The organism is Brevibacterium epidermidis NBRC 14811, from assembly GCF_001570805.1.
GTDB lineage: Bacteria > Actinomycetota > Actinomycetes > Actinomycetales > Brevibacteriaceae > Brevibacterium > Brevibacterium epidermidis.
The window spans coordinates 1-213,945 of sequence record NZ_BCSJ01000002.1 but is presented as its reverse complement, the minus strand read 5'-3'; the positions used below and the strand labels follow the sequence as shown (position 1 = coordinate 213,945).

Genomic DNA, 213,945 nt, shown 5'->3' with positions numbered 1-213,945 from the left:
GGCCCAGCAACCTCGCGCGAGGTTGCTGGGCCGCCGTCACGTAGTAATAAGGGGCCGGTACAGTGACAGGCACCGACTCGAGAGGACTGAGCATGACCACAGAGACAGTGACACAGCAGAGCGCCTCGACCGAAACCACGCCCTCCTCAACACTCTCCGGAGTCGACCACACGGAACACGTCAACCTCCTCGTCATCGGCTGGGGCAAGGGCGGTAAGACACTGGCCGGCACCATGGCTCGCGCCGGCAAGAAGGTCGCCGTCGTCGAACAGTCGGAGATGATGATCGGCGGCTCCTGCATCAACATCGCCTGCATCCCCACGAAGATCCTCGTCCACGACGCCGAGAACAAACGCGCCGATGACGACGTCGACGAATACTTCGCGAAAGCCGTCAAACGTCGCGACATCCTGACCGGGGCGATGCGGAAGAAGAACCACTCGATGCTCGCCGACCTCGATTCAGTGTTGCTGGTGAGCGGTCGCGCCGAGTTCACCGGCGAACGCGCAATCCGCGTCTCCGGCGGCGCCGACACCATGACGATCACCGCCGACACCGTCGTCGTCAACACCGGATCCGTCGCAAACATCCCACCCATCGACGGCGCCCAGCTCGGTGGCCGCATCCACGACTCCGAATCCCTGCAGCACGTCGATCCTTTCCCGAATCGCCTCGTCATCGTCGGCGGCGGTTACATCGGACTCGAGTTCGGATCGATGTTTGCCCACTTCGGCTCGCAGGTCACCGTTCTCGACCGCGGACCGCGTCCGCTGGCCAATGAGGACGACGATGTCGCTGAGGTGGTCGCCCAAGCCCTCGCCGACGACGGAGTCACCATCGTCAACGGCGCCTCCGTCACCGCTGTCAACGACGGCGCTGACGCCGCGACCGTGACCTATGAGGTGGGCGGAGAGACCAAGACCATCGACGCCGAGGCGCTCCTCCTGGCCGTCGGACGCAAACCCGCCACCGCGGAGCTCGGATTGGAAAAGGCCGGCATCGACACCGACGATCGCGGGTTCATCGTCACCAATGAGTACCTGCGCAGCTCCGCCGAAGGCGTGTACGCGTTCGGCGATGTCAACGGCGGACCGATGTTCACGTACATCTCGCTGGACGACAATCGGATCCTCGCCGATCAGCTCCTCGGTGAGGGCAAACGGTCGACGAAGGACCGCGGCTCAGTTCCGTACACGATGTTCCTCACCCCGCCCGTCGCCCGCGTCGGCCTGACCGAAAAGGCCGCTCGCGACGAAGGCTACGAGATCAAGGTCGGCGCGAAGCTCCAGGCCGATATCGCCGCGGCACCGCGGGCGAAGATCGAAGGCGACCCGCGAGGAATCGTCAAGTTCGTCGTCGACGCGAAGACCGATCTCATCCTCGGCGCGGCCCTCGTCCACGTGCACTCACAGGAGGTCATCAACACCGTGGCGCTCGCGATGCGCCACGACGTGACCGCGACCGAACTGCGCGACACGATCTACACGCACCCTTCGGCCACCGAGGCGCTCAACGAGGTGCTCGGCGCACTCAAGTGAGCTCAGTTGAGTTGAGGTCATGGGGCATGGGCCGGAACCCTTGGTCCGTATCCCGTGTCCGCGCGTAGTGTGAGTCCATGGTGCGTTCCCGCGGAGTTCAGTCGCCGGTTGAGAATTCGTCGAGGAGATCCGTCACCGAGGCGGTCAGGCTGTTAACGATGTGCGTGCGGGCAAGTGCTGAGGCTGCCTCTCCATCGCCGGAGACGATGAGCTCGAGGATCTCTTGATGTTCGTTGAAATCAACCATGCGCGGCTCCTCGCCCGAGGGCAACTCGAGGCCGATCCTCCGGTAGCGATCAGACTTGTCCCACAGGTCATCGAGCAACCTGATCATGACGTCGTTGTTTGAGGCGCAGTAGACAGCACGGTGGAATTCCCGGTGTGCGGCGATCCCGTCATCACCCCAGTCGCGAGTGACCGGGACAAGAGCGCTTGCGGCAGTGCGCATCCGTTCAATGTCGGCCTCGGTGCGCCGCTCTGCCGCCATGGCTGTGGCATCTGGCTCAAGGGACAGGCGGACCTCATGCAGCTGCCGGGCCTCGGCGGAGCTGACACCGGCGACGCGGACGTCCCTGTGGTTGCCGAGAATGACCAGTCCCTCGCTCGCCAGGCGGCGGATGGCCTCGCGCAGGGGAGTGATGCTCATCTGCAGGTCATCGGCGAGTTCGTACTGAGAGATGCGTGAACCGGGCTTGAGGTCTCCGGACAGGATGAGTCGGCGCACCTCTGAGTACGCTAGCGACCCCTTGCTGGAAAAGACGCTCATGGTCTGCATGTGCCCTCCGGTTCTCTGCGAGTGCTTGAGCACGTTCTCTGCAGGTGCTTGCTCTCCGAATGCCTGGCCTCTCGGGTGGGCTGGCTTCTCGGTCCTCGAGAAATTCAGCATATCTTATAAGTTGGCTGTCTCAGGGGTTGCGCCTCCAGGTGACTCCGATGTAGCTTACTTACATCTTATAAGAAATGCTCCCACCCGAATGAACCGGTGTGAGACTTTGACACTACTTCTTATAAGAAATATCTAGCGTTTGGAGAACTCATGAAGATTGTTTCCGCCCACGTGGGCACCATCCCGATCAGTTCGTCGATGCGCAACGCCTATATCGACTTCTCAAAGATGGACTCGACGATCATCGCCCTGGTCAGCGACGTCATCGTCGACGGAAAGCCGCTGGTCGGCTACGGCTTCAACTCGAACGGACGCTACAACGCCTCGGCGATCCTCGAGGACCGGATCCTTCCCCGTCTCCTGAACGCCCCGGCCGAGGACATCCTCGACGATAAGGGCGAGCTCTCACCGGAGAAGGCATGGGATCTGATGATGGCCAACGAAAAGCCCGGCGGGCATGGCGAACGATCCGTGGCTGTCGGAGTCGCGGACATGGCCCTGCACGACCTTGCCGCGAAGGCGGCCGGTGTGCCGCTCTACCGCTGGATTTCCGAACACTACGGCGACGGTGCCCCCGATGATGACGTCTTCGTCTACGCCGCCGGCGGCTACTACGCCCCCGGGAAGAGCCTGACAGACCTGCAGGACGAGATGCGGGGATTCCTCGACGCTGGCTACGAGGTCGTGAAGATGAAGATCGGCGGCACCGACCTCAAGGACGACCTCGAACGCATCGAAGCAGTCATCGACGTCCTCGACGGCGACGGGTCCCGTCTCGCCGTCGACGTCAATGGAAAGTTCGATCTGCAGACCGCGCTGGAATACGGCCGAGCCATCGATCCCTACGGGCTCTTCTGGTACGAGGAGATCGGCGATCCCCTCGACTACGCCCTCAACGCCACGGTCTCCGAGAACTACCGTCACCCGATCGCCACCGGTGAGAACCTGTTCTCCGTCCAAGATGCCCGCAACCTCCTCCGCTACGGTGGCATGCGCCCCGACCGGGACTACATCCAGGTCGACCCGGCGCTGAGCTACGGCCTCGTCGAATACCGCCGCTTCCTCGATGTGCTCAAGCGGCACGGCTGGTCGACCAGGCGCTGCATCCCCCACGGCGGGCACCAGTTCTCTCTGCACATTGCCGCGGCACTCAAGCTCGGCGGCAACGAGTCCTACCCCGGCGAATTCCAGCCGACCGGCGGTTTCACCGACGACGCGGTCGTCTCGGGCAGCCGGGTTGCGCCCGGTGAGCTTCCGGGCATCGGTCTCGAAGGCAAGAGCGAGTTCTACTCAGTCCTCCGCGGCCTGCACAGCTGAGAGAGATCTGCGCACCGGACCCGCGCCCGACCTCTCGGCGCGGGTCCAGAACCCGAACCAAAGGCGCAGGTCCGGTACCCGAAACGCGGCGCGGACACCTGCCGACGACCGACAAACATCTTCACGAGTACAAAGGAGCACTCACGATGTCGTCCACCACAATCGAACAAGAACCCCGCCCCCAAACCGACACCCCGGCACGACGGTCCCTGTGGGGCCGACTGATCCGCGAGCTGTGGTTCCATGTCATCGTCGGCGCGGTGCTGGGCATCGCCGTCGGCCTGCTCTTCCCCACGGTCGGTGCCGCGCTGACACCCTTGAGCGATTGGTTCATCGCATTGGTGAAGATGATCGTCATCCCCGTCGTCTTCTGCGTGGTGTCCCTGGGAATCGCCTCGATGGACAGCCTGCGCAAGGCCGGCAGGGTCGGGGTCAAGGCACTGTCCTACTTCATCGTCCTCTCCCTGCTGTCGATGCTCATCGGCCTCGTCGCCGCCAACATCTTCAAGCCAGGGGAGGGTCTCAACATCGACCCGTCCACGCTCAACGCGGGAGCCGTACCTGTCGACGAACACGATTCTCCGGGCAGCCTCGTTGAGTTCGTCAGCAGCATTATTCCCGAATCGTTCTTCGGCGCGCTCACCGGCCACACCATCCTCGCGGCGCTGCTCGTCTCGATCCTCTTCGGCTCGGCGCTCAATGTGTCGGGTGGGGCAGGGAAGCCCATCACTCGTGCGCTGCAGTCGCTGCAGACCGTGATCTTCAAGATCGTGCTCTGGGTGATGTGGCTGGCTCCGCTCGCGACTTTCGGCGCCTTGGCCGCGGTCGTCGCGAACTACGGAACCCAGAGCCTCCAACAGCTGGGATACCTCATCCTCATCTTCATGGGAACGTGCGTCTTCTACGTCGTCATCGTCCTCGGCGTAATCGCCCGGGCTTGCGGAATGAACATCTTCTCGGTGATGCGCTACTTCAAGGAGGAGCTGCTCATTGCGCTGAGCACCTGTTCGAGTGAGGCGATCCTGCCGCAGCTGATCAAGAAACTCGAGGCGCTCGGTGTCGGGAAGTCGACCGTGGGCATCGTCGTTCCCGCGGGGTTCTCCTTCAACCTCGACGGCTCGGCCGTCTACCTGACCATGGCGGCGCTGTTCCTCGCTCAAGCGGTCGGTGTTCCGTTGGACTGGGGCCAGCAGCTGGCGATCGTGGGAGTGATGATGCTGACGAGCAAGGGAACGGCTGGCATCGCCGGCGGCGCGTTCATCGTCCTGGCAAGTACGCTCAGTGCCGTCGGCGACATCCCGCTGGCCGCGTTGGCCCTCATCGTCGGCATCGACCGGATCCTCAACGAGGGGCGGGTGCTCATCAACGTCCTCGGCAACGTCATGGCCGCTGTCGTCGTCGGCAAATGGGAGAAGGACTTCGACCCGGTCATCGCCCGCCAGGCTCTCGCCCGACGAACCCTCACGTGAACGACGTGGCCCTAGATGCACGGCGTGCCCTCGCATGACCGCTGTGCGAAACGACATCCCGCCGAGGCGGGGCGGTGGAAGAATGCGAAAACGAACCACCCCGACCTGCGCCTACGAAGGAAGCGGACCCGAATGAGCAATCGCATCGTCATCACGACCGATTACCTCGGCGAAGGAGACGAGGTCGATCGACTCCTGCGTTCGCGCGGCTGTGAACCGGTCTATGCGCCGTCGACGCAGCGTCGCAGCCCCGATGAGCAGGCTCACCTCCTCGACGGCGCGCTCGGAGCGATCGTCTCCAGTGAACCGATCACTCGCGAGATGCTCGCGGCTGCCCCGACCCTGAAAGTGGTGGCGCGCAGCGGCGTCGGGTACGACGCCGTCGACGTCGCCGCGGCGGCCGAGCTCGGGATCACGGTCTGCAACACTCCCGGAACGAACCATCACGCCGTGGCCGAATTGACCTTGGGCCTCATGCTCAACTGCGCGCGACGTCTGACCAACGTCACCCGAGCGGTCGAGGAGGGAGCGTGGCCGCGGGATGCGGGGACCGAACTGCGCGGCAAAACGCTGGGAGTGGTCGGCTTCGGCGCGAGCGGACGCGCGATCGCAACACTCGGTATCGCTCTGGGTATGAGAGTGCTGGCCTCGACCGGGCACCCCGACCCGTCGGCAGCACCGGACGTGGATTTTGCCGACTTCGACCGGGTGGTGTCGGAAGCCGATTACCTCACCCTGCACGCCCGAGCCACCGGTCACCCGGTGATCGGGGTTGACCAGCTCGCGGCGATGAAGGCCACAGCCTACCTCATCAACACCGCCCGAGGGTCTCTCGTCGACGAACCCGCGCTCGCCGATGCGCTCAGGAACCAGCGGATCGCCGGTGCCGCCCTCGACGTTCTCGACCACGAACCGATGCGCGACGACGATCCACTCCGTGGGGTCGAGAATCTCTGGATCACCTCCCACCTCGCCGGCCAGACGGTCGAGGCGAGGCAGCGATCCGGCCTGGCCGCCGCCGAGGCGGTGCTCGCCGTCCTCGACGGCACCACCCCGCACGGCCGCATCGTCTGAGACGCGGGCGGAGCCTGGCCTGAATGGCCCGTACTGACCTATCCGGACATATGCGGGCAGCCCCGACCCGACAATGCGAACACGTTACGAAAGGACAGAACAGACATGCAGAAGACACATCGCATCGCAGTCATCGCCGGCGACGGAATCGGCAAGGAGGTGGTTCCTGAGGGGATTCGCGCACTCGAGGCAGCGGCCGAGGCGTTCGATCTCGACCTCGAGTTCGAGCACTTCAATTTCGCCAACGCCGAGTACTATGCCGAGCACGGTCAGATGATGCCCGATGACTGGGAGGAGCGGCTAAGCCCGTTCGACGCGATCTACTTCGGCGCCGTCGGCTGGCCGGATATCGTTCCCGACCATGTATCTCTGTGGGGAAGCCTGCTGCAGTTCCGGCGCCGTTTCGACCAATATGTCAGCCTGCGTCCGGTCAAACTGTTGCCCGGCATCAAGTCTCCGCTGGCGGATCGCAGCCCCGGCGATGTCGACTTCTTCGTCGTGCGAGAGAACACCGAGGGGGAGTACTCGAGCATCGGCGGGAAGATCTTCGAAGGCACCGACCGTGAGATCGTCACCCAGGAAACCGTGATGACGCGCACCGGTGTCGACCGGATCCTGAAGTACGCGTTCGAACTCTCGCAGCGGCGACCGAAGAAGCACCTGACATCGGCGACGAAGAGCAACGGCATCTCCATCACGATGCCCTACTGGGATGAGCGGGTGGAGGCGATCGCGGCCGACTACCCGGAGATCGACGTCGACAAGTTCCACATCGACATCCTCGCCGCGAATTTCGTGCTGCACCCCGACTGGTTCGACGTGGTGGTTGCGAGCAATCTGTTCGGCGACATACTTTCGGACCTCGGCCCGGCCTGCACCGGGACGATCGGGATCGCGCCGAGTGGGAACATCAACCCGGAGCGGAACTTCCCCAGCCTCTTCGAACCCGTCCACGGGTCGGCACCGGACATTGCGGGGAAACAGATCGCCAACCCGATCGGGCAGATCTGGTGTGCAGCGATGATGCTCGACCACCTCGGCGAACATGAGGCGGCCGCGGCGGTCCAGGCCGGCTTCGAACGGGTGCTCGACGGCGGTGACGCTGACGTGCTGACCCCGGACATCGGCGGTGTGGGAACCACAGAGACGCTCGGGCGCAGGATCGCCGAGGTGATCGCGACCGCCGGGAACTGAGCCGGAACTCAGCGTCTCCGCGCCCGCATCCTCACCGCGACGAGCAGGCACAGCCCCACCGCCGCGAGCACCAACCCCGCCAGGAACCCGTAGAAGGGGAACCCGTACTGCGTCACCGAGAACTCCTGACCGGTGACGGTGTCGCCCGAGCAGGTCAGGCTCGGCGGCAGATAGTCGGCCGTGACCGAAAACCCCAGCACATCATTGCCGCCGACGGATTCCGGGCAGATCTCAAAGCCGTCCGATTTCGAGTACCACTGAAAATACTGGCCGAGCATCATCACCGGCAGCATGAAGACCCCGATCCCGATGAGCCGCAGCGGCCGCCGATCTCGACGCGGTTCGGCCAGCGGCGACCGGTACAGCCCGAGCAACCGGGTCACCATGAACGCGATCAGCACCCCGAGAAGCACCGCAACGCTGAGAGCGGCGAGTGCCATCGAGACCATAAACAGCGCCGAGGTGGCCCCGGAGTGCTCAATGATCGCGTGCCCGCCGTCGTAGGTCGGGGCCTGGCAGACGAACCCGGACGGTGCGCGGTCGATGAGTTCGATCCTGTCGGGATCGACGCCGAAGTCGTCGACCAGATCGGAACAGGCATCGGCGGCACCGTGTGTGCGGGCGACTGCTGTTGATATCCACGACGTCACCCACTGGGCAGCGTGGAGCAGCGCGGCGACCACCAATCCGGCGCTCGGCAGGAGAAAGGCCACCCGCCACCGCGAAAGCCTGCGAATACGGCGAAGGAATCCCCGCTCCGCAGCTCGCGCGTTCGTCTCCATGCGTCCACGCTAGCCCAAGCCGCATTGTGAGAATCCCGCGTCAGTGCTTCCTCGGAGGATCTCACAGGAAGAGTTCACCCACGACATCCTGCTCGAACTCAAGGAGAATGCTCTGGCCAGCAATGCCTCGGCGGTCATAGGGTGAATACATGACGACCCCAGCGAACACCCCCGCACAGAACTCACCGATCCCCACCCTCGACCTCAACGACGGACGCGCGTTCCCGCAGCTCGGGCTCGGCATCTACGCGATGAAGGGCGACGAGGGGGTCGACGCCATCGTGGGTGCCGTCGACAATGTCGGCTACCGCCTGCTCGACACCGCGGTGAATTACGAGAACGAACGCGAGGTCGGTCAGGCCATCGCCGACTGCTCCGTCGCTCGCGAGGACCTGTTCGTCACGAGCAAGATCCCCGGCCGCCACCACGGCTTCGCCGAGGCGATCGCCAGCACCGAGGAATCGCTGGCCCGCCTCGGCCTCGACTACCTCGATCTCCACCTCATCCACTGGCCCAATCCCAGCGTCGGCAAGTACGTCGACACCTGGGAAGGACTCATCGAACTGCGCAGACGCGGGCTCGTGAAGTCCATCGGCGTCTCGAACTTCACCGAGGAGATGCTCACCGAGCTCGTCGAGAAAACCGGGGTCACCCCGGCCGTCAATCAGGTCGAGCTTCACCCGTATTTCCCGCAGACCGAGCTTGTGGCCTTCCACCGCTCCATCGGTGTGCAGACCGAGAGCTGGTCCCCGCTCTACCGTGACCAGGGACTGTTCGACGAAGCCGCCATCGCCGAGGCGGCCGCCGCCCATGGCGTGACCCCGGCCCAGGTCGTTCTGCGCTGGCATATCGAGATCGGCAGCATCCCGATCCCGAAATCCGCGAACCCGGAGCGTCAGCGCCTCAACGCCGATGTCTTCGAGTTCGAACTCACCCCCGCCGAGGTGGCCGCGATCTCCGGACTCGAGCGCGGTCGCATGAAGGACCGGGATCCGCTCACTCACGAAGAGATGTGAGGCAGCACGGCGGTTGTTGACGCCGACCGCGAGGACACGTGGAATTCCGACGGACGACCAGGGCTGACTTTCCGCTGCTCGCGCGGTGGCTTGGCTCGCCCCACGTCGTCGTCCGCTTTTGGAATCACGAGACGACTCCGGAGGCGATCGAACGGGATTTCGCCGCCAGCATCGACGGCACCGAACCGTCATTCGACTTCATCGTCGAGGACGCCGGGGTGCCGGTCGGCTTCATCCAGCGGAGCGCAATCTGGGACTACGCGGACGAGCAACGCCAACTCATCGAGTTGGCTGACGCACCGCGAGATGCGCTGACGATCGACTACTTCATCGGAGAGGTCGCTGCGACAGGCAAGGGCATCGGCACACGGATGATCCAGGAGTTCACTGAACTCTGCTTCGCTCACCGCCCGTCCGCCTCGGCGATCATCGTGCCCGTGATCGCGGGAAATCCGGCATCGTGGAGGGCTCTCGAGGCTGCCGGATACGAGCGCATCGCCGAGAGCCACATCCCGCCCGACAACCCGATCGATGACGGGTGGCACGTCATCTATCGCCGGGATCGTCCTTGAAGGTTTGGCAGTCTAGGCTCGAGGTGCAGTCGCCGTTGGTTCGTGCCTCGGTGCTGTTGTCGATGCGGAGACCGAACTCCCGGCGCTGTCATCTCTCTTCCGGTACCTCGACGAGGCTGCCCTTGATTCCCGACAGATAGCTCGCTCCCAGCAGAGTGAGCGAGAGCAGTTTTCTCTTCGCCCCGGTCCGCGGAGCATCGACCGCCGTGCTTACCAGAAATCCGGAGTCCTGCAGGCGTTTGATGGTGCGATAGAGGCCGCGTTCTGTGATCTGCCATCCCGTGGCTGCGGTGACCGCCTCGGCGATGGTGGAGATCTCGGCCGGCTGATGTGTCGCGACGAGGGAGAGCGTGATCGGGGTGAGCATCGACTTCTTATACGTCTCGACCCAGGACTCGACGCGGTGGTCGAGCCACTCCCGCTCTTCCGGGGTGACTGCGGCCGGGCTGCCATTCGCCGCAGTCGTGATGTCGATTGCCTCGTTCGTGGTGTCGCGAGACTGTGCCGCCACCTCAGTCCTCCCAGCCGCGGCCGAGGACTGAGCCGAGGAGGTGGACCAGCAGTCCGAGCCCCCACAGGGCGCTCATCACGAGCGTGGCCCCGAACCAAGAGCTCTCGAGAAGGGTGTGGGTCGCGTCTCCGGCGCCGTCGACTTCGAAGCCGAGGAACATCACCCGGAGGATCGCGTGCAGATTGAAGGAGGTGGTGACGGTGACGAAGGCAATGGCATGGGCGATGACCACGCCGAAGCGGACACGTTTGAGCGCGGTCAGGTTTCGCCACAGCCACACCGCGATTCCGATGGCGACGAGTGCTGTGAGTCCACCGGCGAGGATCGTGACCTCGCCGCCGGTGGCAGCGACGACGATCTGCACGATGGTCATGGCGATGATGAGACCGAGCGTGTATGGGAGCAGAAGGGTTCGGGCGTTGGCGGGCGATGACGTCTGCGAAGCTGTAGTCATATTGGTACTGTACCTATGGTTCACTGCCTGGCGCAAGGGTCGATCCCGCACGATCATTCGGGTGGGTTCCACCTGTGTGACAATGGCACTGTGAGGATGAGAGTCAGGCACCGGCGCGCTCTGCGCGGCACTCTCGCCGCAGCGTTCGCGACCTTTGTCGCGCTGACGTCGCACATCCTCGGCGGTGGATCGTTTCCGACTGCGATGGGCGTCATCTGCCGCTGGCGCTGTCGACCCTCGTCTGCGTTCTCTTGGCCGGGCGCCAAATGTCGCTGCCTCGGCTGACGGTCTCCGTCGGAATCAGCCAGACCCTCTTTCACCTCATCTTCTCCCTCTTCACTCCGCACGGTTCCGCATCGCCGAGCACGATGGCGCGCTCCGACAACGGACTCGCCGCGCTCCTCGGCTCGCACTCTCACCACTCGCCGGCGCATGGAGTCCATCACGCGTCGATGCACTCGACGCCCGGCGGCGCGATGCAAATGGCCCATGACTCCACGGTCATGCCTGCCATGGACGGTTCAGTGGGCGCAGTAGCCCAGATGCACGCGCACTCGTCTCCGGGGATGCTGTTGGCCCACTGCGTTGCCGGGATCGTGACGATCGCGATGATCTACTGGGCCGAGCGACTTCCGGTCATGCTCGGCGAGTTCGCCCGCCTCATCATCCGAGCGGTCATCCCGCGCCTCGTCATCCTGCGGGCGCAGATCGAGAGGCCGCGGTCGCTGATCGGCCTCGAACCCGAACTGCCTCGCAGCCTCGGCGTGTGTCGATCCCCGGTGCTGCGGCGAGGGCCACCGCAGCTTGCTTTCTGACACTCATCACATCCGCGCATCGGCTCTCATGAGCCGGTGCGATCACTGCTGACCGTATCTGGTCGTCGACCGCGACTGCGTGTCGTACGCGACCACTGTCGACCGAAGCTGCCCGTCGACTGCATCTGCTCGTCGAGGGCATCGGGCCGACCCGATCCGGCTCAGCGCAACTGAGAGAAAGCATCATCATGACCACACCTTCATCAACCGTGCCCGAAAGCTCAGGCCCGGAACCGACCAGCCACCGTAACCACCCCGACCGCCCCGACCGTCCTATTCCGTGGCTCGGTCCGCTTCTGCGCCGTCTCCACTTCTACGCGGGCATCCTCATCGGCCCGTTCATCCTCATCGCCGCGCTCACCGGGGCGGCCTACGCGATCAGCCCGACGCTCGAGAAGCTGGTCTATGCCGACCAGCTCAGCGTCCCCGCCACCGACGACCCTCTGCCACTGGCCGCCCAGATCGACGCCGCGAACACCGTCATCGGAGACAGCGACGCGACGCTGTCCGCCGTGCGGCCGGCGCCCGAACCGGGCGACACCACCCGCGTGATGTACGACGACCCCAGCCTCGGCGAGAGCGAATCCCGGGCGATCTTCGTCGATCCCGGAACCGCCGAGGTGGTCGGTGACCTCACCGTCTACGGAACCTCGGGTGCCCTGCCGCTGCGGACCTGGATCGACCAGATGCACCGCAGCCTCCACCTCGGCGACGTCGGTCGGCTCTACAGCGAACTGGCCGCCTCATGGCTGGGAATCGTCGCCGCCGCGGGGCTCGTGCTGTGGATCCTCCGCGCTCGCAAAACGAAGAAGCCCGCCGCGATGCTGCGACCGAACCGGACGCGCAAGGGGTTGAGGCGCACCTTCTCCTGGCACGCTTCGGTCGGTGTTTGGGCGGCGATCGGCATGCTCTTCCTCTCGGCCACCGGGATCACGTGGTCGCAGTTCGGCGGGGAGAACGTGACGAAACTGCGTGCCGCGCTGAGTTGGGAGACTCCGGCGGTGTCGACGGAACTCGGCGGCGCCTCGGCGATCGGCGAGCACGCCCATCATGGTGGCGGCTCGTCCGCCGAGGCGGCCGACAGCGCTGCCGATCACGCCGCGATCGATCCCGCCGACTTCGACATGATGCTGTCGATGGGACACGACGTCAGTATCGATACCGGGCTCGTCGAGATCCTGCCTCCAGCCGATGCCGATTCGGCCTGGGTGGTGCAGGAGATCCAACGCAGCTTCCCCACGAAGGTCGACGCCGTGGCCTTCGACCCCGAGACGATGGAGGTGACCGACCGGGTCGACTTCTCCGATTACGGTGTGGCGGCGAAACTCGCCCGCTGGGGCATCGACCTGCACATGGGCACCCTGTTCGGACTGGTCAATCAGATCGTGCTCTGCGTCCTCGCGCTCGGCATCGCGGCCATGGTCGTCTGGGGTTACGTCATGTGGTGGCAGCGGCGGCCGAAGCGGAATCCGGCAAAGAGGTTCGGATCCGCGCCTCCTCGTGGAGCACTGGCTGATGCGCCGTGGTGGGGCGTCGGTGCGGTTGTCCTCGCCGCCGTCGCAATCGGGTTGTTCCTGCCGCTGGTGGGCATCAGCCTCATCGTGTTCCTCGTCGTCGACGTGGCTCTCGGGCTGAGGACGCGGCGACGCGAGCGACGGGCCATGGCGAGCTAAGGCGCGCAGTCTCCCGCCTACGTGCTGAAACCTCGCTTCAGTTGCAAGTCGACATCACGTTAGGTGCGGGCTGTCATCACCTTTTGGGCAGGTCATCAGGTTGCGAACCGATGATCTGTCCAAAAGGTGATGCGGCCAGAAGCTCGGGCTGGCAGGCGCGGAGTCGAGCGGCGCGGGCGGCCGACGTGATTGGCCGCCCGCGCCGCATCACTCGAACGACACGGAACCTTTCGCACGGGTGTCGACTCGCAGCTCGAAGACGTCCGGCCGGGAGTAGTGGCCGACCGGGTCGAAGTCGAGGTGCGAACGGGTTTTGGCACCGAGGTCGATGTCGGCGTAGAGGATCGTCTCCTCCTCGTAGACCGGTCCGGCCAGCACCTGGCCGGTAGGTGCGATGATGACGCTGCCGCCGCGGATGGCGGTCTCACCGTAGGGCAGTTCTTCGTCGAAGGGATGGTCGTCGGGGAATTCGCTCTTCGTGATGAACTGGCATGCCGAGAGCACGTGAGTGCGGCCCTCTAAGGCGATATGCGTCATCGTCGCCGTCCACGTCGGACGGTCATCGACGGTCGGCGCGCAGTAGAGTTCGACTCCCTTGGCATACATCGCCTGGCGCAGCAGCGGCATGTAGTTCTCCCAGCAGATGACACTGCCCACTCGGCCGAAAGGTGTGTCCATCGTGTCGAGGGTCGACCCGTCCCCGAAGCCCCAGATCACACGCTCGGTGCCGGTGGGCATGAGCTTCCGGTGTGCGCCGACGACCCCGAGTTCCGGGTCGACCATCACGGCTGTGCAATAGAGGGTGTTGCCGGAACGTTCGATGATGCCGATGACGACGAAGGCACCGACCTCGCGGGCTGCCTCGGTGAGCTTGCCCATCTCGGGGCCATCGACGGCGATCGCTCCGTCGAAGTACCGCTGGAACTGCGCGCGACCTTGCTCGGTGCGCATCCCGACGGGGGCACCGAAGGTGCTGCCCTTCGGATAGCCGCCGATGAATGCTTCGGGGAACACGACGAGCTCGGCCCCGTTGCCGGCGGCCTCCCTCAGCCTGGCGATCGCCTTGTCGACCGACGCTTCGGCATCGAAGGGCACGGACCCTGCCTGGACGACTGCCACTGTGTGCATACTGCTCGACCCTCTTCGCTCGATGGAATCTCCTGGCTCAACTGTCGAACGGTTGACAGTAAAGGTCAAACAGCCGGAGCGCTCGCCTCGAACGGACGGGCGCCCCGCGATTCTATATCGAATCGCGGGGCGCTCTTTCAGTAGGGGGCATCAGCTCCAGAACGAAGCGGACCGAGCCCGCATGCTGTCGCGGAACTGTCCTGTTGACTTCTCGAGCAGTTCACCGGTGCCCCAGTCGAGGACGACGCCGTACTGGCGGATGACGTCGTGGACGGTGATCTCGCCGTCGCGGTAACGGCGGGCCACCTCGGCGGGGTCGGCGTCCAGCCAGGATGCACGTTCGGAGCGGATCCGTTCCCGTTCCTTGGCTGTCGCGGCCTCGTCGATCTCGTATTCATCGAGTTCGGCATCGATCTCACGGACGACCACGCCATAGTCCTTGGTCGCACGGTCGATGGAGACATAACCGTCGATGACGTCCTCGAGCACCTCGGCTGTGCTCCGCTCGAGCGGATCCCCGAAGCCTCCGCCTCCGGCGCTGGGGCGTTCGAACGTGTCACCAGGGCTGATGGCTACGTTCGAGAATGTGGCGCCCAAGTAGCGCGGGTTCTCCGAAGAAGGATTGAGCCAGACTCCGTGAGGGATCGATGGCAGTCCGCCATTGATGCCCCACGTCGTCGAACGGCCGCGGTCGCAGCAGTAGCTCATCACGGCACCTGTTGCATCGGTGAGGATGCCGCCCTTATTGACTCCGCAGCCTCCGCGGAATCTGCCGGGACCACCTGAGTCGATGTTGATCGAGTGCTGGGTGGTGACCACCGGGGTCAGCCGCTCCTGACCTTCGACCGGCTGGACTGCGAGTCCGGTGCCGAACACCGGTGACGTCGCCGACGATCCGTCCTTCGTCGACCGGCCGCCCCAGCCTCCGGCCATCCAGTCGTACCACATGAAGTACGGGCTCGATTCGGACCTGGCATCATGCCCGCCGACGAGCAGATACTCGAGATTGAACGCGCACGCCATCGCGCGTTCGGGCATGATGTGGGACCACAATTCGAAGATCGCGTTCATGACCTTCTCGTACGGCCCCGAGCAGAACCCAGTCACCGCGTGCGGCCAACCGGCATTGACGACAGTTCCCTCTTCCCCGATTTCCGCGGTCACCGCCTGATAGAAGCCAGAGTTGAGAGGTACCTCCGGGAAGAACGTCTTCGTCCCTGCGTAGATCGCCGAGAACGTCGTCCCATAGCCGGAGTTGAGGAAGGTTGAGACCGCCTCGGCGGAGCCGGTCAGGTCGTAGTGGATGCCTGTTCCGTCGAGGGTGAGCTTCACCCGGATCGGAGCCAGACCCTCACCCTTGGCGGGGTCGCCGTCGAGGAAGTCGACGGTCTCCCACTCGCCCTTCGGCAGGTCGCCGAGGCCGGCGAGGACCGTGCGGCAGACATAGTCCTGCGTCTCCTGCATCGCGTCGAGGACCGTGTCCTTCGAATATTTGTCGACGAGGCGGAGCACTTCACGTTCGCATACAGCAGTGGCTTCGGCCTGGGCGTTGAGATCACCGAGCGCCTGGTCCGGAGCGCGAGTGTTCGATACGAGCAGCTGCGCGACATCGTGGAGGAACCGGCCCTTGTGCCACACTCGCAACGGGGTGATGCGCAGTCCCTCACCGAAGTGCTCACTGGCCGAGACATCGAACGAGCCGGGTACGGATCCACCGATATCGGCCCAATGCCCCTTGTTCTGCGCGAAGCCGATGATCTCGTCGTCCGCGAAGATCGGACGGATGAAGCTGACATCGTTGAAGTGCGTGCCGCCGCGGTAGGGGTCGTTGATGAGGAAGACGTCGCCGGGGTTGATGTCGTCACCGAACTCCTCCATGACGGCCTTGCACTGGAAATGCAGGGTGCCGACGTGAACGGCGATGTCAGCACTGCCCTGCATGACGGTGTTTCCGTAGCGGTCGCAGAGAGCTGACGAGAAGTCGCGGGAATAGATGACAAACGAATAGCAGGTCCGCAGGATCTGCTCGCTCATGAGGTCGACGCTGGTGGCGAAGGCGTTCTTCAGCACTTCGAAGGTCACCGGGTCGAGAGTGGACGTCGACTGTTCCGTAGTTGTGGTCATGGGTTTCTCCTCACAGGCCGTTCTGTGTCGTTTTCTCGGAGGCGGAAGCCAGCGCCGGCTCGCCTGCCTCGGAGTTCAGTGCGATGCGGATGTTGAACCATTCGTCGATCACAGCCGAGGAATTCGGCGGGATGACAGTCGTCGAATCGATCTGGTTGAGAATCGCCGGTCCGATGAACGCCGCGCCCGACGGCAGGTTCTCGCGCTGGTAGACCGGCGTCGCATGCCACTGACCGTCGAAGTAGACATCGCGGACCTCGATCGGCTCTCCGGGCTCCTTGCTGCTGACCGGAGTCGGTTTGAAGGTCGGTTTCGGCGTTCTGCCGAGCGCTTTGAGATGCAGCTGATAGATCTCGACGGGGGTGTCGTCCTGCCGGAAGGCGTACTGTTTCTCGTGTTCCTCGTGGAAGAGCTGGACGGCCTCGCGCAGAGCATTCGGCCCCGATCCCATCTTCACCTGCAAAGACCTCCACTGGCCGTGATAGCGCATCGAGATCCCGCGTTCGAAGACCGCGTCTTCGTCAGGGACCTTCTCATGTCGCAGCCGATCTCGACCTTCGAGCTCGAGCTCACGGAAGTGCTGTTCGACGGATTCGGCATCAGCGGAGTCCGCGACGCCGGTGAACATCTGCGACAGGTCGTGCTGAATGTCGACGAGGAGGCATCCCAGCGCCGAGGTGACTCCCGGGCTGGGCGGGACGATGACCGAGGGGATGTTGAGTTCGCGAGCCACATCCGCTCCGTGCAGGGCGCCCGCTCCGCCGAAGGCGATGAGCGCGAAGTCTCGTGGATCGAGGCCTCGGCGGATGGACACGAGACGGACCGCATCGGCCATGTTTGCATTAGCGACCTTGACGATGGATTCGGCTGCGGTGTCGACGTCGAGTCCGAGCGGGTCGGCGATCTTCTCCTTGATTGCCGCCTGAGAGCTGTCGCGGTCCAGAGTCATCTCGCCGTCAGCGAGATCGGTGCCCAGCCGGTTGAGCCAGAGGTTCGCATCTGTGTTCGTCGGTTCCTTCCCGCCTCGTCGATAGCAGACAGGACCTGGGTCGGCACCCGCTGACTGAGGGCCGTTTCGCAGTGAGCCGGCAATGTCGATGTGTGCCAGCGATCCTCCGCCTGCTCCGATTGTGAGCACCTCGATGCTGGGGAAGACGATGGGGTGACCGTATTCGACTTCCCACTCGTTCGTCTCCCGCAGCTCACCATCTGCGATGAGCGAGATGTCTGTCGAGGTGCCGCCCATGTCCAGTCCGACAGCATTGTCGTACCCACACTGCTCGGCGACGTGCTGGGCGGCTATGGCTCCTGCGGCGATCCCCGAAGCCGCCAGTCTGACAGGAAATTTCTTGACCATTTCCGATGTCATCGAACCGCCTCCGGAGTGGAGCAGCAGCAGTTCTCCGGCATAGCCGTCGTCGGTCAGGCTGCTGTCGAGCTGCTCGACGTAGCCGGACACCAGTGGTCCGAGCACGGCATTGGCAACCGTCGTGTTGAATCGGTTGTGCTCAAAGATCTCCGGCAGCACTTCCGCCGACGTCGAGATGCTGGCCTCGGGCAGCTCCTCGGCGAGGATCTCTCGCATCCGGATCTCATTTGCGGAGTTCGCATAAGAATTGATGAAGCAGACGGCGATGGTCGTCGCTCCGCGCTTCTTCAGCAGTCGCCCGAGCTTCCGGGCCTCATCTTCATCGAGTTCGGTGACGATATTGCCGGCGTAGTCGACGCGTTCTGTGACTTCGAATCGGTCGCGGCGACGAATGTAGGGACCGGAGACGTCTGAGTACGCGTCCCACAGGTCGTCTTTCGTGCCATCACGGATCTCGATGACATCGCGGAATCCTTTGGTCGTCACCATCGCCGATTTGGGGAATCTACGAGTGATGAGCGCGTTGGTCGCCACGGTCGTTCCGTGCGAGAAGAGTTCAACCTGGCTGAGGTCGATGTTCGCTCGCTTCACTCCGTTGAGAACGGCCTCCATCGGGTTGTCCGGAGTCGAAGGTACTTTCGTCACCCTCATCTTCTGGGTGGATTCGTCGAAAACGCAGATGTCGGTGAACGTTCCGCCGACGTCGACTGCGACGCGTAGATCTGCCACGGTCATCTCCTTTGATTGAGGTGTTCTCCATAGACTGGCCTTTCGCAATTGAGCAGGTCAATGGAGCAGACGAAGGAAGAATCAGTAGGATTTGTGAAAATCACAAAGGCTCATCATCGTTGCTGGAAGCCGGCCCGCCGGTGTGTCGGCAATGGCGACGCCAAGGAGAGACGCAGATGTGTTCGAACCGAAATTCGCTGACCCGAGAGCAGATCTTTGACGAGTTGATGAGCGGTCTGAACTCCTCCGATCCTCTCGAATCGACACTTCTGCGTGCAGCCAAACTCAGCAGAGGTGCGGGACTCGTCGTCAACGAGCTCGGAGAGGTCGTCCGATCGGTCGGTTCGGCGCCGACTCATCTTATCTCTCGGTGGATACACGATGAAGTCGTCACGGACGCTGACAGTGCACGGTGGGGCGAACCGAAGGCAGCAACAATCGGACGCTGGCACGTTCACGCTCAGGCCGTTCGTCTTCGCAGTCGCAACCACATCATTGTCGTCGCAGTGCACGATGATGAGTTGGTGGAAAGAGAGGACGGCGCAGCCGGTGGGCTGATCCTCGACGTCTTGTCCAAGTTATTGCGGGCTTTCGAGGGCTTCGAATCGTTCTCGATCAGCAATCGGCGGGAGGAATCGGTCCGAGTCCTGCGGGATCTGGAAGCTGGAGTCTCACCGGGACGTGAACCGGCGTTGTGGCGGCTCCTCGAGAGCTTCGGATTCGTCGCCTACGAGCCGATTCGAGCCGTGCGGATTCGTCTCGACACTGCGGACTCCGAGTCAGCGCGACCGGCTCTGCCTCCTGGAGGCGGACTCGTCATCAGGGAATCTGGGTATGGAGCATCGGCGATCGACCAGACCGTGGTGTGCTCGGGGGACTTCGATATCGAGGGCCGCCTGGATACTCCAGGTCTTCTCGGCGTCGGAGTATCTGGTCTCTTCACTGCACTGAGCCAGGTGCCGGAGATGCTGCAGACGGCGAATGTGGCACTCGGCTCAGTGCGAGGTACGAAGTTCGCGTTCGTCGACCGAATGCGCCCGATCGAATGGGCTGCGGCGCGCATGAGCTCGCGTTTCGACCGTCGGCTCGTCGCTGCTTTCCTCAACCAGATAGTGACCAAGCCCGAAACTTCCACCACACTGCGCACATACGTGGACAGCGGCGGAAACATTTCTGAGGCTGCCGCTCGGCTGCATGTGCACGAGAACACTGTGCGTTATCGAATCGGGCAGATCGAGAAGGTATTGGGCGCACGCCTCACCGATCCAAGGACCGCGGCGGAGATCGTCCTCGCTCTGCAATGCCTCGATACGGCCGAACACGCGTAACCTGAGACCATGCCCCGTCACCTCCTGACCTCGACGCCCCCGAACCATTCCCCTCGCCGAGGCGGTTCCGCCGGTGACGACCCCAACAGCGTCGATACACCTGCCGCACCCCAAAAGCACCCGAAAGGGCCGGTCCGCGGGCGCAAGTCGCTCATCGCACTCTTCGCCGTCCTCCTCGTCGCCTGGGTCGGCATCTCCGGTGTCGGAGGTCCGTACTTCGGCAAGATCTCCGAGGTCGCCACGAACGACCGCTCGTCCTTCCTTCCCGAATCCGCGGAGTCCACGCGCGCTCAGGAGCAGATCGAGAAGTTCAGCGACCTCGACTATGTTCCCGCGATCGTCGTGCTCGAAAACAGCGATGGCATCACCGACGACGATCGGTCCCGACTCGATGAGCTGACGAAGACGCTCGAAGATGATGAGCTGCTGGCCGCCGATCCCTCGCCGGCCATTCCCTCCGATGACGGCGAGGCCCTCCAGCTCATCCTCCCGGTCTCACAGGCGACGACCTCCGACGACGTCGAATCCATCCGAGACGCGGTCGGCAAGGTCTTCCCGACCGCGGTCGCTGCTGATATGACCCCAGGTCAGACCAGCAATCTCCCGACAACCGTGGCAGACGTCCACGTCACCGGTCCGGCGGGATTCTCCGCGGACCTCTCCGAAGCCTTCGCCGGCATCGACGGCATCCTCCTGCTCGTCGCGCTCATCGCCGTCTTCGTCATCCTCATCATCGTCTACCGGTCCCCGCTGCTGCCCGTCATCGTCCTCTTCACCTCGGTCGCTGCGCTCGCCGCCTCGATCTTCATCGTCTGGCACCTCGCCGACGCCGGAATCCTCCTGATCAACGGGCAGGTCCAAGGCATTCTCTTCATCCTCGTCGTCGGCGCCACCACGGACTACTCCCTCCTCGTCGTCGCCCGGTTCCGCGACGCACTCCTCCACGAGTCCGACCGAGTCAGAGCCGGTCTGAGCGCCGTCAAGGGAGTTCGCGAACCGATCGCGGCCTCCGGCGGCACCGTCATCGCCGGACTCCTCGTCCTCCTGCTCACCGATCTTGCCTCAACCAGAGCGCTCGGCCCCGTCGCCGCGATCGGCATCGTCGTGGCGATGCTCGCGGCCCTGACCTTCCTGCCCGCCGCACTGATGATCATCGGCCGCGCCGTGTTCTGGCCCTTCCTTCCGCGTGTGCAGGCTGAAACGGCGAAGCCCAAACGCGGGATCTGGGCCCGCATCGCCGAAGCGGTCGCCGAGCATCCGCGCCGCATCTGGGTCACGCTCGTCATCATCCTCGCCATCCCGCTGCTCGCCCTCCCGCAGTTCAAGGCCGAGGGAGTCCCACAGTCCGACTTCGTCCTCGGCGACTCCGAAGCCCGCGACGGCCAGGACATCCTGGCCGAGCATTTCCCCGGCGGCTCCGGGTCCCCGGCACAGATCGTCGTGGCGAAAGATGAGCTCAACGATGCCGCGAAGGCGGTCGGCCGCCTCGGCGGGGTCGAATCGATGACCGTGGTCGCCAATGATTCACCGAGCGGGACGCTGTCCATCGGCAAGGACGGCGAGCTCGAACAACCGCGCGGTCGCCCGGAAGCCGCCGGCTCGGACGTGTCCGGGCAGTCGGACGCGTCCGGGCAGCCGACCCCGACCGAGGTCGACGGCAATGTCCTGCTGGAGGCGACCCTGACCTCCGTCGCGGATTCGGACGAAGCCGAAGCGACGGTCACCGAGATCCGCGATGCCGTGCACGACATCGACGCCGGGGCCCTCGTCGGCGGGGAATCCGCGGTCGATCTCGACACGAACACCACCGCCGAGGCGGACCGGACCTTGGCCATCCCGCTCATCCTCGTCGTCATCACGGTCATCCTCATCCTGCTCTTGCGGTCCCTGCTGGCCCCGCTGCTGCTCGTGGTGCTCACCGTGCTGTCCTTCGGCACTGCGCTGGGCGTCTCCGCGCTCGTGTTCAACGATGCCATCGGGTTCTCCGGTGCCGATCCCTCGGTGCCGCTCTATGCGTTCGTCTTCCTTGTCGCGCTCGGCATCGACTACAACATCTTTCTCATGTCGCGGGTGCGGGAGGAATCGCTGCACCTGGGAACCCGGGCAGGGGTGCTCAAGGGGCTCGTCTCCACGGGCGGGGTGATCACCTCGGCGGGCATCGTGCTGGCGGCAACCTTTGCCGCGCTCGCCGTCATCCCGGTGATGTTCCTCTTCCAGCTCGCTTTCATCGTCACCTTCGGCGTTCTCCTCGACGCGATCCTCGTCAGATCGCTCGTGGTGCCCGCGCTCGTCCACGACCTCGGTCGCAGCGTGTGGTGGCCGTGGCGGAAGCGGATTCCGCGCGACTGAGCAGCGCCCCAGCGGCAGCATCGCAATTGCGGCGGCGGACAGAGCGGCAGTCTGATGATGAAGTTCTGGGTGGAGGCGGCTTCGTCGCCCGGGCTGTCGACGCATCGGGGAAACGGATTGATCACAATCCGTCCTGCGCAGTGGTCGGCTGTGGCGATGGTCACGGTGTTCCTCTAGGGTGCAGTACGTAGGTATTGCTCACGCAATTGTCACCTGATCATCAGGTTTCGAAGGAGAACACAATGACGCGCACTCTTCGCCGACCCCGCACTCTCGCAGCAGCCGCAGGAATCGCGGCCGTGACCCTGTTGGCTTCCGCTTGCGGCGGAGGCGGAGGAGGAGGTGAGAGCGGAGAGGGCGGTGAGCAGAGCGCCGACTTCATCACGATCGCCACCGGCGGTTCCTCAGGCGTGTATTACCAGGTCGGAGCCACGATGTCGGAGATCCTCGCCGACGAACTCGGCGCCGACACCTCCGTGCAGTCGACGGGTGCCTCGGTGGAGAACCTCACCCTCATCCAGGACGGGGGAGCGGAACTCGCCTTCACCCAGGGCGACGCGGTCGACCAGGCCCTGGCCGGCGAGGGAGCCTTCGACGGCAAGCAGATCGACTCCCTGCCCGTCGTCGCCAACCTCTACGACCAGTACGTCCAGCTTGTGACCATCGAAGGCTCGGGCATCGACTCGATCGAGGACATCAAGGGCAAGTCGGTCTCCGTCGGCGATCAGAACTCCGGCGTCGAGCTCAACGCTCGGACCGTCGTCGACGCCTACGGGCTCAGCTACGACGACTTCAGCGCCGACTACCTGCCCTACGCCGAGGCGGTCGACCAGATGCGCAACGGACAGCTCGACGCTGCATTCGTCACCAGCGGTCTGCCGAACTCTGCGGTCACCGACCTCGCGACCAGCGACGACGTCAAGGTCGTCCCATTCACCGGCGACGGACGGGAGAAGCTGCTGTCCGAATACGACTACTTCGGCGAAGGCGAGGTCCCAGCCGGGACCTACGGCGACAGCGAAGCCGCGCAGACCCTGACGATCCCCAACCTCCTTGTGGTCAGCCCCTCGCTCAGCGAGGACGCCGTCTATGACATCACGAAGACCCTGTTCGACAACATCGACAAGGTCCAGAGCTCGCACAGCGCGGCGAAGGACATCACCGTGGACAACGCGCAGGACGTGCCCGTGAGCGAACTCGCCCCCGGCGCGAAGAAGTACTTCGACGAACAGGGCTGAGCCATTTCGAGCCTGACCCGCCGGGCGGCTCTTACGCTCGCCACCACGGTGGGGCTGGGCATCGCCGTTCCGACGTCGATGTCCGGTCCCGCACCGAGGCGGTTGGTCATCCGACAGCAGGAACCGGGTGACCGGGTGTACCGGTCGGTGCCCATCGACAGCGACGACGAGGTGGCGATGACGTGGATGCACTCGGTCGACAAGACCCCCTGGTGGGAGTACTACCGGGCCGACGGCGACGAGCTCGTCCTCGACTGCACCGAACTGTCGCTGATGGGTGCGGGTACCCCGTTCGAGGCCCCGCAGACCGAGCTCGACGGCGACATGGTCCGGCTCTGCGGCCTCGATGAGCGCTTCCCCGCAGTGCGCTGGATCCACTCACACCGCGTCCACCACCGGATCTACTTCAACGGCGAACTCCTGCTGCCGACTCGGGCGATCGGCCACCATGTCCGCGCCGAGATGATCCTGATCGGAGACTGAATACTATGACGAACTCATTGCCCGCCGAGGCTCCGGGCCCGGAGTCGATCGAAACGGTGGAGAAGTACGATCGCGAATCGCGCACACGCGACATCTGGTCAACGAAGTGGGCGCTGCCGCTGACCGTATTCGCTGTCGGCCTCTCCCTCTACCAGATCTACTACGCCCTCTTCGGAGGGCCGCCGACCCTGGTTCATCGCGGCATCCACGTCGGCGCGATCCTCGTCCTCTGCTTCGCGGTTCAGCGCTTCCGCCTCCGCGAGACGCGTTCGACCCCGCCGTGGTTCGATTGGCTGGCCATCGCCGGCTCCATCGCTATCGCCGTCTACCTCGCCGTGGTCTTCGATCGCCTGACCGTCAGCGGCGGCCGATTCGAGACCATCGACGTCGTCTTCTCCGTGCTCTGCCTCGTTCTCGTCCTCGAGGCCGCTCGACGGGTCACCGGTCTGATCCTGCCGATCCTCGCCGTGCTCTTCATCGTCTACGACTATTACGGCCGGTCGATGCCCGGCCTCTTCCGGCACCGCGGCTATGACCTCGACCGGATCGTGACCTTCATGTACGAGTCGACCGAAGGTATCTTCTCCACGGCCATCGGTGTGTCCTCGACCTACATCTTCCTGTTCATCCTCTTCGGCGCCATCCTGCAGAAGTCGGGGATGGGGCAGTTCTTCAATGACATCGCCATGGCCCTGGCCGGACAGGCGCGCGGCGGTCCGGCGAAGGTCGCGGTGCTCGCCTCCGGATTCCTCGGGTCGATCAACGGCTCGGCGATCGCCAATGTCGTCACCACCGGGGCCTTCACGATTCCGATGATGAAACGGGTGGGGTACCAGCGCAACTTCGCCGGTGCTGTCGAGTCGGCAGCCTCGGTGGGTGGTCAGATCATGCCACCGATCATGGGCGCTGCGGCTTTCATCATGGCCGAGACTCTCGGAATTCCGTACACGCAGATCGTCCTCGTCGCCATCATTCCGGCCGTCCTGTACTACCTCGGCATTCTTATCCAGGTGCACCTGCGTGCCACGAGTCAGGGGCTGCGCGGCATCAGCAGAGAGAACCTGCCGGCAGTGATGGACGTGATCAAGGAACGGGGGCACCTGCTGCTGCCGCTGCTGTTCCTGCTCTACATGCTCTTCTTCTCCGGGACGACGATCCTCTTCGCGGCCGTGACGACGATCTTTGTCACGATCGCCGCGGCGATGGTGCGCAAGAGCACTCGGATGTCGCTGCTCGACATCGTCCACGCCCTGCGCGACGGGGCGCTGACCGCAGTGTCCGTGGCGGTGGCCTGTGCATGTGTGGGCATCATCGTCGGCGTCGCCACTCAGACCGGTTTCGGCGTCAAACTGGCGGGGACTATCGTCACCATCGGTGGTGGTCTCCTCCTGCCGACCCTCCTGATGACTGCCGTGGCCTGCATCATCCTCGGAATGGGATTGCCGTCGATTCCGGCATACATCATCGTCGCTACGATGGCAGCCCCCGCACTTGTTCAGCTCGACGTCGCGCCCCTGGCTGCGCATCTGTTCGTCTTCTACTTCGGGCTCTTCGCCAATATCACCCCGCCAGTGGCACTGGCAGCCTTCGCGGCGGCCGGTCTCTCGGGCGGCAGTCCGATGCGGACAGGTTTCCTCGCGATGCGTCTGGCGCTCGGCGGGATCATCGTGCCCTTCGTCTTCGTCTATCAACCCGAGCTGCTCATGCTTGACGGCACCGCGGCGGACACGGTGAGGGCCGCAGTCATTCTGCTCATCGGGGTCGCGCTGCTCGCGGTCGCTGCCGAAGGGCACCTGTTCGTTCCGCTGCCGATCTGGCTGCGCATCGTACTGGCGCTCGGAGCGATCGGTCTGGTCACTCCCGACTATGTGCTCGACCTCATCGGCGCAGTCGCGGCACTCGCCGCAATCGGCGTGGCGATGTTCATGGCCAGACGTCAGGGGAGGCTGCATCTGCGGGAGATCTGAACCGACCGCTGGGCCGAGCGCCGCTTCGCCGTTCGGTGCAGGCGTTTCGCCTGCGAGGTCAGCTTCAGGCGCAGGAGGCAATACGATACCCCCGGCGCGTGATGAAGGGCCGTGGGGAGAGCGTCTTCATCCGTGATTGCCGGGGGTACGTAGGGGATACTCCGGTACTTCGACGAGGGGATCGTCGACGTGGCCTGTTAACTCAGGGCCAGGTACAACATTGAACTACGATTTTGTTGACGGTGCAACAAAAGTGCCGGCCGACACATCGGATGGCAGTTCGTGAGGGAGAGACAGGCAGATGGAAGAGACGACTCCCGTCAGCAGCATGATCAGGCAGAACGGCCCGATCAAGATCGCGGCCTGGCGCCTGATGATGGAGAAGTATCAGGACTTCATGACGCGGTTCGAACACGAGTTCCGGACCCGCCATGGGCTCAGCGCCAATCAATTCGATGTGCTCATTAATGCGTCGACCTCGGCGCAGGTCAGGCAGCGCGACCTGTTGCGCAGTCTGGTGATGAGCCGCAGTGCGCTCAGCCGTCTGCTCGGCAAACTCGAGGGGCGCGGGCTCGTGACCCAGGCAGCCGACCCGGAAGACCACCGCGGGGTACTCGTCGCCCTCACCGAGGCGGGGCAGAAGCTCTGCGCCGAGGCGGCCGAGACGAATGCGGAGATCATCTTCTCCGGATTCTCCGATGTCACCGACGCCGAGGCGGAGGAAATCTTCGAGCTCGTGTCCAAGATCTGCCCGGTGGGGTAGCTGACTCACAAAGCTCAGCCAGCGGTCAAGGGGGCCTGCCGCCGCCCCTCCCCGCGCCTGTCGAAGACGGCTAGGCTGAGGCCATGAGCAACGTTGAGACCCGTCCCGAGCAGGTAGTCTGCAAGGCCGGGGGACTGCCCGGGCCCTCCTGCGACCAGCAGGGACGTTCCCCAGTCGAGATCATCACCTCCCGCGACGTGCCGCTGGGTGGGCCCCGCGCGATGACCGTGCGGCGGACCCTCCCGCAGCGCCAGCGTTCTCTCATCGGCCCGTGGTGCTTCGTCGACCACTACGGCCCGGCGGACGTCTCCGTCACCGGCGGAATGGACGTCGCACCCCACCCGCACACCGGATTGCAGACCGTCAGCTGGTTGTTCCAAGGCGCCATCCAACACATCGATTCCGGCGGAAACGCGGGCCTCGTCCTGCCCGGCGAAGTCAACCTCATGACCGCAGGCGCCGGCATCTGCCATTCCGAAGTCTCGACCGAGGGCACGACGACGCTGCACGGCGTCCAACTGTGGCTGGCTCTGCCCGATGGCGCTCGCCACCAGCCCGAACGCGAATTCGAGCATTTCGAACCCGAGCCGGTGTCGCTTGACGGCGGGGAGATGCTCGTATTCCTCGGCCGCCTCGGCGAAGGTTCCTCACCGGTGCACACGCACACCCCGCTGGTCGGGGTCGAGATACGCCTCGATCCGGGCGCAACCATCGACCTGCCCGTCGATCCGCGGTTCGAGCACGGCCTCCTCGTCGATTCCGGTGATATCGCACTGGAGAACGTCGATCTGCCGGTCGCGGCGATCGGCTACACGGGCATCGGCGTCGAGGAGCTGCGCATCGCCAATCGCAGCGACGAACCCGGCCGGCTCATCCTCATCGGCGGTGAACCGTTCACCGAAGAGATCGTCATGTGGTGGAATTTCCTCGGCCGCACCCACGAGGAGATCGCCCGGTACCGTGAGGAATGGCAGGCCGAAGGCGATCGCTTCGGCGCCGTCGAGGGATACGTCGGCAAGGGCGGTCCTGGTCAGAACGCCGATGGCATGGGCAGGCTCCCCGCACCGAGGATGCCCGACGTCACGATCAAAGCGCGGAGGAATCCGCCCCCGCAGGTCCAGAAATAAGGAGCGTTAACCATGTCGAAGACATTCGAAGACAAGACCGGCGCCGAGGTGACCGTGACCTTCAACGAGGACGGCCAGTCCTATGACATCGCCGTAGCCGACGGGACCGTGGCCGGGCACGCGTTCTTCCTGCCCGGACCCGACGCGGAGACCGAACGCATCTTCCATCACACCGTCGTCGACGAGCAGTTCGGCGGTCGTGGGTTATCGAAGATCCTCGTCGCCGAGGCACTCGAGGACTCACGCGAACGCGGAGTGACCGTCGTGCCCGTCTGCCCGCTCTTCGTCAAGAAGCTGCAGGAGACCGGCGACGACTACGCGGCACAGGGCGGCAGGTTCCGCAATGCGACGGGCGCCGATATCGACATCGTCAAGCGACAGGCGTGAGTGAGGGTATGAGCAACGCAAGTCGACCATTCATCGACAAGATCCACCCCGAGAACTACAAGGCGATGGCCCAGGCGGCCGCGAGTTCGCGGAAGGCGTCGCGCGAAGCGGGTCTCGACGATGCGCTCATCGAGCTCGTCAACACTCGGGTCTCGCAGATCAATGGCTGCCGCACCTGCCTGAGCATCCATGCCCCGGCGGCCAGGAAGGCCGGCGTCTCCCAGCTCAAGCTCGATGTGCTGCCGAGCTGGCACGAGGCCGAGATCTTCACTGATCAGGAGTTCGCGGCACTGACCCTGGCCGAGTCGTTGACCGTGCTGGACAAGACGGAGGATCGGGACGCGATCGCCGCTGAGGTGGCGCAGTACCTGACGACCGAACAGATCTCTGCGATCGAATGGTCGACGATCCTCATCAACGCGTTCAACCGCATCTCGATCGCCAGCGATCACCCGGTGTTCGGAGCAAAGCAGGACTGAGCCCAGGCGGCCTTCGGAGCGAAGCGAGGTTGACTCCTCGCAGGCGCAGTGGGATGTGCCGCCTCGGCGGTGTCAGTTGATGATCTCTTTGCTGTCATCCTCACGGATGGCGGCGAGGCGTTCGCGCCACATTCGCAGGTCCTGCTCGCTCAGGCGCTTCCAGTCGGTGACCTCGCGGACGATGCGCAGGGGTTCGGTGCTGCGAAAGGAGCGAGTGGGGTTGCCGGGGAACTTCTTGTCCGTGACGTTCGGGTCGTCGTCGTAGTCACCGAGGGGTTCAACCTCGTAGACGTGCGGCTGTCCGCCGTTGAGGGCGGCCACCTCGGCGGCCAATCCTGCACCGTCGGGCAGGGCCGTGAAGTAGATGTGATTCATCGTCACTTCGGGTCGGTAGTTCGAAGCGAAGCCCGCAGTCAGCAGGTCGCCGGGTGCGAGTTCGGCACGGGTGCCGTGGAAGAAGGGTCCTTCATCGAGTGCGTCAGCCATGGCGTCGAATATACGCTCGAAGACTGCGAATCGGCCTCGGATTCGGCGACTAGTATGGGCCTTGAGCGGTTGATGCGGAGCGCTGCGGCGTGGATCGAAGCAGAGTCGCTTTCCGGGTAGTGAGACTTTCGTCCCGGAATGTGACGACCTCGGCCATACTCTCCTGAGCGAAAGATGCCCCGTGCGAACTTCTCCGGTGGCGTCGTCGACGAACCCACGTGAAGGAGCCCACCCCGCCAATGTCCGCCGAAACGACATCGCAGACGAAGAACGCCGCCTCGGCGCCGACATCATGGGCTGGACGCCTCCGCCTCATCGGTCCGGGGATCGTGTTGGCGCTGGCCAGCGTCGGAGCTTCGGACATGATCACGACGATGAACTCCGGCGCCGAATACGGTTTGGCGCTCATCTGGGTGTTCACCGTCGGCATCATCCTCAAGTTCGTTCTCTCCGAGGCGGTGTCGCGGCTGCAGATGAGCGGCGACCGGTCCTTGATCTCCCATCTCACTCGATTCGGCGGGCGGACGTTCCCGATCCTCTTCCTCATCGCCGAGTTGCTCGTCGGGCTGTTCTTCGGAGCCGGTGTCATCGCGGTGACGACGACGATCCTGCAGGCGATCTTCCCCGTCCTGCCGTTCTGGCCGACCGCGATCGTCGTGCTCCTCTCCGCCGCGGTGCTTGTCGGCATCGGCCGGTACGGAATCGTGGAAAAGGCCATGATGGGCTTCGGAATCATTATGTTCTTCGGCATCCTCGCCTTGGCGATCTCCGTGTTCCAGGGCCAGGACGCGCAGGAGGTCGCCGCGGCGACGATCGTGCCGACGTTCCCGAACACCTCGATCATCACGGTGATGTCGCTCATCGGCGGAGTCGGGGGAGCGACCGGCATCCTCGCCTACTCGTTCTGGATCCGTGAGAAGGCATGGCGGACGCCTGACTGGAAGCCCGTCGTCCGGCTCGACCTGTTCATCAGCTATGGACTCGTCTTCATCTTCGCCGTGGCAATGAGCGCCGTGGGAGCCTTCATCCTCTACGGGCAGGGCTTCACGATTTCGGACAATGATGCGCTGTTCGCGATCGCCGATGACCTGGTGGGTCGGATCGGTGAGACCGGGCGTTTGGTGTTCCTCATCAGCTTCCTCGCCGTGGTGTACACGAGCGTGCTCGGCGGGTTCTCCGGAATCGCCTACGTCACCGCCGACTGCCTGCGCGTGCTGCGGCGCTACCCGCACCAGGACGAACCGGCCAATGAGATGTCGGCGAAGTCAATCGAGTTCCGCGGCGTCCTCGTCTACCTCTCGATCGCAACGTTGGTCATCATGAGCCTCGGCAAACCCGTCACCCTCGTGCTCGTCTACGCAGCGATCAGCGCGTTCATTCTGCCGGTGCTCGCCCTGGCGCTGCTCGTCATCCTCAACCGCTCATCCGTGCCGGCTCAACTGCGCAATACGAAGTGGTCGAACGTGCTGCTCGCCGTGTGCCTGGCACTGTTCGGGTTTCTCGCTGCCCTGCAGGTCAAGGAGTCGGTGATGGGGCTGGTGGGGTAGGTTCCTGAGCGGTGAAGCACCAGGTCAGAGTGGATGACGATCGGGTAGTCCGGCGTCACCGGCAACTGGCTACACTACCGTTTGCGGGAGACTTACGCTACCATTTCGCGCCCCGGGAATCGGAATCTCGTTATGCCAATTCATGACAAATTGGCCCATCCGGCTATTGATATGAGTGCGCATAATTTCACTGTAATCTCGGCGGTTCGCTTCTGGGCGAATGTAGAAGTGTTCTGACGCTCCTCATTCAGGCGGGCGATTTTGTTGTTCCAGTGTCTAAAGGCGAAGTAGCCTACAGCGATTAACACGACGATGGTGAGTGACAGAACAACGATGCTTGTGACCATACTGATAGTCAACACTGCGGCTCTGACACAAACAAGTGGTTGGAGAAGGAGGTAGTCGGTCAACGGTGTTGGAGCCGAGGGGGAGCGAGAGCTGTCTGTGGCGCAGTGCGCACCTGAAGGCGGCGCTTTTCGTATCTCACGCTGGGTTGCTGTAAATGTCCATCGAGACGGCCAGATGGAATGTTGGAAGCTTCAATTCGATCTTTATGCGTGTGGCGACGCTTAGCGAGTCGGTAGGGTAGGGGAGGCATGGAGGACGAGGGGAGCTGGACCGTGAAAAAGGAAATTAACGTTGTAGGCGCTATCGTCGTCGACGGAACGAAAATATTGGCCGCTCAGAGGAGCTCAACGATGTCGTTGGCGGGCATGTGGGAGTTTCCCGGAGGCAAGATTGAAGCTGGAGAGACTCCACGTGACGCTCTAGTTCGAGAGCTTCAGGAAGAGCTACTGTGCACTGCTGAAATTGGAGACGAAGTCGCCTCTACTCGGCACGAATACGACTTCGGCTTCGTTACGCTCACTACCTTCTACTCCACATTGGTTGAAGGCGAACCGAAACTAACTGAACATTCCGAAATTCGATGGATCGAAGCAACCGACCTCGATTCGGTGGAGTGGGCGCCAGCTGATATACCTGCAGTTGAGAAGGTGGTGCAAGATTTCTCAATGACCGAGGAGTAGGCGTGGCAACAGTTCCAGAGCATGTTCGCCGAGACACAGCGTTCGGATTTCTTGATCGTTCGTCACCCGCGGAACGCCTCTTCAACCCGATGTTGGTTTCAAATGTTGAAGCCAACACGATGCACAAAGCCATCCTTGAAGAACTGAGACGCTCGAAGAGCTTCACCTTTTCAGTTGCATTTGTCAGTTCAGATGCAATCGCTTCATTGAAGCAACCACTGATTGAGTTCCCGGGCCGGGGCCGAATCATCACTTCGACTTACTTGGGTTTCAACTCACCTGAGTCATTTAGGGAACTGAAGAATCTCCACGACCTTGGCATCGAAGTGTACGTGTTTGAAGATGACACAAGAGGTTTCCATCCCAAAGGCTTCATCTTTGAGCAAGCAGCTACGACCACAGCGATCGTGGGTAGCTCAAATCTGACTTCTCGGGCGCTCAAGCGAAACCACGAGTGGAACCTGAGGTTCTCAGCACTTCCTGACGGCGATATTGTTCAGCAGCTTGCTGCTGCTATTGATATCCAGCTTGAGTCCGCCACGCTGCTGAGCGATGACTGGATCAATGTATACGAAGAGTTGTACGTCCCGCCTTCGGCACGTAGCGAAGTTTCGGGGTCGAACCTTCAGCTGCCGGGGACTCGTACTCAGATTGTCGCCAATGCGATGCAGGCAGAGGCTCTCCTTGAAATTCAAAAGGTACGCGACTCGGGTGAGGATAAAGCTCTAGTCGTGTCGGCGACTGGCACAGGTAAGACCATTCTCGCGGCGCTAGACGTAAAGGCCGCAAATCCGGAACGAGTGCTCTTCGTCGTGCACCGAGAACAAATTCTCGATCGCGCGATTGAGGAATTCACCAAGGTGCTCGATCTTGAGGAACACGAGGTTGGGAAGTTCGTCGGGTCGCGTAGAGAACTTGATCGACGGTTCGTATTCGCAACCGTGCAGTCACTGGGATCGGCTGAAAAGCTGAACCAAATCGCACGCGACCACTTCGACTACATCCTCATCGATGAGGTTCATAGGGCTGGTGCGAGGTTGCACCAGAACATCATTCAGTACTTCACCCCGGACTTCATGCTTGGAATCACCGCTACTCCCGAGCGGTCAGACGATTTCAATGTCTATAGCCTGTTCGACTACAACGTGCCCTATGAGATTCGACTACAGAAGGCGCTCGAGGAAGACATGCTCGCCCCGTTCCACTATTACGGCGTCACCGACTTCGAGAAGGACGGCGAAGTTATCGGTGACACAAGCCAGCTGCGGAACCTCGTTGCCCCAGAGAGAGTAGCTCACCTGATTCAGGTGATTGAGCGTTATGGGCACGTAGGCGACCCGGTCAGAGGCCTCATGTTCTGCAGCCGAAAAGATGAAGCTCGAGAGCTATCGACGCTTCTCAACCAGAACGACGTACATGGCAAACGGCTTCGAACGCGAGCTCTAACTGGTGAAGATTCGGTAGAAATCCGTGAACGTGTCGTCTCCCAGCTTGAAAACGGAGAGCTCGACTACATCATCTCCGTCGATGTGTTTAACGAAGGCATTGATATCCGGACAGTCAACCAAGTGGTCATGCTTCGGCAAACTCAGTCGAGCATCATCTTTACTCAGCAGCTCGGCCGCGGACTGCGCAAGGCAGCTGGCAAGAGCCATCTCATCGTTATCGACTTCATCGGTAACTACACGAACAACTTCCTCGTGCCGATTGCCCTCTTCGGAGACAGCAGCCTGAACAAGGACTCTCTCCGGAAGAAGATGATTGAAGCGCAAGATGTCGGTGCGGTTTCTGGACTTTCAAGCATCAACTTTGATGCGGTCGCAAAGGAGCGAATCTTCAAGTCGATCGAGTCCACACGCCTGGATAGCCTGAAGAACCTCAAGCAGTCCTTTAGAGACCTGCATACCCGACTCGGTAGGCCGCCGATGCTGATGGACTATGCGCGCTTTGATGTTGTTGATCCAGTAGTAATCGCCAGTGCGCGTGGCAACTATTGGAAACTGCTCAACGCCTTCAAAGTCGTCGACGAGCAGCCCACAGACAGAGAAAGTCAGATCTTGTCGATGGTAAGTCAGGAGTTTCTGAACGGCAAACGGCCCCATGAACTTCTGGTGCTCGAGCAACTAGTGAGTGCAAGAACTCCTGTGACTGTGAGTGACCTTCGCTCGCTTTTTGATCAGAAGGGAGCGACTTCAGACCAGGCCACAATTGACTCCATTGAAAGAATTTTCAACTTTGAATTCTTCACTGAGGGTGATCAGAAAAAATACGGGACTCCGATCGTCGATTGGACAGACGGCAGGATCACTCCAACCTCAGAATTTCTGGACCTGCTTGAACACTCGCCCAGCTTCTTAGCCCATTTGACTGATGCAATTGAGACAGGGCTCTTCTTATCCCGTCACAGGTACCGCTGGGATGAACGTCTAGAGGCAGGGAAGAAGTACTCGCGCAAAGACGTTTGCAGACTGCTCAATTGGCAAAGCGATCAAAAAGGGACGATGTACGGGTACAAAGTCGACGTCTACTCCAATTCGTGTCCAATCTTCGTGACTTATCACAAAGATGACGACGTGTCGGCGAGCACTTCGTACGAAGACTCTTTTGTTAGCGAGAACACGCTCCGCTGGTTCACACGCAGCAAGAGGACATTGCAGAGCAAGGAAGTCCGGTCGATTGTGAACAATGAGATCCCGCTGTATCTCTTTGCTAAGAAGGACGACGCTGAAGGCACGGACTTTTACTACTTGGGCCAGGCCACGTCCTCGGACCCAGTGCAAACAAAGATGCCTGGGGAGAACGGGAAGAGTTTGGACGTTGTCACGATGGACCTCAACCTGGAGTACCCCATTGATGCAGCGCTCTATGACTATTTGACGACAGGCCCGGCGATCGAAGAGGCAAAGAGCCGCAGCTCTAAAGCTCCGTCAATTGATCTAAGCCATGAAGAGACACCAATTCGGCTCGAATACAACGACGATCAGAAAGACAAGCTGTTCTAGCGACGAAGTTGCCGGGGCAGCTGGATTTCACTAGTTCTGATGGCCGACTCGCTGAATCAATGCTTCCCAAGCAAACGTCGCGAGCCAATGAGAGGACACATACTCGTCTGAGACAGCAGCCTCAAGGCCAGGTGCCATTAATGAATCGACTCGTGTGAGCATGCCTTTTGCCTGAGCCATGAGGTCATCATCGCCCGTGTTCTCCGCGATCGACTCCAGCTTCGGCGCCAGTCGCATCACCGATGCCGCAACTGAGAGTCCCAAACCGTAAAGGTGGCTCTGGTGTCCGTCGGTCGGGTCGAGGACGTTCACAGGTGTGAGCGCCGGCGACTCGGGAGACAACTCGGAAAGGAACTCCGGCAGCCAAGATGCGAGCTCATCCTCGGTGAGGACCTCCGCCATGAGGTCGGCCTCGCACAAACCAGGGGAGAGGAAGTCGTGGCCGCTGCGTTCCTGGCGGAAGTTCCAGGCGGCATCCTCGGCGAAGAATCGACGAGCTGCACCGGCAATGATGTCGACGACATCGTGACGATCTGCCTCCCGGGCTCCCAAAAGAATCCGACGCAGCCCGAATGCGGTGTTCGAGTGCACCCCATGCCGGACTGGCGCGGCCACTTTGGGCAGCCACGTCGATGCAAGATCGAAGACCGTGTACGCGAGCACTTGAGTGTTCGCGCCGAGCGCACGAAGCTCCGAAACGGCGCTGGCATTCAGCACCCGATTGAGCTCGACCGCCCAGGCCCAGCCATACGGCCGCTCCCAGGACGGATTCTCACGGAGGAAAGCCGCCTCGGTGAGTATATGTTCCTCGCTCAAATGCGAAGACAGGATCTCGATCGCACGTTCGCGCCAACCGGCACTCTGCGCCACCTCGGTCTCCAGCAAAGACGCCAGCAGGTAGTGCATATGCACGCTCGAATGCCAGTCATAGGAGTTCGCGAACGCCGGATTCTTCTCCACCGCAGGCACGATATCGGCCAGACTCCGCGCCAGATGATGGGAGGCGAACGGATACTCACGGGTGATGTTGGTCAGCGCCACCTCGGCGAAGGGGTGGACGTAATCGTCAATCTGCGGCATGGATCCTCTTCGGCTCGGGGTCTTCCACTCTACTGGGATGATCACCGGACCAGGTGGCGAACCGCAACGGTTAGGCTGGATCGGACAAGGACTAGCCCCGGTCGCGGCGCGCAGGAAGGATGGGCGAGCAATGACGCGGACCCCCGAAGTATTCGGCCCGACGGTCGATGATCACACTAGGTGCGTCCACTACGCCACCGAACTCGATATTATCGCCATCCGCTTCGCCTGTTGCGACCGCTACTATCCTTGCCACCTGTGCCACTCGGAGACTGCTGATCATCCCGCACAGCAATGGCCGCGCGAGAAGTGGGACCAGCCCGCGATCCTCTGCGGAAACTGCTGGACCGAGCTGACGATCAGCGCCTACAAAGCGGTCGACGCCTGTCCGGAATGCGGGGCCGCTTTCAACCCTCGTTGCGAAGCGCACTCGGAATTCTACTTCCAGAAATGACCTCGCGTCGCGAACCGCCCGATCGTCCTCAGCTGCGACTGCTCATGATTTGACTCGGAGTATGCCCAGACGAGGTTCAACAGGGTGACTCCAGGGCGTAACATCCAACACTCATTCGTCTAGCCGTTGGCCATACGTCCATCGCGTATCGTTTTGTCAGACACTACTTAAGATTGCTATACAATCAGTGAGAGCGTCATCCAAAGCAGACGTTGAGAGACAGAGTTGTCGAGTGAAAAGAGAATCATCATGTCTGATCAGCAGGCACGGTCGGCGGGCTCGCCCGGGAGCCAGGAAGAAGCCGCGGAGCTCTATCGGAGTGCCCATCCAGAACGCTTCAGGTCGTACCTATCGAGACGCAAGGTGGTGTTTTTAGTTGCCTATGTTGGCTACGTCTGTGCCTACTTTGTGAGAAACAACTTCAAGCTCCAGAGTGAGAGCATTCGTCTGGAAAATGGCTGGAGCTTAACCCAAGTCGGCATCATTCTGACGGCATTCACCATCACATACGGATTCGCGAAGTTCGGTATGGGCGCAGTTGCCGACCGTGTTAGTTTGCGAAAGATTTTCGCTGGCTGTCTTGCAGCTTCAGCGCTGATCTGCATCGGTCTTGGCTTCACTCACAACTTCGTGCTGTTGTTCATTCTGATGCTCATGCTCGGCGTCGTCCAGGGTGCACTTGCACCGTCTTCGATGGCGATGATTGCGAATTGGTATCCGAACAAATCGCGTGGTTCGGGGATCGCGATCTGGAACACTTCGCAAAATGCAGGAGGTGCTGGGCTCCCTCTGCTGATCACCTGGCTCGTCACCCTCGTTGGTCCGGGAAATACCTGGGTGGGATTCCTCATCCCCGGTGCGCTGGTTCTGGCTCTGAGCTTCTGGTTCTGGAAGCAGGGCGGAGATCGCCCTGAAGACGAAGGCAAAGACCGCCTATCCACTATTTACGGAGAGTTCGGCGAGCCTCAGGTCGAAGTCGCGCCCGATGAAGGGTACATGCGGATCTTTGTCCGCTTCGTTCTGACGTCGCCAGTGGTGCTGTTGATCGGTCTGATCAACGCGATTCTCTACTTCTTGCGGTTCGGCATCACGAACTGGATTCCTGCATTCCTCGGAACAGAGATGGGCTTCAGTGAAAGCCAGTACCTGACAGCATTTTCGATGTTGGAGTGGGTGGCGATTCCCGGGTGCTTTATTTTCGCCTGGATCGCGATCAAGGCGCCGAACAAGCAGGCGATCGTCGGCTGTGTCGGGCTGCTGTTGCTGGCGGCGCTGATCTTCATTTACATGGGAAATGAGAGCTACCCGGTATTGCTGATTGTGACCGGACTCATGGGCGGTCTGATCTATGGCCCGCAGCTCATCGTGAACATCTTGACCCTGAACGTTGTTCCTCTCAAAGCAGCGGGCGTAGCCGTCGGATTCGTGGGTCTCTTTGGATACATCGTCGGCGAGCTTGCTGCGAACCTGGTTATGCCGATACTTGCAGAGATGCTTAGTTGGGGAGCGAGCTTCACCGTGCTCTGCCTGATCGCACTCGCCGGTGCTACGATCTACCTTTTCCTTGGACGTTACGAGAAGAAGATCGTCAAGGCCTAAGACGTATTGCTAGACAGCGGCGTTGCGTTCGGCTCGGCGGAGTCGAATGCAGATGAAGACGCAGGCGAGACCGACGACTGAAAGGCCGACAGTGCCTGATGTCCATCCGATCGATTCTGCGATTCGGGGCAACGAGAGGTTGGCCAGGGCGGCACCGACCAGGTAGCCGCCCAGGCCGACCCAGCCGATTGCCACGCCGACGGCTCGAGGCGATACGAACTGGACCGTGAGCACATTGATGATGATCTGCGGGCCGTAAATCAGAGCTCCCATTGGGAGTGCGAGGGCCGCCACCGAAACGGGCGTTCCGGCAAAGGCATAGGCAAGAATGAGCAGCGACAGCACTGCGATTCCCACTGCGGCCGGGATAGTGACCCGCCAAGGATGTCTGAGGGCGATCCAGGCGAATATCAGTGCTCCTGGTACTGCTCCCCATTCGAACATTGTGATGACCACGGATGACTGGTGCGGGGACATTGCATGTACGTCCGACCCGAATATCGGGATCCAGCTGAGTATGCCGAAACGGAGGACATAGAGGAGGGTATTGAGAGTCGCCAGAAGCAAAAGAGTGCGATTGCCGACAACGTGTACACGCACGAGTCTCCAGTAGGAGACATCGGCTGGAACCTGGACCTCCGGGAGTGCTCTTGAACCATACAGCTCTTTGAGAGTGGGCATCCCCTCTTGCCAAGGTCGGTCTCCACCGACGAAGAATATGAGTCCTGAACAAGCCAGTGCAATGAGTCCGGGAAGCCAGAACGCAATGTGCCACTGGGAAGGGCCAGCGAACGCAAGGCTGGCTGAGATTATGACTGCCAGAGTGCCAGCGCCGACATTTTGTGAAGTGTTCCAGACTCCGATGCGGCTGCCGCGTTGAAAGGCCGGATACCAGGCCCCAATAGTCGCCAGTGCAGCTGGCGCGCACGCTCCTTGGACAAGGCCGATGGCGAGAAGGAAAAGGAAGAAGACTGCGGGGTCGCGTTGGAATGACATGAGGATGCAAAGGAGCGCACTGATTGCCAACGCCCCCGCGAATGAATGCCGAAGTCGAAGGTGGTCGACAATGACGCCCATGATCAACTTGCCGAGGCCGTAGCTGATTGCGAAGCCGGTCAAGATTGAACCGATCGCCACCGCCGACCATCCAAGTTCTTTGGTCATGATGTCGCTGACGACCACGAGGTTGTTCCGGACGAAATAGCAGGCGGAGTAACCGACATATGCAACGATGAATACCGCCCAGCGACGAGCCAGGAAAGCCTTCATTCCGAGACGTGCGGGTACAGAGAACTCATCTTCCAAGATTGGTCTACACCCGCCTCCAACGTATCCTGATTATTGAATCACTTTGGCACTGAGGAGATGACCGACCAGATGAAACGGCGGGGGAAAGTGCTTGCGGATGATCTGTCGGCTCATCTTCGTGGCAGGATCCTTTCAGGAGAATATCAGCCCGGCGACGCGATCACTGAAACAGGTGTGGCAGCCGAGTACGGAGTGGCCCGGCCAAGTGCTCGCAACGCCCTTGAGAGATTGATTTTCGACGGACTACTTGTCAGGCATGCACATGCCGCACTTAAAGTGCGCATAGTCGAACAGTCAGATGTTCCGGAGCTGCTGAGTCTGCTGGAGTTTTTCGAGCGCAGTGCAGTGAAGAGGATTCTCGAGAATGACTATGATCTGCGTGAATTGAGGAAAGCCAGTTCGGGGAGCCTGCCGAAATTTCTGCATACTCTTGTGGTTTCGTGCGGTAGTGAACGTCTGATTCAGTTCCACAGACAAACGATGTTTGCTTTGTTGCTGGCTCCTGGAACCTCCCATCAGGGTGAAACTGGAGAACAGGTCAACACGCTTCAGCTCGAACTGACAGACGGACTTTTCAGAATGGATCGAGAGTTCGTTCTCGAGAGCCTGGCAGCTCTCTGGAGCGTGCGTACTAACGAGCGGATCGCTGCAGAAGATTTCGCGAGCTGAACCACCTGGCGACACGGGGCGGGAACGTGTCGACCAAACGGTCGGCCACCTCGGTGATCGATGGGACGAATCGGGCCGCAAACGGTTGAGAGCCAACCGAACGATCCCGCTTCATCTTGGGAAACAACCCGCCCGTCCGCCCCTGCCGAAACCCCCTTCGGTCGGCGGCTGAAATGTGAGATTGTGAAACCACTATGACTGCGTCGAACGCCTCCGCAGACCCCAACACCGCCTCTCTTCCCCTCGCCTCGCCGACTTCGACGAACCAGATCCCCACGAGCCAGAACCTCCCCACCCGCACCGAGACCGACTCGATCGGCAGCCTCGAGATCCCTGACACCGCCTACTGGGGAGTGCACACGGCCCGGGCGAACGAGAATTTCCCCATCGCCCGCCGCCCCATCTCCGTCTACCCCGACTTCGTCCGCGCCTTCGCCTGCGTCAAACAGGCCGCAGCCCGGGCGAACGCTGAGATCGGAGCACTCGACGACCAGCGCGCGAACCTCATCGACGCCGCCTGCGAAGAGATCAAGTCAGGAAAACTCCACGACCAGTTCGCCGTCGGCGTCGTCCAGGGCGGAGCAGGCACCTCGACGAACATGAACGCCAACGAGGTCATCACCAACCGCGCTCTCGAGATCGCCGGCCGATCCAAGGGTGACTACGCGTTCATCCACCCCAACGACCACACGAACCACAGCCAGTCGACGAACGACACCTACCCGACCGCGATCAAGATCGCGCTGGCGTTCTCACTGCAGAACCTCCTCGGCGAACTCACGCTCCTTGCCGATGCCTTCGCCGCGAAGGGTCGCGAGTTCGCCCATATCGTCAAGGTCGGGCGCACCCAGCTGCAGGATGCCGTGCCGATGACGCTCGGTCAGGAGTTCAACGCCTTCGCCACCACCCTGCGCGAGGACGTCGAACGCCTCCAGGAAGCCGTCGCCCTCCTCGGCGAAGTGAACATGGGCGCCACCGCGATCGGCACCTCGATCAACGCTCCGGTCGGGTACAAGGAAGCGGTCATCAAGCACCTGCGCGAGATCACCGGGCTCGATCTGAAGACGGCCGGCGACCTCGTCGAGTCCACCTCTGACACCGGTGTCTTCATCACCTTCTCCGGTGCGCTCAAGCGAAGCGCGCTGAAGATGTCGAAGATCGCCAACGACCTGCGCCTGCTGTCCTCGGGGCCGCAGGCCGGCATCGGTGAGATCAACCTGCCCGCCCGCCAGGCCGGATCGTCGATCATGCCCGGCAAGGTCAATCCCGTCATCCCCGAGGCGGTGTCCCAGGTCGCGTACTCCGTGGCCGGCGCCGACGTCACCGTGTCCATGGCCGTCGAAGGCGGACAGCTGCAGCTCAACGCCTTCGAACCGATCATCGCCCACTCCCTGTTCCAGTCGATCACGTGGCTCGAACGCGCGGCCCAGACTTTCCGCATCAACTGCGTCAATGGCATCACCGCCAACGCGGCGTATATCGAGGACACCGTCGACCGCTCGGTCACCGTCATCACCGCGCTCGCCCCGGTCATCGGCTACGTCTCCGCCGCGAAGCTCGCAAAGGAAGCGCTGGCGAAGAACGAACCGATCGCCGATCTCGTCGTCGAGCACGGGCTGCTCGAACGGGACGAGCTCGGCGAGATCCTCCACCCCGAACGGCTGACCGGCATGCCCGCCGACGATTCCGTCGGCAACATCGCCACCGGCACCGAGGCGGTTCCCCGGGATGAGGTGACCACCGAGCTGCCGATCATCCCCGCCCCGGAGGGGTGAGCGGCTCGCGCAGGGCCGGCAGCTCCCTGTTCCGGATCAGGACTCGAGGGATCGCCAGGCGTCGTAGGAGCCGGCGAGCTCGGCGACCCGGTATCCGGCACGGCGCAGGGTGCTGGCGGTGATGCTGCTGCGGGTGCCGCTCTGGCAGTAGGTGACGATCCGGCCGTCGCTCGGCAGGCGGTCGAGTTCCCACAGGGCGCGGCCGCCGCTGAGTTGGGTCGCACCGGGGATGTGGCCGCCGGCGTGCTCGTTCTTCGAGCGGACATCGACGAGGCGGATGTCGGCTGCGTCTGCCAGTTTCGCCGGGTCGACCAGGTCGACCGGGTGCAGCTCCATTCCGGCCAGCGAGGTCACGTAGCCGGTGACCGAGTCGATGCCGACCCTGATGAGATGATCCCTAAACTCCGCTGCCTGCTCTGCGTCGTCGGCGAGGACGACGATCGGCGTCGACTCTGCAGCCGGGTCGAAGACCCAGGCGCCGAAGCTCGCGGACTTTCCGGGCCCCGGGATGTGCAGGGCCCCGGCCGGGGTGCCGGCATGGACGTCCGCGGTCGGACGGGTGTCGATGAAGGCCGCCGAGCCGTCCTCGATCCGCTCCTGCACACGACCGGCGTCGAATTCCTCGAGCTCTGCGAACTCGCCGAGGAGTGACGGGCCCTCCCGGTTCTCGGTCTTCATCCTGGCGAAGTAGGCGTGGGCGTTGGGCTGCCCGGACAGCAGTTCGTCGACGAAGCCCTGCTCATCGCCGCTCTCGAGGAACGGCGACCACCAGGCGAAAGCGCGCTCGTAGCCGACGGTGGTCGTCGGAACGGCCCCCAGGGCTTTGCCGCAGGCGCTTCCCGCGCCGTGGGCGGGCAGGATCTGCACGTAGTCGGGGAGGGTGAGCAGGCGGTCGCGGAGGCTGGCGAAGAGGTCGCGGGCACCGGCGAAGCGGGTGTCGGAGCCGCCGGCCGCCTCGTCGAGGAGGTCCGGGCGTCCGATGTCTCCGACGAAGACGAAGTCGCCGGTGAGCATGAACCCCGGTGCGTCGGCCTGGGCACCGTCGGTGACGAGGAACGACAGGTGCTCGGGAGTGTGGCCGGGGGTGTGCGAGGCGCGCAGGGTGATGTTGCCGAGGGCGATCTCGTCACCGTTGCGCAGGCGCACCGCGTCGTCGAAGCCCGCCCCGTATGACCAGTCGGGCCCTCCTTCGTCGGAGACGTACATCGTCGCGCCGGTGGCCGCGGCGAGCTCGCGGGTGCCGGAGAGGTAGTCGGCGTGGATGTGGGTCTCGGTGACCGCGGTGATCGTCAGTCCATGGCGGTCGGCGAAGCCGCGGTAGACCGCGATGTCCCGGCGCGGATCGACGACGATCGCCTCCCCGCTGGCCTGGCAGGCTATGACGTAGCTGGCATGAGCGAGGTCGGTGTCGAAGATGCGTTCGAGGAGCATGGGAGTCTTCTTTCCGTGGTCGACGGGTATTTGGTCTGCCGCCGGGTCAGCGGCCGAAGAGGCGGGAGAAGAAGCCGGGCTTGGCCGCTCGGGCCGCATCCTCTTCGGCCTGGGTGTGCTTGCCGTTGCACCACTGGCCGGCCGGGACCGTGCTCTTCACCGACTGGATGTGTTGCCCGCATCCTGCCCACGTGGTCTTTCCGCACACTCGGCACGTCGCTGCTCGACACATAGCTGTCTCCTTCTTCGGCCATAGCGGGCCGGTTCGTCATCAATTCCATATACCCCAGGGGGTATGCAATAAATATACCCATAGGGGTATAGTTGATGTCAACATCGAGAACGTGAAAGGACGACGATGAGCGAACGCGACACTGCTCCGACTGAGGCAGAAGCGGACCCGGGAGAGCGGATGCTCGCCGACCCTGCCGCGCAGAAGAAGGTCCTCAATCGACTGCGCCGGGCACAGGGGCAGCTCGGCGCGGTGATCACCGCTGTGGAGGACGGAAGCCACTGTCGAGACGTCATCCACCAGCTCTCGGCGGTGTCGAAGGCACTCGACCGGGCGGGATTCCTCATCATCTCGACGGCACTGCGGGAGTGCCTCGAGGATGACGAGGACGAAGTGCGCACTGAAGAGCTCGAGAAGCTCTTCCTCTCAATGGCCTGATGAGGACGGAGGGGTGTGACGGGGCACGTGCCTAAGGCCCCTACCCCTCGAGCAGCCCCTTGATGTCCGCGGCGGTCACGGTCTGGCTGAAGGCTTGGCCGCCGGGTCCGCGACCCTCATAGGTGCCGGAATCCGACATGAGCTCGTCGAAGAGTTCGGCCTTGCGCTTCTGCAGGGCGAGCACCTTCTCCTCGATCGTGCCTTCGGCGACGTAGCGGTAGACCATGACGTTCTTCGTCTGCCCGATCCGATGCGCCCGGTCGATCGCCTGATTCTCCGAGGCGGGATTCCACCACGGATCCATGAGGAAGACGTAGTCCGCCTCGGTGAGGTTGAGCCCGAACCCGCCGGCCTTGAGGCTGATGAGGAACACCGGCGCCTCGCCCGACCGGAACGCATCGACGACCGCCCCGCGATTGCGCGTCGACCCGTCGAGGACGACATAGGGGATCCCGCGAGCGTCGAGCTCTGCGGCGACATTGGTCAGGAACGACGTGAACTGGCTGAACACGATCGACCGGTGCCCCTCGGCGATGACATCGTCGAGCCGTTCCAGGAGCGCCGCCAACTTCGACGACGGCACCTCAGCATGTTCGGCATCGACGATCGACGGATCGAGAGCGAGCATCCGCAGCAGCGTCAGCGAGCGGAAGACGATGAACCGCTGCTTGTCGTACTCGCTGTCGATGAAGCCGAGGATCTTCTTCCGCTCCTTCTGCAGAATCCGATCGTAGAGTCTGCGGTGCGCGGCGTTGAGCTCAATCGAGATGACCTGTTCCTGCTTCTCCGGCAGGTCTGCGGCCACGAGATCCTTCGTCCGCCGCATCATGAATGGCCGGATCCGCCGCTGCAGACGCTGCATCCGTCCCGGATTCTCACCCGACTCGATCGGTCGGACATATTCCTCATCGAAGCGGTGAGGACTCGGGAACAGTCCGGGTGCCGTGATCGAAAACAGTGACCACACGTCCTTGAGCGAGTTCTCCAAAGGAGTCCCGGTCAACGCGAGCCGGAACGGTGCCCGTACCTCCTTCGCCGCCAGGTGGGTCTGCGCGGTGGAGTTCTTGACGAACTGCGCCTCGTCGAGGATGAGTCCCGCCCACTCCATCCGCGAGATCGGAGTCTCCTCCAACCTCAACATCGCATACGACATGACGATGACATCGGCACCGCGAGCCACCTCGGCGAGGTCGACCCCACGCGCCCGCGTCGACTCGGCCACGACACGGACATCGAGATCAGGGGCGAACGCGGTCGCCTCCTTCACCCAATTCGGGACCACTGAGGTGGGAGCGACGATGAGGAAGGGGGTGCTCGCTTTCGCGTGCTTGATGAGTGCGAGCGTCTGCAGGGTTTTGCCCAGGCCCATGTCGTCCGCGAGGATCCCGCCGAGGCGGCACCGGTAGAGCAGTGCCAACCACCGGAACCCCTGTACCTGATACGGGCGCAGGGTGGCACCGCCCAGGTCGGGCACCTCGGTGGCGGGCAGGTGCTCGAGGTCGGCCAATGCGCGGACCGATTCCTGCCAGGTCACGGCGGGTTCTGACTCGTCGGCGAGGTCCTCGAAATCCGACCACAGGCCCACGTGCATCCGGGAGATCTTCGGTGCTCCGGGTTCCCATTCGGGAATGAGGTCCGCCTCGGCGAGGAGGGCCTTGAGCTTGTCGAAGATCGGTTTGTTCAGCGATAAGAACGAATCATCGGAGAGCTTGATCTTCTTCGTCCCGGCCGCCAGGGCCTTGTACAGCTTGACGAAGGGGACCGGGCGGCCGTCGATGCTGATCTGGAAGCCGAGGTCGAACCAGTCGTTCTTCTCCGACTCGACCGAGGTGATCTTCACGTTCAGCTCCCCGCCGAGCTCCCGGTACGGCTGCTTCTTCCCGCGCGTGATGACCTTGACGTGCTCGATCTCCTCGAGCCGGGGCAGGACGTTGACGACGAAGTCGGCGGTGTGCGCGTCGTCGAGTTCGACGTCCTTGATGCCCGGCAGAGCGGAGCCGGTTTCGTGGGTGTCGGCAAGGAGCTTGTCGACCTCAGCGACGACGGCATCTTCGAAGTCGAGTTCGCGTTGCTCCGCATATTCCCTCGCCGAGGCGGCGCTGAGCCTCAATCGGTCGATGACGGGGAAGGTGCGACGGGGTCCCTGGTATTCCCAGTACCAGCGCAAGGAGAGTTTGTCGCCGGCGCCGAAGGCTGCGAAGACGACGAGGCGGGGGCGGCCATACTGCGGGAAGGCGACGGTGGCGTCGCTGCTGATGACCTCGGCGCTGGAGCGCAGCTGCGGGTAGTACTCCTCGAAGAACTCTTCGGCCTCGGCCGCGGGGATCGTGATCGGCCCGGGGGACTGGAGCACGGGCAGCGCGGATTCCTTCGTTGGGGTCTCCGCAGGGGCGAGGGTGACGGTGAAACCGCTGGTGACGTCGATGCCGAAGAAGCCGTGCGTCCAGATGGGTTTGATCAGTCCGGGGGCATATTCGCGTTCGTCGATGGTCGCCCGCGTCTGCACCTGCAGGCGGTTCTGGCTGCGGCGGATATCGATCGCGGCCTTCGCGCTGTGCCCGATGCGGATGGTCATGGCCGGATTGATGCCGACGAATTCGATGCCGAGCTTCTTCCCCTGCGTGAAGTGATCCCACAGCAGGGGAGTGCGGAAATCGCCGAGGTGGTACGGCGCCCCGTCGGGCGTGAAGTCCGTCTTCCCGCGGGTGCGCAGTCCCGCGAGTTGGGTGAACCATTCCTGGTGGGCCGGGTCGATGTCGAACTGCCGGGCCATGCGGTCGATGGTGCGCCAGGTCAGGGACTTCTTCACCCAGTTGCCGGACTCGCTGAGCATGAGCGGACGGATCGCGAGGCTCGGATTCGCGCCCGGGGTGACGTCGTCCTTGTCGAGGAGGACGGAGTGCTGAGCTTCGAACCAAGTGCGGGGGATGACCTGGACGAGCTCGAATCCCAAGGCCACGGGCGTGTGTGAGTGCGGAGCCGCCTCGGCGAGTGGGGCGAAGGCATCACGCCAATCGGCGGGGATGGCGGAACCGGTGGTGGCACCGGACGATCGAGTTTCAGGCACGAAGCCATCTTCTCACCTGTCGGTGACGCGGACTTCCGAAGGATGCGCAGAGTCGCTCCTCGGGAAGGGCGTGCCGAGCTGCGGCTGAAGTGCTGCGGCTGAAGTGCTGCCGACGGGTCATCGCTTGGATTCGTGTTGATCGAGACGGGGTCCGTCCGAGAGGGGAGTGCCGTGTCATGAGCGCGGAGTAGCATCTGCGGCATGGATGAGAACAAAGAGGTTCACAGACAGTTCTTCGACACCTATACCCGTGCGCTGCTCGACCGGGATGTTGGGGCGATCGCCGATCACTATGCGGTGCCGGCGCTCATCGAGTTCCCGGGGCAGCGGATCCTCGTCACCGGGGCGCGGCAGACCGAGCAGTTCTTCGCGCAGGCTTTCGGACAGTACGAAGGAGTCACGGAGGTCGATGCCGCCGTCGCCGTGGCGGCATCGACCGGGCACAGCATCTGGGCCGATGTCACTTGGAGGTATCACGGCGGTGCCCCTGATGAGCGGAACCTGTATCAGCTCGTGCAGGGCGATGGCGGGTGGAAGATCGCCGTGCTCACCCCGATGGCGGTCGACGACCGGGGGCAGCAGTCCGGCACCGGCGACTATCCCTCTCTGCTGCACACCGTCATCAACGCAACCGAACCGCGAGAACTCGCCGAGTTCTATCGGCAGCTGCTCGGCTATGTCTATCGCCCTGGCGACGAGCCGCCTGAAGGCACTGACCCCGATGACGATGAGTGGTTGGTGCTGACAGACAGAGCAGGGCGGAGGATGATCGCCTTCCAGAAGACCGAGAGACTCGAACGGAGTACGTGGCCCGATCCCACAGTGCCCATGCAGCTCCACCTCGATTTCACGGTCAGGGATCGGAATGACCTTGAACAGCAGCGACAATGTGCCGACAGCCTCGGCGCGCGACTGATTCTCGACCGAGCCGACGACGAGGACGAACCGCTTTACGTCTTCGCCGATCCTTCCGGGCACCCGTTCTGCATCTTCGTGGCCTGAGAGCGATTGCGTGGGCTCAATGGCAGGCCATTGATGTCTCTGCATTGAGGGACTCCAGTGTGGGCAGCGCTCAGGGATTGAACAGCTCGATCTCGTCGGGAGAGACCGATGCTGAAATCGCTCATGGCTCAGTCTGAACACGGTCGACAGCGACTCAGGAGGGACGTCGAAAGTGACTCACGAGGAATGTGGGACGCCAGCACGCCCGGTGTCATCCAGCGGTACCTCGTGTATCTTCGTCGCATGAGCGAGAACAGCGATGGTGGTGACGATCGGTGGCTGATCGTCCGGGGGCGTCGATGGCGACGAACCGATCCCGCATTGGCACCTCGCGTCGTCGAGGAACTCAAGAGCCGCCTCGGCGCTGCGAGGAATGCCGTCAAGCAAGCGAAGAAGCGGGGCGATGAGAACGATCTCGCGGAGGCGAGGCGGAAGGTGAACATCGCGAAGCACGGTCTCGGCGAACGCGGCGAATACTGGTGGGAGATGGCGGTCGAGGACCGCGAACGCCGTGCCGAGGAGTCCCTGAGGGAACTACGCTGAGTTCACTCGCCATCAGAATCTCCATCAACCATCAGCCAGAGAAACGTGGAAGAGCGAAGCATGAATCGAGAAGTCGCCCAGGCCATCACCGACGCCGTCGACAACGCATTCGATCGTCAGCTTGAGTTCACCGGTGATCTGATCCGCTGTCCGTCTGTCCGCGGCAGTGAGGCGGCGATCCAGGACCGCATGGAACAGGAATTCGCCGACAGAGGACTGGAGATCGACCGCTGGCGCATCGACGAAGAGGCTATCGAAGATCATGCGGGCTTCGGTCCGATGACCGTATCCTACGACGAAGACTTCAACGTCGTGGGCAGCTATCGACCGACTGTCGTGCGGGGCCGGTCGCTCATTCTGCAGGGGCATGTGGATGTGGTGCCGACCGGGCCGCTGGAGAATTGGACCACCCCGCCCTTCGAGCCTCGCATCGAGGACGGGTGGCTCTACGGGCGTGGTGCCGGGGACATGAAGGCCGGGCTCGCCGCCAATCTCTTCGCCTTCGACGCGATCACTGCTGCCGGCTTCGCCCCCGCGGCGCCGCTCCAACTTCAGTCCGTGGTGGAGGAGGAGAGCACCGGCAACGGAGCACTGTCGGCTCTCTTGCGCGGTTACACCGGTGACGCCGTGCTCATCCCTGAACCAGAGGAGAATGCTCTGGTGCGAACCAATGTCGGAGTCATCTGGTTCAGCGTTCGGGTCGAGGGAAAACCGAGTCATGTCCGCGAGATGAGTCAGGGATTCAATGCCTTCGACGCGACCAATGACGTGATCGCCGACCTGCGCGCACTCGAGGCGGAGTGGAATGCGCAGAAGGACCAGCACCCAGGTTTCGAGGATGTCGAGCATCCGATCAACTTCAATGTCGGAGAGATCTCGGGTGGAGACTGGCCCTCCAGTGTTCCGTCATGGTGTGAGATCTCCGTGCGCGCCGCAATCTATCCGGGGATCGACCCGGAACAGGCGTGGGAAGAGATCCAGGAGCACGTCCGGCACGCGAGCATCGCCCGGCGCGGTCAGGACAGTCGCCTGCCACGCCTGGAGCGAACCGGCTTCTTCGCCGCAGGTTATCGACTCGACGAAGGCGGAGAAGCTGAGGCCGTCCTCGGCTCGGCCCACCGGGATGTGTTCGGCCAGCCCCTGCGGTCGTTCTCCACGCCGGGCTACCTCGACGGCCGGGTGTACACGAATTACGGAGCGATGCCGACGCTGACATACGGGCCCAAGTCCCTCGACATCCACGCCTTCGACGAGCGGGTCCATATCGATTCCGTCCGCAAGATCACCAAGACCATCGCGCTCTTCATCGCCGAGTGGTGTGGGCTGGAGTCGCTGAGTCAGACGCGCCGAGGCGGCTGATCGACGTTCGGTGCCGCGCCCGGCCGGTTCGTCAGCCGATCTGGTCGGCGAGATCCTCGAAGTCGTCGGCGACGACGTCCCACTCGCCTTCGGCCGCGAGATCCGTCGTCTGGCCAGGTCCGTGCTCGGCAGGGCGACGGACGAAGCACGTCCGCAGCCCGAGTGCCTGCGCCGCGGCCAGGTCGCTGTTGTGTGCGGCGACCATGGCGATCTGATGCGGTTCGAGGCCGAGGATCTCGGCGGTCCGCAGGTACGACTGCGGATCCGGCTTATACGCTCCGGCCACCTCGGCGCCGAGAAGCGCGTCCCAGGGAATGCCGGCCCGTTTGGCGATGTCGAGGGCGAGCCGGACGTTCGCATTCGACAACGGAGCGATGATGAACCGCTCCTTCAGCCGAGTCAGCCCCGCGATCGCATCCGGCCACGGATCGAGCCGATGCCAGGCGAGATTGACCGCGTCGAGAACTTCGGCTGGGATCGATGAGGGATCGACACCGAGGCTGACGAGTACGGACTCGAGATTCTCCCGATGGAGCACGTCGAGGCGGACGAAATCACGCTCACCGCTGCGCACCCGCTCCATCGACGGCTGGTACTCCGCGCGCCAGCGATCCGCGAAATCATGGGCGTCGAGATCGGGAACATGGTCGTGCAGGTGCACGGCCACCTCGGTGGCAATGCTCGTGCGCCAGTCGACGACGGTGCCGAACGTGTCGAAGACGAGAGCCTCGATCGAATCGAATCCTGTGCTCATGGCTTCACGGTAGTCCGGGCATATCGGACCGTCTACGTCAGTCCGCCTGCATAGACTGGTCGCAACCGAAATCGCAGCTGAACGACATCGATACGGAACCACACGGCACCGGCGGAAGGACCTGACCGTGGGATGGAGCACGAGCGAACTGGCGCGCCTGACCGGAACGACCGTCAACACCATTCGTCACTATCACAAGCTTGGGCTGCTCACCGAGCCCGAACGGATGAGCAACGGCTACAAGCAGTACGGTGCCTCCCACCTGCTCCGACTCCATCAGATCCGGCGAATGCGCGAGCTCGGGATTCCGTTGGCTGATATTGGTGCGGTCGAAGACGATCACGAACAGCAGCAGCTCGCCCTCAAACAGCTCGAGTCCGACCTCGGTGAGCAGATCGCGGCCCTGGAGAAGGCACGCACCGAGGTGTCCCAGCTCCTCGAACACGGAGCGCCGATCGATACGGCCGCGGGTTTCATCGACATCGCCGCGCGGATGTCGAACTCCGACCGCGCACTGATGAACATCTATTCGACCCTGTACGAGGAATCGGCGCTCGCGGAGATGCGGTCCATCATGTCCGAGACCACACCGTACGACCAGGAAGTCGATGAGCTCGCCGAGGATGCCGACGACGCCACCCGCGCACGCTTGGCAGAGCAGATCGCTCCGAGTATGAAGCGACAGCTCGAAGCGAAACCCTGGCTCCTCGCGCCGACCGAGCGGATGACCGGGGACGTGAAGATGGGGCAGGCTGCGATCATCGGCTCGCTCAGAGAGCTCTACAACGACGCGCAGATCGACGTTATCCAGCGTGCCTTCATCTCTGTCTTCCCGACTCTCGAGATTCCGGACGAAGATCGCGAGCGGTTCATCGCTTTCATCAAGCACGTGGCCGCAGAGGAAGAGGGCTGAGAAAGAGGGCTGAAGAAGGCCGACGAGAAGAAGAGCTGAAGACAGTGACTGGGGAAGAGAGCTGAGGATTCGCTGGGTTCGACGATAAGGGCTTGACCCTGTTCTGAGAACACAGTCTGTACTGAACGTATCAACCATCAGACCCGGTTCATCCGAGCCGGGATCTGCCGATCACGTTCAGGAGGACACTATGAACCCCATCATCGAATTCTTCCAAGGTCTCGCCGCTCAGGTTCCGGATCTGCTTCAGCCGTTCATCATTGCCGCGGCAGGGGCGATCCCCTTCATCGAGGGTGAGATCTCTTCGATCATCGGCGTCTGGGCCGGAATGAACCCCGTGCTCGCCGGAATCGCCGGAGCAATCGGCAACTTCATCTGCGTCACCGTCATCGTGCTCCTCGGAGCCCGCGCCCGCCGCGCCGTCGTGAATCGTCAGAGCGAAAAGCGAGAGCTCGCGGCCGTCGGGGCAGACGGATATGCCGACCCGAGCACGGGCGGAACACTACCCGACGGACTGGAGCTGTCCGATATCACTGCCGGTGACGCGGCGACGGAGGACCACCTCGGTGAAGGTGGGAAGCTTGAGTCCAAGGGCCGGGTCAAGTTCAAGAAGTTCCTCACTCGCTTCGGTGTTCCCGGTGCGAGCCTGCTCGGACCGCTGGCGATTCCCACCCAGATCACGTCGACGATCCTCGTCGGCGCTGGTGTGAAGACCTCGTGGATCCTGCTGTGGCAGGGCATCGCGATCATCGCCTGGACGACCCTGACCACGCTCATCGCCACCGGATCGCTCGCCCTACTGGCCGGCTGAGGCCTCAGGGCATCCGGCCGCCGCTGGTGCCGCTCTCACCAACCCACCACTCACGGACCTCGTCGCCGCAAGAAGAAGGGACGAATCATGCGCTCGCTGTACCGACACCGGCTGGTCCTCACCCTCACTGGCCCGATTCTCATCGCTCTGGGACTGCCGCTGATCGTCCCGTTCGCCGCGACCCTGCTGGGCGAGACGATGCATCTGCAGATGCGATTGAGTCTGCCCGAATCGCTGCTCGCGACCTTGGGCATTCTCGTCGCGTGGTTCGTCATCTCACGGACGATCGACGTCGTCCTCAGCGGAAGCGATATCGGCGGCAGACTGACCGGGCGTCTTGTCTCGGGCGGTGCGTCGGTGCTCGTGCTCGGCGGAGGCTACCTGCTGATCACCGGTTCGATCCCATTGGCCGCGATCACCGCGGTCGTGATCAGCGGTCTGTTCTTCGCATTGAATACGATGCTTGACGTCCGGGCGAAACGACCAGCATGAATCAGACAGCCCACGTGACGGTGCCCAAGTACTTCTCTCCGGGCCGAACCGCTTCGCACTCCGCGCTGATGATCCGCTTGACAAAGGGGGCGCGGGCAGCGGCCTTAGCCAGGACGATCTTCTCGCAAACGGCGCGAGTCTTGTGATAAGAGAAGCTGGACTTCACCACACCAGCGTGAGCGGCGGTGCCGCCGAATACGCTCGCCGTAGCCAGAATCAGGGAGGCAGTTCCAATTCCAAGAACTCGTTTCATCTGCATCGTCTTCTCCGCATCTCAGGGGCATCATTCTCTGTACGCGGCCACCATCTCTGGCCACGGGACCGACACTATTTGCAGTTGCGTGAGTCGGAGACGATTGCGTGTACCGAGGTTGAAACCCGATGTGCCCCATCTGAAACGTACAATGGACTGGATGTCTGATACCGGGAGAACCCACACCTCGTCGCTGGCCGTGCTCGGTGCGCTGCTGTTCATCACCGCCCGCAGCCTCGATTCCACCGGCGCGCCGGGGATCCCCGCGAGCGCCGACCCCGCGAAGCTCAGCCCCACCGACCGGGAGACCCTCGCCGAGGTGGAATCCGCACTGACCGTCCAACTCGAGGACTCAGCGACGTCCGTGACGTCCACCCTCGCCGAGGTGGCTGCGGCGGTTGCGTACGTCCGCGGCCGGGCGGAGATCCCGAGCCTGACCGCGAGCCGGTACGACAAACTCCGCAAGTCGGTGCTCGACGACCTCGGTGCGACCTCGGCGCAGGGGGCGACCATCTGGCCGCCGACCAGTCAGACCGCGGTGCAGCGATTCGGGTCCTGGAACGAAGCGCTCAAGGCTGCGGGTCTGGCGACGAACAAGATCGGTCGAGCCAAGGGGCAGCTGCGCTTCGACTCCGCAGCGTACGACAAGGCGATCGCCGAGTTCCTTGCCGACTGCGAATCACGCGGGACTGCCGCGACCTATAAGGCCTATACCGAATACGCCGCCGAGCATAAGGGCGAGGTGCCCTCGGCCGCGGCCGTCCGGAAGTTCTACGGAAGCTGGAATTCAGCGCTCGCCGCGGTGGGGTGAGGTGCGGATCAGCGACCGTGCATCTTCCCGTCGACCGCTCACGCTACGCGATGCGCGTCCGACGGTAACTTGAGCGGTCGGTGGCCCAACACTCCCGGCATCACCGCCCGGCGGCGAATGCCTCCAACCGGTCGCACGCCGTGCTGATGGTCTCGTCCGAGACCGCGAAGGTCAGACGCAGGTAGCCTTCGCCGGCCGGGCCGAAGGCCGAACCGGGGATCGTCGCGAGATTGTGCTTCTCGAGCAGCTGGGTCGCCAGTTCCCAAGAGTCCAATCCCCACTCGGACACATTCACCCAGGCATAGAATGTCGCCGCCGGCCGCAGCAGGCTCAAGCCCGCGATGGCGTTGACGCGCTCGACCATGAGCTCACGCCGCCTGGCATACGAAGCGACCATCTCATCGACCGCGATCTGCGGTCCCTCGATTGCGGCGACCGCTGCCTCCTGCACGAACCCGGGCAGACTCGAGGTCAGCCCCTCCTGCAGCAGTGCCATCGGCGCGATGAAATCTTGCGAGCCGATGACGGAACCGCACCGCCAGCCGGTCATGGCATAGGTCTTCGAGAAGCTGCCGATGGCCAGGAACCGATCGAACTCAGCCCCCACCTCGGCGGTGGATGGTTTCACCTCGGCGATAGAGGTGAAGACGGCATCGTCGAAGACCATTTCGTCATAGACCTCATCGGAGATGACGGTGAACCCGTGCTCATCGGCCAGCGCAGCGATCTGCTCGAGGTCGGCCCGGTCCATCACCGAACCCAATGGATTCGACGGACTGTTGATGATCACCGCCGCGGTCCTGTCCGTGATCGCTGCGCGGACATCCTCGGCGCGAAGCTTGAAATCGTTGTCCTCGGTCACCGGGACGGAGACGGCGACCCCGCCGAGGCGGTGCACTTGACCCATGTAGTTGGGGAAGCTCGGGTCGGGGATGATGACCTCCTGACCAGGGGAGACAGTGACGTCGAGTGCGAAGGTGAGCGCTTCCATCGCGCCGAAGGAGACCATGACGTTCTCGGGCGCGATGCTGCGATTCCAGCGTCGTGAGTACTTTCCGGCGATGGCGGAGCGCAGTTCGGGGATGCCCGCATTGGCGACGTAGCGGGTGTTGTCGTTCTCGATCGCACGGATGCCGGCGGCCTTGATGTGCTCCGGCGTGGTGAAGTCCGGCTCGCCGACGGTGAGCTTCACGGCGTCGGGGAAGTCGAGGGCGAGGTTGAACATCTTGCGGATGCTCGAGGCCGGGTAGGAAGCGGCCATGGGGGAGATGCGGCTGTGCGAACTCGTCATGGCCTCAGTCTGCCCCTGACTCTGCGGGAGCGACAAGGGCGGGCCGAAGCGCGAGACCGGGCCGGTCCCCGGCAGCTGGGCTTCAGCTTGGTGAATCTGCGCTGGCTTGGTGCCTGCGCCGAGCTGGTGCAGGTTCACCAAGCTGGTGGTGCATGCCAGCCCCCGCCCCGCCTACTCGTGCAGGCCGGCCAGTCGGGATCCGAATCGGGCGAGCAGGCTAGTCTTCTTCGCCCCGGTCGCTGACTCCCACGCGTCGGCGAAACCGAAGATCTTGTACATCGACCGGATGCCCAACCACCGGATCGGTTCGGGCTCCCACTGTCCCGAGAAATGGTCGTTCCACGGCAATGCGGTCAGCGGAGTCGCATCGCCGGCAGCCCGGTCGAGCAGGGTCTTCGCCGCCAGATGAGTGGCCGTCACCCCGTGTCCGGCATAGCCGCGGGCCACCCCGATGCGCTGTGTTGGGTCGAAGAAGACCCCGGCGCACCAGTCCCGGGTCACCCCGAGCGCACCCCGCCAGGCATGCGCAACATCGAACTCGAGGTCGGGGAAGAGTGAGGACAGGCGCCCGGCCAGGAGGTCGACCACCTCGGCGGGGACCTCGCCGTCACCGGGCAGACCCGACCGGTAGGCATACGGTGCCCCGCGACCGCCGAGCGCGATCCGATCATCGGCGGTGCGCTGGGCATAGACGAACGTGTGGGCGGTGTCGCCGAGGCATTCGCGCCCCTCCCAGCCGATCGACGCCCATGCCTCGGCGGGCAGTGGCTCGGTTGCGATCATCGACGAGAACACCGGGATGACCTGGCGTCCCTGCAGCCCCGGCAGGTCGCCGCCGACCGTGTCCGAATATCCTTCGAGGCACACGAAGATCGTGTTCGCGTACACGGGCCCGCGGTCCGTGGCGACCGAATTCTTGCGGATATGCCTCGCCGAGGTGGCTTCGCAGATGGTCACACCCTGTTTCCTGAGGACGTGGCCGAGTCCGCGGGTGAGCAGCGCCGGATCGATGGCGGCGGTGCCGGGGAAGTAGAGGCTGCCGAGCGCCTTGTCGACGTTGATGTGGGCACGCGTGGCCTCGGCGTCGAGGAAATGCATATCCTCGGGCCCGTAGCCGAACTGCTCGTTGCCGGCCTGAAGTTCGCGCAGCCGGGACAGGCCGACCTCCGACTGGGCGATGTCGATATGACCGCCGCGCACCTGATGGGCATCGATGCCTTCGACGGTGCAGACGTCGAGGACCTCGTCGATGGAGTCGAAGAGGGCGGCTTGAAAGGCGCTGACGCTGGCCACACCGTCGAGACCCGCTGAGCCGACCGGCCCGGTGGGGTCGCTTTTCCGAGCGCGGTCGACCGCCTCGGCGAACTTGGTGCGGTTGCCCGGCAGCAGGGTCGACAGCCATCCGCCGTTGCGACCGGATGCGCCGTAGCCGATATGTCGGGCTTCGATGATGGTGATCGCCCAATCGGGGTGAGCCTGCCTGGCGTAGTAGGCCGACCACAGCCCGGTCAGTCCGCCGCCGACGATGACGAGATCCTGTTTCTCGCGCGGCAGAGGAGCTGGGGCGATGTCATCGGCGGGGGAGGCTGCCAGCCAGTGCGAGGCTTCACCATTGAAGTAGGACACGGATCATCTCCTGAACTCGAGGCGGACCAGGTGGTCGCCTACGGAAACAGTTCTATCTCACTCGCAAGGTGAAGTAAATAGTTGCGCCACTTTGTATTGAGTGCTGAAACGAGCTCGTCAGCCTACTGATTTCTTCGTTATTGCGGGACTTGGAAGAGCCGTCTGGCTACACTGTTCGCATGAGCGCAATGGAGCCGATCAGCACCCACGATTTCCCTCTCAGCCACGAACCGATCGAGGACTGGCAGAAGGTCTCGACCGCCTCGGACAGCGGCGCCGACTCGAACAGTTCGGTCGAGTCGGATGGATTGACCGCCTCGGCAGAGGTATCCGAAGACGCCGTCGCGGCGGAGCAGCCGGTCGGGCCCGTGACGACGGGCGTCGCCGAACTCGGCACGATCGGGGGAGCCGACTTCGGGCTGTGGGAGATGAGCGCGGGAGCGATGCGCGATATCGAAGGCGACGAGGTCTTCCTCGTCATCTCAGGGAACGGGCGCATCGAATTCGACGAGCCCCGCCGTGACCCCATCGAACTGGTGCCAGGGTCGCTGGTCCGCCTCGTTGATGGGATGAAGACGCGCTGGTACATCGATGGGGCGCCGCTGCGGAAGCTGTACGTCGCGCCCAGCGAGGGGTGAGGGTTGCCGCAGGTCGTCAGTTCGCGTGCGTTTCGCAGGACGTCCACGATTCTTCGCAATCGCACGCTTGTCGGTGACTGACAATATGGCCTTCGGCACGGACATCGCTGACAACCCCTGGTCAGGTGCTCTATCGTGAGTGAACCGGTGCGCACCGTGCCCTGGGACGGTTTCGTCCCACGGTGAGCAGCACCAACACCTCAGCACTGCCCCGAAGAGATGGACCCCGAAGAAGGAGTCGACGATGAAGACTGCTCGCCGCTTGGACAACCTCGGCACCGAGACCGCTTTCCGCGTGGCCCAGGCCGCCGCCGATTGGAAGGCGAAGGGCAACGAGGTCTTCCCGTTCCACCTCGGCGATCTCAATTTTCCCTTGGCCGGCCACATCGTCGAAGCCCTCGAGAAGGCTATCGTCGACGGCAAGACCGGCTACTGCCCCGGGCCGGGGATCCCCGAGCTGCGAGAGGCGCTCGCCGATGACATCGGCGCGCGGCGCGGAATGACGATCGACCCCGCCGAGGTGGTTGTGACCACCGGTGGCAAACCCGTGATCACGAAATTCCTCCAAGCGGTGATGAACCCCGGCGAAGGTGTGCTCTACCCGAACCCGGGATTCCCGATCTACGAATCCCAGATCGAATACTTCGGCGGTACAGCTCTGCCCTATCGCTATGTTCCGACCTCCGACGGTTTCGCGATCGACCTCGATCACCTGCGGGCGTCGATCGATGAGAACACCACGGCGATCATCTACAACGACCTGCAGAACCCGATCTCTGCGGAATCCACCCCGGGGGAGCGGGAGGCCATCGCTGCGATCGCGCAGGAATTCGACCTGTGGGTGCTCTCCGATGAGGCGTATTTCGAGATGCGCTACAAGGGGAAGTCTCAGTCGATCGCCGCGCTGCCGGGCATGCGCGAGCGCACCGTCATCCTCTACACGTTCTCGAAGAAGTACGCGATGACCGGTTCGCGTCTCGGGTGCGCGGTAGCGCCGAAGGAGGTCGCCGAGGCGATCTCGCTGATGAATACCAACGACGAATCCTGCACAAACCAGTACGTGCAGTGGGCGGGGATCGCAGCCCTGCGTGGGCCGCAGGGGCCGGTCGGGCAGATGTTGGAGGTGCTGCGCAAACGACGTGATGCCACCTGTCGGCTCATCAATGAGATCCCCGGCATGTCCGCGGCGACCCCGGGGTCGACGTTCTACGTCTTCCCCGATGTCACCGAGGCGATGGAGGCGAAGGGAATCGCGACTCTGGCCGACTTCTCCACAGAGGCGCTGCATGCCACGGGAGTGTCATTCTGCACTCGCGAGCATTTCGGCTCACCACAGCCCGGTGAGGATCGGTCCTATATCCGGTTGGCATATTCGGGCATCGACGAAGCTGCGATCACGACCGGGCTCGGCCGACTCAAGGAGTGGCTCGAGGTCTGAACCGGCCGGGGCAGGCTGTTCCCGACTATGGCTCGGCTAGTTCCAGCTGCTCCAGGCCGGGCGTCGGGTGCTCGGCAGTGCGTTGTGGCGGCGCCACTCGTGGATCCAGTCGGGCAGTTCGGGGACGTTCTCCGGCATGCCGAACGCTTCGATGAGATCGTCCCTGGTGAGCGGGCCGCTGTCTGAGATCACGCGGGTGCCGACGTAGGCACGGGCGAAGATCTCCCCGCCGACGGTCATGCGATGCTCGAAGAACACGGTGCGCTCATCGATTCCGCAGACCTTGGTTTCCAGCGTGTAGCGCTGCCAGAGTTTGAGTGATTTGCGGAAGCTGATGGTCTCGCCGCTGACGACTCCGGACCACCCGCGCTCGCGCATTGCCTGCCAGGCTCCGCTGCGCATCATCATGTCGAGTCGGCCGAGGTCCATGATCGACAGGTACTTGCCGTTGTTGAGATGCATGAAGATGTCGATCTCGCCAAGGTGGACGCGCATGGGGAGGAAATACGTGTCCCAAATGTCGCGGGCAGAGCGCTGCTTGGACCTGAAGAGGTGCAGGAGCATACGGAAGAAGTGCATGACGACTACGTTACTTTGCAGTAGATAGTCGGCGGGTGCCGCCCCTCCTGCCTCGGCTGGGACAGCATTTCAGCTTGAGTGAACCTCAGCCCTGGTCGCCTGTGATCGGTGACCGGTCGTTTCCGGAGAAAGAGTGGATCGTCCGGTCAAGGAAGGGAACCGCGCGAGACGACGGACCCGGGGAGCCGCCTCGGCGAGGGGTGCCGTCAGTCTTTCGCAGGTTCGGGTTCTTGTCCGGGGAGGAAGGGCGATTCCTCGGGTTCGGGATGGCGTTTCCACTGCACGATCATGATCAGCGCACCGAGCGCGACGGCGCCGATTGCACCCCAGACGTTCGTACGCAGGCCGAGGATGACGAAGCTCGGGTCGAGGCGGATCGATTCCCAGACGATGCGGCCGGCGCCGTACCACATCAGGTAGACGGCGAAGAGGCGTCCCCACTGGAAGAAGACGTGGCGGCCGAGATAGAGCAGGACGAGTGCGCCGAGGCTGTTCCAGACGACCTCGTAGAGGAACGTCGGGTGGAAGAGCGTGTCAGCCGGGGTGCCTGGTGGGATGGCGGGATTGCTGGGGTCGATCTCGAGGCCCCAGGGCAGGGTGGTCGGCAGTCCGAAGAGCTCTTGGTTGAACCAGTTGCCGAAGCGTCCGCAGGCTTGGGCAAGGATGAGACCAGGGGCTAGGGCGTCGAGCAGAGTGGTCAGCTTGAGGCCGAGGCGGCGGCACATGATCCATGCACCCAGCGTGCCGCCGATGAGCGATCCGAAGATCGCGATTCCGCCCTCCCAGATGGCCCACACCGAGCCTGGTTCGAAGGGGTTCCACGGGTTGCGACCGGGACCGAAGTAGTCGGTGTAGTGCGTGATGACGTGGTAGATGCGGGCGAAGACGATGGCCATCGGTACGGCCAGAGTCGCGATGTCGAGCACCTGCCAGTCCTCGACACCGCGCTTGGTCAGGCGGCGGTTCGTCAGCACAATGGCGATGATGATGCCCACCAGGATGCACAGCGCATAGAAGTGGATCGTCAGCGGTCCGAGTTGGAAGCTAGAGATGGAAGGACTGGGGATTGCAGCTGAGAAGTCGTGCGGAACAGCGCTGGAAGTCAGAAGGCCGAGGTGCATGGGGCCAGTCTATTTGCGGTGGCTGGGAATCGTGCATTCGCTGAAGTGCTGCATTCCCGAAAGTGCGTTGCGGGCCGAGGGCCGGTGGAGTGGGTTCGGCAGGCAGGTGAGCACGTCAGGTGTTGGTCGCGATCTTCGCACACCTACCGGGCTCGTACTGGAGTGGAGGCGCAGCGGTGCCTTTGAACAACCGTGCCCCGCTACGTGCCGAAGAGGCCCTCGATGATGTCGTCTGTGATGAATCGTGAGTGCAGGATTGGAATGCGAGCAGGGTCGGTGCTTTCGGGCGGTCGCCATGCCGGCCGTCCGTCGCCGAGCATGAAGACTTCCCAGTCGGAGCGGTCCATAAGGTGGTGGTGGAAGGAACACAGCAGGCACATGTTGTTGATGTCGGTCTTGCCGCCCAGGGCGTGCGGCACAACATGGTTCACGTCGCACCACCCCGCCGGTGCATCGCAACCGGGGAACACGCATCCGCGATCCCTGGCGGTGACGATTGCGGTCTGCTTCTTGTTTGCGAAGCGCTGTTCCGTGCAGACTTCCACCGTGCGAGCCTTTTCGTCCATCAGGTGGAAGAAGACGGTGCCATCGAGGCCGCGCCGAGCGACGTCGCCCATCGGGAAGCGGTCGCCGGAGCCTGTGGTGGCTTCGCCGATGCCGTTGGCAATGTCGGACGCTTTTGCTGTGACGACCAGGGCGTAAGGCGAACCTTTGGCGGCTTCCTTCATGCTGATGCGCGAAATGAGAGTGGCGAAACGTTCGTAGATCCAGGCCTTCGCATTGGGCTGCTCGCTCATGAGATCGACGGCCGAACCATTGGCGCGGACCCCGTGACCGGCAGGAACGGGACGGTTGGCACCGGGATCCGCGGATTCGGCTTCGTTGTCTCCGGTGGCCTCGATGACAGCCCATGGAGGTGCATCGAAACGATCTCCGGTAAGGACGGCATCGAGAGGTTCGAACCGGTGCTCATCGAAGGTCTGGCCGAGGCTGCCACTACCGGGAGTCTGGTCTGGCTCGGCGTTCGGGACGAGTGGGGGAGCGTCTTCGCGCTCGCCTTTGTCCGCCTCGGAGTCGGTGGGTTCTGCGGTTGTCGATGTGGTGCCTTTCGCGGATTGAATCCTGGAGGTCAACAGTCCGTGCAGTTCGGATCCCGCCACGGGATCGAGGACGCCTTCCAGCCTCCAGTCTCCATTGCGCTTGGGCCGGGCAGTGATGAAGTAGGCGGAACGATCGCTGGGGTCGAGCGGCTCGGCACCGTCGGGGTCGATGAGAGCGAGCATCCGACGGAAGATGTCGCGGAGCTCGCTCACAGTCACCGATTTCGCGTACTTCACGAGGTCGGCCTCCACACGGGACTTCGTCTCGTGGTCCACCCACGTGGGCAGTGCCTTGAGGCAGTCTTCGATGACGGTGAGGTGCTCCGCGGGCAGAGTGCCGAGGTGGAGCTGCTCGGCGACGAGCGGATGTTCGGGCTCAAGGGGTTGTCCGTCGAGTGCGACTCGTCCGCCGAGATTCTCTGCGAGCCTTGCCCGGCGGTTCGCTTCTCGTCCCGAGAGGTTGAGGCGCCCCTGGATGAGTGCCTTGGTCGACTTGGCGCCGCTGTCTTTGGGAGTGCCGACGCGTTCGTAGACGGCCAGGGCCAAAGTGGACAGAGATTCACTGAGCCGGCGCAGCGCCTCCGCCCCGTCGATGACCTGCAGGGCCTCGTTGGGCCCCATGGGGCGGTCGAATGCCCGAAGTGCACCGACCAGTCCGGTCAGTGAGGCGATCGAGTCGGTGATCTCGGGAGCGCTCTTGGCAAGATCGTTCCAGGTGGAGCCGGTGAGAACAGGGTGCAGCGAGGTCGGTCGCTGAGAGTCATCTCCAGACTCGGGCTCTGCGGAGCTCTCCGTTTCGACTGCTTCGCTTGTTTGAGCGACGTCGGCCGCTTTGGAGTTCGGTGTTTCGACGGCTTCGTATGGTTCTTCGATGTCGGTGGTCGGTGCGTCTTCGTCCAGTTCGTCGTCGGTCGATACGGGGTCCAGGGCGTTGAACACGTCGGCGAAGTGGTGGCCACTGAGGTCGAGTCCGGCTGCCTTGAGCTGCTCAGCTAGAGATGAAGGGCGCGAAAGCTCGCCTGCGGGGATTGCGGGCGCGTTGTCAGCGGAGTCGCGAGCAACCGGAGTGGGCAGGTCGGTGGAACCGGCCGGACTCGAATTGGTCGGTGGTCGGCGGCTTGCCCCGCCGCGCGAGTCAGCGGCAGCGCGTCGGTCGCGCTTTCCTGACTTGCGTCGCTTGCGGTCGGGGGTGAAGGTCATCGCTGTCGAGTTCCGTTCGTCGTTGAAGGTCTCTTATTCAAATTATAGACAGTCAAGATACAGAAAACAATAGAAATTTCGAAAAAGATTCGATTGATAATATCGTGTTTGATGGCTTCGTTATTTTGTGTGCAGAAAGTTGCCGTCAGGGTTGATTTGAAGTCGAATCTACTCGTCGGCACTGACGCGAGATCGATGTCGATTGGAGAGTCGGGCGGATTCTCCGGGCTGGGGCTGCCCCGGTCGAGTTGGGTGCTCTGGGTGAGGCCTGGCCGCCTCGGAACGGTTGGGGTTTCTTGCCAGGGCGGGGGCGCCTCGGTGAGGGTGGGGCTGCACGCATCGCCATCGTCGGTGGGATGATGGGGAGCTATGGCCATCGATTTCACTCTGGTGCAGCTGCGGTACTTCCAGGAGGTTGCCCGGCGAGAGAATATGACCGAGGCGGCGAAGCAGCTCAATGTCACCCAGTCGGCGATCTCGACGGCGATGGCTCAGCTCGAGCGGACCATCGGGCTCGACCTCTTCATCAGGCAGAAGAACCGATCCGTCGTGCTCTCGCCGGCGGGAAAGCGATTCCTTGCCGAAGTGACCGGCTTCCTCGAGGCGTCCGAAGCGCTCGGCGAAACCGCGCAGGGACTCTCTCGGTCTCTGAGCGGGAGCCTGACTGTCGGCGTGTTCTCGCCGATCGCACCGACCCGGCTGCCGCTGATCCACGACGAATTCGCGAAACGCTACCCAGACGTTCAGGTGACGTACCTCGAGGCCGACCTGGAAGAACTCCAGAGAGCCGTCGCGGCTGGTGACTGCGATCTGGCGCTGACGTACATGCTCGGGCCGACGGGTCGATTCGACACCTTCCTTCTCGACGTCGTCGAACCTCATGTTCTGGTTTCTCGCAACCATCGCTTGGCCAGGAACGGGACGCCGGAGCCGGTGCGCCTGAGTGAGTTTGCCGGCGAAGACTACATCCAGCTCGATCTGCCCTTCTCCAGGCAGTACTACGACGAACTGTTCCGCATCGCAGGGGTTGTGCCGAAGACAAGGCATTCGTTCTCCGGCTACGAGACGCTGCGGTCGTTCGTGGCGATGGGACACGGGTATTCGCTGCTGAGCCAAAGCGTGTCATCGGGTACCTATATCGGGTTGCAGACCGTCGATGTTCCCCTGCTCGATGACTTCCCGAGCATCGACCTCGCCGTGATCTGGCCCAGCGGCGTGCGCTTGAGCCGACGCGGGAAGGCATTTTGCGAAGTCAGCAAAGAGGTTCTGGGCGCTGCTTCGAACGAGTGATGGCGCTGAGATGTCTCGTAGGTGCTGAGCTGTCGTGCCGGTGCGGAACCGGCGCGTGAGCGCGGAAAGTTGGAACATTACGCCAGGCGAGAAGCTGCAGGTGCAGAGAAGCCCCATTCGTCTGCATTGATCCAATTGATGACAATGTTCAAAAGTATCTGTTGGACCGATTCCGATTCGCTGATGACAATGAATGGCAGGCATCACGCGGGCAGACGGTGATGCTTCCGCCCGCCAGGGCGACAGAGCAAAGGAGCTTTGATGTCCACTCCCATCACTGGCCAGGAGCACACGCCCACCGCGAACGGCAACGGCCGATCGACGAAGATGCAGCGGAAGGTGCTTCTCGGCGGCAGCATCGGCCAGTTCGTCGAGTTCTACGATTTCACGCTGTACGGTCTATCGGCAGTGATCCTGTCTGAATATTTCTTCCCCGACGGCGACCGGATCACTGGTCTGCTGGTCATCTTCGCGACCTTCGGAGTCGCCTTCGTCATGCGACCCCTCGGCGGATTGTTCTTCGGAGCTCTCGGCGACAAGGTGGGCAGGCGGCAGACCCTGACGATCACGATCTTCCTCGTCGGAGCCTGCACCGCACTCATCGGCATCCTCCCCGGGTTCGACACGATCGGCTGGTTCGCACCGATCCTGCTCATCCTCGCCCGCCTCGGTCAGGGCTTCTCCGCCGGAGGCGAATCCGTCGGCGGACCGTCCTTCGTCTACGAGCACGCTCCGATTGCCAAACGCGGACTGTGGATCAACATCACCTTGGCCGCGACCGCCCTGCCCTCGGTGTTCGCCGGCGGCCTCATCCTCCTGCTGTCGACGGTGATGAGCGACGCCTCATTCGACTCATGGGGCTGGCGCGTTCCGTTCCTCCTGGCGCTGCCGTTGTCGGCCGTCGGACTGTGGATCCGGTCGAAGACCGACGAATCCGAGCTGTTCAAGAAGACCGCCGCAGAACGGCCCAAGGTATTCAGCCCGATCCGCGAAAGCTTCCGCGAGAACTGGGTCGGAATGCTCCAGGTCTTCTTCGTCCTCGGCGTCACCGCGCTCGGCTTCTATATGCTCTCGGCGTACTTCGTCACCTACATCCAGACCACCGGCGACCTCAGCCGCGAACAGTCGCTGCTGACAAACGCGATCGCGATGGCCAGTTACACGATCTTCCTGCCCATCGCCGGCCACCTCGGTGATCGATTCGGACGTCGGCCCATGCTCATCGCGGGTGCGATCCTGCTCGCGGTCACCTCGGTGCCGGCATTCGGGCTTGTGACCAGCGGGCACATGGGGTTGGCATTTCTCGGGCAGACGATCTTCGTCCTCGCGCTGTGCTGCTACGGCGGCGGCTGCTACACATTCTTCTGCGAGCGCTTCTCGACGAAGACGCGGTTCACCTCGGCAGCCATCAGCTACAACATCTCCTACGCAGCGCTCGGCGGAACCGCTCCGTTCGTGGGCACGTGGCTCGTCGACATCACCGGCGTCAACACCGCACCCGGCTACTACATGGCGACTGTCGCGGCCGTGTGCCTCGTGCTCATCTTCGTCACCCGACTGCCCGAGACCCGCGGACGACTCGGATGAGCGCACCCTGACATCAGGTTTCGTCCATTTCCGCATCACATTCGGTGCAATTCATCGGGACGCAAACCGATGAACTGGACGAATGCGATGTGTGAGCTCCGCCCGCGCCAGCGCCCACACAAACCTCAACCCGGACCTACACAAACCACATCACTTCCACTGGAAAGCAGCAAACAGCAATGAACCATCAGATTCCCCCGTCGACCGCAGCCCCGTCGTCCGACACGGCGCAATCCTCCGATGCGGCCTTCCTCACCGATTTCCACTTCGTCGCCACCATCGGCGCGACCGACAACAACGGCGTCGACCGGCAGGCGCTGACACAGGAGGACAAGCAGACGCGTGACTGGATGCGCGGCTGGGCGACGGACAAGGGCTTCGACGTGCGCGTGGATGCGATCGGCAACATGTTCGCCTGCCTCGAGTTCGTTCCCGATGCCCCGTATGTCCTCATCGGCTCGCACCTCGATTCGCAGCCGCTCGGTGGTCGCTTCGACGGCGCATACGGAGTCATCGCCGCCCTCTTCGCAGCCCTGCGGGTCAAAGAGGAACTCGCCGAATCCGGCCTGCAACCGACCTACAACCTCGCCGTCGTCAACTGGTTCAACGAGGAAGGCGGCCGTTTCGCCCCGTCGATCATGGGCAGTTCCGTCTACGCCGGACTCTTCGACCTCGACGAGATGCTCGCCGTCACCGATCTCGAGGGCACGACCGTCGCTGAGGCGCTGGGCGCCATCGGCTATGCCGGCACCGATACACCGCCCGAGGCGATCACCTACGCCGAGATCCACATCGAGCAGGGCCGAATCCTCGAGCGCGAAACCACGGACATCGGCGTCGTCGAATCCAGCTGGTACACGCAGAAACTCGACATTGACGTCCTCGGCGAACAGTCCCACACTGGCGCGACCGCCATGGCCGACCGCCACGACGCCCTCGTCGCAGCGGCCAAAGTCGTGCTCGCCGTCGCCGAGGTGGTCGACGAGTTCGAGGAGGAAGCCCTCGTGTCCTCGGTCGGTCAGCACGTCGTCGAACCGAATTCGCCGATCGTCGTTCCCCGCCGCGTCCATATGGTCGCCGACCTCCGCTCGTCCGACCCGGCGATCGTCCAAGCCGCCCGTGGCTCCCTGAGGGCGCAGATCGCCGAGATCGCCCGCGCCCACGACATCACCATCAACGTCGAGGATTTCGACATCCGCGACAAACGCTACTTCCCGACCGAAGGCGTCGAACTCGCCGAGAAAGCCGCGGCGAACGAAGGCCTGAGCATCCGTCGGCTGGAAACCATGGCAGGCCACGATTCCGTGGCGATGAACCACCGCGTGCCCGCCGTGATGATGTTCGTGCCCAGCGTCGACGGCGTCTCCCACTGCGAACGCGAATTCACCACCGACGAGGACATGCTCCGCGGAGTCCGCGTGCTCACTTCGGTGGCCGGTGAGCTCGTCCGCGGTGAGCTCGCCGATGTCCGTGACGGTGCCGTGTGGGTCGGGTCGTCCGTCGCCGAGGCGCGCGCATGAGCCGCGCTGTCCCGCGCTCCGGCGCTGACGCCAAGACCACCAACACAGCCTCTGAACCCTGGACCCTGTCCGCCACCGAGGCGCTCGCCGCCTTCCGCTCGAAGGAACTCTCCCCGGTCGACTACCTGACCTCCTTCATCGGCCGCATCACCGCCGAAGATGAGCGCATCAATGCGGTCACGGAAGTCGTGGAGGAGGCGGTCCCCTCGGCGCGGGAAGCCGAGACGTTCTACGCGAAAGCCACCGACGATGACCTCGCCGATGCGGCCGCCACCCGCCCGCTGCTCGGACTTCCCGTGATCGCCAAGGAGAAGCACGCGCTCGCCGGCCGAGGCCTCACCCAAGGACTGCTGCACGAACGCGACACCATCGCCGACAACGATGCCGCGATCATCGCCCGCATCCGCGCCGCCGGCGGGTTCGTCCACGCCCGAGCCACCTCCCCGGAGTTCAGCTGCGCGACGATCACGCACTCGCCGATGTGGGGCGTGACCCGCAACCCCTGGAACCTCGACCTCTCGCCGGGAGGGTCCTCGGGTGGGTCCGGTGCCGCGCTCGCCGCCGGATTCGCGCCTCTGGCCACGGCCTCGGACATCGCCGGATCGACGCGGCTGCCCGCCGCCTTCACCGGCACCGTCGGCTACAAAGCTCCGTACGGTCGGATCCCCGGCGCCCAACCCCTGGCCGCCGACTGGTATCGCGGAGACGGGCCGATGACGCGCACCGTCGCCGATGCCGCCCTGCTCGCCAAAGTCATGGTCGGCGTCGATCCGAGCGATCACGCGACGATCGCCTCACCTGGGTTCCTCGATGACTTCGACCCCGCCGAGGCGGCTGATCGACTCCGCGGCCGCAAGGTTGCGCTGTGCGTGCGTTTGGGGGACTTCCCCGTCGGGAAGGACATCGAAGCGAACACCCGCGCGGTCGCCTCGGCGCTGGAATCGGCGGGTGCGCAAGTCGAGGAGATCGAACTGCCGTGGACGGCGGAACGGATTTTCGAGACCGCGTTCACGCACTTCGGGAACCTGCTGGCGCCCGCGATGCGCGCGGCCACCCGCGGCCACGAGGACACGTTGGCCGACTACACGCTGCGGTTCATGGCCGACTCCGAGGTGGTCGCCGGCCGCCGATCCTTCTTTGACGGACTCGCCATGGAATCACAGATCCAGGCCGAGCTGGCGTCCGCGATGGACGGTTTCGATGTGCTCTTGGCGCCCACCTCGGCGGTGGCGGGGTTGGAAGCTGGAGCCAGCTACCTCGACGGGATCACGGTCGGTGCCGACGGCGTCGGACGCGAAGGCGGAGAGAACGGTGCGGGCGGCGACTCGGGCGGTGCGGTCGCTGCCTCCGGCGATACGGCCGGCTTCCACCTCGACCACTACTGGCAGGCGCATATGACGATGCCGTTCAACATCTGCAACCGGGTGCCGATCGTCAATGTGCCCTCCGGAACGGCCGACTGCGGCATCCCCACCGGCGTCCAGGTCGTTGCTCACCCCTTCGACGACGGAACTGCCTTCGACGTCGCCGCAGCGATCGAAGCGCTGCGCCCATGGGCCGGACTGGCGCCGACAGTTCAGATAGGCTCATCGGATGGATGAGCAGACTCTCGCCGAGGTGGAACGTGCCGGAACGCAGTTCAACGCCGTCACAGCGATGACCGTCGACCGCGCGGATGCCCTCACCGCGGAATCGATCGGCCGCCGCGACTCCGGCGAGCCGCCTCGGCGTCTGGAAGGGATTCCCTTCGCTATCAAGGACGTCATCGATTTGGTCGGCTACCCGACGACAATGGGATCGAACGTGCGCAGCGATGCCCCGGCTGCTAACTCGGCGCCGGTCGTCGACCGACTCGAAGCGGCGGGCGCGATCCCTGTGGCGAAGACGAACTGCCAGGAGTACTCCTACGGAATCCTCGGCGACGAGTCGGCCTTCGGCCGCGTCGTCAATCCTGTCGATGCGGCACTGTGCACCGCCGGGTCGAGCTCCGGATCGGCCGCACTCGTTGCCGCCGGGGCGGTGCCGTTGGCCCTGGGCACCGACACGGCCGGGTCCGTGCGCGTGCCGGCGGCCTGTCAAGGCGTGCTCGGGTTCAAACCGACCTTCGGCGTCGTGCCCGTCGACGGAGTCTTCCCGCTCTCGCAGAGCTTCGACACCGTCGGACTCTTCGCCTCCGACCTCGGCGTGCTGACCACGGCTTTCGACGTGATCGCGGGCGACGATTCCGGCAAGGCGCCTGGCCGAGGTGGGGAGCCAGGCCTGACAGGCAACGGAGCACGGACGATCGATGTCAGCCTCTTCGGCGGCGACGACGCTCGGGCGAGAGACCTGCTCAGGTCGGTACCGGATCTCACGGTCACCACGGCGAAGGGGAGAGTCATCGGCAAGCTCCTCGACGATCTGGCACCGATCTACGACTTCATCCGCCTCTACGAGGCGTACGAGGTCCACGCAGACCTGTACGCCGAGCACGCCGCGGACTACCAGCCAGGAGTGGCCAAGAAGATCGAGGCGGGCAGAGACCTCGGCGAGACCGAATACCGGAAGCAGCTGGAAGCGCTCGCGGACCTGCGGAAACGGTCGCTCACGGTCTTCGAGGGCGCCGATTTCCTGCTCACCCAGGCCATCGACGGTCCAGTGATCCGCTGGGACGAGATCGACTCCGGCTCGGCGGCGAAGTTCATGCGCTATTCGATGCCGTTCAATGTCCTCGGCTGGCCGGCATTGACGCTCCCGCTGCCCAGGGGCGGAGCCGGAGACGGACCGCAAGCGGTGCAGCTGGTCGGTCGTCCCGGCGGCGATCGCGACCTGCTCGCTTTCGCCTCGCGGCTGGTCTGACTAGGCCCTTGTCCGGTGTGACTTGAGGATCAGTTCGATTGATTCGGGGATGCCTGGTCTGACTCGGTGCCACCGGTCCGATTCGGAGATCGGACGAGTCGAGCCCACCCTCGACTAGGCTGAACTCGAACAGCCGCCGCGTCGAACGAACCGGAGCCGGGCCGATGAGACCCACGCACAGTCAGATGCTCACTCTCTCCGACGACTCGCGCGCAAATATCGCGGGAGTTCCTGCGCTCATCGTCAGCGGCATCCTCGTGTTCGGATTCGACTTCGACCCGCTGGGTTCTGGTCCGAGCACGGCTGCGTCGCTGGCCCTGCCGCACGAGGTCATCAACCTCTTCCTCGTCTTCTGGCCGCTCTTCGCGCTGACCTATCTGCTGTGGACCCACGCGGGACTGAGAGACCTCGACGAAACCGAGCTCATCGTCCATTCCCGCTGGTCAGTGGCGAACCGCCGACGATGGTGGTCGCGGTGGTTCGGGATGGGCGGAGCAGTGTCCTGGGCGACCATGGCTGCCTACCTCGCATTCATCTTCAACATCTTCCTCGTTACCTCTGACTCTGAGGGAAGCATCGTCGTCTCGGCGGGGCTGGGCATCGCGAATGTCATCGCCTCGTGGGCGGTGCTCGTGTATTCGTTCGCACTCGAGTTCATGCGTCTCGACCTCAGCGGCGGCGGCAGCCCGGGGGAGCGGCAACTCGAATTCGAGATGGAAGGCCCACGCGAGTTCGGCGACTACCTGACCTTCTCCGTGCTGTCATCGACGATGACGGCCGCGCTCCCCGGCCGAGCGGTGTCGCGGAAAGCCTGGCGATTGGTGCGCACGAACGTCATCGTCGCCTTCGCCTTCAACTCCGTTGTTGTTGCGACCCTCGTATCGATGATCCTCTCCTACGTCATGTGACCGTCACCGGCACAACCCAACCCTGTGAATATCGCCGAGGCGGCCCACCCCGTTCAGGGTGGACCGCCTCTATCTTATGGGCTCGTCAACCGGGCGGGCCGCCTCGGTGAGGACAGATTCCCCAACTGGGTGGGCAGCCTCGGTGAGGGTGGGAGGTCACAGCCTCCAGCAGCTGTCGAGCGGAGCCTTGCCCGCGAAGGTGCGACTGGTGAAGGTCTCGACCCGGGGCAGCGCGGCGACGTAGCCGCCGATGTGTGTGGGGCCGAGGTTGTCCTCGAACGCGACCTTGTGTCCGGCGCGGCACCAGGTCGACGCGAGCTCCTTGCCCTGATCGAATGAGATGACGTCGTCGAGGCGGCTGTGGTTGACCAGCAGCGGAATATCAGGCACTTCAGCCTTGCCCAGACGCTGCTTTTCGGCGACGTCCGTGAAGTTCGCATCGACGATCTCCTGGAATGACTCACCGTTCTTCGTCAGCGTCTTCGCATCGGTGAAGGCAGTCGAGAGCAGCGCTTCGATGGTGCACTGGTTCGAGGTTTCTTCGACTACCTTCTGTCCCTCCTCGTTGAGGAAGTCCGACGTATCGACCCCGGTCTGATCCGCGAACCCGGCGACGCCGTAGAGCGCGAATGCCGTATAGACGCTCGAGAGCTCGGAAACGGTCTTATACAGATCGGTCGGCACGGCGCCGGCCGAAGCTGAGACGACGTTGAGCTCGGGAGCCCATTCCTTCTGGAGCTCCAGAGCAGCCGTCGTGGCGTGGCCGCCCTGCGAGTATCCGCGCAGTTGGAGCTGGGTCTCCTCGTCGATCTCGCTTCCGTCGACCTGCTGAACTGCGCGTGCCGCGTCGAGGACAGAGCGTCCCTCTTCGACGCGGTTGACGTAGTGATGGGTGCCTTCAGTGCCGAGGCCCATGTAGTCGACGACGACAACCGGATGCTTCGCGGCCAGGGCAGAGGCGACGGAGATTCCTTCGTATTCGGTGCCCATGCCCATTTGCCGGCTGGGAGCGCACTTGTCGGCGATGCCCTGGGTGCCCGGAGAGATGACGACGGCATCCTCGGCGTGGCCGCTCGCGCCGTTCGGGGTGAGCAGAGTGGCGGTGGCGGCTCGGGCGGTGCCTTGCTCGTCGGTGGTTTTGTACATGAACGTCGTCGATTTCGCGTCATGCTTGATGAGTTTCACGGGATCGAGATAGAACTCCGAGTCGGCCTGCTTGAGCACTGCACCGTCTTCACTGGGAAGCGAGTCCGGAGTCTCATAGAAATCTTCGGGGACTCCGGAGGCCGGAAGGTCCTCCTGTGCGGCGGCATATTCGACGTCGGCCGTGGTGAGTTCATCGGAACTCTCGACAGCCTTCTTCGCCTGTTCGACGCTGATGTCCTCGGGGACGGAATCGCGGTCGAGCGTGCTCGGGTCCTCAGCCGCACGGTCGTCGAGGAACTGTTCGGCTTCGGATTCGGTCTGTGGGACGATGTCGGCGGCCTGGGCCGGCGCGGTCGTCGTGCACAGAGTGAGTGCGAGGCCGGCGATCGCTGCGGCGCTGAGGGCCTGAATGCGACGACGCGGACTGTGTGACGTTGTGGTCGGCAGTGCTGTGCTGGTCTGTGCTGTGTTGGGCGTGCTCATAGGCGGTGGTCCTGTTCTGCCATGTCTCTCGGCGGTGAGAAGGTGCGGGACAGTGGAGTCGGTGCGGGCCGTGGTGCAACGGGCCGCGACCGCGAGCGAACCGCTGCGACAGGGGTGTCGTCGGCAGCGGATGCTCTTCATCGGACGCCCTTATTGTGACGGGCACCACACACGTTACTCGATAGTAGAACTGATTGGTAACTCTTTTGCCGAGGACAGTCCGTGCCGCCTGGGCGATGTGGAAACAGTCGGTGTTTCGTGCGGGCTGATCCTTCTCCAGGACACACGACAACGGCCGCCGGTCGGCAGCGTTTGCTGCCGACCGGCGGCCGTTGAAGGAGTGGAGCCACCCTGCCGAGGTCAGCTGCCCGGAAAGGGTGGGGCCGCCTCGGTGCGGGTGAGGGTCACTTGCGCTCGAGTTCCTCGAGGGTGGGGTAGATCGTCTCCTTCGGGGCGACTCCCCGGTTGCGGATGAGCACGTAATAGAGGACGAAGGTGACGACGATGCCGACGAGCCACGAGATGTCCGCGCCGCCGAGCTTTGCGACCATCGGTCCGGTGTAGAAGGACTGTGCAAGGAACGGGATCTGGACGACGACGCCGATTCCGTAGGACGCCAGCGCCCGCCAGTTCCATGCGCCGTAGCGGCCGTTGCGGTCATAGAACGCGGGAATGTCGAAGCGGTCCTTCGAGATCAGGTAGTAGTCGGTGAGGTTGATGATGCTCCATGGGGTGAAGACCATGAGCAGGGCGAGCACGAAGTTCTTGAAGTTCGCGAGGAAGTCTGCCGAGGCCAGCAGCGCCACGAGCACGGTGAGCGAGACGATGCCGATGACGAAGACCGCGCGGGTCCAGCGACGGATCGTCGCCTTGTTGCCGAACGAGGTGAGGATCGTCAGCGTGCACATGAACGCGCCGTAGGCGTTGAGCGTATTGACCGTGAGCTTGCCCAGCAGGATGACGATGAAGATGAGGAGTGCGAACACCCCTCCGCCGACGATGTCGCCGACGTAGGCGACCTGGTTCTCGACGAACAGGTTGCCGGATTCCGTCATGGCGGCGGCTCCGATGAGCGCACCCAGGGTCATCGACCACTGCGAACCGATGACCGATCCGCCGAAGGTGAACCAGAAGGTCTTCGAAGCTGGGGTCGATCGTGGCAGGTATCGCGAATAGTCGGCGACATAGGGGCCGTAGGTCAGCTGCCAGCCGACGGACAGGGCGATTGCGGAGAGGAAGGCGGGGAAGGCGAACGACGAGCCCGAGATCAGACCGGGGACGTCGACCTGTGTGAGCACGCAGTAGGTGATGAACAGGAACCCGAGTAGGCCCGTCACCGAGGAGATCCGACCGAGCACGTGGATGTACTTATACCCCAGCAGGGCCACCAGGGCGGTGAGCGCACCGAAGATGACGATGCCGACCCATGGGGTCTGGACTCCGATGATGAGGTTGACGGCCTGGCCGGACAGGACCGCACCGGTCGAGGCGAAGCCGATGTACATGAGCACGACGAGCACGAGCGGGATGATCGCGCCGATGATGCCGAACTGAGCACGCGAGGAGATCATCTGCGGCAGGCCGAGCTGCGGTCCCTGCGCGGAGTGCAGTGCCATGACGATTCCGCCGATGATGTTGCCGATGAGCAGACCGATGATGGCCCACAGTGCATCGGCGCCGAAGACGACGGCCAGGGCCCCGTCGACGATCGCGGTGATCTGAGTGTTGGCGCCGAACCACAGGGTGAACTGGGAACGTGGCGTTCCGTGACGCTCAGCGTCAGGCACCATCTCGATGGACCGTTTCTCGATCCCCGAATTGGTCGTACTAGCCATGAATTTCTCCTTTGAGTGATGAATCAGACTCAGTCAACACCCAAAGACGATGAGAGACGAGACCCGAATCACATATTTCGTCCGATATTTCGGAACATCTGCAGGGTGGAATGAACAGAGGGACTCCGCGGCGAACGAATCGCCCCTCAAACTCGTCTCGATCGTATTCTCGGGCGGATTTCTGTGCTGTTTCGATCGATTCTCCGGCTTGTTTCAGCCGACTCGTCAGGACAGAGATCGGGCGATGATCGTGCGTTGGATCTCCGAGGAGCCTTCGTAGATGCGGTAGATCCGAGCGTCGCGAACGTATCGCTCGAGCGGGAAGTCGCGAGTGAAGCCGTACCCGCCATGGATCTGCAGGGCTTCGTCGGCGATGAAGGCGGCCGCCTCGGAGGCGGCGAGCTTCGCCGTTGCCGAGGATCGAGTGAAGTCCACCTCGGAGTCGCGCTGTTCGGCGGCGTCCATCGTCAGCAGCCACGCCGAACGGTACTTCGTGTACATGTCCGCGAGCTTGAACGCGATGCCTTGGAGCCTGTTCAGCGGCTTGCCGTTGATCTTGCGCTCGCCGGCCCACGCCACGGCGGCGTCGAGGGCAGCCTTGCCGATTCCCAGGCTCATCGCAGCCACCTCGATGCGGCCGCGGTCAAGCACGCGCATGGCCGTCGTGAAGCCTTCGCCTGCCTTCCCGAGGAGGGCGTCCTCGGGAACCACGGTGTCGATGACGAACTCATAGACGGGGCTGCCGCGCAGACCCATCGTCTTCTCCGGGGGATGGAAGTCCAACCCCGCCGAGGCGGCCGCAGTGTCGACGATGAATGCGCTGATCCCCTTGTGCCCGGCGTCGACGTCGGTCTTCGCGTAGACGACGATGAAGTCCGCGAAGCCGGCGTTCGTGATGAAGCACTTCGTGCCCTTGAGGTGCCAACCGCCGTCGACCCGTGTGGCCTTCGTCGACATCTCCGCCGGGTTCGATCCGGCACCGGGTTCGGTGAGTCCGAAGGCTCCGATGACTTCGCCGGCTGCGGCGCGTGGCAGCCACGCTTCGCGTTGGGCATCGGTGCCGCCGAGGAGGATCGAGTCGGTGGCGAGGAACTGCGCGGTGACGATCGACGCGGTCGATGCGCACGCCTCGGTGATGGCGGCGACCATCTGGCTCATCGCCACCGAACCGACGCCGGGCCCGCCGAATTCCTCGGGCAGGTTGAGCCCCATGACCCCCACCTCGGCGAGGGTCTTCAGGGTTTCGTCGGAGACGCGTTCGTTCGCGTCGGCGGCCGCGGCCTGTGGGACGAGGACGTCCTTGCTGATCGAGACGACGGCGTCGACGAGTTCCTGTTCATCGGCGGTGATGTCGAAGGCCATAAGAGTGCTCCTTTGCAATGGGGATCGGTTCGATGGAATTGGACGGGCTCCCGACCAGGAGGATCGGGGAATCCTGACTGAGAGGCCAGGGGATTCGTGCGGAGTGCGCCGCCTCGGCGAGGTTGAGGCCAGCCGGTCAGGTCAGCGTGCGTCGGTGGGTGCGGCGAAGTCGGCGTTGTGTTCGCCGAGGCGGGGCGCCGGAAGCGCGGACGCCGGGCGGGTGCCGTCGACAAGGAGCGGGTGGCCGAGGAAGGCGTGCCCGGATCGGGGATCGGTGGCAGTGAGATCGCGATCGGAGCCGATGGGGCCGGTGACCGCCTCGGCGAAATCGAGGACGGGGGAGTTCGGGATTCCGGCGGCATCGAAGATCTCGCACAGCTCGGTCACGGTGCGCCCGGTGGTGAATTCTTCGATCTCGATGCGCAGCGCGTCGTCGTTGTCCGACCGATGAGCGTCGGTGGCGAAGCGCGGATCGGTGGCCAGCTCCGGCTTGCCGAGGGTCTGGGCAAGAGTACCGAAGAGCCGGTCGTTGGCCACGGCGATGACGAGGAGTCCGTCGGCGGCGCGATAGGTGTCGAACGGTGCCGAGACGGGGTGTCGGTTGCCGACCCGGGTGGGGGCGGATCCAGCGGAGTGGAGGGAGGCGTTCGTCGGCTGCATGGCGAGCATGACGTCGAGCATCGGAATGTCGATATGGGCACCTTCGCCGGTCGTCTGCCGGCGGAAGAGCGCCGACGAGATGCCGAAGGCGGCGAAGACTCCGGCGGAGACGTCGGCGATCGATTCGCCCACGCGGGTGGGCGAGCCCTCGGGGAAGCCGGTCGAGGCCATGAGGCCGCTCAGGGCCTGGATGACCGTGTCATAGGCGGGACGTCCCGCCTGGCTGCCGGCCTGTCCGAAACCGGAGATCGAGGCATAGACGATATCGGGCTTCACAGCCTTGATGTCGGCGTAGGAGAGGCCGAGTTTCGCCGCGACGCCGGGACGGAAGTTCTCGACGACGACATCGCAGCTCTTGATGAACTCGAGGAGGCGTGCATGGTGCTCGGGATCCTTGAGATCGGCCTCGATCGATCGCTTGCCGCGGTTGAGTCCGGTGAAGTACGTCGACCCGGAATCGGTGAAGGGTCCGAGATGTCGGGAATCGTCACCGTGGCCGGGCATCTCGATCTTGATGACCTCGGCGCCCTGGTCGGCGAGCATCGCCGTGGCGTAGGGACCGGCGAGAACTCGGGAGAAATCGGCGACCCGAACCCCGGTCAGGAGCTGCTTCGTTGCGTTCATGATCTTCATCCTCGGCGGTGACCAGGGCGAAGACAACGGGGTGTGACGGGATTTCGTCCGAAGTGTCGGACGGAGGTGTCGGACGTCCCGAAGCTCCGACGGGCCGTCTGCCCCCGGGGCGGAGTTCCGGCACTCAATGCACGTTGCCCTGGCCGGAAGGGCTTCCGGCCAGGGCAGTGCACTGAGTTCTTCTCGTCGTGAGACGAGCGGGCCTCAGGCTACGCGTTCGAAGACCGCGGCCATTCCCTGGCCGCCGCCGATGCACATGGTCTCGACTCCGTAGCGGGAACCGCGGCGATCCATCTCTCGCAGCAGGGTGGCGAGGATGCGGCCACCGGTCGCGCCGACCGGGTGGCCCAGTGAGATGCCCGAGCCGTTGACGTTGAGACGCTCGGCGAAGTCGGATTCGGACAGTTTCCATTCGGTCGTGCAGGCGAGCACCTGCGCCGCGAATGCCTCGTTGAGTTCGATGAGGTCGATATCGCCGAGTTCGAGACCCGCGCGCTGCAGTGCCTTCGCGGTCGCCGGGACCGGGCCGATGCCCATGGTTTTCGGCGGCACACCGGCCACGGCCCAGCTGCGCATGCGGGCGAAGACCTGCAGGCCGAGCTCGGCGGCCTTGGACGCGGTGGTGACGATGCACAGCGCGGCGCCGTCGTTCTGTCCCGAGGCATTTCCGGCGGTCACCGTGGCCTCATCGTCGGACTTCGCGAGCATCGGCTTGAGCTTCGCGAGCTTCTCGACCGTCGATCCGGGGCGGATGTGTTCGTCGGTCGTGATGACCTGTTCGGGGGCCTTCCGGGTGGCCGGCAGCGTGATCGGCACGATCTCGTCGGCGAACTTCCCTTCCTCCGTCGCCGAGGCGGCCCGACGATGCGATTCGACCGCGTAGGCGTCCTGGTCCTCGCGTGAGATCTTGTACTCCCGACGCAGGTTCTCCGCGGTCTCGATCATTCCGCCGGGCACCGGGTAGTCGTTGCCGCCTGCGGTGAGGCGGCCGCGGACGAGGCCGTCCTTGAGTTCGATGTTGCCGCCCCTGACGCCCCAGCGGATCTCCTCATTGAAGAACGGTGCGCGGCTCATCGACTCGACGCCGCCGGCGACGACGAGGTCGGCGAAACCGGCCGAGATCATCGCGTGGGCGTCGGCGATCGCCTGCAGGCCGGAGCCGCAGCGACGGTCGACCTGGCGGCCGGGAACGGTGATGGGCAGTCCCGCATTGAGGGCAACGACGCGGCCGATCGCCGGAGTCTCCATGTGCGGATAGCAGTTGCCGAGGACGACATCCTCAATGGCTTCGCCCGGCAGGTTGGTCTTCTCCAGCAGACCTGTGAGGACCTGTCGGCCGAGCTCCTCATGCGGCACGTCCTTGAACTGTCCGCCGAATCCGCCCACGGGGGAGCGGAGAGGATCGCAGATGACGATGTCTTCGGACACGGAGTCTCCCTCTGGTTGCGGTCGCACCGTCCCGCTTGTGGGGCCGGAACGTCGACACGATCGGCATCACTGCCGAATTTGGTATTAATACTTTCCCATTTATGAACATATCCGAATGGATTGCGCCTGACAAGGGTGCGTCTCAATGAATGGGCCTCATAGTGACGGCGCGGCACTGGTGGGTGGGTCGCCTCGGTGACGGTATGCGGGGTCGCTGGATTCGATTCGCAAGATTCGCCAGCCTGGCCGGCTTGCGGCGGCCAGGCCGCTCAGCGGACGGTCGGCAGTACCGCCTCGGCGACATCGAGCACCGTGTTCAGGGCTGCGTCCTGCTGATCGAGTCGGTAGGCGAGGTGGAGCTGGGTGGCTTCGTTCGGGAGATCGAGCGGAACCGCGGCGATCCGCGAGTCGTAGCCGGCGGCGACGGAATCGAACGTAATCGTCACGCCCATCCCGGCGGCCACGAGCGCGGAGATCGACTGCGAGTCGGGGGCCTCCTGGACGGTGCGCGGGCTGAACCCGGCGTCGAGGCATAGGCGCATGGCGGTCTCGCGCAGGTTCGAATTCGGTCGGGCGGGCAGGAGGACAAAGGGTTCGTCGGCGAGTTCCTTGACGCCGATCTTCTTTCGCTTCGCCAGTCGGTGCGAACTCGGCATGGCGACGCAGGGGCGCTCGATCGCGACGGGGCGTCCGGCGATGAGCGGGGGCCGCCGGCGCCAACGGACAAGGGCGAGATCGAGCGTGCCGTCCATGATCCGCTCGAGGCCTTCGTCGGCGTAGACCGTCGACTCGAGGTGGAAGGTGATGCCCGGATTGCGTTCGTGTGAGGCCGCCACGAGGGTGGCGGCCAGGTCGCGGGAGGACGGGTGCGAGTAGCCGAAGCGGACGCGGCCGACCTCACCGCTGGAGGAGCGGTGGACGGATTCGACGGCGGCCTGCTGGGTGGCGAGCATGTGCTTGGCCGGCTCGAGTAGGGCTTCGCCGGCGGGGGAGAGGCTGACTGAGCGGGTCGTGCGTTGGAACAGAGAGGCGCCGAGCTCGGTCTCCAGAGAGCGGATGGTGCGGCTCAGCGGGGGCTGGGCCATGCCGAGGCGTTCGGCGGCGCGGCCGAAGTGGAGTTCCTCGGCGACGGCGACGAAGGCGCGGATCTGCTGCAGCTCCATGGACGTTCTCCCTCGTCAGGCGTTCGAGCGGTCGGACATGCGGGTGGCCATCATTATTGCACGCTGGGTAATCAATGCCTGAGCTGTTTTATAGCGGTCGGCAACGGGGTGTGCGGCGCACACTCGAGCACGTCCGAAATATCGGACAGAACTTGATCCGGACCACTTCCGCGATCCTCTCCAGCCGCCAGAATGGGATGTGTAGTCAGAGCAGACAGCGCAGGACGGGCCGATAGTCGGTTTCCTGCCGAACCCGCAGACCAGTATCCGCGTTGTCGGACACAGCGACAAGGAGAATCCCATGACCACCAAGCCGTCGTTCACCCAGCACGACCCGTCCCGCGTCATCCGTGCCGACCGCGGAACCGAGATCACCGCGAAGTCCTGGCAGACCGAAGCACCCAAGCGCATGCTCATGAACAACCTCGACCCCGAGGTCGCCGAACGTCCCGAGGACCTCGTCGTCTACGGCGGCACCGGCCGCGCAGCCCGCTCCTGGGAAGCATATGACGCAATTGTGCGCACCCTCGACGATCTCGAGGACGACGAGACCCTGCTCATCCAGTCGGGCAAGCCGGTCGGCGTCATGCGCACCCACGAATGGGCCCCGCGCGTGCTCATCGCGAACTCCAACCTCGTCGGCGACTGGGCCAACTGGGAGCACTTCCGCGAGCTCGAGGCCGAAGGCCTCATGATGTACGGCCAGATGACCGCCGGCTCCTGGATCTACATCGCCACCCAAGGCATCCTCCAGGGCACCTACGAGACCTTCGGTGCGATCGCCCGCAAGCGCTTCGACGGGACCCTCGCCGGCACCCTGACCATCACCGCCGGCTGCGGCGGTATGGGTGGAGCCCAGCCGCTGTCCGTGACGCTCAACGGCGGAGCCTGCCTCATCATCGACGTCGACAAGACCCGCCTCGACCGTCGCAAGGGCAAGCGCTACCTCGACGAGGTCGAAACCGACCTCGACACCGCACTGGCCAAGGTCATCGAAGCGAAGAAGAACAAGCAAGCCCTGTCCGTCGGGCTCGTCGGCAACGCCGCCGAGATCCTCCCGCTCATCCTCGACCGCCCTGAGGCAGCCGAAGTCGACATCGTCACCGACCAGACCTCGGCCCACGATCCGCTGTCCTACCTGCCGGTGGGCGTGAGCGTCGACGACTGGCACGAAGAGGCCGAGCAGGACGCTGAGAAGTTCACCATCCGCGCCGAAGAATCCATGGCCAAGCATGTGAAGGCCATGGTCGAGTTCCAGGACCGCGGTGCCGAGGTCTTCGACTACGGCAACTCGATCCGCGACGAAGCCCGCAAGGCCGGCTACGACCGTGCCTTCGAATTCCCCGGCTTCGTTCCCGCTTACATCCGGCCCCTCTTCTGCGAAGGCCTCGGACCCTTCCGCTGGGTCGCGCTGTCCGGCGACCCGAAGGACATCGAGGTCACCGACCAGGCTCTCAAGGAGCTCTTCCCCGAGAACGAACACCTCCACACCTGGCTCGACGCCGCCAACGAATACGTCGAGTTCGAAGGCCTGCCGGCACGCATCTGCTGGCTCGGCTACAAGGAACGCCACCAGGCCGGTCTGCTGTTCAACCAGCTCGTCGCGGAAGGCAAGATCTCGGCCCCGATCGTCATCGGCCGTGACCACCTCGACTCCGGATCGGTGGCCAGCCCCTACCGCGAAACCGAATCCATGCTCGACGGCACGGACGCCGTGGCCGACTGGCCGCTGCTCAACGCCCTGGTCAACACCTCCTCGGGTGCGACCTGGGTGTCGATCCACCACGGCGGCGGCGTCGGCATCGGCCGCTCCATCCACGCCGGACAGGTCTCCGTGGCCGACGGCACCGAGCTGGCGGCGAAGAAGCTGGCACGCTTGCTCACGAACGACCCGGGCATGGGCGTCGTCCGCCACGTCGACGCCGGTTACGAGCGCGCCTCCGAGGTGGCCGAAGAGCGCGGTCAGCGCGTGCCGATGATCCCCGAGCTCGACAAGCGCGACGAGGAATCCGCCGCACAGTAAGCAGTAAGCGACGCAGCTGCGTACACGGGAGCGGTCGCGGATGAAGCGGGCACTTTGGTACACGCTGTTCTGAACTGCTCACGTTCCTCGGTGGGCATTTCAGAACAGGGTGTACCAAAAGAGCAAACTGCCGTGTAGCTGCTGAATAGCTCGAAAAAAGTCGAGCAGCACAGTTTTGAAACAGTGCTGCTCGACTTTTTGTGTGCCGTGGGGAGTTGCTGATCGTGAGTAGTCAGGTGCGCCGCACCTTACTCGTCGAGGAAGAGGTCGAGCTCGAGGTCGTTGGGCCCGTGACCGACGGAACCGGGCTTCGACGCATCATGGGCGTAGGCCGAGAGGTCCGTGACACCTTGAGCCGCCAACACCTCGTCGTCGATGAAGAAATTGCCGGTGACCTCGCGGGGGTCGCTGGTGAGGATCACCCATGCCGCCTCGGCCATGATCTCGGGCTTACGGCTGCGCGCCATGAGCTGTTCGCCGCCGAGGAGGTTGTTCACAGCGGCCGTCGCGATCGTCGTCCGTGGCCATAGGCTGTTCGCTGCGACTCCGGCCTCGCGCTGCTCCTCGGCCAGTCCGAGCGTGACCAGCGACATCCCGTATTTCGCCATCGTGTAGCCCAAGTGCCTGCCCGCCCACGCCGGGTTGAGATTGAGCGGCGGCGAGAGCGTGAGCACATGCGCGGCGTCGGAGGCTTGGAGGTGCGGAAGGGCCGTCTTGGCCAGAAGGTAGGAGCCACGTGCGTTGATCGAGTTCATGAGGTCGAACTTCTTCATCGGCAGGTCCTCGACCGAGGACAGGTCGATCGCGCTGGCGTTGTTGACGACGATGTCGATGCCGCCGAAGGCCTCAACGGTCTTCGCGACCGCCTCGGCGACCGATTCGTCGCTGCGGACGTCGCCGATGATCGGCAGGGCCTTGCCACCGGCCGCCTCGATCTGCTCGGCCGCAGTGTAGACCGTGCCCTCGAGCTTCGGATGGGGTTCCGCGGTCTTCGCCAGCAGCGCGATATTCGCCCCGTCCTGGGCTGCGCGCAGAGCGATCGCCAGTCCGATTCCACGGCTGCCGCCGCTCATGATGATCGTCCGTCCGGCCAGCGATCGGGTGGAATATCCCTCGCCGAGGTGGCTGTCAGTGGTCATCGTTCGTCTCCTTCATCCGTAGTCCGATGATCGTATCCGTGTGTTCGGTGGTCGGGTCCGTGTTCCGCGATCCGTTGATCGGGATGGATATGAGCCAGGCTAGCCTTCGGGTCACGACTTTGCCCAGGTGTCAGGTGCTTCCGGTGCCCGACAGCGAGGGTGACCGTTCCGACAGGACCGCATGAATCTTTGTCCGAAATATCGGACGAATATCTTTCTGCGCCGTTCACTGCCGTTCGCCGACAGTCCATACTGGGACTGAACCACACTCGATCGGAAAGGGCCGACCGTCATGCAGCTATTCACCGGGATCAGCGAACTCGTCGTCAATGATCTCGACCGTCTCGGCGAACTCGACGTGATCGCTGACGCCGCTCTGCTCGTCGACGCCGGTCGGGTGATCTGGTCGGGACCGTCCGCACAGGCGGACGCCGCGCTCGCTGCACACGAGGACCAGATCGGCACCGCCGGCCTCAACGATGACGACATCGCCAACGGCGAAGTCACCTCGGCGAATGATCTCAGCGGATTCGAGACGATCGACCTCGGTGGGAAGGCCGTCATCCCCGGCTTCGTCGACAGCCACAACCACCTCATCTTCGCCGGTGACCGGTCCGAGGAATTCGCCGCCCGAATGGCCGGGCAGAAGTATTCGGCCGGTGGGATCGCCACCACCGTGGCCGCGACCCGCGCCGCCAGCGAGGCCGAGCTCGAAGCCAACCTCGTCCACCTCCTCGAACAGGCGCAGCGACAGGGCACGACGACGTTCGAGATCAAGTCCGGCTATGGGCTGACCGTGCCCGACGAGATCCAGGCTCTCGACATCATCAACCGGCACACCGAGGAATCGACGCTCATCGCCGCCCACGTCGTCCCACCGGAGTTCAAGGACGAGCCGGAACGCTACGTCGACCTCGTCATCGACGAGATCATCCCAGCAGCCGAAGGCAAAGCGAAGTGGATCGACGTGTTCTGCGAAACCGGTGCTTTCACCGAAGACCAGACGCGGCGGATCATCGACGCCGGCAAGGCCGTGGGAATGAAACCGCGGCTGCATGCCAATCAGCTCACCGAGGGCGGGGCACTCAAGCTCGGCGCCGAACTCGGCTGCGTGTCCGTCGACCACGCCACCTTCGCCTCCGATGAGGACCTAGCCGTCCTCGCCGAGGCGGGCACCGTCGTCACCCTGCTGCCGAGCATCGAGTTCTCCACCCGCCAGCCCTACCCCGACGCCCGCCGCTACGTCGACGCCGGAGTGCGGCTTGCGATCGCCAGCGACTGCAACCCCGGCTCCGGTTTCTCCAACAGCATGCCCTTCGTCATCGCCATCGGCGTCCGGGATATGCACTTCACCGTCGAGCAGGCGGTGTGGGCGGCGACCGCCGGCGGAGCCAACGCCCTGCAGCGCACCGATGTCGGCCACCTCGGAGCGGGAGCCCGCGCCGACCTGGCCATCCTCGACGCACCCAGCTACCGCCACCTGGCCTACCGGCCGGGTGTCCAGCTGGTCGAGAGGGTCTACTCCGGCGGTGAGCTCATCGTCGACAACCGATCCCGCGACTGAACTTCATCCACGACGAACACAAGGAAAGGCTCTTCATGACCACATTCATCGATCTCGACCCCGACACACTGACCTTCGCTGAGGTGGTCGACGTCGCCCGTCGCGGAGCGTTGGTCTCACTGTCCGAGGCCACTCTGGCCCGGGTGAATAAGTACCGCGAGGCCATCGACGCCCTCGCTCAGGCTGAGAAGCCCGTTTACGGCGTCTCCACCGGATTCGGAGCGCTCGCCCAGCGCCACATCCCCGCCGAGCTGCGCACCCAGCTGCAGAAATCGCTCATCCGCTCCCACGCCGCCGGCGTCGGCGAGCCCGTCGAACGCGAAGTCGTGCGCGCCCTCATGCTGCTGCGCGCCCGCACCCTGGCCACCGGTCGGGCCGGCGTCCGCGCCGAAGTCCTCCAGACCTACGTCGACCTGCTCAACGCCGGAATCACCCCGGTCGTCCACGAGTACGGTTCACTCGGCTGCTCCGGTGACCTCGCACCACTGTCGGCATGCGCCCTCGTCGTCATGGGTGAAGGCGTGGCCGAGGGGCCCGACGGAGTGGCCGGGCCCGCCGATGAGATTCTCGCGAAGGCCGGAATCACCCCGGTCACCCTGGCCGAGAAGGAAGGCCTCGCGCTGGTCAACGGCACCGACGGCATGCTCGGCATGCTCATCATGGCCCTGACCGACCTGGAGAACCTGCTCACCGCCGTCGATGTGTCCGCGGCCATGAGCATCGAAGGACTCTTCGGCACCGACGCCGTCTTCGCCCCTGAACTCCATTACGCGCTGCGCCCGCACGACGGTCAGGCCGCCTCGGCTGCGAACATGCTCGCCTCGCTCGCCGACTCCGGCATCACTGCCAGCCACCGCGACTCCACCCACCTCGTCCAGGACGCGTACTCGATGCGCTGTGCCCCGCAGGTCAACGGCGCCGCGCGTGACGCCGTCGCCTTCGCCACCCAGGTCGCCGAACGCGAGCTGCGCGCCGCCATCGACAACCCGGTCGTGCTCACGAACGGAATGGTGTCCTCGAACGGCAACTTCCACGGAGCGCCCCTGGCCCATGCCCTGGACTTCCTCGCCATCGTCGCTGCCGACGTCGCCTCGATGTCCGAACGCCGCACCGACCGGATGATGGATGTCGCCCGCAACCAGAACCTCACCCCGTTCCTCGCCGATGACGCCGGCGTCGACTCGGGCCTGATGATCGCCCACTACACGCAGGCGGCCATGGTCTCCGAGGCCAAGCGGGGCGCGACACCGGCCTCGGTCGACTCGATCCCGTCCTCGGCCATGCAGGAAGACCACGTGTCCATGGGGTGGTCGGCCGCTCGCAAACTGCGCAAGGTCGTCGACAACCTCGCCTCCGTCGTCGGCATCGAACTCTACGCAGCTTCCCGTGCCTGCGATATGCGCGACGCCGCACCGGCACCGGTGACCGGAGCCGTGATCGCGAAGATCCGTGAGACCGTTCCCGGACCAGGCCCTGACCGGTTCCTCTCGCCCGAACTCGCCGAGACCATCGCGAAGGTCAAGGACGGAACGCTGGTCGCAACCGCCGAGTCGGTCGCACCGCTGACCCACACCGTCACCTCCGCCGCCGGAACCTGGCAGCCGGAAGACGGCGGACCGGCCGTCAACGATCCCGAGTTCACTGCGCTGGGCAACCTCGAAGCCGCCGCCGAGGCTTCGGGCACCTCAGCAGCCACCACCCACCAGGACTGACACCGGGCAGGGGCCGGTCTCGCACAGTCGTCTGCCCCGCCCCGCGGCTCGTCCGCACCGGAGCCGGCCATCGACCGGACCCGACCGATTTCGAACGGAGTGAACTGACAATGAGCGATGTCGTCTCGCTGCTGAGCCAGATCGAGGACACCGGCCGCGACACCCGCGGTCCGGGCTACCAGCGGCCCGGATTCTCGGACACCGAACGGGACCTGCGTGAGTGGTTCCTCGCCGAGGCGGCCCGCCGCGGTCTCGATACCGAGATCGATGCCAACGGCATCACTTGGGCATGGGCCACCCCGCAGGGTGCGAACGCGGTCGTTACCGGATCCCACCTCGACTCCGTGCCCGGGGGTGGTGAGTTCGACGGCCCCCTCGGCGTCGCCTCGGCGCTGGCGGCCTTCGACGTTCTCAAGGACTCCGGCGCACTCGAACAGTCCACCCGGCCCTTCGGGCTGGCTGTGTTCCCCGAGGAAGAAGGTTCACGCTTCGGCGTCGCCTGCCTCGGTTCGCGGCTGCTCACCGGTGCCATCGACGCCGACCGCGCACTCGGCCTCAAGGACGCCGCCGGAGACACCTTCGCCGACGTCGCCCGTGGCTATGGCCTCGATCCGGATCGGATCGGGCGTGACCAGTCTCGGCTGGCCGGAATCGGTTCCTTCATCGAACTCCATGTCGAACAGGGCATCGGTCTGGCAGGCACCGATCAGGCCGTCGCCATCGGCTCCTCGATCATCGGCCACGGTCGCTGGCACTTCGCCTTCTCCGGCCAGGGCAACCACGCCGGGACGACGCCGATGAGCCATCGCGCCGACCCGGTGGTCGCAGCTTCCCGCGTGATCGGGGATATCCCGACCCTAGCGGCCGCCACTGACGCGACTGCCGTGGCGACCGTGGGGCGCACTCTCATCCACCCGGGCGGGACGAACGTCATTGCCTCGTCCATGAGTTTCTGGCTCGACATCCGCCACCCTGACGACGCGGTCGTCAAGCAGGTGCTCGAGGCGATCAGCCACCGCGCCCAGGACCATGGCTCCGATTCAGGTGTCGAGGTGACGATCTCGCAGGAGTCCTACTCGCCGACGACTCACTTCACCGCCGATCTCAACTCCCGCTTGACCTCGGTGCTGCCGGACGCACCGCTGCTGCCCTCGGGCGCCGGGCACGATGCGGGCATCCTCGCACCCCATGTGCCTTCGGCGATGCTCTACGTCCGCAACCCGACCGGCGTCTCCCACGCTCCCGAAGAGGCCTGCGAGGTCGACGACCAGAGGGCCGGGGTCGATGCGCTCGTCAAGGTGCTCGCCCGCGAACTCGGCATCGAAAATGCCCTTGCCGACGACAGGACCGGGGGCCCGACGACAGGAGGTGCGCAATGAGCACCCGCTACTGGTGCGAATCCGCCTGGATCGACGGAGCCGTTGCCCGCGGAGTCCTGCTGAGCGCCGACGACACCGGAACACTCACCGCCGTCGAGACGGGGATCGATACCGCACCCTCCGACGCCGAGGCGGTTCCCGGATTCGTCATGCCCGGCGCAGTCAATGCGCACTCCCACGCCTTCCACCGCATGCTGCGCGGACGCACCCACGGCGACGGCGGCACGTTCTGGACCTGGCGCGAAGTCATGTACTCCGTCGCAGCGAAGCTCGACCCGGAAACCTATGAGACGGTGGCCCGCGCAGTGTTCGCCGAGATGCTTGCCGGCGGCTACACCTCGGTGGGCGAATTCCACTACGTCCACCACGCGCAGGACGGAACGCCGTACGGCACCGAGCGTCCCCGCGGGGACGCGAGCGACGATGCCGGACTCCGCGCCCACGCGATGGAACGAGCGCTGGCGCGGGCGGCCGCCTCGGCTGGGATCCGCATCCGACTGCTCGACACCTGCTATCTCACCGGCGGCATCGACGCCGAACTCTCGGCCGAACAGTCCCGATTCGGCGACGGCACGATCGACGGATACATGGACCGGCACGCCGGCCTGATCGACACCTTTGCCGACGAATTTCCGGTCAACGCTCCAGGTGAGAGCTTCGTCCACGTCGGTGCCGCGATCCATTCGATTCGCGCGGTCCCGGCGGCGAATCTCCAGCGGTTCACCGAACTGTCCGGAGCTGTGCACGTGCACCTGTCCGAACAGCCGGCGGAGAACGAAGCCTCGCAGGCTGCGTACGGGGCTACCCCGACCGAGGTTCTCGCGCGCTCGGGGGTCGTCGACGACCGGCTCTCGGCCGTCCATGCCACCCACCTGAGCGAGCAGGACATCGCGATCCTCGCAGGCGCCCGGTCGACGATCGTCATGTGCCCGTGCACCGAGGCGGACCTCGCCGACGGCATCGGACCGGCCCGGGAGCTCGCCGACGCCGGAGCCGTGATCTCGCTCGGCTCCGACCAGCACGTCGTCCTCGACGCTCTGCGCGAGACCCAGGGACTCGAAGCGGGGGAGCGGCTGCGCTCCGGCCAGCGCGGACGGTTCTCACCGGCCGAACTCATCACCGCGCTCACCGAAGGCGGGGCACGCAGCCTCGACCTCCCGGTCGGTTCCCTCGAGGTCGGGAAGGCGTGTGACTTCGTGGCTCTGCGCACCGACAGCATGCGAACCATGGGGTCGCTGGACGAGCAGATCATCCTCACGGCCAGCGCGAGCGATGTGCATTTGACCGTCAGCGGCGGGAAGGTCCGCGTGCGCGACGGAGTGCACACCGAGCTCGGCGATATCGCCGAACTCTACGCGCAGGCTTTCGCCGCGTTGGAGATGGAGGGCTGAGTCGTGGCTGAGGTTCCCGCACTGCGGCGGGCGATCGCGATCCTGCGGCATATGGCCTCGTCGAACCGATCGATCACGGCCGGCGCCCTGGTCCGGTCGCTCGAGATCCCGCGGTCGAGTGCGTATGACATCCTCGCCGTGTTGGAGGAGCTCGGGCTCGTGGCGCGCACCGAATCCGGGTATGTGCTCGGAGCCGGCGTGCACGAGCTCGGGGCATCCTACCTGCGGACGAACCCCCTGCAGCGGTTGGCGCAGCCGATCGTCCGGCAGCTCGCCGAGGATACTGCGACGACTGCGCAGTTGGCCGTGATCCGCGGCTGGGAGACGGAGTACGTGCTCAAGGAGCAGTCCCTGAAATCCGTCGCGGTCATCACCGCCACCGGTGTGCGCATGCCCAGCTACCTCACGGCGACCGGGCGGGCGATCCTCGCTCAGCTGCCGAAATCTGAGGTGCTCGCGATGCTGCAGTCAGAGACCGAGTTCGTTACGCGCACGGGCAAGGGCCCGACCTCGGTGAAAGCGCTCAACGCGGTGCTCGCTCAGGAGCGACGGACCGGCACCGCGATCGAACACGGCGAAGTCACGCCCGGGATCTCGACGCTCGCGGCACCGGTGTTCGACGTGTTGGGTCGCCCGATCGCGGCCATCGGCCTCTCGTTCGTCACCGAGACCCTGCCCGAGGACACCGATCCGATCGTCGACCAGGTCAAGGCCGCCGCCGCCGAGGTGACCGCCAAGCTGCGGTGAATGTGTCCGGTCCGCTTGCGCCGACTTTTCGGCGCGGTCGGGCCGAGAGTCAGAGCCCGAGGACTCGTCGCTCGCGCGCGACCTCCTCGACGATCTGGTGATCGCTGCGCAGCTCCTTGATCAGCGCGATGCCGAGGACGACCACGATGACGGTGAACGGAACCGCTGAGAGCATCGCCGCCTGCTGCAGGGCCTGCAGTCCACCGACGAGGAGTAGGACGACCGCGCAGCCTCCGGTGAGGAAGCCCCAGGTCGCGATCACGGGACGTCGGGGAGCGAAGGACCCGTGTGAGGACAGCGAGCTGAGCACGAAGGTGTTCGAGTCTGCGGAGGAGACGAAGAACAGGGTGACCATGATGATCGTGAAGACCGAGGCGAGCATGGACAGCGGCAGCTGATCGAGGAGGCTGAAGAACGCGGTGTCGAGGTTGTCCTGAGTGGCATCACCGATTCGGGCCCCGTCCATGTCGAACTTGATCGCCGAACCGCCCATGACGGTGAACCAGATGAAGAACACGGCGCTGGGCACCAGGAGGACTCCGGCGACGAATTCCCGGATGGTGCGGCCCTTCGAGATGTTGGCCAGGAAGATGCCGACGAAGGCGCTCCAGGACAGCCACCACGCCATCATGAAGTAGGTCCAGCCGAGCATCCATTCGCTGTCTTCGGCATTCGTGGGTGTCATGAAGCTGAGTTCGATGAAGTCTCCGGCGAAGGCTCCGACGGACCGGACGAACAGGTTGGAGACGAAGCCGCTGGGTCCGGTGATGAAGACGAAGAGGCCCAACAGAGTCGCCATGGTCAGCGTGATCTGCGAGATGTACTTGATGCCTCGGCTCACTCCGGTCAGTGCCGAACCGGTGAAGAGGAGGGTGAGCACAGTGATGACGGTGATCTGCATGACGATGGTGGAATCGACGCCGAGGACGGTGTTGAGTCCCTCGCCGATCTGCGAGGCGCCGAGTCCCAGGGACGTCGTCGTCCCGAAGAGTGTGGCGATGATGGTGAGGATGTCGATGACGTTGCCGACCCAGCCGTCGACGAAACGGCCGAGGACGGGGCGCAGCATCGTGGATACGAGTGCCGGTCGGCCCTTTCTGTGGGTGGAGTAGCCGATCGCCAGCCCGAAGACGCCGAAGATCGCCCAGGCTTGGAAGCCCCAGTCGAGGTAGGAGAACTGCATCGCGCGAATCGCCGCGTCCATGGTCTCCGGCTCGGCCAGTCCGTGGGGCGGGGTCATGAAGTGCGACATCGGTTCGGCCACTCCGTAGCTGACCAGGCCGATTCCCATTACAGCTGCGAGGATCATCGCGAGCCAGGTGATCGTGCGGTATTCGGGACGCGAGTCTTGCGAGCCGAGGCGGAGGCGACCGAATCGACTGGCGGCGAACCACACGAGCATCGCGATCGCGGCGAACGGAACGACGAGGTAGATCCAGCCGAATCCGGTGGACACCGTCGTCATGGCTCGCGTCATGATGTCAGAGAGCGCATCGGGTGCGATTGTCGCCCACACCATGAAGGCGATGACGACGGCGACCGAGCATATAAAGACTTTCCCCACTCGGTTGGAGTGTGGGGCTGCATCGGGTGCCGTAGGGGAGTCGGCCGCATCAAGTGCGGATCCGGCCCCGCCGGCAGGGGGAGGGTCGTCTGACCCGCTCGAGGAAGCGGACGCGGTTGAGCGGTCGGAACCGCCTGCAGTGCCGCTTGCGGGTTCGGGGGTGGGTGAGTTCAGCATCGTCATCGTGGTCTCCGGACTCGTAGCCGCCTCGGTGGCGGGCATGAGCAATCGTCGGTTCAGCGGGTGGGATCGGGCAGATTACACAACAGGCCCCGCGAACTGGGTCGTTCGTGGGGCCGTGCGACTGACGAGTCTATGCGCTCGCCGCCGAATCGCCACATGTATGAGCGCGGAAACAGCAGAGTGTGAGTCTTCTCGCGGTGGAGTACTGACGCTGCCGGGCCCCGCCGACCGCTCGAGTTGTCGTCGCTGTGCCGAGTTATGCGGCGAGCGGTGGACGCTGGCTCGATCGGTCGGCGAGGGGCAGCAGCTGCTCAGAGGTATGGACGAGTGATGAGTTCGAGATACATTCCCGACGGGTCGAGGAAGTAGACACCGCGACCCCCGTGCTCGGTGTTCGTCTCCTGCGGGCGAGTGCGCTGTGGGTCCGCCCAGTAGTCAAGCTCGCGCTGTTTCAGCAGGTCAAGGGCTCGACCGAAGTGGTCGTCCGAGCAGAGGAAGGCCATGTGCACGGGCAGGATGTCGTACCCAGGCGGGGGAGAGGCGAACTGGAGCATGACCCCGCCGGAGAGCATGATGTTGGTGAACGGTCCCCAGGACTGGGTGTGCTCGGCTTCGAGAATATCGACATAGAACTGCGCCGAGGCGGCTGGATCGGCTGCGGCGACGACGGTGTGGTTGAAGGTTGCTGACATGATGAAGTCCCTTTTCGGATGGAGGGTGGTTCGCTGATAGCCCGAGATGTTTTCGGGCATGGTGAACTGAGAATTGAGAAATGACTTCATCATGAGGAGGACCGCGAGCAGAACGCTCGTGACCTCTGCGGCTCAACCGTCGACCGGGTTACCGATCCGTGAGCGGCTATATGCCTGTCCGGTCATCGATTCCAGCATAGCGCTTGGCGGGAAGCGATGGAGTGGGATGTCTTCGGGCCATCGAGCCGACCACCAATGTTCCAGGAGCCCTGTTCAAGCGGTAAGGTGAAGGCATGCGCAATTCCGGACTCAACTGGTGGTGGCTGCTCCTCACAGCAGCCGACTGACGCATACCCGCGGGCTGCATGGCAGCCCGCAATATCTGTGGATCTTCTCCGTGCGACCCGTGCAACTCTGACCGCATCACCGCACAATCGGGAGATCACATATGGATTCCTATTCCGCCACACTTAAACGGATGCCGCAGCTCCGCAGCGAGGTCGAATCGCAACCGGGCAAGTACAGAATGCTCACGGGCGAGCGTCCGACAGGCCCACTTCATCTCGGACATCTCTTCGGCTCGATCCTCGAACGAGTCAGCCTGCAGAATCGTGGAGTCGAGACTTTCATCGTCCTCGCCGACTACCAGGTCATCACAGACAGAGACACCTCGGCGAATGTGAAGAACAACGTCCGTGAGGCGATCATGGACTACGTTTCGGCCGGTATCGACCCCACTCGGACAACCATCTTCACCCACTCGGCCGTACCTGCCCTCAACCAGCTCCTTCTGCCATTCCTCAGCTTGGTCTCGGACAGTGAGCTGCGGCGCAACCCAACTGTGAAGTCAGAGCTTGCCGCCACGGACCGCCCACTGAGCGGATTGCTGTTGACCTACCCTGTTCACCAAGCTGCGGACATCCTCTTCTGCAAGGGCAATCTGGTGCCGGTGGGGAAAGACAACCTTCCGCACGTCGAGATCACCCGGACCATCGCGCGCAGATTCAACGAACGATATGGCCCAGTCTTTCGCGAACCAGAAGCAATGCTGACGCAGACTCCCGAACTTCCTGGACTCGACGGACGAAAGATGTCGAAGAGCTATGGAAACGCCATCTCGTTGGGAATGAACGCTGATGAGACTACCGCCGTCATTCGCAGTACACAGACAGACTCTCAGCGACAGATCACCTACGACCCTGAGGGGCGGCCGGGCATTTCGGCGCTCTTGGCGACCGTAGCGGTCTGCACTGGCGCCGAGCCGGAAGACATAGCTGCGGAGATAGGCGAAAAAGGTGCGGGCGCGCTCAAAGCCCTGACCACGGAAGCGGTGAATGAATACCTTTCCGACCATCGTGCGCGGCGACTAGAGCTCGAGGCGGATCCGGCGGCTATTGATCAAATACTCGCGGATGGAAACGAGCGGGCAAATGCCGTCGCAGATGCGACGCTGGAGGAGGTTCGCGCAGGGATGGGCATGGCCTATTGAATTGAGTCAGGCGTGCGCTCACCGCCTCTGGAGCAGGACCGCGACCTCGAGATGCTTCGTGTGCGGGAACATGTCGAAGATCCGTGCCTGAGCCACTTCATATGCGGGCATCCGCGCGAGATCCTTCGCCAGAGAGACGGGATTGCAGCTCGAATAGACGATGTGCTCGACGCCGGAATTCTCCAGGGCCGCCGACAGACGTGCACCGATCCCTCGCCGAGGCGGGTTGACGATCACGCAGTCCGGTCGTTCGACGCCGGTTGATGCCGCCAAGTTCTCCTCAGCGAACTCCGTGGCATCGCCGGCGAGGAAGCGAGCGTCGATGCCGAGCTCGGCCGCGCTGACCTTCGCGGACTCGATCGCCTGCTCACTGACCTCTACTCCGGTGCCCCGACGGGACGGGCCCGCACAGTAGAGCGCGAACCCGCCGACACCGCAGTAGAGATCCCACAGGTTCGACGCTTCCACCGCATCCACCCACTCGGACACTTGGTTGTAGAGACCGACGGCGACAGCGGTATTGGTCTGGAAGAAACTCTGCGGCCGCAGATGCAGATCGACCCGATCAAGGTTCATCCGCAGCGATTCCCCGCGGAGCATTTCCTCGCGGCTGCCTTCGAGCACGGCCTTGTGCTCGGGCAGCAGATTCACCGACACCACGGACGCATCGGGGACGAGTTCAAAGAATGATTCCTTCCGCGACCGCAGCACATCGAGACCGTGCTGAGTGCGGACGACGAACCGGATCATCAGCTCACCCGACGGCGCCGCCGTGACATGGACGAACTTCAGCTCCCCACGGCGAGCAGAGACATCATAGGGCTCGAGCCCGGTGCCATCGAGGAAGTCCGCAAGCACCGGAATCACCGCACGGATCGCCGGGGCCTGAATTCCACAATCACGCAGATCGACCCCGTGGAACTCCTGATCGAGGATGCCCAAGGTGACGTGCCTGGCCGACCCGCCGACGGCGAGCTTCGCCCGATTTCTGAAATCCCGTGCCCCGCCGGCGAAGGTCGGCAGCCAGATACGGGGCGCTGCCTCGGCGAGGGTCTCCCGGCACCAGGACTCCTTGTCCGTGATCTGCTGCCCATAAGGCGTCTCGATGAGCGCGCAGGAACGGCATTCCCCGCGCTCGAAATACCCGCAGTGCAGGCGCCCATGATCCACCGAGGCGGGGGTCAGCGGCAAGGTCGTCATCCCCTCATTCTATTCCGCGATCGGCTCCGGAATATCGTTGACCCGGATCGTCTGGCACCGTAGAAGAAGTCGGACAGATCGCCGAAAAACGGGATGGGCGTCGAGAAACGCACGCGCACACCCGTGCGTCGACGCTCAGCCCGTTTTGCGGCGGAGCCGGGAGATCAGGCGGCGATGAAGGCGAGGGCGACGAATGTGCCGAATGAGACGAACGGGGCGATCGCTGCAATCGCGATGGCGATGATGCCGGGTGTTCGGCCCCGCCCGGTGACCGCGGCCGTGATGCCGAGGATGATGCCTGTGAGACCTAAGCAGGTGCACAGGCCCTGGACTCCGACGAGAACGGTCGCCAGGGTCTGATACCAATCCGGTGTGTCCGTGAAGTAGTAGCCGGACGCGGCCTCGGACGGCCCGACGGTCACGCCCAGGATCACCGAGGCGGCCAGGCTCAGGGCCATGGCGACGATCGAGAGCGCCACGGCCACCTTGCCCAGCGTCGGCGACTTCACCGAGGCGGCGCCATCCATTCGAGTGTTGACGCCGTTGTGCGCATCAGCCAGATCGTCGGGCCGCGGCGAGGCATAGACGGGATGGACGGGAGGGGCGGGGACTCGGGGCTGCTGTGCCGCGAGCTCATCGTCGGTGGGCTGGGGGTACGAGAAGTCCGTCGAAGTCATGCTTCGACGCTATCGACGCAGAAAGGCGGCGCCCCACCCTGCTATCCCAAGAGTGGGGTCGGGAAAACCACCCTGCAGGCAGCGCGAGTCAGGGCTTGTGGGCGACGATGAGGAATCTCTTCTGGGTGACGGTGATCGGCTCACTCGATTCGGCCAGGCGTCTGAGGACATCGAGGTTGGACCTGACGGCGAACCCGGGAACGTCCCACGGAATATAGGCGAGGTACTCGATGACCGCCTCGACGTCGGTGAAGCGCATCGTGCCCTGCCATTTGCGAGCCGCCTCGATCGACAGACCCTGACTCTCGGCGTCGCTGACGCACGGCTCGAGCTGCTGGTGCAGATCGCCCATCCCGCCGCCGAAGAGGTCGCGGAACTCCTGCGCCTCTGTGCCGTCGACCTGCTGGGTGAGGAACAGCCCGCCCGGGGAGAGGACACGGGCCACTTCGGCGAGGTCATAGCTTTCGTGTCGATTCATCACGAGGTCGAACTCACCGTCGCCCCATGGCATCTCCGGATGATGATCACTGTCGTACCGGGTGACCTCGACGCCATAGTCCTGCAGCGTCGAGGCGGCCAGGGGAACATTGGGCTCCCACCCTTCGGCCGCGGAGATCGTCGGCGACGGTTCGCCGGGAGGCCTGGCCTCGTCGAGCCGATCGATGAGTTCGCTGAGGCGCTCGCCGCCTCCCGTGCCCATGTCGAGGCATCTGCTCGACTCGGCCATCGCATCGAGGCAGATCTGATTGAAGTCCCACGGCGGATCATCGGCGACGAGGCGGCCGGCCAGTGGGGAGAAATCCCACCCGGTCATCGCCGCCGTCTCATGGATCCAGGCCCATCGCTCGTGGCGTTCATGGGGAGTCTCGTCGCGCGTGCGACTGCTGTCGGCATATTCGGGCATGTCCACACTCCTCTGCCGGGTGGCTCGGCACCATCACCGAGCAGATCAGCAATTCTGCCGGACGGCTCAGCGCCGAAGGAGGCGCCGGTGCCGTACTTCGACTCTAGGCCAAAACCGGATCGAGGTGCGGGATGTGGGAGAAGAATTCTCCGGACTGAGACATGGGATATTCAGAGGAAGCAGAACACGAGCACCGCGATGCAGACGACGAGCATTCCCAGACAATTGAGCCAGAAATCCCGACCGACATACCTCGCTCGCAGGTGAGCGGCAGCGGCGCAGAGGAAGTAGACGACGAGGCCCGCCGCGGCCGCCGCGCCGAGCCCGGGAATCCAGATCCCCGTCACCAGTCCTGCCGCGGCGAGGAACTTCACGACGGCGAGTACCCACCACCACTCCCGCGGGAAGCCGACGCCGTCGAGGCAGGCGGCGATCGCCCGCGGGGGACGGAAGGTGAGCAGGCCGTCACCGAAGACGATGACCGCGAGGACGACGACCGGCCAGACCGGTTCGGGCAGGAGCGTCACAGCGAGCTCCTCACCCGCGTGTGGAAGACGATGCTCGCGAGCATCGCCTCGACTGCGTCGTCAAGACTCATCGTCGTCGCCGCCCACCGGAACAGGATGCCCAGGTAGGAGTCGTAGAGTGCCGCGGCACTGGCCCGCGCGTGGTCCTCATTGATCCCGATCGAGACCAGTGACTCGCTCAGGCGGCTCTGCAGGTCCACGGCGAGAGCGTTGAACACCTCCGGCTCGCCCTTGACTCGCATCATCGCCGCCGCATAGTCGCGGGACAGGTCCTCGTGTTCGGCGAAGAATTCGAGGAAGGGCAGGAAGAGTTCGAGCAGGTGACGCTGCACCGCCGAGGATGGTCGGGGCGGCCCCGTTGTCGCGCCGGTGTCCGTTCCCCGACGGGACAGGCTCGCTCGTCGCGTTGGTGGTGTGTACGTCCCGTTCTGCAGCTGGCCGATCCACCTGTCGAAGCAGCGGACGAGGATGACGTCCTTGTCGCCGACCGACATCACTCGACCCACTGACACCTCGGCGGCCTTGGCGATCGCCCGGATGGTCGTGGCCTTGAAGCCATGCTTGAGGAACAGTTCGGCGGCGGCACCGATGATCCGATCCTCGGTCTTCTGGCGCTTTCCCGACCTCGATTGAACGTGTTCACTGACCATGCTCGAACCCTAAGCCCTTCCGTGTTCACTTTCCAGACCCGGTGTCGTGTTGCCCGCAACAGGAAAGTTAATGTACCTTAACTTTATGAACGTCGATTCCTCATCGGTGCGCACCCACGAACGTGGGCGGAAGAAGATCTCCACGGCAGTGCTCCTCGGCCCGGCCTTCGTCGCGGCCATCGCGTATGTCGATCCGGGCAACGTCGCGGCCAATCTCACCGCGGGTGCGGAGTACGGATATCTCCTCGTCTGGGTGCTCGTGGCTGCGAACCTCATCGCCGTTCTCGTCCAGTACCTGTCCTCGAAGCTCGGACTCGTCTCCGGGCAGTCGCTGCCGAGCCTCCTCGGTGATCGCCTCCGCAAGAGAAGCCGACTCGCGTACTGGGGGCAGGCCGAGGTCGTCGCCATCGCCACCGACCTCGCCGAAGTCATCGGCGGTGCGATCGCCCTGAAGATCCTCTTCGACTTACCGCTCCTGCTCGGGGGCGTCATCGTCGGCGTGGTGTCGCTGTTCCTGCTCTCGATCCAATCCACCCGCGGTCAGCGTCCCTTCGAGTTCGTCATCATCGGATTCCTGGTCATCATCGCCATCGGCTTTCTAGCAGGCCTGTTCGTCGGGGATGTGAATTGGGGGCAAGCCGCAGGTGGAATCGTGCCTCGGCTCGAGGGCACGAACTCCGTGGTCCTGGCCGCGAGCATGCTCGGCGCCACCGTCATGCCCCATGCGATCTACCTCCACTCAGCGCTGTCGGTGGACCGGCATCGCGACAATGCGACCGCTACGACTGGGCAGCTGCTGCGCGCCAGCCGCTGGGACGTCGTCCTCTCCCTCGTCGTCGCCGGTTCCGTGAATATCGCGATGCTGCTGCTGGCTGCCGCGGCACTGCGCGGCCAGACCGGCACCGACACCATCGAAGGTGCGCACGCGGTCGTCACGGCCAACCTCGGCGAGGTCGTCGGCCTCTTCTTCGGCACCGGACTCCTCGCCTCGGGGCTGGCTTCGAGCGCCGTCGGATCCTATGCGGGTGCGTCGATCATGCAGGGCCTGCTGCGCGTGAACTTTCCGATCGTGTGGCAGCGCGCGTTCACGATGATCCCGGCACTCGTCGTCCTCGCCATCGGAGTCGACCCCACCTGGGCGCTCGTGCTCAGCCAGGTCGTGCTCAGCCTCGGCATCCCGTTCGCGATGATTCCCCTGGTCAGGCTCACGAACAGTCGCCGGGTGATGGGCGAATTCGCGAACGCGCGATGGATCACGATCATCGCGGCGGCCGCCTCGGCGCTCATCATCGCACTCAACGTCGTCCTCATCGTTCTGTTGGCTCTCGGGGTGGAGTGACCCTCGCCGAGGCGGCCGTGCACTGCCGCTCAGCCCTGACGCAGGTCAATCGGACGGATGAGGATCCGCGGGTCCGAGCGCACCCACCACGGCTTCGGTTCTCCTGCAGCTTTCGCGGCGCGGCGCTCGGCGCGGGTGGCATAGCGAAAGGTGAAGACGCGGACGCGGACGAGGTCCGGCGTTCGTCCGTCGAAGGGGTCGGGACCCATGAGGCGGCGGATCTGCGGGTCTCCGGAGCCGATCTTGCGCACGAGCTCGGTGAACCAGGTCTGCCGGTAGTCGCCGAGACCGGCGAACCACATGAGCCAGTCGAGCCGCAGGTGATAAGGCGCGATGATAGGACCGCGCCGGTGCACGTCACCGGGTTTGCCCTTGAACGCATACTCCCGCCAACCGGCGTCCGGGTCACCAGCGTCGGAGTCGGTGCTGTCGTCGCCGGAGCCAGAGCCGGCACCGGAGTCGTCGATCCAGCCTTCGATGATGATCTCGTTGCGGGTCTCGGTCATCGACCCGAATGCACCATAGGCGTTGCCGAGCCCGAGTCGATTGAAGCTCGCGTTCATCAGCTGATTAGCTGAGAACAGGTTCCGCACAGCCGGCACATTCAGCCACGCCTGCCACGCGACGAACACGAGGACGACGATCAGCCACCAGAGCGGCAGGGCCTCGACCGGTGCAGCGGCAGCGGCGGGGTCGACCGCCTCGGTGCCGGTGGGATCGGTGAAGGGTCCGGTGACGGAATTCCACCCCCATTCAGGGAACGGGCCGCCGACGATCCACCTGAAGAACGTGTCGCTGATCCCGGAGCAGGCGAGCAGGATCGTCGCCCAGTTCAGCCACGCATAGTTGCCGCTGACCACGAGCGCGAGCTGGGTGATGATGATGGCAACGGCGGCGAACGACGCGATCGGCTGAGGCAGGAACAGCAGCCATGGAGCGGCGAGCTGGACGATGTGGCTGCCCAGGGTCTCACCCTTGTGCCACCAGCCGGGCATGAGGTGGGCGCGGCGGCTCAGCGAGTTCGGCATCGGCTGCGTCTGATGGTGATAGTCCATGGCGGTGAGGTCACGCCAGGAAGAGTCCCCGCGCATCTTGATCATTCCGGCACCGAATTCGATGCGGATGACGAACCAGCGCAGCAGCAGAATCATCGCCCACGTCGGGGCCACCTCGTGAGAGCCGAGGAACCCGATGAGGAACCCTGCCTCGAGCAGCAGCGATTCCCAGCCGAAGCCGTAGAAGCGCTGCCCGATCGACACGATCGAGAAGTACAGCGCCCACACGCCTAAGAACACCGGGATCGGCATCCATGCCGGTCCGGCCTGAGGCAGACCGATGATCGCCGAGGCGGCCAGGACCATTCCGATCACGCAGACGAGGCGCAGCCGTCGGTCCGAATACGAGAACCGCTTCCACTGGAAGAGACTCGGTGCCTGCCGAGCCGAGGTCAGAGCGATGAAGCGCGGGGCGGGGGTGAGTCCCCGCTCGCCGAGGAGTGCAGGGAACTGGTTGAACGCGGAGGCGAAGGCGATGAGGAAGAGCACGCCGAAGCCGCGTTGGATGATCTCACGGGAGATCGTGTAGTCGCCGGCGGTGAGCAGAGCGACCACCTGACTGAGTTCCATGGCCTAAGTCTCCTCCTCCTGCGGCAGGCGGCCGGTCGTGGCCAGAGAGGTCAGGGCTTCGGCGAACTTGTCGGCGGCGATCGGGTCTCCGCCGGTGAGTTCCATGTCCGGACGGTCCCGGAAGTGCACCGAGATGGTGTGTCCGGCCGAGCGGAACTCAGTGCTGGCTCCGCGCAGCTGTCCGGGATGTGCCTGGTCGAGGATGCGGACCGGGCCCGGTCGGGCGGACCCGGTTCCGGTGCCGGTGGGTGCGGCCAGGAGGAGTCGCTGGTTCGTGGCGGCGAGAATCTGCCCGGTCGGGTTATCCCTATCGGCGAAGTGGAGCATGAGGTTCTCACTTGGGGCGAGAGTCATCAACAGAGATTGCAGTCGAGCCTCGTGGGCCGCATCGATTCTGTTGGTGACGCGTGCTCGGGCGACGGCGAACAGGCGGGCCGGGATCAGTGCGACCGTTGTGATGATGAGGCAGATGGCGGCCACTGCCAGCCCTGCCGACGGTGACATCGTGAGGATGTTCGATGCCACGACGCCGATGGTGATGGCCAGGATGGCGATGAGCACAGAGACGATGAGGAAGACCGCCCAGAGCGTGCGGTGGAAGGCATCGGCTATCGCTCCGAGTGCGAGGCTGAAGTTGGCGGTGGCCCACAGCCCGAGCAGCAGAGCGATGGCCGGCAGCGGGGACGATGTCAGGTCGCCCCAGACGGTGCCCGGAGTTCCGGAGTCCTTCGCGAAGGCGTGCCAGACGAATGCGGCGATGACACCGCAGACAGCCCACACCGGTCCGACGGCGAACACCCGAGGCCAGGGGTTCCGGACGAAGGAAGTAGGCGGCTGTCTGCGTTTCGCCCCATGGGGATCCTCGGCTTGCTGCGCACGGGCGGCACTGCTGCCGGCAGGCGGTCTGTCGTCGTAGAAGGCGAAAGCGGCGATGGCGGAGAAGAAGAACAGAACCAGCATCCCGATGCTCGGCGCCTGTTCCGGGTTGATGCCTCTGAGTACGTGATTGCGGAGCGGGTTGATGCCGGCATTGGCGAGGAAGAAGGCAATCGAGGCGAAGACTGCGAACCCGATCCCGAACACGAGCGTCGTGCTCCTGGAGCGTCTGTCCCTATTCATACCTCCATCCTCGCAGGAACTCTGCGAGTCCGCGGCGCTGCGATGTTGCGGATCCGTTGCGTCGGGGTCAGCGTTATGTCTGAACGTGCCCCTCTGGTCAGCGGGGAAGACGACCCGTCCGAGCAAGGACGGTGATCGCCTCGGCGAAGCGACCGGATGCCTCCGCAGTTCCGCCTGGAACGCTCATCGGCTGCCGGTCGTTGAACAGCACCGTAGTGATCACTTGGTTGCTGTGCAGTTCCGATGAGCCGCCGCTCAGTTGGCCGGGCTCGGCCTGTTCGAGGACGAACGTGCGCCCCGGCGTAATGATCGAAGCACGGAAGATTCGTCGGTCGGTCAACACGAGCATCTGCGGGTCGGCGGTGTTGCCGTTCGAATGGGCGTCCAATGCCTTTCCGAGGTAGCTGGTCAGAACCCGCTCGCCGGGCTGGAGGGCGTCTGCGGGCGGTTGGGTGGACCGGCCGGGACCTCGCCGACTGCCAGCAGATGGCCGTTCGCCGGAGTCGTAACGGTCGACTCGTCTGATCGCCCACCATCTGAGCGGGATGAGCAGAGCAGTCGAGACGATCAGACAGACCACACCCAGCGGAAACGCAATGATCGTCGGAAGTGTGGCGAGTCCGAAGTAGCCGAAGAGACCGGCCGTCAGACACCCCAGGCCGAGCCCGCAGATGAGAACCGTGAGCGAGGCCGAGCGGCGATCCCGGTTGAACGCTTCGGCCAGAGAGGACCAGGCGAAGGACATGTTCGCCGTCGCCCAGCAGAGGAACACGATCGACAGGGCGGAGAGCGGGTTGCCGGTGAGGTCTCCCCAGACAGTTCCCGACAAGCCGGGGTCCGCGGCATCCGAATGGCCGATGAACAGTGCCACCAAAGAGCAGAGCGCCCAGATAGGTCCGACGAGGAGAACCCGCGACAGCGGAGCACGGACGAACTGGGTGACCGACTTCGGCTGCCGTGGAGTGTGCGGATTCGCCTCGGCGCTGTCGGAATGATCGTCCCCGCTGAGGATGGCCATCGCCGCGATTGCGACAGAATGTACGGCGAGGAGGATTCCGAAGATCACGGACGGCGCCAAGTACGGGTCGCCGCCGAATTCGTCGAGGCCGTGCTTTGGCGCGACGCCCGCGTTCGTCGAAGCGAAGGCGATGAGTGAGAATCCGGCGATGAACAGACCGAAGAAGACGATCATGCCGATGGTCGGGCCCCTGAACTTCATGATTCGATTGTGTCACGCTCACCCAATCACCGAGGCGGCTGTGCCCGGGTGGGCACAGCCGCCTCGGCGAGGGGTTTCGGTTCAGTGCTTCGGCTCTTCGAGTTCCTCGACATCGTCGGCATCCTTCGGCACCGCCGGAATCGAATCCGTTGTCGGCGGTGTCGGCGGAGTGACGACCGACTGGAACGAATGCTCGTGCGAGTACGCGAGGAACGACAGGTGGTTCTCGTACCGGTCGAGCACGTCGTCGATGATCTGCTGCGAACTCAGACCCATGAGGTCGTAGCCTTCCGAACCGGTCTGCGTGAAGACCTCGATCCGGTAGTAGCGGTCGTCTCCGCGGGGAGCGTTGCGGGCACCGAACGACGGCACATTCGCTTCGACGGCCGCGGCCTCGTAGTGGAAGTCGCGTTGCTCGCCCATGTCGACATTGAGCGTGTTCGTCGTGATGCCGGTGTCCTCGTCCATGGTCTGGAGGTGCTCGACGGTGTAGCCGAGTTCGCGGAACTCCTTGGCCACGGCGTCCAGGGACGGCCCGACCACCTCGGCGACGAAGCGTTCGACGGATTTCTTCGTCGGGTAGGACCGCAGGGTCGCCAGACGCTGACGCCAGGTCTTCTCCGGGGCGCGTCCACCATGAGCGGCAGTGGTGCGGCGACGACGGATCCGCCCCTCACGCTCGGCGCGCTCCATGCGCAGCACCTTCGAGAACGAGGCCATGACGAGGTAGGCGATGATCGTCACCGGCAGGGCGAAGATCAGGGTCGCGTACTCCATCGTCGTCACGCCGCCGGCGACGAGCATGGCGATCGTGAGCACTGCGGTCACCAGCGCCCAGAAGATGCGCAGCCACTTGGCGCCGTCCTCTTCCGGATTCGGAATGGAGGAGGAGAAGTTCGACATCACCATGGCGCCGGAGTTCGCGCTCGTGAGGTAGAAGAGCAGACCGGACAGCGTGGCCAGTCCGACGAGGAAAGTCGCTCCCGGGAACATCTCGAGCAGGTCGTACCAGCCCTGTTCCGGAGAGGCGATGGCCGTCTTCGCGAACTCATCGTTGCCGTTGAACACCTCGGACAGAGCCGAGTTGCCGAAGATCGTGACGATGATGAAGTCACAGAGCACGGGAGCGGTGATCGCTGCGATGACGAACTCACGCAGGGTGCGGCCGCGGGAGATGCGGGCGAGGAACAGTCCGACGAAGGGACCCCAAGCGAGCCAGAAGGCCCAGAAGAAGAGGGTCCAGCCGCCCATCCATTCGGAGCCGCCGTCGACATAGGCGAAGGTCTGCAGGGTGCGTTCGGGCAGGGTGAAGATGAAGCGGCCGATGTTCTCGACCATGGCGTTGAGCAGGAACGCGGTCTTGCCGGTGACGAGGATGTAGAGCATCATCGCCGCGCACGACCAGAGGTTGAGCTCGGAGACGAGACGGATGCCCTTGTCCACGCCCGACGTGCAGGCGGCGACGGTCATGACGACTGCCACGATGACGAGCGCGATCTGCAGAGCCAGTCCGGTTTCGAGACCGAAGAGAGTGGCGAACCCGACGTTGAGCAGGACGACGCCGATGCCCATCGAGGTGGCCACGCCGAAGACGGTGCCGACGAGGGCGAAGATGTCGATGACATCACCGGTGGCACCGCGCACGCGCTTGCCCAGCAGCGGGTAAAGGACCGCGCGGATCGACAGGGGCATACCCCAGCGATAGGCGAAGTAGCCCATGGCCATGCCCAGCAGCGAGTACATCGACCAGCCGGCGATGCCGTAGTGGAACATCGTCCACACGACCGCGTCCTGAGCGGCCGCCGCCGATTCGGGGGAGGCATTGACGGGGTGGAGGTACTGGGTGATCGGTCCGGTCACCGAGTAGAAGAGCATATCGATGCCCACGCCTGCAGCGAAGAGCATGGCGACCCAGGTGAAGAGGTTGTACTGCGGGCGGGAATGGTCGGGCCCCAAGCGGACCGAACCCTCCTTGGAGAACGCAACCCAGAGCACGAAGCCGATGACCACGGTGACGGTGACGACGTAGAACCAGCCGAGATTCTCTGCGATCCAGTCCACGGCAGACTTCATGGTCGACTGAGCCGTGTCGGGCATCATCATCGCCCACACGGAGAACGCGAGAATGATGAGGGAGGCGACGATGAAGACTCGCCAGTTGACCCGGGAGCCGCGTTCGTCGGAAAGCTCCTCCGGGCCTTTGCTCATCTCCGTGCTGTCGATCGGAGCGCGCTTCTCAGGGTCGATATCCCTGCTGATTCTGGTTGCCCGGTCGGTGCCGCCGAATCGTTCCCTTTCGACGACTGGGCGCTTCAACTTCTCTTCATTCGGATCCTGCACGCATCGACCTCCAGTAGACAAAATGGGACAGGGCCCGAAATTGGGCCCGATCTATTGTATGGGTGGAGGATTCTCACAAATTCATCACCCCCTACTTTCAGGTAATCGACTAAGCGGCAAGGGCGTCCGGATCATGCGCGTGAGCAGGTGCGGACATGCACGCGGGTGGTGCGGTTATGCCCGCTCGCGATCATGCGCGGGAGCGGGCTGCCACCTCGGTGAGGGTGTCGACGAAACGCTGTGCTTCGGCGGGTGTGGTCTCTTCCAAGCGCATCGACGATCCGACGTGCAGTTCCACGGTCACGGTCGCACGTCCGCGGAAATCCTCTGCTCTGACGGCACCGACCTGCCGAGGAGCTGCCTCCGAGAGTTGGGCGATGGAGCCCTGGGCATCGGTGCGCACCCGCATGATCCGCAGGTCGGTGAGGATGAGCAGATCGGTGTCGAACGGCGGCAGACTCTGCAGCCGCGCGTACTCGATCTCGCCGGGACGAAACAGGCCGGTCGACTTGATTCGCACTGATCGTGCTCGCGGGGCGTCCGGTTTGGCTGGCTCTCGACCCGCTGGTGGGAGAGTGTCCGCCTTGCGGTTCTGCGCCCAGAGGCGGAACGCGCGGAACGGCGACCAGCCGTCTGCAGGGGAGGGGACGTCTGCGGGCCGTACCGACTGCGGTCGGTCGGTGTCATCGGCCGGGGGAACCGGGTTCGAGGGGAGGGAATGGGAGGTCATGAATGTGATTCTGGCAGAGCCGCCTCGGCGATGGGGTGGGTCGGTCGTAATCGTTTGGGAACATCTGTGCCCGATCGCTCACTTCGGGTGAAGTGCCGGAGCCGGTGCGACGCGTCCATGGAATACTGGGCGCATGCGTGCAGGTGAAGTCTCCGAGGTCAGTCAGGACTACCTCAAGGCCATCTGGTCGGCCCAGGAATGGGGCGGGGACCCGATGACGGCCACCGAGCTTGCGAACCGATTCGGAACGACGAAGGCCAATGTCACCGAGGTGCTCAAACGGCTCGACGAGCTCGGCCTCATCACTCGCGTGCCCTACCGCCCGCCGGTGCTCACCGAGGAGGGCAAGGCGATCGCCCTGTCGATGGTGCGCCGGCACCGGCTCATCGAGACGTTTCTCGTGAAGTCGCTCGGCTACGGCTGGGACGAGGTCCACGACGAGGCCGAGATCCTCGAGCATGCCGCCTCCGATCGGCTCATCGACCGCATCGACGCGTTCCTCGGCCACCCGACGTCCGACCCGCACGGCGATCCCATCCCGGGTGCCGACGGTGCCGTCGATTCCCATACTCCGACCCTCCTCGCCGAGGCGGCCGCCGGGTCCTATGCGGTGCTGAGGGTCTCCGACGCCGATCCGCAGATCTTGGGCAAGCTCGCCGAGGCGGGGGTGCTTCCCGACGTCGCACTCGACGTCGTTGACCGCACCGATGACGCGGTGACCGTGGACATCGGAGGGAAGCGGGAGACGATCGCTGCCGCGCTCGCCGTGGCCGTGTATCTGCGCACAGCCGGTTGATCCGAAGCGGGATTCCCGACTGATTCCGTTGATAACATCTGTTGTATGGGAAAGAGCTTCGGTCCCGGGAATGACCCCGACCTCGACATCGTTCGCTCAGCTGATGCTTCCGGCTCTGATCTGCAGAGGATCGCGGCGACCCGACCCGACCTGCTCGCTGACATCGCTGCCCATCCGAATGCCTATCCGGATCTGCTCGACTGGCTTGCCACTCATCAGGATCCGGCAGTCCAGGAAGCGCTCGCTCGACGAGGCTGGACTTCGGGCCAGTATCAGAACCCAGCACAATACCCCACCTACAACTATGGATCTGCTGCACAGGCGGGTGCTTCGCCTTCGCCGCAGACGGGGAGTCGCAGCAATCGGAAATGGATGTTGGGAATCGGCGCGGGACTTGTCCTCGTCCTCGCTGTGGCCGGCGGATTCTTCGGCGCACGATTCTTTTCTGGCTCTGACTTCGACAAAGCGCCCAATCAGAAGGTCGCCGTCGACCTCGCCGACGTCGGCCGCAATGCGCAGCTGACTCGGTTGCAGCCAGGCGATGACGCCGATGCTGACCAGCAGCTCGTCAACGTCGTCGGTCCTCGACAGTCGGTGATCATGGCCCTCCACGAGGAGACTCTGCAGCCGATGTGGATGGCCCCGGTCCCGCACACCGGTGTGAAGGAACCGGAACCCGAAGACGTCATCGATGACGGTGGAGCGGATGATTCTGCCGATGATGATTCGAAGAAGTCCGGTCCGAAGCTTGAGGGCACTCCAGTGGACTGCCAGTGGACGGCAGACTCTTTGACCTGCGGGGATCGCACAATTCGGTTGAAGGACGGAGAAGTCACCCTCAGCCCGGGTGACGACGCGAAGGGTTCGAAGTCAGGCGGATCGTCTGATAACACGGAGAATGGCGACACAGACGCCGAGGTGGAGGACCCGGCTTCGGAGGCCGTGCCGATCACCGTCAATGACGACGGAAGTCTCAGCTCACCGTCCGGCAGCAAGTATTCCGACGTCACCGTCGATACCGATGCGACAGTGCGGAAGGTCGGTGCGGGCGAGGACGGACCGTGGGTGGTCTCGGACGGTCAGGTGGTCGTCGCATTCGATTCCGACTCGGTGCTGTGGAAGTCCGAACTGGGTGAGAAGGCGGCGACAGCATCCGGCCTCGGCGAGCCTCGGCTGCGACCGAACTGGACGATTGAGGACGATGTGCTCGTCATCGCCGACGATGTCGGTGTGCACGGTCTCGCCGTTGACTCCGGTCAGGAGCTGTGGCGCGTCGACGTCGAACTCGACAGTTTCACTGTCTCCGGTTCGCATCTGATGGTCATGTCCGACGGTGTTCTCGAGGTCTTCGACTTCACCGATTCGAGCGACGTCGACACTGTCAAGGCCGACCCTGGCTATAACGGCGGCTCCGATGGGGGCGCAATTGCTAAGTTTCCCGGCCGAGACGCATTCCTGAACGAGAAGCTGTCGGCGCCGCCGGCCTGCGTGGAATTCGGTCTCGCCTATGACGACTACTATGCTGACGGCCCACTGGATCCGAAGCCCGAGCACGAGGTGGAATTCACCGACGGTGAGGCCAGCTCCGACGACGGCCGCTATTCCGGTATCTCGATGGTAGGTTTCACGACGTCTCGTATGGGCGACAAGGCCGTGACCGCCGTCGAATTCAGCTGCAACGGTGGCGGCTCCTACACCTACCCGTCGATCGGGATCTACGATCAGGATCTCAATCTGCTCGACTCCATTGAGCTCTGGGACCATGCCGACGATCGTGGCGACTCGGCCGATATCTCCGGGTATGTGCCCAAACCGTACTTCAATGCGGTCAGCCCGATGGGGCAGTATCTGGGGATCAGCGTCGGCGGCATCGGTGTCTACGGGGACGATGGATGTACTGCATGCAAGAAGTCCGCGAGTGCCGATGTCCTCTACCGCTGGGATGGGAAGTCCTTCGCTCATCAGGACACCGTCTACCACGTGCCCTCCGGCGACGTTCGTACGCCGGATGTAGAGCAGGTGCAGAAGTTCGCCGAGGCGGTCGCCGCCGGAAACGACACAGAAGCGAAACGTTCGGCGACCCCCGAAATGATGTCATCGCTCGATGACATCCTCGGTGACGGTCAGACGTCGAACCCGCCGACGGTCCGATCCGAGCATTTCCCCAAAGGCGTGAAGGTCGACCACTGTGAGCTCATTCAGCCCTATGAAGATGGTGACTTCAGTGGTGGCGAATACTATTTCACGAACGGCAAGTCGATGTCGTATCTGTCGGCTCGGGACGAGATCCGGGCAGGTGACACGGTCTGCGGCGTGACGACGCCGGAGACGGGAAGCGGCGATCAGTATTACTTCTACCTGCTCCTCAGTGGGACCCCGGACGGCAGCCTCAACGTCTACGAGGCGGGTCGGCAGTTCGGCTGATCCGACAGGCCGTGCCGGTTGGGTTGGGCGCGGTCGGGTGGTCTCACCTCAACCGTTGGTGTGCGGGCGCGGAAACTTCGGTTCCGCGCGCAGCAGAGTCAGTGTCGTGGCCGTTCGCGCATCGAATCCATCGGTGAGGAAGATCTTCGGCCAATCGCTCCAGAGTTCGGATTCATACGGGGTGCCGGGCAGGTAGGTCTTGAATGTCACCTGGCGGTGTCCCGGGTGGGATCGGAACGACTCTTTCGAAATGGTGTGAAGGCTTTCGTGGAGTGCTTGAAAGAGCACCGGGTTGAAGCCGTCTGCGCGTGCGGAGTCGGCGGTGCGCACCCAATCGGGTCCGGCGACAGGAATGCCGCGGTTGATCGCCTCGCTCATCTGAGCTTTGATTCCGGCTCGCTGCGGGTCGGGGGAATGGCGGAGGAGGACCTTCGACCAGTGCAGTGCCTCTGCGGGGTCGAAGCCTGGCCACTGTTCAGCGGCCCTGCGGCGCTTTTCGTCAAAGTCGTAGAAGTCTGCGGACATGGCGAACCGTCCTTCTCGGGCGCATCGGCCCTGATCGAAGCTTGCCCGAGCGGTCGGCACGGGCCCGTTCTTCCCCTGGGGCACCCGGTCGATGACGGGTTGCCGTGTGGCCGGCCAGGTACCGATGGCCACAGCTCGCGAACGTGATTTCAGTGTAGACGGAGGGTCTGACATGACCCGTGTGCTGCCGATTTCTGCGGGTCAGTCGCGGAAGAATCTAGACGAGTCCTTCTTTATCGGCGTCGGCTGCGGATGACCAGAAGCGGGGGTCGTGGTCCTCGACGGTTTCTCCGCAGTCGACGCAGGTGCGGAACTCGATGGTTTCGTCGGTGTCTAGTCGACCCGGTGTCAGGCTGCTGCTCTCCTCGCAGCCGGGACACCATCCGTTGATGAAGCGTCCGATGTGAGTGCCGTGTTCTTTGTCCATTCCGGCTGCCCTCTCGACCGAATGCGCGGTACGTGGACGTGCTGTTTTCAGTCTACGAGCGCCGGCAGACGGTGAAGATGAACTTCCGGAGAAGATGACGGAGCCGCCGGTAGCCCGGCATCGCACGGGCCGGACAGTGCCCCGGTCCGACGGGGAAACGTCGGACCGGAGCACTGGACGACTTACCTCCGCGGCAGGTTCAATTTCACCTGCGCGGCAGGTTCCACCTCGGCTGGGGCTGCTGCGGTTTCTGATGCTGATTCATGAAACCGCGTTCGGCCTGCAGATGGCCCTTGTCATGGCTCTTCGCCTTGGGACCGGCACCCGGGATGGAAGCCTGGAGCTTCTCGGTCGCCTTTTGGGCGCCGACGATGGGCATCTCCCCGGTGATCAATGGCTTCTCCGGGGCCGCCTCGGTGACGGGATTCTGTTGGGGTGCTTTGCTGTTTCGCATGGTCTGTCCCTTCTTCGCATTCTTCGGTTGTGTCGTGGTCTTCGCGGTCTTGTGGTTGCCGGAGTTCTTCTGCTCGGTTTCGGTGGTCAGTTCGGTGAACAGTCCGGTCCACTGGTCTGGGGTGAGGTCTTTGGGCAAGGTGTCTCCTCTGATGTCGTTGCGGTCCATGGTCGATTGCAGAGTGCGGTGATCGGTGATGCTCATCTTCGAGAGGATTCCTTTCATTCCTCGCCCGCGACCGGTGAAGACCGAACGGACGAACTGTTGATAATCGGATCGAGAACGAACCGGGATCGATCCGGTGGTGCAGCGATCGATGGTGAGGATGCCGCCATCGACGCTGGGTTTCGGGGTGAACGCATCGGCAGGGACGCGGGTGACGAGACGGAAGTCGAACCACGGCGCCCATTGCGCGGTCATCATGGTCGACCCGCCGATTCCTGCGCGTTTGCGGGCCACCTCCCATTGGGTGAGCAGAATCGCCCGCTGCCAGCGTCCGGAACGCAGCAGTTTGCGGAGGATGGGAGTGGTGAGGTGGAACGGCAGATTGCCGACGATGACCGGCCGGTCGAGCCGGGTGGTCAGGATGTCGGCGTGCCGGACCTCTGCCCGCGGGTACGTGTCTTCAAGGTGATCCAACCTCGTTTCGTCGAGTTCGACGAGTGTGAGCTCTCGCCCGAGCCGGTAGAGCTCGGCGGTGACTGCTCCGTCGCCGGGACCGATCTCCATGATCGGTCCGGAGGTGGAACGAGCCAGGCTCGCAATCGTGTCGATGATGGTGGATGAGCGCAGAAAGTTCTGGCCGAGTTCATGCCGCCCGCCGTGCATCGACCGTGATGTCGAACGCGGATGTGTCGAACGGCTTCGTGAGTTTCGGGGTCGCAATGGGATGTGCTCCAAAAAGAAGTTGGAGGCACCCGAGGCAGCGCAATGATGGTGAGTCAGATCGATTCGCGATGACCGTCTCGACCGTTGTGATCGAAGTGGTCAGGGAATCGGAAAGGGATCAGCCGATTGCCGCATCGCCCGGATGCCGAGGGCTCTCCGGGAGGACAACGCGCTTGCAGAGGTGATCAGGATGACCGTCGTCGGTCATCCGATCGCAGAAGAATTCGTCAGGCGCGCTGTCAGGCGCTGCGGTGACGAATAAAGAAGCAAGGCGCAGTCACTGCGCTGCTGTTCAATGTTCCCATGCCGAACAAGATAGCACAGGGGTCTTTGCCGGCACCAGGGTTCGGATGAAAAACGCCCCGCCGACTTCGTGGGGAAGTCGACGGGGCGGAAGGTCGGATCCGTTTGACGAGATGTCTCGAACGTGGTCCGGCGAACGCTAGCGGAGCGTTCGCGTCAGCGGGTCAGCCCATCAGGGTGCGCAGGGCGATGACGCCGATCGAACCGATGACCGCGGCGGCCGGGAGGGTGATGATCCACGCCAGCGCGATCGGCTTCATGAGCTTCCAGTTCGCCGAGCGGTTGACCAGGCCGACACCGATGATCGCACCGATGAGGATGTGCGTCGACGACACCGGCAGACCACTCACCGAGGCGGCCATGACGATTCCTGCGGCAGCGAGCTCGGCGGCGAATCCGGAGGCTGGGTGGATCTCGGTGAGGTTCGTGCCGACGGTCGCGATGACCTTGCGGCCGATGAACCAGAGACCGACGATGAGGGCGATACCGCAGGTGAGCATGGCCGCAAACGGCACGGTCGCCTCGCCGTGCATGTTGCCGGTGCGGAGCACATCGAGGACGGCGGCGAAGGGGCCGACAGCGTTGGCGATGTCGTTCGAACCGTGGCTGAAGGCGAATGCGGAGGCGGTGAACACCTGCATCCAGGAGAACAGGATGTACGTCGCACGGGGAACCGTCTGCTTGCGCAGGGTCTTCGCGAAGACGAACACAGCCAGCCACACGGCCGCGCCGATCATCGCCATGATGAGCAGGCCGCCGACGGTGGACACGCTCATGTCGAGGTTCTTCAGGCCCTTGAACAGCAGCATCGCGGTGATGATGACCGCACCTGCGGCGGCGATGAGGGGAACCCACCGCTGCAGGGCCGAATGGGTGCCGATCGATCCGCCGTCGGTGGGGTCATCCTCGGTGGCGGCGTCGATCTGTGCGTCGACGGATCCCTCGGCCGCGGAGACCGGGGCGAGCATGTGCGGCTTCAGCGTGTGCGACAGCGACTTGCCGAGCACGTACTTCTTGATCAGTCCGTAGATGATGAACGCGGCGAGTCCGCCGAGAGCGGGAGATAGGACCCAGGAGATCGCGATCTGACCGACCTCGGACCACTGCACCATGGCGAATCCGCCGGTGCCGGTGACGAAGCCGATCGTCAGCGAGGCACCGATGATGCCGCCGATGATGGCGTGCGTCGTCGACACCGGCCAGCCCATCCGAGTTGCTACGAGCAGCCACACTGCGGCGCCGAGGAGGGCCGCCATCATGATGAACGCGAAGTCCATCGGGTTGATCGCCACCCCGCTGAGGTCGACGATTCCGCTCTTGATCGTGTCGGTGACGTCACCGCCGGCGAGCAGGGCGCCGCTGACCTCGAAGACTGCGGCGATGAGCAGTGCCTGCTTCATCGTCAGGGTGCCGGCGCCGACGGAGGTGCCGAAGGCGTTGGCGACGTCATTGCCGCCGATGTTGAAGGCCATGAAGGCGCCGAAGATGACCGTGGTGATGAGCACCATGCGGGGTGCGTCGCGGCCCACGAAGTCGAAGGACCACAGGGTGAAGGCGATGAGGGTGATCGCCAGCAGGCCACCGAAGGCCAGATGCCAGAGGCGGTCGTTGCTGCGGCCGACGGCAGGCGGTGGAGTGTGGCGCTCCGGTGCCAGAACCTGGGTCATTCGTTCTCCTAGCGAGTTTCAGTCGATGTGGCAGTGTCTGTCTGCCTCTATGATTCGCAGGCCGAATGACCGCCAGGTTACGGGGAAGGTGAATGGACGGTTAACTCCGATTCCGAGGCTCACGAAATGCTCATGCACAGTCGGTACTTTTTGCCTTCCGTTCACGCAATGTTCCAGGTCAGGTGCTATGTCGGCCGGGTTTCGGTGGAGGGTGAATACGGGGGCGCCGAGGACGGAAATTCGTGTTGTGACAATGACCACTTCGGCCCGAAATGAGCGCATGAAAGAGCCCGGATCCGCTTATCTGCGGATCCGGGCTCGATCGAAGTGCGAAAAGCTCGCTGAGGCGGCCGGAATCAGTCGATGATCTCCCCGCGGATGACATCGCCGCCGCCATCGTCGGGACCATTGCGATGCGGGTCCGACTTCATCTGCCGGTCGACCCTGCGCAGGCGACGGCCGAGAGCGATGAGAGCGATGCCGACGATGATGATGAACCCGGCGAGGGTGAAGATCAGCGCGGTCACCCCGGCGCCCGGAGCGAATAGGAAGAAGCCGCCAAGGATGATGCCGAGCACTCCGATGACGGTGAGCACCCACCACGACCTCACACCCATCCGACGGATGAAGAAGGACACGGTGAGGGCGAGGAAGCTGAAGAAGATGATCGCGAACCCGGTCAGCACCGTGACCATGGACGCGAAGAGCATAGGGGTGAAGAAGATGAGCACACCGAGGAGGATGAGCAGAACCGCACGCGTGACCATGCTGCCGGTGCGGCCTCCCTTCGGTGCGAACACGAGGGAGGAGATGGCGATGACGGCGAGCCAGCAGGCGAAGATCCGCACCACCACCTCGGCGGAGGTGCCTGGCCAGACCATCATCAGCGCACCCATCACGAGGGCGATGACGCCGTTGACGATGACTGTTCTTCCAGTGCGATTGAGGTCCATGCGCCCAGCCTAGTCCTCCGGTTTGGACGGACGCTGAAGACTGCGGGAAGGGTCCGTGGCCGGGTAAGGCTAGGTCGGGCGATGGTTGGAGAGGGGCGGTTCAGGCGTGACCGAAGTGCTCCTCCTGTTCGGTTGCGTCGGACCGTGCGTCCGAATCCGATGTGGTCCGCTCCTGTTCCGGCATGTCCGAGGTGACGCGCTCCTGCTCTGGCATCAGCCCGGTGAGCTTGAGCGATTCGGACATCGCTTGGACGATGGCGTCGAGGTCGGCCGGTACCTTCGGCGTCGTGTCCGATTCGGACCGGTCGGCCGCCTCGGCGGGAGTGTCCGTGGTGGGTTTGGACTCTGCGTCCGTGGTCGACTTCGGCCCCGCCTCGGTGGTGGGAACAGCGGTCGGGGTGTTGCCTTCGAGGAAGCGCAGCAGCTCGACGGGGAAGGGCAGGACCAGGGTCGAGTTCCGTTCCGCGGCTACCTCGACGATGGTCTGCAGCAGGCGCAGCTGCAGGGCGGACGGGGTGTGGGCCATGGCCTCTGACGCCTGGGCAAGCTTGTTCGAAGCCTGCAGCTCACCATCGGCGATGATGACGCGGGATCGACGTTCGCGTTCGGCTTCGGCCTGGCGCGACATCGAGCGCTTCATCGTCTCCGGCAGTGCCACGTCCTTGATCTCGACGCGGTCGATGTGGATGCCCCAGTCGACGGCGGGACTATCGATCATGATCGCCAGGCCCTGGTTAAGGCGTTCGCGGTTGGTGAGCAGATCATCGAGTTCGCTCTGACCGATGATCGACCGCAGCGAGGTCTGGGCGACCTGGCCGACGGCGAGCTGGTAGTCCTCGACGTCGATGACGGCCTTGCGCGGGTCGACGACCTTGAAATAGATGACAGCGTCGACGCGGACGGTGACGTTGTCCCGGGTGATGCCCTCCTGTGCAGGGATGGGCATGGTCACGATCTGGAGGTTGACCTTCTCGAGCTTGTCGACGAAGGGGACGATCGCGGTCATTCCGGGTGGACGGGGCTCGGAATTCACCCTGCCGAGGCGGAAGACCACCCCACGCTCATACTGCTTGACGATCTTCAGGCTGTTTCCCAGCGTGATTGCTCCGAGTGCGACAAGTGCGGCGAGGATACTGAGCGCCAACATGTCGAATCGCCTCCTTTGACGACTGACTGTCTAGCCCATTCTACGCCTGAACGGCGGGGAAAGACCCGGCTCAGAGGGAACGCTGAGGGGGTGGGCTCAGGCCTCTCGGGACTCTCTGGCTTCTCGGGCCAGCATTCGTTTGCCAGCTGGGTAGGCGGCCAGGGCCCGGGGGAGGCTGACGCGTCGGCCGGAGGCGAAGGTCGCGAGCACGCGTCCGGTGCCGGTCTGATCCTCACCGACTCCGGCGGGTTCGAGGCCGATGCGACGCAGCGTCTGTTTGGCCACGGGCATGGGGGAGTCGAATACAGTGAGGGCTCCGGCCCGGGCAGCCATGATGCGGTCGGCGACGAGCCCATAGTGGGTGCAGCCGAGCACAACGGTCTCCATTCCGGGCCCCATCTGGGTGAAGGCATCCTCGATGGCGGTGTCGATCTTGTCCAAGTCAGCGGCGTTGATGGCTTCGGCCAGTCCGGGGCAGGCGACCTTGGCCACGTGCAGGTCTGCGGCGAAGGAGTCGATGAGGTTCTGCTGATACTCGCTGCCCGTGGTCGCGGGCGTCGCCCAGATAGCGAAATCCTGGCCGGTGCCGGCGGCCATCTTCACCGCCGGGACGGTGCCGATGACGGGGATATCGGGTTCGTAGCGGGCACGGACGGCTTCGAGCGCCTGCACCGAGGCGGTGTTGCAGGCGATGACGATGGCGTCGGGTTCCCATTCGGCGAGCACCCCGGCTGAGTGCAGGGCCCGCTGTTCGAGGGTGTCGGTGCTCAGGCTGCCGTACGGGGTGAAGTCCGGGTCCATTGCGAGGACGAGGTCCGCGTCGGGGGCGAGGTTGAACAGCGCGTCGGCGGTGCCGAGGAGTCCGAGTCCGGAATCGAGCAGGCCGATGCGCGTCATGAAGTCCCCTTCGTGTCGGTTGTCGTCTTCTTCTCGGAAGTCGCTGAATTGCCGGTCGTCGCATCGCCCGTTTTCGGGTTGCCGGACTTCGAGGCAACGGGCTTCGAATCGCCAGTCTTCGCAGCGCTGGCCTTCGGGTAGGCGAACTCCCGGATCTCCTTGAGATGGGCCTTCGTCAGGCCGTGGGCGAAGTCCGGGGCGATGAGTTTGAGGCGGTTCGGCGAATAGTTCTCAAGGAAGTACTCGCGGGTGGCCGGCCAGGCCAGATCGTCGTCGATCCAGATCGCGCGCCCGTGTTCGTGCGTGGCCAGCCAGTCCTCCATGGCACGGGCCTTCCACCACTGCCGCGGGTCGTGAGCGTAGCGATTGTGGGTCTCATCGGGCATTTCGATGACGTCGAAGGAGTTGCGCAGACCGAACTTCGGTTCGAGTTCGGACTTGCATCGCTGCGACCAGGTCGACAGCCACACGACGTCGACCTCATGGGTCTCGACGATGCGGTCGAAGAATTCGACGACGGCGGGCCGGTAGTGGAGTTCGTAGTGCCACGCGTGCAGCTTCTTCCGTCCCTCGGCCATGCTGCGCAGTTTGGGGACCGGGTAGGAGTTGAGGACACCGTCGACATCGAGGAAGACAGTGACATGGCGAGCCTGCCTGCGCGCCGACACCGGCGCTGCGGATGCTGCAGCCATCGTTCCTTCCCATGAGCTCAGGCGATCGGCCTCGTACGGGGCCGTCCACGCGTTATTCTGGGGGCAGATCGCGCCGTCCGCACCAGATGAACACAGTTGAGTTTACCGCCGAGAGCGTCAAGAGGCCGAGTTCATGTATCGAGAAACCCGCATCCCGCGTCTGCGGGTAAGCCTGTGGATCTCGGTTCCCGACAAGGCGCATTCCCTCGCCGAGGCGGCCCACCCCGATGGTGGGCCCGCGTTCGTCCCGAAATTCCGTCCCTCCCCGGACTACCCGACGGCTGTGAGTCTTGGTAGTGGCTGGTCTGGGACCGGCTGGCAGAGTAGGTGTTGGCCGTACCCATCCCGTGATCGTGACTCAACCCGGCGGTGACCCACCCCTCTTTGGTGGTGTCTTCGGGCCGATTTGTCCGATCACATGGGTGGTGCGGCCGGCACCAGCCCGGCCCACCTCGGTAACTTGATCAGAAGGCTGTCCACCCCCGGAAAACCGGGGGCGTGACTCATCACAGTGTTGTTCCGAAGTGACTCCTACCCGGACCGGTACCGGCCGCAAGCGGCCGGTCAACCTATCGGTCAAACAGGAAGCTTCGAACCGCCATGTCCATTGTCGCGCACTTATACAACTTCTTCATCGGCGTCGATACCCACGCCAGAAACCACGTCTACACGATCATCACCAACACCGGTCTCCTCGTCGCTACCCGCAGTTTCCCGACGTCGCGGGCCGGGATCAAACGGGCTCTGAACTGGGCTGGTAGGCGCACCAGCGGTGACCTCGACACCCTCTGGGTTGTGGAAGGAACCGCATCCTACGGGGCGGTGCTGACCGGGCACATCGCCGCGGCCGGATACTCGGTCGTCGAAGCCGGGCGGATGGATGCCAAGGCCAGGTTCGGTGTGGGCAAGAGCGACGAGCTCGACTCCTACCGGATCGCGGCATCCGTGTTGGCGTTGCGCACTGACCAGCTGCGGTGGCCGCGACAAGGCGCGGGTGTCCGGCAGGCACTGCGTGTCCTGCTGGCAGCCCGGGACGCGATGACCACGGAACGGACTCGGATGATCAACTCCCTGACAGCTCTGGTGCGCACCATCGATCTGGGCATCGATGCCCGTCAGTCATTGACTGATGACCAGGTCACAGAGATCGCGAAATGGCGGGCCCGCAATGAGGACATTGATGTGTCCACCGCCCGTGATGAAGCGATCCGTCTGGCCAAACGGGTCCTGGCTTTGAATGACGATCTGCAGGACAACCATGACAGGCTCGCCGAGCTCGTTGAAGCCAGCCCGGCCGCGGTCTTGCTGGCCGAGCCCGGGATCGGTCCGTTCAGTGCTGCTGTGTGCTTCACCGCGTGGTCCCATCCCGGTCGGGTACGGAACGAGGCTGCGTTCGCAGCTTTGGCGGGGGTCAACCCGATCCCTGCGTCGTCGGGTAACACGCACCGGCATCGGTTGAATCGGGGTGGGGATCGACAGTTGAACCGGGCTTTGCACACGGTGATCACGAACCGGATGATCCACGATGAGAGGACCAGGGATTATGTTGCCCAGCGCTTTGGTGAGGACCCGACGAAGAAGTCGAAGAGGGAGCTCAAACGCAAGCTCAAATGGTATCTAGCGCGTCGGGTCTTCAGGATTCTCAACGGGCTAGAAACTAGTCCCGCGCCGGCTTGACAGACATAGAAGGATCGGCCCTGATACCTCGCGCAAGGTTGCTGGGCCGCCGTCAGGTAGTAATTAGGAGTTGAGGGCGGCGAAGAGGTCGACCTTGTTGCCGTCGGGGTCGGAGACCACGGCGTAGCGCTGACCCCAGAACGCGTCCCACGGTTCGTGGACGATTCCGGCCACCGGGTCGCCTCCCTCGGTGCCGGGCCCGGTGAGCTGGGCGAATGTCTCATCGACCGCCTCGGCGATGGCGCAGTCGAAGGCCAAGGACATCTTGTGTCCGCCCGTCGGCCAGGTCCATTCGGGATCGATGCCGAGTATGACCGCCTCGGTGTCGAGGAGGATGCGCAGGGACCCCGAGGTGAACTCGGTGTGCGCGGCATCCGGGCCGCCGTCGGCGAGCTCGAGGCCGAGCGCGGAGTAGAAGGTGATCGCAGCGGGCATGTCCGAGGTGATGATGGAGATCGCGTCGAGTTTCATGCCTTCAGGCTATGCGGATCCGCGCCGCGCCGGCTTGAACGAATCGGCCATCCTTGCCGCCCGGGGAGTGGAGCGTTTAGTGCCCAGGGAGCGGGCGGGCGCTGAACTTCAGTCCTGCAGGTAGGGCTCGAACGCGGAGCGCAGATGTGGTGTCAGCGGGGCCGGCTTCGCGGTCTCGCGGTCGATGTGGACAAGCACGCATTCGTGGTCGAAGACCTTCCGTCCGTCCTGGTCACCGCGGGTGTTGACCGTGAACGACGAGTTGCCGATCTTCGACATCGTCACAGTCATCGTCAGCGTCGGGCCGTACATGACGGGCACGAGGTAGTCGATGGCCTGACGGGCGACGAGCAGACCGCCGCCGGTGATGTGCGCTGCTTTGATCTCGGTCATCCACCGGATGCGGCACTCTTCGACGAGGGTGATGAGCCGGGCATTGTTGACGTGTCCGAGCATGTCCTGGTCCGACCAGCGCACCTCGGGTGTGTATTCGAATGTCGCCACGATTGCCTCCGGAAGCTGATTGGTCACTGAACGATCGTTCTACAGTTAACCAGGTGGCGTCCGGCAACGGAAATCTTGGGCAGAGAGGGGTCGAGACTCAGCCTCGGGGAGTCAACCGCGACGTCGCGCGATCTCCTCGTTGACGGCTCCGACCACCTCGTGGAGGTCGCCGATGATCGCGTAATCGGCACGTTGGACCATCGTGGATTCCTCGTCGGTGTTGATGGCCACGAGCGTCTTCGCGCCCTCGATTCCGGCCATGTGCTGGATTGCTCCGGAGATCCCGCAGGCGATGTAGACGTCGGGGGAGATGCGGCTGCCGGTCTGGCCGACCTGCTCGGCGTGCGGCCGCCAACCCAGTCCCGTGACAACTCGGGAGACTCCCAAAGCCCCGCCGAGGTGATCGACGAGTTCGAGGACCTCGGAGAAACCGTTCTCCGAACCGACTCCGCGCCCGGCACCGACCACGGCCCTGGCCGAGGTCAGTCCGGACGCATCATCGGCGGCCTCGGCCTCGGTGCGTTGGACACGGGTGGTCAGGTCTGCCTCGGCGACGGTGAGGTCGTAGTCATAGATCTCGGGGGTGGTCGGGGTCGTCTCTTCGGGAGTGCAGGCGTGGCCGGCGATCGTGAGCACCTGCAGATCCCCGTCGAGGCTGAGGCGTTCGAAGGCGGTGCCGCCGTGGACCTGCCGCAGCAGACCCTCCTCGTCAGCGGCGACGACGTTGGCCGCCATGCGTGCGCCCGTGCGGACCGCGGCATGGGCCATGAGCTCCATTCCGCGCGGGGTTCCCGAGGCCAGCAGCGTGCCGGCTTCCGGGGTGACGTCGACGATCGCCTGCGCCCAGGCCGCCGCTGAGTACTCCGCGAGATCCGGATGCTCGAGATGGTGACTGATACTGACCCCGAGCCGCCCCAGCTCCTCGACTGCCGCGTCGCTGAGTTCCCCGATCACCACCGCTTCAGGACTACCTGACGGCGGCCCAGATACCTCGCGCGAGGTTGCTGCGCCGCCGTCAGGTAGTAATTGGGTGCGGGCGAAGGTGATGGCTTCGGCGGAGGTGAGCGTGACCTCGCCTGCCGGGTCGGTTTCGACGAAGACGATAGTCATGGCCGGATCACTCCGATCTCTTCGAGCACATCGACCAGGGCGGGAGCCGCTTCGGGGCCCTCGCCGAGGATGGTCACCGAACTCGCCTTCACCTCAGGCAGTTCGAGCCGGATACGGGGGCTGCCCGTTCCGGGTTCGGGGGCGTCGTATTCGACGATCGGGGCCTTCTTCGCCTTCATCCGCCCGGTGATCGAGGGATAGCGCGGATCGACCCCGCCCTCGTGGACGGCGACGACGGCGGGCAGGTCGAGCGAGAAGATCTCCGTTCCCGCCGGTCCGATCCCGCGAGCCTCGATGGCATCGCCACCGGAAGCACTGATCGTCTGAATGTTCGTGAGCACTGGATACTCGAGGTCATAGGCCAGGCGGATCCCGACCTGGAAATCGCCGGTGTCGGCGGCATCGTCACCGGTGAGGACGAGGTCGAAGGTCTGCCCCGCCTCGGCGCGATCACGGATGACATCGCCGATGACCTGCGCAATGTCCTCGGGTGCGAACACGGACGGGTCGGCCGCCTCGACGAGGATGCCGTCGTTCGCACCCACAGCCACTGCCGCTCTCAGCTGCTCGACCGCCTCGGCGGGGCCGAGAGTGAGCACCGTGACCGTCCCACCGGTCGCGGCTGCGGTCTGGATCGCGAGCTCGACGGCGCACTCCTCATGCGAGGACATGGTGTGGCCGAGTCCGGATTCGTCGATCCCGGCGCCGGTGTCGTCGAGCGTGACGGAACCCGCGATATCGGGGACGCGTTTGATGCAGACGAGGATGTTCATCTCATCTCCTGATGCATTCGTTGTCGGGGTCGAACAGCGGCGTCGAATCGATCGACGCGACCGTGACGGGGTAGAACTCCTCCATGTATACGACCTGCAGTCGGTTGCCCAGCACCGCCTCGGCGGGTGGGAGGAACGCCATGAGCACATGCTTGCCCAGGCTCGGAGCAGATCCCGCCGAGGTGACATAGGCGGGGCGACCGTGCCCGTCGACCAGCGGCTGGCCGTCGGCAGAGACGATGGGTTCCCCGCCGAGCATGTACCGTTTCTCTCCGCTCGCATTCGTGTGGTCGTCGACGGTGAGTGAGCACAGCACCGTCTTCGGCTCTTCCTCACGGTGGCGCAGATGTGCGGACTTGCCGATGAAGTCCTGGGACTTCACCTTCGGTCGGGCCATCCCGACCTCGATGACGCTGCGTTCGGAATCGAGCTCGGCCCCGAACGCGCGGTAGCCCTTCTCGATCCGACCGGTGGTGCCGTAGACGCCGAGGCCGACGGGGATCAGGTCGTGCTCGTGGCCGGCTTCCATGAGCGCGTCCCAGAGTTTCAGCCCCGATTCCATCGGAACGTAGAGCTCCCAACCGAGGTCGCCGACGTAGGAGATGCGGGAGGCGAGAACCTCGAGCGAACCGATCTCGATCGTCCGCGCCGTCCCGAACTTGAACCCCTCGTGGGAGACATCGGCACTGGTGAGCTCGCCGAGGATGTCGCGGGCTCGCGGTCCCCACAGCCCGATCGTCGTCCACGAACTCGTGAGGTCGGCGATCTGAGCACCCGTATCGGGCAGTCGGTCGGCGAACCATTTCACGTCGACCATTCCGTGGGCGGCACCTGTGACGACGCGGAAGCGGTCGTGCGCCAGCCGCATGATCGTCAGGTCCGAACGGAACCCGCCGTTCTCATCGAGGATCGGGGTGTAGATGACCCGGCCGATGGTGACGTCCATCTGCGCCAACGCGATTGCTTGGACCGCGTCGAGGGCGGCGGGGCCGAATACGTCGAAGATGACGAAGCTCGAGAGATCGACGAGTCCGGCTCGCTGCCGCATCGCCAGATGTTCGGCGTTGATGATCGGCGACCACCAGCGGGAATCCCATTCGTTGCTGCGGTCCATCACCGCGTCGCCGAACTCCTCGAGCAGACCGGCATTCGACTCGAACCACTGCGGCCGCTCCCACCCGCCGGCTTCGAAGAACACGGCTCCGAGATCGGCCTCACGCTGCCACATCGGCGACCGGCGGACGTCGCGATCGCTGCTCCACTGCTCGCCGGGATGGACGATCCCATAGGTCTTGTTGAAGGCTTCGGAGGTGCGCGCCTTCACATGGGCGCGGGTGCGCTGGTGGGAGTGGAAGCGAGCGATGTCGGCGCCTTGGACGTCGATCTCCGGCAGTCCGTTCGTCATCCACTCGGCCACCGCCCGACCGACTCCCGGCCCTTCCTTCACCCACACGGCCGCTGCCGACCACAGGCCCTTGACCTGGGGCGATTCACCGAGGATGGGCGCCCCGTCCGGGGTCAGCGAGAGCAGACCGTTGATGGCGTAGCGGATCTCGACGTCCGGATTCGACAGCACCTCGGGCATGAGTTCGACGGCCTGTTCGAGCTGCGGATCGAAGTCCTCGTCCGTGAACGGCATCTCCGTGGGCGAGAGCTTCGCCGCCTCGATCGAGGGGATCTCATCGGGGTCGTGGAGGATCGGCCGGTGGGCATAGGAGCCGATCTCCATATCGGATCCGTGCTGACGTTCGTAGCAGAAGGTGTCCATGTCCCGCACGATCGGATACGAGATCTCGCCGGGGCGTTCGGCCAGCTGCGGGACGGGTCCGACGCTGATCATCTGGTGGACCGCCGGAGTCAGCGGGATCGCGGCACCGGCCATGGCGGCGATGCGTGGGGACCATACACCGCAGGCGATGAGTATCCGGTTCGTCGCGATCTCACCCTTCGTCGTGTGCACGGCCACGATCTGCCCGTCTTCGACATCGATGCCGGTCACCTCGGTGTTCGGCGAGACCGTGAGCGCTCCCTTGGCTTCGGCGGACTCGCGCATCATCGTGCCCGCCCGCACGGAGTCGACGACTCCGACCGTCGGGGTCCAGAACGCGCCGAGGATGACCTCGGGGTCGAGGAACGGAACCTTCTCGCCCACCTCGGCGGGAGTGACGAGGGAGGATTCGATGCCCCATGCGCGTGCCGAGGCCATGCGTCGTCGCAGTTCCTCCATGCGCTCTTCGGTGCGGGCGACTTCGAAGCCGCCGGATTCGGTAAAGACGCCGAGTTCCTTGTACTGGCGCACGCTGTCGAGGGTGAGGTCCGTGATCTCCCGCGAGTGGTCGACGGGGAAGATGAAGTTCGAAGCGTGGCCGGTCGAGCCGCCCGGATTCGGCAGCGGACCCTTGTCGACTTGGACGATATCCGTCCAGCCGAGCTCGGCGAGGTGATGGACGAGACTGTTGCCGACGATGCCTGCGCCGACAACGACGACACTGGCCTGGGCGGGGACGGAAGCCATGAGCTGGCTCCTCTCTGAAGGCATCTTCGCCTTCACCGGCATTGTTGCGAACTATGCAACGGGATGCGCTATGTGGAACTGTGTAGGATGATCGTCCCGCGCCGAGGAAGGGTGTGTCAAGAGGTTGTCTGCGCCGTCTTCTTCGCAGTCTTCGTCGAGTTGAGCGATCGCGTTGAGCGCGGCTTCAGGGCTGACCGGCGAGACTGCGGAAGTACTGCTGTGCGAACTCGGCGAATCGAGGGCAGGCCGAGTGGGCGCCGTGCGAATTCCATTCGATCGTGACGTCGACCTCGGGCGAATCGACGATCTCGCGATAGACCACCTCGGGATGCGAATGAGTGAATGAGGTCGCCGCCGAAGTGACTCCGACGGCTTTGTCGAGGACGACGTCCATCAGCCACTCGTCCGTATTGCCCGCCATCAGCGGGCGAGGTGCGACGGGGCGGTCGTCCCAGAGCCGCAGACTCGCCGTCGGCGAGACAGAGCACAGGGCCACCGTGCTGTGGGCGATCTGATCGAGGCTCACCTCCGGACTCGCGGCGAGCGGGTTGGACGTGGAGACCGCGGCGACGAGGGACTCGCGGAACAGCTGTCGGCACTCTCGCCCCTCGGGCGCCGGCGGCTCACCGGCGGCCCGCTTCACTATCGCGATGTCGATATCGGCCTTGGCCAGTGCGGCGTCCAAGTCGTCGGGTCGACTCGCGTCGATCGGTGTCTGCGAAGAGGTCTGCCATTCCCTGATGAGGCCGTGCGTGTGTTTGCCGAGTCCCGCCCACGCCCATCCGAGGCGGAGGGGTTCCCGGTCGTCGCCGAAGCGTTCGAGCAGCCGGTCGAGTCGGCCGACGAGGGAGGCGGATTCAAGGGCGAACTCCATGCCGCGTTCCGTGAGCATGACGCTGCGGGTGGTTCGTTCGACGAGCGTCGTGCCCACGAGGTCTTCGAGCTGTGAAATGGTCCGTGACAGAGTCGGCTGAGTCGTGCCGAGCAGTGCCGCGGCGTCCGTGAAGGACTCGGTCTGGTCGATGGCGACCAGGGCGCGGAGATGGCGCAGCTCAACACTCATGCGCTCAGCGTATAGCGGCCGATCACGATTCTCCAGAGTCCCTCGGGAAGGCAGGCAGCCGCTTCATGCGCCCCGTGTATGAATGCCTGCACGAAGGTATTTCTCTTGGCCCCCGAATCGTCCTAGGCTCGCCACAGACGAGCACACCAACGAGACGAGGAGACGTCATGAAGGTACTCATCATCGGAGCCAATGGACACGTCGGAACCGCGGCGGTCCGCGCGCTCGAAGGCAAGCACGAACTCATCCAGGTCGGACGCAGCACGACCCCATCGGTCGACCTCGACGACCCGGCGACGATCGAGAAGCTGTTCACCGAGGTCGGCGATGTCGATGCCATCATCTGCACGGCCGGACACGTCCCATTCAAACCGGTCACCGAACTGACCCGCGAGGACTTCGAATCCGGCTTCTACGGCAAGACGCTCGCCCAGCTCGACCTCGTGCGCATCGGCCTGTCCCATGTCAGGGACGGCGGATCGATCACCCTGACGACAGGTGTGACGGCTCGCGCGGCCATCCCCACAGGTTCAGCTGCCGCGATGGCCAGCGGAGCCATCGAATCATTCGTCATGGCCGCTGCCGGTGAGATGCCGCGTGGCATCCGCATCAACGTCGCCAGCCCGACCGTCCTCGAGACCGCCACGCACTTCCACGACTTCTTCCCCGGATTCCCGCCGGCCTCGGACGAAGCCGTGGGCAATCTCTTTCGTCGTGCAGTCGAGAGCATCGACAACGGCACCACGTACGTTCTCGACTGACTTCACCCTCGCCGAGGCGGGTCCGACGTCAGCGCGTCAGTGCCGGTTTCGCGTGGCTCAGTGTTCGCGGTGGTTCAGTGCTCGCGCCAGCCGAGGCGGGCGGAGATGTCGGCAGCGGCCTGAGTGAGCAGATCTTTGGCGGACGTGACCTTGTCCGCGGTGAATCGGAAGCTCGGTCCCGACGCCGAGATCGAAGCGATGACATCTCCGTGAGCATTGCGCACGGGCGCGGACACCGCGGTCAGCCCGACCTCGAGCTCATCGATGACGAGAGAGAATCCGGTGGCGGCCACCTCGGCGACCTGAGTGAGCAGCTGCGGAACCGAGGTCACCGTATGCGGGGTATAGCGGGTCAGCTTCGCGCCCAGAGCCTCCCGGATGCCGGCCTCGCTCAGACCGGAGAGCAGAACCTTGCCGTTGGAAGTCGCATGCAGGGGAATGCGCTGACCGACCCAGTTGTGGCTCTGCACCGAGGACGTCGACGAAGCCTGATCGAGGTAGAGGGCGGCGCCGTCGGAGAGGACGGCGACATTGATCGTCTCTCCGGTCGCCTCGGCGAGCATCTTGGTGATCGGGCGGGCCTCCTGGACGATGTCGAGGCGTGCGGTCGTCGCTCCGGCGAGACGGAGAATGGACAGTCCCAAGCGGTATCTGCCGCGGTGGTGATCCTGTTCGACGAGTCCACGGGCCTCGAGGGTGGAGACGATGCGCGAAGCCGTCGATTTGTGCACCCCGAGTTCACCGGCGATCTCGGTGATCCCGGCGAGCCCGGTGCGGGCGATGATCTCGAGGATCGTCACGGCCCGATCCACTGATTGGACGCCGCCCGAGCCCGCTTCCTTGTTGCTCATTTCGAAACTGTAACGCACATGCCGCAACCCGGCCAGGGTCTGAGGGTGTGCGGTAGGGTGAGTGCGGTCGGCGGGCCTCGAATCCGCTGACTCACTTTCCCCGACGGAGCTGAGCACGATGAGCAATGGGACCCAGTCGATCGACAGGGCGGCAGAGATTCTGTCGTTGGTCGTGAGGTCCGACGACCCGATCTCCTACACCGAAGTGGTCGAAGAGACCGCATTGGCTCGCTCGACTGTCTCCCGCCTGCTCTCCGCCCTCGAACGCAACGGTCTGGTCGAACGTGACGGCGACGGCCTCTACCGCGGTGGATCGCTGTTCGCGACCTACGCTTCCCGCTTCGACCGGGTCGAGAACCTCGTCTCCGCGGCAGATCCGACCCTGCAGCGTCTCAGCGAGGAGACCGGTGAGACCGTCAACCTCGCCATGCCGGGACCCAAAGGTGTCGTCCAGGTCGCTCAGGTCGATTCGACCTTCGTCCTCGGTGCCACGAACTGGGCCGATGTCGAAGTGCCGCCGCACTGCTCGGCGCTGGGCAAGGTCATGTTCGCCTACGACGTGATCCCGCTGCCGACGGGTCGGCTGGAGCGCCGCACAGAGAAGACCCTGGGCTCACGCAAGGAGCTCACCGACGACCTCGAGACGGTGCGCAACCGCGGATTCGCCATCGTCCACGAAGAGTTCGAGATCGGCCTTGACGCACTGGCCGCACCGGTGTTCGGCATCGACGGAGACGTCGTCGCCGCTGTGGGAATCTCCGGACCGACGATGCGCATCGCCGAACACCACGACCGCCTCGGCGAACTGCTCGTCGACGAAGCCGGTCTGCTCTCTCGCACTCTCAAGCGCAAGGTCACCCACCGGTAGGCAGAACATTCGCCGACCGGGGAGGAAGGCTCACCACGCAGTCGAGACCTCTTCGGCGCCACCGAGAGCCGCGAGCTGCTTACGGCGCCAGACCTCGGTGTCCTTGATCTGATTGAACGTATAGATGTGCAGACCGGCGACGCCCATATTCGGGTCGTCGAGAACCGGGCCGACCTTGTCGAGGAACTTCCGCGGGTTGTAGCCGCCGGGCTTGGCCATCCGCGTGAACGTCGCTGTGTTCTTACGCAGGAATCGCGTGGACTCGCCCACTCCGATCTTCGTGGCGACCCGGGCGAGCTTCGCCAGCTCCACCTTCCCAGCGATGCCGAGGACCAGCGGCAGTTCGATCCCGCGCGCTCGCACCCTGGCCACCCACGAGGCGACGGCGGCCGGGTCGAAGCACAGGTTCGACACCAGGTGTGTGGCGTAGTCGCGTTTGTCCCACATGGCCTGAACGGTCACATCATCGGGGATGATCGGGTGCGATTCCGGATAGGCGCTGACCCCGATGTGTTGGAACGGTGCGGCCATGCTCGAAAGATCGACGAGGAGGTCGTGCGCACCGACGTACCCGCCGGCCGGGGGAGTGGCGTCCCCCGCGGGGACGAAGATCCGGTCCACAGCCGCCTCGGCGAGGCGATCGACGATCTCCGTGAGCTCGGGTCTGCCGTGGATCATCCGCGCGGCCAGGTGAGGCACGGCACGGAATCCCAGGGCTTGGAGCTGCTCGGCCGTGGACAGCGTCGCCTCAAGTGTCAGCCCCGTCGACGCGGTCACCGTGATCTCGCGGCCGGGAGCCACGTACTCTTCGACGCGCTCGACGATTCCGGCCGTGGGCAGAACCTCGTAGCGGGCGGTGCTCAACAGCCTGCGCAGCGTTGACTGTGACATCCTCGTCTCCTTCTCGGAGGTCGATTCATGAAACTCGCAAGCGCGAGTCCCTTGCGTCCCGTTGCCTTCGATCCTACACTCATTATACCCATGATATGGGAATCGAGTTCCATAATATAAAACTGTGCGAGCAGGGGGAACACCATGGACAACAATGTCCCCACAGTGGACCAAAGTGACAGGCAAGTCCCGATCAACCTACGTCAGTCCGGCCCGACCCCGGTCGAAATGCTCATCGACACCCGAGTTCGCAAGTCCCCTTACTGGGAACTGTCCATGCAGCAGGGATGCTGGCGGGCGTCGATCTACAACCGGATGTACCACCCGCGTGGCTACATCCCCCGCGACGAGGGCGGGATGATGGCCGAGTACCAGTCCCTCGTCAACGATGTGACCTTGTGGAACGTCGCCGTCGAACGGCAGATCCAGGTCAAGGGTCCCGACGCCGAGGCGTTCGTCAACTTCGTCATCACCCGTGACGCAACGAAGATCCCAGTGATGCGCGCCCGCTACGTCATCCTGTGCAACGAAGCCGGAGGCATCCTCAACGATCCGATCCTCCTGCGGGTCGGCATCGACGAGTTCTGGTTCAGCCTCTCCGACACCGACCTCATGCTCTGGCTGCAGGGAGTCAACGTCGGCGGTCGGTTCGACGTCACGATCGCCGAGATCGACGTCTCGCCCGTGCAGGTCCAGGGCCCGAAGTCAGTCGACGTCATCGCCGATCTCGTCGGAGAGGAGGGACGCACACTGCCGAGCTACGGACTCATGGAAGCCCAGGTCGGCGGCCGCGACGTCATCATCTCCCAGACCGGATTCACCGGTGAGAAGGGCTACGAGATCTACCTCAAGGATGCGACGAAGTACGCCGAGGATATGTGGAACGCCGTGCTGGAAGCCGGAGCCCCGTACAACCTCAAGGTCGTCGCTCCCAGCCACCACCGCAGGATCGCCGCCGGTATCCTCTCGTGGGGTCAGGACATGGACTTCGAGACTCTCCCGTTCCAGGTCAACCTGTCCTACCAGGTGCCGCGGAAGAAGGAGGCCGACTATATCGGCAAGGCCAAGCTCGAGGAGGTGCGCGGGCTGATCGAAGCCGGAACGCCGCCCTATCGCACGCAGCTGGTGGGTCTGCTGGTCGGCGGCAAGCCGATCACCGACTACGCGCCGGACTTCTGGCTCGTCTCCGCCACGGCTGATGGCGAGGCGGTCGGATACGTGACCTCACCGTGGTATTCGCCGGAGCTCGAAGCGAATATCGCCATGGCCCATGTGCCGGTCTCAGGAACCGAGCTCGGCGCCGAATACTGGGTGCATCTGCCGGAACCGTTCGCCGATACTCCCGGAGTCCCGGTTCGCGCCGAGGTGGTCGAGATGCCGTTCCGCCCGAGCGTGAACCCCAACCAGCGTGAGCGCCTGAAGATGCGCGGCCTCGACGCCGCCGTCTGAGCCGACTCCCGCTCCCCGAAGCCGAGCGCGGTCGCCGTTGCGCAAAGCCGGCGGCCGCGTTCGCATGGCAAGAGACGTACGCGCGGTCGGCGCGTTTGGTCGCCCGCGAGTGTTCGGGCGCAGCTCGGTCCGCAGAGCGTCGGCATCACGCACCGCAAGTGCCGAATCCTCCCGCTGGCAATGCCGGCACCCCTCACCCTTAGTGGCACCTCCTACATATAGCGAAGCACCCCACACTCTCAGTGGCTCACCACCCCGTTGCAAAGGGGTGATATGTCGCTGAAGGTGAGGGGTGCGAGCACTTGTGCGGTGTGCAGCTAACGGTGCGGAGTGCCGCTAGCGGTGAGGGATAGCTCCCGCGATCACTTTCCGCGGAGGGCCCTGACCTTCGCGAGGAGCTCGTTCTCGGCGTTCGGGCCTGCCTTGACGCCGCGCGGCAGCCGGAACATGAAGACGATGCCGATGATCAGCCACACACCGAACATCGCCCACGACTGCCACGCGAGCTGGGCAGAGAACGGGGTGATCGGCAGGTAGAGGACGAACAGGATGAGCGTGAGCACGGCCGAGATGACACCGATGGTGAAACCGGAGGTGCCCTGGCCGCCGATGCGCAGCGGACGGTCCATCGCCGGTTCGCGCTTGCGCAGGACCAGGAACGCGACGCTGACGAGGAAGTAGGCGATGACGATCGCCGGCGAACCTGCGTCGACGATCCATCCCAAGGCCGCCGAACCGAGGAACGGTGCGAGGGCGGAGAGCGCTCCGATGAAGAGGATCGAGTTGACCGGGGTGCGGTAGCGCGGGTGCAGTTTGCCGAACCAGGCGGGGATCATTCCGGCCGTAGCCATCGCCCACATGAGGCGGGACGAGCCCATGAGGAAGGCGTTCCACGAAGTGATGATTCCGGCCAGACCGCCGGCGATGACGAGCTTGCCCCAGAACGCGGAATTGAACATGGCTGCCAGTGCGTCCGCGGTGACGAGATCGTGCGCGGCCAGTTCAGACGCGGGCATGGCCAGCGACGTCATCCAGATGATGATGACGTAGAAGGCGATGGCCATGAACACCGAGGCGACGACGAGTTTGCCGATCTTCTTCGGCGGCAGGTTGATCTCCTCAGCGGACTGCGGGATGACGTCGAAGCCGACGAAGAGGAACGGCACGACCGCGACGACGGCGATGAAACCTGAACCTCCGCCGGTGAACAGCGGCTCGGCGTTGGCGGCTTCTCCGCCGACCAGTCCGCCGGCCAGAAGCATGAGGGCGACGATGATGAGGAAGGAGACGACGAAGGTCTGGACGAGGGACGCGACCTTGACACCGCGGATGTTGATCCAGGAGATGATGATCGCGGTGACCGTGCCGACGAGCGCCCAGGTGAGATACACATCGAAGTCGGCGATCGTCCACAGTTTGACGAACTCGAGGTTCGGGAAGAGGTAGAGAGCGGTCTTCGGCACGGCGACGGCTTCGAACATGACGACGCTGATGTAGCCGCCGGTGATCGCCCACGAACCGAAGAGGGACACCTGTGGCCCCATTGCCCGGATGAGGTAGTTGTGCTCACCGCCGGCATGCGGCATGGCTGCGACGAGTTCGGAGTACACGGTTCCGACGAAGCACATGATGATGCCGCCGACGACGAAGGCGAGGATGGCGCCCATGGTGCCGGCGCCGGACAGCCATTCACCGGTGAGGACGACCCAGCCGAAGCCGATCATGGCACCGAAGCCGATGAAGAGCGCATCGATCGAGCCGAGGGCCTTGACGAAGCCGTGGTCTCGATCTGTAGTTGTTGACTGCGATTGACTCATGGGGTTCCTCGACACTTCTCTGTGGATGGACGAACAGATGCTGGGCCGTGCCGCGGGCATGAGCCGAATCGCGGCAGTTCCGATAAGGCAGAGTAGCAGGATTCTGACCATTACCGGGGAGTTGTCTGCACGGGATCCCGAACCGTTGCAATGGTGCTGCATTCCGTCTGGTGCACAGCTCACATCGCTCAGCGATCGTCCGCGTGATCGCGGGCTACCTGGCAGCATTGGTCACCGGGACCACTCTGCTTATGACCCCGGCGGCCACGGTCGCCGACGGCGGCATTTCACTGCTCAAAGCTCTCTTCACAGCCACCTCGGCGCTCAGCGTCACCGGGCTTGTCGTCCTTGACACCGGTCAGGACTTCACGCTCTTCGGTCAGATCGTCATCATCTGCCTCATCCAGGCCGGCGGTCTCGGCGTGCTCCTGCTCACCGCACTGCTTGCCCTGCTGCTGGCGGGAAAGGCCGGACTCCGGCTCCGCCAATCCGTGGCCTCGGAGACGAAGAGCGACGCGATCGGCGGCGTCAAGCCGCTCGTCCTGCGCATCACGGCACTGACCTTCGGCACGGAGCTCGTGGTCGCCTCGGCGCTGTTCCTCCGGTTCTTCTTCCATTACGACGAACCCGTGCCACAGGCGATCTGGGATGCGATCTGGGATGCGATCTCCGCGTTCAACAACGCCGGATTCGGGCTCCGTCAGGACAACCTCGTCGATTACGTGGCCGACCCCTTCATATGCGGTCCGATCGGACTGGCAGTCATCCTCGGCGGGCTCGGCTATCCCGTCCTCATCGAACTCGTCCGGCGGTACCGAACCCCGCTGAAATGGGGTCTGACCACCCGGATCATGGTCGTCATCACCCCGCTTCTGCTCATCGGCGGCACCGTCTTCATCGCCGTCATCGAGTGGAACAATGCCGCGACGATGGGCCACCTCGACGCGTGGGGGAAGATCCAAGCGGCGACGTTCCAATCGACGATCACGCGCACGGCAGGGTTCAACTCGATCGACATCAGCCAGATGCACACGGTGACCTGGTTCGGGACGGACGTCCTCATGCTCATCGGCGGCGGACCGGCCGGCACGGCAGGCGGCGTGAAGATCACGACGATGGCGGTGCTCGCGGCGACGACGTGGACGGAGATCAGCGGCGGACGATCCGTGACCCTGTTCGGTCGCCGCATCTCCCGTGACGTGCACAGACAGGCGACGACGGTCATCGTCCTCGCGCTCGGCTGGGTGCTGCTGGCGACGATGGTCATCCTCCTCTGCGACCCGAGGTTCGGCCTCAGCCGGGTCCTCTTCGAGGTCATCTCCGGATTCGGCACGGTCGGTCTGTCGACCGGAATCACCGCGGACCTGTCCGCGCCCAGCCAGATCGTCCTCATCCTCACCATGGCGCTCGGCAGGCTGGGACCGGTAACCGTGGCGTCCGGCCTGGCCCTGCGAGAACGCCCCATCCGTTACGAACTGCCGAAGGAACGGCCGCTGATCGGCTGATGGCCGATCCATCGAGAGCCGAATCAACGACTGCCGACAACCCCGCCGAGGCGGCCCAGAAAGGACAAGACCATGAACGAGAAGAAGAACTGGATGGCGCGGTCCGCGTCGTTCCTCACCGGCGCCCCCAGCGCCTTGGCCAGGGACGGCTCCGTGGCCGTGATCGGGCTCGGCCGATTCGGCGGGTCTTTGGCCCGTGAACTCGCCGAACACGGGGTCGAGGTCATCGGCGTCGACCGCGACGAATCGGTCGTGGCCGAATTCGCCGACGTCATCGCCTTTGCCTCCTGTGCTGATGCCACCGACGAGGTGGTGCTGCGACAGTTGGGCATCGACGAGGTCTCCCGCGTCGTCATCGCCATCGGCAGCGACCTCGAGGCGAGCATCCTCGTGGCGTCGCGGATCCTCAAACTCGGCAATCGGCACATCTGGGCGAAGGCGATCAGTGAACCCCACGCGGAGATTCTGCACCAGCTGGGCATCGGCAACGTCATCAGTCCCGAGAACGATATGGGTAGGCGGTTGGCCCACCTGATCAGGGGACATATCTCGGACTTCCTGCCCATCGACGAGGATTTCGTCCTCGCACGCACCACGCCGCCGGTGCGCGTCGCCGACGTGCCCCTGGCCTCGGTGGGGCTGCGGACTCAGTACGACGTCACGATCGTCGCGTTCAAACGTCGCGGCAATTCCCTCTGGGACATCGCCGACCGGGATGTCACCCTCTATACCGATGACGAGATCCTCGTGGCCGGCAGTCCGAAGAAAGTCGAGGCGTTCAGTGAATTGGACAAGGACGCCGACGCATAAGTCGACGCCCTTGGGTTCGTGTTGCTGCAGGGACGGTCACTCGCCGAGGCGGCGCCGCGGTGGCGTGCGCCTGACCCTCGGAACCTGGTAACGGTCAGTCGCCGAGGTCGACGACCTCGAACTCGAGGAGATTCGCCTGCTCGGAGACCGGTTTCTTGCCGTTGGTCTCGTGGGCGGGGGAGCGGTTGGAGCGCCAGTTCTCGAAGTCCTCGCGGGTTGCCCACTGGGTGTAGACGAAGTACTGGTCACCGCCGGAGACGGGGCGCAGCAGCTGGAAGCCTTCGAAGCCGGGAGCGCTGTCGACCGAATGCTTGCGTTCGGTGAATCGCTTCTCGAGTTCGGCACGTGCCGGTTCGGGGACGGTGAGAGTGTTGATGGCGACGACTGACATGGTTGCTCCTTTTCGGATGGGCAGCTGAGTCACCTCGACTCTACGACTTCGACCCGAACACTGTCTGAGGAGTCCGATAGTGTGCCATCACCGTCTCAGAACCTGTCGCAGAAGCTCGGGGATCGAGAAGACTAATCAGCCCATCGGTGCGGCGCCGTGCTGTTCGCCGTCGTCGATCTCGAGCTGAGTGAAGCTCAGCCCCGGGGAGTGGATGTCGGCGGCACGGCGGATGCGTTCGGCAGTGAGTTCGCTGATCGTCGGGAACTCGGCGTCGCTGCTCCCGGACGCTGTCACCACGGCCTTCGCATTCTTCGACCGCAGCGGCTCCGGGGTCTGCACGAGCACGAACGACCGCGACCCCTCATCCCGCTCGTTCGCGGCCATCACGGCCTGCGCGGTGGTCCCGGACCCGGCGAAGAAATCGAGGACGATGGCGTCAGGGTCGAAGAACGTCTGCGAGGCCACGAGTGCCTTGACCAGTTCGACCGGCTTCGGATAGCTGAATACCCCGCCCAGCCCCAGTGGTTCCAGATCGTTCTGTCCGCCGAGTGCCTTGATGATGGAGTACATCTTCGAACTCGCCTTCTCCGCCGGTGTCACTCGCACCACCGCATGCTTGCCCTCTGTTCCCCAGGGCCTGAGGATGTACTCGCCCGATGCCAACTTCGCGTCCACCTCGGCGAGTTTCTTCTCTCCTTTGACCGCGACGATGTCCTCGTACATCAGTCGCCGTTCGGACCCGCGGGCGTAGCGGCCGAAGCCGGCGCGCAGCACATCGGTCTCCACGAGCATCCTCCTGCCGTCGATGACCTCGAGCTTCGCCGGCGACTTCTTCTCCGTCAGGAACGGCCCGACTTGGCTCGCATCGCGCGCCCATACGTGCACATAGTCGTGCCCGCGCACGAACGACCGCGCATTGCCCCCGCCCTTCGCGCGCTGATGGATGAGCGTGCCCAGCGAATTGTCCTCACCGAAGATCTCGTGCCCGAGCAGCTGCGCCCACGCGCTCTCCTTGTCGTCGAGGTGGAGGAACAGCACCCCGTCCTCGCGCATGAGTTCGCGCGCTAACAGCAGCCGTGGGGTCATGAACGACAGCCAACTGGCGTGATCGTGCCCGTGATCTTTGTACGTATGCGCGTTGCCCGTGTTGTACGGCGGATCGATATAGACGACCTTGACCAGCCCGCGATGCGTGGCCAGCAGCGCCGTCAGCGCAGGCAGATTGTCCCCGACGATGAGGAGGTTCTCGTGCGGATCGGGAACATGAGCGGCACCCTCGCCGTCCCGCAGATGCGGACGACCACCACCGAGGCGGCCCTCCCGGTCAGGGACACCCCCACCGAGGTGGGGCTCGGGTCCTCGTTCACCCTCACCGGTGTAGGGTCCGGTTTCGGCTTCCGCGATGAGGCGGCGACCGAGGGCGAAGGCGGCGGCCTTGCCCGGCCACTCCAAGACGGTCGTCATCCTTCTCCTTCAACCCGAACGGTGCCAAGATTGCTGTATGAGTATTTCACGAGTGGCCGTCGTCGGTGCCGGCATCCTCGGCGTCGCCGCCGCCCGCGAAGTCACCATGAGGTTCCCCGACGCCGAAGTCACCGTCTTCGACAAAGCCGAAACCGTCGCCGCACATCAGAGCGGCCACACCTCAGGAATCGTCGACTCCGGCCTCGACCAGAAGCCCGGTTCGGCAGAAGCGAAACTCACCCGACGAGGCCTCCAGCTGCTCATCCCCTATATGGCTCAAGCGGGCGTGCCCTACCGGGAATGCGCCCAGCTGCTCATCGCCCAGAACACTGACGAAGCCGAACGGCTCGAAGAGATCTTCGCCCGTGCCAAAGACAATGAAGTCCCCGGCGCGAGACTGCTCGAACGCCACGAGATCGGAGCCGTCGAACCGGCCGTCAGAGGAGTCCTCGGACTCTTCTCACCCCATGCGGCCATCGCCGACTTCGCGGCACTCACCACAGCGCTCGCCTCCGATGTGCGCGCCGCCGGAGGGACCTTCCGCTTCACCACCGAGGTCACCAGCTTCGACACTATGAGCAACGAAGTCCGACTGCGTGGACGCCAGGTTCCGGCAGATGATTCGTCGTCGGGGCACGGGGCCGCAGCCGAGGATTCCGGTGATGACCGAAGCGATGGCACTGCCGAGGGCCGGGGCGGCCCAGGCGAGGGCACTGCCGGGCATGACGAACGTGGCGAGGGTGCCGCCGGCGATCGGGATGACCGCGACGAACAGGTTCGAGACCGGCCGCGCACATATCGCGGGGAAGAAGGCCGTGACCCCGTCATCGGCATCGGCGATGAGCTGCGCGATCGCTTCGGACAGCAGGACTGGTTCAAACAGGCCGAATCGACGATCGGCGAGTGGACGCAGAAGCTCTCGGACTCCTGGTCACGTCGAGACGACAGCCGCTATGGCCCACTAGCAGACGGTCGGCAGAACGACGGCCCAGAACGTAAAGGCTCGGACCGTACTGGTTCGGACCGGGACACAGTTGCCGAAGAGGTGCTCGGCACCTTCGACATTGTCATCGTCTGCGCCGGCCTCCAAGCCGATCGCCTCGCAACCGCCGCCGGATTGGATGCCGAACCGCGGATCGTGCCCTTCACCAGCGACTACTACCGGATCCCGGCCACCGACACCGAGGTGGTCCGCGGCATCATCGGATCCGTTCCCGACCCACAGGCCCCCTTCACCGAAACCTCGATCGTCCGCGGACTCGATGACGGACTCATCCTCGGACCGAACACCTTCGTCGCCCTCGGCCGCGAAACCTACGACCGGCACGGCTTCGACCTCGCTGACATCGGTTCGACCGCCAGATCCAAGGGATTCTGGAAGTTCGCCGCTCAGACAGCGAAGACGGCAGCCCGCGGAGTTCGGCCACTGGTGAGCAAGACCGCCTTCGTCGACGGAATCCGCCGCTTTGTCCCCGAACTCGACCCGAACACCGTGGCCCCCGGACCTCGCGGAGTACGGGCGCAGGCGATGACCGCCGACGGCGAACTCATCGACGAACTCACCATGACCAGGCGCGGCAGGCTGACTGCGGTCAGGTCCGTGCCGAAGTCGGCGGCCACCTCGGCGCTGGCAATCGCCGAGACGATCGTCGATCGGGCCTTCGAGAACACGACCCGCTGAGACTCGCGTCGGACGACCAACACCCCAGTCGAACTCAGAAGTCCTCGGAATCCGCAGACATCAGTTGTGATAACTTAACTTAGGCTATCCAAACTGACGATGAGAGTGATGATGTCCGGGACCAGAGCGGCTGATTCTCCGGCAGAGCAGAACGGCGCGACCCCAAGATTGTGCTCGTGGACCGAAGGCGAGCCCGACGAGAACTGGACGCTGCGGGTGACCCTTCCGGCCTCGCACATTCCCGCCGAGGCGGCACCCGGAGCCGAGCGCGAGATCTTCGTCGACCTCAATGGTGTGACAGTCCGACGGAATGTGCCCGGCGGGATCATGGCCCGGTGCTCCGATCCGGCAGGCGTTGTCGACGGAACGGACGGAACCGTCGAAACTGACGGAACCGACGGAACCGCAGGTGCCGAGACGACGATGTACTCAATCGATCTGAGTGTTCCCCGCGGATATCGCGGAGCGCTGCGCTTCCTGCCCGTGCCGCGCGGGCTCGAGGTCGCCGACCGTCCGACCTGGCTCGATGTCCTCGAACGGGGATTCGTCCCCACCGGTCACTATGGCCTGCGCGTGGTCACCGACATGCGCCGGAAGCAGGTCTTCGAGATCGCCGCACCCGATGCCCGACCTCTGATCTGGACCGGTGGTGACGAACCGGAATCGGAGCCATCCGACGAGGCCGGAGACGGCCTGCCGTCCACAGAAGAGCAGGTCGTCACCCTCGGTTCCGCGCCGAGGCGGATCTGGATCCACCGACCCCAGCGAGGTCCCGCCTCGGCGTCGGTGCTCGTCGTCTTCGACGGGGAGCGGTTCATCCGCGGCGGACTGCTCACAGCGATCGACGAGCTGGTGTCCCCTCCGTCGTTAGGCATCGCCGTCGACCACGCTCCTGTCAGGAACGACGGTCCTGATGAGGATGCGGCCATCGGCCAGCGCGCCGATGACCTCGTGATGAACCCTCAGTTCTGCGACGACGTCCTCGCGCTCGTCCAGCAGACCGCGCCGGACGTCACAGCGCGAACGATCGTGGCGGGCGCCTCCTATGGAGGACTGGCCGCAGCATTCTTCTCCCTGCGGCGCCCGGAGGCGTTCCGCGGAATCTGCCTCTCACCGTCGTTCTGGGAATCCGACGCCCAGGGGCGCCGGATCTGGGACCTCGTACCGAGCCGAACCGACAGCGGGCCGAACGGCATCGTCGAGGAGTCGGAGACTCAAAAGTCCGGGGCTCATACGTCGGAACACCGGGTGACGGCCGCCCCACACCCCACGTTCTGTGTCGACCACGGGATCCTGGAGACAGCCATTGCCGACTCCGTCGCCGAGGCGACCGAGGAGTTCGCCTCTCGCGGCATCGACATCGCACCTCGACCGTTCGTGGGCGGGCACGAATACCTGTGGTGGCGCGAACTCATGCTCGTCCGCCTGGCCGAAGTCCTGGCGGAATGATCCGAACGCTCACCAGACTCGGTCACGGGGTACCCGAAGTGGGGGAGCCGCCTCGGCGAGGGGTTCCTGCGCCGTCGAACGGTGCCGTTGATCAGTCGGAGTGTCGTTCGAGAAATTCGTAGACCTCGGTGTCGTCGACGCCGGGCACGGCGCCGGGCGGAACCGCGGCCAGCAGCGAGGCGTGCATGCGGGCTGACGGCAGCGCTTGGTCCTCCCATTTCTCGGCCAGGTCGTCCGGGGCCTGGCGGCAGCACGACGGATCCGGGCAGTCGGACTGTGAACGGATCTGTGATTCCCGACCTTCGAACCAGCGGACATGGGAGAACGGGACGCCGACGCTGATGGCGTAGTCGCCGCCGGGCAGCACGCGGGCGGTGCACCAGAACGAGCCGTGCGGGGTGTCGGTGTACTGGTAGTACGGGCTGAACCGGTCGGCGACGCGGAAGACTGTGCGCGAGGTGAAGCGTTTGCATGCGAACTGGCCCTCGATCGCGCCGAGTGGATCGGTGGGGAACGGGAGTCCGTCGTTCGAGTACGCCTTGTGGATCGTGCCGGAGTTGTGGACCTTCATGAAGTGCACGGGCAGCCCGAGATGCTCGGTCGCGAGGTTCGTGAACCGGTGGGCGGCCATCTCGTAGCCGACGCCGAACATATCGCGCAGATGCTCGACGGAGAGCACCCGCTTCTTCTTCTCCTCCTCGAGCATCGGCACGGCCGAGGATTCGGGCAGCAGGATCGCGGCAGCCAGATAGTTGGCCTCGACGCGTTGCTGGAGGAACTCGTGGAAGTCCTTCGGGGAGTCATAGCCGAGCACATGCGGGGCCAAGCTCATGAGCAGGTGCGAACGCGGATCGAAGGCGGCATCGGCATTGGGCAGATACAGCCGTTTGTTCGCGGTGTCCGAGATCGACCGAGTTGATTCGGGCAGATCGGAGACATAGTGGAGGCTGAAGCCGAGCTTCTCGGCGATGAGCGCCGTCTGCCGCTGTGACACAGTTCCGGATTCGTAGCCGACGAGGTCGAGCAGCTCGGCTGCGGTGTCCTCGAGCTCGGCGAAGTAGTTGTTCTTCTCCTTCATCCGATCCCGCAGTTCCCGGTTGGCCCGCCGGGCCTCCTCCGGGGTGGCCGCGCGTCGTTCCAGAGCCTCGCCGAGCTGCCGCTGAAGACCCACGATCGCTTCCAGTGCATCGGCCGGCAGGGACTTGATCCGCACCTGCGGCAGCCCCAGAGACGAATACATGGGGGAGGCCTGATTGCGTTCGGCTTCGAGCTCGAGAGCCTGCCGTTCGTCGATCGGAGCGGGGTCGATGAGGTCGGCGACATCCGTCTTCAGCGCCTTCGCGATCGCGGCCAGGAGCGTGACAGAAGTTTCTCTCTTGCCGTTCTCGATCGTCGAGATCTGGGAGGCTGCACGCCCTACTTCCCGACCCAGCTCGTTGAGGGTTAAACCGCGCTTCTTGCGAAAAAAGCGGATTCTTCTGCCGATGCTCAGGGGATCGGTCTGCTGTTCTTTGCTCTCAACTTCCGCGCCAACGCTGTTCAATGCGCCTCCTTCGGTTGCTGTGTGCTGGTTCACACGTTTGAAAATCAGTATGACAGAACGCAGAAATTTCTGAAACCGGAAATCTCGAGATTATTCATCCGAAAAAACAATGCGAGAGCCCTTGCGGCCCCCGCAGACTGGATACATCAACAACCCCGATAGATCGAGAAAGAGAAGGACAATGACTGAGAACACCACGCAGAACAGCTTGCACGATGCTGAAGCCATCCGCCGCGACTGGGCCACCAACGCCCGTTGGTCGGGAGTTGCTCGTGACTACGAGCCCGAGGATGTCGTCAAACTGCGCGGTTCGCTGATCGAGGAGCACACGCTGGCCCGTCACGGAGCCGAGCGCCTCTGGAACCAGATCACTGCCGGCGACATCCACTCAGGTGACTACGTCAACGCACTCGGTGCGCTGACCGGCAACCAGGCAGTCGAGCAGGTCAAGGCCGGCCTCAACGCCATCTACCTCTCCGGTTGGCAGGTCGCCGCCGACGCGAACGCCGCCGGCCAGACCTACCCCGACCAGTCGATCTACCCGGCCAACTCGGTGCCGCAGGTCGTCCGCCGCATCAACAACGCTCTGATGCGCGCCGACCAGATCGAGACCTCGGAAGGCAACAAGCAGGTCGACGACTGGTTCGCTCCGATCGTCGCTGACGCGGAAGCAGGCTTCGGCGGCTCGATCAACGTCTACGAACTCATGCGTTCGATGATCAACGCCGGTGCGGCCGGTGTGCACTTCGAGGACCAGCTCGGTTCGGAGAAGAAGTGCGGCCACCTCGGCGGCAAGGTCCTCGTTCCGACCTCGCAGCACATCCGCACCCTCAACGCCGCCCGCCTCGCGGCCGACGTCGAGAACGTGCCCAGCCTCGTCATCGCCCGCACCGACGCCGAAGCAGCCACGCTGATGACCTCGGACATCGACGAGCGCGACCAGCAGTTCGTCACCGGTGAGCGCACCGCCGAAGGCTTCTACAAGGTTCGCAACGGCATCGAAGCAGGCATCGCCCGCGGACTGTCCTTCGCTCCCTACGCGGACATGCTGTGGATGGAGACCTCCACACCTGACCTCGAAGCAGCCAAGCAGTTCGCCGATGCGATCCACGCCGAGTACCCGGACCAGATGCTGGCCTACAACTGCTCGCCGTCGTTCAACTGGCGCAAGCACCTCGACGATGCCACCATCGCGAAGTTCCAGCGCGAGCTCGGAGCCATGGGATACAAGTTCCAGTTCATCACCCTGGCCGGCTTCCACGCACTGAACTACTCGATGTTCGATCTGGCCCACGGCTACGCCCGCGAGCAGATGACCGCATACGTCGACCTGCAGGAGCGCGAGTTCGCTGCTGAGGAGCGCGGATACACCGCGACCCGTCACCAGCGCGAGGTCGGCACCGGCTACTTCGACCTGGTTTCGACCGCACTCAACCCCGAGTCGTCGACCACCGCACTGGCCGGCTCGACCGAAACCGCTCAGTTCAGCTGAGCCGCACCGGGATCACGCCCCGCTGACCAGCGGGGGCGAACCCACCAGATACCCGGGGCGGATCGGCAATGTTTTCACGGGGTTTACATTGTCGATCCGCTCCGTCACACCACAGACGAAGAACCCCGCCACGATCCCACCGCAGCGCTCACGATCACTTCGGAGCCGCCTCGGCGAGGATCCCCCACAGACTCAAGCCACTTAATCCAGGCACACACTACGACGGGTGAGGAGAAGCCCATGTCTTACATCAAGATCAACGCGCCGCTCGAAACCGGCTTCGGCACCGTCCTTTCGGAACCTGCTCTGACGTTCATCGCCAAGCTCCACGACGAGTTCGCCGGCACCATCAGCGACGTGCTGCGCACCCGCCGGGCCCGCGCGGCCGAGATGAACGGCGGAACCCTCCCCCGTTTCAAGCCCGAGACCGCACGCATCCGCGCCGACCGCTCCTGGTCGGTCGCCGGATCCGCCGGCGCCCCCGGCCTCGAAGACCGCCGCGTGGAGCTGACCGGCCCGGTCACCGAAGGCGAAGTCGTGGCAGCGCTGAACTCGCAGGCGAAGGTGTGGCTGGCCGACCTCGAAGACGCCACGAGCCCCACCTGGGCCAACATCATCGGCGGACAGGTCAACCTCTTCCGCGCGATCCGCGGCCAGCTGCCCGGAATCACCAACGACAACCAGCCGACCATCGGACTGCGTCCCCGCGGATGGCACCTGCCCGAGAAGCATCTGATCTACGTCGATGACAACGGATCCGAGTTCTCGACCTCCGCCGCCCTCGTCGACTTCGGTCTGTACTTCTTTCACAACGCCCGCTACCTCATCGACAACGGCTCCGGCCCGTACTTCTACCTGCCGAAGCTCGAGTCCTCGCAGGAAGCTCGCCTGTGGAACAAGGTGTTCGTCCTGGCGCAGAACATGCTGGGCATCGAGAAGGGCACCATCCGGGCGACGGCTCATATCGAGACGATCACCGCTGTGTTCCAGATGGAAGAGATCCTCTTCGAGCTGCGCGAGCACTGCGCCGGTCTCGAAGCTGCCGGCTGGGATTACCTGTTCTCCGTGGTGAAGAACCTGCGCAACACCACCGAATACGTTCTGCCCGACCGCGAGCGTCTGACGATGGACCTGCCGCTGATGAAGGCGTTCACCGACCGCCTGGTCGCCACCTGCCACCGTCGCGGAGCACACGCGATCGGCACGATGTCCAACCTCATGTCCGATCACCCGGACCAGGAGTTCGTGGCCGCCGAGTTCGAGCGCATGCGTGAGGACAAGGCTCGCGAGGCCTGGCAGGGATTCGACGGCACCTGGGTGGCAGATCCGGCTCTGGTTCCGGCTGCTCTGGCAGTGTTCGATGCCGCTCTGGGCTCGCAGCCGCACCAGCTGGAGAACAAGCGCCCCGACGTGCAGGTGACCAGCGAGAACATCCTCGATCGCTCCGGCCTCGAGCCGATCGTGACCGAAGAGGGCGTGCGGGTGAACATCCGCGTGGCCATCGGATACATGAACGAATGGCTCGGCGGCAATGGCCATGTGGCTCTGGAGAACCAGCTCGAAGACGTGTCGACGGCTGAGATCTGCCGCTCGCAGATCTGGCAGTGGATCCGCCACGAGGTGACCCTGGACAACGGTCAGCAGCTGACATCGCGTCTGGTGGAGCGCTACCTCGGCGAGGAGCTGGCTCTGATGCAGCGCACCGCCGATGATCACTTCGATGAGGCCGTGGAGATCTTCCGCGAGACTGCACTGGGCGAGGAGTTCGCCGAATTCCTCACCATGCCGGCCTACACCGACCACCTGGTCGACCGGGTGTCCAAGCCCACCGAAGCCTTCGTAGCCTAACAATTGCTACCTGACGGCGGCCCAGCAACCTCGCGTGAGGTTGCTGGGCCGCCGTCAGGTAGTTCTGGGGGTAATTCGTGGGGACTCAGCTCCAGTCCATACCCTCGGGCGGCCACGGTTCGCCGTCCGCCTGAGCATTGAGCTGGTAGGCGATCGCCCCGTCGATCGACTCGCGGATGATGTCTGCATGTCCGGCATGCCGGGCGATCTCGGTATTGAGATGCATGAGGATCCAGCGGACGGTCATGGTGAAGTCGTCGGGCATCCACGGGTTGTACGGCATCGGTACTTCGGTGCCGAGGTCGGTCCCCGCCTCTGCGACTGCGGCCCGAGCCTCCTCGATCCCGTCGATGACCTTGTCGAAGATCGCTACCGCCTCGTCGATGGCGAGGTCGGGCAGGGCTGACCCGTCGAACATCGCCGTGAGTCCCATCTTTTCGTTGACCGGTCGGTAGTCGTCCTCGGCGATCTCTCGAGTCGGTTCCTTGACTTGGATGAGCCAGTTGTTGACGACCTGCGCCGCGTGGACGACGAGTCCTGTGATGCTCAATCCGCTGGCCGTCGGTGTGCTGCGAGCCTGTTCATCGGTCAGGCCGAGCGCCGTGAGCTTGAGCTGGTTGCACTGCTGCGTGAGGAACGTGAAGGCAGCGTCGGCTTCGGTCGTGACGGAAGGGGTGAAGAACGGCATGGTCTCTCCTCGTGGGGTCTTCGTTCGGCAGGTCCGCCGCAGCCGATCGGCTGAAGCGGTAAACCTATCGTCAACTCCTATGTGGTCATATACTGTCCGCATCTGTGGAAGTGGCTGAAGTTCTTCTGAAGGTGGGATCGGAGATTCGCTTCGGATCCGTGCCAGCACCTCATTCCAATTCACACCAAAGAGGAGAGTGGCATGCGATCGGAAACGCGGCTCCTGACTCTGCTGAGCCTGTTCGCCTCCGGCCGTGCCTACACTGCCGCCGAACTCGCCGCCCGCTTCGACGTCACCCCGCGGACAATCCGCCGCGATATCGCTGAGCTGCGCGATCTCGGCTACATCATCTCCTCAGATCCCGGTCTCGCTGGAGGCTACCGCGCCGAATCGCGGACGGTGCTGCCGCCTCTGCAGCTCGAGGCGGGGGAGGCGTTGGCCACCGCGGTCGGTCTGGCCCTCCTGCGCGGGGCCGGTCTGGACACCGAGCACGCGGATTCGGCGACGACCAAGCTGCGGGAGATGCTCCCGACCGCGATGCGCGCGACCGTCGCGGATATCGCAGCGGCTGTGTCCGTGTCCGAAGGAAATGTCCCCGGGGTCGACATCGAAGCGGTCATCACGCTCGCCTCGGCGATCAATGCGTCGACGATCGCGACCTTCGGCTACCGGAAGATGCAACGAACTGAGGCCGAGATCCCCTCCGTTACGAGCGCGCCCGGTTCTCCGACTGCCGATCCGATCGCGGTTCGATGGGCAGCCCCCGATAGCGGCGCCACCGACGCCAACTCCTCGACTGCCGAACCCTCGACGCCGCGCCGAGTGGAACCGATCCGCCTCGTCGTTTTCGGCGCTCACTGGTACGTCTTCGCCTTCGACCTCGACCGCGATGATCATCGGGTCTTCCGCCTCGACCGGATGAGCGATGTTCACGCGACGACGCTGAGCTTTACGCCGCGTGACCACCCCGACGCCGAGGCGGCTGTCTCCGCCGCCGTCACCACCACCGCGTATCCGCACACCGTCGTTCTGCGCACCGCTGCCTCGGTGCAGGAGGCGAAGGAATGGTTTTCCACCCGGAGCGCCACCATCACCGAGGCGGCCGACGGGGTGCGCATCACCTGCGGATTCTGGGACCTCAGATGGGTCACGGCCACCCTGGCAGCGATCCCCGCCGAGATCGAAGTGCTCCACCCGCCGGAGCTCATCGACTCCCTGCGAGAACACGCAGCGAGAGCCCAGGCAGTCGTCGAAGCCTCAATTTCCTAATTGCTACCCGACGGCGGCCCAGATACCTCGCGCGAGGTATCTGGGCCGCCGTCAGGTAGTAATTGGAGGGCAATGGGGGTTGTTTCTACCTGACCGCTGGGTGATCCCGGAATGAACGAATCATCGGTGAGTCCATATACTGGGGGCCATGACGATTCTCATTGGCTACCTACCCGCTCCCGAGGGTGAGGCCGCTCTGCGTGCAGGCTTCGCAGAAGCCAAACTGCGGTCGAGCGCTGCCGTCGTGATCAACTCGCAGCGACGTGGTTCCAGTGGAGCTCCGACCGAAATCGGTGAGGACGAGATCAAACGGATCGTCGAACTCGGCAAGGAATCGGACGTCGAGGTCGAGGTGCTCCAGCCCGACCACGAAGACGATCTGCCCGGCACGCTCAACGACCTCGCCGTTGAGTACGAAGCCCAGCTCATCGTCATCGGCCTGCGCAAACGCTCGGCGATCGGGAAGTTCATCCTCGGCTCGCAGGCACAGCGGATCCTCCTCGAAGCCGAGGTTCCGGTCCTCACGGCCAAAGCCTGATTCGACGGCAAAGACCTGAAAACTCGCCAAAGCCTGAATCGACGGTAAGGCCTGAAACCTCGCCGAGGCGGCCCTGACCTCGGCGTCACCGCCGAGGTTTCAGCCCCCATCCCCACGCGAGGAGTTCGGCCAGCGACACGCCCTCGGCATCGCTGAGATCCGTGATCTGCGTACGGCACGAATACCCGTCGGCGAGAACGATCTGCAGACGCTCGCCGTTGTCGGAATGCGTGCCGGATCCGGTCCGGGGCTCCACACCGGTGGCCCGTCCCCGTTTGCGCAGTGCCGGCAGCAGAGCCACCTCGGCGACGGCGACCGAGGTCTCATAATGTCCTTCTTCGACGCCGAAGTTCCCGGCCAGACCGCAGCATCCGCCGAGGAACTCCGTGCTCGCTCCGGCCCTGGCCAGCAGTTCCTTATCCGCCGCGTTGCCGAAGATCGCCGACTGGTGGCAGTGCGGCTGCACGAGCGCCTCGACTCCGGACAGGTCCGGCAGCTCGGCGCCGATGCTCAGCAGGTACTGGGCAAGAGTCTGCACCCGGACGGCCACGCGGTGCGAGGCCTCATCGGCGACGAGCTTGAGCGAATCGTCCTTGAGCGTGGCCAGACACGAGGGCTCGACGCCGATGATCGGCACATCTCCAGTGGCATCGAGAGCGGTGATCGTCTCCGACAGGTTCGCCTTCGCCGCATCGAGCTGACCGGTGGAGATGAGCGGCAGACCGCAGCACACGGTCTGATCGATCACCCGCACGTGCACACCGGCCTGTTCGAGCACTGCGACGGCCGCGGCGAGGATGCGCGGAGCGAAATGGTTCGACCAGGAATCGGCGAACAGCACGACTTCGGCATTCGCACGCGACCGCGGTGCCGCCTCGGCGGTGGTGGTCCACCATTTCCTGAACGTCGTGGACGCGAACTGCGGAATCGAGCGGCGGCCGTCGATGCCGGCCATCTTCTTCGCCAGCGTCGTCAGCCCCGGCAGCCCCGAGACCTTGTTGAGCACCGGCGCCACCGGCGTGACCAGGCGCGCGAGCTGCGGGAGGAACCCGAGAGAATAGTGCTTCATCGGCCGCAGCTTGCCCTTGTACGTCTGGTGCAGGACCTCGGCCTTGTACGTGGACATGTCCGTGCCGGTCGGGCACTCGGTCCCGCAGGCCTTGCATGACAGGCACAGATCGAGGGCTTCGTGCACCTCGGGGGAGTCCCAGCGAGGCTCGAGCAGATCCCCGGACACCATCTCCTGCAGCACTCGTGCGCGACCTCGCGTCGAATGCCGTTCATCCCGGGTGGCCTGGTACGACGGGCACATGATGCCGCCGCCGGCCGCCGAATCCGCACGGCACTTTCCGACCCCAGTGCACCGGTGCACCGCCGAGGCGAAACCGGCGGACTCGCCTTCGTAGGCCATCGCCAGGGTTCCGGGCAGCTCCTGACGCAGTGGCAGCTGAGTCAGACGGACCGACTCGTCGAGGGCGTCAGGGTCGACGATGACACCGGGATTGAGCAGATGTTGAGGATCGAAGAGGCGCTTGACCTGGGCAAACAGATCGAGCGCCGCCGGGGCGTACATGAGCCGCAACAACTCGGAGCGAGCCCGACCGTCCCCGTGCTCCCCGGACACCGACCCGCCGTAACGGGCGACGAGCTTCGTAGCCGCGACCATGAAATCGCGCATCACCTGCCCGCCGTTCGGATCCTCGAGCGGAAAGTCCACACGCATGTGCAGGCAGCCGTCACCGAAGTGCCCATAGGGAATCGCCCACAGTCCGTGCTCCTCGAGCAGCTCCATGAGGTCATGCAGATAATCGCCGAGGTGGTCCACCGGAACCGCCGAATCCTCCCACCCAGCGTGGGCATCGCGCCCATCAGGGGTGCGCGAGACCAAACCGGCGCCGTCGGCGCGGATCGCCCACACTTCCGCTGCCGCCTTGGCATCGAGGACCGCGGAGTCGAGTGACTTCGATTCGGCGATGAGGCGCTGAGTCTCTGACTCGAGCTCGGCCTCGTCCTCACCGGTGAGTTCGACGACGAGCCAGCCCGCGCCCTCGGGAAGTGAGGGGACCGCCTCGGCGCCCTTGGTCTCGATGACCCGGTCGAGCATGCGCGAATCGAGGCCCTCGCAGGCGGCGACGGGGAAGTCCTTCAGCAGCGGCGCATCGTGGGCGGCGGCAACCATGTCCGCATAGCCGAGCACGACCGCCGAGGTGAAGCTCGGATTCTTGACCAGGCGCATCTTCGCCGCGAGGATGACGCCCCACGTGCCCTCACTGCCGGCGAAGGCCCGACGGACGTCAAATCCGTTTTCCGGCAGGAGGGATTCGAGTCCGTAGCCGGAGACCTGGCGGGAGAACGTGCCGAAGTTCGTGCGGATAGTGCCGAGGTTCTGTGCAACGAGCTCGTGCAGACGCGGGAACGTCTCGGAGGCGTCCGCATCATCGAGGGTGACGACGGTGCCGTCGATGAGCATGATCTTCAGCGCAAGGATGTTGTCGCCCGTGCGTCCGTAGCCCAGTGCTCGCGGTCCGCAGGCGTTATTGCCGATCATCCCGCCGATCGTGCAGCGCGTGTGGGTGGACGGGTCAGGGCCGAAGCGCAGACCGTGCGGTTTGGCCTGTTTCTGCAGGTGGGCATGCACGCAACCGGACTCCACCCAGGCCGACTGCTCGTCGGGGTCGAGGTCGAGGACCGCATTCATATGGAGAGAGAAGTCGAAGACGATGCCGCGGCCGATGGCATTGCCGGCGATCGATGTGCCGGCACCGCGGCTGGTGATGGGCACTCCCAAGCGACGCGCAATGGAGAGGACTCGCGCCACCTCTTCCTCGTTGTGAGGGAAGACGATGGCGGCAGGGACGAGCCGGAAGAGAGAAGCATCAGAGGAGTACGAGGCACGATCGGTGTCGTCGATGCTGAAATCACGGATGCCCGCGGCGCGGAGCTCTTCGGCGAGTGCGGTGGGAAGCGCTGTCTGGGACTCGTCTTCGTCGACGGTCGCCCGATTCGCTCCAGTGGGATGGGCCATAGTCGTCATGTCCGCATTGTGCCACTTGGGTTGCCGGAACATCGATACCTTCCACGCCGCGGAGTTGCGAGCGACAGTCATCGCCCAGACCCCAGGAAAGTTATGCGTTCGTTATCACACGTGCTCAGAACGGTGCTACTCAGTAGCCTGAGTTCCTATATCCGGGAATTCTTGGCGTCTTGACATATTCGTGGTATCTAATGGGACTACACCAATTCGTGGCAACGGGCCACTACTTGAATGCAAGGGAAGAAACCATGTCTCGTCGAGCTCGTGAATTGACAGTTGATCAGACTGCATTAGTCGGCGTCGTCCGAAAGGTCGCACGGCAGCGTTCAAAAATCAACACTGACTATGTGATGGCGATTCTGCGCGCCCGTGAAGAAGGTGCGACCTTCGGTGCGATCGCCGAGGCGGCCGGCACCTCCTCGCAGGCCGTTCAGGAGATCGTGCGTAGGCACGGGCCCGTCAAGCGCAGTGAGCCGAAGGCCGGAGTCGCAGACCCCGCCTGATCCCAGGAAGCACGGGGGCAGGACGGCATTTGCCGGTCCTCTCTGTGCTCGTACTTCCCTCGCAGATACCAGGGCGGTGATCCATACTCGATATGGATCACCGCCCTGGTGCGATTCATGGACGTTTTCTGACGATTCCGTGACCGATTCTTCGCGGCACCGGAAGCAGGAATTCCTCGAACGGAGACAACTGGGCTGATGAGTGAAGAAAGCCGTCAGGAAAATTCCGCTCGGCGTGCCGAAATCGCTTCAGGATTCGATTGATCGACTGTTTGAGAAATGTGCGATGCTGAAGTGTCCTGTCGACAACCTCAGGTGCGTTTCCAGCCCCCAGGGAAAGCCGCGCAATCGGAGTTCCCGACCCCCGTGGGCGGCTTAGATACAAGAAGTACATATTTGCCGGTGTATTGCAGTCTTGTTACACACGACGCGGATCTGGGCGGATCCCGGCCGGTTGCGGACGCTCGGGCGAGAAGCGCAGAGGGTTGTCTAGAGTGGCCGTATGAACTCCGAGCTCGAATCGCTGCCCGCTGAGATCGTCGACCACTCTCTGATCCGCATCGCCTCCGACCTCTCACTGGTGGCGTGGGAGCAGATGCTCGCCTGGAGGCCGCTGCTCGGCGCGAGCCTCGACGCCAGTGTCGTCGACACGAAGACGTCGCCGAATGACCTCGTCACTCGCGCCGACGCGCAGATCGAGGCGCTTGTGCGCGGCTACCTCAACCGAGTCAGGCCTCATGACCTCATGGTCGGCGAAGAAGGAGCCGAAGCGCTTGACCCTGTTGAATTCTTCCCGATGGATTTTCTGCTGGGCCTCCATGCCTTCGATCCGGAGACCGGTGCGTTGGCTGAGGTTGCCGATAATGGGCCGCGCCTGGAATGGCATGTCGACCCGATCGACGGCACCGTCAACTATGTCCGCAACATCGAACACCATGCGTTCTCGGTCGGAGTCTGCGAAGCGAGCGCTGCCAGCTCCGGGCTCGGCCTCGGCCGATGGCACATCGGACTCGTCGCCTCACCGGGGCTGAATGCCACCTGGTTGGCCGCGGCCGGACGCGGCGCCTTTCGGATCGAGGGGCGCTTGGCCGACCGCCTCGGCGAGGATTCGGCCATTCCGGCCAGACGTCTGCGCGGCACCCCGCCCGGACTCTCCGGCAGGCTGCTGGCGACCGGGTTCGCCTATGCGCTGAGCAATCGCGGTACCCAGCTGGCCAAACTCGAAAACCTTATGGCCGGTTACGACGATATCCGCCGCTGCGGCTCGGCCGCTCTCGACCTCTGCATGGTCGCCGAAGGACGAGTCAACGGCTACGCCGAACGTGGACTGGGCATCTACGACTACGCCGGCGGAGCGGTCATCGTCGAAGAAGCCGGACTCAAGGTCAGCCGCGGGGGAGCCGGTGGCCCGACTGCGGCCGCCGACACCCAAGAAGAAGTCGACCGCCTTATCGCGGCAATCTGACTCCGGGTCAGCAGAAGCGCGGCCGGAAGCCAACAGGAACCCGAGCTGACCCCGGCAGAATCCTCGGTCCCAGACCAGCAAGCTCTCTGGTGGGAATGGGGCAGGCACTACACAAGTGTGACGCAGATAACGTCACATTTCTTTGACTTTATTTTCATAGATTAGGCTAAGCTTACTTCCAGTGTGCACGCGCTTTTCCGATCCGTTCATCTCTGAAAGTGGGACCCCCATGGTTTCGACTCGCCTTCAACTGAGCGCCTTGGCAGGCGTTGTCGCTCTCACTCTGGCCGGCTGTGGATCCGCAGACTCCGATGCGGCACAGGCCGAAGACTCCGCCTCCACGATCGAGGTCGAGGACAACAACGGCGCACAGATAGTGCCCTCACCTCCGAAGTCCGTCGTCGCCACCGACAACCGCACCTTCGAGACCCTCAGCGACTGGGACATCAAGCTCAGCGGCGGCGCCGTCTCCCTGATGAGCGACGACCTCGACTACACGAAGGACGAGTCGATCCTCGACCTCGGCAACCACCGTGAACCCGATCTGGAGAAAGTCGTCGAAGCCAAGCCCGACCTCATCATCAACGGTCAGCGCTTCGCCCAGTTCCACGACGATCTGGCCAAGCTCGCCCCCGAGGCGACCGTGCTCGAACTCGACCCCCGCGACGGCGAGGACTTCGACGCCGAACTGCGCCGCCAAACCGAGGTCCTCGGCGAGGTCTTCGGCAAGCAGGATGAAGCGAAGAATCTCGTCGACGACTTCGACGCCTCCATCGAACGTGCGAAAGCCGCCTACGACGACAGCGACAAGGCCATGGGCCTCATCACCTCCGCCGGCGACATCGGCTACGCCCCGCCCTCGGTCGGCCGCACCGTCGGACCCGTCTTCGACATCCTCGACCTCAACCCGGCCCTCGAAGTCGAAGGCGGCAGCGAAGACCACCAGGGCGACGACATCTCCGTCGAAGCCATCGCGAAGTCGGATCCCGACCTCATGATCGTCCTCGACCGCGACGCCTCCTTCGCCCCCGAGGACCGCGACGAAGGCTCGGCTCCGGCCGCCGAAGTCCTCGAAGACTCCGAAGCGCTCGGGGATGTGCCTGCGATCAAGGACGACAAGATCGTCTACTTCCCCGAGGACACCTACCTCAACGAAGGCATCCAGACCTACACCGAGTTCTTCAACTCCTTCGCCGACAAGCTCGAAGAACAGAAGTGATGACCCTCGCCGAGGCGGCCCGACGTCGGACCCGAACCCGACGCAACCGGGTGGATCCGTCCCAGCAGGGAACGGTGGAACCGTCGCCGAACGGGACGGCGGATTCCTCCGCACGTGGGGCCGCCTCGGCGAAGGCACCTCTTTTCGGATGGCCCCTGCTGCTGGGCATCGTCGGTGTCGCAGCGCTGCTCGCGCTTTCGCTGTTCACAGGTGTCTACGACATCTTCGGCGGTGACGGCGGGGCGCAGATGTTCCAGATCACGCGGATCCCGCGCACCATCGCCCTCGTCCTCGCCGGAGCGGCGATGGCGATGTGCGGGCTCGTCATGCAGCTGCTCACACAGAACCGCTTCGTCGAACCGACGACGACCGGCACCACCGAATGGGCGGGCCTCGGGCTCATGCTCACCGTCATCATCTACCCCGACGCCTCGATCGCGGCGCGAATGGTCGGGGCGATCATCGCCGCGTTCGTCGGCACCCTCGTCTTCTTCGTATTCCTCCGCCGCGTCTCCCTGAAATCCTCGCTCATCGTGCCCATCGTCGGCATCATGCTCGGCGCAGTCGTCGGCGCCGTCTCGACATTCATCGCGGTGCAGACGGACATGCTGCAGTCCCTGGGCATCTGGTTCGCCGGCAGCTTCACCTCGATCCTGCGCGGCCAGTACGAGACCCTGTGGATCGTCACGGCCGTCGTCGTGGCCATCTTCGTCCTCGCCGATCGGTTCACCGTGGCCGGGCTCGGCAAGGAGATCGCCACGAACGTCGGCCTCAATTACAACCAGATTCTGCTGCTGGGTACCGTGTTCGTGGCCATCGCGACGGGGGTCGTCACCGTCGTCGTCGGCAATCTGCCGTTCCTCGGCCTTATCGTGCCCAACATCGTCTCGCTGATCCGCGGCGACGACCTGCGCTCGAACCTGCCCTGGGTGTGCCTGCTCGGCATCGCGATCGTCACCGTCTGCGACCTCGTCGGCCGCATCATCGTCATGCCCTTCGAAGTGCCCGTCTCCCTCATCCTCGGCGTCGTCGGCGCGGCCGTGTTCGTGGCCCTCCTGCTGCGTCAGCGAAAGGTCGGGTGAGCCGCATGCGCGCGAAGGACGGCAGCGACCTCCCGGCAGAGACCGTCACCGAGGCGGCCCGCCGACCCGCGGAAACCGGTGCTTCCGGAACGGACCCAACGGTCACGGCCGCACGGGGCGGTCAGCCGCCTCGGCGAGGGACCGAGCGTTCGCATCATCGGTCGCGACGGCCGTCGCGGAGTTCCGGACCGCTGCCGACGACGAAGTCGGTGCGTCGCTACTGGACGATGATCATCGTGTTGGCGGTCGCCTCGGCGGGGATCGCTCTGGGCATCCTGGCCTGGGACAATCCGATGCCGATCACCGACCCGGGGTTCTGGCTGATCGCGAAGCTGCGGCTGACGAACCTCGTCGTCATCGCCATGGTGGCACTGTGCCAGTCGTTCGGCACGGTCGCTTTCCAGACGGTGACGAACAACCGGATCATCACGCCCTCGATCATGGGATTCGAGTCCCTCTACGTCGCGATCCAGACCTCGGCGATGTACTTCTTCGGAGTCACCGCGATCGTCGAACTCAAGGGACTCGTGCCTTTCGTCGTCCAGCTGGGGCTCATGGTCGGCCTGTCGCTGGCCCTGTACGGGTGGCTGCTGTCCGGGCGGCACTCGTCGGTGGCGCTCATGCTGCTCATCGGCGTCGTCATCGGCGGGGGACTGGGCTCGGTCGCGACGTTCATGCAGCGGACGCTGACGCCGAGCGAATTCGACATCCTCTCGGCCCGTCTGTTCGGGTCGATCTCGAACTCGGATTCGAGCTACCTGCCGGTCTCCATTCCGCTGTGTGTGCTCGCGTGCCTCGGGCTCTACCTGTGCTCCTCGCGGCTGAACGTGTTGGCGCTGGGCCGGGACATGACGAGCAATCTGGGGCTGAACTTCAAGGGCGAGCTGCTCAAGGTCCTCTTCTTCGTCTCCATCCTCATGGCGGTGTCCGTCTCGATGATCGGACCGATGGTCTTCCTCGGCTTCCTCGTCGCGATGCTCGCCTACCAGTTCGCCGACACCTTCGACCACAAACGCCTCTTCCCGATGGCCGCGCTCATCGGATTCGTCGTTCTCGGTGGGGCGTACTTCGTCATGAAGAACATCTTCTACGCGGAAGGGGTCGTGTCGATCATCATCGAGATCGTCGGCGGCGGCGCCTTCCTGCTCGTCATCCTGCGAAAGGGGCGCCTGTGATCACGCTCGAATCGGTCCGCAAGTCCTACAGCGACGACGTGTCGATCGGACCCGTCGATCTGCAGATCCCGGCCGGGGGAGTCACCGCGCTGGTCGGGCCCAACGGTGCCGGAAAGTCGACGCTGCTGACGATGATCGGTCGGCTGCTCGGGCTGGATGCTGGGACAATCTCGGTGGCCGGGTACGACGTGAGCTCGACGAAGTCGAAGGATTTAGCGAAGATCGTGTCCATCCTGCGGCAGGAGAACCACTTCATCACTCGGCTGACGATCCGACAGCTCGTCGGCTTCGGACGCTTCCCCCATTCGAAGGGCCGTCTGACCACTGTCGACGAGGAGGTCATCTCGCAGGCGATCGACTTCCTCGAGCTCGGCGAGTTGGAGAACCGGTTCATCGACGAGCTCTCCGGCGGACAGCGGCAACGGGCCTATGTGGCGATGGTATTGGCCCAGGACACCGACTATGTGCTTCTCGACGAACCGCTGAACAACCTCGACATGAAACGCTCGGTGCAGATGATGCAGCACCTGCGCCGAGCGGCCGCCGAGATGGGCCGAACCATCGTCATCGTCCTCCACGACATCAACTTCGCCGGCCACTACGCCGACCACATCTGCGCGGTCAAAGACGGAGCAATCGTCGAATTCGGAACACCGGACGAGATCATGACCGGCGAGGTGCTCTCCCGGGTGTTCGACACCCCCGTCGACGTCATCGACGGCCCACGCGGTCCACTGGCCGTGTACTACTGAGGCTGCTAGCTGTGTGCTGCTGATCTGCTGTTAGCGGGGACGGCTGTCCGTGTGTGAGGCCTGCCCGTGCGGTGGCTGGGGTGGCGGGGACACTTACTGAGGCTACTTTCGGGCGCTTATCGCCTTTTGACCGAATCATCGATTTCGATCCCGATGCATCGGTCAGAAGGCGATGACAGTTCGGACGAAAGTCGATGACGGATGGTGCAGAAGCCGATTACTGGGCTCGAGCTCCCGTGGACTGAGTTCTCACTTGCGCACCAGACACCGTGGAGTGCCTGCTCGTTCGGCGCCTTTCGAGACAGTCAGTGCGATCATCGGTTGCAATGGGCGAACCCATCTCAACGGTGCTCAACAGCTGAGTGTTCGCGGGGACTCCCGTGCAGTATTTCGGGGAGTCTTGTGCAGAAACGGTTCTCAGCGGCCTGTGGAGAAGAACGTGACTCGACCGTTGTGGACTTGTGGACGACGAAACGTTGTCCACAGCCCCAGCGCAAGAGGTTCTGAAGGCGGGCCGCTGATGCCGATACTCGCCAGATGAAGAATACGATCTATCGTGAAGAGCTCTCCGCCGCGGGTATCTCCTCCAAGACGATCATGGGTGCGCTGGACTGCTGCCTGATTCGTCTTTGCCGCGGGGTGTACTCGGTGATCCGCGAGTGCCAAGTGAGAGACCACAGCCGAATTGCGGCATTTATCAGAGACGCCGACTGGATCAGCTTCCACGTCGACAAATCTCCATCCGACTTGAAGCGTGATTTCCGGTACCAGACCCAGCTCCGTGCGCTGCGAATTCAGAGCTATCGCTGGTATCGGCCAGAGGATGTGATTGTCGGCAAATCGGCTGCTGTCCTCCACGGAATACCTTTGTACAAGGACGCATCGAAGGCGATCACGGTCAGACACCCGAGGAGCAATTCGCACACTGAGGAGATCATCCGGGTGCGGCGTGAGGTTCCCACAGAGGATCAGGTCCGATTCGGCCACCTAGCGGCCACCTCGGCGATCAGGACGGCCTTGGACCTCATTCGGATCTCGGGACAACGCGAAGCTTTTGCAGCACTGGAGTGGGTGCTGCGTCAGACGACGGCCGCTCAATTCCCTGGCTTCAACCCGAAGTTCGGGTATACGGAGAAGTTTCAGACCGAGGCCCGTCGAATTATCGAGACGGCATTCTATCCCGCGGTTGCCCGCATGCGGTCGGGCCAAGTCACCGCACAGCGGATGGTTGATGCGATCGGTCCGTTCTCTGAGAGTCCTGCTGAGAGCCACTGCCGATTCAACCTCATCGCCTTGCATCTGAGGGGGTTCGAACAGCAGATTGAAGTCCGAGACAGCCGGGGCTTCATAGCTCGAGTGGATTTTCTCAACGAACAGACACGAACGATCCTCGCAGTCGACGGAAGCGAGAAATATGCTCTGGTGGGGCCTTCGCTGATCCGGAAAGAAGGCGAACAGCACAACCGGCTTCTCAGCTTGGGCTATAAGGTCATCCATCTGAGTTTCGACGAAGTGCTCAGCCTCAGCGACTTTCGGGACAAGATCTTCAGACAAGCGCCGGAACTGAAGTAGATGGTCAGGAGCCCGGACGAATGATGCAGACCTCGCGCATCGATTTTTGTGCCGTTAACCATCGGGTGTTGTACGGTCGGGTATCGAGTTTTGTGCGGTGCATCGAGTTTTATCCCGATGACCTGATCAAAGAGCGATGATTCGCCGAGGAAGCCGCTGAGTTGCCACGCCGCGTTCTCGAAGTGTCCCGAGGGTGCTGGTCGGGCGTAGATGGTGAGGGCACGGAAGGCGGCTGCGCTGACAGTGTGAGGCATCTGCCACTGCGCCTTCATCACCGCTCTCACCAGCATAGACGATGCGAAACATCGGGGCGAAACGCCTCCGCAGGAACCTCCCAAGAACTCCGCAGATGAACCGCACTCGTCGGGTTTGACTGGCCCTGACCGATGGGTAAAGTAGCGATAATGAGCGCATTCTCGCGGGTGAGGGGCCGAGTTCCGGCATAGGCGATGCCGGTTGCGAATCGGGCCCGAACCACCCGGTGCGACGCAGGCATTCCACGTCATCCGAGCGAACCGGCGCTGTCCAGCCGATGTCAGTGTTTCTCAGTCTGTATGAACAAGAGCGGTTGATGATCTACACCGCCGGAAAGCTTGCGCTCGAGCGCAAAGAGCGTGGTCTCAAACTCAACCTTCCCGAGGCGACCGCGATCATCACCTCGTACCTGCTCGAAGGAGCGCGCGACGGCAAGTCCGTCGCCGACCTCATGGAATCTGGCCGCCATGTGCTGGCCAAGGACGATGTCATGGAAGGGGTTCCCGAAATGCTCACACAGGTCCAGGTGGAGGCGACGTTCCCCGACGGAACGAAGCTCGTGCCGGTGACGGGGCAGCTGCAATAATGAGCAACGAGAACGACCCCGGCGAGCAGAACGAGGACACACAGCCTCTCAACGACAACCCCTTCGGGAACGACGAGCTCCAGCCCGAGGGTCGCGACGTCGAGTCCGAACACGCCACCGACGACCCCGGCCGAAAATACGGCGAAGCCGAGACCGCCGGCATCGACGAACCCGGCATCGACGACGACCGCGAACGCCACCCATCCTCGGAGAAGAGCAGCCCGTCGAGCCCCCACCGTACCGGTTCCGGCACAGGTCAGGCGCCCAGCCAGGGACACGCTGCTTCGGTGACTTCGGCCGATCGTGTCATTCCTGGTGAGATCTTCCTCAAGGACGAACAGGTCGAGATCAACGCCGGCTTGGCCGTGACGTCCCTGCGCGTGGCCAACACCTCGGACCGTCCGATCCAGATCGGACCTCACTTCCATTTCGCCGAGGTCAATCCCGGCCTCGAGTTCGACCGTGCGGGCGCCTGAGGTAATCGCCTCAACGTGCTGTCCGGCGGCGCCATGCTCTTCGAACCCGATGCCGATGAAGAAGCCGAACTGATCCCGATCCAGGGTGCGCGCATCGCACTCGGATTCCGCGGGGAATGCAGGGGAGAGTTGATGGCTGAGATTTCACGTTCGGAATACGTCGCGTCGTTCGGACCGACGGTCAGTGACCGGGTGCGCCTAGCCGATACCGATATCGTATCGAGATCGTGAAGGATTACCATGCCGGCGGCGTCGATGTCGTCTTCGGCGGCGGCAAGTCCGCCCGGTTGCCGCACGCATCGCCTGGCTCATCAACGACCTCGCCGAGGCGGGGAAGACGCTCGTCTGGGCGACCCACGACCGCGACCTCGTCGTCGCCACCGACGTGGGCTACTCCTTCATCACGCTCTGAGTCCGCAGTTGACGCCGGGAGCGACCACATTTCGTCCAGCGCATCTAGCGCATCAGGATGCTAACAGAGGTACCGGACGAAATGTGAGCCACACCTGCACCAAATGTGATGCTGGTGTGCTCCGAATGTGGTTCGTCAGCCTCCAGCCGCAGGTCATCGAGTTCTGATCAGGGCATCGAGCTAAATCCCGATGACTGGCGCAAAAGCCGATGAGTCGTGGGACTAAACCCGATGACAGTGTCGCCGCCGCCTGATCAGTTGGCGAATCTGCGCCCACAGCCGGGCGAGCCGTCAACCAGCCGAGGAACCGGTTCCGAATGCCGGGCGAACTGTCACTCAGCCGTGGAATTTGCACTGACGGCCGGACGGATCGTCACCCAACGGTGCACTGCAAGCACGAGTGCAGTGACGAGTCCGACGATGAGCAGCCCGTCGGCGGCGATGTAGAACAGGTGCAGGGCCGAACCACCGTCGTCGACCCCGGCGAGCACGGCATCGGTGCGCTGGTTGAGCAGCGGTCGGATGACGATGACCTTGATGATGAGCACTGCGATGAGCCCGCAGGCCACACCGCGGTAGGCGAGGTCGACTCCCGACTTGAGCAGGGCCCACAGCAGGATCACGGCGATGGCCAGCTCGACCCAGTTCATCACGCCGAAAACCAGTCGCCCGATGCCCAACCCCAACGGGATCGTGATGCCCGGGGCCGTGAACTTCAGCGGCGCCTCGATGAGGGAGATGCCGATGATGAGCCCGAGCCAGACGGCGGGCAGGATGATCCGAGCGCTCGCCGCCAACCGCGAGTCATCGGTGCTGAAGAAGTGAGTCATGATCCCGATTCTACTCCTCGTAGAAAATCGTCTGCCGCGCCCGATCCGCATCCGATCCGCATCCATTCGGCCGCACCGCAGCGTCCGCCCATCCTTACCACCGCACCCGCTCTAGACTGGTGCCCATGCGTCTGTTCTCCAACGCCGTCGTGCGCACGTTCGCACCCCAGGCCGCCTCGAACACCCTTGACTCGATCGCCTCCGACCCGAGCGCATCGAACGCGGACACTCCCGCCGCGGCCCCAACCTCAACCGTCGACCTTACTCAGCCGGCCCCCGACGCGATCCTCGTCGACGGGGAGACCATCGTGGCCGTCGGCACCCGGGCCGAACTGCTCGACATCGCGGCCGCGCAGTCGTCGACGACGGCGGCGCTCGCCTCGGCGGGCGGGGTCGGTGCGACCACGGTCATCCCCGGACTCGAGATCGACGAAATCGACTGCGGCGGGCAGGTCATCCTGCCCGGTTTCGTCGACGGCCACATCCACTCGATCATGTACGCCGACTCCCTGACCGGCCTCGATCTGTCCCAGACGAAATCCCTCGCCGAGGCGGTCGCACTCATCCGCGAACGCGCCGATTCCCTCCCAGTGGGCACGTGGGTGGTCGGCTCCGGGTGGGACCTCAACAAATGGGAGGACCCGAGTTATCCGGACCGGACGCTGCTCGACGCCGAGGTTCCCGACCACCCCGTGGCGATGTGGTCACTCGATCTGCACACCCTGTGGGCCAACGCCCACGCCCTCGAGATCGCCGGCATCGACGCGTCGACCGAAGATCCCTCAGGCGGCAGCTTCGTCCGCGACGATGACGGGCAGCTCACCGGCCTCGTGCGCGAAGACGCCACCGACCTCGTCGCCCGCTTCATCCCCGAACCCAGCCGTGAGGAGCAGGTCGAACGCCTCGCCGTCACGCAGAAGCTGTTCCTGTCCCAGGGACTGACCGGCATCCACGACTTCGACGGCATCGCCTCGACGCTGGGATGGAACGACCTGCGCGAAGCCGACCGGCAGGACATGCGGGTCACGCTCTTCCTGCGCGGACCCGAAGTGCCGTGGGCGATCGAAACCGGCTGGCACACCGGCGACGGCGACGACTGGCTGCAGAGAGGCGGGCTCAAACTCTTCTCCGACGGCGCGCTCGGCTCGCACACCTCGCACATGTCCTCACCGTTCCCCGAAACCGACGGCGAGACCGAGAACTTCGGCATCGCGCAGATGACCGAGGACGAACTCTTCGAGCAGGCGCACATCGCCACCGAGGCGGGCATCTCCGTGGCCATCCACGCCATCGGCGACCAAGCGAACCACCATGTGCTCGAAGTCTTCGACCGCCTGCGCGACATCACGCGGGCTGCAGAGGAGAAGTACGACCGGCCGATGCGCCACCGCATCGAGCATGCCCAGTTCATCCAACCGACCGATGTCGCCCGGTTCGCCGAGCTCGGGGTGCTCGCATCCATGCAGCCACGCCACTGCATCTCCGACCTGCACCTGCTCCACCTCATCGACGAGTCGGCGCAGCTGGCCGCTTACGCGTGGCCGGACCTGCTCGAGGCGGGCGCGCACGTCGTATTCGGCTCCGACGGCCCCGTCGAACCGGCGAACCCCTTCGCCGCGATCTATGCGGCGATGACCAGGGCGAACATCTCCGGCGAGGCGTCCACGACGTTCCAGCCGCACCGTCGTCTGAGCGCAGTCGAGGCCATCCGCCTGCACACTCAGGGCCCGGCTTTCGCCGCCGGCCTCGAGGACCGACGCGGATATCTGGCCCCGGGAATGGACGCCGATTTCATCCTCGTCGACACCGATCCGTGCGCCGCCGAAGGGCTGAGCAGCGACGCCCTCAACACCGAGGTGACCGCACAGTCGAGCGACCTGAACGGCTCGCGCACGCCGACCGACGGCCTCCTCGGCTACGATTCCGAAGAAGCCCTCTTCGCCCACGCCGAGGCGATCCGCGACACCCGAGTCGCGCTCACCGTCGTCGGCGGCGAAATCAAATACCGGGCCTGACCTCGCCGAGGCGGCGCGACCGTCCCGCTGAAACGTCCCCGCAGGGACGCGGAAATCCCGTGAGATGTCCCCGCGGGGACGCGAACCCACCGAACGACGACGGCCCGACGTCCCCGCAGGGATGTCGGGCCGTTGTGAACGCTGCTCATCCTCGGCGAGGCACCGGAACGGATGTCCTTTCGCCTTGGCGAGGTTCGACGCAGACGTCGGGCCGCCTCGGCGAGGCGAGCAGCCGACTCAGATGTGGCGGCCGCCGGAGATCTCGGTGACGGTGCCGGTGAGGTAGCTCGAGAGCCCCGAGGCGAGGAAGAGCACAACCGAGGCGACTTCTTCGGGTTCGCCTGCCCGGCCGAGCGGGATGTCGGCGAGCTTCGAATCGATCGCGTGCTGCGGCATGGCTGCGGTCATCGCCGTGTTGATGAAGCCGGGCTGGATCGCGTTGATGCGGATGTTCTTGAACGCGACCTCCTTCGACACGGCCTTCGTCATGCCAACGATGCCCGCCTTCGCCGCGGAGTAGTTCGACTGTCCGGGATTGCCGACCTTGCCGCTGATCGAGGACACATTGATGATCGAGCCGCCGCGGTCCTGTTCGCGCATGAGTGTGGTGGCCACCTTGAGCCCGTTCCACGTGCCCCGCAGGTGCACGGAGATGACATCGTCGAACTGCTGCTCGGTCATCTTCCGGATCGTCGCATCACGGGTGATGCCGGCGTTGTTGACCCAGATGTCGACACCGCCGAACGCCTTGGCGGCCTCCTCGGCGAGCTTCTCGACGGCTGCGAGGTCGGAGACGTTGCACACGACACCGGCTGCGATGTCTTCGCCGCCGAGCTCGGCCACGGCCGACTGCAGGCTCTCCTCGTTCATATCGGCGACGACGACCTTGGCTCCGGAGTCGACGAGGCTGCGCGCCATCGCCAGGCCCAGTCCCTGCCCGCCGCCGGTGACGACGGCGACCTTGCCGGCCAGCAGGCCGGGAATCGCGGTGACTCCGCCGGTCTCGGTGACGGTGATGCCGGTGTTCGCGGTCGTGGATTCGTTCATGTGATGCCTTTCGTTGGGGTGTGACCAAGCGGAGCCGGACCTCGCCGAGGCGGCCCGCCGTTGCGCTTATGCGTGCAGAATGATGGTGCCGAACTCAGAGGTTGAACTGGGGCTTGTGCGCGCCACCCAGCAGCTGTTTGGCGACGACGACGCGCTGGACTTCGGAGGTGCCTTCGTAGATGCGGAAGAGGCGGGCGTGACGGTAGAAGCGTTCGACCGCGGATTCGCGCATGTAGCCCATGCCGCCCTGGATCTGCACGCCCTTGTCGGCGATGCGGGCCAGCGCTTCGGAGGCGAAGAGCTTCGCCGAGGAGGGGCCGAGCTTGCGGTCGGTCTCTGCGTCCCAGCGCTGCGCGGCGGAGAGGACGAGCGCTTTGGCGGCGGCCACCTCAGTGTAGATATCGGCGAGCATCGCCTGGACGAGTTGGAAGCGGGCGATCGGCTCGCCGCCCTGTTTCGCGTCGGCGGCGAAGCGCACCGACTCGTCGAGGATGCGGATCGACTGGCCGACGCAGATCGCCGCGATGTGCAGTCGTCCCTTGTTGAGCGAGGCCATGGCCGCGTAGAAGCCCTTCTCCTCCTCGCCGCCGATGAGGTTGGCGGCGGGCACGCGGACGTCGTCGAAGAAGATCTCCGAGGTCCATGCGCCGGCCTGGCCCATCTTGTGGTCGTGCGGTCCGACGGTCACGCCCTCGGACTTCGTGGGCACGAGGAAGACTGAGATGCCCTTCGACCCGGTGGCGTTCGGGTCGGTGCGGGCGAAGACCATGAGGACGTCGGAGGCCTCGGCATTGGTGATGAACCGCTTGGAGCCGTTGATGACGTAGTCATCGCCAACGCGTTCGGCCTTCGTCCGCAGGCCCGAGGGGTCGGAACCGGCCTCGGATTCGGTCAGCGCAAAGGAGGCGACGACCTCTCCGGAGGCCAGGCGGGGCAGCCATTCGGACTTCTGCTCGTCGGTGCCGTAGTTGACGAGCACCTGTCCGGCGATGCCGTTGTTCGTGCCGAACAGGGACCGGAACGCGGGGGTGGTGTAGCCGAGCTCCATGGCCAGGAGTGCATCCTGTTCGGCATTGAGGCCGAGGCCGCCGTATTCCTCGGGCAGGGCCCAGCCGAAGAGTCCCATTTCGGCGGATTCCTTGATGATGCCTTCTGGGAAGGCGTCCTCGTCCTCGACCTGGGTCTCGAGGGGGACGACCTTCTCGCGGACGAATTCGCGGACGGCAGTGAGGATGTCGTCGAGTTCTGAGTTGTCCATTGTTGTGTCTCCTTCAGATGGATGCTGTGCAGAAGTCTGCGTGCAAGTGTCGGGATTGCGGTTCGGTCGGGATGAGTCCGAAACGGTGCGATCTAGAGGCTGTCGAGCCAGGCGCGGACCTGATCGGAGTCAGCTCCGTGTTCTGGGGGAGCGAGGTCGTAGGAGACCTGCGACTTCGACAGGGTGATCGGGTTGCGGACCGTCGGGATGACGCGTTCGCCCGTGCCGGTGTCCACGACCGGTTCCAAGCCGAGACTCTTGGCGTGTTCGACGCCTTCGGCGATCGTGTTGATCGGGGCGCAGGCCAGGCCAGCGGCCGAGAGCTTGTCGAACCAAACTTGCGCGGTGTGAGCCTGGAGGGCCTCGAGAAGTTCGGGCTCCAGGGCGTCGCGGTTGGCGTTGCGGTTCTTCGCCTGGGCGAATCGTTCGTCGTCGCACCAATCGGGGCGGCCCACCACCTCGGCGAGGATCCGGAACTGGCCGTCATTGGCCGCGGCGATGATGATCTCCCCGGACTTCGCGGCCATCGGCTGATAGGGGTAGAGGCTCGGGTGGGCGTTGCCCATCCGCGTCGGATTCACTCCTGCGGCCGCGTAGGCGCCGGACTGATTGGCTAGGCCGGACATCGCCGAGGACATGAGGTTGGTTTCGACGAGCTGGCCCTCGCCGGTGAGCGTGCGGTGCTGGATCGCGGCGAGGACGCCGATCGTGGTGTGCAGACCGGTCATGACGTCGAAGACGGCGACGCCGGCGCGGTACGGCGAGCCGTCGGGGCTGCCGGTGACCGACATGAAGCCGGACAGCGCCTGCATGAGGAGGTCGTATCCGGGCAGCGGGTTCTGCGGCCCGAAGCCGGTCACCGAAGCATAGATGACCGTCGGGTTGGCAGCGGAGACGCTGTCGTAGTCGAGTCCGTACTTCGCCAACCCGCCCGGTTTGAAGTTCTCGACGACGATATCGGCTTCGGCCGCGAGCTTCTGTGCGGTGGCGAGGTCATCGGGGTCGGTGAAGTCGAGGACGATGTCGTATTTGTTGCGGTTGATCGACAGATAGTAGGTGGCATCCTCGTTGCGCACCGGTGGTGCCCAGTGTCGGGTGTCATCGCCTTTGGGGCCTTCGACCTTGATGACGGTGGCGCCGAGGTCGGCGAGCATCATCGTCGAGTACGGTCCGGCCAGCACGCGGGAGAAGTCGACGACGATCTGTCCCGACAAGGGACCCGAGCCGGCGCGGGGGAGGAACTCCTCGAGGCGGTCGTGGGCAGGCGACCGATGGTCGTCATGCTCGGAGCCGCTGTCGTGGTGCTCAGAAGTGGTCGACTGCTTCATCGTCGAATGTCTTCCTCTCGTCGGGCCGGCGGCGCTGCTGTGTGCTGACAGTGCTGTCGAGCTCGGCATTCTGGGCCCGTGCTTGAGCGGCGGGCGCGTGGTCCGTCCCACTATATAACAGGATCAGCAATAATGTACATGGATTATTATCGGAACAGGTATTGGCTGGGATGTCGGTCGGGGCAACGGCAGAGGCTCCAGCGCGGATTCGAAAGAGGAGCAGTCGATGGAGATTCAGCAGGTCAAAGCGTTCCTCGCAGTCGCCGAAGAGCTGCACTTCGGTCGTGCGGCCGAACGGCTCGGAATGCTGCAGCCGCCGCTCAGCCGCACGATCCGCGCGCTCGAGGACCACCTCGGCGTCGATCTGTTCCGACGCACGACCCGCAATGTGGCGCTGACCGCAGCGGGAGAGGCGCTGGTGGAGCCGGCGCGGAAGATGATCGAGTACCGAACCTTGGCCGCCGAGGCGGTGCGCCGGGCCGCCGATGGGCAGACCGGACACATCGAATTCGGATTCGCCCACTCGTCATCGCGCAGACTGGCCGCGGCGCTCGTGACTGCATCCACCGCGCACAGGCCGGGGGTCAGCTTCGGGCTCCACTCCGATGTCTACGCCGAGGAGGGGATCACCCGCCTCGTCGACGGCTCGCTCGACCTCGCGCTTGTGAGGTGGGCGAAGCAGCCACCCGGGGTCACAGGTCGGCCGGTGATGGTCGAGCGTCTCTCGGCAGCCCTGCCGGTGGGTCATCGTCTGGCGGGACGCGCCTCGGTGCGGGTGGACGAGCTTGCCGACGAGGATTTCATCGCTCTTCCCGAGCATCCTTCCTCGACGTTGCGGGAGGCGACGCTGCGTCTGTGCCACGAAGCGGGGTTCGCACCGCGCGTCGTTCAGAGCGCGCCGGATTCGCAGACGATCGGAGCTCTGGTCGCGGCCGGCCTCGGCATCTCGATCACCTTCGACTCGGTGTCCGCCGCCACCCGTGAGGTCGGCACCGTGGCCGTGCCCCTCGATATCCCCGAGGAGCCCACGATGCTCTACCTCGCCCACCGCACCGACCACGGAAAGGCCTCCGTGGAAGCGGTGCTCACCCTCGCCGAGGAGGTCCTGCCGACCGTTGGATGATGGCGGTGGCGGGCCGGTTCACAGCTGCTCGTTCCAGGTGTCGAGGCGGTGGCGGAGATCCTCGGCGGTCATGTCGGTGAGGCCGATCCCGTGGTAGTTCGGCAGCCAGGTCTCGACGCGATCATGGGCACGTGCCGCAGCTTGGACGTCCCATGCGCGGATGTCATGGATGCGGCGGCCGAGGAGTCGTTCGTACTCGTCGAGAAAGTCGGCGGCCGCCTCGGGGGAACCGAGCAGCACGAGATCCTGACGGCACCAAGCGAGGTCGACTCCGCGAGGTCCGCGGCTCGCGCCCGACCAGTCGACGACTCCGGTGAGGCGCCCGCCCGTCCACAAGGCATTGCCTGCCCAGAAATCCGTGTGCGTGAGGACCTCTTCGTCGCGGTCGAGGTTCGCCCACTCCCGCTGGGCGCGAATTGCGATGGCAGAGTCTCCTGGCGGCGGGGACTGCGGAGTCTGAGGCAGACCGGTACCGTCGAGTTCGTGGACGCGCACCAGTGCCGCGGCCATCTCGCGGGCGATGGTGGTCAGAGGCGTCGCCGGATCCGGTGCTGAGCCCGAGACGCGGGTCGTGACGATGACCGGGTCGTTGGTGTCGGCGCTGTGGGCGATGAGGCGGGGGACGAGATCGCCGAGCGGTCTCAGCCGATCGAGCACTGCGGCCTCTTTGATCGCCGCATCATGGCCGGCGGGGAATGCGCGGACGACGAGCTCCGCGTCTCCGTCGCGGGCTGCTATGGTCAGCGCGTGCTGACCGCCGGCAAGGGTCTCGATGAATCTCAGCTCCCGGCCGATCAGCGCCGAAGCTGTCGTGAGGGCGCGTGCGCGGCGGCTTCGCTCGGCCGTCCTGAGCTGTCTCTTCAGCCCTTCGGCATAGCGCCGGGCCATCAACTCCTGGGCCGCCACGGTCACCGGAGCGCCCAGACGGAGGAGAGGATGTGCTGGGACGGAATCGGCGCTGATGGTCACGCCGAGGCGGCCGTCAGTGCCGATGGATACGAGGAAAGTCTCCTCACCGTTCTCGAGGTGGCCCGGCAGGGTGCGATAGGTGAAACCGGCGCGATCCTTCTCATCGAACACCCGTGTGACGACGCACGAACCCACGGGCACGAGCAAATCGCGACCGCGCAGCCGCCTCGGCGAGGTCGGCCAAACTGGATTGAGTTCCAGGCTGACGATCTGACCTTCGGTCACTCGGCGAGCGGGGTGGACGACGACGCCGGCGAGTTCCTGCAGCGTCCAGGAGAAGATCGCTTCTCGGGCGAGCGGGAACTGGTCGCCCGAGCCGAGGTCGAGATGGAACTCGAGATGATTCATGACTCCATTCTCGTCCAGTTCTCTCGTTCGATGGCCGTAGTCCTTGTCATCTTCGAACGGCTATGCCTACGATGAGAAGCGAACGCTGAACGAACGCTCGCTTCAAGGCGTTTTGCGAGGTCAGCGCCGAACGCTCACGTCACCGCACGAACACTGGAGTTCATCTATGTCAGACAGCACCTCAGCCACTCAGTCGGCAGCCACCTCGGCGGCTCCGAAATCCGGTCGTCGTTTCGAAGGCCAGGTTGCCGTCATCACCGGTGCCAGTCGCGGCATCGGTCTCGGAATCGCTCGGCGGCTCAACGCGGAGGGCGCCACCGTCGTCCTCACCGCGCGCAAGCCCGAAGCGCTGGGCGAGGCGGTCGCGGAGTTCCCCGAAGGCACGGCGCTCGCCATCGCCGGCAAGGCCGACGACCCGGCTCACAGGGCAGAGGTGTTCGATACGGTCGCTGAGAAGTTCGGTCGCCTCGATGTGCTCGTGGCCAACGCCGGAATCAACCCGGTCTACGGCCCGCTCGTCGATATGGAGCTCGACGCTGCGCGGAAGATCTTCGACGTCAACGTCCTCGGCACGCTGGCCTGGGTGCAGGACGCCGTCCACCATGAGGGCCTGAACTTCCGCGAGAACAAGGGCCGCGTCGTCACCCTGTCGTCGGTCGCCGGCCAGATTCCGAGCGAAGGCATCGGCTTCTACGGCATTTCGAAGGCGGCGGTCTCGCATCTGACGAAGACGCTCGCCGTGGAGCTCGGACCCGATATCCGCGTCAACGCCGTCGCTCCGGCAGTAGTCAAAACGAAGTTCGCCACCGCGCTCTACGAAGGCAGGGAAGAGGAGGTCGCCTCCGCGTACCCGGTCAAGCGCCTCGGCACTCCCGAGGACATTGCCGGTGCCGTCGCCTATCTGGCCTCAGAGGACGCCGACTGGATCACCGCTCAGGTGCTCACCGCCGATGGGGGAGTCGTCACCGCCGGCGGCAGCGCTTGAAACTGAGGCTGAGCCCGCGGCTGAACATCGGTTGCCGGTAGCCGGCAGCCCGAATCTAGGTCGCCATCGGACATCTGCACCTGAATCTAGGTCGCCATCGGATACTTCTCTTGACGGAAAGTATCCGATGGCGACCTAAGTTCTTTGCGGCGCCGTTCTGAGGCGCATTGTTGGGTCGATCCACGGTGTTTCAGGCGTGGAAACCACCGTGGATCGACCCAACAATCCAATGTGGGCAGGGTTCGCGGAACGTCTCGCGAGCAGCCTGCCGCTATTTCGCGGGCAACTTGTGGCCGGGCGACCGTTACTTCACCGGGTCGCCAGGCACCACCCTTACTTCACCGGAAGGCCGGCGGCGTGCGCGCAGATCTCGCCGTAGCGTTCGGCCACGCCAGCCGGGTCGAGTTCGCCGCCCGCCCGGTACCACTGCGAGACGCCTGTGCAGATCGTCGTGATCGCACGCGAGGCGTCCCGCGGGAATTCCGTGGTGAAGCTGCCGTCGGCAACGCACTCCTCGACCACCTCGTCGAGGAGTTTCTGCTGTCGGTCACGAGCGGCGATATGAGCATCCCGGTGATGATCTTTCAGCGCTCGGATCTCGCTGAATGCGATGAAGGCGAGTTCGGACTGGTGCGCGTGGAAGAGCAGCAGGCATTCGATGAGTCGGTCGAAGCGTGCGGTCGGCTCCTGCCCGCCGTCGGCGAGTGCCGCGACGCTGCGCTGCCACAGATCCTCCATCGCCAGACGGTCGATCTCGGCGAGGATCGCATGCTTCGAAGCGAAGTGGTGATAGAGGCCGGGCACTGACAGTCCGGCCGCGCCGGCCAGCTGCCGGATGCTCGTGCCGTGGAAGCCGCCCGTGACGAAGCTGTTGAGAGCGGACTGGAGGATCGGCGAGAGCAGCGGGGCGTCGTAGTCCCGCCAGTCGGTCGAAGGTGCATTGCTCACGAGTTGTCCCTGCCTGCTCCGTCTCACTGTCTTCTCATCCCTAATCTACGGCCATTCGTGCCCCGCGGTTTCATTTGACCCCCGAAGTGTCCCTCCATCTCTGAGCTCGATCGCTGAGCTGCCTGAGCGGTCGACAGTCATGCCTGGCCGTCCTTGCGCCCGGCCATCGTGTGACATACGATACAGAACTAACCGAGCGAGCGCTCGGTCGGCCGAAACGGAGATGTTCCGGTCACGATATGACGAAGGGCGACAGTCAGATGACAGCCGACAGCACTTCCACCACCACGCAGCATGTGTGGACGCGGCTCTACCCCGCCGGAGTCGGTGAGACGCCGGAGATCCACGACGCATCCACGGCCCATGCGTGGAATGCCCGCGTCGAGGCGGCCCCAAGTCAGATCGCCGTGACCTACCGTGGCCGCAGGTTCACCACCGCCGACATCGACCGTGAAGCCGAGGCGCTCGCCGCCGGGTTCCTCTCCCGCGGCCTGCAGAAGTCGAACATCGTCGGCGTCTACCTCCAGAACGTCCCGCAGTTCGCCGTGGCGCTGCTCGCGGCCTGGAAGATCGGCGTCGTCCCCCTCGTCCTCAACCCCATGTACCGCGGACGCGAACTGCGCGCGCTCATCGACGATTCGGCCGCCTCGGCGATCATCTGCGACGAAGCAGACCTCGGCCAGGTCCGCGAGACCCTCGCCGGCGGATCCCTGACCTGGGTGCTCACCACCGATGACGACGAATACGACCGCGACCCTGGCGACCTCGTGGTCGACGCCCAGACCACTGCCTCCCGTGAGTCAGGAACCACCCCCGCCGAGGCGACCCCCGCCGAGTCCGGGATCGCCGTCGATTCGTGGGGTCCCTTTCTCGCCTCCCAGCGCACCAACGCGCCCGACCACCGCACCGAACTGCTGCCGGGCCTCGACGACGCCGCCCTGCTCACCTACACATCAGGCACTACCGGACCGGCCAAAGGCGCCGTCGGCACCCACCGCAATGTGCTCGCCGTGGCCCGGTCATACGGAGCGTGGCTGAACCTCGGCGAAGGCGACGTCATGCTCGCCATCGCCCCGCTCTTCCACATCACCGGAGCCGTCGCCTGCGCGGCGACCTCGCTGATCTTCCCGATCACGCTCGACTTCATCGGCCGCGTCAACGCGGACAAGATCGTCACCGCCATCCGTGATGACAAGGTCACCGTGACCATCGGCTCGATCACCGTCTACAACGCCCTGCTCGAACACGAATCGGCCACAGCCGAGGACCTGCAGAGCATCCGGTTCCTCTACTCGGGAGGCGCGCCCGTGCCGCCGGCCACGGTCGAGCGATTCCGGAACCGGTTCGGCCACTACATCCACAACATCTACGGGATGACCGAAACCGCTTCCGCGGTCATCGGAGTCCCGCCGAACACGGAGGCGCCCGTCGACCCGGCCACGGACACCCTGGCCATCGGCGTGCCGTTCCCCGGACTCGAAGCCCGCATCGTCGACATCGCCGACGGAACCGTCGTCACCCATTCCACCGCCGGTGAACTCGAGCTGCGTGGGCCTCAGATCACGCCCGGCTACCTCGGCAAGCCCGAAGCCAACGAGGCGGCCTTCGACGAGGGCTGGTTGCGCACCGGCGACGTCGGCGTTATGGATGATGCCGGGTGGATCTATCTCGTCGATCGGATCAAGGACCAGATCAACGCCTCCGGCTACAAGGTGTGGCCGCGCGAGGTCGAAGACGTCCTCTACGAGCACCCCGCCGTGCTCGAAGCCGCCGTCGTCGGCCAGCCCGACGACTACCGCGGCGAGACCGTCGTCGCCTACGTCTCCCTGCGTGCCGGACAGACCGCCGGCGCCGAGGAACTCATCGCCTTCGCTAAGGAACGCCTCGCAGCGTACAAGTACCCGCGCACCGTCCACGTTATGTCAGACCTGCCGAAGACGCACACCGGAAAGATCCAACGCAGGCTGCTGCGAGACTCCGGCCGCGAGACGACCGCCGAGAACTGACGATCGTGCCGTCACCGAGGCGGCCCTACCGAGGACAGGCACAGTCCCTGACCGGCCCCATAGACAGAGAACCCGCAACATAGGAGAAGCAATGAGCGAATCATCGTTCGGACGCCGTTTCGAGGGCCAGGTCGCCCTCGTCACGGGATCGAGCCGCGGCATCGGCCTCGGCATCGCCCGGAGACTGCAGGCCGAAGGAGCGACCGTCGTCCTCACCGCACGCAAGCCCGAACCGCTGGCCGAGACCGTCGCCGAATTCCCCGAGGACACTGCGATCGGCATCGCGGGCAAGGCCGATGACCCGGCCCACCGAACCGAGGCCTTCGACACTATCGCGAAGAAGTACGGGCGCCTCGACGTCCTCGTCACGAACGTCGGCATCAACCCGGTCTACGGTGACACTGTCGACATCGAGCTCGATGCCGCCCGCAAGATCCTCGAGGTCAACGTCCTCGGCACTCTGGCCTGGATCCAGGGGGCCGTCCATCACGAGGGACTGAAGTTCCGGGAGAACAAGGGTCGGATCCTGTCCATCTCCTCGGTCGCCGGCCAGAATCCGAGCAAGGGCATCGGCCTCTACGGCGTCTCGAAGGCCGCCGTGGCCCACCTCGTGAAGACCCTTGCCGTCGAACTCGGACCCGATATCCGCGTCAACGGAATCGCCCCTGCTGTCGTCAAGACCCGCTTCGCCACCGCGCTCTATGAAGGCAGAGAAGCCGAAGTCACCGCCGCCTATCCGGCCGGCCGGCTCGGCACTCCCGAGGACATCGGTGCAGCTGCGGCCTACCTTACGTCGTCCGACTCCGACTGGATCACCGCCCAGATCCTCACCGCCGACGGCGGACTCATCACAGCAGGAGGCACAGCATGAGCCACATTCCAGCAGACGTCGAAGAGCTGCGCCAGCGCACACGCACCTTCATCCGCGACGTGGTCATGCCCGCCGAGCCCCATCCCGGGGACTACCTCGACGAAGCGGTCCTGACCGACCTCAAGGCCAAAGCCAAGGAGGCCGGAGTCTTCGCTCCACACGTGCCCACCGAGTGGGGTGGCCAGGGCGTGTCGATCGAATTCTGGTCCCCGGTGTTCCAGGAGGCAGGATACTCGCCGATCGGGCCCGCCGTTCTCAACTGCATGGCACCCGATGAGGGCAATATGCACATGCTGGCCCAGATCGGCACGCAGGAGCAGAAGGAGCGGTTCCTCGCCCCGCTGGCCGCCGGCGACGTCCGCTCCTCCTTCGCCATGACCGAACCCCACCCGGGCACCGGTTCCGACCCGTCGGCGCTGGCGACCCGCGCGGTCAAGGACGGCGACGAATGGGTCATCAACGGCGACAAGCGCTTTATCTCCGGGGCTGAACTGAGCAGCTTCTTCATCGTCATGGCCGCCACCGACGCCGAGGACTCCGCCGAGATCGGCGACGGGTCCGGTTCAGCTCAGGCTCGCAAGGGCCAGGCCGCCACGATGTTCCTCGTACCCAAAGACACCCCCGGCGTCAGTGTCGGCCGGTCGATCCACACTGTCGATCGCACCATCGCCGGCGGCCACCCCTACGTCCACTTCGACGACGTTCGCGTCCCCGCCTCGGCGATCCTCGGCGAACCCGGCAAGGGCTTCGCCTACGCCCAGGTGCGCCTGGCACCCGCCCGCCTCACGCACTGCATGCGGTGGCTGGGACTGGCCCGCCGCGCGCTGGACACGGCACTCGACCGTGCCGAACATCGCGAGGCATTCGGCGACGTCCTCGCACGTCAGGGCCTCGCGCAGGAGCTCATCGCGCAGTCGGTCATCGACATCGAAACCTCTGACGCGATGATCACGAAGACCTCCGAAGTGCTCGCCACCGATGCGAAGGAAGCGAACTCCAGATCTTCGATCGCGAAGGTCTACTGCTCCGAAGCCGTCTACCGTGTCATCGATCGGGCCATCCAGCTCACCGGCGGCGACGGCGTCTCCGACCAGTTGCCGCTGATCCAGTACCTCAACGACGTCCGTCCGTTCCGCATCTACGACGGTGCCACCGAGACGCACAAGTTCGCGATCTCCCGCCGCGCGTCATCGAAGCGCCGCAAGGAAGTCGCCGCAGGTGCACCTCGTCTCGACGACGTAGGGGAGGCACGATGACCGAGAAGCTCGTCGACGTCGTTGACACTGCCGCCGAGGCGCGCGCCCTGTCCGCTCCGCCGCTGCTCATCGTCGACGTCCTCACCGACTACCTCGATGCCCAGGGGCTCGGTTCGGGACCTATCCGCTGGGACCGCATCGGCGAAGGCCAGTCGAACGTGACGTTCCGGATCCGTCGCGGTGACCTCGACGTCGTGCTCCGACGCGGACCGCGCCCGCCGATCCCGAAATCGACTCACGACATGGTCCGGGAGGCGAAGATCCAGGAGGTCCTCGGCGCTCAGGGAGTGGCCGTGCCCACGATCCTCCACGTCTGCGAGGACGAATCGGTCCTCGGCGTTCCGTTCTACATCATGGATTTCGTGCCGGGCACCGTCGTCACCGACACCCTGCCCGATTTCCTCGCCGAGGCGGCCGACCGTCGAGCCCTGAGCGAAGCCCTCGTCGACCGCCTCGTCGACCTCCACTCTGTCGACGTCACCGTTCCCGAAGTCGCCGCGCTTGGTCGACCGGACGGATACCTGGAGCGCCAGGTGAAGCTGTTCGCCTCCCTCTGGGAGAAGAACACTCAGCGGTCGCTGCCCCAGGTCAGCCGCCTCGGTGAGTGGTTGGCCGCGAACATTCCGGCCACTCAGCGGCACGCGGTCGTCCATGGCGACTACCGTGCCGGAAACGCAATGATCGCGTCCTCGACACCGGTCGAGGTCGCAGCGATCCTCGACTGGGAGATGTCGACCCTCGGCGATCCGCTCGCCGACCTCGGCTACTTCCTCGTCACCTACACCGACCGCGCGCATCCGCGCACGGTCATGGACCTCACCCCGGTCACGGCGGGGGAAGGGTTCCTCACCCGTTCCGAACTCGCCGATCGTTACCAGCAGAAGACGGGCCTCGATCTGTCCGGGCTGCCCTGGTACGAGGCCTTCGCGCTGTGGAAGGCCGCGATCTTCAGCGAAGCCATCTACACCAGGTGGCTCAACGGAGAGGCACCGTCGGCCGGTGACTTCACCGGCAGCCTCGAAACCGGGGTCCCCGAACTCATCGCAGCCGCCGAAGCCATCGCCGCCACCGTCGTGTGACGGCGAGCGAGATAGGAGTATCTGCACCACCGAGCACTACCACAGATATATACAGCACCACCTCCAATGAAGCAGTGGAAAGGAAGCCATGACCGATACGATCGCAGAGACGAAGGTGCCTCTGCAGGTGAAACGGCGATCCGTCGTCGCGAGCACCATCGGCAATATCCTCGAATGGTACGAGTGGAGCGCCTACGCGGTGTTCACGCCCTTCATCGCCGCCGCGATGTTCAACAGCGAGGACACAGTCTCCTCCGTCCTCGCGACCCTCGGTGTCTTCGCCGTCGGGTTCCTCATGAGACCCCTGGGCGGGATCGTGTTCGGCAAGATCGCCGATGTGAAGGGTCGCAAGTTCGTCCTCATCGTCACGATGCTCATCATGGCAGGCGGTTCGTTCCTCATCGCCGTCCTGCCGACCTACGGCCAGATCGGCGTCTTCGCTTCCCTCATTCTGCTCGTCATCCGGGTTGCCCAGGGCTTCGCTCACGGCGGAGAGTCGGCGACTGCGAACTCCTACATCGCCGAGATCGCCCCGGCCCATAAGCGCGGATTCTGGGGCAGCATCGTCTTCGTCGCGATTTTCGGCGGCTCGGTCGTCGCCTACACCATCGGCGGAGTGATCACGAATGTCTTCTCCGAAGCCGCGGTCAGTGATTGGGCGTGGAGGATTCCGTTCGCTCTCGGTGGTCTGCTGGCGCTCGTCGCACTGTGGATGCGCCGCGGAATGGTTGAAAGCGATGTCTTCGAAGCCGACGAAGCTGAGGAAGTCGTCGCTCCGACTCCGCTGGATCGTGGGCGTGTGGTTCGCGCGATCATCCTCGTCGTGCTCATGACCTCGGGGATCACCGCAGCTCACTACACGTGGACGTCGTACGCGTCGACCTTGGCGATCACCGAGCGTGGCATGGATGCGCAGACCGCCTACTGGGCGACTGTCGGTGCGCAGATCATCGCTCTCGCGTCATTGCCGTTCTGGGGAATCCTCTCTGACCGGATCGGTCGTCGGCCGGTGCTCATCGGCTTCGGTGTCCTCATGGCGATCCTGCAGTATCCGCTCATGGGCATGATCACGGACACCGGCTGGACGCTCTTCGTCGCGTCGACGCTGGCTCTGCTCGTCGTCTCGATGGCCGGTGCGCTGCTGTCTGCAGTCCTGTCCGAGGCATTCCCGACGAAGGTTCGCACGCAGGGAATCGGGTTCGCCTACTCGGTCTCCGTGGCCGTGTTCGGTGGAACGGCGCCGTACCTCAACGGACTGTTCAACTCGCTCGACCTCAGCTGGCTCTCCAGCGGCTGGGTGGTTCTGCTCTGCCTGGCGACGATCGTCGCCGTGGTCAAGCTGCCCGAGACGAAGGGCAAGGACCTCAACGCGATCTGAACATCGCGGCGCGACCGTAGCGCCGCCTCGGCGAATTTAGGTCGCTATCGGATTTCGGCCCCCGAATCCAGGTCGCTATCGGATACTTCTGAGCAAGGAAAGTATCCGATAGCGACCTATTTCTGCATGGGAGTCACAGGGGTGCTGCCGTGGGGAGCTGGTCCTCGCTGCGGTTGGAAGAGTGGTCATAGTGAGGGGGCCAGCCCGGGGTTTGTCGGGGGTGATTTCATTCACTAGAATCGGAGGCGCAGTTCCACGCGGTTCTGCACACAACTTCATACGCCGCTAAGACAAGACGTGGGAGAGCTGCCGGGATTCCGAGCAGCGCCGTAGGTGCAATTCCCTCCCCGGGAAACTCTCAGGCCCAGTACCACCGATTGCAGGCATATCTGAAGGACAGCGAGTCCCGACTGCAGCCGATTCCGCGCCGAAGAGCGCACGAAACGGAGGCAGGGCAGGCCGCAGCTCCGACAGATCGGGGAGGACACTCAGTGATCGCTGCGTCCTCCTATCGGTGGGCGCGACACCGACCCTAGGACGGCAATTGACCAGTTCACTCGCCCATACGACGCAGGCAACAGGGGACACCGCACGCCCCTTCTCCGACCGCCACATCGGCCCCCGCGCCGATGATGCCCAGGCCATGCTCGCCGAACTCGGCTATGACTCCCTGGAAGCCCTCTCGGCCGCTGCCGTCCCCGAATCCATCCAGAACGAAGAGCTCAACCTGCCCGCAGGCCGCTCCGAGTTCGACGTTCTCAACGACCTGCGCGAGCTCGCCGGTCAGAACGTCATGCGCACCCAGCTCATCGGTCAGGGCTACTACGACACGATCACCCCGGCAGTCATCCGCCGCAACCTCGTCGAGAACCCCGCCTGGTACACCGCCTACACGCCGTACCAGCCCGAGATCTCCCAGGGCCGCCTCGAAGCGCTGCTGAACTTCCAGCAGGTCGTCCAGGACCTCACCGGCCTCGACATCGCCAACGCCTCCCTCCTCGATGAGGCCACCGCCGTCGCCGAGGCGGTCCTGCTGATGCGTCGCGCCGTGAAGAAGGGGACAACCGTCGTCCTCGACTCCGAACTCCACCCGCAGACCATCGCCGTCGTCCGTGCCCGCGCCAAGGCCATGGACTTCCGCGTCGCCGTTGCCGACCTCGCCGAAGGCCTCGTCGGCGAAGACATCTTCGGCATCGTCTGCGCCCAGCCCGGCACCACCGGCGCTATCCGCGACTTCACCGAAGCCGTCGACGGCGCGCATGACCGCGGCGCACTCGTGACCTTCGACGCCGACCTGCTCGCCCTCACCCTGCTCAAGGACCCCGCCTCCCAGGGTGCGGACATCGCCGTCGGCTCGGCACAGCGTTTCGGTGTGCCCCTGTTCTTCGGCGGCCCCCACGCCGGCTTCATGGCCGTGAAGTCCGGACTCCAGCGTCAGCTGCCCGGCCGCCTCGTCGGAGTGTCGAAGGACGCCCAGGGCAAGCCCGGCTACCGCCTGGCCCTGCAGACCCGCGAACAGCACATCCGCCGCCAGAAGGCGACGAGCAACATCTGCACCGCGCAGGCGCTGCTCGCCAACGTCGCCTCCATGTACGCCGTCTACCACGGCCCGGTCGGCCTGACCCGCATCGCCTCCCGCATCCACCGCCTGGCCCACGCCTTTGCGAAGGCCGCGGACACCGCCCCTGGTGCCGAGGTGGTCACCTGGGAGTTCTTCGACACCGTGGCACTTCGGGTCGCCGATTCCGAAGCCGCCCGCTACGTCGCCGACCAGGCCGGATTCAACATCCGTGTCATCGACGACTCGACCGTCGGCGTCTCCTTCGGCGAGCCCCACACCGTGGCCGACGCCAACGGCCTGCTCGAAGCCCTCGGCATCTATGCCCGGGTCGACGCGGACGACTTCGAAGCCGCCTCGGCGGGAACCTTCGGAGCCAACGCCGTGCCGGAACCCGCGTTCGACGCGAAGTTCCACCGGGACACCGAATTCCTCACCCACCCCGTCTTCAGCGCCCACGGCTCCGAGACCTCGATGATGCGCTACCTGCGCACCCTGGCCGACCGGGACCTGGCACTGGACCGGACGATGATCCCGCTGGGCTCGTGCACGATGAAGCTCAACGCCGCCGCCGAGATGGAACCCATCACCTGGCCGGAATTCGCCTCCATCCACCCCTTCGCCCCGGTCGAGCAGACCCAGGGCTGGCGGAAGCTCATCACCCGCCTCGAAGACTCGCTCGTCGAGGTCACCGGCTACGACCGCGTGTCGCTGCAGCCCAACGCCGGATCCCAGGGTGAGCTGGCCGGTCTGCTCGCCATCCGCTCCTACCATGTGGCGGGCGGCGATGACGCCCGCACCGTCGTGCTCATCCCGCAGTCGGCACACGGCACGAACGCCGCCTCGGCAGTGCTCGCCGGACTCCAGGTCCAAGTTGTTGCCACCGCCGATGACGGATCCGTGGACATGGACGACCTCGATGCGAAGATCGCCAAGCACGAAGGCAAGATCGCCGGCATCATGATCACCTACCCGTCGACGCACGGTGTGTTCGAACCGCAGGTCCGCGAGGTCTGCGAGAAGGTCCACGCCGCCGGCGGCCAGGTCTATGTCGACGGTGCGAACCTCAACGCCATGGTCGGCCTCGCCAAGCCCGGCGAATTCGGCGGCGACGTCTCCCACCTCAACCTGCACAAGACTTTCTGCATCCCTCACGGAGGCGGCGGTCCGGGCGTCGGACCCGTCGCAGTGCGCGAACACCTCGCGCCCTACCTGCCGGGTGACGCCACCGATCCGCTGCTCGTCGCCGGTGACCCGGAGGCCAAGGAACTGCCGATCTCGGCCTCGATGTTCGGCTCCGCCGGCGTCCTGCCGATCAGCTTCGCCTACCTCGAACTCATGGGCGCCGAGGGACTGCGCGAAGCCTCACGGGCTGCGCTGCTGGGTGCGAACTACCTGGCGAAGAAGCTCGGCGACGTCTACCCGATCCTCTACTCGGGTGAGAACGGACTCGTCGGACACGAGACGATCCTCGACCTCCGCGCCATCACCGCGGCCACGGGAGTCACCGCCGAGGATGTCTGCAAGCGCCTCGTCGACTTCGGCTTCCACGCCCCGACCCTGGCCTTCCCGGTCCCCGGCACCCTCATGGTCGAACCGACCGAGTCCGAGGACAAGGAAGAGCTCGACCGCTTCATCGAGGCCATGCGCACCATCCGTGCCGAGATCGACCAGATCGGCAAGGCGTACTCCTACGAAGAGTCGCCGCTGGCACTCGCTCCGCACCCGGCGACCGTCGTGATGGACGACTGGGATGCCGAATACTCGCGTGAGACCGCCGTGTTCCCGGTTCCGAGCCTGCGCCTGACGAAGTACTTCCCGCCGGTCAGCCGTATCGACGGAGCCTACGGCGACCGCAACCTGGTGTGCTCCTGCCCGCCGCCAGAGGCCTTCGAAGAGTTCGAGGAAGAGGACAACTGATGACTGATCAGAATGCCAACGCCCCCAAAGAGACCCCGCTGCACAGCGTCCACGCTGACCTCGGCGCATCCTTCACCGACTTCGGCGGCTGGGACATGCCGCTGAAGTACGGTTCGGAGCTCGCAGAACACCGTGCCGTGCGTGAGGCCGCAGGCCTGTTCGACCTCTCCCACATGGGTGAGGTGCTCATCAGCGGAGCCGACGCCGCCGCCTTCCTCGACTACGCGCTCGTCGCGAAGTACTCGACGATGAAGATCGGCAAAGCCAAGTACGGTGTCATCGTCAACGAGGCCGGCGGACTCCTCGATGACCTCATCACCTACCGCATCGGCGACGAAGAGTTCCTCATCGTCCCCAATGCCTCGAACACGCCTGCCGTGGTGACGGCGCTGACCGAGCGTCTGCAGCACTTCCTGCAGACCGTGGCACCCGGATCGGATGTGCGCCTGACCGACGAATCCGGCGACACCGCGCTCATCGCCGTACAGGGACCGAACTCCGAAGCCATCATCCTGCGCGCCCTCGACGACTCCGCCGACGGCGAATTCGGACCCCGCACCGGCGCCGGTGACGTGGCAAAGGCCCAGGTCACGGACGAGGCCAACGGGGGAGCCACCTCGGCGGGGGATGAGACGATCACCATCGGTGAGGCAGTGCGCGAGCTGAAGTACTACGCGTGGATGCCGCTGACGATCGCCGGGATCGACCTCATGCTCGCCCGCACCGGATACACCGGCGAGGACGGATTCGAGCTCTACCTGCCGAGCCGCGGTGCCGCCCGCCTGTGGGAGTCGCTCGTGACCGCCGGAGCCGACTACGGGCTCGTGCCCTGCGGTCTGGCCGCGCGCGATTCGCTGCGCCTGGAAGCGGGAATGCCGCTCTACGGCAACGAACTCGACCAGAACACCACCCCGTTCGATGCAGGACTGGGACGGATGATCGGGTTCAAGACGAAGGACGATTTCTTCGCCCGCGAGAAGCTTGCCGAACTCGGTCAGACCGAACCTCCGCGCGTGCTCGTCGGCCTGACCTCGGAAGGACGCCGCGCCGCCCGTTCGGGAGCAGCCGTGTCCGTCGACGGCACCGAAGTCGGCACCGTCACCTCCGGTCAGCCCGCACCGACGCTCGGCCACCCGATCGCGCTGGCCTACATCGACCGGGATCGCGCCGAGGTGGGCACCGCCGTAACCGTCGACATCCGCGGCAAGGCCCACGACTTCACCGTCACCGCCCTGCCGTTCTACAAACGCCGCGCCAACTGAGCCGCACACCCTCGCCGAGGCGGCCCCACCGGACCGTACGGAACCGACCGATCCCTACGGGTGCGGGAGGTCCGCCTCGGCGGAGGTGAGAATCGCTCACCCAGAGTTCACCAAGGTCAGATGCGTGACTCGTACACTGGACTGACCTGCCCAACCACGTCGCAGCCCCGGCCGAACCGCGGGGCGCAGTAAGGAAGACACATGGCACAGCTGCCCCCGCTCCCACAGAACTTCACCTACTCCGCCGAGCACGAATGGGTCGACGGCGCCGCCGATGAACTCGTCGGCAAGACCGTCAAGGTCGGCATCACCGCGGTTGCCGCCGATGCCCTCGGCGAGGTCGTCTACGTCGACCTGCCCGAGGTCGGCGACACCATCACCGCAGGTGAGACCTGTGGTGAGGTCGAATCCACGAAGTCCGTGTCCGACCTCTACACCCCCGTGACCGGTGAAGTCATCACCATCAACGAGGCGGCCGTGGACTCACCCGGACTGCTCAACTCCGACCCCTACGGTGAGGGCTGGCTGTTCGAGGTCGCCGTGACCGAGGTCGGCGAAGTCATGGACGCCGCCGGCTACGCCGAGGCGAACTCCCTCTGAGACTCGTTGTGAGGCTCGCATGAGTCTCACCCGTCCCGGTGTGGACAGCCCTGCGGGGCTGCCTGACGGGACAGCCTTTCGAGGCGGAGCCTCCGGGTGGAGGATGCAAACCCTGAAGCGGGGTCGGTCGAGGTCGGTGCCGACGCATTGTCGGCACCGACTCGCCCTGCACGTGAGTGCACGGCTGCTCGGTCGGCCCCGTCGTCATCTCATCAGAAACGAAGTGATTGCCATGCCATTGAGTGTCTTCGACCTCTTCACAGTCGGCATCGGACCGTCGAGCTCACACACCGTCGGACCGATGCGTGCTGGCGCGAGCTTCATCGACCTCCTCGGCGAAACGCTTGGATCCGTGGCGGATCTGCGGGTCGACGTATTCGGATCCCTGGCCGCGACCGGTGCCGGTCACGGAACCTTCGACGCCATTCTCATCGGCCTCGAAGGCTGCCGCCCCGACCTCATCGAAGCCAACGAACTCACCGCCCGGCGGACGCGGATGTCCGAGACCGGGACGATCATCCTCGGCGACTCGACCGGCAACGGTGTCGAACTCAAGTTCACCGAGGATGACATGGTCAAACGACCCCTGACCGTGCTGCCGCGCCACACGAACGCCATGACCGTGACCGCCTACGACGCCGCGGGGGAGACCCTCGCCGAGGAAACCTACTACTCCGTGGGCGGGGGATTCGTGACCTCGGAGACCGAGTTCCTCGACAAGGAGAAGACCGCGAAGGCGGACGCGGGAGACGGCGATGCCGAGTTCGCGGTCGCGGATTCGGTCGTCGACGCCGAACTCGAGTCCTATGACGAAGAGCTGCCGTATCCCTTCCACTCCGGCGTCGAGCTGCTAGAGCGCTGCCGCGAGAACGACCTGTCGATCGCCGAGATCATGCACGCCAACGAACTATCGATGCGTGAGGAAGACGAGATCCGGCACGGCCTGCTGCACATCTATTCGGTGATGGAGGAATGCGCTTCGGCGTCCCTGGACCGCTCGGGCTATCTGCCCGGTGGTCTGAAGGTCCGCCGCCGCGCGCACGACTGGTACCTCAAACTCAAGGCCGAGGACCCCGACCGGGATCCCGGCTTCTACCTCGAGTGGGTCAACCTCATCGCGATGGCCGTGAATGAGGAGAATGCATCAGGCGGCCGCGTCGTCACGGCACCCACGAACGGGGCGGCGGGCATCATCCCCGCCGTGCTGCACTATGCGCTCAACTACGTTCCTGCTGTGATGGAGGGCGGCGAGTCCGCGAAGCATCGGGCGATCGTCGACTTCCTGCTCACCGCGGCGGCAATCGGAGTCCTGTACAAGGAACGGGCGTCGATCTCCGGCGCCGAGGTGGGCTGCCAGGGTGAGGTCGGATCCGCCTCGTCGATGGCCGCCGGGGGACTGGCAGCCGTCATGGGCGGGACACCCGAGCAGGTGGAGAACGCCGCCGAGATCGCCATGGAGCACAACCTGGGCCTGACCTGCGATCCGATCTCCGGACTCGTGCAGGTACCGTGCATCGAACGCAATGCGATCGCCGCCGGCAAGGCCATCAACGCCTCCCGCATGGCGCTGTGGGGCGATGGCCAGCACCGGGTCAGCCTCGACGAAGTGATCGAGACGATGCGCCAGACCGGCGCGGACATGTCCTCGAAGTACAAGGAGACGGCGATGGGCGGGCTCGCCGTCAACGTCGTCGAGTGCTGAGGTAGGCCGGGTCGTCGAGTGCTGAGGTCAGTGCGTCTGAGGTTCGGAGCCAGGCAAGCGGCGCTCACCTGAGTCGCGGCCTCTCGAGCCGGCTTCGCGCACTCATCTACTTCCGTACCTCTGCAGCGGCCTGAAGCAGCGGGGAGAAAGAGTTAAGTGTGCGAAGAATGCCGAAAATCGGCCTCTCAGCGACATTCTTCGCACACTTAAATCGTGTCGGCGGTGGCAGGCGCGCAACATCCGGCTGATGACGGCGCTGCGCGGACACCTTCGCGCCTGCGCGAACTACCTCGCAGCCGCCGCGAACCCGCTCACAGAGCCTCAGAACGCACAATCGAGCAACAGGCTTCCTTGCTGTCCCAATTCGACCGAAGTGACATGGAACACGTGGAACCCTTGTTCCAACTACATCCAAATGTAACGAAACGATAACGAACCTCCGGCGCGGTATGAGCGCGAAGGAGCGCCCCGTCACATCCCAACGATGCCATGGGGAAGGCCGGGTCTGTTACATGTCAGTAGGTCGGGACGATCGTTGCGGAAGTGCCCCGAAATCGACGGTTTCGAGGTTGACGCTCAATCTCATCCCGCTAGGTTTGTTGGCGTGATTAACGCACTCGCTGAACCGAAGACGCAAATCGACGTCCGGACTCCCGAGCTGGAGGACGGGCAACATCTATGGCGGCTCGCGAAAGATACAGCCGTGCTCGATCTGAACTCCTCGTACTCGTACCTGCTGTGGTGCCGCGACTTCGCGGACACCTCGGTGATCGCGCGAATCGACGGAGAGCCCGCCGGCTTCATCACCGGGTACACCCGTCCGGAGAATCCGGAGACCCTGATGATCTGGCAGGTCGCCGTCAACGAGAACTTCCGAGGACACGGACTCGCATCGACCATGCTCCACGAGCTGGCCGATCGCACCGGCGCTCTCCGCATGGAGACGACGATCACCGATGACAACGCGGCGTCCAACCGTCTGTTCCAGGCGTTCGCTGAGAAGCGCGGAGCCGGTTTCGACCGTCGCCCGCTGTTCACTCCGGACCTGTACCCGGACGGCCACGACACCGAGTACCTCTACGAGATCGCACCCCTGTAGCGAGCCCCACCCCGGCACCCCGCAGCCCTCTGCTTCAAGGGAGCGAACGCGACGGGTGCCAGGAGGCGGAAGGAAACGCCCGTAATGAGCGGCAGCGGCCACCGCCTCGGCGACTGCACACGATGCAGCCGCACAATCAAGAAGTCGAAAGGACTCCAAAGATGACCGAAACACCTTCTGACAAGCCCGACATCTTCGAAACTCGCGAGTCTGCCGTGCGCAGCTACTGCCGTTCCTGGCCCGCCACCTTCGCCCGTTCACAAGGTGCCAAGCAGTGGGACGAAGACGGCAACGAATACCTCGACTTCTTCTCCGGCGCCGGCGCGCTCAATTACGGCCACAACAACCCGGCCGTGATGGGCCCGCTCATCGAATACCTGCAGTCGGGTGCCGTTCTGCACTCGATGGACATGAAGACCCCGGCCAAGCGTGAGTTCCTGCAGACCTTCCAGGACCTCATCCTCAAGCCGCGCGGACTCGACTATTCCGTCATGTTCCCCGGACCGACGGGAACCAACACCGTCGAGGCGGCGCTCAAGCTCGCTCGCAAGGTGACCGGTCGCCAGCACATGCTCTCGTTCACCAACGCGTTCCACGGTATGACGCTGGGATCGCTGTCGGTGACCGGCAACTCGATGAAGCGAGAAGGCGCAGGCATCCCGCTGACCAACAGCTCGAAGATTCCCTATGACGACTACTTCGACGGCGAGGTTCCGGACTTCCTGTGGCTGGAGAAGGTTCTCGAGGACTCCGGCTCGGGCGTCGACAAGCCCGCCGCCGTCATCGTCGAGACCGTGCAGGGCGAGGGCGGACTCCGTGCCGCTCGCGCCGAATGGCTGCGCGCCCTGTCCGATCTGTGCAAGAAGCACGAGATCCTCCTCATCGTCGATGACGTGCAGGCCGGCTGCGGCCGCACCGGCTCGTTCTTCAGCTTCGAAGAGGCTGGCATCGAGCCCGACATCGTCTGCCTGTCGAAGTCGATCTCCGGTTCGGGTCTGCCGCTGGCACTGACTCTGTTCCGTCCCGAGCTCGACGTCTGGGAGCCCGGCGAGCACAACGGCACCTTCCGCGGAAACAACCCCGCGTTCGTCACCGCGACCGCCGCCATCAAGACCTTCTGGGCCGACAACGAGTTCCAGAATCAGCTTGCCGACACCATCGCCGCTCTGCACCAGCGTCTTGACGGAATCGTCGAGAAAGCCGAAGGTGCATCGATCCGCGGACGTGGTCTGCTGGCCGGCGTCTGCTTCGAAGACCTCGAAGTGGCTGAGAAGGTCGCCGCCTATGCCTTCGAGAACGGTCTCCTGCTCGAGACCTCGGGCGCCGATGACGAAGTCATCAAGATCATGCCGCCGCTGACGATCGACTCGCGCGATCTGCAGGCAGGCCTGGACATCATCGAGGCCGGAGTGCTCAAGTTCGCTCCCGCCGCTGCGAAGGCCGCACTGGCCTGACCCACCTCTGCCGGGCCGGCGTCGCAACTGTGGCGCCGGCCCGAGCTTTGGGCGGATTCGAGCTCACCTGCTCGATCGCCCAACCGGGCCGACGGGAGCCGTTGAAGTGAGACGGAGGCCCGCGGCCCAACCCCTGAACACTTTCACCGACCTTTTGCGAAAGGACCACAAATGTACGTAGTCAACCGCGATGACCTCAACGACACCGACCGCGATGTGAAGTCCGAGACCTGGCGCAGCCGCCGCATGGTGCTCGGCAAGGAACGCGTCGGATTCTCGTTCCACGACACCGTGATCTACGCAGGAACCACCTCCACGTTCCACTACCAGAACCACGTCGAAGCCGTGTACTGCGTGCAGGGCAAGGGAACGCTGACCGACCTGGAGACCGGGAAGGAATACCCGCTCCACGATGGCGTCATGTACCTCCTCGACGGAAACGAGAAGCACACCGTCGTGGCCGAGGAAGAGCTGCGCATGGCCTGCGTGTTCAACCCGCCGGTCACCGGTCGCGAGGTTCACGATGAGAACGGCGTGTACCCCCTCATCCTCGAGGATGAAGCAGCACCCGCGAACTGATTCAGTTCCCCTTTGAACGCTGAGTCGGCGAAAGCCGACTGAGCTTCACTCGCCGAGGCGGCCCGAGCATTGCGCTCGGGCCGCCTTTGCGTGTGGTTGAGTTGTGGGCTTGAGGGGCGCTGTTGAATGGGAGCCGAGCTGACTTCAGTTGTGATAATCTTCGGTCATACAACTTTCAAGTTTCGTGACTTCTCGTTGCCGACTGCACATTCGTTGACTCCGACTCAGGCATCCCCTTCCGTTTCATCTTCAGTTGGAGTCACCATGAAGTTCCTCAAGCGCGCCTTCGTCGCGTCCGTTGCCGCCATTGCTCTTGCGGTTGGCCCAGCTGTCTCCGCCGAGGCTGCGAGCACCAAGTTCGACGTCACCAAATTGTCAGCCAGTAGCATCGTCGTTTCGAACGATGGTTGCAAATACGTTGATGTGTACATGAAACACAAGAAGACCAATAGCAAGTATTGGGATGTTGATGTTGATATCACTCGCAATGGCAGCTGGGTCGATAGTGTTTGGTTTAGCGATAGCGGAAACACAAGCCGGACCCATACCTATATCTGCCCGTGGTACGACGGTCTGGGCAAATATGTGCTGGGACCTTCCAGCGTTTCAGCGGACAGCTGGGACTTTGACGATTCCTATTACCGCACCGACTACACCAAGGGTTCCTTCTACGTTCGAGGCAAGACATACGCTTCGCTGTCCTCGAAACGCAAAGGCAGCACCGTCACTCTGACCTCATCGACGAAGGTCTATCACCCGGAGCACTACGGCAAGATCAAGTACAGCCCGAAGGTGAAGTTCCAGGTTAAGTCCGGCAGCAAATGGAAGACCCTGAAGACGGTCTCCTCGAAGAAGGGCAAGGCCGTCTACAAGGTGAAGTCGAAGAGCAAGCGGTACTACCGCGTCACCTTCAGCCAGGTCAGCTGGGCGACCAGCGCCACCTCGAAGTCGGTCAAGCGCTGACCGTTAGTCGCGACTACACCAGACGGAACGGCCCGAGCAGTGCACTCTGCTCGGGCCGTTCCATCTTTCGCTGACCAGAATCACTCGTAAACGGTCACGTCTGTCCCGTCCATATATCCTCGGGAGCCGTCGAACGGGTCCAGCGCTTCCATGAGGGGGGGGAGCCACAAGGCACCCAGATCGGCAGTCCTCTTCCCTCCGTAACCCTGGGCGCGGCGATTCTCGTTGTACATCAGCTGACCGATCTCGGAATCGGTGACGGTCCAGATGACCACCTGCGGTGGATCATCATTTATGAACGTCACTCGGTGGGTATCGGCCGAGACCGACCATCCGGTCGCCTCGGCGAGGGCGTTCGCCAACTCAGCGCGATCGATACTCATCGGGACCTCCTTAGGGCCAGGGGACTGCTTCTGGGTTCGGGGAATGAATACACATCGGGCGCCCCGAAAGGGAGCGCCCGATGTGGGTTGTCGACTGCTGTTCGACAGCCTCACTCGTTGTCGGAGCGCACCTTCTTTCCGCGATCGTGCCAGAACTTGGCCGTGGTGACCTCGTCGGTGCCGTCCCAGGCGTCGACCTCGGTGTTGATGCGCTTGAACGTCGGCAGATCCCCGCGGCGGAATACCGGTTCGAAGCCGGCCTTGCGCTGCTTCTGGTAGTTCTTCAACAGCGAGAACACCAGCGGTGAGAGCATCAGCAGGGCGAAGAGGTTGATTAGAGCCATGATCGCCATGAAGATATTGGCCGCGGTCCACACCAGGTCAAGGGCCGCGATCGCACCGATGAACACCGAGACCATGACGATGACCTGATACACGCGCAGCGCGACACGGTTCGTCGTCAGGTGCTCGATGTTCGCCTCGCCGTAGTAGTAGTTGCCGAGGATCGACGAGAACGCGAAGAGGAAGATCGCCAAGGTCAGGAAGTGGATCGCCCACTGCCCGAGCTGCCCGCTCAGCGCCGTCTGCGTGAGCTGGATGCCCTCAGCGGAGCTGCCGTACTCCGGATTCGACAGCAGGATGATGAATGCGGTGATCGAGCAGACGAGGATCGTATCGAAGTACACGCCCAGAGCCTGCAAGAAACCCTGCTTGGCCGGGTGCGACGCCGAGGCCGTGGCCGCGGCGTTCGGCACCGAACCGATACCGGCCTCATTGGAGAACAGGCCGCGCTGCACACCGATGAGCATGATCGATCCCAGCGTTCCACCGGCGATCGAATCCATGCTGAACGCGTCGGTGACGATCGTGGCGATCATCGACGGCACGGCACCGATGTTCATCACCACGACGATGATGCCGACGATGAGGTAGAGGCCGGCCATGATCGGCACCAAGTATGCCGAGATGTTCGAGATGCGCTTGGCGCCGCCCGCGAAGATCGCGAAGGCGGCGACGGCGATGATCGCGCCGGCCACGGCAGCGAAGACGCCGTCCGAACTCTCGACTCCGAAGGACGCCCCGACGGCGTCGACGATGGAGTTCGACTGCACCGAGTTGAATACGATGCCGTAGGTGATGGCGACGATGACGGCGAAGACCAGTCCGAGCCACTTCATATTCAGCCCGTGCCTGATGTAGTAGGCAGGACCGCCGCGGAAGTTCGGGCCGTCCTTGAGCTTGTACAGCTGGCCGAGAGCCGATTCGGCGAAGGCCGTGGCGCCGCCTACGATGGCCGTCAGCCACATCCAGAACATCGCACCCGGACCACCGAGCGAGATCGCTAAGGCGACACCGGCGATGTTCGCCGTTCCCACCCGCGAGGCTGCAGAGATCGAGAATGCGCGGAACGGCGAGATGTTCCGGTTGCCCTCGGAATCCCGTCCGCCCGGCTCGGTCAGGGTGCGGAACATCTCGGGCAGCAGGCGGACCTGCACCGCTCCCGTGCGGATAGTGAAATACAGACCTGTGGGGATGAGAACAGCGACGAGGACGTATGACGACACTCCGCTGACACTGTCAAACACACTTTGGAGTAGCTCCATCGAACTGCGCCTCCTTCGGCAATCGTGCTGGAGAGGATCGGAGGTGCAGTGCGCGAGAACTCCGTCCGTGGTTACTCCCAGTCTGCCACCCTTGCTCCCGAGGTTGTGGCAGTGGCCCCTGCCCGAAGTGCGACATTCCCTTTCGGCCGAGTCAGCGTCAGCCCAGGCGACGGCCAGTGCCGACACCGTCAGGATTCATGTTCCGTCCACTCGCGCATCATCCGGAACTTGCTCGGGCCGCCTAATCTGGGCGGCCTAGTACTCATCGTTCGGCCACCGTGCAGCAGTTGGATCCGGAGCCCGAATGCCGCCCGCAGTCTCCGTGGAGGAGTTCTGAAATGCCCATCACCCTCGCCACCCCCACCTCCGATCACTCGCCCCGCGACCTCAGCACCGGCGTCACCGATACCGTGATCGATCCCGCCCGCGTTCGGGTCCCGCCCCTGGTCATCGCACACCGAGGTGCGTCCGCCGACTGGCCGGAGAACACGATCCCCGCGTTCATCGCCGGCATCGACCAGGGCGCAGACATGATCGAGACCGACGTCCACATGAGCGCCGACGGTGAGCTCGTGATCATGCACGACACGACCGTCGATCGTACCACCGACGCCCGCACCCTGTACCCGAATCGTCAAGACCGCAGCATCGCCGGCATGAACGCCGCCCAGATCGCCACGCTCGATGCCGGAAGCTGGAAAGGTGAGGAATTCGCCGGGATCCGTGTGCCCCGTCTCGCCGAGGTGCTCACTCTCGCACACGACACCCGCACCGGTCTGCTGCTCGAGGTCAAGCACCCCGAGATCTATCCCGGAATCGCCGAGGCGATCGTGACCGCCCTGCGCGCCGTGCCGAACTATCTCGACCGGGCTTTGGCCGCCGGCATGCTCGTCGTCCAGTCCGCGAACTGGGCATTCGTCGAAGAGTTCCACGGACTCACCCCGGAGATCCCGGTCGGAGTGCTCGGTCGCCCGTGCCCGGACGAACTCCAGGACTTCGCCGAATGGGTCGACCAGGTCAACCCCGAGTTCTGCGCCGCCGACGAGGAGTTCCTCACGGCCATCCACGAACTCGGAATGACGAGCCTGGTGTGGACGGTCGATGACCTCGGCGAGATCGAACGGGCCATCGACGTCGGCGCCGACGGCATCATCACCAACGCCCCTGACCGCCTCGTCGAGGTCGTCGAAGCTCTCTGATGACCCGGCGCTGCCCCAGCGTTCGAGTTCGAATCACAATGCCCGAACGCGCCGCATCGGTCACTCGTGCTGAGCGCGCGCCACGTCGCTGAGAGCTGACTTCCACGTCGTCGGATCGGTCACGGGGAAGCTGCGGCCGGTGACCTCCTCGGCGAGGATCCGGACGAAGTGATTCTTCGTGCCGGGCTGCAGCGGGGAGACGTCGAGCGAGACGGTGCTGCGCAGGTCGTCGGGAGCGGTGATCTCCTTCGCATCGCCTTTGACGACGACGCTGAATGCGGTCTCCTCATCGACGCCGTCGATCTCGAAGGCGACGCGGGGATGACTGCGCAAGGCGTCGATCTTCGTGCCGTCCCCGGTGCGGATGACAAGAGCGGAATGCTCGACGGTGAAGTTGACCGGGAAGATCTCCGGGGCGTCATCGACGATGACCGCCAGTCGGCCGACTGTGGTCGACCGCAGGTGCTCCCAGCAGTCCTTGGCGTCGAGGGTCCAGGGTGATTCGGTGCTCATGGTCGTCCTCCTTGTCCGACAGCGGTGGTCACCGTGTTCGGTTCCCTTCTCGCTGAGTTCTACATAGTGTAGAAGAAGCGCGGCTGAGGAGGAAGGGGTGTTTGCCCGTCGGATGATGTGGTCTCACCACGTGGGGCGGCTCAGCTGTGGGCGAGCAGTCTGCGGCAGTCGCGGGCCGGCTCAGTCGTGGGCGGGCCGGCGGATCGTGCGGTCGTGGGACTTGTCGCTCTCCTCGTCGCCGGATAGGGCAGACTCTTCGTCGCGGGTCTGGGCGTCGTCAGTCGGAGCGCAGTTGAAAGTGCGGACCGCGAGCACGAGGCTGCCGAGTACGAAGCCGAACATGGAGACAACCCAACCCGGGTATCCCAGGGTGAGGGCCGGTGGATATCCGACGGCGAGCAAGGTCGACTCCAGGCACAGAAGCAGTCCGCAGGCGATGACGACGAACGCCAGAGTGCGAGCAGATCGCGGTGTGGTGCCGGAAGAAGACGACCCGAGGGCCGGCTCATCGGCCGGCAGCGACCGAGACTCGGCGATGATCCGCAGGGCGGCGACGGCGGAGACGAGCCCGACTGCGGCGCCCAGAGCATTGACGGCATCACCGTACTCGAACAGGAACATGGCGTCGACGAACATGGTTCGCAGCAACCAGACGAGGAACACGATTCCGGTCGCAGCGAACAACCCGATGGCGGCGTGACGGGAACGGCGGCGGAGGACTGCAGGGGCGGCTGCCTCGGCGATGGGGACGAGTCGAGCCGTGACCGCGGCCAGGGCAAGGGCCACAACGATCGGGAAGGCCACCGCCACGATGAGATTCAGGATGTCGAGGACCGAGAGGAGCATGGAAGCGTCGGCCAAGCCCTCGGTATCCGTGCCGAACGCGTCGATGGTGAAGATCGACTTCAGCAACGCGATTGCGCAGAGGAACACGGTGACGACGATGAACACGCTGCGGGGAATCGGGCGAAAGTCCCTGCCGACTGTGATCGCAGCTGCGCCGGAGACGGCGATGAGTGCCAGATGCAGGAGGCTCGGTCCCGGTGACGACACAAAGGCATCCTGCGCCATGGTCTCGAGGAGCTCGGCGGCGACCCAAGTGACGAGGAAGACGACGGCGGCAACGGCGGTGATGGCCATCTTGCGGGCGTCAAGGCCGATTCTCGGGTTGTGGGAGTCGGTGTTCGATGCGGTGGTCATGGCCTCATGCTCCCATAAAAACCAGTTCCCTTGTCGGCTGAATGGGGAAGATCTCGCACTGTCTTGAGCGTGATCTCGCACTGTCTTGAGCGTGATCTCGCACGAGACCGCCCGAAATGAGACGCTGGGGTCATGCCGAACGAACTCGCCGACTCGACCAGCCCCTACCTGCGCGCGCACGCGGACAATCCCGTGGACTGGCGGATGTGGACGAAGGAAACCCTCGCCGAGGCGGCCCGCCGTGACGTCCCTCTCCTCATCTCGATCGGCTACTCCACCTGCCATTGGTGTCATGTCATGGCCCACGAATCCTTCGAGGACGAAGCAGTCGCGGCGATGATGAACGACCGGTTCGTGCCCGTGAAGATCGACCGGGAGGAACTGCCGGACATCGACGCCTACTACATGAACGCCCTGCAGGCGATGACCGGTCAGGGCGGATGGCCGATGACGATCTTCGCAACACCTGCCGGCAGTCCCTTCTATGCCGGCACTTACTTCCCGCCCGCGCCGCGGGGTAATCTGCCTGCGTTCACGCAGGTGCTCTCGGCCGTATCGGCGACGTGGACGGACCGCCGCGACGAGGTCAACCAGATGACGGCCCGAATGGACCGTGGCCTGGCCGAGATGGCCGATGCCGTGACCAGTGCGCTCCCCGCCGAGGCGGCCGCGGAGTCGCTGACCCCCGACGAACTCGATTCCGCCGCCGCAGCGCTGCTCGATTCGTACGATCCGGCATGGGGCGGATTCGGCGGCGCCCCGAAGTTTCCGCCGATGATGAACGTCCTCCAGCTCCTTGCGGCGTTCGTGCGCTTGGGCGGGACCGCCTCGGCGGGTGAGGGAGCGGACGACAGTGCTTCGGCGCGCCCGGGAACCGGTGGGACCGCCTCGACGAACGGGGGAGCGGCCGCTGAACATCCGATGGATCGGGTCCGGGCCGAAGGACGGCTCGGCTGGCTCGGCGCCGACGGGCACCTGACCGGCGAACTCGTCCTCGACTGCCTCATCGCGGTGCGTTCGACGCTGGCTCGGATCGCCAGCGGCGGCATGCGCGACCAGGTGCGAGGTGGAATCGCCCGCTACAGCGTCGACCGGCAGTGGTTCGTGCCGCACTTCGAGAAGATGCTCTACGACAACGCCCTCTACCTGCGCGCCGTCGTCGCCTGGGCGAAGGTCGAACGCACCCTGGACCCGGCGTCCAAATGGCTCGCATTGGCCGAACGCGAGATCGCCGACACCGCGAACTTCCTGATCAGCGACCTGTCGACCGACGACGGGTTCATCGCCGCACTCGACGCGGATTCGCTCAACTCGGCGGGAGACTCCGAAGAGGGCGCAGCCTACGTCTTCACCCCCGAGGAATTCGCGGAAGCCGGGCAGGCCGGTCTGTTCGGGCTTGTCGATTCCCCGGCCGGGGGCGAACTATCCGGCCAGGTGGTCGCGGCCGTGCGCATCATCGACTGGCTCGGCATGGAAGACGTGCCCTTCGACGCCGAGCACCCCGCGCCCTGGGACATCGACGCGACTCGGGCCCAGCGGGAGACGCTGGCGGCGATCCGCGCCCGACGTGCGCAGCCGGCCCGCGATGAGAAGATCATCACCGAGTGGAATGCCCTGGCCATCACCGCCCTCGCCGAGGCGGCCCTGTATATCGATGCCGACGTTGAGGACTCGGGTGGTGCGGATGGTTCTGCCATGGAGAACGTAAGTGTGCCGGCGGTTGAGTGGGGGAGGACCGCGGTGCGGTTCTGGGCAGCGATGCACGACCGGTTCGAGCAGGTGGGCGCATCCGAACCAGTGGACGCAGCCGGACCGGCTGGATTCGATGTGCGGCGCAGCTTCACCGACGGTATCGCCGGACCCGGGCGGGGAGGACTTGCCGACTGGGCCCAACTCATCACCGCGGGGATCACGGTCCGGCAGCTGTCGGATGGGGCCACCTCGGTGAGGGTGGACGATCTGGTCGACCTCGGTGCGACGGTGCTCAACCTCTTCACCTTCGAACGGGGCGACGGGGTGCTTGAGGCAGTCGATTCGCTCGGTGACGGGATCATCGACGTGAAGTCGGCGGACCCTGTCGACAACACCGTGCCGTCGGGACGCTCGGCGGCCGCCGAGGCCGTGTTGCTGCTCGCCGAACTCGGCGTCGAGGCTGCGGCTTCTGGCGGTTCGGAATCGGGCGCGGCAAAGCTCGCGGATGGGACCGAGCCATCGGGCGAGGAGGCTGCGCTGGGTACGGGACGGCTGTTGGAGGTCCGGGACCGGCTGCTCGGCGTCTATCGGGCACTTGCCGGTCAAGCTCCGCGCGGGTGCGGCCACGCGCTGTGGCAGGCCGAGCGAGCCCTGTCGCCCGTGCGCGTCGCCACCGCTGACGCTGCGTTGGGGCGGATAGCTGCCAAACATCCGTCGCTCACTCTGCTCACGACCTCGACCGGGGTGCCGGGTCCGGACGGTCGGGAGGTCGAAGTCCCCGCGGGGACGGCGATTGTGTGCCGGGGGACCTCGTGCTCGCTGCCGGTGGGCACGGCCTCGGAGCTGATTGGGCTGTTGGGCGGGTAAACTGCGCACCCCAGCAGTGACGCAGTGCATCCTCGGCGAAAGGTCGAGGAAATGTTCGGGAAAATACCGTATTCCGTCGTCGGCGGAATATCGGAATTCCCCGAACCGCGGCGTTAAGCCGTCGCTTCGTGGATATTCATCGTTCGAGGCTCAGGCCGCGGTAGCGGTTGAGTGCGGCGGCGATCTCCTGCCGGCGCGGCCGGGTCAGGTGGCCCGGATGGTCGCGGTGGCCGGTGATTCCGTCGAGGCCCTCAGCGTCGAGCATGTCCTCGACCTCGGCCAGCGCCTCGGTCAGGGAAATGCGTCCGTCGAAGATCTCCGTGAAGTATTCGAGGGCTTCGGCCACTCCCGATGCCTGCTGAGCGTCGACGAGCTGAGCGATGGCGATGAGGTCGATGAAGTCGCGGCCGAATTGGATCCGGTCGGATCCCTTCGCTCGAGCGGTCTTCGTCTTCGACGCCGGCCGCAGCGCCTTCGCCGTCGGCACACGCGGTGCGGCGGCGAAAGCGGGGGCGGCGGGGGAATCTGAACCGGTGTCCGGGTCGCTGCCGGTTGGAGCCGTTTCGAGGTCGGCTGCGGTGATGCCGACGAGCTCATGCGCTTGGTCCGTGACTTCCTTGGGCACATAGGCGTCGAGCGCGATGATGTGGTCGGCGACCTCGAAGAACGCACTCGACCCGCCGGCGACAAGCACCGTGGACACACCCTGCCTGGTCAGCAGAGGTCGGACGCGATCGACGAACGGGGTGATCGGTTCCCGCTCAGCAGGGATGAGTGCACGCATCCGTTCGTCGCGGATCATGAAGTTCGTCGCCGATGTGTCCTCGTCGATGAGCAGGGTGCGCGCACCCGCCTCGATGGCTTCGACGAGGTTGCCCGCCTGCGAGGTCGACCCGCTGGCGTTCGTCGTGGAGAAGAATCTCGTGTCAGTGCCCGAGGGTAGGTTGTTGATGAACGCCGAGATGTCGTCGCCGGTGACGGCGCGTCCGTCCTCGGCTCGAATGGAGGTGGCAGTCGGGTCGCTGATGACCCATTCGCGCCCGTCGTCGGCGATATGCGGGTAGACGCCGCGTTCGAGCGCGCGCAGAATCGTCGACTTCCCATGATAGCCGCCGCCGACGATGACGGTGACTCCGCGAGGGATGCCCATGCCGGTGACGGTGCGGCCGCTGGAGAGTTCGACCGTGTGCTCGAGTTCGGGAGGGGAGGTGAAGACAACCGCATCCGAGGACTTCATCGGCAGGTCCGAATCCCCGGACGTCCGCGGGAGGATCGCACCGTTGCCGATGAATCCGATGAGTCCTGCCTCGCCGAGGTGGCTGCGCAGTTCCAGCTGATCCCGGTGCAGTTGGACGTGGTCGGCGAGCCCGCGGGCCGATGGGGCGGGAGTGTTCCCTCCTCTGCCTGCTGGGGCGTCTGACCAGCGGTCGAAGAGGAAGAGCCGTTCGGCGAATTCCGGCAGATCACGGGTAAGGATGTCCGCTGCCTGATGGCCGAGGATGCGGCGGCCGCGCGCTGGCAGATTGACGAGCAGTCGTGCGTCGAATCCGGCGTCATCGATGAGGATGTTCGTCCGCTCGAGGACCTCCTGCCCGGGGCGGCCGAGGATGAGTGCGCGCTGTTCGAGCTTCGCAAGCACCTCGTTGCCGGCTCGGAGCAGATAATCGGCGGCGGCGATGCGGTCGGCGCGATCAGTGGTGAGGTTGAGCGGGAACTTCGCATCGGCACGGTCGACGCGGACCCGGACCTTCGACGGGGAAGCGAACGGATCGGCCTGGACCCGGTCGATGAATACGGTGACCGGTCCGAAGGTGTAGCGGCCGCGGATCTGCTTGAGATTGCCGTAGCTGCGACCGTCGAGGTTATGCAGAGTAGAGGCGAGATTCGACTGACGTGAACTCATTTCACTCATGCTACTGGCGGGAGATGAACGTCTACTCAGCGGATGCGGACTCGACGCCGTAGAAATGGGCCGCATTGGACCAGAACACCGCGTCCACTTCGGCGGGGGTGAGCACCTGACGAAGAAGCGTGAAATCGGCATCGGCGAAGGGGCGGTGGGCCCGCGTCGACGGCAGATCCGTGCCCACCATCAGCGCGCTCGGATCGGTGTCGACGATGCGACGGACCGCCTCGGCGGGATCGAGTTCCACACGACCGAAACCGGTGGCCTTGACCTTCACCCCGCCCTCGACGAGGCGCAGCAGGGTGGACAATCCGTCCTCGTGCATGCCCAGGTGATCAATGCTCACCGCCGGCAGTGAAGCGATGCGTGCGGCGAGGTCCTCGTCGATGGTGCGGGCGTCGATATAGAGCTCGGCGTGCCATCCGACAAGGTCATGGACCCGTCGAGCAAAGCTGTCGAGGGCATCGAGAGTGGCCGAGCCACCGCGGGCGATGTTGAATCGCAGCGCCTTGATCCCGGCTGCGTCGAGGCGCTGGATTTGATCATCGGTGGTCTCATCCGGCAGCTGGGTGACGCCGACATAGTTCGATCCGAGTTCGCTCAGGGCATCGATGAGGTATCCCTGGTCGAAGCGTTGGAATGACCCGGACACGACGGCGCCTCCGGCGATCTCGACTCCCACATCGGGGAGGCTCTGGAGTCGCGCGCGATAATCAGTGACCGTGAACGGATCGGGCAGATAACCGTTGTTCTCGATCAGCGGATGGCTCGGATCGATGATGTGCAGGTGCGCGTCGAAGGCACGCTGGAGTTCGCTCATACCGTCAACTTACTGGCTCGGACGTGCCCCTCGTTCAAGGCGTGGCGCGTAAGCCGACTCGTGCACAGTTCGATCGACGCGCCACGCCTTGAACGACGGTCAGTCTGCTTTGAGTCCGACGGACGGATCGGGCAGGTAGACTTCTCCTCCCGATGCGAGGAACTCGCGGCTCTTCTGCTGCATTCCCGCCAGGGCCTGTTGAGCCTCGGCGCTGCCGTAGGTGTCTCGGATGTCCTGGGAGATGCGCATCGAGCAGAACTTCGGACCGCACATCGAGCAGAAGTGCGCGGTCTTCGCCGGTTCGGCCGGCAGGGTCTCATCGTGGAACGCCTCAGCAGTCTCCGGATCGAGGCCGAGGGCGAACTGGTCTCGCCACCGGAACTCGAACCGAGCCTTCGACAGCGCATCGTCGCGGGCCGTCGCACCGGGGTGACCCTTCGCGAGGTCCGCGGCATGCGCGGCGATCTTGTACGTGATCACTCCGGTCTTGACGTCGTCGCGGTCGGGCAGGCCGAGATGCTCCTTCGGTGTGACGTAGCAGAGCATCGCGGTTCCATAGCGAGCGATTTCGGTCGCCCCGATCGCCGAGGTGATGTGGTCGTATCCGGGCGCGATGTCCGTGACCAGCGGACCCAGGGTATAGAACGGTGCCCCGTGGCAGAGCTCCTGCTGGCGTTCGACGTTCTCCCGCACGAGGTGGAGGGGAATGTGCCCGGGTCCTTCGACCATCACCTGGACGTCATGGGCCCACGCGCGTTCGGTGAGTTCGGCGAGAGTGTCGAGCTCGGCGAACTGGGCGGCATCGTTGGCATCGGCGATAGAACCCGGCCGCAGTCCGTCGCCGAGCGAGAAGGCGACATCATAGCGAGCGAAGATCTCACAGAGTTCATCGAAGTGGGTGTAGAGGAAGTTCTCCTCGTGGTGGGCAAGGCACCAGCCGGCCATGATGGACCCGCCGCGCGAGACCATCCCTGTGACCCGGTCGGCCGTGAGAGGAACGTAGCGCAGCAGCACACCGGCGTGCACGGTCATGTAGTCGACACCCTGCTCGCACTGCTCGATGACTGTGTCGCGATAGACCTCCCAGGTCAGCGCGTTCGCATCGCCGTCGACCTTCTCCAGCGCCTGATAGATCGGGACGGTGCCGATGGGGATCGGCGAATTGCGGATGATCCACTCCCGGGTGGTGTGGATGTCATTGCCGGTCGACAGATCCATGAGGGTGTCGGCACCCCACTTCGCGGCCCACCGCAGCTTCTGCACCTCCTCGGCGATGGAGCTGGTGACCGCGGAATTGCCGATGTTCGCGTTGATCTTGACGAGGAACGCTTTGCCGATGATCATCGGCTCGGATTCGGGGTGATTGATGTTGTTCGGAATGATTGCGCGGCCGGCGGCGAGCTCGGCACGGACGAGTTCGACATCGCACTGTTCGCGGAGCGCGACGAACTGCATCTCCGGGGTGATGATGCCCTGCCTTGCGTAGTGCATCTGGGTCACCGTGCGGCCGGACTTGGCCCGACGGGGGACCGGTTTGCGTCCCTTCCACTGCTGCGACGGGGCACCTCGGCGGACGGCGGCACGACCGTCGTCGGCGATGCGGTGGCCGCGGGCGTCGTAGGTCTCAGTGTCGAGGCGGTTCTCGATCCACGGGAATCGCAGAGCGGGCAGTCCCTCTTCCGGGATGCTGCCCGGTCCGACGGTGCGGTAGACGTCGACGGGATCGTTCGCCCGGTCGTTCGAGTCCTCGAGTTCGATGCGGGTCACGGGAACGCGGATGCCGTGTTCCTCGTCATCAACCCATGCCGGCGAATGCGTCGGATACTGCTCGAGGGTGAATTCGTCGTGCAAAGGTGCGGAAGCCGAAGTCGTGGCTGGGGCAGGTGTTTCCGGGGTGAATGCAGTCATCTGCAGTCCTCACTTCCTACGCCGGTATCAACCGGATCAGGTTCTACGGTCTCGGACGATGCAGTCCGATCTCAGCCCTTGCAGAGGGCTCCCGTGGGGTCGTGCAATTCGTATCACGACTGACGCAGTGAGGACAACTGCACTTTCGGCGGAATCGAGTCCCGCCGGAAATGCGGCGCGGCGGTCAGCTGCCCTGGAGGAACGCCTTCGCGGCCGCGCCGAGAGCGACGACGTCAGAGACCGCGACCATTTCGCGTGCCGAGTGCATCGAGTACAGGGCAGGACCGACGTCGACGGTGGTCATTCCCAGACGGGTCGCGGTCAGCGGTCCGATCGTCGACCCGCAGGGCATCGCATTGTTCGAGACGAAATCCTGGTATTCGACTCCGGCGGCCGCGCACGCCTGCGACCACACCGCGGTGCCGACCGCATCCGTGGCGTAGCGCTGCTGAGCATTGAGCTTGAGCAGGGGACCGCCGCCGAGGCGGGGGCGCACATGCGGATCATGACGTTCCGGATAGTTCGGATGGGCAGCATGCCCGGCATCGGAGGAGACACACACCGAGGAGGCCATCGATGCGAGATAATCGCTGCGCGTCGACTGCGGCAGCAATGAGGCGACGATGCGCTCGGTGACATCGGCGAGGAACGGACCACACGCACCCGAACGCGAATTCGACCCGATCTCCTCATGATCGAAGGCCGCCAACAGGGAGATGCCGTCGAGCCTATCGGCATCGAGCTGGGTCAGTGCGGTGACGCCGGCGTGGACGGACAGCAGGTTGTCCAGCCTCGGCGAGGCGAAGAATTCCTCGGCGGCACCGAAGAGGGCCGGCTCCTGAGTGGGAATGGTGTAGACGTCGTGACCGACGACAGTTTCGGCATCGACGCCGGCGGAGGCGGCGAGCAGTTCGATGATGTCCGCCTCGGCGAGATCGGCCAGGCCGATGACAGGAGCGGTATGACGCTGCTTGTCGAGTGCCAGACCTTCATTGACCTGCCGGTCCAGGTGGATCGCGAGCTGCGGGATGCGGGCGATCGGCCCGGTTCGGGCGAGCACGATGCTGCCGTCGGCAAGGCTGAGCCGCCCGGCGAAGGCGAGCTCGCGGTCGAGCCACGAATTCAGCAGCGGCCCGCCGTAGATCTCCACGCCGACCTGACGGGTGCCCTCGACGGTGTACTCGCCGCCGGGTTTGAGCTTGAAAGCGGGGGAATCGGTGTGGGAACCGAACACGCGGAACCGGGGAGCCGCCTCGGTGACGGTGGGATTCATCCAAGCGATGAGCGCGCCGTCGCGGATGACGTAGTGTCCGGTCCCGGGCGTCAGCGCCCAGGGAACGGTCTCGTCGAGACGGGAGAATCCGGCCTCTTCCATGCGTTTCGCAGCGGTGGCCACCGCGTGGTATGAGCTGGGGGATGCGCTGACGAAGTCGCCGAGGTCGGCCGCTGTCGTCGCGGCCGCGTCCGGTCTCGGGAGTGATTCATTCATTTCCCCAGCCTATCGTTTGCGGTAGTTTGGATGACATAAGACAGGTCTCGGGCGCCGGGTTGCCACCGCGTTCGAGAATCAGGCGGGGGCAGCGACCCTGCGACCGCACCAGCGACGGCAAGGAGTGTTCGACGTGAACCAGTTCGTGACGGAGTGGAACACCTGGCGCGACTCACGAAACTCGGCACTGGCGAAACCGTTCGGCTGGCTCAGCGTCGTCGGACTGCACTGGCTCGACGCCGAATCGACCTGGACCGACGCCCCCGGTACTTTCACCGTCGACGACGGGTGGGTGACCGTGTCCCTGAAAACCGGCATCAAAGCCGGACCCGCCGCCGAGACGTTCGATCTGCTCAGCAAGGTCGAAAACGGCGGTGCCTCGGGTGGAGGCGTCGGTGGCGGTGTTGGGACGAATGATTCGGGTGGGACCAACTCCGGACCGACTCGGGCGACCAGCCCGGCAGTGCCCAGCGACACCTCGACCCTGCCGACGGTCACGGACCAGGTGAATGCGGGCGGGTCCGACGCGGGCGTGGCAGGCTCTGGCTCTGCCGGTGGCGATTCTGTTGCGGGAGCCGATGCCGGATCCGGCGGACACGACGCTGTGTCTGCCCGACCTCAGGTCCGTGTCGAGGAGAACGGGTTCAGCGCTAAGCTTCCTGCCGGCGGATCGCTCAACTGGTTCACCGTCGGCAACGTCCTCTACGAACTCATCGACCGCGGCGGCCGCCTCGGTGTGCGTGTGCGCAATTCGAAGTCCCCGCTGCTCGGGAAGTTCTTCGAGGTTCCGGTCTTCGACCCGGACCCGGACTTCGTCTTCCTCGCTCGGTTCACCCGATTCGATCCGTTCCGGACCTACACGATCGAAACCGCCCAGGAGGACCTGCAGCTGCAGACGCAGGCGGCGGGAATCGTCACCTTCGAGACTCAGCACGGCGAAGTCAGCCTGCTCGCCACCGGATGCCCGAAGACCGGACTCCAGCTGGACTTCCACGATTCGACGAATGGGAGCACCACCTCGTCGTGGCGGACCATCGACCTCGGAGTGCCGAACCAGGACGGGTCGCTCGTCATCGATTTCAACCGGGCGGTGAACTACCCGTTCGCGTTCACCTCGTTCGCCACCTGCCCGGCCCCGATCGAGGGAAACGTCGTTCCCTTCGACGTCACCGCAGGGGAGCGGCGTCCTCCGTTCTTCTATTCGGAGGCTGGGATCAACGTGCCGTTCCTCTTCTACGTGTGGTGGGACGAAGAGAGCGCCGAGGTGACTCGCCCCTGGTACTCGCGTTTCGGCCTCGACATCACGATCCTCAACCCCAGCCACGACGATGGGCGGATCTCGCTCGTCGGCTTCGACGGGGTCGCCATGTCTGGCGGAGATCTGTCCCCGCTGGGGCGCAAGGCGCGGTCGCGGCTCATCGATGTCGCCACCGAAGCGCTGACCTCACGGATTCCGGTCATCGGCATCGGCGCGTACTCGGCGTTCGTCATCCAAGCTCAGCGGGAGCTGCGCTCGCAGCAGGGCTATGTCGATGGCATCGAGACCGAATACGAGGCGCCGGCGGATCGTCTGCTCATTGTGATGAACAACGAACTCGACCCGAAGAAGGCCGGTTTCGACATCGTCCACACCGACGCCAGCGGGCTGATCTACGTGGAGATGCCCTTCGACATTCCACTCGAATCCGATCGCACGGAGATCGAGGACCTCCGGGCGGCGATGGAGTCCGGCGCCGCGATCGCAAGCTGGCAGGAATTCGACTACCGCATGGTCGCGCTCATCCGCCACCACCGCTGAACCCGTCTCCCCGCCTCAGCCCCAGCGCCCGTTTCCTCCCCGAACTACCTGACGGCGGCCCAGCTACCTCGCGCAAGGTTGCTGGGCCGCCGTCAGGTAGCAATTACCAGATGGTGACTCGGGATTCGGGGGCGAGGTACATGCCGTCGCCCTCAGCTACGCCATAGGTGTCGTGGAACGCGGTCATATTCTTCACGACCTGATTGCAGCGGAACTCCTCCGGCGAATGCGGGTCGATCGACAGTCGGCGAACACGCTCCTCGGTGCGCATCTTCGACCGCCAGGCCTTCGCCCACGCTTCGAAGAACGCCTTCGCTTGATCAGCCGACGGCGTCACCGGCACGCCCGGGGTGCCTGCGCGTTCGCCGAGTTCGAGTTCGAGAGCCTTCCACCCGATCGACAGACCGCCGAGGTCGCCGATGTTCTCACCGACCGTCAGCGCCCCGTTGACGTGCTGGTTCGGCTCGAGACCGGCAGGAACCAGCTCTTCGTACTGGGCGATGAGGGCGTTCGTGCGCTCCTCGAACAGGGTGCGGTCTGATTCGGTCCACCAGTCGACGAGGTTGCCGTCGCCGTCATAGCGCGAACCCTGATCATCGAAGCCGTGCCCGATCTCGTGACCGATGACCGCGCCGATCGCACCGAAGTTCGCGGCCACATCACCGGCGGCGTCGAAGAACGGCGGCTGGAGGATCGCTGCGGGGAAGACGATCTCGTTCATCACCGGGTGGTAGTAGGCGTTGACCGTCTGCGGGGTCATCAGCCATTCGGTGCGGTCGATGGGTCCGCCGATCCGCTTCACCTGCCGCACATGCTCGGCCTGCGAGCAGCGACGCACATTCCCCACGAGGTCGGAGGCATCGATCGCGGCCGGGTACTCCCGCCACACATCCGGATAGCCGACCTTCGGAGTGAACTTCGAGAGCTTGACCAGCGCCCGCTCCTTCGTCTCCTCGCTCATCCAGTCGAGTTCGCGGATCGACTTGTCATAGGCCTTGATGAGCATGCCCACGAGGTGATCGATCGCGTCCTTGGACGACGGCGGGAACTCAGCGGCGACGTAGAGTTTGCCCACGGCCTCACCGAGGTAGCCCTCGACGAGGCTGACCCCGCGCTTCCAGCGCTCCCGCAGGGCAGGAGTGCCCGAGAGAGTGCGGGAGTGGAAGTCGAAGTTCTCCTCGACGAGCTCATCCGAGAGCAGCGAAGCGGTGTCGGAGACGACGACGAAGCGCAGCCAGGTCTTGATGGTCTCGATGTCGGTCTCCGCCCACACCTTCGCCATGCCCGTGACGAACGAGGGCTGGGAGACCACGAGGTACTTCAGGTCGGCCGCATCGGCGGTGAGGATCCCTAAGTAGGAGTCGAAGTCGAACTCGGGTCCGAGGTCGCGCAGCTCGGAGATCGAATACTTGTTGTACGTCTTCTCCGCGTCACGGCAGGCCACGCGGTCCCAGTGGTGGCGGGCGAGTTCGGTCTCGAACGCCATCACCTTGGCGGCCACCTCGGCGTCGGAGATTCCGGACTTCTCGCCGAGGCCGGCCAGGGCCGCGATCTTCTGCACGTGCGCGAGGAACTTCGCGCGCACCTCAGCGTGGTCGTCGTTGAAGTAGTAGTCCTCGTCGGGCAGGGAGATGCCGGCCTGGACGAGGTAGAGGGCGTAGACGTCGGAGTCCTTCGCGTCGGCGGTGACGTACCCGCCGAGGACTCCGCCGATGCCTTCGGTCTCGAGGCGGGCGAGGGTGGCTGCGAGTTCGGACTTGTCCTCGGCGGCATCGATGGCTGCGAACGTCGAGGTCAGCGGGGCGACGCCGAGGTCGTTGATGCGCTCGACGTCCATGAACGCGGTGAACAGGTCGGCGACCTTCTGCCCTTCGGAGCCGGGTTCCTGCGGGGAGTCGGTCACGGAGGTGATGATGTCGCGGACCTTGGTCTCTGCGGTGTCGAAGAGCTCACGCATGGCTCCGTCGCCGGCACGGTCATCGGGGATCGTGAACGAGTCGATCCACTCGCCGTTGATGTGCTGGTACAGGTCATCCTGAGGCCTGATCGAGGTCTGTGAGGTTTCAGAAGTCATGGCCCCACAGTATCGTGATCAGAGCCCCGCACGCCCTGCCCGAGGAGGAACGAATGAGTCTGGCATCCGTCGTTTTCGTGTGCACCGGCAACATCTGCCGGTCCGTCACCGCTGAACGTGTGCTTGAGCATCATCTGGCCGAAGACGGCGCCGAGGCGGTCGTCGACTCCGCCGGGATCAGCGACGAGGAGGCCGGCAACCCCATCGACCCCCGTCAGGCTCGTGTGCTCGCCGCAGCCGGCTACCGTACGGACGATCATGTCGCCCGGCAGATCACGCCCGAATGGTTGGCGCAGCGCGACCTGGCAGTGGCGATGACCGCCCGCCATTATCGTGCCCTGGAGCGGATGATCTCAGAACTTCCCGCCGAGGCGGCCCCGGAGCTGCGGATGCTGCGCGAGTTCGATCCGCGGGTGGCCGGGGTCGAGGGCGCCGGTGTTCCGGCACCGGATGTCGAGGACCCCTGGTACGGGGAATTCAAGGATTTCGAAGAAACTCTTGAGACAATTGAAGTGTCCGTGCCGGGAATCACGGAACGTCTGCGCGCGCTGGCCGCGAAAACTCAGTGATACTAGTAGGCAGAAGCTTGCTGACACGACCGAAATCGCAGGTACGCCTCGAAGGAGAAACTCTCATGACTCGTCTCATGACACGACAGAACTGGTCCGCTCTCAGGCTGGGCTTCGCCGCCCTGCTGGTGGCCGCGATGAGCGTGTTCGCTTTCGCCCCTGCAGCCAGTGCGCACGATCAGCTGGTGTCGTCGAATCCCGAGGACGGTGCCGAACTCGATCAGCAGCCCAAGTGGCTCGAGATGAACTTCTCCGGCGACATCCAGGAAGTCGGCTCCGAGGTCAAGGTCATCGTCGACGGCAAGGATGTCTCCGCAGGTGAGCTGACCGTTGAGGGCAAGAAGCTCAGCGTTGCTCTCCCTGATGACCTCAAGCCCGGTGATTACGAGGTCACCTGGCGCGTGGTGTCGCAGGACGGCCACCCGATCTCCGGCGACTACGCGTTCACGATCAAGGACGCCGAGGGCGCCGGCGGTGACGTCAAGGAGTCGACCGAAGAGTCGACGAAGGCCGGACTCGGCGGCGGAGTCGTCGACGAACCGGGCAAGGACACCGAGGACCGCGGCGAGATCGGCGAATCCACCGGCAGCGATTCCGGAATGTCGACCCCGATGATCGTGCTGCTGTCCGTCGGCGGCCTGGCCGTCATCGTCATCGTCGTCCTGCTCATGCGTCGCAAGTCCCAGGGCCTGCCCGGAACCAAGGACAACTGAGTAAGAACAGGCACACGGCACTAGTACTGCTTTCACGAGGCCCCGAACGCAACGAGCGTTCGGGGCCTCGGTCATTTCTTTCAGCGGTTCAGCCGTTTCTGCCGGGTGGCGGGGCGTCGGGGCGGTCGATCGCAGGCGTCGGATTGGCGGGCTGGCCGGTCGATCGACGCTGACGCTGACGCCGACGCTGACTCCGTCAGGGAGTGAAGCGCAAGAGTTGATCGTCGTCCGGGTCGGGATCTCCACGGCCGTCGGTGTCGTTCGTCAGCACGAGCAGCGAACCGTCAGGAGCCTCGACCGCATCGCGCAGCCGCCCATGCTCGCCGGTCCACAGCTCCGTTGACGATTTCAGGTCGTTCAGCGGCACCTGGTGCAGACGCTCACCGCGCAGACCTGCGATGAGGATGCTGTCATCGGTGACGGCCAGTCCGCTGGGGCTTGCTTCGTTGGGCGACCACTGCTGCACCGGGTCGATGAAATCGCCATCCCCGCCACCGGCATCACCAGCCCCGCCGCCATCGGCGACGCCTTCGACTTCGGGCCACCCATAATTGCCGCCGGCTTCGATGACGTTGAGCTCATCCCATGTGTCCTGCCCGAATTCCGAGGCATACATCGTGCCCTCGTCGTCCCACCCGATGCCCTGCGGGTTCCGGTGCCCCATGCTGAAGACTAGGGAATCGCCGAACGGATTGTCCTTGGGAACCTCTCCGTCGGGCGTCATCCGCAGAATCTTTCCGGACAGTTCCTCCTCGTCCTGAGCACTGTCGCGATCGCCCGTATCTCCGAGCGTGGCATAGAGCATCTCGTCAGGACCGAACGCCAACCGCCCGCCGTTGTGGAAGTTCGCGGTCGGCAGTCCGTCGAGGATCGTCTCCTCCTCACCCAAGGACAGATCCCCGGCTTCGCCGAGGAGGTCGAACTGCACGATCCGATTCTCCGTACCAGCGGCGAAGAAAGCATAGAGACTGTCATCGTCGACGGCGAGCCCGTGGAGACCGGCCTCACCCGAGGCCGAGGCATCATCGATCCGACCGACCTCACGAACATCCCCACCTGCGGAGACTTCGAGGATGCGACCCGAATCGCGTTCGCTTACCAACATGCTCTGTCCGTGGAAGGCGATCGACCAAGGGGCTTCGAGTCCGGTGGCGACGACCTCGGGAGAGCCCGCACCCGGTGCGGACGACTCCTCGGATCGGGAATCGGATGGCCCGGAATCCGCACTAGCCGACGCGGCTCCTGACTCTGACCCGTCCCGACCGTCGGAATCGGACGAGCCCGAGTCCGAGGAGCAGGCGGAGAGGACCACAGCCAGAGATACCGCGGCACCGGTGAGAAGCCGTCCGGTTCGGTGCTGTGCTGAGGCGCTCATGATCTCTCCTTCATCGGGGAGTCCGCCATCGGGGAACCCGGTCGAACCAGACTATCCGCCGGCCGCCGTCGAACTGAACCTCTTGGTCCCGACTGGGATCGTCTGCACAGGAATAGAACCGTCTGCCCGGACTGTTGCCTCAAGTGACTGAAATTCTTGCGACTGCGTTTTCCGGCCGCACCACGCGCTTACCGAAGGAGACCCCTACCGTGTCCGTTCCGTTGAATATCCTCGATCTCGTCTCCATCAGGGAAGGCTCCACCGCACACGAAGGCATAGCCGAATCGATGACGTCGGCGAAGCTGGCCGACGAGCTGGGATATAAGCGCCTGTGGTTCGCCGAACACCACAACACGATGGGCCTGGCCGCCAGCGCCACGGCCCTGCTGATCTCACAGGCCGCCTCGGTGACGGAGAAGATCCGGGTCGGATCCGGTGGTGTCATGCTGCCCAACCACGCCCCGCTCATGGTCGCCGAACAGTACGGGACGCTCGCGAACATCCACGGGCCGCGCATCGACCTGGGCCTCGGACGCGCACCCGGCACGGACGGGATGACCGCGCAGGCGCTCGCCCGATCCTCGGCCGAACCGCAGGATTTCGCGCAGAACATCTATGACATGCAGGGCTGGTTCTCTGACACCGGGCAGGCGCACACCATGCCGATCAAGTCCGCGGTCTCGGCGGGGATGGAGGTGCCCATCTGGGTGCTCGGCTCGACGATGAACGGCGCTTCGATCGCCGGGCAGCTGGGACTGCCGTTCTCCCTGGCCTCGCACTTTGCGCCCGACCAGATCGACATCGCCATCAAGACCTACCGCGATTCGTTCACCACCGATGCTCCGACCGCGCAGATCGACGAACCCTACGTCATGGCCGGGATCAACGTCATGGTCGCCGACACCGACGCCGAGGCGGCCCGCCAGTTCACGTCGGTCCAGCAGATGTTCAATGACATGCGCACCGGGCGCCGCCGCAATCTGCAGCCCCCGGTCGACCCGGCCGAGATCTACGCGCAGGGCGGGACGAGCCCGATGCTGTCCATCAGCGCCGTCGGTTCGCCGGATACGGCGACCGCGCAGATGGCTGAGTTCGTCGAGCGCACCGGTGCCGATGAGCTCATCACCGTTACCTACGCCTATGACCCCGATGTGCAGCGCGAGTCCCTGCGACTGCTCGCCGACGCCTGGTTCTGAGGTTCGGAGCCGTGTCCGCGTGGCGGCGCGCTGAGCTGGGAACTGCCTACTCCAGCACCCGGACATAGTCGGAGAGGTCGGGTTCGACGTCGGTGAGCGTGCGGGCTGTGGACAGGACCGTCGACTCCATCGCCGAGGCGGCCCTGGTCGCCCGCACGTCCGCGCGCTTAGCGAGGCTGACCGTGCGAGGCAGGCGAGGATCGACCAGCGGCACCGAATCCAACCGGGGCCGGTCGACGAGGACCATCGCCGGGACGATCGCGACCCCGAGACCACGCTCGACGAAGCGCAGAGCCGCATCCATCTCCACCCCCTCGACGACGACTCGTGGTATCAGGCCGGCTGAGTCGAACGCTGCAGAAGTCGCCTCCCTGAGGTCGTAACCGTGATGGAACAGGACCTGGGGACGGTCGGCCACCTCGGCGAGGGTGATCCCATCGGTCATCGCGCGATCCGCGGTGAGCAGATCGGAACCGGCGGCGGCGATGACAACGAGATCCTCGGCGAGGATCCCGCGCAGACTCAGCCGCGGCATCTGCGGGGCGAGTTCGAAGGTGCGGGTGATGAGCGCGAGGTCGAGCTCGCCGCCGGCCAACGATTCGATGAGCTCACGGGACCCCTTCTCCACCAGCTCGAGCTCGACACCGGGGTGGGCGGCGTGGAACCGGCTGATCGTCTCGGCCACGAGGCTCACGCACAGGGTCGGGGTCGCACCCAGCCGAACCCGGCCCTGCTGCAAGCCCGCGAGCTCATCCATGTCACGGCGGATCGCCTCGGCGTCGGCGAGCATGCGCTTCGCCGTCGGCAGCAGCGTCGCCCCGGCATCGGTGAGCGTGATGTGACCGTGCGCGCGGTGGAAGAGCTCGGCTCCGAGCTCCTTCTCCAGCGTCGAGATCTGTCGCGACAGGGAGGGCTGGGCCAAGTGGAGCGTCGCGGCGGCTTTCGTGAAATGGCCGGTGGCGGCCACCTCGGCGAAGCTTCTCAGCTGTTCGAGGTTCATGATCGGTCTCCGTGCAGGTCAGACATATCAATAGCCTATCTCTATTGATATGACTCAAACAATGCATTGGACGTATGGAATGGGCGGTTCCATAGTGGATTCCATGAACACCACACAGGGCGGATCCCGCCGTAAAGAACACTCCATCTCCACCTCGGTGCTGGTCATCGGAACCGGCGGATCGGGTCTGCGGGCCGCGATCGAGGTCGCCGAGGCCGGGGCCGACGTTCTCGCTGTCGGCAAACGGCCGAAGGAGGACGCCCACACCTCGCTGGCAGCCGGCGGCATCAACGCGGCCCTGGCGACGATGGACCCGGACGACACCTGGCAGCAGCACGCGGCCGACACGATCAAGGAATCCTATGACCTCGCCAACCCCCGCACCGTCGAGATCGTCACTCAGGGAGCAGCCGAAGGCATCGCTGACCTGGAGCGATATGGAATGGACTTTCAGAAGGAGGACGACGGTCGGATCTCTCAGCGCTTCTTCGGCGCCCACACCTGGCGTCGCACCGCTTTCGCCGGCGACTACACGGGGCTGGAAATCCAGCGCACCCTCATTCGTCGCGCCGAATCCCTGAACATCCCCATCCTCGACCGCGTCTACATCACGAAGCTGCTCGTCTCAGGCGGTCGCATCTTCGGCGCCTATGGCTTCGACGTCATCGACGGCACCGGGTACAGGATCCACGCCGACGCCGTCATCCTCGCCGCCGGTGGACACAACCGGATCTGGCGACGCACCTCCTCACGCCGGGATGAGAACACCGGCGACTCCTTCCGCCTGGCCGTCGAGGCTGGTGCGCGACTGCGCGATGCCGAACTCGTCCAGTTCCATCCCTCGGGCATCATCGAACCCGAGAACGCCGCCGGCACCCTCGTCTCCGAGGCGGCCCGCGGAGAGGGCGGAATCCTGCGCAACGGTCTGGGGGAGCGGTTCATGGAACGCTACGACCCACAGCGCATGGAGCTCTCGACCCGCGACCGGGTGGCGCTGGCCGCCTATACGGAGATCGCCGAAAGGCGCGGCACCGAGAACGGGGGAGTGTGGCTCGATGTCTCCCACCTGCCTCGCGAGACCATCATGAGCCGGCTGCCCCGGGTGTTCCAGACGCTCATGGAGACGCAGATGCTCGACATCACCGCCTCGCCGATCGAGATAGCTCCGACCGCGCACTACTCGATGGGCGGAGTGTGGGTCGACCCGGTCGACCACAGCACCGACGTCGAGGGCCTATGGGCCATCGGTGAGGCATCGTCCGGTCTGCACGGGGCGAACCGGTTGGGCGGGAACTCGCTCATCGAGCTCCTAGTCTTCGGCCGCATCGTCGGCCGGTCTGCCGTCGCTTACTCCGATGGGCTGGAGGCTCAGGTGCGGTCACATGCCGCGGTTGATGAGGCCCGGGCCGAGATCTCCGATCTGCTGGAGGCTGAGGGCACGGAGAACGTGCGTGCCCTGCAGCGGGAGGTCCGCAACCTCATGACCGAGCACGCCGGAGTCGTTCGCGACGAGGCCGGACTCTTGGCTGGACTGGAGAAGCTTTCCGGCATCGAGGCGCGGATGGGGTCTGTGGGAATTCATCCCGACATCGCCGGTTTCGCCGACCTCTCCCATGCCTTCGACCTGCAGTCGTCGGTGCTTGCGGCCCGGGCGACGCTCGAATGCGCTCTGGAGCGGAGGGAGACCCGCGGCTGCCACAACCGCAGCGACTACCCCGAGATCGACCCGGAGCTCACGGTCAACCTCGTCTGGTCGCCGTCTGCCGGAGTCGTCCGCGAGTCGATCCCAGCGGTCTCGGCAGACGTCGCGGCCCTCATGCACTCCGGCGAAATCAGCCAAGAAGGCAAACTCGTCGAATAATTGCTACCTGACGGCGGCTCAGCAACCTCGCGCGAGGTTGCTGGGCCGCCGTCAGGTATGTCTGAGCCAGGACATGATGCATGCATCAATGTATGCATCTGATATTGTGGGCCCGTGAATGATTTGCTGACACTGCCCTGGCAGCGCATCGACGACTCCGCTCCGATCGCCGTTCGCATGGCCGCGGCGGCCGCCCGAGAGATCATCGAAGGCCGACACGAACCCGGCGACCTCCTCATCGAGTCCGACCTCGCCGCCGCGCACAACGCCAGTCGCACCCCTGCCCGGGAGGCGATGCTCCAGCTCGAGCGCTGGCGCCTCGTCCGCCTCGTCCCCAAGAAGGGCGCGCTCGTGACCACCGTGACGGGCAAGGAGCGCCGCGACCTGCTCGCCGTGCGCTCGATGTTCGAGATCGACGCCGTCGAGACACTGTCCGACAGCGGCGACCTCACCGCTCTGGCCGCCGATCTGCGCACCCTGCTCGGCGAACAGAGGAAGGCCCTTGACGCGGGCGATCCGCTCGGCTTCGCCAGCGCCGACTACGCCTTCCACGCCCGCCTCATCCGCAGCGGCGACAACGCCATCGTCACCGAGATGCTCACCACCATGGGCCCGCGCCTGGCCCGCCTGACCTATCAGGTCGCCATCGAAGCACCGCACACCCTCGACACGCTCCTGACCGAGCACGAAAGGCTCACCGACCGCGCCGAGGCGGGCGACCCCACCGGCTTCGCCCGTCTGGTCCGCGACCACATCGAGAGCTCCCACTTCCCGCAGTCCCGCTGAGGAGGACCATGACCGCTTACCCCTCGACCCCCACGAACGACACCGCCGCCGAGACAGTCCCCACCGGGGACAGGAATACCCGCACCGAGGCGGCCCCCGCCACCGACGTCGAAACGCAGGTTCCGAACCCTGCCCGGTCCCGCCTCGGCGAGGTGGATCCCGATCGTGGGCCGGAACGGCGACGGCGGGCGCGGGCGTGGCTGATGGTGGCCCCGGCGATGTTCCTGCTCGCGTGGGGCGGCAACCACTTCACTCCGCTCGTGCACATGTATGAGGAGGACGGCGGCTACGCCATCTGGCAGGCGAACCTGCTGCTGGGCATGTACGTGGGCGGACTCATTCCGGGACTGTTGGTCGCCTCGGCGCTGTCGGATCGGCATGGACGCAAACCCGTGCTCATCGCCGGGTCACTCGCCGCGATCGCCGGCAGTCTCGGGCTCGGGATCGGTTTCGATCTCTTCTGGCTGCTCTGCCTGGGCAGGGTGTTCGCGGGGGTCGGTGTCGGGGTGGCGATGTCGGTGGGCACGAGCTGGATCAAGGAGCTCTCGGCCCCGCCGTTCGATCACCAGGCCGGAATCACCGCTGGTGCCCGGCGTCCTTCACTGACGCTGACTTTGGGGTTTGCCATGGGCGCGGCGGTCACCGGGTGTCTGGCCCAATGGGGGCCGGTGCCCGAGGTCGTGCCCTACGCCGTGCACGGAGTGCTCAACCTCGCAGCGCTCGTCATCGTGGTCTTCGCGCCCGAATCGCTGCCGCGCGAGAGTCGGGCCCGCGGTCATTGGTGGCACGGTCTGCGCGTTCCGCTCGTCGCGCATCGGACGTTCCTGCGACTGATCGTGCCGGCCGCGCCCTGGGTGTTCGGTGCCGCCGGGGTCGCCTATGCCGTGATGCCGGCGATCGTGCAGGGAGAGCTGGGGGAGTGGACGACGATGTACGCCACGGTGCTCACCGTCGTCACGCTCGGAGCCGGTGCGCTGGTGCAGAACATCGTGCCGTGGATCAACCGACTGACCGGCGGGCGGGCGCTCGTCGTCGGACTCGGGCTGATGACCGTGGGGATGGGGCTCGGGGCGGTGGCCGCACTTCTGGCGGACCCGATCCTCGCGTTCATCGTGGCGATCGTGCTCGGTGTCGCCTACGGAATCTGTGTGGTCTCGGGGCTCATCATCGTCCAGGCCATCGCCTCACCGCAGGAGCTCGCCGGCATCACCGGGGTCTACTATTCGCTGGCATACTCCGGGTTCCTGCTGCCCACGGTGCTCGCCGCCCTGCTGCCCGTGCTGTCGTACACGGTGTCCCTGGCGGCCGTGGCCGTCATCTGCCTAGTCTGCCTCTCAGCAGTCGCCATATCCACCAAACACCCCTAATTGCTACCCGACGGCGGCCCAGCAACCTGG

General features: G+C 64.4%; 173 protein-coding genes, 2 pseudogenes and 3 riboswitches. Of the genes and pseudogenes, 98 read left to right on the top strand and 77 right to left on the bottom strand.

The window, feature by feature from the left end; all coding sequences use genetic code 11:
- Positions 1-92 precede the first annotated feature (92 nt).
- The gene (locus BEP01S_RS01695; protein ID WP_083532443.1) at positions 93-1,538 is read left to right on the top strand and encodes a dihydrolipoyl dehydrogenase family protein; all 1,446 of its coding nucleotides are present in this window, start codon (positions 93-95) and stop codon (positions 1,536-1,538) included.
- A 97-nt stretch (positions 1,539-1,635) separates the two neighbouring features.
- Here BEP01S_RS01695 and BEP01S_RS01690 read toward each other — a convergent pair whose 3' ends face one another.
- Positions 1,636-2,304, bottom strand: coding sequence for a GntR family transcriptional regulator (locus tag BEP01S_RS01690; RefSeq protein WP_244882019.1), 669 nt, complete (start codon positions 2,302-2,304; stop codon positions 1,636-1,638).
- 270 nt (positions 2,305-2,574) lie between these two features.
- Here BEP01S_RS01690 and BEP01S_RS01685 point away from each other — a divergent pair, with 270 nt between their 5' ends.
- From BEP01S_RS01685 to BEP01S_RS01670, 4 genes are all read left to right on the top strand, one after another.
- Positions 2,575-3,741 carry an enolase C-terminal domain-like protein gene (locus tag BEP01S_RS01685; protein WP_062239835.1) on the top strand — a complete coding sequence of 389 codons (1,167 nt, stop codon included), beginning with the start codon at positions 2,575-2,577 and terminating at the stop codon, positions 3,739-3,741.
- Positions 3,742-3,887: 146 nt separating this feature from the next.
- A complete protein-coding gene (locus tag BEP01S_RS01680) occupies positions 3,888-5,210 on the top strand; it encodes a cation:dicarboxylate symporter family transporter (RefSeq protein ID WP_083532442.1) in 1,323 nt (440 codons plus the stop codon).
- Positions 5,211-5,342: 132 nt separating this feature from the next.
- Positions 5,343-6,284, top strand: coding sequence for a phosphoglycerate dehydrogenase (locus tag BEP01S_RS01675; RefSeq protein ID WP_062239832.1), 942 nt, complete (start codon positions 5,343-5,345; stop codon positions 6,282-6,284).
- A 105-nt stretch (positions 6,285-6,389) separates the two neighbouring features.
- A complete protein-coding gene (locus BEP01S_RS01670; protein WP_062239830.1) occupies positions 6,390-7,478 on the top strand; it encodes a tartrate dehydrogenase in 1,089 nt (362 codons plus the stop codon).
- 8 nt (positions 7,479-7,486) lie between these two features.
- Here BEP01S_RS01670 and BEP01S_RS01665 read toward each other — a convergent pair whose 3' ends face one another.
- Positions 7,487-8,260, bottom strand: a complete 774-nt coding sequence (locus BEP01S_RS01665) for a hypothetical protein (RefSeq protein WP_062239826.1) — start codon at positions 8,258-8,260, stop codon at positions 7,487-7,489.
- 149 nt (positions 8,261-8,409) lie between these two features.
- On the opposite strand from BEP01S_RS01665, the gene BEP01S_RS01660 reads away from it, so the two are divergent.
- Positions 8,410-9,276: an aldo/keto reductase gene (locus tag BEP01S_RS01660; protein ID WP_062239823.1), complete on the top strand. Its 867-nt coding sequence runs from the start codon at positions 8,410-8,412 to the stop codon at positions 9,274-9,276.
- Positions 9,277-9,314: 38 nt separating this feature from the next.
- Complete coding sequence (locus tag BEP01S_RS01655; protein ID WP_062239820.1) at positions 9,315-9,848, top strand: GNAT family N-acetyltransferase; 534 nt, start codon at positions 9,315-9,317, stop codon at positions 9,846-9,848.
- Positions 9,849-9,936: 88 nt separating this feature from the next.
- Here BEP01S_RS01655 and BEP01S_RS01650 read toward each other — a convergent pair whose 3' ends face one another.
- On the bottom strand, positions 9,937-10,359 hold the full coding sequence (locus tag BEP01S_RS01650; protein WP_062239816.1) for a helix-turn-helix transcriptional regulator: 423 nt from the start codon (positions 10,357-10,359) through the stop codon (positions 9,937-9,939).
- Position 10,360: 1 nt separating this feature from the next.
- Positions 10,361-10,813 (bottom strand): hypothetical protein, encoded by a 453-nt coding sequence (locus tag BEP01S_RS01645; RefSeq protein WP_062239813.1) that lies wholly within the window; start codon positions 10,811-10,813, stop codon positions 10,361-10,363.
- 251 nt (positions 10,814-11,064) lie between these two features.
- On the opposite strand from BEP01S_RS01645, the gene BEP01S_RS01640 reads away from it, so the two are divergent.
- Together BEP01S_RS01640 and BEP01S_RS01635 are read left to right on the top strand one after the other, a co-directional pair.
- Complete coding sequence (locus tag BEP01S_RS01640) at positions 11,065-11,628, top strand: protein-tyrosine phosphatase family protein (RefSeq protein WP_244882018.1); 564 nt, start codon at positions 11,065-11,067, stop codon at positions 11,626-11,628.
- 188 nt (positions 11,629-11,816) lie between these two features.
- Positions 11,817-13,301 (top strand): PepSY-associated TM helix domain-containing protein, encoded by a 1,485-nt coding sequence (locus tag BEP01S_RS01635; RefSeq protein ID WP_062239807.1) that lies wholly within the window; start codon positions 11,817-11,819, stop codon positions 13,299-13,301.
- Positions 13,302-13,508: 207 nt separating this feature from the next.
- Here the strand turns inward: BEP01S_RS01635 and BEP01S_RS01630 are convergent, their stop codons facing one another.
- The 3 genes from BEP01S_RS01630 to BEP01S_RS01620 all read right to left on the bottom strand — a co-directional run bounded on the left by BEP01S_RS01630 (position 13,509) and on the right by BEP01S_RS01620 (position 18,651).
- Positions 13,509-14,429, bottom strand: coding sequence for a carbon-nitrogen hydrolase family protein (locus BEP01S_RS01630; RefSeq protein ID WP_062239804.1), 921 nt, complete (start codon positions 14,427-14,429; stop codon positions 13,509-13,511).
- 150 nt (positions 14,430-14,579) lie between these two features.
- Positions 14,580-16,553, bottom strand: a complete 1,974-nt coding sequence (locus BEP01S_RS01625; protein ID WP_062239801.1) for a hydantoinase B/oxoprolinase family protein — start codon at positions 16,551-16,553, stop codon at positions 14,580-14,582.
- A 10-nt stretch (positions 16,554-16,563) separates the two neighbouring features.
- On the bottom strand, positions 16,564-18,651 hold the full coding sequence (locus BEP01S_RS01620) for a hydantoinase/oxoprolinase family protein (protein WP_218004313.1): 2,088 nt from the start codon (positions 18,649-18,651) through the stop codon (positions 16,564-16,566).
- A 176-nt stretch (positions 18,652-18,827) separates the two neighbouring features.
- Between BEP01S_RS01620 and BEP01S_RS01615 the strand changes: the two genes are divergently transcribed.
- From BEP01S_RS01615 to BEP01S_RS01575, 9 genes are all read left to right on the top strand, one after another.
- Positions 18,828-19,979 (top strand): PucR family transcriptional regulator, encoded by a 1,152-nt coding sequence (locus BEP01S_RS01615; RefSeq protein WP_062239795.1) that lies wholly within the window; start codon positions 18,828-18,830, stop codon positions 19,977-19,979.
- Positions 19,980-19,988: 9 nt separating this feature from the next.
- The gene (locus BEP01S_RS01610; RefSeq protein WP_083532441.1) at positions 19,989-22,328 is read left to right on the top strand and encodes an MMPL family transporter; all 2,340 of its coding nucleotides are present in this window, start codon (positions 19,989-19,991) and stop codon (positions 22,326-22,328) included.
- 242 nt (positions 22,329-22,570) lie between these two features.
- On the top strand, positions 22,571-23,566 hold the full coding sequence (locus tag BEP01S_RS01605) for a TAXI family TRAP transporter solute-binding subunit (protein WP_062239794.1): 996 nt from the start codon (positions 22,571-22,573) through the stop codon (positions 23,564-23,566).
- A 48-nt stretch (positions 23,567-23,614) separates the two neighbouring features.
- Positions 23,615-24,049, top strand: a complete 435-nt coding sequence (locus tag BEP01S_RS01600; RefSeq protein WP_083532440.1) for a DUF1850 domain-containing protein — start codon at positions 23,615-23,617, stop codon at positions 24,047-24,049.
- 5 nt (positions 24,050-24,054) lie between these two features.
- Positions 24,055-26,016, top strand: a complete 1,962-nt coding sequence (locus tag BEP01S_RS01595) for a TRAP transporter permease (RefSeq protein WP_062239789.1) — start codon at positions 24,055-24,057, stop codon at positions 26,014-26,016.
- A gap of 301 nt (positions 26,017-26,317) precedes the next feature.
- On the top strand, positions 26,318-26,779 hold the full coding sequence (locus tag BEP01S_RS01590; protein WP_062239786.1) for a MarR family winged helix-turn-helix transcriptional regulator: 462 nt from the start codon (positions 26,318-26,320) through the stop codon (positions 26,777-26,779).
- An 83-nt stretch (positions 26,780-26,862) separates the two neighbouring features.
- Positions 26,863-27,906 (top strand): pirin family protein, encoded by a 1,044-nt coding sequence (locus tag BEP01S_RS01585; protein ID WP_062239783.1) that lies wholly within the window; start codon positions 26,863-26,865, stop codon positions 27,904-27,906.
- A gap of 12 nt (positions 27,907-27,918) precedes the next feature.
- Positions 27,919-28,293 carry a GNAT family N-acetyltransferase gene (locus BEP01S_RS01580; protein ID WP_062239781.1) on the top strand — a complete coding sequence of 125 codons (375 nt, stop codon included), beginning with the start codon at positions 27,919-27,921 and terminating at the stop codon, positions 28,291-28,293.
- Between the two features lie 8 nt (positions 28,294-28,301).
- Positions 28,302-28,772, top strand: coding sequence for a carboxymuconolactone decarboxylase family protein (locus BEP01S_RS01575; protein ID WP_062239779.1), 471 nt, complete (start codon positions 28,302-28,304; stop codon positions 28,770-28,772).
- A gap of 72 nt (positions 28,773-28,844) precedes the next feature.
- Here the strand turns inward: BEP01S_RS01575 and arr are convergent, their stop codons facing one another.
- The gene (arr, locus tag BEP01S_RS01570; RefSeq protein WP_062239777.1) at positions 28,845-29,258 is read right to left on the bottom strand and encodes an NAD(+)--rifampin ADP-ribosyltransferase; all 414 of its coding nucleotides are present in this window, start codon (positions 29,256-29,258) and stop codon (positions 28,845-28,847) included.
- 239 nt (positions 29,259-29,497) lie between these two features.
- Here arr and BEP01S_RS01565 point away from each other — a divergent pair, with 239 nt between their 5' ends.
- The 3 genes from BEP01S_RS01565 (at position 29,498) to BEP01S_RS01555 (ending at position 34,835) form a co-directional block, all read left to right on the top strand.
- A complete protein-coding gene (locus tag BEP01S_RS01565; protein WP_062239773.1) occupies positions 29,498-30,805 on the top strand; it encodes an Nramp family divalent metal transporter in 1,308 nt (435 codons plus the stop codon).
- Positions 30,806-31,401: 596 nt separating this feature from the next.
- Positions 31,402-31,833, top strand: coding sequence for a (deoxy)nucleoside triphosphate pyrophosphohydrolase (locus BEP01S_RS01560; protein WP_218004312.1), 432 nt, complete (start codon positions 31,402-31,404; stop codon positions 31,831-31,833).
- Positions 31,834-31,835: 2 nt separating this feature from the next.
- Entirely contained in the window at positions 31,836-34,835 is a 3,000-nt protein-coding gene (locus tag BEP01S_RS01555; protein ID WP_244882017.1) for a DEAD/DEAH box helicase, read from the top strand.
- 30 nt (positions 34,836-34,865) lie between these two features.
- Here the strand turns inward: BEP01S_RS01555 and BEP01S_RS01550 are convergent, their stop codons facing one another.
- A complete protein-coding gene (locus BEP01S_RS01550) occupies positions 34,866-35,915 on the bottom strand; it encodes a DUF2891 family protein (RefSeq protein WP_062239770.1) in 1,050 nt (349 codons plus the stop codon).
- Between the two features lie 130 nt (positions 35,916-36,045).
- Between BEP01S_RS01550 and BEP01S_RS01545 the strand changes: the two genes are divergently transcribed.
- On the top strand, positions 36,046-36,369 hold the full coding sequence (locus BEP01S_RS01545) for a CHY zinc finger protein (RefSeq protein ID WP_062239768.1): 324 nt from the start codon (positions 36,046-36,048) through the stop codon (positions 36,367-36,369).
- 249 nt (positions 36,370-36,618) lie between these two features.
- A complete protein-coding gene (locus tag BEP01S_RS01540; RefSeq protein WP_062239765.1) occupies positions 36,619-37,968 on the top strand; it encodes an MFS transporter in 1,350 nt (449 codons plus the stop codon).
- Positions 37,969-37,977: 9 nt separating this feature from the next.
- On the opposite strand, the gene BEP01S_RS01535 is transcribed toward BEP01S_RS01540, so the two are convergent.
- Positions 37,978-39,237, bottom strand: coding sequence for an MFS transporter (locus BEP01S_RS01535; protein ID WP_062239762.1), 1,260 nt, complete (start codon positions 39,235-39,237; stop codon positions 37,978-37,980).
- A gap of 96 nt (positions 39,238-39,333) precedes the next feature.
- Between BEP01S_RS01535 and BEP01S_RS01530 the strand changes: the two genes are divergently transcribed.
- A complete protein-coding gene (locus tag BEP01S_RS01530) occupies positions 39,334-39,945 on the top strand; it encodes a GntR family transcriptional regulator (protein WP_062239759.1) in 612 nt (203 codons plus the stop codon).
- 194 nt (positions 39,946-40,139) lie between these two features.
- Entirely contained in the window at positions 40,140-41,720 is a 1,581-nt protein-coding gene (locus tag BEP01S_RS01525) for an aspartate ammonia-lyase (protein WP_083532438.1), read from the top strand.
- A 36-nt stretch (positions 41,721-41,756) separates the two neighbouring features.
- On the opposite strand, the gene BEP01S_RS01520 is transcribed toward BEP01S_RS01525, so the two are convergent.
- Positions 41,757-43,151, bottom strand: a complete 1,395-nt coding sequence (locus BEP01S_RS01520) for an MBL fold metallo-hydrolase (protein WP_062239757.1) — start codon at positions 43,149-43,151, stop codon at positions 41,757-41,759.
- Between the two features lie 46 nt (positions 43,152-43,197).
- Positions 43,198-43,383, bottom strand: coding sequence for a DUF8730 family Cys-rich protein (locus BEP01S_RS17380; protein ID WP_025777490.1), 186 nt, complete (start codon positions 43,381-43,383; stop codon positions 43,198-43,200).
- 180 nt (positions 43,384-43,563) lie between these two features.
- Here BEP01S_RS17380 and BEP01S_RS01510 point away from each other — a divergent pair, with 180 nt between their 5' ends.
- The gene (locus tag BEP01S_RS01510) at positions 43,564-43,821 is read left to right on the top strand and encodes a metal-sensitive transcriptional regulator (protein ID WP_062239904.1); all 258 of its coding nucleotides are present in this window, start codon (positions 43,564-43,566) and stop codon (positions 43,819-43,821) included.
- Positions 43,822-43,861: 40 nt separating this feature from the next.
- On the opposite strand, the gene BEP01S_RS01505 is transcribed toward BEP01S_RS01510, so the two are convergent.
- Positions 43,862-46,888, bottom strand: coding sequence for a DEAD/DEAH box helicase (locus BEP01S_RS01505; RefSeq protein ID WP_062239754.1), 3,027 nt, complete (start codon positions 46,886-46,888; stop codon positions 43,862-43,864).
- Between the two features lie 201 nt (positions 46,889-47,089).
- Between BEP01S_RS01505 and BEP01S_RS17265 the strand changes: the two genes are divergently transcribed.
- From BEP01S_RS17265 to BEP01S_RS01485, 3 genes are all read left to right on the top strand, one after another.
- The gene (locus BEP01S_RS17265) at positions 47,090-47,890 is read left to right on the top strand and encodes a VOC family protein (protein ID WP_306306246.1); all 801 of its coding nucleotides are present in this window, start codon (positions 47,090-47,092) and stop codon (positions 47,888-47,890) included.
- Between the two features lie 243 nt (positions 47,891-48,133).
- The gene (locus BEP01S_RS01490) at positions 48,134-48,433 is read left to right on the top strand and encodes a hypothetical protein (RefSeq protein ID WP_062239899.1); all 300 of its coding nucleotides are present in this window, start codon (positions 48,134-48,136) and stop codon (positions 48,431-48,433) included.
- 60 nt (positions 48,434-48,493) lie between these two features.
- Complete coding sequence (locus BEP01S_RS01485) at positions 48,494-49,792, top strand: ArgE/DapE family deacylase (protein ID WP_062239749.1); 1,299 nt, start codon at positions 48,494-48,496, stop codon at positions 49,790-49,792.
- 31 nt (positions 49,793-49,823) lie between these two features.
- Here BEP01S_RS01485 and BEP01S_RS01480 read toward each other — a convergent pair whose 3' ends face one another.
- Positions 49,824-50,546 (bottom strand): haloacid dehalogenase type II, encoded by a 723-nt coding sequence (locus tag BEP01S_RS01480; protein ID WP_062239743.1) that lies wholly within the window; start codon positions 50,544-50,546, stop codon positions 49,824-49,826.
- Between the two features lie 127 nt (positions 50,547-50,673).
- On the opposite strand from BEP01S_RS01480, the gene BEP01S_RS01475 reads away from it, so the two are divergent.
- The 4 genes from BEP01S_RS01475 to BEP01S_RS01455 all read left to right on the top strand — a co-directional run bounded on the left by BEP01S_RS01475 (position 50,674) and on the right by BEP01S_RS01455 (position 53,826).
- On the top strand, positions 50,674-51,459 hold the full coding sequence (locus BEP01S_RS01475) for a helix-turn-helix domain-containing protein (RefSeq protein ID WP_062239740.1): 786 nt from the start codon (positions 50,674-50,676) through the stop codon (positions 51,457-51,459).
- Between the two features lie 190 nt (positions 51,460-51,649).
- Positions 51,650-52,270 (top strand): hypothetical protein, encoded by a 621-nt coding sequence (locus BEP01S_RS01470; RefSeq protein ID WP_062239737.1) that lies wholly within the window; start codon positions 51,650-51,652, stop codon positions 52,268-52,270.
- An 87-nt stretch (positions 52,271-52,357) separates the two neighbouring features.
- Positions 52,358-52,762 carry a hypothetical protein gene (locus BEP01S_RS01465; protein WP_062239734.1) on the top strand — a complete coding sequence of 135 codons (405 nt, stop codon included), beginning with the start codon at positions 52,358-52,360 and terminating at the stop codon, positions 52,760-52,762.
- Between the two features lie 413 nt (positions 52,763-53,175).
- A complete protein-coding gene (locus tag BEP01S_RS01455) occupies positions 53,176-53,826 on the top strand; it encodes a homing endonuclease associated repeat-containing protein (RefSeq protein ID WP_244882016.1) in 651 nt (216 codons plus the stop codon).
- A 100-nt stretch (positions 53,827-53,926) separates the two neighbouring features.
- Here BEP01S_RS01455 and BEP01S_RS01450 read toward each other — a convergent pair whose 3' ends face one another.
- Together BEP01S_RS01450 and BEP01S_RS01445 are read right to left on the bottom strand one after the other, a co-directional pair.
- Positions 53,927-55,117, bottom strand: coding sequence for a pyridoxal phosphate-dependent aminotransferase (locus tag BEP01S_RS01450; protein ID WP_062239895.1), 1,191 nt, complete (start codon positions 55,115-55,117; stop codon positions 53,927-53,929).
- Positions 55,118-55,288: 171 nt separating this feature from the next.
- The gene (locus tag BEP01S_RS01445) at positions 55,289-56,743 is read right to left on the bottom strand and encodes an NAD(P)/FAD-dependent oxidoreductase (protein WP_062239726.1); all 1,455 of its coding nucleotides are present in this window, start codon (positions 56,741-56,743) and stop codon (positions 55,289-55,291) included.
- 179 nt (positions 56,744-56,922) lie between these two features.
- On the opposite strand from BEP01S_RS01445, the gene BEP01S_RS01440 reads away from it, so the two are divergent.
- Together BEP01S_RS01440 and BEP01S_RS01435 are read left to right on the top strand one after the other, a co-directional pair.
- Positions 56,923-57,381, top strand: a complete 459-nt coding sequence (locus tag BEP01S_RS01440; protein WP_062239723.1) for a cupin domain-containing protein — start codon at positions 56,923-56,925, stop codon at positions 57,379-57,381.
- Between the two features lie 244 nt (positions 57,382-57,625).
- The gene (locus tag BEP01S_RS01435; protein WP_062239720.1) at positions 57,626-58,819 is read left to right on the top strand and encodes a pyridoxal phosphate-dependent aminotransferase; all 1,194 of its coding nucleotides are present in this window, start codon (positions 57,626-57,628) and stop codon (positions 58,817-58,819) included.
- A gap of 36 nt (positions 58,820-58,855) precedes the next feature.
- On the opposite strand, the gene BEP01S_RS01430 is transcribed toward BEP01S_RS01435, so the two are convergent.
- The 3 genes from BEP01S_RS01430 to BEP01S_RS01420 all read right to left on the bottom strand — a co-directional run bounded on the left by BEP01S_RS01430 (position 58,856) and on the right by BEP01S_RS01420 (position 62,819).
- The gene (locus BEP01S_RS01430; protein ID WP_062239717.1) at positions 58,856-59,398 is read right to left on the bottom strand and encodes an acyl-CoA thioesterase; all 543 of its coding nucleotides are present in this window, start codon (positions 59,396-59,398) and stop codon (positions 58,856-58,858) included.
- A 206-nt stretch (positions 59,399-59,604) separates the two neighbouring features.
- Positions 59,605-60,519, bottom strand: coding sequence for a prolipoprotein diacylglyceryl transferase (gene lgt / locus BEP01S_RS01425; RefSeq protein ID WP_062239714.1), 915 nt, complete (start codon positions 60,517-60,519; stop codon positions 59,605-59,607).
- Positions 60,520-60,719: 200 nt separating this feature from the next.
- Complete coding sequence (locus BEP01S_RS01420) at positions 60,720-62,819, bottom strand: HNH endonuclease signature motif containing protein (protein WP_062239711.1); 2,100 nt, start codon at positions 62,817-62,819, stop codon at positions 60,720-60,722.
- Positions 62,820-63,188: 369 nt separating this feature from the next.
- Here BEP01S_RS01420 and BEP01S_RS01415 point away from each other — a divergent pair, with 369 nt between their 5' ends.
- The 6 genes from BEP01S_RS01415 to BEP01S_RS01390 all read left to right on the top strand — a co-directional run bounded on the left by BEP01S_RS01415 (position 63,189) and on the right by BEP01S_RS01390 (position 70,962).
- The gene (locus BEP01S_RS01415; protein ID WP_062239709.1) at positions 63,189-64,109 is read left to right on the top strand and encodes a LysR substrate-binding domain-containing protein; all 921 of its coding nucleotides are present in this window, start codon (positions 63,189-63,191) and stop codon (positions 64,107-64,109) included.
- A 261-nt stretch (positions 64,110-64,370) separates the two neighbouring features.
- Entirely contained in the window at positions 64,371-65,696 is a 1,326-nt protein-coding gene (locus BEP01S_RS01410; RefSeq protein WP_244882015.1) for an MFS transporter, read from the top strand.
- 179 nt (positions 65,697-65,875) lie between these two features.
- On the top strand, positions 65,876-67,216 hold the full coding sequence (locus BEP01S_RS01405) for a M20 family metallo-hydrolase (protein ID WP_083532434.1): 1,341 nt from the start codon (positions 65,876-65,878) through the stop codon (positions 67,214-67,216).
- A complete protein-coding gene (locus BEP01S_RS01400; protein WP_083532433.1) occupies positions 67,213-68,817 on the top strand; it encodes an amidase in 1,605 nt (534 codons plus the stop codon). Before BEP01S_RS01405 ends, BEP01S_RS01400 begins: the two co-directional genes overlap by 4 nt.
- Positions 68,810-70,054 carry an amidase gene (locus BEP01S_RS01395; RefSeq protein WP_062239706.1) on the top strand — a complete coding sequence of 415 codons (1,245 nt, stop codon included), beginning with the start codon at positions 68,810-68,812 and terminating at the stop codon, positions 70,052-70,054. Before BEP01S_RS01400 ends, BEP01S_RS01395 begins: the two co-directional genes overlap by 8 nt.
- 164 nt (positions 70,055-70,218) lie before the next feature.
- The gene (locus tag BEP01S_RS01390) at positions 70,219-70,962 is read left to right on the top strand and encodes a DUF1345 domain-containing protein (protein ID WP_244882014.1); all 744 of its coding nucleotides are present in this window, start codon (positions 70,219-70,221) and stop codon (positions 70,960-70,962) included.
- A 156-nt stretch (positions 70,963-71,118) separates the two neighbouring features.
- On the opposite strand, the gene BEP01S_RS01385 is transcribed toward BEP01S_RS01390, so the two are convergent.
- The 6 genes from BEP01S_RS01385 to BEP01S_RS01360 form a co-directional block, all read right to left on the bottom strand.
- On the bottom strand, positions 71,119-72,591 hold the full coding sequence (locus BEP01S_RS01385; RefSeq protein WP_062239701.1) for a lipase family protein: 1,473 nt from the start codon (positions 72,589-72,591) through the stop codon (positions 71,119-71,121).
- Between the two features lie 404 nt (positions 72,592-72,995).
- Positions 72,996-74,426 carry a purine-cytosine permease family protein gene (locus tag BEP01S_RS01380; RefSeq protein ID WP_039211458.1) on the bottom strand — a complete coding sequence of 477 codons (1,431 nt, stop codon included), beginning with the start codon at positions 74,424-74,426 and terminating at the stop codon, positions 72,996-72,998.
- 225 nt (positions 74,427-74,651) lie between these two features.
- Positions 74,652-75,788, bottom strand: a complete 1,137-nt coding sequence (locus BEP01S_RS01375; protein WP_062239698.1) for an acyl-CoA dehydrogenase family protein — start codon at positions 75,786-75,788, stop codon at positions 74,652-74,654.
- A 141-nt stretch (positions 75,789-75,929) separates the two neighbouring features.
- Positions 75,930-77,072, bottom strand: coding sequence for a CaiB/BaiF CoA transferase family protein (locus BEP01S_RS01370; protein WP_062239695.1), 1,143 nt, complete (start codon positions 77,070-77,072; stop codon positions 75,930-75,932).
- A gap of 213 nt (positions 77,073-77,285) precedes the next feature.
- Positions 77,286-78,509, bottom strand: a complete 1,224-nt coding sequence (locus tag BEP01S_RS01365) for an acetyl-CoA C-acetyltransferase (protein ID WP_062239692.1) — start codon at positions 78,507-78,509, stop codon at positions 77,286-77,288.
- Positions 78,510-78,778: 269 nt separating this feature from the next.
- Positions 78,779-79,672, bottom strand: coding sequence for a LysR family transcriptional regulator (locus BEP01S_RS01360; protein ID WP_062239689.1), 894 nt, complete (start codon positions 79,670-79,672; stop codon positions 78,779-78,781).
- Between the two features lie 301 nt (positions 79,673-79,973).
- On the opposite strand from BEP01S_RS01360, the gene hutU reads away from it, so the two are divergent.
- Positions 79,974-81,695: a urocanate hydratase gene (gene hutU / locus BEP01S_RS01355; RefSeq protein WP_062239686.1), complete on the top strand. Its 1,722-nt coding sequence runs from the start codon at positions 79,974-79,976 to the stop codon at positions 81,693-81,695.
- Between the two features lie 248 nt (positions 81,696-81,943).
- Here hutU and BEP01S_RS01350 read toward each other — a convergent pair whose 3' ends face one another.
- On the bottom strand, positions 81,944-82,834 hold the full coding sequence (locus BEP01S_RS01350) for an SDR family oxidoreductase (protein ID WP_062239683.1): 891 nt from the start codon (positions 82,832-82,834) through the stop codon (positions 81,944-81,946).
- Between the two features lie 292 nt (positions 82,835-83,126).
- On the opposite strand from BEP01S_RS01350, the gene hutI reads away from it, so the two are divergent.
- The 5 genes from hutI to BEP01S_RS01325 all read left to right on the top strand — a co-directional run bounded on the left by hutI (position 83,127) and on the right by BEP01S_RS01325 (position 89,627).
- Complete coding sequence (gene hutI / locus BEP01S_RS01345) at positions 83,127-84,398, top strand: imidazolonepropionase (protein ID WP_062239680.1); 1,272 nt, start codon at positions 83,127-83,129, stop codon at positions 84,396-84,398.
- Positions 84,399-84,433: 35 nt separating this feature from the next.
- Positions 84,434-86,110 (top strand): histidine ammonia-lyase, encoded by a 1,677-nt coding sequence (hutH, locus tag BEP01S_RS01340; protein WP_062239678.1) that lies wholly within the window; start codon positions 84,434-84,436, stop codon positions 86,108-86,110.
- A gap of 110 nt (positions 86,111-86,220) precedes the next feature.
- Complete coding sequence (locus BEP01S_RS01335) at positions 86,221-87,489, top strand: allantoate amidohydrolase (protein ID WP_062239675.1); 1,269 nt, start codon at positions 86,221-86,223, stop codon at positions 87,487-87,489.
- Positions 87,486-88,880, top strand: a complete 1,395-nt coding sequence (locus BEP01S_RS01330; protein ID WP_062239672.1) for a formimidoylglutamate deiminase — start codon at positions 87,486-87,488, stop codon at positions 88,878-88,880. The genes BEP01S_RS01335 and BEP01S_RS01330 overlap by 4 nt, the downstream gene beginning before the upstream one ends.
- Before the next feature lie 3 nt (positions 88,881-88,883).
- Complete coding sequence (locus BEP01S_RS01325; RefSeq protein WP_039211444.1) at positions 88,884-89,627, top strand: IclR family transcriptional regulator; 744 nt, start codon at positions 88,884-88,886, stop codon at positions 89,625-89,627.
- Between the two features lie 49 nt (positions 89,628-89,676).
- Here the strand turns inward: BEP01S_RS01325 and BEP01S_RS01320 are convergent, their stop codons facing one another.
- Both BEP01S_RS01320 and BEP01S_RS01315 read right to left on the bottom strand, forming a co-directional pair.
- Positions 89,677-91,191: a BCCT family transporter gene (locus BEP01S_RS01320; protein WP_244882013.1), complete on the bottom strand. Its 1,515-nt coding sequence runs from the start codon at positions 91,189-91,191 to the stop codon at positions 89,677-89,679.
- A gap of 494 nt (positions 91,192-91,685) precedes the next feature.
- Positions 91,686-92,066, bottom strand: a complete 381-nt coding sequence (locus BEP01S_RS01315) for a VOC family protein (RefSeq protein WP_062239882.1) — start codon at positions 92,064-92,066, stop codon at positions 91,686-91,688.
- 448 nt (positions 92,067-92,514) lie between these two features.
- On the opposite strand from BEP01S_RS01315, the gene trpS reads away from it, so the two are divergent.
- Positions 92,515-93,555: a tryptophan--tRNA ligase gene (gene trpS, locus BEP01S_RS01310; protein ID WP_062239668.1), complete on the top strand. Its 1,041-nt coding sequence runs from the start codon at positions 92,515-92,517 to the stop codon at positions 93,553-93,555.
- Positions 93,556-93,573: 18 nt separating this feature from the next.
- Here trpS and BEP01S_RS01305 read toward each other — a convergent pair whose 3' ends face one another.
- From BEP01S_RS01305 to BEP01S_RS01285, 5 genes are all read right to left on the bottom strand, one after another.
- Entirely contained in the window at positions 93,574-94,755 is a 1,182-nt protein-coding gene (locus BEP01S_RS01305; RefSeq protein ID WP_174521206.1) for a methyltransferase domain-containing protein, read from the bottom strand.
- Positions 94,756-94,919: 164 nt separating this feature from the next.
- Positions 94,920-95,432: a hypothetical protein gene (locus BEP01S_RS01300; RefSeq protein ID WP_062239666.1), complete on the bottom strand. Its 513-nt coding sequence runs from the start codon at positions 95,430-95,432 to the stop codon at positions 94,920-94,922.
- Between the two features lie 88 nt (positions 95,433-95,520).
- Positions 95,521-96,336, bottom strand: coding sequence for a class I SAM-dependent methyltransferase (locus BEP01S_RS01295; protein WP_062239662.1), 816 nt, complete (start codon positions 96,334-96,336; stop codon positions 95,521-95,523).
- A gap of 170 nt (positions 96,337-96,506) precedes the next feature.
- Positions 96,507-96,863, bottom strand: coding sequence for a DoxX family protein (locus tag BEP01S_RS01290; protein WP_062239661.1), 357 nt, complete (start codon positions 96,861-96,863; stop codon positions 96,507-96,509).
- Positions 96,860-97,513 (bottom strand): TetR/AcrR family transcriptional regulator, encoded by a 654-nt coding sequence (locus BEP01S_RS01285; RefSeq protein WP_062239658.1) that lies wholly within the window; start codon positions 97,511-97,513, stop codon positions 96,860-96,862. Before BEP01S_RS01285 ends, BEP01S_RS01290 begins: the two co-directional genes overlap by 4 nt.
- Positions 97,514-97,598: 85 nt before the next feature.
- On the opposite strand from BEP01S_RS01285, the gene BEP01S_RS01280 reads away from it, so the two are divergent.
- Complete coding sequence (locus tag BEP01S_RS01280; RefSeq protein ID WP_062239655.1) at positions 97,599-98,852, top strand: Nramp family divalent metal transporter; 1,254 nt, start codon at positions 97,599-97,601, stop codon at positions 98,850-98,852.
- A gap of 29 nt (positions 98,853-98,881) precedes the next feature.
- Here the strand turns inward: BEP01S_RS01280 and BEP01S_RS01275 are convergent, their stop codons facing one another.
- The 5 genes from BEP01S_RS01275 to BEP01S_RS16730 all read right to left on the bottom strand — a co-directional run bounded on the left by BEP01S_RS01275 (position 98,882) and on the right by BEP01S_RS16730 (position 105,885).
- Positions 98,882-100,477 (bottom strand): lipase maturation factor family protein, encoded by a 1,596-nt coding sequence (locus BEP01S_RS01275; protein WP_062239650.1) that lies wholly within the window; start codon positions 100,475-100,477, stop codon positions 98,882-98,884.
- Positions 100,478-100,480: 3 nt separating this feature from the next.
- A complete protein-coding gene (locus BEP01S_RS01270; protein ID WP_157070485.1) occupies positions 100,481-101,596 on the bottom strand; it encodes a hypothetical protein in 1,116 nt (371 codons plus the stop codon).
- 97 nt (positions 101,597-101,693) lie between these two features.
- Positions 101,694-102,815, bottom strand: a complete 1,122-nt coding sequence (locus BEP01S_RS01265; RefSeq protein ID WP_062239645.1) for a hypothetical protein — start codon at positions 102,813-102,815, stop codon at positions 101,694-101,696.
- An 81-nt stretch (positions 102,816-102,896) separates the two neighbouring features.
- Positions 102,897-105,155 carry a choline BCCT transporter BetT gene (gene betT, locus BEP01S_RS01260; RefSeq protein ID WP_083532430.1) on the bottom strand — a complete coding sequence of 753 codons (2,259 nt, stop codon included), beginning with the start codon at positions 105,153-105,155 and terminating at the stop codon, positions 102,897-102,899.
- Between the two features lie 190 nt (positions 105,156-105,345).
- A complete protein-coding gene (locus tag BEP01S_RS16730) occupies positions 105,346-105,885 on the bottom strand; it encodes a hypothetical protein (RefSeq protein ID WP_157070484.1) in 540 nt (179 codons plus the stop codon).
- 133 nt (positions 105,886-106,018) lie between these two features.
- On the opposite strand from BEP01S_RS16730, the gene BEP01S_RS01250 reads away from it, so the two are divergent.
- Positions 106,019-106,681: a metal-dependent transcriptional regulator gene (locus tag BEP01S_RS01250; RefSeq protein ID WP_039211431.1), complete on the top strand. Its 663-nt coding sequence runs from the start codon at positions 106,019-106,021 to the stop codon at positions 106,679-106,681.
- Between the two features lie 45 nt (positions 106,682-106,726).
- Positions 106,727-109,105, top strand: a complete 2,379-nt coding sequence (locus BEP01S_RS01245; RefSeq protein ID WP_062239639.1) for a variant leucine-rich repeat-containing protein — start codon at positions 106,727-106,729, stop codon at positions 109,103-109,105.
- Positions 109,106-109,153: 48 nt separating this feature from the next.
- Here BEP01S_RS01245 and BEP01S_RS01240 read toward each other — a convergent pair whose 3' ends face one another.
- The 8 genes and pseudogenes from BEP01S_RS01240 to BEP01S_RS01205 form a co-directional block, all read right to left on the bottom strand.
- Entirely contained in the window at positions 109,154-109,630 is a 477-nt protein-coding gene (locus BEP01S_RS01240) for a hypothetical protein (protein ID WP_062239637.1), read from the bottom strand.
- A gap of 32 nt (positions 109,631-109,662) precedes the next feature.
- Positions 109,663-109,773, bottom strand: a riboswitch (SAM riboswitch).
- A 74-nt stretch (positions 109,774-109,847) separates the two neighbouring features.
- Positions 109,848-110,057: a hypothetical protein gene (locus BEP01S_RS01235; protein ID WP_062239635.1), complete on the bottom strand. Its 210-nt coding sequence runs from the start codon at positions 110,055-110,057 to the stop codon at positions 109,848-109,850.
- Positions 110,058-110,580: 523 nt separating this feature from the next.
- A pseudogene (gene erm, locus BEP01S_RS01230) lies at positions 110,581-111,339 on the bottom strand (23S ribosomal RNA methyltransferase Erm); the annotation flags it as partial.
- A gap of 527 nt (positions 111,340-111,866) precedes the next feature.
- On the bottom strand, positions 111,867-113,369 hold the full coding sequence (locus BEP01S_RS01225) for an inorganic phosphate transporter (protein ID WP_062239634.1): 1,503 nt from the start codon (positions 113,367-113,369) through the stop codon (positions 111,867-111,869).
- A gap of 356 nt (positions 113,370-113,725) precedes the next feature.
- Positions 113,726-114,322, bottom strand: coding sequence for an HdeD family acid-resistance protein (locus BEP01S_RS01220; RefSeq protein WP_062239632.1), 597 nt, complete (start codon positions 114,320-114,322; stop codon positions 113,726-113,728).
- Between the two features lie 100 nt (positions 114,323-114,422).
- Positions 114,423-115,469: a slipin family protein gene (locus BEP01S_RS01215; protein WP_082819241.1), complete on the bottom strand. Its 1,047-nt coding sequence runs from the start codon at positions 115,467-115,469 to the stop codon at positions 114,423-114,425.
- 96 nt (positions 115,470-115,565) lie between these two features.
- Complete coding sequence (locus BEP01S_RS01210; protein WP_062239630.1) at positions 115,566-116,366, bottom strand: glutamate racemase; 801 nt, start codon at positions 116,364-116,366, stop codon at positions 115,566-115,568.
- Complete coding sequence (locus tag BEP01S_RS01205) at positions 116,363-117,058, bottom strand: HAD domain-containing protein (RefSeq protein ID WP_157929846.1); 696 nt, start codon at positions 117,056-117,058, stop codon at positions 116,363-116,365. The genes BEP01S_RS01210 and BEP01S_RS01205 overlap by 4 nt, the downstream gene beginning before the upstream one ends.
- 600 nt (positions 117,059-117,658) lie before the next feature.
- On the opposite strand from BEP01S_RS01205, the gene BEP01S_RS01200 reads away from it, so the two are divergent.
- On the top strand, positions 117,659-118,735 hold the full coding sequence (locus BEP01S_RS01200; protein ID WP_062239628.1) for an IS110 family RNA-guided transposase: 1,077 nt from the start codon (positions 117,659-117,661) through the stop codon (positions 118,733-118,735).
- 63 nt (positions 118,736-118,798) lie between these two features.
- On the opposite strand, the gene BEP01S_RS01195 is transcribed toward BEP01S_RS01200, so the two are convergent.
- From BEP01S_RS01195 to BEP01S_RS01170, 6 genes are all read right to left on the bottom strand, one after another.
- Positions 118,799-119,206 carry a VOC family protein gene (locus BEP01S_RS01195; RefSeq protein ID WP_062239626.1) on the bottom strand — a complete coding sequence of 136 codons (408 nt, stop codon included), beginning with the start codon at positions 119,204-119,206 and terminating at the stop codon, positions 118,799-118,801.
- Between the two features lie 108 nt (positions 119,207-119,314).
- Positions 119,315-119,737: an acyl-CoA thioesterase gene (locus BEP01S_RS01190; RefSeq protein WP_241897010.1), complete on the bottom strand. Its 423-nt coding sequence runs from the start codon at positions 119,735-119,737 to the stop codon at positions 119,315-119,317.
- An 84-nt stretch (positions 119,738-119,821) separates the two neighbouring features.
- Complete coding sequence (locus BEP01S_RS01185; protein WP_062239623.1) at positions 119,822-120,820, bottom strand: electron transfer flavoprotein subunit alpha/FixB family protein; 999 nt, start codon at positions 120,818-120,820, stop codon at positions 119,822-119,824.
- Complete coding sequence (locus BEP01S_RS01180; RefSeq protein WP_062239621.1) at positions 120,817-121,593, bottom strand: electron transfer flavoprotein subunit beta/FixA family protein; 777 nt, start codon at positions 121,591-121,593, stop codon at positions 120,817-120,819. Before BEP01S_RS01180 ends, BEP01S_RS01185 begins: the two co-directional genes overlap by 4 nt.
- A 1-nt stretch (position 121,594) precedes the next feature.
- A complete protein-coding gene (locus BEP01S_RS01175) occupies positions 121,595-124,108 on the bottom strand; it encodes a GcvT family protein (protein WP_062239618.1) in 2,514 nt (837 codons plus the stop codon).
- 184 nt (positions 124,109-124,292) lie between these two features.
- Positions 124,293-125,171 (bottom strand): LysR family transcriptional regulator, encoded by an 879-nt coding sequence (locus BEP01S_RS01170; RefSeq protein ID WP_062239615.1) that lies wholly within the window; start codon positions 125,169-125,171, stop codon positions 124,293-124,295.
- Between the two features lie 167 nt (positions 125,172-125,338).
- Between BEP01S_RS01170 and BEP01S_RS01165 the strand changes: the two genes are divergently transcribed.
- Positions 125,339-125,932, top strand: a complete 594-nt coding sequence (locus BEP01S_RS01165) for a short chain dehydrogenase (RefSeq protein WP_062239613.1) — start codon at positions 125,339-125,341, stop codon at positions 125,930-125,932.
- 74 nt (positions 125,933-126,006) lie between these two features.
- Here BEP01S_RS01165 and BEP01S_RS01160 read toward each other — a convergent pair whose 3' ends face one another.
- Positions 126,007-126,783, bottom strand: coding sequence for an IclR family transcriptional regulator (locus BEP01S_RS01160; RefSeq protein WP_062239610.1), 777 nt, complete (start codon positions 126,781-126,783; stop codon positions 126,007-126,009).
- A gap of 118 nt (positions 126,784-126,901) precedes the next feature.
- Between BEP01S_RS01160 and BEP01S_RS01155 the strand changes: the two genes are divergently transcribed.
- Positions 126,902-127,651, top strand: coding sequence for an IclR family transcriptional regulator (locus BEP01S_RS01155; protein WP_062239608.1), 750 nt, complete (start codon positions 126,902-126,904; stop codon positions 127,649-127,651).
- A 30-nt stretch (positions 127,652-127,681) separates the two neighbouring features.
- On the opposite strand, the gene BEP01S_RS01150 is transcribed toward BEP01S_RS01155, so the two are convergent.
- A complete protein-coding gene (locus BEP01S_RS01150) occupies positions 127,682-128,542 on the bottom strand; it encodes a methylenetetrahydrofolate reductase (RefSeq protein ID WP_062239604.1) in 861 nt (286 codons plus the stop codon).
- A gap of 165 nt (positions 128,543-128,707) precedes the next feature.
- On the opposite strand from BEP01S_RS01150, the gene BEP01S_RS01145 reads away from it, so the two are divergent.
- Positions 128,708-129,991, top strand: coding sequence for a glycine cleavage T C-terminal barrel domain-containing protein (locus tag BEP01S_RS01145; protein WP_244882011.1), 1,284 nt, complete (start codon positions 128,708-128,710; stop codon positions 129,989-129,991).
- A gap of 362 nt (positions 129,992-130,353) precedes the next feature.
- On the opposite strand, the gene BEP01S_RS01140 is transcribed toward BEP01S_RS01145, so the two are convergent.
- Positions 130,354-131,808: an APC family permease gene (locus BEP01S_RS01140; protein WP_062239599.1), complete on the bottom strand. Its 1,455-nt coding sequence runs from the start codon at positions 131,806-131,808 to the stop codon at positions 130,354-130,356.
- Between the two features lie 170 nt (positions 131,809-131,978).
- Between BEP01S_RS01140 and BEP01S_RS01135 the strand changes: the two genes are divergently transcribed.
- Together BEP01S_RS01135 and BEP01S_RS01130 are read left to right on the top strand one after the other, a co-directional pair.
- Positions 131,979-133,313: a TrkH family potassium uptake protein gene (locus BEP01S_RS01135; protein WP_244882010.1), complete on the top strand. Its 1,335-nt coding sequence runs from the start codon at positions 131,979-131,981 to the stop codon at positions 133,311-133,313.
- A gap of 72 nt (positions 133,314-133,385) precedes the next feature.
- Positions 133,386-134,123 carry a potassium channel family protein gene (locus BEP01S_RS01130; protein ID WP_083532428.1) on the top strand — a complete coding sequence of 246 codons (738 nt, stop codon included), beginning with the start codon at positions 133,386-133,388 and terminating at the stop codon, positions 134,121-134,123.
- A 94-nt stretch (positions 134,124-134,217) separates the two neighbouring features.
- Here the strand turns inward: BEP01S_RS01130 and BEP01S_RS01125 are convergent, their stop codons facing one another.
- Positions 134,218-134,514 carry an antibiotic biosynthesis monooxygenase family protein gene (locus BEP01S_RS01125; protein WP_039211409.1) on the bottom strand — a complete coding sequence of 99 codons (297 nt, stop codon included), beginning with the start codon at positions 134,512-134,514 and terminating at the stop codon, positions 134,218-134,220.
- 135 nt (positions 134,515-134,649) lie between these two features.
- Entirely contained in the window at positions 134,650-135,978 is a 1,329-nt protein-coding gene (locus BEP01S_RS01120; RefSeq protein ID WP_062239596.1) for a site-specific DNA-methyltransferase, read from the bottom strand.
- 37 nt (positions 135,979-136,015) lie between these two features.
- Between BEP01S_RS01120 and BEP01S_RS01115 the strand changes: the two genes are divergently transcribed.
- Both BEP01S_RS01115 and BEP01S_RS01110 read left to right on the top strand, forming a co-directional pair.
- Positions 136,016-137,659 carry an FAD-dependent oxidoreductase gene (locus BEP01S_RS01115; RefSeq protein WP_244882009.1) on the top strand — a complete coding sequence of 548 codons (1,644 nt, stop codon included), beginning with the start codon at positions 136,016-136,018 and terminating at the stop codon, positions 137,657-137,659.
- Between the two features lie 111 nt (positions 137,660-137,770).
- Complete coding sequence (locus BEP01S_RS01110) at positions 137,771-139,108, top strand: alpha/beta hydrolase (protein WP_167348242.1); 1,338 nt, start codon at positions 137,771-137,773, stop codon at positions 139,106-139,108.
- A 91-nt stretch (positions 139,109-139,199) separates the two neighbouring features.
- Here the strand turns inward: BEP01S_RS01110 and BEP01S_RS01105 are convergent, their stop codons facing one another.
- On the bottom strand, positions 139,200-140,651 hold the full coding sequence (locus BEP01S_RS01105; protein ID WP_062239587.1) for a helix-turn-helix transcriptional regulator: 1,452 nt from the start codon (positions 140,649-140,651) through the stop codon (positions 139,200-139,202).
- A 181-nt stretch (positions 140,652-140,832) separates the two neighbouring features.
- Here BEP01S_RS01105 and aceA point away from each other — a divergent pair, with 181 nt between their 5' ends.
- Together aceA and aceB are read left to right on the top strand one after the other, a co-directional pair.
- Positions 140,833-142,143 (top strand): isocitrate lyase, encoded by a 1,311-nt coding sequence (aceA, locus tag BEP01S_RS01100; RefSeq protein WP_062239585.1) that lies wholly within the window; start codon positions 140,833-140,835, stop codon positions 142,141-142,143.
- A gap of 240 nt (positions 142,144-142,383) precedes the next feature.
- Complete coding sequence (aceB, locus tag BEP01S_RS01095; RefSeq protein WP_062239582.1) at positions 142,384-143,991, top strand: malate synthase A; 1,608 nt, start codon at positions 142,384-142,386, stop codon at positions 143,989-143,991.
- An 85-nt stretch (positions 143,992-144,076) separates the two neighbouring features.
- Here the strand turns inward: aceB and BEP01S_RS01090 are convergent, their stop codons facing one another.
- A complete protein-coding gene (locus tag BEP01S_RS01090; RefSeq protein WP_062239580.1) occupies positions 144,077-144,679 on the bottom strand; it encodes a mycothiol transferase in 603 nt (200 codons plus the stop codon).
- A gap of 201 nt (positions 144,680-144,880) precedes the next feature.
- Here BEP01S_RS01090 and BEP01S_RS01085 point away from each other — a divergent pair, with 201 nt between their 5' ends.
- Together BEP01S_RS01085 and BEP01S_RS01080 are read left to right on the top strand one after the other, a co-directional pair.
- A complete protein-coding gene (locus BEP01S_RS01085; RefSeq protein WP_062239577.1) occupies positions 144,881-145,948 on the top strand; it encodes a helix-turn-helix transcriptional regulator in 1,068 nt (355 codons plus the stop codon).
- A 148-nt stretch (positions 145,949-146,096) separates the two neighbouring features.
- Positions 146,097-146,486: a universal stress protein gene (locus tag BEP01S_RS01080; protein ID WP_039206192.1), complete on the top strand. Its 390-nt coding sequence runs from the start codon at positions 146,097-146,099 to the stop codon at positions 146,484-146,486.
- A gap of 85 nt (positions 146,487-146,571) precedes the next feature.
- Here the strand turns inward: BEP01S_RS01080 and BEP01S_RS01075 are convergent, their stop codons facing one another.
- The gene (locus BEP01S_RS01075; protein WP_062239869.1) at positions 146,572-149,511 is read right to left on the bottom strand and encodes an FAD-binding and (Fe-S)-binding domain-containing protein; all 2,940 of its coding nucleotides are present in this window, start codon (positions 149,509-149,511) and stop codon (positions 146,572-146,574) included.
- Between the two features lie 359 nt (positions 149,512-149,870).
- On the opposite strand from BEP01S_RS01075, the gene BEP01S_RS16900 reads away from it, so the two are divergent.
- The 10 genes and pseudogenes from BEP01S_RS16900 to BEP01S_RS17295 all read left to right on the top strand — a co-directional run bounded on the left by BEP01S_RS16900 (position 149,871) and on the right by BEP01S_RS17295 (position 158,836).
- Complete coding sequence (locus BEP01S_RS16900; RefSeq protein WP_164742748.1) at positions 149,871-150,023, top strand: hypothetical protein; 153 nt, start codon at positions 149,871-149,873, stop codon at positions 150,021-150,023.
- Between the two features lie 502 nt (positions 150,024-150,525).
- Complete coding sequence (locus BEP01S_RS01070; protein ID WP_062239574.1) at positions 150,526-151,488, top strand: inositol monophosphatase family protein; 963 nt, start codon at positions 150,526-150,528, stop codon at positions 151,486-151,488.
- A 229-nt stretch (positions 151,489-151,717) separates the two neighbouring features.
- Positions 151,718-152,707 (top strand): siderophore ABC transporter substrate-binding protein, encoded by a 990-nt coding sequence (locus tag BEP01S_RS01065; protein ID WP_062239572.1) that lies wholly within the window; start codon positions 151,718-151,720, stop codon positions 152,705-152,707.
- On the top strand, positions 152,707-153,789 hold the full coding sequence (locus tag BEP01S_RS01060; RefSeq protein ID WP_083532426.1) for an ABC transporter permease: 1,083 nt from the start codon (positions 152,707-152,709) through the stop codon (positions 153,787-153,789). Before BEP01S_RS01065 ends, BEP01S_RS01060 begins: the two co-directional genes overlap by 1 nt.
- A 5-nt stretch (positions 153,790-153,794) precedes the next feature.
- Positions 153,795-154,964 (top strand): iron chelate uptake ABC transporter family permease subunit, encoded by a 1,170-nt coding sequence (locus BEP01S_RS01055; protein WP_083532425.1) that lies wholly within the window; start codon positions 153,795-153,797, stop codon positions 154,962-154,964.
- Entirely contained in the window at positions 154,961-155,716 is a 756-nt protein-coding gene (locus BEP01S_RS01050) for an iron ABC transporter ATP-binding protein (RefSeq protein WP_062239569.1), read from the top strand. The genes BEP01S_RS01055 and BEP01S_RS01050 overlap by 4 nt, the downstream gene beginning before the upstream one ends.
- 537 nt (positions 155,717-156,253) lie before the next feature.
- A complete protein-coding gene (locus BEP01S_RS01045; RefSeq protein WP_062239566.1) occupies positions 156,254-157,288 on the top strand; it encodes an RAP domain-containing protein in 1,035 nt (344 codons plus the stop codon).
- Positions 157,289-157,826: 538 nt separating this feature from the next.
- Positions 157,827-158,129, top strand: a complete 303-nt coding sequence (locus BEP01S_RS01040; protein WP_062239860.1) for an urease subunit gamma — start codon at positions 157,827-157,829, stop codon at positions 158,127-158,129.
- A pseudogene (gene ureB / locus BEP01S_RS17045) lies at positions 158,129-158,719 on the top strand (urease subunit beta); the annotation flags it as partial. The gene BEP01S_RS01040 and the pseudogene ureB, both read left to right, overlap by 1 nt.
- Before the next feature lie 18 nt (positions 158,720-158,737).
- A complete protein-coding gene (locus BEP01S_RS17295) occupies positions 158,738-158,836 on the top strand; it encodes a hypothetical protein (RefSeq protein WP_373277889.1) in 99 nt (32 codons plus the stop codon).
- 513 nt (positions 158,837-159,349) lie between these two features.
- On the opposite strand, the gene BEP01S_RS01030 is transcribed toward BEP01S_RS17295, so the two are convergent.
- A complete protein-coding gene (locus BEP01S_RS01030) occupies positions 159,350-159,847 on the bottom strand; it encodes a hypothetical protein (protein WP_062239561.1) in 498 nt (165 codons plus the stop codon).
- Positions 159,848-159,972: 125 nt separating this feature from the next.
- On the opposite strand from BEP01S_RS01030, the gene BEP01S_RS01025 reads away from it, so the two are divergent.
- On the top strand, positions 159,973-161,862 hold the full coding sequence (locus tag BEP01S_RS01025; protein ID WP_083532424.1) for an amidohydrolase: 1,890 nt from the start codon (positions 159,973-159,975) through the stop codon (positions 161,860-161,862).
- Positions 161,863-162,099: 237 nt separating this feature from the next.
- Here the strand turns inward: BEP01S_RS01025 and fabG are convergent, their stop codons facing one another.
- The 3 genes from fabG to BEP01S_RS01010 all read right to left on the bottom strand — a co-directional run bounded on the left by fabG (position 162,100) and on the right by BEP01S_RS01010 (position 165,495).
- The gene (gene fabG / locus BEP01S_RS01020; protein ID WP_083532423.1) at positions 162,100-162,909 is read right to left on the bottom strand and encodes a 3-oxoacyl-ACP reductase FabG; all 810 of its coding nucleotides are present in this window, start codon (positions 162,907-162,909) and stop codon (positions 162,100-162,102) included.
- A 94-nt stretch (positions 162,910-163,003) separates the two neighbouring features.
- Entirely contained in the window at positions 163,004-164,167 is a 1,164-nt protein-coding gene (locus BEP01S_RS01015) for an acyl-CoA dehydrogenase family protein (RefSeq protein WP_062239558.1), read from the bottom strand.
- Positions 164,168-164,259: 92 nt separating this feature from the next.
- On the bottom strand, positions 164,260-165,495 hold the full coding sequence (locus tag BEP01S_RS01010) for a CaiB/BaiF CoA transferase family protein (protein WP_083532422.1): 1,236 nt from the start codon (positions 165,493-165,495) through the stop codon (positions 164,260-164,262).
- A gap of 226 nt (positions 165,496-165,721) precedes the next feature.
- Between BEP01S_RS01010 and BEP01S_RS01005 the strand changes: the two genes are divergently transcribed.
- The gene (locus BEP01S_RS01005; RefSeq protein WP_062239555.1) at positions 165,722-166,618 is read left to right on the top strand and encodes a LysR substrate-binding domain-containing protein; all 897 of its coding nucleotides are present in this window, start codon (positions 165,722-165,724) and stop codon (positions 166,616-166,618) included.
- An 18-nt stretch (positions 166,619-166,636) separates the two neighbouring features.
- Here BEP01S_RS01005 and BEP01S_RS16465 read toward each other — a convergent pair whose 3' ends face one another.
- Positions 166,637-167,935, bottom strand: coding sequence for a DUF1990 family protein (locus BEP01S_RS16465; RefSeq protein WP_083532421.1), 1,299 nt, complete (start codon positions 167,933-167,935; stop codon positions 166,637-166,639).
- Positions 167,936-168,101: 166 nt separating this feature from the next.
- Between BEP01S_RS16465 and BEP01S_RS00995 the strand changes: the two genes are divergently transcribed.
- Positions 168,102-168,920 (top strand): SDR family oxidoreductase, encoded by an 819-nt coding sequence (locus BEP01S_RS00995; RefSeq protein ID WP_062239552.1) that lies wholly within the window; start codon positions 168,102-168,104, stop codon positions 168,918-168,920.
- 333 nt (positions 168,921-169,253) lie between these two features.
- Here BEP01S_RS00995 and BEP01S_RS00990 read toward each other — a convergent pair whose 3' ends face one another.
- A complete protein-coding gene (locus BEP01S_RS00990) occupies positions 169,254-169,868 on the bottom strand; it encodes a TetR/AcrR family transcriptional regulator (RefSeq protein ID WP_062239551.1) in 615 nt (204 codons plus the stop codon).
- A gap of 260 nt (positions 169,869-170,128) precedes the next feature.
- On the opposite strand from BEP01S_RS00990, the gene BEP01S_RS00985 reads away from it, so the two are divergent.
- The 13 genes from BEP01S_RS00985 (at position 170,129) to BEP01S_RS00925 (ending at position 187,595) form a co-directional block, all read left to right on the top strand.
- On the top strand, positions 170,129-171,874 hold the full coding sequence (locus tag BEP01S_RS00985; protein WP_062239845.1) for a class I adenylate-forming enzyme family protein: 1,746 nt from the start codon (positions 170,129-170,131) through the stop codon (positions 171,872-171,874).
- A 91-nt stretch (positions 171,875-171,965) separates the two neighbouring features.
- Positions 171,966-172,745 carry an SDR family oxidoreductase gene (locus tag BEP01S_RS00980; protein WP_062239546.1) on the top strand — a complete coding sequence of 260 codons (780 nt, stop codon included), beginning with the start codon at positions 171,966-171,968 and terminating at the stop codon, positions 172,743-172,745.
- The gene (locus BEP01S_RS00975) at positions 172,742-174,001 is read left to right on the top strand and encodes an acyl-CoA dehydrogenase family protein (RefSeq protein ID WP_062239543.1); all 1,260 of its coding nucleotides are present in this window, start codon (positions 172,742-172,744) and stop codon (positions 173,999-174,001) included. Before BEP01S_RS00980 ends, BEP01S_RS00975 begins: the two co-directional genes overlap by 4 nt.
- Positions 173,998-175,080: a phosphotransferase family protein gene (locus tag BEP01S_RS00970; RefSeq protein ID WP_062239539.1), complete on the top strand. Its 1,083-nt coding sequence runs from the start codon at positions 173,998-174,000 to the stop codon at positions 175,078-175,080. The genes BEP01S_RS00975 and BEP01S_RS00970 overlap by 4 nt, the downstream gene beginning before the upstream one ends.
- Positions 175,081-175,168: 88 nt before the next feature.
- On the top strand, positions 175,169-176,458 hold the full coding sequence (locus BEP01S_RS00965) for an MFS transporter (RefSeq protein WP_062239536.1): 1,290 nt from the start codon (positions 175,169-175,171) through the stop codon (positions 176,456-176,458).
- 288 nt (positions 176,459-176,746) lie between these two features.
- Positions 176,747-176,841: riboswitch (glycine riboswitch) on the top strand.
- Between the two features lie 161 nt (positions 176,842-177,002).
- On the top strand, positions 177,003-179,936 hold the full coding sequence (gene gcvP, locus BEP01S_RS00960; RefSeq protein ID WP_083532419.1) for an aminomethyl-transferring glycine dehydrogenase: 2,934 nt from the start codon (positions 177,003-177,005) through the stop codon (positions 179,934-179,936).
- A complete protein-coding gene (locus BEP01S_RS00955; protein ID WP_062239533.1) occupies positions 179,936-181,198 on the top strand; it encodes a glycine cleavage system aminomethyltransferase GcvT in 1,263 nt (420 codons plus the stop codon). Before gcvP ends, BEP01S_RS00955 begins: the two co-directional genes overlap by 1 nt.
- Before the next feature lie 201 nt (positions 181,199-181,399).
- Positions 181,400-181,798 (top strand): glycine cleavage system protein GcvH, encoded by a 399-nt coding sequence (gene gcvH, locus BEP01S_RS00950; protein WP_062239531.1) that lies wholly within the window; start codon positions 181,400-181,402, stop codon positions 181,796-181,798.
- Between the two features lie 232 nt (positions 181,799-182,030).
- The gene (locus BEP01S_RS00945; protein WP_062239528.1) at positions 182,031-183,500 is read left to right on the top strand and encodes an L-serine ammonia-lyase; all 1,470 of its coding nucleotides are present in this window, start codon (positions 182,031-182,033) and stop codon (positions 183,498-183,500) included.
- 703 nt (positions 183,501-184,203) lie between these two features.
- Positions 184,204-184,599, top strand: a complete 396-nt coding sequence (gene ectA / locus BEP01S_RS00940; RefSeq protein ID WP_244882007.1) for a diaminobutyrate acetyltransferase — start codon at positions 184,204-184,206, stop codon at positions 184,597-184,599.
- A gap of 161 nt (positions 184,600-184,760) precedes the next feature.
- Positions 184,761-186,053, top strand: coding sequence for a diaminobutyrate--2-oxoglutarate transaminase (gene ectB / locus BEP01S_RS00935; RefSeq protein WP_062239526.1), 1,293 nt, complete (start codon positions 184,761-184,763; stop codon positions 186,051-186,053).
- Between the two features lie 171 nt (positions 186,054-186,224).
- Entirely contained in the window at positions 186,225-186,632 is a 408-nt protein-coding gene (locus BEP01S_RS00930) for an ectoine synthase (protein WP_025778555.1), read from the top strand.
- Positions 186,633-186,896: 264 nt separating this feature from the next.
- Positions 186,897-187,595 (top strand): hypothetical protein, encoded by a 699-nt coding sequence (locus BEP01S_RS00925; protein WP_062239523.1) that lies wholly within the window; start codon positions 186,897-186,899, stop codon positions 187,593-187,595.
- 80 nt (positions 187,596-187,675) lie between these two features.
- Here BEP01S_RS00925 and BEP01S_RS00920 read toward each other — a convergent pair whose 3' ends face one another.
- The gene (locus tag BEP01S_RS00920) at positions 187,676-187,978 is read right to left on the bottom strand and encodes a hypothetical protein (RefSeq protein ID WP_062239521.1); all 303 of its coding nucleotides are present in this window, start codon (positions 187,976-187,978) and stop codon (positions 187,676-187,678) included.
- Between the two features lie 110 nt (positions 187,979-188,088).
- Positions 188,089-189,582 (bottom strand): alanine/glycine:cation symporter family protein, encoded by a 1,494-nt coding sequence (locus tag BEP01S_RS00915; protein ID WP_062239517.1) that lies wholly within the window; start codon positions 189,580-189,582, stop codon positions 188,089-188,091.
- Positions 189,583-189,920: 338 nt separating this feature from the next.
- Here BEP01S_RS00915 and BEP01S_RS00910 point away from each other — a divergent pair, with 338 nt between their 5' ends.
- On the top strand, positions 189,921-190,781 hold the full coding sequence (locus tag BEP01S_RS00910; RefSeq protein WP_062239513.1) for a glycerophosphodiester phosphodiesterase: 861 nt from the start codon (positions 189,921-189,923) through the stop codon (positions 190,779-190,781).
- A gap of 60 nt (positions 190,782-190,841) precedes the next feature.
- On the opposite strand, the gene BEP01S_RS00905 is transcribed toward BEP01S_RS00910, so the two are convergent.
- Together BEP01S_RS00905 and BEP01S_RS00900 are read right to left on the bottom strand one after the other, a co-directional pair.
- Positions 190,842-191,294, bottom strand: coding sequence for a pyridoxamine 5'-phosphate oxidase family protein (locus BEP01S_RS00905; RefSeq protein WP_039206222.1), 453 nt, complete (start codon positions 191,292-191,294; stop codon positions 190,842-190,844).
- 180 nt (positions 191,295-191,474) lie between these two features.
- On the bottom strand, positions 191,475-192,494 hold the full coding sequence (locus BEP01S_RS00900; RefSeq protein ID WP_062239510.1) for a hypothetical protein: 1,020 nt from the start codon (positions 192,492-192,494) through the stop codon (positions 191,475-191,477).
- A 132-nt stretch (positions 192,495-192,626) separates the two neighbouring features.
- Between BEP01S_RS00900 and BEP01S_RS00895 the strand changes: the two genes are divergently transcribed.
- Positions 192,627-195,053: a thioredoxin domain-containing protein gene (locus BEP01S_RS00895; RefSeq protein WP_062239507.1), complete on the top strand. Its 2,427-nt coding sequence runs from the start codon at positions 192,627-192,629 to the stop codon at positions 195,051-195,053.
- Positions 195,054-195,189: 136 nt separating this feature from the next.
- Here BEP01S_RS00895 and BEP01S_RS00890 read toward each other — a convergent pair whose 3' ends face one another.
- From BEP01S_RS00890 to BEP01S_RS00875, 4 genes are all read right to left on the bottom strand, one after another.
- Positions 195,190-196,956: an ABC-ATPase domain-containing protein gene (locus tag BEP01S_RS00890; protein ID WP_062239503.1), complete on the bottom strand. Its 1,767-nt coding sequence runs from the start codon at positions 196,954-196,956 to the stop codon at positions 195,190-195,192.
- 31 nt (positions 196,957-196,987) lie between these two features.
- Entirely contained in the window at positions 196,988-197,779 is a 792-nt protein-coding gene (locus tag BEP01S_RS00885; protein WP_062239502.1) for an amidohydrolase family protein, read from the bottom strand.
- A 99-nt stretch (positions 197,780-197,878) separates the two neighbouring features.
- Complete coding sequence (gene thiC, locus BEP01S_RS00880) at positions 197,879-199,687, bottom strand: phosphomethylpyrimidine synthase ThiC (protein ID WP_062239499.1); 1,809 nt, start codon at positions 199,685-199,687, stop codon at positions 197,879-197,881.
- Positions 199,683-199,791: riboswitch (TPP riboswitch) on the bottom strand. (Overlaps the previous gene by 5 nt.)
- Positions 199,792-199,871: 80 nt before the next feature.
- On the bottom strand, positions 199,872-201,176 hold the full coding sequence (locus BEP01S_RS00875; protein ID WP_062239496.1) for a M18 family aminopeptidase: 1,305 nt from the start codon (positions 201,174-201,176) through the stop codon (positions 199,872-199,874).
- 133 nt (positions 201,177-201,309) lie between these two features.
- On the opposite strand from BEP01S_RS00875, the gene BEP01S_RS00870 reads away from it, so the two are divergent.
- Complete coding sequence (locus tag BEP01S_RS00870; protein ID WP_244882006.1) at positions 201,310-202,974, top strand: DUF1684 domain-containing protein; 1,665 nt, start codon at positions 201,310-201,312, stop codon at positions 202,972-202,974.
- 103 nt (positions 202,975-203,077) lie between these two features.
- Here the strand turns inward: BEP01S_RS00870 and BEP01S_RS00865 are convergent, their stop codons facing one another.
- On the bottom strand, positions 203,078-205,048 hold the full coding sequence (locus BEP01S_RS00865; RefSeq protein ID WP_062239491.1) for a M13 family metallopeptidase: 1,971 nt from the start codon (positions 205,046-205,048) through the stop codon (positions 203,078-203,080).
- Between the two features lie 53 nt (positions 205,049-205,101).
- Between BEP01S_RS00865 and BEP01S_RS00860 the strand changes: the two genes are divergently transcribed.
- Both BEP01S_RS00860 and BEP01S_RS00855 read left to right on the top strand, forming a co-directional pair.
- Complete coding sequence (locus BEP01S_RS00860) at positions 205,102-205,617, top strand: low molecular weight protein-tyrosine-phosphatase (RefSeq protein WP_062239488.1); 516 nt, start codon at positions 205,102-205,104, stop codon at positions 205,615-205,617.
- Positions 205,618-205,682: 65 nt separating this feature from the next.
- Positions 205,683-206,330, top strand: coding sequence for a copper resistance CopC family protein (locus tag BEP01S_RS00855; protein ID WP_235354946.1), 648 nt, complete (start codon positions 205,683-205,685; stop codon positions 206,328-206,330).
- 196 nt (positions 206,331-206,526) lie between these two features.
- On the opposite strand, the gene BEP01S_RS00850 is transcribed toward BEP01S_RS00855, so the two are convergent.
- Complete coding sequence (locus BEP01S_RS00850; RefSeq protein WP_062239485.1) at positions 206,527-207,705, bottom strand: PQQ-dependent sugar dehydrogenase; 1,179 nt, start codon at positions 207,703-207,705, stop codon at positions 206,527-206,529.
- Between the two features lie 209 nt (positions 207,706-207,914).
- On the opposite strand from BEP01S_RS00850, the gene BEP01S_RS00845 reads away from it, so the two are divergent.
- Positions 207,915-208,901 carry an LLM class flavin-dependent oxidoreductase gene (locus BEP01S_RS00845; RefSeq protein WP_062239482.1) on the top strand — a complete coding sequence of 329 codons (987 nt, stop codon included), beginning with the start codon at positions 207,915-207,917 and terminating at the stop codon, positions 208,899-208,901.
- A 46-nt stretch (positions 208,902-208,947) separates the two neighbouring features.
- Here the strand turns inward: BEP01S_RS00845 and BEP01S_RS00840 are convergent, their stop codons facing one another.
- Positions 208,948-209,901 carry a LysR family transcriptional regulator gene (locus BEP01S_RS00840; protein WP_062239480.1) on the bottom strand — a complete coding sequence of 318 codons (954 nt, stop codon included), beginning with the start codon at positions 209,899-209,901 and terminating at the stop codon, positions 208,948-208,950.
- A 103-nt stretch (positions 209,902-210,004) separates the two neighbouring features.
- On the opposite strand from BEP01S_RS00840, the gene BEP01S_RS00835 reads away from it, so the two are divergent.
- The 3 genes from BEP01S_RS00835 to BEP01S_RS00825 all read left to right on the top strand — a co-directional run bounded on the left by BEP01S_RS00835 (position 210,005) and on the right by BEP01S_RS00825 (position 213,915).
- Positions 210,005-211,762: an FAD-dependent oxidoreductase gene (locus BEP01S_RS00835; protein WP_062239476.1), complete on the top strand. Its 1,758-nt coding sequence runs from the start codon at positions 210,005-210,007 to the stop codon at positions 211,760-211,762.
- 114 nt (positions 211,763-211,876) lie between these two features.
- Complete coding sequence (locus BEP01S_RS00830) at positions 211,877-212,548, top strand: GntR family transcriptional regulator (RefSeq protein ID WP_157070481.1); 672 nt, start codon at positions 211,877-211,879, stop codon at positions 212,546-212,548.
- A gap of 8 nt (positions 212,549-212,556) precedes the next feature.
- Positions 212,557-213,915 carry an MFS transporter gene (locus BEP01S_RS00825; protein WP_244882005.1) on the top strand — a complete coding sequence of 453 codons (1,359 nt, stop codon included), beginning with the start codon at positions 212,557-212,559 and terminating at the stop codon, positions 213,913-213,915.
- Positions 213,916-213,945: the final 30 nt, after the last annotated feature.

Coding starts and splice junctions, on each gene's coding strand:
- BEP01S_RS01695 (WP_083532443.1), top strand. CDS start 93: ATGACCACAGAGACAGTGACACAGCAGAGCGCCTCGACCGAAACCACG.
- BEP01S_RS01690 (WP_244882019.1), bottom strand. CDS start 2,304: ATGAGCGTCTTTTCCAGCAAGGGGTCGCTAGCGTACTCAGAGGTGCGC.
- BEP01S_RS01685 (WP_062239835.1), top strand. CDS start 2,575: ATGAAGATTGTTTCCGCCCACGTGGGCACCATCCCGATCAGTTCGTCG.
- BEP01S_RS01680 (WP_083532442.1), top strand. CDS start 3,888: ATGTCGTCCACCACAATCGAACAAGAACCCCGCCCCCAAACCGACACC.
- BEP01S_RS01675 (WP_062239832.1), top strand. CDS start 5,343: ATGAGCAATCGCATCGTCATCACGACCGATTACCTCGGCGAAGGAGAC.
- BEP01S_RS01670 (WP_062239830.1), top strand. CDS start 6,390: ATGCAGAAGACACATCGCATCGCAGTCATCGCCGGCGACGGAATCGGC.
- BEP01S_RS01665 (WP_062239826.1), bottom strand. CDS start 8,260: ATGGAGACGAACGCGCGAGCTGCGGAGCGGGGATTCCTTCGCCGTATT.
- BEP01S_RS01660 (WP_062239823.1), top strand. CDS start 8,410: ATGACGACCCCAGCGAACACCCCCGCACAGAACTCACCGATCCCCACC.
- BEP01S_RS01645 (WP_062239813.1), bottom strand. CDS start 10,813: ATGACTACAGCTTCGCAGACGTCATCGCCCGCCAACGCCCGAACCCTT.
- BEP01S_RS01635 (WP_062239807.1), top strand. CDS start 11,817: ATGACCACACCTTCATCAACCGTGCCCGAAAGCTCAGGCCCGGAACCG.
- BEP01S_RS01630 (WP_062239804.1), bottom strand. CDS start 14,429: ATGCACACAGTGGCAGTCGTCCAGGCAGGGTCCGTGCCCTTCGATGCC.
- BEP01S_RS01625 (WP_062239801.1), bottom strand. CDS start 16,553: ATGACCACAACTACGGAACAGTCGACGTCCACTCTCGACCCGGTGACC.
- BEP01S_RS01615 (WP_062239795.1), top strand. CDS start 18,828: ATGTGTTCGAACCGAAATTCGCTGACCCGAGAGCAGATCTTTGACGAG.
- BEP01S_RS01610 (WP_083532441.1), top strand. CDS start 19,989: ATGCCCCGTCACCTCCTGACCTCGACGCCCCCGAACCATTCCCCTCGC.
- BEP01S_RS01605 (WP_062239794.1), top strand. CDS start 22,571: ATGACGCGCACTCTTCGCCGACCCCGCACTCTCGCAGCAGCCGCAGGA.
- BEP01S_RS01595 (WP_062239789.1), top strand. CDS start 24,055: ATGACGAACTCATTGCCCGCCGAGGCTCCGGGCCCGGAGTCGATCGAA.
- BEP01S_RS01590 (WP_062239786.1), top strand. CDS start 26,318: ATGGAAGAGACGACTCCCGTCAGCAGCATGATCAGGCAGAACGGCCCG.
- BEP01S_RS01585 (WP_062239783.1), top strand. CDS start 26,863: ATGAGCAACGTTGAGACCCGTCCCGAGCAGGTAGTCTGCAAGGCCGGG.
- BEP01S_RS01580 (WP_062239781.1), top strand. CDS start 27,919: ATGTCGAAGACATTCGAAGACAAGACCGGCGCCGAGGTGACCGTGACC.
- BEP01S_RS01575 (WP_062239779.1), top strand. CDS start 28,302: ATGAGCAACGCAAGTCGACCATTCATCGACAAGATCCACCCCGAGAAC.
- arr (WP_062239777.1), bottom strand. CDS start 29,258: ATGGCTGACGCACTCGATGAAGGACCCTTCTTCCACGGCACCCGTGCC.
- BEP01S_RS01565 (WP_062239773.1), top strand. CDS start 29,498: ATGTCCGCCGAAACGACATCGCAGACGAAGAACGCCGCCTCGGCGCCG.
- BEP01S_RS01560 (WP_218004312.1), top strand. CDS start 31,402: ATGGAGGACGAGGGGAGCTGGACCGTGAAAAAGGAAATTAACGTTGTA.
- BEP01S_RS01550 (WP_062239770.1), bottom strand. CDS start 35,915: ATGCCGCAGATTGACGATTACGTCCACCCCTTCGCCGAGGTGGCGCTG.
- BEP01S_RS01545 (WP_062239768.1), top strand. CDS start 36,046: ATGACGCGGACCCCCGAAGTATTCGGCCCGACGGTCGATGATCACACT.
- BEP01S_RS01540 (WP_062239765.1), top strand. CDS start 36,619: ATGTCTGATCAGCAGGCACGGTCGGCGGGCTCGCCCGGGAGCCAGGAA.
- BEP01S_RS01535 (WP_062239762.1), bottom strand. CDS start 39,237: ATGAAGGCTTTCCTGGCTCGTCGCTGGGCGGTATTCATCGTTGCATAT.
- BEP01S_RS01530 (WP_062239759.1), top strand. CDS start 39,334: ATGACCGACCAGATGAAACGGCGGGGGAAAGTGCTTGCGGATGATCTG.
- BEP01S_RS01525 (WP_083532438.1), top strand. CDS start 40,140: ATGACTGCGTCGAACGCCTCCGCAGACCCCAACACCGCCTCTCTTCCC.
- BEP01S_RS01520 (WP_062239757.1), bottom strand. CDS start 43,151: ATGCTCCTCGAACGCATCTTCGACACCGACCTCGCTCATGCCAGCTAC.
- BEP01S_RS17380 (WP_025777490.1), bottom strand. CDS start 43,383: ATGTGTCGAGCAGCGACGTGCCGAGTGTGCGGAAAGACCACGTGGGCA.
- BEP01S_RS01510 (WP_062239904.1), top strand. CDS start 43,564: ATGCTCGCCGACCCTGCCGCGCAGAAGAAGGTCCTCAATCGACTGCGC.
- BEP01S_RS17265 (WP_306306246.1), top strand. CDS start 47,090: ATGGATGAGAACAAAGAGGTTCACAGACAGTTCTTCGACACCTATACC.
- BEP01S_RS01490 (WP_062239899.1), top strand. CDS start 48,134: ATGAGCGAGAACAGCGATGGTGGTGACGATCGGTGGCTGATCGTCCGG.
- BEP01S_RS01485 (WP_062239749.1), top strand. CDS start 48,494: ATGAATCGAGAAGTCGCCCAGGCCATCACCGACGCCGTCGACAACGCA.
- BEP01S_RS01480 (WP_062239743.1), bottom strand. CDS start 50,546: ATGAGCACAGGATTCGATTCGATCGAGGCTCTCGTCTTCGACACGTTC.
- BEP01S_RS01470 (WP_062239737.1), top strand. CDS start 51,650: ATGAACCCCATCATCGAATTCTTCCAAGGTCTCGCCGCTCAGGTTCCG.
- BEP01S_RS01465 (WP_062239734.1), top strand. CDS start 52,358: ATGCGCTCGCTGTACCGACACCGGCTGGTCCTCACCCTCACTGGCCCG.
- BEP01S_RS01455 (WP_244882016.1), top strand. CDS start 53,176: ATGTCTGATACCGGGAGAACCCACACCTCGTCGCTGGCCGTGCTCGGT.
- BEP01S_RS01450 (WP_062239895.1), bottom strand. CDS start 55,117: ATGACGAGTTCGCACAGCCGCATCTCCCCCATGGCCGCTTCCTACCCG.
- BEP01S_RS01440 (WP_062239723.1), top strand. CDS start 56,923: ATGAGCGCAATGGAGCCGATCAGCACCCACGATTTCCCTCTCAGCCAC.
- BEP01S_RS01435 (WP_062239720.1), top strand. CDS start 57,626: ATGAAGACTGCTCGCCGCTTGGACAACCTCGGCACCGAGACCGCTTTC.
- BEP01S_RS01430 (WP_062239717.1), bottom strand. CDS start 59,398: ATGCACTTCTTCCGTATGCTCCTGCACCTCTTCAGGTCCAAGCAGCGC.
- lgt (WP_062239714.1), bottom strand. CDS start 60,519: ATGCACCTCGGCCTTCTGACTTCCAGCGCTGTTCCGCACGACTTCTCA.
- BEP01S_RS01420 (WP_062239711.1), bottom strand. CDS start 62,819: ATGACCTTCACCCCCGACCGCAAGCGACGCAAGTCAGGAAAGCGCGAC.
- BEP01S_RS01415 (WP_062239709.1), top strand. CDS start 63,189: ATGGCCATCGATTTCACTCTGGTGCAGCTGCGGTACTTCCAGGAGGTT.
- BEP01S_RS01410 (WP_244882015.1), top strand. CDS start 64,371: ATGTCCACTCCCATCACTGGCCAGGAGCACACGCCCACCGCGAACGGC.
- BEP01S_RS01405 (WP_083532434.1), top strand. CDS start 65,876: ATGAACCATCAGATTCCCCCGTCGACCGCAGCCCCGTCGTCCGACACG.
- BEP01S_RS01400 (WP_083532433.1), top strand. CDS start 67,213: ATGAGCCGCGCTGTCCCGCGCTCCGGCGCTGACGCCAAGACCACCAAC.
- BEP01S_RS01395 (WP_062239706.1), top strand. CDS start 68,810: ATGGATGAGCAGACTCTCGCCGAGGTGGAACGTGCCGGAACGCAGTTC.
- BEP01S_RS01390 (WP_244882014.1), top strand. CDS start 70,219: ATGAGACCCACGCACAGTCAGATGCTCACTCTCTCCGACGACTCGCGC.
- BEP01S_RS01385 (WP_062239701.1), bottom strand. CDS start 72,591: ATGAGCACGCCCAACACAGCACAGACCAGCACAGCACTGCCGACCACA.
- BEP01S_RS01380 (WP_039211458.1), bottom strand. CDS start 74,426: ATGGCTAGTACGACCAATTCGGGGATCGAGAAACGGTCCATCGAGATG.
- BEP01S_RS01375 (WP_062239698.1), bottom strand. CDS start 75,788: ATGGCCTTCGACATCACCGCCGATGAACAGGAACTCGTCGACGCCGTC.
- BEP01S_RS01370 (WP_062239695.1), bottom strand. CDS start 77,072: ATGAACGCAACGAAGCAGCTCCTGACCGGGGTTCGGGTCGCCGATTTC.
- BEP01S_RS01360 (WP_062239689.1), bottom strand. CDS start 79,672: ATGGAGCTGCAGCAGATCCGCGCCTTCGTCGCCGTCGCCGAGGAACTC.
- hutU (WP_062239686.1), top strand. CDS start 79,974: ATGACCACCAAGCCGTCGTTCACCCAGCACGACCCGTCCCGCGTCATC.
- BEP01S_RS01350 (WP_062239683.1), bottom strand. CDS start 82,834: ATGACCACTGACAGCCACCTCGGCGAGGGATATTCCACCCGATCGCTG.
- hutI (WP_062239680.1), top strand. CDS start 83,127: ATGCAGCTATTCACCGGGATCAGCGAACTCGTCGTCAATGATCTCGAC.
- hutH (WP_062239678.1), top strand. CDS start 84,434: ATGACCACATTCATCGATCTCGACCCCGACACACTGACCTTCGCTGAG.
- BEP01S_RS01335 (WP_062239675.1), top strand. CDS start 86,221: ATGAGCGATGTCGTCTCGCTGCTGAGCCAGATCGAGGACACCGGCCGC.
- BEP01S_RS01330 (WP_062239672.1), top strand. CDS start 87,486: ATGAGCACCCGCTACTGGTGCGAATCCGCCTGGATCGACGGAGCCGTT.
- BEP01S_RS01315 (WP_062239882.1), bottom strand. CDS start 92,066: ATGTCAGCAACCTTCAACCACACCGTCGTCGCCGCAGCCGATCCAGCC.
- trpS (WP_062239668.1), top strand. CDS start 92,515: ATGGATTCCTATTCCGCCACACTTAAACGGATGCCGCAGCTCCGCAGC.
- BEP01S_RS01305 (WP_174521206.1), bottom strand. CDS start 94,755: ATGACGACCTTGCCGCTGACCCCCGCCTCGGTGGATCATGGGCGCCTG.
- BEP01S_RS01300 (WP_062239666.1), bottom strand. CDS start 95,432: ATGACTTCGACGGACTTCTCGTACCCCCAGCCCACCGACGATGAGCTC.
- BEP01S_RS01295 (WP_062239662.1), bottom strand. CDS start 96,336: ATGCCCGAATATGCCGACAGCAGTCGCACGCGCGACGAGACTCCCCAT.
- BEP01S_RS01285 (WP_062239658.1), bottom strand. CDS start 97,513: ATGGTCAGTGAACACGTTCAATCGAGGTCGGGAAAGCGCCAGAAGACC.
- BEP01S_RS01280 (WP_062239655.1), top strand. CDS start 97,599: ATGAACGTCGATTCCTCATCGGTGCGCACCCACGAACGTGGGCGGAAG.
- BEP01S_RS01275 (WP_062239650.1), bottom strand. CDS start 100,477: ATGGAACTCAGTCAGGTGGTCGCTCTGCTCACCGCCGGCGACTACACG.
- BEP01S_RS01270 (WP_157070485.1), bottom strand. CDS start 101,596: ATGAATAGGGACAGACGCTCCAGGAGCACGACGCTCGTGTTCGGGATC.
- BEP01S_RS01265 (WP_062239645.1), bottom strand. CDS start 102,815: ATGAAGTTCAGGGGCCCGACCATCGGCATGATCGTCTTCTTCGGTCTG.
- BEP01S_RS16730 (WP_157070484.1), bottom strand. CDS start 105,885: ATGACCTCCCATTCCCTCCCCTCGAACCCGGTTCCCCCGGCCGATGAC.
- BEP01S_RS01250 (WP_039211431.1), top strand. CDS start 106,019: ATGCGTGCAGGTGAAGTCTCCGAGGTCAGTCAGGACTACCTCAAGGCC.
- BEP01S_RS01245 (WP_062239639.1), top strand. CDS start 106,727: ATGGGAAAGAGCTTCGGTCCCGGGAATGACCCCGACCTCGACATCGTT.
- BEP01S_RS01240 (WP_062239637.1), bottom strand. CDS start 109,630: ATGTCCGCAGACTTCTACGACTTTGACGAAAAGCGCCGCAGGGCCGCT.
- BEP01S_RS01235 (WP_062239635.1), bottom strand. CDS start 110,057: ATGGACAAAGAACACGGCACTCACATCGGACGCTTCATCAACGGATGG.
- BEP01S_RS01225 (WP_062239634.1), bottom strand. CDS start 113,369: ATGACCCAGGTTCTGGCACCGGAGCGCCACACTCCACCGCCTGCCGTC.
- BEP01S_RS01220 (WP_062239632.1), bottom strand. CDS start 114,322: ATGGACCTCAATCGCACTGGAAGAACAGTCATCGTCAACGGCGTCATC.
- BEP01S_RS01215 (WP_082819241.1), bottom strand. CDS start 115,469: ATGTTGGCGCTCAGTATCCTCGCCGCACTTGTCGCACTCGGAGCAATC.
- BEP01S_RS01210 (WP_062239630.1), bottom strand. CDS start 116,366: ATGACGCGCATCGGCCTGCTCGATTCCGGACTCGGACTCCTCGGCACC.
- BEP01S_RS01205 (WP_157929846.1), bottom strand. CDS start 117,058: ATGGCTGCAGCATCCGCAGCGCCGGTGTCGGCGCGCAGGCAGGCTCGC.
- BEP01S_RS01200 (WP_062239628.1), top strand. CDS start 117,659: ATGTCCATTGTCGCGCACTTATACAACTTCTTCATCGGCGTCGATACC.
- BEP01S_RS01195 (WP_062239626.1), bottom strand. CDS start 119,206: ATGAAACTCGACGCGATCTCCATCATCACCTCGGACATGCCCGCTGCG.
- BEP01S_RS01185 (WP_062239623.1), bottom strand. CDS start 120,820: ATGACTATCGTCTTCGTCGAAACCGACCCGGCAGGCGAGGTCACGCTC.
- BEP01S_RS01180 (WP_062239621.1), bottom strand. CDS start 121,593: ATGAACATCCTCGTCTGCATCAAACGCGTCCCCGATATCGCGGGTTCC.
- BEP01S_RS01175 (WP_062239618.1), bottom strand. CDS start 124,108: ATGGCTTCCGTCCCCGCCCAGGCCAGTGTCGTCGTTGTCGGCGCAGGC.
- BEP01S_RS01170 (WP_062239615.1), bottom strand. CDS start 125,171: ATGAGTGTTGAGCTGCGCCATCTCCGCGCCCTGGTCGCCATCGACCAG.
- BEP01S_RS01165 (WP_062239613.1), top strand. CDS start 125,339: ATGAAGGTACTCATCATCGGAGCCAATGGACACGTCGGAACCGCGGCG.
- BEP01S_RS01160 (WP_062239610.1), bottom strand. CDS start 126,783: ATGAGCAACAAGGAAGCGGGCTCGGGCGGCGTCCAATCAGTGGATCGG.
- BEP01S_RS01155 (WP_062239608.1), top strand. CDS start 126,902: ATGAGCAATGGGACCCAGTCGATCGACAGGGCGGCAGAGATTCTGTCG.
- BEP01S_RS01150 (WP_062239604.1), bottom strand. CDS start 128,542: ATGTCACAGTCAACGCTGCGCAGGCTGTTGAGCACCGCCCGCTACGAG.
- BEP01S_RS01140 (WP_062239599.1), bottom strand. CDS start 131,808: ATGAGTCAATCGCAGTCAACAACTACAGATCGAGACCACGGCTTCGTC.
- BEP01S_RS01130 (WP_083532428.1), top strand. CDS start 133,386: ATGAACGAGAAGAAGAACTGGATGGCGCGGTCCGCGTCGTTCCTCACC.
- BEP01S_RS01125 (WP_039211409.1), bottom strand. CDS start 134,514: ATGTCAGTCGTCGCCATCAACACTCTCACCGTCCCCGAACCGGCACGT.
- BEP01S_RS01120 (WP_062239596.1), bottom strand. CDS start 135,978: ATGACGACCGTCTTGGAGTGGCCGGGCAAGGCCGCCGCCTTCGCCCTC.
- BEP01S_RS01115 (WP_244882009.1), top strand. CDS start 136,016: ATGAGTATTTCACGAGTGGCCGTCGTCGGTGCCGGCATCCTCGGCGTC.
- BEP01S_RS01110 (WP_167348242.1), top strand. CDS start 137,771: ATGTCCGGGACCAGAGCGGCTGATTCTCCGGCAGAGCAGAACGGCGCG.
- aceA (WP_062239585.1), top strand. CDS start 140,833: ATGACTGAGAACACCACGCAGAACAGCTTGCACGATGCTGAAGCCATC.
- aceB (WP_062239582.1), top strand. CDS start 142,384: ATGTCTTACATCAAGATCAACGCGCCGCTCGAAACCGGCTTCGGCACC.
- BEP01S_RS01090 (WP_062239580.1), bottom strand. CDS start 144,679: ATGCCGTTCTTCACCCCTTCCGTCACGACCGAAGCCGACGCTGCCTTC.
- BEP01S_RS01085 (WP_062239577.1), top strand. CDS start 144,881: ATGCGATCGGAAACGCGGCTCCTGACTCTGCTGAGCCTGTTCGCCTCC.
- BEP01S_RS01080 (WP_039206192.1), top strand. CDS start 146,097: ATGACGATTCTCATTGGCTACCTACCCGCTCCCGAGGGTGAGGCCGCT.
- BEP01S_RS01075 (WP_062239869.1), bottom strand. CDS start 149,511: ATGGCCCATCCCACTGGAGCGAATCGGGCGACCGTCGACGAAGACGAG.
- BEP01S_RS16900 (WP_164742748.1), top strand. CDS start 149,871: ATGGCGATTCTGCGCGCCCGTGAAGAAGGTGCGACCTTCGGTGCGATC.
- BEP01S_RS01070 (WP_062239574.1), top strand. CDS start 150,526: ATGAACTCCGAGCTCGAATCGCTGCCCGCTGAGATCGTCGACCACTCT.
- BEP01S_RS01065 (WP_062239572.1), top strand. CDS start 151,718: ATGGTTTCGACTCGCCTTCAACTGAGCGCCTTGGCAGGCGTTGTCGCT.
- BEP01S_RS01060 (WP_083532426.1), top strand. CDS start 152,707: ATGACCCTCGCCGAGGCGGCCCGACGTCGGACCCGAACCCGACGCAAC.
- BEP01S_RS01055 (WP_083532425.1), top strand. CDS start 153,795: ATGCGCGCGAAGGACGGCAGCGACCTCCCGGCAGAGACCGTCACCGAG.
- BEP01S_RS01045 (WP_062239566.1), top strand. CDS start 156,254: ATGAAGAATACGATCTATCGTGAAGAGCTCTCCGCCGCGGGTATCTCC.
- BEP01S_RS17295 (WP_373277889.1), top strand. CDS start 158,738: ATGGCTGAGATTTCACGTTCGGAATACGTCGCGTCGTTCGGACCGACG.
- BEP01S_RS01030 (WP_062239561.1), bottom strand. CDS start 159,847: ATGACTCACTTCTTCAGCACCGATGACTCGCGGTTGGCGGCGAGCGCT.
- BEP01S_RS01025 (WP_083532424.1), top strand. CDS start 159,973: ATGCGTCTGTTCTCCAACGCCGTCGTGCGCACGTTCGCACCCCAGGCC.
- fabG (WP_083532423.1), bottom strand. CDS start 162,909: ATGAACGAATCCACGACCGCGAACACCGGCATCACCGTCACCGAGACC.
- BEP01S_RS01015 (WP_062239558.1), bottom strand. CDS start 164,167: ATGGACAACTCAGAACTCGACGACATCCTCACTGCCGTCCGCGAATTC.
- BEP01S_RS01010 (WP_083532422.1), bottom strand. CDS start 165,495: ATGAAGCAGTCGACCACTTCTGAGCACCACGACAGCGGCTCCGAGCAT.
- BEP01S_RS01005 (WP_062239555.1), top strand. CDS start 165,722: ATGGAGATTCAGCAGGTCAAAGCGTTCCTCGCAGTCGCCGAAGAGCTG.
- BEP01S_RS16465 (WP_083532421.1), bottom strand. CDS start 167,935: ATGAATCATCTCGAGTTCCATCTCGACCTCGGCTCGGGCGACCAGTTC.
- BEP01S_RS00995 (WP_062239552.1), top strand. CDS start 168,102: ATGTCAGACAGCACCTCAGCCACTCAGTCGGCAGCCACCTCGGCGGCT.
- BEP01S_RS00985 (WP_062239845.1), top strand. CDS start 170,129: ATGACAGCCGACAGCACTTCCACCACCACGCAGCATGTGTGGACGCGG.
- BEP01S_RS00980 (WP_062239546.1), top strand. CDS start 171,966: ATGAGCGAATCATCGTTCGGACGCCGTTTCGAGGGCCAGGTCGCCCTC.
- BEP01S_RS00975 (WP_062239543.1), top strand. CDS start 172,742: ATGAGCCACATTCCAGCAGACGTCGAAGAGCTGCGCCAGCGCACACGC.
- BEP01S_RS00970 (WP_062239539.1), top strand. CDS start 173,998: ATGACCGAGAAGCTCGTCGACGTCGTTGACACTGCCGCCGAGGCGCGC.
- BEP01S_RS00965 (WP_062239536.1), top strand. CDS start 175,169: ATGACCGATACGATCGCAGAGACGAAGGTGCCTCTGCAGGTGAAACGG.
- BEP01S_RS00955 (WP_062239533.1), top strand. CDS start 179,936: ATGACTGATCAGAATGCCAACGCCCCCAAAGAGACCCCGCTGCACAGC.
- gcvH (WP_062239531.1), top strand. CDS start 181,400: ATGGCACAGCTGCCCCCGCTCCCACAGAACTTCACCTACTCCGCCGAG.
- BEP01S_RS00945 (WP_062239528.1), top strand. CDS start 182,031: ATGCCATTGAGTGTCTTCGACCTCTTCACAGTCGGCATCGGACCGTCG.
- ectB (WP_062239526.1), top strand. CDS start 184,761: ATGACCGAAACACCTTCTGACAAGCCCGACATCTTCGAAACTCGCGAG.
- BEP01S_RS00930 (WP_025778555.1), top strand. CDS start 186,225: ATGTACGTAGTCAACCGCGATGACCTCAACGACACCGACCGCGATGTG.
- BEP01S_RS00925 (WP_062239523.1), top strand. CDS start 186,897: ATGAAGTTCCTCAAGCGCGCCTTCGTCGCGTCCGTTGCCGCCATTGCT.
- BEP01S_RS00920 (WP_062239521.1), bottom strand. CDS start 187,978: ATGAGTATCGATCGCGCTGAGTTGGCGAACGCCCTCGCCGAGGCGACC.
- BEP01S_RS00915 (WP_062239517.1), bottom strand. CDS start 189,582: ATGGAGCTACTCCAAAGTGTGTTTGACAGTGTCAGCGGAGTGTCGTCA.
- BEP01S_RS00910 (WP_062239513.1), top strand. CDS start 189,921: ATGCCCATCACCCTCGCCACCCCCACCTCCGATCACTCGCCCCGCGAC.
- BEP01S_RS00905 (WP_039206222.1), bottom strand. CDS start 191,294: ATGAGCACCGAATCACCCTGGACCCTCGACGCCAAGGACTGCTGGGAG.
- BEP01S_RS00900 (WP_062239510.1), bottom strand. CDS start 192,494: ATGACCACCGCATCGAACACCGACTCCCACAACCCGAGAATCGGCCTT.
- BEP01S_RS00895 (WP_062239507.1), top strand. CDS start 192,627: ATGCCGAACGAACTCGCCGACTCGACCAGCCCCTACCTGCGCGCGCAC.
- BEP01S_RS00890 (WP_062239503.1), bottom strand. CDS start 196,956: ATGAGTTCACGTCAGTCGAATCTCGCCTCTACTCTGCATAACCTCGAC.
- BEP01S_RS00885 (WP_062239502.1), bottom strand. CDS start 197,779: ATGAGCGAACTCCAGCGTGCCTTCGACGCGCACCTGCACATCATCGAT.
- thiC (WP_062239499.1), bottom strand. CDS start 199,687: ATGACTGCATTCACCCCGGAAACACCTGCCCCAGCCACGACTTCGGCT.
- BEP01S_RS00875 (WP_062239496.1), bottom strand. CDS start 201,176: ATGAATGAATCACTCCCGAGACCGGACGCGGCCGCGACGACAGCGGCC.
- BEP01S_RS00865 (WP_062239491.1), bottom strand. CDS start 205,048: ATGACTTCTGAAACCTCACAGACCTCGATCAGGCCTCAGGATGACCTG.
- BEP01S_RS00860 (WP_062239488.1), top strand. CDS start 205,102: ATGAGTCTGGCATCCGTCGTTTTCGTGTGCACCGGCAACATCTGCCGG.
- BEP01S_RS00855 (WP_235354946.1), top strand. CDS start 205,683: ATGACTCGTCTCATGACACGACAGAACTGGTCCGCTCTCAGGCTGGGC.
- BEP01S_RS00850 (WP_062239485.1), bottom strand. CDS start 207,705: ATGAGCGCCTCAGCACAGCACCGAACCGGACGGCTTCTCACCGGTGCC.
- BEP01S_RS00840 (WP_062239480.1), bottom strand. CDS start 209,901: ATGAACCTCGAACAGCTGAGAAGCTTCGCCGAGGTGGCCGCCACCGGC.
- BEP01S_RS00835 (WP_062239476.1), top strand. CDS start 210,005: ATGAACACCACACAGGGCGGATCCCGCCGTAAAGAACACTCCATCTCC.
- BEP01S_RS00825 (WP_244882005.1), top strand. CDS start 212,557: ATGACCGCTTACCCCTCGACCCCCACGAACGACACCGCCGCCGAGACA.